Origin of the sequence: Stenotrophomonas sp. Marseille-Q4652, assembly GCF_916618915.1 — a bacterium.
Classification (GTDB): domain Bacteria; phylum Pseudomonadota; class Gammaproteobacteria; order Xanthomonadales; family Xanthomonadaceae; genus Stenotrophomonas.
Map to the genome: position 1 here is coordinate 795,051 of NZ_CAKAKE010000001.1, position 230,686 is coordinate 1,025,736.

The 230,686-nt window shown below is 66.9% G+C and carries 193 protein-coding genes, 6 tRNA genes, 7 pseudogenes and 1 other annotated feature (2 of these 207 only partly in view); of the genes and pseudogenes, 128 read left to right on the forward strand and 78 right to left on the reverse strand.

The genetic code is table 11. The features are described from left to right. The 3 genes in view from metH to LG380_RS03695 are tightly spaced (at most 4 nt apart) and all read right to left on the reverse strand, a layout consistent with a single transcriptional unit that may run on beyond the window. Positions 1 to 2,034: the 5' portion of a methionine synthase gene (metH, locus tag LG380_RS03685; RefSeq protein WP_225763663.1), read on the reverse strand. It extends 651 nt beyond the left edge of the window; 2,034 of the gene's 2,685 nt are visible here — the first part of the coding sequence; the start codon lies at positions 2,032 to 2,034; its stop codon lies beyond the left edge, outside the window. Beyond that, positions 2,031 to 3,125, reverse strand: a complete 1,095-nt coding sequence (locus LG380_RS03690) for a homocysteine S-methyltransferase family protein (RefSeq protein ID WP_225763664.1) — start codon at positions 3,123 to 3,125, stop codon at positions 2,031 to 2,033. The genes metH and LG380_RS03690 overlap by 4 nt, the downstream gene beginning before the upstream one ends. 4 nt (positions 3,126 to 3,129) lie before the next feature. Then, positions 3,130 to 4,059 carry a metalloregulator ArsR/SmtB family transcription factor gene (locus LG380_RS03695; RefSeq protein WP_225763665.1) on the reverse strand — a complete coding sequence of 310 codons (930 nt, stop codon included), beginning with the start codon at positions 4,057 to 4,059 and terminating at the stop codon, positions 3,130 to 3,132. 131 nt (positions 4,060 to 4,190) lie between these two features. Between LG380_RS03695 and LG380_RS03700 the strand changes: the two genes are divergently transcribed. Further along, entirely contained in the window at positions 4,191 to 5,339 is a 1,149-nt protein-coding gene (locus tag LG380_RS03700) for an acyl-CoA dehydrogenase family protein (RefSeq protein WP_225763666.1), read from the forward strand. Positions 5,340 to 5,432: 93 nt separating this feature from the next. Here the strand turns inward: LG380_RS03700 and LG380_RS03705 are convergent, their stop codons facing one another. Genes LG380_RS03705 through LG380_RS03715 form a run of 3 tightly spaced genes read right to left on the reverse strand, consistent with a single transcriptional unit; the run spans position 5,433 to position 10,423 of the window. Next, positions 5,433 to 8,603, reverse strand: coding sequence for a multidrug efflux RND transporter permease subunit (locus LG380_RS03705; RefSeq protein WP_225763667.1), 3,171 nt, complete (start codon positions 8,601 to 8,603; stop codon positions 5,433 to 5,435). A 12-nt stretch (positions 8,604 to 8,615) separates the two neighbouring features. Next, positions 8,616 to 9,845 carry an efflux RND transporter periplasmic adaptor subunit gene (locus LG380_RS03710; RefSeq protein ID WP_225763668.1) on the reverse strand — a complete coding sequence of 410 codons (1,230 nt, stop codon included), beginning with the start codon at positions 9,843 to 9,845 and terminating at the stop codon, positions 8,616 to 8,618. Continuing rightward, on the reverse strand, positions 9,845 to 10,423 hold the full coding sequence (locus LG380_RS03715; protein ID WP_263973793.1) for a TetR/AcrR family transcriptional regulator: 579 nt from the start codon (positions 10,421 to 10,423) through the stop codon (positions 9,845 to 9,847). The genes LG380_RS03710 and LG380_RS03715 overlap by 1 nt, the downstream gene beginning before the upstream one ends. Before the next feature lie 403 nt (positions 10,424 to 10,826). Here LG380_RS03715 and LG380_RS03720 point away from each other — a divergent pair, with 403 nt between their 5' ends. The 3 genes from LG380_RS03720 (at position 10,827) to LG380_RS03730 (ending at position 17,455) form a co-directional block, all read left to right on the forward strand. After that, positions 10,827 to 15,803, forward strand: coding sequence for an NAD-glutamate dehydrogenase domain-containing protein (locus LG380_RS03720; protein ID WP_225763670.1), 4,977 nt, complete (start codon positions 10,827 to 10,829; stop codon positions 15,801 to 15,803). A 174-nt stretch (positions 15,804 to 15,977) separates the two neighbouring features. Further along, the gene (locus tag LG380_RS03725) at positions 15,978 to 16,886 is read left to right on the forward strand and encodes an SDR family oxidoreductase (RefSeq protein WP_225763671.1); all 909 of its coding nucleotides are present in this window, start codon (positions 15,978 to 15,980) and stop codon (positions 16,884 to 16,886) included. A 23-nt stretch (positions 16,887 to 16,909) separates the two neighbouring features. Next, entirely contained in the window at positions 16,910 to 17,455 is a 546-nt protein-coding gene (locus LG380_RS03730) for a DUF488 domain-containing protein (RefSeq protein WP_225763672.1), read from the forward strand. A 73-nt stretch (positions 17,456 to 17,528) separates the two neighbouring features. Here LG380_RS03730 and LG380_RS03735 read toward each other — a convergent pair whose 3' ends face one another. After that, on the reverse strand, positions 17,529 to 18,191 hold the full coding sequence (locus LG380_RS03735) for a DUF4142 domain-containing protein (RefSeq protein WP_225763673.1): 663 nt from the start codon (positions 18,189 to 18,191) through the stop codon (positions 17,529 to 17,531). A 138-nt stretch (positions 18,192 to 18,329) separates the two neighbouring features. On the opposite strand from LG380_RS03735, the gene xth reads away from it, so the two are divergent. The 5 genes from xth (at position 18,330) to LG380_RS03760 (ending at position 22,734) form a co-directional block, all read left to right on the forward strand. Next, entirely contained in the window at positions 18,330 to 19,124 is a 795-nt protein-coding gene (gene xth / locus LG380_RS03740) for an exodeoxyribonuclease III (protein WP_225763674.1), read from the forward strand. A gap of 66 nt (positions 19,125 to 19,190) precedes the next feature. Beyond that, positions 19,191 to 20,123 (forward strand): Ku protein, encoded by a 933-nt coding sequence (locus LG380_RS03745; protein WP_225763675.1) that lies wholly within the window; start codon positions 19,191 to 19,193, stop codon positions 20,121 to 20,123. 83 nt (positions 20,124 to 20,206) lie between these two features. Next, the gene (locus tag LG380_RS03750; protein WP_225763676.1) at positions 20,207 to 20,980 is read left to right on the forward strand and encodes an NAD kinase; all 774 of its coding nucleotides are present in this window, start codon (positions 20,207 to 20,209) and stop codon (positions 20,978 to 20,980) included. Between the two features lie 75 nt (positions 20,981 to 21,055). After that, positions 21,056 to 22,018, forward strand: a complete 963-nt coding sequence (locus tag LG380_RS03755; protein WP_225763677.1) for a 5'-nucleotidase — start codon at positions 21,056 to 21,058, stop codon at positions 22,016 to 22,018. Further along, the gene (locus tag LG380_RS03760; RefSeq protein ID WP_225763678.1) at positions 22,015 to 22,734 is read left to right on the forward strand and encodes a transferase; all 720 of its coding nucleotides are present in this window, start codon (positions 22,015 to 22,017) and stop codon (positions 22,732 to 22,734) included. The genes LG380_RS03755 and LG380_RS03760 overlap by 4 nt, the downstream gene beginning before the upstream one ends. Before the next feature lie 19 nt (positions 22,735 to 22,753). Here LG380_RS03760 and LG380_RS03765 read toward each other — a convergent pair whose 3' ends face one another. The 12 genes from LG380_RS03765 to asnS all read right to left on the reverse strand — a co-directional run bounded on the left by LG380_RS03765 (position 22,754) and on the right by asnS (position 32,735). Next, complete coding sequence (locus LG380_RS03765; protein WP_225763679.1) at positions 22,754 to 23,299, reverse strand: DUF2939 domain-containing protein; 546 nt, start codon at positions 23,297 to 23,299, stop codon at positions 22,754 to 22,756. After that, positions 23,296 to 23,778 (reverse strand): SRPBCC domain-containing protein, encoded by a 483-nt coding sequence (locus tag LG380_RS03770; protein WP_225763680.1) that lies wholly within the window; start codon positions 23,776 to 23,778, stop codon positions 23,296 to 23,298. Before LG380_RS03770 ends, LG380_RS03765 begins: the two co-directional genes overlap by 4 nt. Positions 23,779 to 23,876: 98 nt before the next feature. After that, entirely contained in the window at positions 23,877 to 24,563 is a 687-nt protein-coding gene (locus LG380_RS03775; RefSeq protein ID WP_225763681.1) for a DUF2461 domain-containing protein, read from the reverse strand. After that, on the reverse strand, positions 24,560 to 26,002 hold the full coding sequence (gene sbcB / locus LG380_RS03780; RefSeq protein ID WP_225763682.1) for an exodeoxyribonuclease I: 1,443 nt from the start codon (positions 26,000 to 26,002) through the stop codon (positions 24,560 to 24,562). Before sbcB ends, LG380_RS03775 begins: the two co-directional genes overlap by 4 nt. A 33-nt stretch (positions 26,003 to 26,035) precedes the next feature. Further along, positions 26,036 to 27,406, reverse strand: a complete 1,371-nt coding sequence (locus LG380_RS03785) for an NAD(P)/FAD-dependent oxidoreductase (protein ID WP_225763683.1) — start codon at positions 27,404 to 27,406, stop codon at positions 26,036 to 26,038. 19 nt (positions 27,407 to 27,425) lie between these two features. Further along, positions 27,426 to 28,700, reverse strand: coding sequence for a kynureninase (gene kynU / locus LG380_RS03790; RefSeq protein ID WP_225763684.1), 1,275 nt, complete (start codon positions 28,698 to 28,700; stop codon positions 27,426 to 27,428). Between the two features lie 76 nt (positions 28,701 to 28,776). Next, positions 28,777 to 29,307, reverse strand: coding sequence for a 3-hydroxyanthranilate 3,4-dioxygenase (locus LG380_RS03795; RefSeq protein WP_225763685.1), 531 nt, complete (start codon positions 29,305 to 29,307; stop codon positions 28,777 to 28,779). Between the two features lie 17 nt (positions 29,308 to 29,324). Further along, on the reverse strand, positions 29,325 to 29,987 hold the full coding sequence (can, locus tag LG380_RS03800) for a carbonate dehydratase (RefSeq protein WP_225763686.1): 663 nt from the start codon (positions 29,985 to 29,987) through the stop codon (positions 29,325 to 29,327). 68 nt (positions 29,988 to 30,055) lie between these two features. Then, complete coding sequence (locus LG380_RS03805) at positions 30,056 to 30,694, reverse strand: FMN-binding negative transcriptional regulator (protein WP_225763687.1); 639 nt, start codon at positions 30,692 to 30,694, stop codon at positions 30,056 to 30,058. Positions 30,695 to 30,700: 6 nt separating this feature from the next. Further along, positions 30,701 to 31,015: a hypothetical protein gene (locus tag LG380_RS03810; RefSeq protein ID WP_225763688.1), complete on the reverse strand. Its 315-nt coding sequence runs from the start codon at positions 31,013 to 31,015 to the stop codon at positions 30,701 to 30,703. A 7-nt stretch (positions 31,016 to 31,022) separates the two neighbouring features. Continuing rightward, positions 31,023 to 31,322: a hypothetical protein gene (locus LG380_RS03815; protein WP_225763689.1), complete on the reverse strand. Its 300-nt coding sequence runs from the start codon at positions 31,320 to 31,322 to the stop codon at positions 31,023 to 31,025. An 18-nt stretch (positions 31,323 to 31,340) separates the two neighbouring features. Beyond that, on the reverse strand, positions 31,341 to 32,735 hold the full coding sequence (gene asnS, locus LG380_RS03820) for an asparagine--tRNA ligase (protein ID WP_225763690.1): 1,395 nt from the start codon (positions 32,733 to 32,735) through the stop codon (positions 31,341 to 31,343). Positions 32,736 to 32,880: 145 nt separating this feature from the next. Here asnS and LG380_RS03825 point away from each other — a divergent pair, with 145 nt between their 5' ends. From LG380_RS03825 to LG380_RS03885, 13 genes are all read left to right on the forward strand, one after another. Further along, positions 32,881 to 33,219, forward strand: coding sequence for an iron-sulfur cluster assembly accessory protein (locus LG380_RS03825; RefSeq protein WP_225763691.1), 339 nt, complete (start codon positions 32,881 to 32,883; stop codon positions 33,217 to 33,219). A 200-nt stretch (positions 33,220 to 33,419) separates the two neighbouring features. Continuing rightward, a complete protein-coding gene (gene rpsF / locus LG380_RS03830) occupies positions 33,420 to 33,851 on the forward strand; it encodes a 30S ribosomal protein S6 (RefSeq protein ID WP_225763692.1) in 432 nt (143 codons plus the stop codon). Positions 33,852 to 33,862: 11 nt separating this feature from the next. Further along, complete coding sequence (gene rpsR / locus LG380_RS03835) at positions 33,863 to 34,093, forward strand: 30S ribosomal protein S18 (RefSeq protein ID WP_002804494.1); 231 nt, start codon at positions 33,863 to 33,865, stop codon at positions 34,091 to 34,093. A gap of 126 nt (positions 34,094 to 34,219) precedes the next feature. Beyond that, positions 34,220 to 34,669 (forward strand): 50S ribosomal protein L9, encoded by a 450-nt coding sequence (gene rplI / locus LG380_RS03840; RefSeq protein WP_225763693.1) that lies wholly within the window; start codon positions 34,220 to 34,222, stop codon positions 34,667 to 34,669. 227 nt (positions 34,670 to 34,896) lie between these two features. Continuing rightward, a complete protein-coding gene (gene smc / locus LG380_RS03845; protein WP_225763694.1) occupies positions 34,897 to 38,400 on the forward strand; it encodes a chromosome segregation protein SMC in 3,504 nt (1,167 codons plus the stop codon). Positions 38,401 to 38,445: 45 nt separating this feature from the next. Beyond that, the gene (gene zipA, locus LG380_RS03850; protein ID WP_225763695.1) at positions 38,446 to 39,168 is read left to right on the forward strand and encodes a cell division protein ZipA; all 723 of its coding nucleotides are present in this window, start codon (positions 38,446 to 38,448) and stop codon (positions 39,166 to 39,168) included. 171 nt (positions 39,169 to 39,339) lie between these two features. After that, positions 39,340 to 41,844: an NAD-dependent DNA ligase LigA gene (ligA, locus tag LG380_RS03855; RefSeq protein WP_225763696.1), complete on the forward strand. Its 2,505-nt coding sequence runs from the start codon at positions 39,340 to 39,342 to the stop codon at positions 41,842 to 41,844. Next, positions 41,841 to 42,320 (forward strand): GNAT family N-acetyltransferase, encoded by a 480-nt coding sequence (locus tag LG380_RS03860; protein ID WP_225763697.1) that lies wholly within the window; start codon positions 41,841 to 41,843, stop codon positions 42,318 to 42,320. Before ligA ends, LG380_RS03860 begins: the two co-directional genes overlap by 4 nt. An 8-nt stretch (positions 42,321 to 42,328) precedes the next feature. Beyond that, complete coding sequence (epmA, locus tag LG380_RS03865) at positions 42,329 to 43,261, forward strand: EF-P lysine aminoacylase EpmA (protein ID WP_263973774.1); 933 nt, start codon at positions 42,329 to 42,331, stop codon at positions 43,259 to 43,261. A gap of 148 nt (positions 43,262 to 43,409) precedes the next feature. Beyond that, positions 43,410 to 44,081 (forward strand): DUF3011 domain-containing protein, encoded by a 672-nt coding sequence (locus LG380_RS03870; protein WP_225766434.1) that lies wholly within the window; start codon positions 43,410 to 43,412, stop codon positions 44,079 to 44,081. Positions 44,082 to 44,115: 34 nt separating this feature from the next. Next, positions 44,116 to 45,180, forward strand: coding sequence for an S-methyl-5-thioribose-1-phosphate isomerase (gene mtnA, locus LG380_RS03875; protein ID WP_225763699.1), 1,065 nt, complete (start codon positions 44,116 to 44,118; stop codon positions 45,178 to 45,180). A 368-nt stretch (positions 45,181 to 45,548) separates the two neighbouring features. Next, a complete protein-coding gene (gene gyrA / locus LG380_RS03880) occupies positions 45,549 to 48,257 on the forward strand; it encodes a DNA gyrase subunit A (RefSeq protein WP_225763700.1) in 2,709 nt (902 codons plus the stop codon). Between the two features lie 210 nt (positions 48,258 to 48,467). After that, complete coding sequence (locus tag LG380_RS03885; RefSeq protein WP_225766435.1) at positions 48,468 to 49,367, forward strand: acyltransferase; 900 nt, start codon at positions 48,468 to 48,470, stop codon at positions 49,365 to 49,367. A gap of 232 nt (positions 49,368 to 49,599) precedes the next feature. Here the strand turns inward: LG380_RS03885 and LG380_RS03890 are convergent, their stop codons facing one another. From LG380_RS03890 to fabR, 3 genes are all read right to left on the reverse strand, one after another. After that, positions 49,600 to 51,918 (reverse strand): EAL domain-containing protein, encoded by a 2,319-nt coding sequence (locus LG380_RS03890; RefSeq protein WP_225763701.1) that lies wholly within the window; start codon positions 51,916 to 51,918, stop codon positions 49,600 to 49,602. Positions 51,919 to 52,103: 185 nt separating this feature from the next. Continuing rightward, positions 52,104 to 52,418 (reverse strand): hypothetical protein, encoded by a 315-nt coding sequence (locus tag LG380_RS03895; RefSeq protein WP_225763702.1) that lies wholly within the window; start codon positions 52,416 to 52,418, stop codon positions 52,104 to 52,106. Between the two features lie 68 nt (positions 52,419 to 52,486). After that, entirely contained in the window at positions 52,487 to 53,152 is a 666-nt protein-coding gene (gene fabR, locus LG380_RS03900; RefSeq protein ID WP_225763703.1) for an HTH-type transcriptional repressor FabR, read from the reverse strand. A 90-nt stretch (positions 53,153 to 53,242) separates the two neighbouring features. Between fabR and LG380_RS03905 the strand changes: the two genes are divergently transcribed. Together LG380_RS03905 and LG380_RS03910 are read left to right on the forward strand one after the other, a co-directional pair. Continuing rightward, a complete protein-coding gene (locus LG380_RS03905; protein ID WP_225763704.1) occupies positions 53,243 to 54,295 on the forward strand; it encodes a ferredoxin reductase in 1,053 nt (350 codons plus the stop codon). Between the two features lie 2 nt (positions 54,296 to 54,297). Then, positions 54,298 to 55,437: an acyl-CoA desaturase gene (locus LG380_RS03910; protein ID WP_225763705.1), complete on the forward strand. Its 1,140-nt coding sequence runs from the start codon at positions 54,298 to 54,300 to the stop codon at positions 55,435 to 55,437. 77 nt (positions 55,438 to 55,514) lie between these two features. Here the strand turns inward: LG380_RS03910 and hutU are convergent, their stop codons facing one another. Genes hutU through hutI form a run of 4 tightly spaced genes read right to left on the reverse strand, consistent with a single transcriptional unit; the run spans position 55,515 to position 60,810 of the window. Further along, the gene (gene hutU / locus LG380_RS03915) at positions 55,515 to 57,176 is read right to left on the reverse strand and encodes a urocanate hydratase (RefSeq protein WP_225763706.1); all 1,662 of its coding nucleotides are present in this window, start codon (positions 57,174 to 57,176) and stop codon (positions 55,515 to 55,517) included. Further along, positions 57,173 to 58,027, reverse strand: coding sequence for an N-formylglutamate deformylase (gene hutG, locus LG380_RS03920; protein ID WP_225763707.1), 855 nt, complete (start codon positions 58,025 to 58,027; stop codon positions 57,173 to 57,175). The genes hutU and hutG overlap by 4 nt, the downstream gene beginning before the upstream one ends. Then, positions 58,024 to 59,580: a histidine ammonia-lyase gene (gene hutH / locus LG380_RS03925; protein ID WP_225763708.1), complete on the reverse strand. Its 1,557-nt coding sequence runs from the start codon at positions 59,578 to 59,580 to the stop codon at positions 58,024 to 58,026. Before hutH ends, hutG begins: the two co-directional genes overlap by 4 nt. A 24-nt stretch (positions 59,581 to 59,604) precedes the next feature. Then, positions 59,605 to 60,810 carry an imidazolonepropionase gene (gene hutI, locus LG380_RS03930; protein ID WP_225763709.1) on the reverse strand — a complete coding sequence of 402 codons (1,206 nt, stop codon included), beginning with the start codon at positions 60,808 to 60,810 and terminating at the stop codon, positions 59,605 to 59,607. A gap of 61 nt (positions 60,811 to 60,871) precedes the next feature. Here hutI and LG380_RS03935 point away from each other — a divergent pair, with 61 nt between their 5' ends. Both LG380_RS03935 and hutC read left to right on the forward strand, forming a co-directional pair. Then, complete coding sequence (locus tag LG380_RS03935; RefSeq protein WP_225763710.1) at positions 60,872 to 62,245, forward strand: formimidoylglutamate deiminase; 1,374 nt, start codon at positions 60,872 to 60,874, stop codon at positions 62,243 to 62,245. Between the two features lie 38 nt (positions 62,246 to 62,283). Continuing rightward, positions 62,284 to 63,018 (forward strand): histidine utilization repressor, encoded by a 735-nt coding sequence (gene hutC, locus LG380_RS03940; protein ID WP_225763711.1) that lies wholly within the window; start codon positions 62,284 to 62,286, stop codon positions 63,016 to 63,018. A gap of 6 nt (positions 63,019 to 63,024) precedes the next feature. On the opposite strand, the gene LG380_RS03945 is transcribed toward hutC, so the two are convergent. The 3 genes from LG380_RS03945 to LG380_RS03955 form a co-directional block, all read right to left on the reverse strand. Then, positions 63,025 to 64,035: a restriction endonuclease gene (locus LG380_RS03945; RefSeq protein ID WP_225763712.1), complete on the reverse strand. Its 1,011-nt coding sequence runs from the start codon at positions 64,033 to 64,035 to the stop codon at positions 63,025 to 63,027. 216 nt (positions 64,036 to 64,251) lie between these two features. Next, on the reverse strand, positions 64,252 to 64,755 hold the full coding sequence (locus LG380_RS03950; protein ID WP_225763713.1) for a phasin family protein: 504 nt from the start codon (positions 64,753 to 64,755) through the stop codon (positions 64,252 to 64,254). Between the two features lie 85 nt (positions 64,756 to 64,840). Beyond that, positions 64,841 to 65,116 (reverse strand): polyhydroxyalkanoic acid system family protein, encoded by a 276-nt coding sequence (locus tag LG380_RS03955; RefSeq protein ID WP_225763714.1) that lies wholly within the window; start codon positions 65,114 to 65,116, stop codon positions 64,841 to 64,843. Between the two features lie 110 nt (positions 65,117 to 65,226). On the opposite strand from LG380_RS03955, the gene LG380_RS03960 reads away from it, so the two are divergent. From LG380_RS03960 to aroA, 4 genes are all read left to right on the forward strand, one after another. Continuing rightward, positions 65,227 to 66,033: an FHA domain-containing protein gene (locus LG380_RS03960; protein WP_225766436.1), complete on the forward strand. Its 807-nt coding sequence runs from the start codon at positions 65,227 to 65,229 to the stop codon at positions 66,031 to 66,033. Positions 66,034 to 66,207: 174 nt separating this feature from the next. Beyond that, positions 66,208 to 67,293, forward strand: coding sequence for a 3-phosphoserine/phosphohydroxythreonine transaminase (gene serC, locus LG380_RS03965; RefSeq protein WP_225763715.1), 1,086 nt, complete (start codon positions 66,208 to 66,210; stop codon positions 67,291 to 67,293). A gap of 155 nt (positions 67,294 to 67,448) precedes the next feature. Then, positions 67,449 to 68,543 carry a prephenate dehydratase gene (gene pheA / locus LG380_RS03970; protein WP_225766437.1) on the forward strand — a complete coding sequence of 365 codons (1,095 nt, stop codon included), beginning with the start codon at positions 67,449 to 67,451 and terminating at the stop codon, positions 68,541 to 68,543. Positions 68,544 to 68,613: 70 nt separating this feature from the next. Beyond that, positions 68,614 to 69,927, forward strand: coding sequence for a 3-phosphoshikimate 1-carboxyvinyltransferase (aroA, locus tag LG380_RS03975; protein ID WP_225763716.1), 1,314 nt, complete (start codon positions 68,614 to 68,616; stop codon positions 69,925 to 69,927). Here the strand turns inward: aroA and LG380_RS03980 are convergent. Further along, complete coding sequence (locus LG380_RS03980; protein ID WP_225763717.1) at positions 69,911 to 70,480, reverse strand: energy transducer TonB; 570 nt, start codon at positions 70,478 to 70,480, stop codon at positions 69,911 to 69,913. The genes aroA and LG380_RS03980 overlap by 17 nt on opposite strands. Before the next feature lie 142 nt (positions 70,481 to 70,622). Beyond that, positions 70,623 to 71,261 (reverse strand): energy transducer TonB, encoded by a 639-nt coding sequence (locus LG380_RS03985; protein ID WP_225763718.1) that lies wholly within the window; start codon positions 71,259 to 71,261, stop codon positions 70,623 to 70,625. A gap of 110 nt (positions 71,262 to 71,371) precedes the next feature. Between LG380_RS03985 and serS the strand changes: the two genes are divergently transcribed. After that, positions 71,372 to 72,652 (forward strand): serine--tRNA ligase, encoded by a 1,281-nt coding sequence (gene serS, locus LG380_RS03990; protein WP_225763719.1) that lies wholly within the window; start codon positions 71,372 to 71,374, stop codon positions 72,650 to 72,652. Between the two features lie 134 nt (positions 72,653 to 72,786). On the opposite strand, the gene LG380_RS03995 is transcribed toward serS, so the two are convergent. Further along, a complete protein-coding gene (locus tag LG380_RS03995; RefSeq protein WP_225763720.1) occupies positions 72,787 to 73,368 on the reverse strand; it encodes an NAD(P)H-dependent oxidoreductase in 582 nt (193 codons plus the stop codon). A gap of 120 nt (positions 73,369 to 73,488) precedes the next feature. Between LG380_RS03995 and LG380_RS04000 the strand changes: the two genes are divergently transcribed. The 6 genes from LG380_RS04000 (at position 73,489) to LG380_RS04025 (ending at position 77,178) form a co-directional block, all read left to right on the forward strand. After that, on the forward strand, positions 73,489 to 74,481 hold the full coding sequence (locus tag LG380_RS04000; protein ID WP_225763721.1) for a LysR family transcriptional regulator: 993 nt from the start codon (positions 73,489 to 73,491) through the stop codon (positions 74,479 to 74,481). A 69-nt stretch (positions 74,482 to 74,550) separates the two neighbouring features. After that, positions 74,551 to 74,640, forward strand: a tRNA-Ser gene (locus tag LG380_RS04005). 51 nt (positions 74,641 to 74,691) lie between these two features. After that, the gene (locus LG380_RS04010) at positions 74,692 to 75,159 is read left to right on the forward strand and encodes an acetyltransferase (protein WP_225763722.1); all 468 of its coding nucleotides are present in this window, start codon (positions 74,692 to 74,694) and stop codon (positions 75,157 to 75,159) included. Further along, positions 75,159 to 75,656 carry a tRNA adenosine(34) deaminase TadA gene (gene tadA, locus LG380_RS04015; protein ID WP_225763723.1) on the forward strand — a complete coding sequence of 166 codons (498 nt, stop codon included), beginning with the start codon at positions 75,159 to 75,161 and terminating at the stop codon, positions 75,654 to 75,656. Before LG380_RS04010 ends, tadA begins: the two co-directional genes overlap by 1 nt. 83 nt (positions 75,657 to 75,739) lie before the next feature. Next, a complete protein-coding gene (gene orn / locus LG380_RS04020; RefSeq protein ID WP_225763724.1) occupies positions 75,740 to 76,315 on the forward strand; it encodes an oligoribonuclease in 576 nt (191 codons plus the stop codon). 14 nt (positions 76,316 to 76,329) lie between these two features. Then, positions 76,330 to 77,178 carry an EcsC family protein gene (locus LG380_RS04025; protein WP_225763725.1) on the forward strand — a complete coding sequence of 283 codons (849 nt, stop codon included), beginning with the start codon at positions 76,330 to 76,332 and terminating at the stop codon, positions 77,176 to 77,178. Between the two features lie 100 nt (positions 77,179 to 77,278). Here LG380_RS04025 and ppsA read toward each other — a convergent pair whose 3' ends face one another. After that, a complete protein-coding gene (gene ppsA, locus LG380_RS04030) occupies positions 77,279 to 79,657 on the reverse strand; it encodes a phosphoenolpyruvate synthase (protein WP_225763726.1) in 2,379 nt (792 codons plus the stop codon). A gap of 187 nt (positions 79,658 to 79,844) precedes the next feature. Here ppsA and LG380_RS04035 point away from each other — a divergent pair, with 187 nt between their 5' ends. The 13 genes from LG380_RS04035 to LG380_RS04095 all read left to right on the forward strand — a co-directional run bounded on the left by LG380_RS04035 (position 79,845) and on the right by LG380_RS04095 (position 89,679). Further along, positions 79,845 to 80,666 carry a pyruvate, water dikinase regulatory protein gene (locus LG380_RS04035; protein WP_225763727.1) on the forward strand — a complete coding sequence of 274 codons (822 nt, stop codon included), beginning with the start codon at positions 79,845 to 79,847 and terminating at the stop codon, positions 80,664 to 80,666. 49 nt (positions 80,667 to 80,715) lie between these two features. Continuing rightward, positions 80,716 to 81,222, forward strand: coding sequence for a DUF1249 domain-containing protein (locus LG380_RS04040; RefSeq protein ID WP_225763728.1), 507 nt, complete (start codon positions 80,716 to 80,718; stop codon positions 81,220 to 81,222). A gap of 54 nt (positions 81,223 to 81,276) precedes the next feature. Beyond that, entirely contained in the window at positions 81,277 to 81,765 is a 489-nt protein-coding gene (locus tag LG380_RS04045) for an 8-oxo-dGTP diphosphatase (RefSeq protein WP_225763729.1), read from the forward strand. A gap of 209 nt (positions 81,766 to 81,974) precedes the next feature. Next, positions 81,975 to 82,589, forward strand: coding sequence for a CDP-alcohol phosphatidyltransferase family protein (locus tag LG380_RS04050; RefSeq protein ID WP_225763730.1), 615 nt, complete (start codon positions 81,975 to 81,977; stop codon positions 82,587 to 82,589). A gap of 56 nt (positions 82,590 to 82,645) precedes the next feature. After that, complete coding sequence (gene phaE / locus LG380_RS04055) at positions 82,646 to 83,761, forward strand: class III poly(R)-hydroxyalkanoic acid synthase subunit PhaE (protein ID WP_225763731.1); 1,116 nt, start codon at positions 82,646 to 82,648, stop codon at positions 83,759 to 83,761. Then, on the forward strand, positions 83,758 to 84,828 hold the full coding sequence (locus LG380_RS04060; RefSeq protein WP_225763732.1) for a class III poly(R)-hydroxyalkanoic acid synthase subunit PhaC: 1,071 nt from the start codon (positions 83,758 to 83,760) through the stop codon (positions 84,826 to 84,828). The genes phaE and LG380_RS04060 overlap by 4 nt, the downstream gene beginning before the upstream one ends. Positions 84,829 to 84,928: 100 nt before the next feature. Further along, complete coding sequence (locus tag LG380_RS04065; RefSeq protein WP_263973794.1) at positions 84,929 to 85,213, forward strand: DUF5329 domain-containing protein; 285 nt, start codon at positions 84,929 to 84,931, stop codon at positions 85,211 to 85,213. Continuing rightward, positions 85,210 to 85,416, forward strand: a complete 207-nt coding sequence (locus LG380_RS04070; protein WP_225763733.1) for a PspC domain-containing protein — start codon at positions 85,210 to 85,212, stop codon at positions 85,414 to 85,416. Before LG380_RS04065 ends, LG380_RS04070 begins: the two co-directional genes overlap by 4 nt. 14 nt (positions 85,417 to 85,430) lie before the next feature. Beyond that, a complete protein-coding gene (locus LG380_RS04075; protein WP_225766439.1) occupies positions 85,431 to 85,865 on the forward strand; it encodes a hypothetical protein in 435 nt (144 codons plus the stop codon). A gap of 120 nt (positions 85,866 to 85,985) precedes the next feature. Then, positions 85,986 to 86,201: a hypothetical protein gene (locus LG380_RS04080; protein WP_225763734.1), complete on the forward strand. Its 216-nt coding sequence runs from the start codon at positions 85,986 to 85,988 to the stop codon at positions 86,199 to 86,201. A gap of 171 nt (positions 86,202 to 86,372) precedes the next feature. Then, positions 86,373 to 88,739: a Tex family protein gene (locus LG380_RS04085; protein WP_225763735.1), complete on the forward strand. Its 2,367-nt coding sequence runs from the start codon at positions 86,373 to 86,375 to the stop codon at positions 88,737 to 88,739. Positions 88,740 to 88,887: 148 nt separating this feature from the next. Next, positions 88,888 to 88,974 (forward strand) — tRNA-Leu (locus LG380_RS04090). Between the two features lie 249 nt (positions 88,975 to 89,223). Beyond that, the gene (locus tag LG380_RS04095; RefSeq protein ID WP_225763736.1) at positions 89,224 to 89,679 is read left to right on the forward strand and encodes a hypothetical protein; all 456 of its coding nucleotides are present in this window, start codon (positions 89,224 to 89,226) and stop codon (positions 89,677 to 89,679) included. Positions 89,680 to 89,863: 184 nt separating this feature from the next. Here LG380_RS04095 and LG380_RS04100 read toward each other — a convergent pair. From LG380_RS04100 to LG380_RS04120, 5 genes are all read right to left on the reverse strand, one after another. Next, positions 89,864 to 89,939 (reverse strand) — tRNA-Glu (locus LG380_RS04100). A 45-nt stretch (positions 89,940 to 89,984) separates the two neighbouring features. Next, positions 89,985 to 90,060: transfer RNA gene (locus LG380_RS04105), tRNA-Ala, on the reverse strand. Between the two features lie 184 nt (positions 90,061 to 90,244). Further along, positions 90,245 to 90,320 (reverse strand) — tRNA-Glu (locus LG380_RS04110). A gap of 54 nt (positions 90,321 to 90,374) precedes the next feature. Continuing rightward, positions 90,375 to 90,450, reverse strand: a tRNA-Ala gene (locus LG380_RS04115). 80 nt (positions 90,451 to 90,530) lie between these two features. After that, complete coding sequence (locus LG380_RS04120) at positions 90,531 to 93,197, reverse strand: heavy metal translocating P-type ATPase (protein ID WP_225763737.1); 2,667 nt, start codon at positions 93,195 to 93,197, stop codon at positions 90,531 to 90,533. 111 nt (positions 93,198 to 93,308) lie between these two features. On the opposite strand from LG380_RS04120, the gene LG380_RS04125 reads away from it, so the two are divergent. Continuing rightward, positions 93,309 to 93,710 (forward strand): DUF4124 domain-containing protein, encoded by a 402-nt coding sequence (locus LG380_RS04125; protein ID WP_225763738.1) that lies wholly within the window; start codon positions 93,309 to 93,311, stop codon positions 93,708 to 93,710. 132 nt (positions 93,711 to 93,842) lie between these two features. Continuing rightward, positions 93,843 to 95,003, forward strand: a pseudogene (locus LG380_RS04130) (zinc-dependent alcohol dehydrogenase); the annotation flags it as partial. Positions 95,004 to 95,140: 137 nt separating this feature from the next. Here LG380_RS04130 and LG380_RS04135 read toward each other — a convergent pair. Then, complete coding sequence (locus LG380_RS04135) at positions 95,141 to 95,644, reverse strand: hypothetical protein (RefSeq protein WP_225763739.1); 504 nt, start codon at positions 95,642 to 95,644, stop codon at positions 95,141 to 95,143. Between the two features lie 251 nt (positions 95,645 to 95,895). On the opposite strand from LG380_RS04135, the gene glgA reads away from it, so the two are divergent. From glgA to LG380_RS04195, 12 genes are all read left to right on the forward strand, one after another. Continuing rightward, a complete protein-coding gene (gene glgA / locus LG380_RS04140; protein ID WP_263973775.1) occupies positions 95,896 to 97,461 on the forward strand; it encodes a glycogen synthase GlgA in 1,566 nt (521 codons plus the stop codon). A gap of 17 nt (positions 97,462 to 97,478) precedes the next feature. Beyond that, a complete protein-coding gene (glgB, locus tag LG380_RS04145) occupies positions 97,479 to 99,680 on the forward strand; it encodes a 1,4-alpha-glucan branching protein GlgB (protein WP_225766441.1) in 2,202 nt (733 codons plus the stop codon). Next, positions 99,677 to 101,413: a malto-oligosyltrehalose trehalohydrolase gene (gene treZ / locus LG380_RS04150; RefSeq protein ID WP_225763740.1), complete on the forward strand. Its 1,737-nt coding sequence runs from the start codon at positions 99,677 to 99,679 to the stop codon at positions 101,411 to 101,413. The genes glgB and treZ overlap by 4 nt, the downstream gene beginning before the upstream one ends. After that, positions 101,410 to 103,335, forward strand: a complete 1,926-nt coding sequence (gene malQ / locus LG380_RS04155) for a 4-alpha-glucanotransferase (RefSeq protein WP_225763741.1) — start codon at positions 101,410 to 101,412, stop codon at positions 103,333 to 103,335. Before treZ ends, malQ begins: the two co-directional genes overlap by 4 nt. Then, on the forward strand, positions 103,332 to 105,893 hold the full coding sequence (treY, locus tag LG380_RS04160) for a malto-oligosyltrehalose synthase (protein ID WP_225763742.1): 2,562 nt from the start codon (positions 103,332 to 103,334) through the stop codon (positions 105,891 to 105,893). The genes malQ and treY overlap by 4 nt, the downstream gene beginning before the upstream one ends. Positions 105,894 to 105,897: 4 nt before the next feature. Continuing rightward, positions 105,898 to 106,062 carry a DUF2934 domain-containing protein gene (locus LG380_RS04165; RefSeq protein WP_225763743.1) on the forward strand — a complete coding sequence of 55 codons (165 nt, stop codon included), beginning with the start codon at positions 105,898 to 105,900 and terminating at the stop codon, positions 106,060 to 106,062. Further along, the gene (gene glgX / locus LG380_RS04170) at positions 106,059 to 108,185 is read left to right on the forward strand and encodes a glycogen debranching protein GlgX (RefSeq protein WP_225763744.1); all 2,127 of its coding nucleotides are present in this window, start codon (positions 106,059 to 106,061) and stop codon (positions 108,183 to 108,185) included. Before LG380_RS04165 ends, glgX begins: the two co-directional genes overlap by 4 nt. 220 nt (positions 108,186 to 108,405) lie before the next feature. Next, positions 108,406 to 108,585, forward strand: a complete 180-nt coding sequence (locus LG380_RS04175; protein ID WP_225763745.1) for a hypothetical protein — start codon at positions 108,406 to 108,408, stop codon at positions 108,583 to 108,585. A 145-nt stretch (positions 108,586 to 108,730) separates the two neighbouring features. Beyond that, on the forward strand, positions 108,731 to 108,904 hold the full coding sequence (locus tag LG380_RS04180; RefSeq protein WP_225763746.1) for a hypothetical protein: 174 nt from the start codon (positions 108,731 to 108,733) through the stop codon (positions 108,902 to 108,904). Positions 108,905 to 109,327: 423 nt separating this feature from the next. Next, entirely contained in the window at positions 109,328 to 109,825 is a 498-nt protein-coding gene (locus LG380_RS04185; RefSeq protein ID WP_225763747.1) for a ferritin-like domain-containing protein, read from the forward strand. 58 nt (positions 109,826 to 109,883) lie between these two features. Beyond that, positions 109,884 to 110,120 (forward strand): hypothetical protein, encoded by a 237-nt coding sequence (locus LG380_RS04190; protein WP_225766682.1) that lies wholly within the window; start codon positions 109,884 to 109,886, stop codon positions 110,118 to 110,120. A 24-nt stretch (positions 110,121 to 110,144) separates the two neighbouring features. Beyond that, entirely contained in the window at positions 110,145 to 111,068 is a 924-nt protein-coding gene (locus tag LG380_RS04195) for an NAD(P)/FAD-dependent oxidoreductase (RefSeq protein WP_225763748.1), read from the forward strand. A 3-nt stretch (positions 111,069 to 111,071) separates the two neighbouring features. Here the strand turns inward: LG380_RS04195 and LG380_RS04200 are convergent, their stop codons facing one another. Next, the gene (locus LG380_RS04200; protein ID WP_225763749.1) at positions 111,072 to 111,275 is read right to left on the reverse strand and encodes a hypothetical protein; all 204 of its coding nucleotides are present in this window, start codon (positions 111,273 to 111,275) and stop codon (positions 111,072 to 111,074) included. A 109-nt stretch (positions 111,276 to 111,384) separates the two neighbouring features. On the opposite strand from LG380_RS04200, the pseudogene LG380_RS04205 reads away from it, so the two are divergent. After that, a pseudogene (locus tag LG380_RS04205) lies at positions 111,385 to 111,534 on the forward strand (Rieske 2Fe-2S domain-containing protein); the annotation flags it as partial. Positions 111,535 to 111,646: 112 nt separating this feature from the next. Here the strand turns inward: LG380_RS04205 and LG380_RS04210 are convergent. Next, positions 111,647 to 111,895, reverse strand: a complete 249-nt coding sequence (locus LG380_RS04210) for a hypothetical protein (RefSeq protein ID WP_225763750.1) — start codon at positions 111,893 to 111,895, stop codon at positions 111,647 to 111,649. A gap of 109 nt (positions 111,896 to 112,004) precedes the next feature. After that, the gene (locus LG380_RS04215) at positions 112,005 to 112,307 is read right to left on the reverse strand and encodes a cyclic-phosphate processing receiver domain-containing protein (RefSeq protein WP_225763751.1); all 303 of its coding nucleotides are present in this window, start codon (positions 112,305 to 112,307) and stop codon (positions 112,005 to 112,007) included. Positions 112,308 to 112,544: 237 nt separating this feature from the next. On the opposite strand from LG380_RS04215, the gene LG380_RS04220 reads away from it, so the two are divergent. Together LG380_RS04220 and LG380_RS04225 are read left to right on the forward strand one after the other, a co-directional pair. Beyond that, complete coding sequence (locus LG380_RS04220; protein ID WP_225763752.1) at positions 112,545 to 112,808, forward strand: hypothetical protein; 264 nt, start codon at positions 112,545 to 112,547, stop codon at positions 112,806 to 112,808. Positions 112,809 to 112,904: 96 nt separating this feature from the next. Further along, positions 112,905 to 113,609 carry a hypothetical protein gene (locus LG380_RS04225; protein ID WP_225766442.1) on the forward strand — a complete coding sequence of 235 codons (705 nt, stop codon included), beginning with the start codon at positions 112,905 to 112,907 and terminating at the stop codon, positions 113,607 to 113,609. 80 nt (positions 113,610 to 113,689) lie between these two features. On the opposite strand, the gene LG380_RS04230 is transcribed toward LG380_RS04225, so the two are convergent. After that, positions 113,690 to 114,628: an AraC family transcriptional regulator gene (locus tag LG380_RS04230; RefSeq protein WP_225763753.1), complete on the reverse strand. Its 939-nt coding sequence runs from the start codon at positions 114,626 to 114,628 to the stop codon at positions 113,690 to 113,692. A 96-nt stretch (positions 114,629 to 114,724) separates the two neighbouring features. Here LG380_RS04230 and LG380_RS04235 point away from each other — a divergent pair. Both LG380_RS04235 and LG380_RS04240 read left to right on the forward strand, forming a co-directional pair. Continuing rightward, positions 114,725 to 115,482, forward strand: a pseudogene (locus LG380_RS04235) (SDR family oxidoreductase). A gap of 755 nt (positions 115,483 to 116,237) precedes the next feature. Further along, a complete protein-coding gene (locus LG380_RS04240) occupies positions 116,238 to 118,901 on the forward strand; it encodes an excinuclease ABC subunit UvrA (RefSeq protein ID WP_225763754.1) in 2,664 nt (887 codons plus the stop codon). Positions 118,902 to 119,235: 334 nt separating this feature from the next. On the opposite strand, the gene LG380_RS04245 is transcribed toward LG380_RS04240, so the two are convergent. Continuing rightward, positions 119,236 to 120,225 (reverse strand): DNA-binding protein, encoded by a 990-nt coding sequence (locus tag LG380_RS04245; RefSeq protein WP_225763755.1) that lies wholly within the window; start codon positions 120,223 to 120,225, stop codon positions 119,236 to 119,238. A 104-nt stretch (positions 120,226 to 120,329) separates the two neighbouring features. Between LG380_RS04245 and LG380_RS04250 the strand changes: the two genes are divergently transcribed. Further along, the gene (locus LG380_RS04250; protein ID WP_225763756.1) at positions 120,330 to 121,409 is read left to right on the forward strand and encodes a site-specific integrase; all 1,080 of its coding nucleotides are present in this window, start codon (positions 120,330 to 120,332) and stop codon (positions 121,407 to 121,409) included. 330 nt (positions 121,410 to 121,739) lie between these two features. Here the strand turns inward: LG380_RS04250 and LG380_RS04255 are convergent, their stop codons facing one another. The 3 genes from LG380_RS04255 to LG380_RS04265 all read right to left on the reverse strand — a co-directional run bounded on the left by LG380_RS04255 (position 121,740) and on the right by LG380_RS04265 (position 126,255). After that, complete coding sequence (locus LG380_RS04255) at positions 121,740 to 125,537, reverse strand: CHAT domain-containing protein (RefSeq protein WP_225763757.1); 3,798 nt, start codon at positions 125,535 to 125,537, stop codon at positions 121,740 to 121,742. Between the two features lie 16 nt (positions 125,538 to 125,553). Then, the gene (locus LG380_RS04260; protein ID WP_225766443.1) at positions 125,554 to 125,970 is read right to left on the reverse strand and encodes an OsmC family protein; all 417 of its coding nucleotides are present in this window, start codon (positions 125,968 to 125,970) and stop codon (positions 125,554 to 125,556) included. 123 nt (positions 125,971 to 126,093) lie between these two features. Beyond that, positions 126,094 to 126,255: a hypothetical protein gene (locus LG380_RS04265; RefSeq protein ID WP_225763758.1), complete on the reverse strand. Its 162-nt coding sequence runs from the start codon at positions 126,253 to 126,255 to the stop codon at positions 126,094 to 126,096. Between the two features lie 184 nt (positions 126,256 to 126,439). Here LG380_RS04265 and LG380_RS04270 point away from each other — a divergent pair, with 184 nt between their 5' ends. Then, positions 126,440 to 128,608: a hypothetical protein gene (locus tag LG380_RS04270; RefSeq protein WP_225763759.1), complete on the forward strand. Its 2,169-nt coding sequence runs from the start codon at positions 126,440 to 126,442 to the stop codon at positions 128,606 to 128,608. On the opposite strand, the gene LG380_RS04275 is transcribed toward LG380_RS04270, so the two are convergent. The 4 genes from LG380_RS04275 to LG380_RS04295 form a co-directional block, all read right to left on the reverse strand. Further along, positions 128,605 to 131,811, reverse strand: coding sequence for a tetratricopeptide repeat protein (locus LG380_RS04275; protein ID WP_225763760.1), 3,207 nt, complete (start codon positions 131,809 to 131,811; stop codon positions 128,605 to 128,607). The two genes, LG380_RS04270 and LG380_RS04275, sit on opposite strands and share 4 nt — an antisense overlap. A gap of 123 nt (positions 131,812 to 131,934) precedes the next feature. After that, positions 131,935 to 134,931, reverse strand: a complete 2,997-nt coding sequence (locus LG380_RS04280; RefSeq protein WP_225763761.1) for a DEAD/DEAH box helicase — start codon at positions 134,929 to 134,931, stop codon at positions 131,935 to 131,937. 15 nt (positions 134,932 to 134,946) lie between these two features. Then, complete coding sequence (locus LG380_RS04285) at positions 134,947 to 139,602, reverse strand: hypothetical protein (protein WP_225763762.1); 4,656 nt, start codon at positions 139,600 to 139,602, stop codon at positions 134,947 to 134,949. A gap of 481 nt (positions 139,603 to 140,083) precedes the next feature. Continuing rightward, the gene (locus tag LG380_RS04295; protein ID WP_225763763.1) at positions 140,084 to 140,308 is read right to left on the reverse strand and encodes a hypothetical protein; all 225 of its coding nucleotides are present in this window, start codon (positions 140,306 to 140,308) and stop codon (positions 140,084 to 140,086) included. Between the two features lie 459 nt (positions 140,309 to 140,767). Between LG380_RS04295 and LG380_RS04300 the strand changes: the two are divergent. The 23 genes and pseudogenes from LG380_RS04300 to LG380_RS04410 all read left to right on the forward strand — a co-directional run bounded on the left by LG380_RS04300 (position 140,768) and on the right by LG380_RS04410 (position 166,992). Next, positions 140,768 to 141,687, forward strand: a pseudogene (locus LG380_RS04300) (cation diffusion facilitator family transporter). Between the two features lie 115 nt (positions 141,688 to 141,802). After that, a complete protein-coding gene (locus LG380_RS04305; protein WP_225763764.1) occupies positions 141,803 to 142,219 on the forward strand; it encodes a CopL family metal-binding regulatory protein in 417 nt (138 codons plus the stop codon). Between the two features lie 103 nt (positions 142,220 to 142,322). After that, positions 142,323 to 144,209 carry a copper resistance system multicopper oxidase gene (locus tag LG380_RS04310; RefSeq protein ID WP_225763765.1) on the forward strand — a complete coding sequence of 629 codons (1,887 nt, stop codon included), beginning with the start codon at positions 142,323 to 142,325 and terminating at the stop codon, positions 144,207 to 144,209. A gap of 5 nt (positions 144,210 to 144,214) precedes the next feature. Beyond that, positions 144,215 to 145,423, forward strand: a complete 1,209-nt coding sequence (locus LG380_RS04315) for a copper resistance protein B (protein WP_225763766.1) — start codon at positions 144,215 to 144,217, stop codon at positions 145,421 to 145,423. 84 nt (positions 145,424 to 145,507) lie between these two features. Next, positions 145,508 to 146,017 carry a nuclear transport factor 2 family protein gene (locus LG380_RS04320; RefSeq protein ID WP_225763767.1) on the forward strand — a complete coding sequence of 170 codons (510 nt, stop codon included), beginning with the start codon at positions 145,508 to 145,510 and terminating at the stop codon, positions 146,015 to 146,017. A gap of 13 nt (positions 146,018 to 146,030) precedes the next feature. Beyond that, complete coding sequence (locus LG380_RS04325; RefSeq protein ID WP_223675297.1) at positions 146,031 to 146,555, forward strand: DUF411 domain-containing protein; 525 nt, start codon at positions 146,031 to 146,033, stop codon at positions 146,553 to 146,555. A gap of 52 nt (positions 146,556 to 146,607) precedes the next feature. Then, entirely contained in the window at positions 146,608 to 146,976 is a 369-nt protein-coding gene (locus tag LG380_RS04330) for a four-helix bundle copper-binding protein (protein WP_223675299.1), read from the forward strand. Between the two features lie 102 nt (positions 146,977 to 147,078). Continuing rightward, positions 147,079 to 147,462: a copper homeostasis periplasmic binding protein CopC gene (gene copC, locus LG380_RS04335; protein ID WP_225763768.1), complete on the forward strand. Its 384-nt coding sequence runs from the start codon at positions 147,079 to 147,081 to the stop codon at positions 147,460 to 147,462. A gap of 10 nt (positions 147,463 to 147,472) precedes the next feature. Continuing rightward, on the forward strand, positions 147,473 to 148,402 hold the full coding sequence (gene copD / locus LG380_RS04340) for a copper homeostasis membrane protein CopD (RefSeq protein ID WP_225763769.1): 930 nt from the start codon (positions 147,473 to 147,475) through the stop codon (positions 148,400 to 148,402). A 176-nt stretch (positions 148,403 to 148,578) separates the two neighbouring features. Next, positions 148,579 to 149,070: a DUF305 domain-containing protein gene (locus tag LG380_RS04345; RefSeq protein WP_141480889.1), complete on the forward strand. Its 492-nt coding sequence runs from the start codon at positions 148,579 to 148,581 to the stop codon at positions 149,068 to 149,070. Positions 149,071 to 149,444: 374 nt separating this feature from the next. Then, a complete protein-coding gene (locus tag LG380_RS04350) occupies positions 149,445 to 152,018 on the forward strand; it encodes a heavy metal translocating P-type ATPase (RefSeq protein ID WP_225763770.1) in 2,574 nt (857 codons plus the stop codon). A gap of 108 nt (positions 152,019 to 152,126) precedes the next feature. Beyond that, complete coding sequence (gene cueR / locus LG380_RS04355; RefSeq protein WP_133321319.1) at positions 152,127 to 152,606, forward strand: Cu(I)-responsive transcriptional regulator; 480 nt, start codon at positions 152,127 to 152,129, stop codon at positions 152,604 to 152,606. A gap of 154 nt (positions 152,607 to 152,760) precedes the next feature. Further along, complete coding sequence (locus LG380_RS04360) at positions 152,761 to 152,961, forward strand: heavy-metal-associated domain-containing protein (RefSeq protein ID WP_100322961.1); 201 nt, start codon at positions 152,761 to 152,763, stop codon at positions 152,959 to 152,961. Between the two features lie 747 nt (positions 152,962 to 153,708). Continuing rightward, the gene (locus LG380_RS04365) at positions 153,709 to 153,966 is read left to right on the forward strand and encodes a hypothetical protein (protein ID WP_225763771.1); all 258 of its coding nucleotides are present in this window, start codon (positions 153,709 to 153,711) and stop codon (positions 153,964 to 153,966) included. Positions 153,967 to 154,102: 136 nt separating this feature from the next. Next, positions 154,103 to 155,253, forward strand: a protein-coding gene (locus LG380_RS04370) for an IS3 family transposase (RefSeq protein WP_225766445.1) whose coding sequence is annotated in 2 segments (ribosomal slippage) — positions 154,103 to 154,349 and positions 154,349 to 155,253 — 1,152 coding nt in all. Because the reading frame shifts where the segments join, the coding sequence is not laid out codon by codon here. A 36-nt stretch (positions 155,254 to 155,289) separates the two neighbouring features. Beyond that, positions 155,290 to 155,709, forward strand: coding sequence for a hypothetical protein (locus LG380_RS04375; RefSeq protein WP_225763772.1), 420 nt, complete (start codon positions 155,290 to 155,292; stop codon positions 155,707 to 155,709). A gap of 81 nt (positions 155,710 to 155,790) precedes the next feature. Beyond that, entirely contained in the window at positions 155,791 to 157,176 is a 1,386-nt protein-coding gene (locus tag LG380_RS04380) for an MBL fold metallo-hydrolase (protein WP_225763773.1), read from the forward strand. After that, the gene (locus LG380_RS04385; RefSeq protein WP_225763774.1) at positions 157,173 to 158,690 is read left to right on the forward strand and encodes a thymidine phosphorylase family protein; all 1,518 of its coding nucleotides are present in this window, start codon (positions 157,173 to 157,175) and stop codon (positions 158,688 to 158,690) included. The genes LG380_RS04380 and LG380_RS04385 overlap by 4 nt, the downstream gene beginning before the upstream one ends. After that, positions 158,687 to 159,601, forward strand: coding sequence for a ribose-phosphate diphosphokinase (locus LG380_RS04390; RefSeq protein ID WP_180834265.1), 915 nt, complete (start codon positions 158,687 to 158,689; stop codon positions 159,599 to 159,601). The genes LG380_RS04385 and LG380_RS04390 overlap by 4 nt, the downstream gene beginning before the upstream one ends. Further along, entirely contained in the window at positions 159,598 to 162,063 is a 2,466-nt protein-coding gene (locus LG380_RS04395) for a xylulose 5-phosphate 3-epimerase (protein ID WP_225763775.1), read from the forward strand. Before LG380_RS04390 ends, LG380_RS04395 begins: the two co-directional genes overlap by 4 nt. Before the next feature lie 25 nt (positions 162,064 to 162,088). Continuing rightward, entirely contained in the window at positions 162,089 to 163,555 is a 1,467-nt protein-coding gene (locus tag LG380_RS04400; RefSeq protein WP_225763776.1) for an AarF/UbiB family protein, read from the forward strand. 238 nt (positions 163,556 to 163,793) lie between these two features. Continuing rightward, positions 163,794 to 165,869: a heavy metal translocating P-type ATPase gene (locus LG380_RS04405; protein ID WP_225763777.1), complete on the forward strand. Its 2,076-nt coding sequence runs from the start codon at positions 163,794 to 163,796 to the stop codon at positions 165,867 to 165,869. A 19-nt stretch (positions 165,870 to 165,888) separates the two neighbouring features. After that, positions 165,889 to 166,992, forward strand: coding sequence for an acetate/propionate family kinase (locus tag LG380_RS04410; RefSeq protein ID WP_162797638.1), 1,104 nt, complete (start codon positions 165,889 to 165,891; stop codon positions 166,990 to 166,992). Positions 166,993 to 167,027: 35 nt separating this feature from the next. Here the strand turns inward: LG380_RS04410 and LG380_RS04415 are convergent, their stop codons facing one another. The 4 genes from LG380_RS04415 to LG380_RS04430 all read right to left on the reverse strand — a co-directional run bounded on the left by LG380_RS04415 (position 167,028) and on the right by LG380_RS04430 (position 169,179). After that, entirely contained in the window at positions 167,028 to 168,227 is a 1,200-nt protein-coding gene (locus LG380_RS04415) for a hypothetical protein (RefSeq protein WP_225763778.1), read from the reverse strand. Between the two features lie 94 nt (positions 168,228 to 168,321). Continuing rightward, positions 168,322 to 168,534, reverse strand: coding sequence for a GDCCVxC domain-containing (seleno)protein (locus tag LG380_RS04420; RefSeq protein ID WP_083536958.1), 213 nt, complete (start codon positions 168,532 to 168,534; stop codon positions 168,322 to 168,324). Beyond that, positions 168,527 to 168,814, reverse strand: a complete 288-nt coding sequence (locus tag LG380_RS04425; protein WP_028917132.1) for a heavy-metal-associated domain-containing protein — start codon at positions 168,812 to 168,814, stop codon at positions 168,527 to 168,529. The genes LG380_RS04420 and LG380_RS04425 overlap by 8 nt, the downstream gene beginning before the upstream one ends. Before the next feature lie 8 nt (positions 168,815 to 168,822). Then, a complete protein-coding gene (locus LG380_RS04430; protein ID WP_017355168.1) occupies positions 168,823 to 169,179 on the reverse strand; it encodes a mercuric transporter MerT family protein in 357 nt (118 codons plus the stop codon). A gap of 41 nt (positions 169,180 to 169,220) precedes the next feature. On the opposite strand from LG380_RS04430, the gene LG380_RS04435 reads away from it, so the two are divergent. Then, a complete protein-coding gene (locus LG380_RS04435; protein ID WP_225763779.1) occupies positions 169,221 to 169,646 on the forward strand; it encodes a MerR family transcriptional regulator in 426 nt (141 codons plus the stop codon). Next, positions 169,633 to 169,734: a sequence feature (AL1L pseudoknot), on the reverse strand. It overlaps the preceding gene by 14 nt. On the opposite strand, the pseudogene LG380_RS04440 reads toward LG380_RS04435, so the two are convergent. The 5 genes and pseudogenes from LG380_RS04440 to LG380_RS04460 form a co-directional block, all read right to left on the reverse strand. After that, positions 169,690 to 169,961: pseudogene (locus tag LG380_RS04440) on the reverse strand (transposase); the annotation flags it as partial. (Overlaps the previous feature by 45 nt.) A gap of 15 nt (positions 169,962 to 169,976) precedes the next feature. Continuing rightward, positions 169,977 to 171,132, reverse strand: a pseudogene (locus LG380_RS04445) (IS3 family transposase). 265 nt (positions 171,133 to 171,397) lie between these two features. Further along, positions 171,398 to 174,580 carry a CusA/CzcA family heavy metal efflux RND transporter gene (locus tag LG380_RS04450; protein WP_225763780.1) on the reverse strand — a complete coding sequence of 1,061 codons (3,183 nt, stop codon included), beginning with the start codon at positions 174,578 to 174,580 and terminating at the stop codon, positions 171,398 to 171,400. Positions 174,581 to 174,590: 10 nt separating this feature from the next. Next, positions 174,591 to 175,556, reverse strand: coding sequence for an efflux RND transporter periplasmic adaptor subunit (locus LG380_RS04455; protein WP_081770103.1), 966 nt, complete (start codon positions 175,554 to 175,556; stop codon positions 174,591 to 174,593). After that, positions 175,553 to 176,830 (reverse strand): TolC family protein, encoded by a 1,278-nt coding sequence (locus LG380_RS04460; RefSeq protein ID WP_043689475.1) that lies wholly within the window; start codon positions 176,828 to 176,830, stop codon positions 175,553 to 175,555. The genes LG380_RS04455 and LG380_RS04460 overlap by 4 nt, the downstream gene beginning before the upstream one ends. Positions 176,831 to 177,013: 183 nt before the next feature. On the opposite strand from LG380_RS04460, the gene LG380_RS04465 reads away from it, so the two are divergent. Further along, positions 177,014 to 177,964: an IS481 family transposase gene (locus LG380_RS04465; RefSeq protein ID WP_225763781.1), complete on the forward strand. Its 951-nt coding sequence runs from the start codon at positions 177,014 to 177,016 to the stop codon at positions 177,962 to 177,964. Here the strand turns inward: LG380_RS04465 and LG380_RS04470 are convergent. Beyond that, on the reverse strand, positions 177,915 to 178,277 hold the full coding sequence (locus tag LG380_RS04470) for a hypothetical protein (protein ID WP_225763782.1): 363 nt from the start codon (positions 178,275 to 178,277) through the stop codon (positions 177,915 to 177,917). The two genes, LG380_RS04465 and LG380_RS04470, sit on opposite strands and share 50 nt — an antisense overlap. Beyond that, on the reverse strand, positions 178,274 to 178,891 hold the full coding sequence (locus LG380_RS04475) for a cation transporter (protein WP_024867892.1): 618 nt from the start codon (positions 178,889 to 178,891) through the stop codon (positions 178,274 to 178,276). Before LG380_RS04475 ends, LG380_RS04470 begins: the two co-directional genes overlap by 4 nt. Positions 178,892 to 178,981: 90 nt before the next feature. Here LG380_RS04475 and LG380_RS04480 point away from each other — a divergent pair, with 90 nt between their 5' ends. After that, positions 178,982 to 179,413 (forward strand): helix-turn-helix domain-containing protein, encoded by a 432-nt coding sequence (locus tag LG380_RS04480; RefSeq protein WP_024867893.1) that lies wholly within the window; start codon positions 178,982 to 178,984, stop codon positions 179,411 to 179,413. Between the two features lie 258 nt (positions 179,414 to 179,671). Here LG380_RS04480 and LG380_RS04485 read toward each other — a convergent pair whose 3' ends face one another. The 3 genes from LG380_RS04485 to LG380_RS04495 are packed head-to-tail and all read right to left on the reverse strand — an operon-like array spanning position 179,672 to position 180,688. After that, complete coding sequence (locus LG380_RS04485) at positions 179,672 to 179,908, reverse strand: hypothetical protein (RefSeq protein ID WP_225763783.1); 237 nt, start codon at positions 179,906 to 179,908, stop codon at positions 179,672 to 179,674. Next, positions 179,886 to 180,305 (reverse strand): hypothetical protein, encoded by a 420-nt coding sequence (locus LG380_RS04490; protein ID WP_225763784.1) that lies wholly within the window; start codon positions 180,303 to 180,305, stop codon positions 179,886 to 179,888. Before LG380_RS04490 ends, LG380_RS04485 begins: the two co-directional genes overlap by 23 nt. Positions 180,306 to 180,361: 56 nt before the next feature. Beyond that, positions 180,362 to 180,688, reverse strand: a complete 327-nt coding sequence (locus tag LG380_RS04495) for a helix-turn-helix transcriptional regulator (protein ID WP_225763785.1) — start codon at positions 180,686 to 180,688, stop codon at positions 180,362 to 180,364. 102 nt (positions 180,689 to 180,790) lie between these two features. Between LG380_RS04495 and LG380_RS04500 the strand changes: the two genes are divergently transcribed. Beyond that, positions 180,791 to 181,120, forward strand: a complete 330-nt coding sequence (locus LG380_RS04500; RefSeq protein WP_028917137.1) for a hypothetical protein — start codon at positions 180,791 to 180,793, stop codon at positions 181,118 to 181,120. Between the two features lie 40 nt (positions 181,121 to 181,160). On the opposite strand, the gene LG380_RS04505 is transcribed toward LG380_RS04500, so the two are convergent. Next, positions 181,161 to 182,174 (reverse strand): hypothetical protein, encoded by a 1,014-nt coding sequence (locus tag LG380_RS04505; protein ID WP_225763786.1) that lies wholly within the window; start codon positions 182,172 to 182,174, stop codon positions 181,161 to 181,163. Between the two features lie 834 nt (positions 182,175 to 183,008). On the opposite strand from LG380_RS04505, the gene LG380_RS04510 reads away from it, so the two are divergent. The 3 genes from LG380_RS04510 to LG380_RS04520 are packed head-to-tail and all read left to right on the forward strand — an operon-like array spanning position 183,009 to position 186,566. Beyond that, positions 183,009 to 184,778, forward strand: a complete 1,770-nt coding sequence (locus LG380_RS04510; RefSeq protein WP_225763787.1) for a Mu transposase C-terminal domain-containing protein — start codon at positions 183,009 to 183,011, stop codon at positions 184,776 to 184,778. A 5-nt stretch (positions 184,779 to 184,783) separates the two neighbouring features. Further along, entirely contained in the window at positions 184,784 to 185,701 is a 918-nt protein-coding gene (locus LG380_RS04515) for a TniB family NTP-binding protein (RefSeq protein WP_225763788.1), read from the forward strand. Beyond that, complete coding sequence (locus tag LG380_RS04520) at positions 185,694 to 186,566, forward strand: TniQ family protein (protein ID WP_225763789.1); 873 nt, start codon at positions 185,694 to 185,696, stop codon at positions 186,564 to 186,566. The genes LG380_RS04515 and LG380_RS04520 overlap by 8 nt, the downstream gene beginning before the upstream one ends. 143 nt (positions 186,567 to 186,709) lie before the next feature. Here LG380_RS04520 and crcB read toward each other — a convergent pair whose 3' ends face one another. The 5 genes from crcB to LG380_RS04545 all read right to left on the reverse strand — a co-directional run bounded on the left by crcB (position 186,710) and on the right by LG380_RS04545 (position 193,699). Beyond that, positions 186,710 to 187,129 carry a fluoride efflux transporter CrcB gene (crcB, locus tag LG380_RS04525; protein ID WP_225763790.1) on the reverse strand — a complete coding sequence of 140 codons (420 nt, stop codon included), beginning with the start codon at positions 187,127 to 187,129 and terminating at the stop codon, positions 186,710 to 186,712. 103 nt (positions 187,130 to 187,232) lie between these two features. Beyond that, positions 187,233 to 188,594 (reverse strand): replication-associated recombination protein A, encoded by a 1,362-nt coding sequence (locus LG380_RS04530; RefSeq protein ID WP_225763791.1) that lies wholly within the window; start codon positions 188,592 to 188,594, stop codon positions 187,233 to 187,235. Between the two features lie 42 nt (positions 188,595 to 188,636). Next, positions 188,637 to 189,278, reverse strand: coding sequence for an outer membrane lipoprotein chaperone LolA (gene lolA, locus LG380_RS04535; RefSeq protein WP_225763792.1), 642 nt, complete (start codon positions 189,276 to 189,278; stop codon positions 188,637 to 188,639). Positions 189,279 to 189,379: 101 nt separating this feature from the next. After that, positions 189,380 to 191,299 carry a DUF3857 and transglutaminase domain-containing protein gene (locus LG380_RS04540; protein ID WP_225763793.1) on the reverse strand — a complete coding sequence of 640 codons (1,920 nt, stop codon included), beginning with the start codon at positions 191,297 to 191,299 and terminating at the stop codon, positions 189,380 to 189,382. A 42-nt stretch (positions 191,300 to 191,341) separates the two neighbouring features. Beyond that, positions 191,342 to 193,699 carry a DNA translocase FtsK gene (locus LG380_RS04545; RefSeq protein ID WP_225763794.1) on the reverse strand — a complete coding sequence of 786 codons (2,358 nt, stop codon included), beginning with the start codon at positions 193,697 to 193,699 and terminating at the stop codon, positions 191,342 to 191,344. 289 nt (positions 193,700 to 193,988) lie between these two features. On the opposite strand from LG380_RS04545, the gene trxB reads away from it, so the two are divergent. The 4 genes from trxB (at position 193,989) to infA (ending at position 197,253) form a co-directional block, all read left to right on the forward strand. Further along, a complete protein-coding gene (gene trxB, locus LG380_RS04550) occupies positions 193,989 to 194,969 on the forward strand; it encodes a thioredoxin-disulfide reductase (protein WP_225763795.1) in 981 nt (326 codons plus the stop codon). 94 nt (positions 194,970 to 195,063) lie between these two features. Next, the gene (locus tag LG380_RS04555) at positions 195,064 to 196,203 is read left to right on the forward strand and encodes a GNAT family N-acetyltransferase (RefSeq protein WP_225763796.1); all 1,140 of its coding nucleotides are present in this window, start codon (positions 195,064 to 195,066) and stop codon (positions 196,201 to 196,203) included. Beyond that, positions 196,200 to 196,946 (forward strand): leucyl/phenylalanyl-tRNA--protein transferase, encoded by a 747-nt coding sequence (aat, locus tag LG380_RS04560; protein ID WP_225763797.1) that lies wholly within the window; start codon positions 196,200 to 196,202, stop codon positions 196,944 to 196,946. Before LG380_RS04555 ends, aat begins: the two co-directional genes overlap by 4 nt. Before the next feature lie 88 nt (positions 196,947 to 197,034). Further along, a complete protein-coding gene (gene infA / locus LG380_RS04565; protein ID WP_005409596.1) occupies positions 197,035 to 197,253 on the forward strand; it encodes a translation initiation factor IF-1 in 219 nt (72 codons plus the stop codon). 193 nt (positions 197,254 to 197,446) lie between these two features. On the opposite strand, the gene clpA is transcribed toward infA, so the two are convergent. Together clpA and clpS are read right to left on the reverse strand one after the other, a co-directional pair. Next, on the reverse strand, positions 197,447 to 199,726 hold the full coding sequence (clpA, locus tag LG380_RS04570; protein WP_225763798.1) for an ATP-dependent Clp protease ATP-binding subunit ClpA: 2,280 nt from the start codon (positions 199,724 to 199,726) through the stop codon (positions 197,447 to 197,449). Positions 199,727 to 199,838: 112 nt separating this feature from the next. Then, on the reverse strand, positions 199,839 to 200,159 hold the full coding sequence (clpS, locus tag LG380_RS04575; protein WP_225763799.1) for an ATP-dependent Clp protease adapter ClpS: 321 nt from the start codon (positions 200,157 to 200,159) through the stop codon (positions 199,839 to 199,841). 90 nt (positions 200,160 to 200,249) lie between these two features. Between clpS and LG380_RS04580 the strand changes: the two genes are divergently transcribed. The 6 genes from LG380_RS04580 (at position 200,250) to LG380_RS04605 (ending at position 204,624) form a co-directional block, all read left to right on the forward strand. Next, the gene (locus tag LG380_RS04580; protein ID WP_225763800.1) at positions 200,250 to 200,720 is read left to right on the forward strand and encodes a hypothetical protein; all 471 of its coding nucleotides are present in this window, start codon (positions 200,250 to 200,252) and stop codon (positions 200,718 to 200,720) included. Beyond that, entirely contained in the window at positions 200,710 to 201,180 is a 471-nt protein-coding gene (locus LG380_RS04585) for an NUDIX hydrolase (protein ID WP_225763801.1), read from the forward strand. The genes LG380_RS04580 and LG380_RS04585 overlap by 11 nt, the downstream gene beginning before the upstream one ends. Then, positions 201,177 to 202,310 carry a tRNA 2-thiouridine(34) synthase MnmA gene (gene mnmA, locus LG380_RS04590; protein WP_225763802.1) on the forward strand — a complete coding sequence of 378 codons (1,134 nt, stop codon included), beginning with the start codon at positions 201,177 to 201,179 and terminating at the stop codon, positions 202,308 to 202,310. The genes LG380_RS04585 and mnmA overlap by 4 nt, the downstream gene beginning before the upstream one ends. Further along, on the forward strand, positions 202,310 to 202,924 hold the full coding sequence (gene hflD, locus LG380_RS04595; RefSeq protein WP_225763803.1) for a high frequency lysogenization protein HflD: 615 nt from the start codon (positions 202,310 to 202,312) through the stop codon (positions 202,922 to 202,924). Before mnmA ends, hflD begins: the two co-directional genes overlap by 1 nt. A 136-nt stretch (positions 202,925 to 203,060) precedes the next feature. Then, a complete protein-coding gene (locus LG380_RS04600) occupies positions 203,061 to 204,251 on the forward strand; it encodes a methyl-accepting chemotaxis protein (protein WP_225763804.1) in 1,191 nt (396 codons plus the stop codon). A gap of 61 nt (positions 204,252 to 204,312) precedes the next feature. Then, positions 204,313 to 204,624 (forward strand): hypothetical protein, encoded by a 312-nt coding sequence (locus tag LG380_RS04605; protein WP_225763805.1) that lies wholly within the window; start codon positions 204,313 to 204,315, stop codon positions 204,622 to 204,624. A 456-nt stretch (positions 204,625 to 205,080) separates the two neighbouring features. Here LG380_RS04605 and LG380_RS04610 read toward each other — a convergent pair whose 3' ends face one another. Beyond that, positions 205,081 to 207,540 carry a bifunctional diguanylate cyclase/phosphodiesterase gene (locus LG380_RS04610; RefSeq protein WP_225763806.1) on the reverse strand — a complete coding sequence of 820 codons (2,460 nt, stop codon included), beginning with the start codon at positions 207,538 to 207,540 and terminating at the stop codon, positions 205,081 to 205,083. Positions 207,541 to 207,664: 124 nt separating this feature from the next. Between LG380_RS04610 and LG380_RS04615 the strand changes: the two genes are divergently transcribed. Continuing rightward, positions 207,665 to 209,767: a PAS domain-containing sensor histidine kinase gene (locus LG380_RS04615; protein ID WP_225763807.1), complete on the forward strand. Its 2,103-nt coding sequence runs from the start codon at positions 207,665 to 207,667 to the stop codon at positions 209,765 to 209,767. A gap of 3 nt (positions 209,768 to 209,770) precedes the next feature. Next, positions 209,771 to 211,495, forward strand: a complete 1,725-nt coding sequence (locus LG380_RS04620) for an EAL domain-containing protein (protein WP_225763808.1) — start codon at positions 209,771 to 209,773, stop codon at positions 211,493 to 211,495. Positions 211,496 to 211,550: 55 nt separating this feature from the next. On the opposite strand, the gene LG380_RS04625 is transcribed toward LG380_RS04620, so the two are convergent. The 4 genes from LG380_RS04625 to flgA form a co-directional block, all read right to left on the reverse strand. Further along, entirely contained in the window at positions 211,551 to 212,780 is a 1,230-nt protein-coding gene (locus LG380_RS04625; RefSeq protein ID WP_225763809.1) for an ATP-binding protein, read from the reverse strand. 76 nt (positions 212,781 to 212,856) lie between these two features. After that, on the reverse strand, positions 212,857 to 213,195 hold the full coding sequence (locus LG380_RS04630; RefSeq protein WP_225763810.1) for a flagellar protein FlgN: 339 nt from the start codon (positions 213,193 to 213,195) through the stop codon (positions 212,857 to 212,859). A gap of 8 nt (positions 213,196 to 213,203) precedes the next feature. Next, positions 213,204 to 213,506 carry a flagellar biosynthesis anti-sigma factor FlgM gene (flgM, locus tag LG380_RS04635; protein ID WP_225763811.1) on the reverse strand — a complete coding sequence of 101 codons (303 nt, stop codon included), beginning with the start codon at positions 213,504 to 213,506 and terminating at the stop codon, positions 213,204 to 213,206. Positions 213,507 to 213,574: 68 nt separating this feature from the next. Beyond that, entirely contained in the window at positions 213,575 to 214,222 is a 648-nt protein-coding gene (flgA, locus tag LG380_RS04640; protein WP_225763812.1) for a flagellar basal body P-ring formation chaperone FlgA, read from the reverse strand. A 125-nt stretch (positions 214,223 to 214,347) separates the two neighbouring features. On the opposite strand from flgA, the gene LG380_RS04645 reads away from it, so the two are divergent. The 15 genes and pseudogenes from LG380_RS04645 to fliD form a co-directional block, all read left to right on the forward strand. Continuing rightward, complete coding sequence (locus tag LG380_RS04645; protein ID WP_225763813.1) at positions 214,348 to 215,295, forward strand: chemotaxis protein; 948 nt, start codon at positions 214,348 to 214,350, stop codon at positions 215,293 to 215,295. Positions 215,296 to 215,412: 117 nt separating this feature from the next. Then, complete coding sequence (flgB, locus tag LG380_RS04650; RefSeq protein ID WP_225763814.1) at positions 215,413 to 215,808, forward strand: flagellar basal body rod protein FlgB; 396 nt, start codon at positions 215,413 to 215,415, stop codon at positions 215,806 to 215,808. Positions 215,809 to 215,821: 13 nt separating this feature from the next. Then, entirely contained in the window at positions 215,822 to 216,229 is a 408-nt protein-coding gene (flgC, locus tag LG380_RS04655; RefSeq protein WP_225763815.1) for a flagellar basal body rod protein FlgC, read from the forward strand. Between the two features lie 23 nt (positions 216,230 to 216,252). Continuing rightward, on the forward strand, positions 216,253 to 216,936 hold the full coding sequence (locus LG380_RS04660; protein ID WP_225763816.1) for a flagellar hook capping FlgD N-terminal domain-containing protein: 684 nt from the start codon (positions 216,253 to 216,255) through the stop codon (positions 216,934 to 216,936). A 32-nt stretch (positions 216,937 to 216,968) separates the two neighbouring features. Next, a complete protein-coding gene (gene flgE / locus LG380_RS04665; protein ID WP_225763817.1) occupies positions 216,969 to 218,192 on the forward strand; it encodes a flagellar hook protein FlgE in 1,224 nt (407 codons plus the stop codon). Between the two features lie 34 nt (positions 218,193 to 218,226). Then, positions 218,227 to 218,976, forward strand: coding sequence for a flagellar basal body rod protein FlgF (locus LG380_RS04670; RefSeq protein ID WP_225763818.1), 750 nt, complete (start codon positions 218,227 to 218,229; stop codon positions 218,974 to 218,976). 101 nt (positions 218,977 to 219,077) lie between these two features. Next, positions 219,078 to 219,863, forward strand: coding sequence for a flagellar basal-body rod protein FlgG (gene flgG, locus LG380_RS04675; RefSeq protein ID WP_225763819.1), 786 nt, complete (start codon positions 219,078 to 219,080; stop codon positions 219,861 to 219,863). Positions 219,864 to 219,885: 22 nt separating this feature from the next. Next, positions 219,886 to 220,578, forward strand: coding sequence for a flagellar basal body L-ring protein FlgH (gene flgH, locus LG380_RS04680; protein ID WP_225763820.1), 693 nt, complete (start codon positions 219,886 to 219,888; stop codon positions 220,576 to 220,578). 8 nt (positions 220,579 to 220,586) lie between these two features. Next, entirely contained in the window at positions 220,587 to 221,711 is a 1,125-nt protein-coding gene (locus tag LG380_RS04685; RefSeq protein WP_225763821.1) for a flagellar basal body P-ring protein FlgI, read from the forward strand. A gap of 1 nt (position 221,712) precedes the next feature. Further along, a complete protein-coding gene (flgJ, locus tag LG380_RS04690) occupies positions 221,713 to 222,909 on the forward strand; it encodes a flagellar assembly peptidoglycan hydrolase FlgJ (protein WP_199933032.1) in 1,197 nt (398 codons plus the stop codon). Positions 222,910 to 222,917: 8 nt separating this feature from the next. Next, positions 222,918 to 224,798 carry a flagellar hook-associated protein FlgK gene (flgK, locus tag LG380_RS04695; RefSeq protein ID WP_049461056.1) on the forward strand — a complete coding sequence of 627 codons (1,881 nt, stop codon included), beginning with the start codon at positions 222,918 to 222,920 and terminating at the stop codon, positions 224,796 to 224,798. Then, positions 224,795 to 226,000: a flagellar hook-associated protein FlgL gene (flgL, locus tag LG380_RS04700; protein ID WP_199933030.1), complete on the forward strand. Its 1,206-nt coding sequence runs from the start codon at positions 224,795 to 224,797 to the stop codon at positions 225,998 to 226,000. Before flgK ends, flgL begins: the two co-directional genes overlap by 4 nt. Positions 226,001 to 226,231: 231 nt before the next feature. Beyond that, positions 226,232 to 227,428, forward strand: a complete 1,197-nt coding sequence (locus tag LG380_RS04705; RefSeq protein ID WP_225763822.1) for a flagellin — start codon at positions 226,232 to 226,234, stop codon at positions 227,426 to 227,428. 709 nt (positions 227,429 to 228,137) lie between these two features. Next, positions 228,138 to 229,278, forward strand: a pseudogene (locus LG380_RS04710) (flagellin). Between the two features lie 214 nt (positions 229,279 to 229,492). Further along, positions 229,493 to 230,686, forward strand: the 5' portion of a protein-coding gene (fliD, locus tag LG380_RS04715) for a flagellar filament capping protein FliD (RefSeq protein ID WP_225763823.1). 159 nt of this gene lie beyond the right edge of the window; only the first 1,194 of its 1,353 coding nucleotides appear in the window; the start codon lies at positions 229,493 to 229,495; its stop codon lies beyond the right edge, outside the window.

Consider the following 230,686-nt stretch of genomic DNA (forward strand, 5'->3'; position numbering starts at 1 on the left):
GCCGTGGCTGGCGGCTGGCCAGATGCCGTAGACCGCGCGGGCGGTCAGCCACTTCTCCGCGACGATGCGCTCGAGCATCGCCTGGGCGTCGCTGAACAGTTCGCTGGCCTGCTTGCCGACCACCAGGTCCTGCAGGATCGCCGGGTACTTGCCGGCCAGTTCCCAGGCCTGGAAGAACGGGGTCCAGTCGATCACCGGCAACAGGTCTTCCAGCGGCCACTCGAAGCCATGCACGCCGGGCTGGTTCGGCACCAGCGGCACGTAGCCTTCCCAGCCGCCGTCGAAGCGTTGGGCTCGCGCCTTCTCCAGCGACACCAGGCGCTTGGCATCGCCGCGGTTGGCATGGCGGGCGCGGATCTCGGCGTAGTCGGCCTCGTTGGCGGCCACGAACGGGGCGCGCAGCTCCGGCGAGATCAGCGACTGGGCCACGCCGACCGCGCGCGAGGCGTCCTTCACCCAGACCACCGGGGCCTTGTAGTGCGGATCGATCTTCAGCGCGGTGTGCGCACGCGAGGTGGTGGCGCCGCCGATCATCAGCGGGGTGGTGAAGCCCTGGCGCTGCAGTTCGCGCGCCACGTGGCTCATCTCCTCCAAGGAGGGCGTGATCAGGCCGGAGAGGCCGACCAGGTCGGCCTGGTGCTCACGCGCGGCGTCCAGGATCTTCTGCGCCGGCACCATCACCCCCAGGTCGATGACCTCGAAGTTGTTGCAGGCCAAGACCACGCCGACGATGTTCTTGCCGATGTCGTGCACGTCGCCCTTGACCGTGGCCATGACGATGCGGCCGTTGTTCCTGCCGGCGTCGCCGGTGCGCAGCTTCTCGGCCTCGATGTAGGGCAGCAGGTAGGCCACGGCCTTCTTCATCACCCGCGCGGACTTGACCACCTGGGGCAGAAACATCTTGCCGGCGCCGAACAGGTCGCCGACGACGTTCATGCCGTCCATCAGTGGGCCCTCGATCACGTCCAGCGGGCGCGCGGCCTGCTGGCGTGCCTCCTCGGTATCCTCTTCGACGAAGGCGTCGATGCCATGGACCAGCGCGTGGGCCAGACGCTCGCGCACCGGCTTCTGCCGCCAGGCCAGGTCCTCGACCTTCTTCTCGCCTTTCTTCCCCTTGTAGCGCTCGGCGATCTCCAGCAGGCGCTCGGTGGCGTCGCGGCGGCGGTTGAGGACCACGTCCTCCACGCGCTCGCGCAGTTCCGGGTCCAGGTCGTCGTACACCGGCAGCGCGCCGGCGTTGACGATGCCCATGTCCATGCCGGCGCGGATGGCGTGGTACAGGAATACCGAGTGGATCGCGCCGCGCACGGTCTCGTTGCCGCGGAAGGAGAACGACACGTTGGACACGCCGCCGGACACGTGGCAGTGCGGCAGGGTCTGGCGGATGACGCGGGTGGCCTCGATGAAGTCCACCGCGTAGTTGTCGTGCTCCTCGATGCCGGTGGCGATGGCGAAGATGTTGGGATCGAAGATGATGTCCTCGGGCGGGAACCCGACCTCGTCCACCAGGATGCGGTAGGCGCGGGTGCAGATCCCCACCTTGCGCGCGCAGGTGTCGGCCTGGCCCTGCTCGTCGAAGGCCATCACCACCACCGCCGCGCCGTAGCGCAGCACCTTGCGGGCGTGCTCGACGAAGACTTCCTCGCCTTCCTTGAGCGAGATCGAATTGACCACGCCCTTGCCCTGCAGGCACTTCAGCCCGGCCTCGATCACGCTCCACTTCGAGCTGTCGACCATCACCGGGATGCGGGCGATGTCCGGCTCGGCGGCGATCAGGTTGAGGAACCTGGTCATCGCCTTCTCCGAGTCGATCAGGCCCTCGTCCATGTTCACGTCGAGGATCTGCGCGCCGTTGTCCACCTGCTGGCGCGCGACGTCCACCGCCTCGGCGTAGCGATCCTCCTTGATCAGCTTGCGGAACTGCGCGCTGCCGGTGACGTTGGTGCGCTCGCCGATGTTGACGAACAGCAGCTCCGGGGTGATGACCAGTGGCTCCAGGCCGGACAGCCGGGTATGGCGGGGAGCGGTGCTCATGCGGCCTGCTCCAGCGCGCCGGCGGGAATGCGTGGCGGCAGTCCACGCACGGCCTCGGCGATGGCGCGGATGTGGTCCGGCGTGGTGCCACAGCATCCACCGACCAGGTTGAGCAGACCGGCCTGCGCGAATTCGCGCAGGGTGGCGGCCATCTCCTCCGGCGTCTCGTCGTAGCCGCCGAAGGCATTGGGCAGGCCGGCATTGGGATGCGCGCTGACGTAGTACGGCGAGACCTGGGCCAGCGCCTCCACGTGCGGACGCAGCTCGCGTGCGCCCAGCGCGCAGTTCAAACCGATCGACAGCGGCCGCGCATGGGCGAGCGAGGTGTGGAAGGCCTCGGCGGTCTGCCCGGACAGGGTTCGGCCGGAGGCGTCGGTGATGGTGCCGGAGATCATCACCGGCAGCCGCGCGCCGCGGGCCTCGAACACTTCCTCCACTGCGAACAGCGCGGCCTTGGCATTCAGCGTGTCGAAGATGGTCTCGACCATGATCGTGTCGGCGCCACCGTCGATGAGTCCTTCCACGGCTTCGCGGTAGGTGCCGCGCAGTTCGTCGAAGCTGGTGTTGCGGAAGCCGGGATCGTTGACGTCCGGACTGATCGATGCAGTGCGGCTGGTCGGGCCGAGCACGCCGATCACGAAGCGCGGCTGGCCCGTGGCCTTCTCCACCTCGTCGCAGGCCTTGCGCGCCAGCGCGGCGCCGGCCCTGTTCAACTCATGGACCAGGTGCTCGAGGTGGTAGTCGGCCTGGCTGACCGAGGTGGCGTTGAAGGTGTTGGTCTCGACCAGGTCGGCGCCAGCCTCCAGGTAGGCGCGGTGGATGCCCTCGATGACCTTCGGCCGGGTCAGCAGCAGCAGGTCGTTGTTGCCCTTGAGGTCGTGGCCGCATTGCGGACCGTGGCCGTCGTGCGCCGGATGGTGCTGCTGGTCGTAGCCGTCGGCGAAGCGCTCGCCGCGGTAGTCGGCCTCCTCCAGCTGGTGGCGCTGGATCATCGTGCCCATCGCCCCGTCGATGACCAGGATGCGTTCGCGCAGGGCGCGCTCGAGCAGGGCGACGCGTTCGGGATGCAGCCAGGGCAGCGGATGCGGCATGACCTCAGGCCTTGTGGGCGATCAACGAGATCACCTCGAAGTGCGGCGGACGCTTCTCCCGCGTCACGGTTTCCAGGCTGGAGATGGTCAGCCCGGCCTTCTCCACGAAGCGGCGCAGCTCCTTGTCGGTGAAGCCGAGGTTGACGTGGCCATAGGCCTCGACGGCCGCGCGGTGCTCGTGCCGGGCCAGGCTGGTGAGCATCAGCCGGCCGCCCTTGCGCAGCACGCGTGCGCCTTCGGCCACCGCCTGCGCCGGCTTGCTGGCATAGGTGAGTGCATGCATCAGCACCACCAGGTCGAAGCTGCGGTCCTCGAAGGGCAGGGCGTGCATGTCACCCTCGCGCACGCTGACGTTGGCCAGCCGGCGCAGGCGCTCGCTGGCCGCGGCCACCACGCGGGCGCTGGTATCGATGCAGACGTACTTCTTCGCGTGTGGGGCCAGCAGTTCGGCCAGCACGCCATCGCCGGAGGCGATGTCCAGCACATCGCCGGTCTCCAGCAGCGGCAGGGCGCTGCGTGCCAGTGCTTCCCAGGTGCGGCCGGGCGAGTAGTGGCGCTCCATGTCGCCGGCCACGGTGTCGGCCCAGTTCTGGTCGGCCGCGCGCATGGCCAGCACCGATGGCAGGCGTTCGGCGTCCTGGCGCAGCAGCGGGTCGTCGCTTCCGGTGCTCAGCGCATGCCACAATGCGCGCTGCGCGTGATCCAGCGCAGCCTCGTCGAACCGGTAGTAGGCCGAAACGCCGGCGCGGCGGTCGCGCACCAGCCCGGCTTCCTTGAGCTTGGCCAGATGGGTCGACACGCGCGGCTGGGCCAGCGTGGTCACGGCCGACAGCTCGGCCACGGTGAGTTCTTCCTGTTCAAGCAGCGCCAGCAGGCGCACGCGGGTGGAGTCGGCAAATACCTTCAGCCGGATTGACCAATCCTCGAGATCCATAAATATCCACTTATCGCGATATAGCGATATTTTCCGTGCTCGCGTCATGGATGGCAAGCAGGAAAGCCCCGACGGCTGCACTCGAGGCTGGATGGTTACAATCGTAACTTCATCAGCCCGGGAGGGGTTTCGTGGATTTCAGCTATACCGAAGAGCAGTTGGTGTTGCAGGACGTGGCGCGGCGCATCGCGCAGGAAAGGATCGCGCCCAGTGCCGAGCATCATGACCACACCGGCGAGTATCCGCTGGAGAACATCCGCCTGCTGGGCGAGAACGGCCTGATGGGCATCCAAGTGCCCGGCGAATACGGCGGCGCCGGCATGGATACGGTCGCTTCGGTGCTGGCCATCGTCGAGATCGCCGCGGCCGATGCCGCCCATGCCACCATCGTGTCGGTCAACAACTCGCTGGTGTGCAACAGCATCCTGCGCTACGGCACCGAGGAGCAGAAGCAGCGCTATGTCGGTGCGATTGCCAGCGGCCAGGCCATTGGCGCGTTCGCGCTGACCGAGCCGCAGTCCGGGTCCGACGCCACCGCCATGCGTTGCCGTGCCATCCGCCAGGCCGATGGCAGCTATGTGGTCAACGGCAAGAAGAGCTGGATCACCTCCGGCCCGGTCGCCAGGTACATCGTGCTGTTTGCGATGAGCGAGCCGGAGAAGGGATCGCGCGGTATCACTGCGCTGGTCATCGATACCGACAAACCCGGCTTCCACCGTGGCAAGGCCGAACCCAAGCTGGGCATCCGCGCCTCGGCCACCTGCGAGATCGAGTTCACCGACTTCGTCGTGGCACCGGACGAGGTGCTGGGCGCGCATGGCGAGGGCTTCCGGATTGCAATGAGCGTGCTCGATGCCGGCCGCATCGGCATTGCCTCGCAGGCGATCGGCATTGCCCGCGCCGCGTACGAAGCCTCGCTGGCCTACGTGCGTGAGCGCCAGGCCTTCGGCGCGCCGATCGGGTCGTTCCAGATGATCCAGTCCAAGATCGCCGACATGAAGTGCAGGCTGGACGCGGCGCTGATGCTGACCCTGCGTGCGGCGTGGCTGAAGGACCAGGGCAGGCCGTTCAGTACCGAGGCGGCGGTGGCCAAGCTCACCGCGTCCGAGGCGGCGATGTGGATCTCCCACCAGGCCGTGCAGATCCATGGCGGCATGGGTTACTCCAAGGAAATGCCGCTGGAGCGTTACTTCCGCGATGCCAAGATCACCGAGATCTACGAAGGCACCAGCGAGATCCAGCGCCTGGTGATCGCACGCAACGAAACCGGCGTGCGCTGAAGCATGGCCCGGATCGGTTTCCCGGGCATCGCGCTCCACCAAAGGAAAAGGCCCCGGCAATGCCGGGGCCTTTTTTGTTGCGGTCCCGCCGGATCAGCGATCCTGGTTGTGGCCCGGACGCATCTCGTGGCGTTCCAGGTACTCGCGCGAAGGCTCGTCGATCTTGTCGCCGAGCATGCGCCGCACGACCACGAAGAACACCGGGATCATCAGCAGGCCCAGGAACGTGGCGAACAGCATGCCGCCGATCACGCCGGTACCGATCGCGTGGCGGGCGTTGGCACCTGCACCGGTGGAGATCGCCATCGGCACCACCCCCATGATGAACGCGAACGAGGTCATCAGGATCGGGCGGAAACGCAGGCGGGCCGCCTCGATGGTGGCATCGCGCAGGGTCTTGCCCAGTGCACGCTGCTCCACCGCGAACTCCACGATCAGGATCGCGTTCTTGGCCGCCAGGCCGATTACGGTGATCAGGCCGATCTTGAAGTACAGGTCGTTGGGCAGGCCGCGCAGCAGCGACAGGCTGAGCGCGCCAAGCAGGCCCAGCGGCACCACCAGCAGCACGGCGACCGGGATCGACCAGCTTTCATACAGCGCGGCCAAGCACAGGAACACGACCACGATGGACAGCACCAGCAGCAGCGTGGCGGCGTTGCCGGCCAGGATTTCCTGGTAGGACATGCCCGACCAGTCGTAGCCGAAGCCGGCCGGCAGGTCGTTGGTCACGATCTCCTCCATCGCCTGCATCGCTTCGCCCGAGCTCTTGCCCGGCGCCTGCGAGCCGACGATGTTGACCGCCGAGTAGCCGTTGTAGCGGTTGAGCGAGGGCGGGGCGGTGATCCAGTCCGACTTGACCACCGAGGTCAGCGGGATCATCACGTTGGTGCCATCGCTGTTGCTGGCAATGCTCGAGGGGCTGTAGAAGCTGCGCAGCGAGGCCTCGCCGGTGCGGTACGGGGCGTCGGCCTGCATGGTCACGCGCTTGATGCGGCCCTGGTAGAAGAAGTCGTTGACGTACACCGGGGCCAGCATCAGCTGGATGGTGCTGTACACGTCGGAAACCGACATCCCCATCGCCTGCGCCTGCACGCGGTCCACGTGCAGCGACAGCTGCGGCGAGTCTTCCAGTCCGTTCGGGCGTACGCCAGCCAGGCGCTCGGTGTCCTGCGCGGCCTTGCCCAGCAGGATGTTGCGCGCCTGGGTGAGCTCGGCGTAGCCGGCACCGGCACGATCCTGCAGCCACATGTCGAAGCCACCGAACTGGCCCAGGCCCTGCACGGTCGGCAGGTTGACCACGAAGATCTGCGCTTCCTTGATGCCGTAGAAGGCACCATTCATCTTCTGGATGAACTCGGGCGCGCTGACCTTGCGTTCTTCCCAGGGCTTGAGCCGGATGTAGCCCATGCCCACGTTCTCGCCGGAGCCGACGAAGCTGAAGCCGGCCACCTGCATCATGCCTTCGAAGGCGTCGTCCTTTTCCAGGATCCCGCGCATCTGCGCGAACGCGGCATTGGTCTGGCTTATGGTCGAGCCCGGCGGCAGCTGCACGATCGCCAGTGCGTAACCCTGGTCCTCTTCCGGCAGGAAGCTGCCCGGCATGCGGGTGAACAGGAATGCACACAGCGCCGCCAGCACCACGAACATCACCATCCAGCGCGGGGCATGGCGGATGGCCGAGCCGATGTGGCCGACATAGGTGTGGCTGATGCGGTCGTAGTACTTGTTGAACGTGCGGTAGACGACGTTCTGGCTCCCGGTATGGGTCGGCTTGAGGAAGGTCGCGCACAGGGCCGGGGTGAAGCCCAGCGCCAGGAACGCGGAGAACGCCATCGAGATGGCGATGGTCAGCGCGAACTGCTTGTAGATCTCGCCGGCCGCGCCGCCCTGCAGGGCCGAGGGAATGAACACCGCGGCCAGCACCACGGTGATGGCCACCACCGCGCCGGTGATCTGGCCCATGGCCTTCTGCGTGGCCGGCTTCGGTGCCAAGCCTTCCTCGCTCATGATGCGTTCGACATTCTCGATCACCACGATCGCGTCATCGACCACGATGCCGATTGCCAGCACCATCGCGAACAGGGTCAGCTGGTTGATCGTGAAGCCGATCATCCACATGCCCAGGAAGGTACCGAGCAGGGCTACCGGGATGACCAGGGTCGGGATCAGGGTGGCGCGGATGTTCTGCAGGAAGATCAGCATCACCAGGAAGACCAGGACCATGGCCTCGAACAGCGTCTTGACCACTTCCTGGATCGAGATCTTGACGAAGGTGGTGCTGTCATACGGCGAGAACCAGGTCACGCCGGCGGGGAAGCTGGGCTGCAGCTCGTCCATCTTGGCGCGCACCGCCTCGGCCACGTTCAGGGCATTGGCGCCCGGCAGCAGCTGGATGGCGAAGGCGCCGGTCGGGCGGCCGTTGTACTGGGTGTCGAAACCGTAGTTGTTGGCACCGAACGCCACGCGCGCCACGTCCTTGAGCAGCACGCGCGAGCCATCGGCGTTGGAGCGCAGGATGATGTTCTCGAACTCTTCCGGGGTGCTGAAGCGACCCTCGGCCGAGACCGTGGCGGTGAACAGCTGGCCTTCCGGGGCCGGGTCCGAACCCAGTGAACCGGCGGCGAACTGCACGTTCTGGCCGCGCACCGCGGCCAGCACCTGGCTGGCGGACAGGCCGTAACCCTGCATCCGCTCCGGGTTGAGCCAGATGTTCATGGCGTACTCGGAACCGAACTGCTGGGTGCTGCCGACGCCGGGGATGCGCGAGATCTGGTCGAGCACGCGCGACCCGACGATGTCGTTGAGCGCGTCCCGGCTGACCGAACCATTTTCCGAGCGCAGCGCGACCACCATCAGGAAGCCGGCGTTGGCCTTGGCCACCACCACGCCCTGCTGGGTCACTTCGGAGGGCAGGCGCGGCGTGGCCAGCGACACCTTGTTCTGCACCTGCACCTGGGCGATGTCCGGATCGGTACCGGTCTCGAAGGTCAGGGTGATGCTGGAGAGGCCGTTGGCCGAGGACGACGAGCTGAAATACAGCAGGTGGTCGATACCGGTGAGCTGCTGCTCGATCACCTGGGTGACCGACTTCTCGGTGGTATCGGCGCTGGCGCCCGGGTAGGTGGCGTTGACCGTCACCTGCGGCGGGGCGATGGAGGGGTAGGACTCCACGCCGAGGTTGAGGATCGCGATCACGCCGGAGAGCGAGATCAGGATCGCCACCACCCACGCGAAGATGGGATGTTCGATGAAGAATTTAGGCATTGGTGCGGTCCGTTACTGCTGCGGCTGTGCCGCGGCGTCCTCGGCGGGCTGTTCCTGCTGGGCGGCCGGTGCGTCGCCGGCCTGCGGAGCAGCTGCGCCTTCATTGCCCGGGGTGGCCTGCGGCTGCCAGGCCACGGCCCTGGCAGGGGCGCCTTCCTTGACCTTCTGCACGCCGCTGACGACCACCTGGTCGCCCGGCTCCAGGCCACCGGTCACCTGCCAGCTGGTGCCCTGCTGGCCATCGACGGTGACATTCTTGCGCGCCACGTTGCCGTCCTTGCCGACCACGTAGACGTAGCCGCCGTTGGTATCGCGCAGCAGCGCCTGCTGCGGCACCAGGTAGGCATCCTTGCGCTCGCCCAGGGTGGCCTTGAAGGTCACGAACGAGCCCGGCAGCAGGATGCGCTCGGGGTTGGGCAGGCGGGCGCGCAGCGAGACCGCACCGGTGGTCGGGTCGACCGTGGTGTCGGAGAAGTCCAGCGTGCCCTCGTGGCCGTAGGTGCTGCCGTCGGCCAATTCCACGCTGATGTTGGCCTGCGCCGTGTCGTTCAGGGCGACTGCGCCGCGGGTCTGTGCCTGGCGCAGCAACTGCAGTTCGTCGGCGCTCATCGAGAAGTTCACGTACAGCGGGTCGATCTGGTCCACGGTGGTCAGCAGGGTGGTTTCACCCTGGCCGACCAGCGCGCCTTCGGTCACCTGCTGCTTGCCGGCGCGGCCGCTGATCGGTGCGGTGACGCTGGCGTAACCCAGGCTGATGCGGGCGCTGGTGACGGCGGCCTGGGCCTGCTGCACGGCCGCGGCGCTGCTGCGCTCGGCGGCTTCGGCGTTGTCCAGGTCGGACTTGGACACGTAGCCCTGCGGTGCCAGCCCGCGGGCGCGGGTCGCGGTCGACCTGGCATTGGTGTAGCTGGCCTGGGCCGAAGCCAGCTGGGCCTCGGCGGCCGCCAGCGAGGCACGCAGCGGCGCCGGGTCGATCTGGAACAGCAGCTGGCCTTCCTTGACCTCGCTGCCTTCGGCGTAGACGCGCTTGAGCAGCACGCCCGGCACGCGGGCACGGACGTCGGCCGAGCGGAACGGCGAGAGGCGGCCGACCAGGTCGCGCTGCAGCGGTACCGACTGCGGCTTGGCCTCTATCACGCCCACTTCCGGCGGCGGCGGCATCTGCTGTTCGGGTTTGCTGCAGGCGGCCAGTGCAGCGGTAGCAGCACAGGCGAGGACGATGTGGCGGAGTGGCGCGATCATCAGGAATAACTCCGGAGCTTGTTTTTATTGGTATGCGGGAAGATGTTCTGCTCCGCCTCCGGAGCCATGGCACGCAGGAATGCGTCCACCGCGAATCCGGCCCAGTGGCGCCGTGCTTCGGCGCCGTCCCGGTAGGGGGCATTGAAAAGACGTCGATCGAAATCCAGACCGACGATCATGCTGATAAGCAGCTCCGCCATGAAGTGCGGGTCGTCATGGCGCAGATTACCGCGCCGGCTGGCTGTTGCCATCCATTCAGCCAGGTGCGAATGCAGTGCCACCGCGCTGTTGCGGTACAGCGCCTCGGCCTCCTCGGGGAAGGAGCGGGCCTCAGCCAGCAGCAGCTGGTGGGTCTGCATGGCCTGCGGCAGCGATCGGCTTTCCAGATAGGTGACGGCGAAGGCCTCCAGGGTCTGGCGGACATCGTCGTCGTCCTCCAGCGCCAGCTGCGCAGTCGTGGCGACCACGTACTGCTGCAGCACCCGGCGCAGCAGGTCCTGCTTGCAGCCGTAGCGGCTGTAGAGGGTCTGCTTGGAGCAGCCGGCGCGCGCGGCCACCGCTTCCATGCTCAGGCGCATGCCGTCGATGGAGAGCAGCTCGCGCACGGCATCAAACACGCGCTGGTCGCGCGGGTCAACGTCGCTGGCAGGGGAGGTGGGGGCGTTCACAGACAGTGGACTATACCGTCCAGTTCACAATTAGGACAGCGTCAGATGGTCCGGCGCGGGGACTTGCGGGCAGGTCGTGGGGCCAAGGTGCTGGAACGCGAACGCTCCGCCCCGATTCCACGTCGTCGACGGACGGGGTCGGGTTGTCTCGTGTGCGCTGCTCCGTGCACGCACCACACGGTGGCGAATGCTCGCGCTTCACTCGAACCCGCAGTTAAACGCGGCGGGATAATGCCGTCCTGCAGCAAGGCACATTTGGTTTCGGGAGATACAATTTCATTTTCCCAAACCGAGCATCACACCTCGCTCTGCCATGAAACCGCAAAACAGCGTTGCCAAGTCTGCAAAGTCCAAATCCAAAACGGCCGGTCAGCACAGTGTTTCGCCCGTCGGCTTCACCCTCGAACCGGTGTTCACGGCTTTGCGGAAGCGCTATCCGGCGGCTGCGCAGGCACAGGCAGTAGCGTTTGCCGGTGACTTCTACAAGCGCATGGAGGCGGACGAGTTCCCGCTGCATCCGGTGGAAGTCTGGGCGGCCATCGCCGCCGACATGCTCGAGTTCGCCCGCACCCGCAAGCCGGGCCAGGCCAACGTGCGCGTGTTCAACCCGACGGCAAAGGCCAACGGCTGGGAATCCCAGTACACCGTGCTGCAGATCGTCAACGACGACATGCCGTTCCTGGTCGACACCGTGACCATGGCGCTGGCCGAGCGTGGCATCGGCGTGCACGTGCTGGGCCACCCGGTCCTGCAGGTGCAGCGCGACAAGGCCGGCAAGCTGACATCCGTCGGCGACGGCCAGGCCGAATCGATGATGCTGCTGGAAATCGACCGCCAGACGGCAGACGCCATGCCGCGCATCGAGGCCGACATCCGCCAGGTACTGGGCGACGTACGCAGCATCGTCAAGGACTGGGTCCCGATGCGCGAGAAGATGGTCGCGCTGGCCGAGGAACTGGGCAGCCGCAAGCTGCCGATGGACGACGGCGCACGCAAGGAGTCGCAGGAGTTCCTGCGCTGGGCCGCCGAAAACCACTTCACCTTCTTCGGCTACCGCGAATACCGCGTGGAGAAGCAGGGCAAGGAAGAAGTGCTGGCACCCATTGATGCCACCGGCCTGGGCCTGATGCGCGGCAAGGACAAGTCCGCCGCCCGCCCGGTCAAGACCCTGGCCGCGCAGGGCCTGAACGCCACCACCGGGCTGAAGGACGCGCTGATCCTGACCAAGACCAACGCCCGCTCGCGCATCCACCGCGCCGGCTACATGGATTACATCGGCGTCCTCGAGTTCGACGCCAAGGGCAAGATCATCGGCGAGCAGCGTTTCCTGGGCCTGTTCACCTCCAGCGCGTACAACCGCCGGCCGTGGGAGATCCCGCTGGTGCGCCAGCGCCACGAATACGTGATGAATCAGTCCGGCCTGGCGCCGAGCAGCCACAGCGGCAAGGCGCTGCGCCACATCCTGGAAACCCTGCCGCGCGAGGAGCTGTTCCAGTCCAGTGAAGACGAGCTCTATCGCACCGCGATGGGCGTGCTGGGCCTGCAGGAGCGCGTGCGCAGCCGCCTGTTCCTGCGCCGCGACAAGTTCAGCCGCTTCATTTCGGCGCTGGTCTACCTGCCGCGCGAGCGCTTCAACACCGACGTGCGCCTGCGCATCGAGGCCATGCTGAAGGAAGCGCTGCAGGGCGAGTACATCGATTCCAGCGTGGTGCTGGGTGATTCGCCGCTGGCGCAGGTGCACCTGATCGTGCGTTCGAAGGCCGGCCAGGTGCTCGAGTTCGACGCCGCCGACCTGGAACAGCGCCTGGCCCACGTGCTGCGCAACTGGAACGATGACCTGCGCGAAGCGCTGGTCGCGCGCCACGGCGAAGCCGAAGGCCTGAGCATCGCCACCCGCATCGGTCGCGCCCTGCCGGCCGGCTACATCGAGGACTCCACCACCGAGGTGGCGGCCAACGACGTCAGCCAGCTGGCTGCGCTTGCCGGCCCGCAAGACCTGCGCCTGAGCCTGCAGTCGGTGCCGCGTGACAACGGCAATGGCCTGCGCCTGAAGCTGTACCGCCAGCTCAAGGACATCCCGCTGTCCGATGCGCTGCCGATGATGGAGAACATGGGCCTGCGCGTGATGGCGGAGCGCCCGTACCAGCTGCACGTCGACAACGCCCCGGTCTACATCCAGGACTTCGAGGTCGAATCGATCGCCGGCGACATCGACGCCGCCGCGGTCGACAGCGCCTTCGGCGAGGCTTTCAAGCGCGTGTGGCACGGCGATGCCGAGAACGATGGCTTCAACCGCCTGGTGCTGGCCGCCGCGCTGGACTGGCGCCAGGTCTCGATGCTGCGTGGCTACTGCAAGTACCTGCTGCAGACCGGCGTGCCGTTCTCGCAGGCCTACGTCGAAGGCACCTTCACCCGCTATCCGCTACTGGCCCGCCTGCTGGTGGAACTGTTCGAGGCCCGCTTCGATCCGACCACCGGCAGCGAGAGCAAGGCCGAGGTCGCTGCCGGCCAGGCCCGCCTGACCGAACAGTTCAAGGTGCTCGCCGCTGGCGACGAAGCCACCCTGAAGGTGCTGCAGCCGGTCATCGACGCGCGCAAGGGCAACCGCGCCGCGCAGATGGAGGCCACCCGCGAGGCCCTGCTCAAGCTGCTGGACCGCGTGTCCAGCCTGGACGAGGACCGCATCCTGCGCAGCTTCATCAGCGTCATCGAAGCGACCCTGCGCACCAGCTACTACCAGAAGAAGGATGGCCAGTACGGCCATTGCATCAGCTTCAAGTTCGACCCCGCGCTGGTCCCGGACCTGCCCAAGCCGCGTCCGTACCGCGAGATCTTCGTCTACGGCCCGCGCGTGGAGGGCGTACACCTGCGCTTCGGCGCAGTGGCCCGTGGCGGCCTGCGCTGGTCCGATCGCCGCGAGGATTTCCGTACCGAGGTGCTGGGCCTGGTCAAGGCGCAGATGGTGAAGAACACCGTCATCGTGCCGGTCGGTGCCAAGGGCGGCTTCTTCGCCAAGCGCCTGCCGGATCCGTCGGTGGACCGCGATGCATGGTTCGCCGAGGGCGTGGCCTGCTACAAGCTGTTCATCCAGGGCCTGCTGGACATTACCGACAACATCGTCAACAGCAAGATCGTGCCGCCGGTGGATGTCGTGCGTCATGACCTGGACGATCCGTACCTGGTGGTGGCCGCCGACAAGGGCACGGCCAGCTTCTCCGACATCGCCAACGGCCTGGCCGTGGCCCACGGCTTCTGGATGGGCGACGCGTTCGCGTCCGGTGGCTCGGTCGGTTACGACCACAAGGGCATGGGCATCACCGCCCGTGGTGCGTGGGAGTCGGTCAAGCGCCACTTCCGTGCGCTGGGCCGCGACAGCCAGAGCCAGGATTTCACCGCGGTGGGCGTGGGTGACATGTCCGGCGACGTGTTCGGCAACGGCATGCTGCTGAGCCGCCACATCCGCCTGGTCGCCGCGTTCGACCACCGCCACATCTTCCTGGACCCGAACCCGGATGCGGCCAGCTCGTTCCTGGAGCGCGAGCGCATGTTCGCGCTGCCGCGCTCGAGCTGGGCCGACTACGACACCAAGCTGATCAGCAAGGGCGGCGGCGTGTATGCGCGTTCGCTGAAGTCGATCGAGATCACCCCCCAGGTGCGCGAGGTGCTGGGCCTGGACGATAGCGTCAAGGCGCTGTCGCCGACCGACCTGATGAACGCGATCCTCAAGGCCCCGGTGGACCTGCTGTGGAACGGCGGCATCGGCACCTACGTCAAGGCCTCCAGTGAGCAGCACAGCGATGTCGGCGACCGTGCCAACAACGCGCTGCGCGTCAATGGCTGCGAGCTGCGCTGCAAGGTGGTGGGCGAGGGCGGCAACCTGGGCATGACCCAGCTTGGCCGTATCGAGGCCGCGCAGAACGGCGTGCTGCTCAACACCGACTTCATCGACAACTCCGCCGGCGTGGACACCTCCGACCACGAGGTGAACATCAAGATCCTGCTCGACGACGTGGTGCGCAACAAGCAGCTCACCGTGGCCGCGCGCAACAAGCTGCTGGCCTCGATGACCGACGAGGTCGCCGCGCTGGTGCTCAACGACAACTACCGCCAGAACCAGGCCATCAGCCTGATGGAGCGGATGAGCGTCAAGCGCCTGGGCTCCAAGCAGCACTTCATCCGCACGCTGGAACAGCAGGGGCTTCTGGACCGCCAGATCGAGTTCCTGCCGTCCGACGCCGAGCTGTCGCAGCGCAAGGCACGCGGCCAGGGCCTGACCCGTCCGGAGCTGGCCGTGGTGCTGTCCTACTCCAAGCTGGTCGCGTTCAACCAGCTGCTGGATTCGGACATCCCCGAGGATCCGTACCTGTCCAAGGAGCTGCAGCGCTACTTCCCGGCGCCGCTGCAGAAGAAGTACGCCGATGCGATGGAGCGCCACCGCCTGAAGCGCGAGATCATCGCCACCGCGGTGACCAACCAGACCATCAACCGCATGGGCGCCACCTTCCTGATGCGCATGCAGGAAGACACCGGCCGCAGCGTGGCCGAGGTCGCCAAGGCCTACACCATCAGCCGCGAGACGCTGGATGCCCGTGCGCTGTGGGCGCAGATCGATGCACTGGACGGCAAGCTGCCGGAGTCGGTGCAGATCGATGCACTGGAAGTGATCTGGAAGCTGCAGCGCTCGTTCGTGCGCTGGCTGCTGTCGCGCCCGGGCACCATGCCGGGCATCACCGCGGCGGTGGATCGCTACCAGGCCGCGTTCAACGACATCCGCGTCGCTTCGGGCGTGCTGCCTGACTCGCAGCGTCCGGCTTACGAGGCCTCGGTGGCCGAGTGGAAGCAGAAGGGCCTGCCGGCGGCACTGGCGCAGCAGCTGTCCGAACTGCAGTTCCTGGAGCCGGCGTTCGACATCATCGAACTGGCCCGGACCCGCAAGCTCAAGCCGGTGGACGTGTCCAAGGTCCACTTCCGCCTGGGCGAGGCACTGCAGCTGCCGTGGCTGTTCGAGCAGATCGACGCGCTGGAGGTCAACGGCCGCTGGCACGCGGTGGCCCGTGGCGTGCTGCGTGACGAGCTGGCCGCGCACCAGCGCACGCTCACCGGCCAGGTGCTGTCGACGAAGGGGGCCAACGCCGAAGCCAAGGTGGCGGCCTGGATCGGCCGCGACGACAGCAGCCTGCGCTTCACCCTGTCGATGCTGGCCGAACTGGCCGAGCAGAAGACCCTGGACTACCCGACCGTGTCGGTGGCAGTCCAGCGCCTGGGCCAGCTGGCCGCGCACGGCGCCTGATCGTTCCGGGAGCCTGCTCCCGGCATGGTTCGACAGACAGCCCCGCTCCGGCGGGGCTGTCTTTTTTTGGGCGCCGGGTGAACAGGCGGCGCGCACGCGGCCTTGCCGGGGGCTTCACTTCCCCCGCATGGATGCACTCCCAGGATGGGGCTATCCCAATGCAGGAGCGCTGCGATGAAGCACAAACCCCTTGGCGAGCAGGTCATCGTCATCACTGGCGCAAGCAGCGGCATGGGCCTGTGCACCGCGGTGCTGGCGGCCGAGCGCGGCGCGCGGGTGGTGATGCTTGCGCGCAGCATCGAGGTGCTGGAGCAGGTGGTGCTTGCCATCGAAGGCGAGGGCGGCTCGGCCACCGCGATGGAGGTGGATGTCGCCGACCGGCAGCAGGTGGAGGCAGCGGTTGCTGCCATCCTCGCCCGCCATGGCCGCATCGACACCTGGGTCAACAATGCCGGCGTGGCGATCTATGGCCGTCTGGACGAGGTTGACGAGCAGGACAGCCGGCGCCTGTTCGACGTCAATTTCTGGGGCGTGGTCAACGCCTCGCTGGCCGTACTGCCTGCGCTGCGCGCATCGCGCGGCGTGCTGGTCAACCTGGGCAGCGAGGTGTCCGAGGCGGTGCTGGCGCTGCAGGGCATGTATGCCGCCTCCAAGCACGCGGTGAAGGGCTTCACTGATGCATTGCGGGTGGAGCAGGAACTGGTGGAGGACGCTGGCGTTTCGGTCGTGCTGGTACAGCCAGGGGCGACCAATACCCCGTACCCGCAGCATGCCCGCAATTACCTTGACCACGAGCCCAAGCTGCCGACCCCGCTGATCGACCCGCAGCGCGTGGCCGAGACCATCCTCAAGGCGGCAGAGCAGGGTGGTCGCGACATCAAGGTCGGCGCCATGGCGCACATGGATGTGACCATGAGCCGGCTGCTGCCACGCCTGGCCGACCGCATGGCGGCCATGCAGGCCGGCCGGCAGGAACATGGGGTGGCGCCGTTGCGCCCGGAAGGCACGCTGTTCCGGCCCGGCAACAGCGGTCGGATCCATGGCGTGGATGACGAAGGCAGGATCCTGCGGAGCGGGGCGTGACCGGAGCGGTAGGCGAAAAAACGATGCCGGCAACCGTCTGGACCGTAGGTCATTCCACCCGTGAGTGGGAGGCCTTCCTTCAGTTGCTGGCCATCCATGGCATCGAGGCAGTGGTCGATGTCCGCCGCTTCCCCGGCTCGCGCCGCTATCCGTGGTTTGCCGAGCCGGTGCTGCGGAACTCGCTGCCGGATGCCGGCCTGGACTACCTGTGGCTGCCGCAGCTGGGAGGCCGGCGGACTCCGCTGGCCGATTCGCCCAACGGCGCGTGGCGCAACGCCGCCTTCCAGGGGTATGCCGACCACATGGACAGCACCGAGTTCGCCGACGGCCTCGGGCAGGCGATGGCGCTGGCCCGAGGCCGACGGACCGCACTGATGTGCGCCGAGGCGCTGTGGTGGCGCTGCCACCGGCGGCTGATCTCCGACCTGCTGGTGCATCGCGGCGTCGAGGTACTGCACGTGATCGACGAAAAACCTCCGCAGCCGCACGAAATCAATCCTGACGCCCGTGCAGTCGGGGATGGCCTGGTCTATCCCCCGGCGGCCGCGGCGCAGGGTTCGCTGTTCTGACTGGCCAGGCTGGCAGGCGCATGAAAAAAAGGGCCGTCGGATGACGGCCCTTTGCTCCAGCGATATACGGGGCTTACCTGCCCTGCAGCGCCTTGGCCTGTTCCAGGTGCTGGGCCACGTGTTCACGCGTGGTGGTCAGGTGGTCGCGCACTTCCGGGCGACTGGCGGCGGGAATGAGCTTGCTGTCGAGGGTCGACAGGGCTTCGGTATGGCCCTTCACCATCGCATCGATATAGGCCTTGGCGTACTCGTCGCCATTCTTCTTGTCCAGCGTGGCCAGCTCCTCCTCGCCCTTGCGCTTCTGCGCCTGGGCATCGGCGTCATCGGCATTCGGGCCGAAGCCGGAGGTGGTGTCGTGGTTACGGGTGTGCTCGTCGATCATGCGCTGGGCATAGGCGGCGACGTCGCCGCTGACGCCCTTGGACTGGGCCTGCTTGCCGGCGGCAATTTCATGCTGGTTGATGGCGTTGAGCACGCCCAGTGCCGAACGCTCGGCGGCCGGGGCGGAGGCATTGTCGGCGTTCATCGCACCAGTGCCGTCCATCGCGTCGGCCGTACCGGTGCCGGTGCCCATGGCGGTGTCGTCGGCCATGGTCGGATCGGTGCCATCGGCAGTGGCGGCGGTATCGCCTGCCATGACGGAGCCGTCGCGGTCATTGCGATCGTTGTTGCAGGCGGTCAGGGTCATGGCGGCCAGGCAGGCGGCGGACAGCAGGGCTAGCGTCGGCTTCTTCATGGTTTTCTCCAGGCATGGGAACGTGCAGCAAACCGCGGGGGCAGTGAACACGCCGTGCCGGCGTCTACGCATCCGCTTCACCTGCTGCCGATGCATGGGCGGCTAGCGTCAGACCCCATCCCCATTGGCGGCAGCAGCATGGCCCGGACGCGGAAACTGAAACTGGCGACCTTCAACGTGAACGGCATCGGCACGCGGCTGGCCCACCTGCTGGCGTGGCTGGAACAGGAGAAGCCCGACGTCGTCGCCCTGCAGGAACTCAAGGCGGTGGACGAGGCATTCCCGGCCGCCGAGCTGGAAGCCGCCGGCTACGGCGCGATCTGGCAGGGGCAGCGCTCCTGGAACGGCGTGGCCCTGCTGGGACGCGGCACGATGCCGGTGGAAAGCCGGCGCGGGCTGCCGGGCGAGCCGGCCGACAAGCAGAGCCGGTACCTGGAAGCGGCGGTGCATGGGATCGTCGTGGCCGGCATTTACCTGCCCAACGGCAACCCGCAGCCGGGCCCGAAGTTCGACTACAAGCTGCGCTGGATACGCCGCCTGCAGCGCCATGCCAGATCGCTGGTGGCGCTGCCACACCCCGCGGTGATCATGGGCGACTTCAACGTCGTACCTACCGACGAGGACATCTACGACCCCAAGGGCTGGCGCAAGGATGCGCTGCTGCAGCCCGAGGTCCGGCAGGCTTTCGAGGAACTGCTCGAGCAGGGCTGGACCGACGCGGTGCGCAAGGTCCACGGCGACAAACGGATCTACACGTTCTGGGACTATTTCCGCCAGCACGCCGAGCGCGACCGGGGCCTGCGCATCGACCACCTGCTGTTGAACCCGGTGCTGTCCAAGCGGCTGAAGGGCGCGGGCGTGGACCGCTGGGTGCGCCTGCAGGACAAGGCCAGCGACCATGCGCCGACCTGGATCGAGGTCAGCGCCGGCTGAGGGCAGGGACGCCGATTTCACGGTGCCGGGCTTAGAACGGGCTCCACGACTTCCTGGAGGCTGACCATGGCCCGCCCGATCTGGACCGGCTCGCTTTCGTTCGGACTGCTCAACATCCCCGTTTCGCTGATGTCCGGCGAGCGCCGTACCGACCTGAGCTTCCGCATGCTCGACTCGCGCGACAAGAAGCCAATCCGCTTCGAGCGGGTCAACGCCGACACCGGCGAGGAAGTGCCGTGGAAGGACATCGTCAAGGCCTTCGAATACGACAAGGGCAGCTACGTGGTGATCGAGAAGGAGGACATCGCCGCCGCTGCGCCGGAGACGCACGAATCGGTGGACGTGGAGGCCTTCGTCGATGCGTCCAGCATCAACCTGCGCTACTTCGAGAAGCCCTACATCCTGGTCCCCGGCAAGAAGGCCGAGAAGGGGTATGTGCTGCTGCGCGAGACGCTCAAGAAGACCGGCAAGGTCGGCATCGCGCGGGTGGTGATCCGTACCCGCGAGTACATGTGCGCGGTGATGCCCGAGGGCGATGCGCTGGTGCTGATCCTGCTGCGCTATCCGCAGGAACTGGTGGATCTGGAGGAGTACAAGCTGCCCGACGGCAAGCCCTCGGACTACCGGCTCGCGCCCAAGGAACTGGAGATGGCCGAGCAGCTGATCGCGTCGATGACTTCCGAATGGGACCCGAGCCAGTACCAGGACGAGTTCCGCATGCGCCTGTCGGACATCATCAAGAAGCGGATCAAGTCGTCCGGCTCCACCACCAGGTTCGAGGAGCCCGAGCCGCACGAGGATGCGGCGACCAATGTGGTCGACTTCATGTCGCTGCTGCAGGAGAGCCTGAAGTCCAACAAGCGCACCCCGGCCAAGAAGACCGCGGCCAAGGCGACCAAGGACGCTGACAAGTCCACTTCCAGCAAGTCGACCGCGAAGAAGGCCAGCAAGGCCACGAAGAAGGCGGCGAAGAAGACCACCGCCCGCAAGGCGTCCTGAGCCAGCCGGCCAGGAAGACGTCGAGGGGCGGATGGAACCGCCGCGCGCTCGCGTTATCCTCATGGCCCCTGACGGAGCCGATGATGACCGCCTCTCCCCGTATCGCCTTCCTGGCCAGTACCGCCGAACCGGCGCAGCGTGCGCGCGCCGACATGGCCGCCCGCTACGGCGACTGCGCGCCTGCCGATGCGGACGTGCTCGTTTCGCTGGGCGGCGACGGCTTCATGCTGCAGACCCTGCACCGGCATGGCGACCTCGGAAAACCGGTATTCGGCATGAAGCTGGGCACGGTCGGCTTCCTGATGAACCACTACCGCGAAGAGGACGACCTCTACGCGCGCCTGGCCGATGCCGAGCCGGCGCACCTGCACCCGCTGGAGATGCTGGCGCAGACCGAATCGGGCACCACCACCGGCTCGCTGGCCTACAACGACGTGTCGCTGCTGCGCCAGACCCGCCAGGCCGCGCACATCAGCATCGACCTCAATGGCCAGACCCGGGTCGAGGAGCTGATCTGCGACGGCGTGCTGGTCTCCACCCCGGCCGGCAGCACCGCCTACAACTATTCGGCGCACGGCCCGATCCTGCCGCTGGGTTCGCACACCATCGCCCTGACCCCGCTGGCCCCGTACCGGCCGCGGCGCTGGCGCGGCGCCATCCTCAAGGCCGATACCGAGGTGCGCTTCCGCGTGCTGGACCCATATAAGCGCCCGGTCAGCGTCACCGCCGATTCGCACGAGACCCGCGACGTGGTCGAGGTCACCATCCGCGAATCGCGCGAGCGCCGGGTGACCCTGCTGTTCGACCCGGAGCACAACCTGGAAGAACGCATCCTCTCCGAGCAGTTCATGTTCTGAGGCGCGCCCGCTGTCTCCGCGTTTGCGACGGGCAGCGGCTAGAATCGCGTCCGATCACAGGAACATCCGGCAGGCATGGGCGACAACACTCCAAGACTCCTCACCGTGGCGGTCACCTCGCGGGCGCTGTTCGACCTGGAGGAGGGCCACGCGCTGTTCGAGGCCGAAGGCGTGGAGGCCTATGCCGAATACCAGCGCAAGCACGAGGACGACGTGCTGCGCCCCGGCGTGGCCTTCCCGGTGGTGCGCAAGCTGCTGGCGCTCAACCAGGGCGCAAGCCCGGAAGACCCGCGGGTCGAGGTGATCCTGCTGTCGCGCAATTCGGCCGATACCGGCCTGCGCATCTTCAACTCGATCCAGCATTACGAGCTGGGCATCATCCGCGCCACCTTCACCGCCGGCGAGCCGACCTGGCCCTACGTCAAGCCGTTCGGCACCGACCTGTTCCTGTCGGCCAACCCGGACTCGGTGCGGCGCGCGCTCGTGCACGGCATTGCCGCGGCGACCATCCTGCCCAAACCCATGGGCGAGACCATCCAGGCCGCGGCCACCAGCCCGGTCGATACCGGCCGGCCGCTGGGCCAGCTGCGCATCGCATTCGACGGCGACGCGGTGATCTTCGGCGACGAGAGCGAGCGCATTTCGCGCGAGCAGGGCGTGGAAGCCTTTGGCCGGCACGAACGCGAGCGCGCACGCGAGCCACTCAGTGGTGGCCCGTTCCGCAACTTCCTCTCGGCCCTGCATGCGTTGCAGGCCGCGTTCCCAGCCGGCGAACAGGCCCCAATCCGCACCGCGCTGGTCACCGCGCGTTCGGCCCCAGCCCACGAGCGGGTGATCCGCACCCTGCGCGAGTGGGGCGTGCGCCTGGACGAAGCGCTGTTCCTGGGCGGGCGCCACAAGGGGCCGTTCCTGGAAGCCTTCGGCGCGGACATCTTCTTCGACGATTCCCAGCACAACATCGACAGCGCCCTGCAGCACCAGAGCGTGGCCGCCGGCCACGTGCCGCACGGCATCGCCAACGTCATCGCCACCGAATGAGCGGTGGGGCGTACGTCCGCCGCAGCTGGTGCTACCTCGAGTTGCAGTTCCGCGGCGAGGTGACCCAGACCCGGATGCTGCGCTGGGCGCCGGACCGGCTGCTGGTCGGCTACACCCGGACCATGCTGGCTGCGCTGTGGCTGCACCCCGCGCCGAAGCGCATCGGCATCATCGGCCTGGGCGGCGGCGCGCAGGCGAAGTTCTGCTACCGGCACCTGCCGCAGGCGCGGATCGAGGTGGTCGAGGCCGATGCCAGCGTGCTGGTGCTGCGTCGTGAGTTCCGCATTCCCGACGACGATGCCCGGCTGCAGGTCGAGCACGGCGATGGCGCGGCCTGGCTGCGTGGCCGCCGTGGCCAGTTCGACCTGTTGCTGGTCGATGCCTATGACGTTGAAGGCATCCCCGATGCACTCGGCAGCCAGGCCTTCTACGACGACTGCCAGCAGGCGCTTACCGCCGATGGGGTGATGGCATCCAACCTCTACGACACCGACGTGCGCCAGCACTGCCGACGCCTGCGCCGCAGCTTCGACAGCCGGGTGATCCGGCTGGAGGAGCCAAAGGAAAGCAACGAGGTGGTGATTGCCTGGAATGGCCGGCCGCAGCCAGTCAGCGCGAACGCGGCGCTGTCACGTCTGCCGTGGCGGGCGCGTGGCCAGCTCGGCGCCGGTTTCCTGCGGCTGCAACAGGCCTGGGCGCGGCGCCAGCCGGGCTGAAGCTGCGCGCTGGCCGGGCTCAGCCAGCGTCCAGCGGCAGGCGGATGTCGGTCAGGCGCCACTGCAGTCCCTGCCGGTCGAGCACGAACACCAGCGGCTGGCCGTCTTCGGTGTGCACGGTGGCGGTGAAGCGCGACAGTGATTCGAAACGATGGCTGGCATCCTTCAGCGGCTGTGCGGGCTGGGTGGGCGCATAGCTGTCGCCGCCGATGGTCTGGCCACTGGCGCGTTTCCACAGCGCGTGGCCCTGCAGCAGGGCGGCGATGCCGGTCGGGGTGACCATCGCATCGACGCCGGCGCCGGCAAGGTTGCCGGCCAGCGAGATCGCCACCGCACCGAACATGCTGGACTGCGCATCCACGCCCGCACGGCGCACCACCTGGTCGGCCAGCTGGGCCTTGAGGTTCATGCGCAGGGTTGGGAAGTCCACATGGCGCTCGAGCCGGGCGGTATCGCGCTGCTCGATGGCCTGGCTGATGCCACGGATGGCCAGGTAGGGGCCGGCGACGCTCCAGCCGAGCAGGCCAAGCAGCAGCAGGACCAGCACCGCAACGACTTTCCTCATTTGTTCGCTCCGTTGGGGTGGGCCTGGGCCTCGGCCCACTGCCTGAGCATCACCAGGGTCTCGGCCCAGGCCTGGCTGCACCAGCCGAGGAATTCGTTGTCCGGGCTCCAGCCCAGGTGCTGGAAATCGACCACGGTGAAGGGCTCGCCTTCCTTGTCCATGCCGCGCCAGTGGCCCAGGCTGGCGCGGCGCGAGATCTCGAACTGCACGTGGGTGCCGGTCCATGCCGAGGCCGGGCTCTGCGGCGGATGGTTGGAGATGATTTCCCAGCGGATGCGACGGTCGGGCACGGCCTCGATCACCTTCATCCGCACCATGCCGTGCGCCGGGCCGGGACTGTGTTCCAGCACCCGCACGCCATCGATCTCATGTTCGTGGTGGGCTGCCCACCACTGGCCCAGCCCGTTGGCATCGGCCAGGGCGCGATAAACCGTGGATGCCGGCGCGTCTATCCAGATCTGGTGGTGGATGCTGGTCATGGCACTGTCCCCGCTGCGACCGGCTCAGGGTGCCGCAATCACGGAAGGAAAGCGTAAAGCGGGCGTGCAGGCACCCGGCGGCCGTACTGGCAGGCAGCTCAGAACTCCAGGTCCAGCGCCGCGCACAGGTAGTCGATGAACGGTGCCAGCGTGGTGTAGTCGGCCACCAGAGTCTGGCGCAGCTTGGGGCTGCACATCTGCGCGTCAGTGAGCGATCGCGAGTACACCCAGTTGCGCTGCTTCAGGTCCTCGATGAACTCGTGGTCGGCCGGGTAGCCGCGAGGAGGGCGCTGCAGCTTCTCGTCCTCGTCCATCACGAAGCGCGAGGTGATCGACGGCGCGTGCGCGGCGCGCTGCCAGCTGGCCGGATTGTCGAAGATGAACTGCCGCACCTTCTGCAGGTTCTGCGGTTCCGGATGCCACAGGCCACCGCCGAGGAAGCAGTTGCCCGGCTGCATGTGCAGGTAGAACAGCGGCACGATCTGCAGGCGGCGGCGCTCGTGGTAGAAGCGGCAGCCCTGCCAGCCCTTGTAAGGCGATTTGTCGTTGGAGAAGCGCGCATCGCGCTGGATGCGGTACAGCGAACCGCCCACGGTGCGCGGATCGGCGCGGAAATGCGGGCTGATCGCCTCGATGTCCGGCGCGATGTCGGCGATCAGCTGCAGGAACGGCTGGCGCACATGCTGTTCGTAGTGGGCCTTGTGCTCGTTGAACCAGGCCTTGTTGTTGTTGGCTGCCAGTTGCGACAGGAAGTGCAGGCTGGCCGGGGTGAAGTAGCTGCTCACAGGGTCGATTCCAGTTGCCTGCCCCACGAGGCGAGCGCATCGAGCAGGGCGAGCTTGCCGCCGTCATCGGCGTGGGTGGTGCGGAGTTCGTCGATCTGGGCGAAGTAGGCCGGCAGGTTCTGCTCGCCCAGGCCCTCGCCCAGCAGGCGACGGCGGCGGTAGTCCTGCCACCGGCCGCGCTCGGCTTCGGTGAGGGTGTGCGGATGGTTGCGGGCGCGGTAGCGGAACAGCAGCTCGGGCAGCCGCGGATCGCGGAAGCTGGCCTCCATCGCCGCCAGCGCCTCGGGCGGTGCGGTACGCACCTTTGGCATCAGCGCACGGTCGCCTTCGGCGAGGAAGCTGTCGTAGATCGAGGCATCGGCGTCGTTCGGGGTGCCTTCATCCGGGCGTGGCTGGGCGAACACGCGGCGCACCTTCTCGGCCAGTGCCGGGCCCATGGCGCGCAACTGCGCGGCCTTGCGTTCGACCGCCACCGTATCGATCGACAGCCGTTCCAGGTCGGCCGGGCGCAGGTGGTTCCACGCGACCAGTGCCGGCACCTTGTTCAGGTGCACTTCCTTGAGCGGTACCCGCTGCTGGCCTTCTGGCAGGTCGGCGGCGCGGGTGTACACGCGGCGGGCGATTTCCTCGGCGTCCAGGTCCAGCAGCGCCTGTGGATCGCCGTCCAGGTCGAACACGATCACCCGGCTGGCGATATGCGGATGCCGGGTCAGCGGCAGCACCGGCGCCGCGCACAGGCGCGTGGCCGGATAGCGCATCGACACGTGCAGCACCGGCTGCATCGCCACCACGTCCAGCAGGCTGCCGGCAAAACGCTTGTCGCGCAGGCGCAGGGCGTAGTCCCACATCCGGGGCTGCGCCTGGCGGAAGCGGCGGGCCATGCCGATGGTGGCGTACACGTCGGACAGTGCCTCGTGGGCATCGCCTTCGCGCACGTCGTTGGCCAGGGCCAGGTGCTCGAGCTTGAACGAGGTGGCACCGTCCTCGCGCTGCGGCCAGTGGATGCCTTCCGGACGCAGCGCGTGCACCAGCCGCAGCATGTCCAGCAGGTCCCAGCGGGAATTGCCGCCGCGCCACTCGCGCTCGTACGGGTCGTAGAAATTGCGGAACAGACCGCAGCGCACGAACTCATCGTCGAAGCGCAGCGTGTTGTAGCCCAGCGTGCAGGTCTGTGGCCGCGACATCAGCTCGTTGATGCGGGCGAACGCCTCGGCCTCGCTGACGCCTTCGACCATTGCCCGCTGCGGGGTGATGCCGGTGATCAGGGTGGCAACAGGCGAGGGCAGCAGGTCATCGGCCGGTCGCACGAAGAAGCTGACCGGCTCCTCGACCTGACGCAGCTCGGCATCGGTACGCACCGCCGCGAACTGGGCAATGCGGGTGCGGCGGGGGTCCTGGCCGAAGGTTTCCAGGTCGTAGAAGAGGAAGGTGTCGGGCATCGTGGTGCGGTTTACGGGGACGGGGCAGGGCGCTCAGTGCGCCCCCTCCAGTGGCGGCAGGGCATCGTGCACGATCCGCTCGAGCGCGGCCCAGTCGACGGTGGCCAGGCTATCGTGGCCATCGGTGGCCTCGACCAGGATGCGGTGCTGCACGCGGGTCCGCTCCAGCGCCACCGCGTACGGCGTGTGCATGAAGGTCACCATCGTGTAGTGCGGCACGAAACGCGTGGGCCAGCGCCGCTGCAGTTCCTGCTCCAGTTCGCGCCGCAGCAGGAAGCCGGCGTCGGCGACCTGGTCGCGCATCTCGATGTAGTTCTCCAGTGCCATCTGCTGGATGGCTGCGGCATTGGGCTTGCGCTCGGCCTCGAACGCGGCGAAGGCCTCCTCGGCCGAACTGGCGTGCAGCAGCTTGTCGGCCAAGACCACGCAGTCCTCGAACGCACAGTTCATGCCCTGGCCGTGGAACGGCACCATCGCGTGGGCGGCATCGCCCAGCAGTACCGCCTTGCCACCGAGGTGCCAGCGGTCCAGGTACAGCGTGCCGAGCAGGCCCGGTGGATGCTGCTCCCAGTCCTGGCGCAGGCGCGGGATCAGCGGCAGCGCGTCGGGGAAGTCGCGTGCGAACAGCGCCTCGGCCTCCTCGCCGTTGCGTACCGTTGAGAAGCCCGGGTCGCCCTCGTTGGGGAGGAACAGGGTGACGGTGAAGGTGCCCTCGTCATTGGGCAGGGCGATGCACATGTAGCGGCCGCGCGGCCAGATGTGCAGAGCGTTGGGCTCGATCAGGAAACCGCCATCCGGGCCCGGCGGGATTTCCAGCTCCTTGTAGGAGTGGTCGAGGAACTCGGTGTGCTCGCCCAGCGGGCACTTGCGGTTCATCGCCGCGCGCAGCGCCGAGCCCGCGCCGTCGGCACCGATCAGCGGGGTGCAGAAGTGGATGTCGTGCGGGTGGTCGTCGCGGTCATCGATGAAGCGCGCATAGCCGGCATCGAAATCCACCGTGTGCAGGCGCCGGTGGAAGTGGATCTGCGCGCCGGCTTCCTCGGCCAGCTGCAGCAGGATGATGTTGAGGTCGTTGCGGTGCACCGACCAGATCACCTCGCTGTCGTCGCGCCCATAGCGCTGCAGCAGCGGGTCGCCTTCGCGCGGATGGACCATGCGCCCGCGCATCATCACCGCCTTGGCCATCACCGCATCTTCCACGCCGGCCTGGCGCAGCGCATTGCGGCCGCGTTCGGCCAGCGCGAGGTTGATCGAGCGACCGGATTCGTAGTCGGAGATGCGCGGATCGCCGCGACGCTCGTACACGGTGATCCGCCAGCCCTGGCGGGACAGCAGGATGGCCAGCAACGAGCCGGCGAGCCCGGCCCCGATCAGGGTCAGCGAGCGAGTGGGTTCTGCGATCAAGTCGATGGCCTGGAGGGGATCAGACGCCGGCCCACGCTTCCACTTCCTCGACGAAGTGGTAGACGTCGCGGAAGCGGTTGTAGAGCGGGGCGGGGGAGATGCGGATCACGTCCGGCTCGCGCCAGTCGCCGAGCACGCCGACCGAGTGCAGGTATTCGAACAGCGCACGGCCCTGTTCGCGGCCGCCGCGCACGCGCAGCGACAGCTGGCAACCGCGACGCTCCGGTTCGGACGGGGTGATGATCTGCAACACGCTGGACAGGCGTGCCTGCACCAGCGCCTCGAGGAAGCCGGTGAGCTGCAGCGATTTCTGCCGCAGCGCCGGCATGCCAGCGCGGTCGAACAGCTCCAGCGAGGCACGCAGCGGCGCCAGGCCCAGCACGGGTGGATTGCTGAGCTGCCAGCCCTCGGCGCCTTCGGCCGGGGAGAACGTGGGCGCCATCTGGAAGCGGGTGGCCTCGTCATGGCCCCACCATCCGGCAAAACGCGGCAGGCTGCCATCGCGTCCGTGGCGTGCGTGCACGAAGCAGCCGGCCACCGCGCCGGGGCCGCTGTTGAGGTACTTGTAGTGGCACCACACCGCGAAATCCGGGCCAGCGTCATGCAGGGCCAGCGGCGTGTTGCCGACCGAATGGGCCAGGTCGAAGCCGACATTGGCGCCCTGCGCACGCGCCAGGCGGGTGATCTCGGCAATGTCGAAGGCCTGGCCGCTGCGGTACTGCACGCCCGGCCACAGCACCAGCGCCAGGCGCGGGCCGTGTTCGGCGATCGCCCGTTCGATGGCCTGCATCGAGATCGTGCCGTTGGGCTCGTCCGGTGCCAGCTCGATCAGGTCGGTTTCCGGATTGAAACCGTGGAAGCGGATATGCGATTCCACCGCGTGGCGGTCGGTCGGGAAGGCGCCGGCCTCCATCAGGATCGCCGGACGTTCGGAGGTCGGGCGGTAGAAGCTGACCAGCATCAGGTTGAGGTTGACGCTGAGCGTGTTCATCGCCACCACTTCCGACGGCAGCGCGCCGACCACGCGGGCCAGCTGCTCGCTCACCAGGCGGTGGTAGTTCATCCAGCGGGTCGGGCCGGTGAAGTGGCCTTCCACCGCATGGCGCGCCCACAGGTCCAGTACCTCATGCACCATCGCCTTGGCGCCGCGCGGCTGCAGGCCGAGCGAGTTGCCGACGAAGTAGGTCTGGTCGGCGTTCTGGTGCTGGGGAAAGATGAACTCGCCTCGCAACTGGCGCAGTGGGTCTGCGGCATCCAGTGCGATGGCGTGGGTGCGGGTAAGCGTCTCGGTCATCGGGGCACTGCACACTGAAGTGGACCGGCAGTTTACCCGCCGCGTCCGTGTTGCGCCGTCGCGCAAACGCGTCCGGTCAGCCTTCGGGCAGGACCGTGCCGGCTGGCAGCGGATCGACGTGCCCGCATTGGCTGCAGGTGCGCAGTTGCAGGTTGGCGTGGTAACGCGCGAACAACTGCGGCAGGTCGGTCTCGATGTTCTGCAGCGGGAAATACTCCTCGTGCAGCTTGTGGTTGCACTGTTCGCAGTGCCAGATCACGCCGTCCAGCTCGTGCGGCAGGCGCTTGCGCTCGATCACCAGGCCCACGCCGCCGGGCGGGCGCCGCGGCGAATGCGGCACCTTGCCTGGCAGCAGGAACACCTCGCCGGCGCGGATCGGGATATCGCGCACCTTCCCGTCCTCCTGCACCTTGAGCACCATCTCGCCCTCGAGCTGGTAGAACCACTCCGGGCCTTCGTCGTAGTGGAAGTCCGTGCGCGAGTTCGGCCCGCCGACCACCATCACGATGAAGTCGCCGTTGTCGATCATCTTGTTGCCGACCGGCGGCTTGAGCAGGTGCCGGTTGGCCTCGATCCAGGCCTGCAGGTTGATGGGCGCGGCGAGCATGCTTGGCTCCGGCAGGGTCAGTCGCGCTTGCCGCGACGGGGGACGAAGGACAGGGCCTTCTCGTAGGCAGGCTGCAGGTCATCGGCATTGCCCACGTCGATGCCCATCTCGCGCACGCGGCCGTCCTTGAGGCTGTACACCCAGCCGTGGACCATCAGCTTCTGCCCGCGTGCCCAGGCATCCTGCACGATGGTCGAGCGGCAGGCGTTGACCACCTGCTCGATCACGTTGAGCTCGCACAGGCGCGCGTGCTTGAGGTCCGGGTCATCGATCGCGTCGAGGATGGCGGCATGCTTCTGGCCGACGTCGCTGACGTGACGCAGCCAGTTGTCGGCCAGGCCCACGCGGGTCTGGTGCAGGCTGGCATGCACGCCGCCGCAGCCGTAGTGGCCGACGATCAGGATGTGCTTCACCTTGAGCTGGTCCACTGCGTACTGGATCACGCTCAGGCAGTTCAGGTCGGTGTGCACGACCACGTTGGCGACGTTGCGGTGGACGAACACCTCGCCCGGTGCCATGCCGATGATCTGGTTGGCCGGCACGCGCGAGTCCGAGCAGCCGATCCACAGGTACTCGGGATGTTGCTGCTTGGCCAGCTGCTCGAAAAAGTCCGGCTGCTCGCGCTCGATCCGGTCGGCCCATTCCCGATTGTTCTGCAGCAGTTTGTGGATGTCCTTCATGGTGTCCCTGACGGTCTGTTTGGGGGATGGCGCGGGTTGGGCCGCGTCGTCGTGGGAAACGGATGCGCTCAGCCGGCGTGGCCGCTGCTGGCGCGGACCTGTCGCATCCACTGCGCCAGGTCATCGGAAGCGGGGGAGTCCTGGCGTTGCAGCGCGTCGATCACCGAGCGCTGGTTGGCCTGGGGATGGTTCTGGCTCAGCTTGAGCTTGACCTGCACCTGTTGCGGGCGGAAACGGAAGCCGATGATGCCCCCGAGCAGGCGCACGTGGCGTGGATCGGCCGGGTCGATCTGCCAGTCGCCGCCGACCGCGGCCTCGTTCACTTCGGCCAGGCGGGCGAGCATCGCCTCGAGCACGCCGATATCGGTCACGCGCTCCAGCGTGCCCCGCAGCTCGGCGGCGGCATAGTTCCAGGTCGGCACCCGGCCCTGGGCATCCTTGTCCGGATACCAGCCCGGCGAGACGTAGCCATGCGGGCCGTGGACCAGCATCACCGCGGGCCCGGAATGGCCGGACTGCGGATTGGCCCGGGCCCAGTGGCCTTCGATCAGGATGTCGCTGCCGTCACGCCGGTAGGTCACCGGCAGCTGGGTCAACTGCGGCAGCCCATCGTCGCCGGTGGTGGCCAGGGTGACGAAGGCATCACGGGCCAGGAGCCTGTCCAGCCAGACCAGGTCGGTCGCGGCGAAGGCCGGGGGAACGAACATCGGCGGTCAGGCGCGGCTGCCGAGGTTGAGCACCATGCGGCCGCGCAGGGCGTCATCGCTCTCGGCCTGCGGCGGCTGCACCTCGTGCAGGGAGAAGCCGCGGTGCAGTGCGTCTTCCTCGTCCAGCCCGTCGAACTCGACGAACTCGGCGTCGAACAGCTGCGAGCGGGCGGTGTCCTCGCTGTCGTAGCTGAGGGTGTTGCCGTCGCTGTCCAGGACCTCGGCGGTGCCGGCCGGACGCACCCGCAGCCGTGCCCAGATCAGGGTGTTGCCGAGCGTGGCCAGCCACCAGCTGTCGCGGGCTGTCGAAATGTCGTTCATGTGTGTCCTACCAGAGCGAGGCCAGCCAGAGCAGGGCAGCCATGCCCAGTCCGGCCAGCAGGGTCAGCAGCGATACCCAGGCCGGTGTCGCCAGGCCCGACAGCGAGCGGTCCGGCTGCGCGCGGTAATCGCGGCGCAGCAGCCAGGCCAGGGCTTCGGGCTTGAGGAAGGCGCCGCTGCCGAACTGCTGCGCGAGCGCCGGGTGGCGGTCGCGCAGGTGCACCAGGGTCAGCGGCCAGAAGATCACGAAGGCGCTGAACCCTGCGACCGCCACGCCAACGAAGCACAGCGCGAAGAACAGGGCCATGGTCGCCTCCGTGTCCGGTCAGAACTCCGCGCTGCCCGGGGCGCGCGGGTAGGGGATGGCGTCGCGGATGTTGCTCAGGCCGCAGACGTAGACGACCAGGCGCTCGAAGCCCAGGCCAAAACCGGCGTGCGGCACCGAACCGTAGCGACGGAAGTCGCGATACCACTGGTAGTGCTCCGGATCCAGGCCGAACTGCGCCATGCGCGCGTCGAGCACGTCCAGGCGTTCCTCGCGCTGGCTGCCGCCAATGATCTCGCCGATGCCCGGGGCCAGCACGTCCATCGCCGCGACGGTCTTGCCGTCGTCGTTCAGGCGCATGTAGAAGGCCTTGATGTGCTCGGGGTAGTTGGTCACCACCACCGGGCGACCGACATGTTCCTCGGTCAGCCAGCGCTCGTGCTCGGTCTGCAGGTCCAGGCCCCATTCGACCGGGAAGTCGAACTTCCTGCCCGAGGCCTGCAGCAGCTTGATCGCGTCGCCGTAGTCGATCTGCTCGAACGGCGCGTTGATGAAGCCTTCCAGGCGGGTGATGGCGTCCTTCTGCACGCGCTCGGCAATGAAGGCCATGTCGTCGGCGCGCTCTTCCAGCACTGCCTTGAACAGGTACTTCAGGAAGTCCTCGGCCACGCGGGCGTCTTCGGCCAGGTCGGCGAAGGCGATTTCCGGCTCCACCATCCAGAACTCGGCCAGGTGGCGGGTGGTGTGGCTGTTCTCGGCGCGGAAGGTCGGGCCGAAGGTGTAGACCTTGCTCAGCGCCAGCGCGTACGCCTCGACGTTGAGCTGGCCGGACACGGTCAGGAAGGTTTCCTTGCCGAAGAAGTCGCGGCTGAAGTCGATGTTGCCGGCGCCATCGCGCGGCAGGTTGGCCATGTCCAGCGTGGAAACGCGGAACATCTGGCCGGCACCTTCGGCGTCGGAGGTGGTGATGATCGGGGTGGAGATCCAGCAGTAACCGTTGGAGTGGAAATAACGGTGCACCGCCTGGGCCAGGCAGTTGCGGATGCGGGTGACCGCGCCGAACAGGTTGGTGCGCGGGCGCAGGTGGGCGACCTCGCGCAGGAACTCCGGGCTCATCGGCTTGGGCTGGATCGGATAGGTCAGCGGGTCCTCGACCCAGCCCACCACTTCCACCGCCTCGGCCTGGATCTCGAATGACTGGCCCTTGCCCTGCGACTTGACCAGGGTGCCGCAGGCGACGACCGAGCAGCCCGAGGTCAGGCGCTTGATCTCGTCGAAATTGGGCAGGGTGTCCGCCACGACCACCTGGATCGGGGCGAAGCAGGAGCCGTCGGAGACGTTGATGAAGGCCAGCGCCGCGGACCCGCGCATCGTGCGCACCCAACCGCGTACCGTGACTTTGCCGCCTTCCGGGATCTTCCCGGCAAGCGCATGTTCAACGCTGACCACCGTCATGACTTGAATCCTCTGCTGATCGACTCGATCTGTGAACGGGGAAGTTTAACGGCTGCGGCAGCGTGCTTGCGAGGCATTTCACGCCCTCGTCGCCGGCCCCGGCGGGCGACCGCCTATAATTGCCACACTTAGCTGGAGTCCACAGATGGCTGTACACCTCACCCCCGTTGCCGCCGCCCGCGTCAGGCGCTTCGTCGAGCAGACCCCCGGCGCGCTGGGCCTGCGTTTCGGCGTGACCCGCACCGGCTGCTCCGGATGGGGCCACGTCACCGACCTGGCCCGTGACCAGCGCGAGGGCGATGCGGTGTTCGAGCAGGATGGCGTGCGTGTCTATGTCGACGCCCAGAGCCTGCCACTGGTGGATGGGACCGAGATCGACTTCGGCAAGCACGGGCTGAGCGAGACCTTCACGTTCAGGAATCCGAATGCCGCCGCCGAGTGCGGCTGCGGCGAGAGCTTCACCACCGAGGCCGACAAGGCCTGATCCGGTCCCGGGCCACTGGCCCCGTAATGCCCCCGTGTGGCGCAGGATCCGCGTGATCCTTGCGTCAAGGTCCTTGCGCTGCCATAATTTCCGGCTTCTTGCGCCTGTGTGGTGCAGGTCCCTTGCTCCACCGTCGGGCCTCGTGCCCTGCCGGGGGGCTGTCCGGCCCATCAGGGCCAACATCCGAAAGGTAGAAAAACATGAGTCGTCATTACGAAGTCGTGTTCATGGTCCACCCGGACCAGAGCGAACAGGTCCCGGCCATGATCGAGCGCTACAAGGCGCTGGTCGAGAACGGCAACGGCACCATCCACCGTCTGGAAGACTGGGGCCGCCGCCAGCTGGCTTACCCGATCCAGAACCTGGTCAAGGCCCACTATGTCCTGATGAACATCGAGGCTGACCAGGCCGTGCTGAACGAGCTGGTCGAGAGCTTCCGCTTCAACGACGCCGTGCTGCGCAACCTGGTCATCAAGCGCGATGGCCCGGACACCGAGCAGTCGCTGATCATGAAGAGCAAGGACGAGAAGGGTGACAAGCCCGAGCGTGGCGAGCGTCGTCGTCGTGACGACGAGGAAGCCACCCCCGCCAACACCGACGAAGCCGGCGACGACGCCGCTTCGGCCGAATAAGGAGCACGCTCATGTCCAAGTTCTTCCGTCGCCGCAAGTTCTGCAAGTTCACGGCCGAAGGTGTGAAGGAGATCGATTACAAGGATCTCAACACCCTGCGCCAGTACCTGACCGAGAACGGCAAGATCGTTCCGAGCCGCGTGACCGGCACCAAGTCCAAGTACCAGCGCCAGCTGGCCACGGCCGTCAAGCGCGCCCGTTTCCTGGCCCTGATCCCGTACACCGACAACCACGACGTCTGATCCGTGGTGTCCCGGCACCGCGCTCCGGCGCGGTTGCCTGGCATGACTGGCAGATTTCCCGTCCTATTCGGACAGCACCCGTTGCGACGGCCACCGGCCGGCGCTAACGAATAACGGAGCAAGACAATGAAGCTGATCCTCCTGCAGAAGGTCACCAACCTCGGTGGCCTGGGCGACCTGGTCGAAGTGAAGCCGGGCTACGGCCGCAACTTCCTGGTCCCGACCGGCAAGGCCGTTCCGGCGACCGAAGCCAACAAGGCCGAGTTCGAAGCCAAGCGCGCCGAATACGAAGCCAAGGCCCAGGCCATCCACGCCGAAGCCGAAGCCCGCAAGGCCAAGCTGGAAGGCCAGAGCGTGACCATCGCCGCCAACGCTTCGACCGAAGGCAAGCTGTACGGCTCGGTTGGCCCGCGTGACATCGCCGAGGCCTTCACCGCCGCCGGCCTGCCGCTGGAAAAGAGCGAAGTGATCCTGGGCGAAGGCGCCTTCCGCAATGTCGGCGAGTACGAGGTGACCATTCACCTGCACGCCGATGTGGAAACCTCGGTCAAGGTCGTGGTCCAGGCCGAAGCCTGATTCCACCTCCCGGATTCAGCAGAACGGGCACCGCAAGGTGCCCGTTTTGTTTTGGAGCTCCGGCGACGCCTGCCCGGGGCGCGGCGCTCTCGTTATACTCAGGCATTCGCCTCGCCTTCACTCGTCTTGAAATTCTTTGAATTCAAGGGGTTGCTGGCGAAACCTGATCCGGATCCACATCATCGGCGATGGCCACCCACGGCCAGCGCCCGGAAACCACCGATCCCATGCGTCTTTCCACGATCAAGCTTGCCGGCTTCAAGTCCTTCGTCGATCCCACGACCCTGCACCTGCCGACCAACATGACCGGCGTGGTAGGGCCCAACGGCTGCGGCAAGTCGAACATCATCGACGCCGTGCGCTGGGTGATGGGCGAAAGCTCGGCCAGCCGCCTGCGTGGCGACTCGCTGACCGACGTGATCTTCTCCGGGTCCTCGGCACGCAAGCCCGTATCGCAGGCCACCGTCGAGCTGATCTTCGACAACTCCGACCACACGATCTCCGGCGAATACGCCGCGTTCAACGAGATCTCGGTCAAGCGCCTGGTCAGCCGCGACGGCACCAGCGCCTACTACCTCAACGGCACCAAGTGCCGGCGCCGCGACATCACCGACCTGTTCCTGGGCACCGGTCTGGGGCCGCGCAGCTACTCGATCATCGAGCAGGGCATGATCAGCCAGATCATCGAGGCCCGCCCCGAGGACCTGCGCGTCTACCTGGAAGAGGCCGCCGGCATCTCCAAGTACAAGGAGCGCCGCAAGGAGACCGAGACCCGTATCCGCCACACCCGCGAGAACCTGGACCGCCTCAACGACCTGCGCGAGGAGATCGGCAAGCAGCTCGAGCACCTCAAGCGCCAGGCGCGCCAGGCCGAGCAGTACCAGGCGCTGCAGGAAGAGCGTCGGGTCAAGGACGCCGAATGGAAGGCGCTGGAATACCGCGACCTTGACGGCCGCCTGGGCGGCCTGCGCGAGGCGCTGTCGCAGGAGGAGACCCGGCTGCAGCAGCTGATCGCCGAACAGCGCGATGCCGAGGCGCGGATCGAGACCGGGCGCATGCGCCGCGAGGAAGCGGCCGAGGCGCTGGCCAGGGCCCAGGCCGACGTCTACCAGGTGGCCAGCACCCTGGCCCGCATCGAGCAGCAGATCCACCACCAGCGCGAGCTGTCCGAGCGCCTGCACCGGGCGCGCGACGAAACCCAGCAGGCGCTGGCCGAGCTGGGCCGCCACATCAGCGGCGACGAGGCCCGGCTGGCCGTGTTGCGCGAGGCGGTGGAGACGGCCGAGCCGCAGCTGGAACAACTGCAGGAAGACAACGAACTCCGCCAGGACGCGCTGCGCGAGGCCGAGGCCGCGCTGGCCGACTGGCAGCAGCGCTGGGAAAGCCACACCCGCGATACCTCCGAGGCCTCGCGGGCCGGTGAAGTCGAGCGCACCCGCGTGGACTACCTGGACCGCCAGATCCTCGAAGCCGACCGCCGCCACCAGGCGCTGGTCGCCGAGCGCTCCGGGCTGGACCTGGAGGCGCTGGCCGAGGCGCTGGAGCAGGCGCAGCTCGAGCATGAAACCCGCAAGGCCGCGCTGGACGACCTCAACGAGCAGGTCGAGGTCCGCCGCGAGGCCGTGGCCGAGCTGCAGGAGCAGCACCGCGGCGCCCAGTCCGAACTGGCCGAAGTGCGCAAGCAGGCCCAGGCCGCCCGCGGCCGCCTCTCATCGCTGGAAACCCTGCAGCAGGCCGCACTGGGCCAGGAGCAGGGGGCAGCCGTGGCCTGGCTCAAGGCGCGCGGACTGGATTCGGCCGCGCGCGTCGGCGAGCGCATCACCGTCGAGGCCGGCTGGGAAAACGCGGTGGAAAGCGCGCTGGGCCAGTTGATCGAAGGCGTACTGGTCGACAGCCCGGAAACCCTGGTCGATGCGCTGGGCGAACTGGGCGAAGGCCGCATCGCGCTGGTGTCCGATGCCCAGGAGGACGTGGCGTTCGCGCCGACCTCGCTGGCCGCCAAGGTGCAGGGCCCGACTGCGATCCGTCGCCTGCTGGCGCGGCTGCATGGCGCCGAGGACCTGGCGCAGGCGCGTGAACTGCAGCGCAGCCTGGGCGAGGGCGATTCGGTCATCACCCGTGGTGGCGAACGGCTGGGCGAGGGCTGGGTGCGGATGTCGCGCTCGGGCGCGGCGAAGCAGGGCGCGCTGCTGCGCGAACGTGAGATCGTGGCCCTGCGCGAACAGATCCAGGCCCTGGGCGAGCGCGAAGGCGAGCTTGAAGAGCAGCTGGGCAGCCTGCGCGGACAGATGCTGGCCGCCGAGCAGCAGCGCGAGGAAGCACAGCGCGTGCTGTACCAGGCCCACCGCGCGGTGTCCGAACTGGCCGGCCAGCTGCAGAGCCAGCAGGGCAGGGTCGAGGCCGCGCGGGCGCGCATCGACCGCATCGAGGGCGAACTGGCGCAGCTGCTGGAGACGCTGGACGAAAGCCGCGAGAACGCCCGCGAGGCGCGTGCCCGGCTGGACGAGGCGGTCAACAGCATGGGCGACCTGGAGTCGACCCGGCAGGCGCTGGAAAACGAGCGCCGCCAGCTCACCGACGCCCGTGACCAGGCCCGCGAGGCCGCGCGCAACGTGCGTGACAGCATGCACGCGCTGGCCCTGAGCCTGGAGTCGCAACGCACCCAGATCAACTCGCTGTCCCAGACGCTGGAGCGCATGGGCGCGCAGCGCAGCCAGCTCGACAGCCGCCTCGGCGAGCTGCACTCGCAGCTGGAAGAGGGAGACTCGCCCGTGGTCTCGCTAGAGGCCGAGCACCAGAACGCGCTGGGCGAGCGCGTGCGCGTGGACCGCGTGCTGAGCGAGGCGCGCACCATGCTCGACGGCATCGATGCCGATCTGCGTTCGCTGGAGCAGACCCGGCACCAGCGCGACGAGCAGGCCCTGGCCCAGCGCGAACGCATCTCCCAGCGCAAGCTCGACCAGCAGGCGCTGGTGCTGGCCGCCGACCAGCTGGCCGCAGCGGTGACCAAGTCCGGCTTCACCCTGGAAGAGGTGCTCAACACGCTGCCCGAGGATGCGCGGATAGGTGAGTGGGAGCAGGCCGTAGGCCAGATCGACGCGCGCATGCGCCGCCTGGAGCCGGTCAACCTGGCCGCGATCCACGAATACGGCGAAGCGTCGCAGCGCTCGGAATACCTGGAAGCCCAGCACGTGGACCTGACCACCGCGCTGGAAACCCTGGAAGAGGCGATCCGCAAGATCGACCGCGAGACCCGCGGCCGCTTCAAGGACACCTTCGACCGCGTCAATGCCGGCGTGCAGGCGCTGTACCCGCGCCTGTTCGGTGGCGGCCACGCCTACCTGGAACTGACCGGCGAGGACCTGCTCGACACCGGCGTGACCATCATGGCGCGCCCGCCAGGCAAACGCGTGTCCAGCATCTCGCTGCTGTCCGGCGGCGAGAAGGCGATGACCGCCGTCGCGTTGGTGTTTGCGATCTTCCAGCTCAACCCGGCGCCGTTCTGCCTGCTGGACGAGGTCGACGCGCCGCTGGACGAGGCCAACGTCGGTCGCCTGGCCAACATGGTCAAGGAGATGAGCGAGAAGGTGCAGTTCCTGTTCGTAAGCCACAACAAGGCGACGATGGAAGCTGCGCACCAGCTTTCCGGCGTCACCATGCGCGAGCCGGGCGTCAGCCGCCTGGTCAGCGTCGACCTGGAAGAGGCTGCACGTTTGGCTGGCGCGGCCTGACGTGCCATTCTTCGCTGGATGAATTCACGCCGGAGACCCTACTGAATGTCCGACATGGCACTGCTGCGCATCGGCATCCTGGCCGCTGGCCTGCTCCTTATCGTCGCAATCCTCATGTTCGGCCGCCCGAAGAAGGCGCCGCAGGGACGTCGCAAGGAAGCTCCCGAAGGCGAACGTGCGCGCCATGAGCCGGTGCTGGGCGAGGCCGCCGACGCCACGCCGGGCGAAAGTGACGGCGAGGAAGTGTCGCAGCCCGAACTGGGCCTGCCGCCGGTCGATGGCAGCGCCAGCGAGCTCGGCAAGCGCGTCAGCCAGGACTTCGACAAGATCGTCTCGCTGTACGTGGCCGCCCGCGCCGGCGAGGTGCTGCGCGGCGAGGACATCGTCGTCGCCGCCGAGAAGACCGGCCTGGTGTTCGGTCACATGAACGTGTTCCACCGGCTGGTGGAAGGGCATCCCGAGCGCGGTCCGATCTTCTCGATGGCCAGCATCATGAAGCCCGGCAGTTTCGACATGGCCACGATCCGCGAGATGCAGACCCCGGCCATTGCCTTCTTCCTGACCCTGCCCGCGCCGCTGACCGCGCTCGACGCCTGGGAAAAGATGCTGCCGACCGTGCAGCGCATGGCCGAGCTGCTCGACGGCGTGGTGCTGGACGACAGCCGCAACGCCCTTGGCCGGCAGCGCATCGCCCATATCCGCGACGAGCTGCGCGCCTACGACCGCCAGCACCAGGCGCCGCCGCTGACCAAGACGCCGCGCTGGTAGGTCCGGCACGCCGCACCACCGCCGCGAGGGTCGCGGCGGAGCGGCGCACCCAGGCTCTGGCACCGCCACGCGGCGGGTGCCGCCGATCCAGCATCAAAGCGACCAGATCCGGCGCATCGGCTGTACATGCCGGCGGCTAGAATGCCCGGTCCGGCAGCCTGATCCAGCCCCATGTCCGCATCCACTTCCCCCGCCGCATGCATCGCCGAGCTGCGCCAGCGCATCGACGACGCCAACTACCGCTACCACGTACTCGACGAGCCGCAGATCCCGGACGCCGAATACGACCGGCTGATGCGCGAGCTGGAGTCGCTGGAGGCTGCCCACCCGGAGCTGGCCAGCGCTGATTCACCTACCCAGCGCGTCGGCCACGCCGCCGGCAGCCGCTTTGCCGAAGTCAGGCACGCGATCCCGATGCTGTCGCTGGGCAATGCCTTCAGCGACGAGGAAGTGACCGAGTTCGTGCGCCGCATCGACGAGCGCCTCGGCACGCAGGCGCCGGCGTTCTCGGCCGAACCCAAGCTCGACGGGCTGGCGATCAGCCTGCGCTACGAGAACGGTGAATTCGTGCTCGGCGCGACCCGCGGCGACGGTGCCACCGGCGAGGACGTCACCGCCAACCTGCGCACGGTCAAGGCAATCCCGCTGCGCCTGCGCGGCGAAGGCTGGCCGCCGGTGCTGGAAGTGCGTGGCGAGGTCTACATGCCGCGTGCGGACTTCGAACGCTACAACGAGGAGGCGCGGCTGCACGGAGGCAAGGTGCTGGCCAATCCGCGCAACGGCGCGGCCGGTTCACTGCGCCAGCTCGATCCGCGCATCACCGCGCAGCGCCCGCTGAGCTTCTTCGCCTATGGCATTGGCGAGGTGCAGGGCGGCGAACTGCCGGAAACCCATTCGGCGATCCTGCAGCAGCTCCGGCAATGGGGCTTCCCGGTCAGCAGCCTGGTGCAGGTGGTCCACGGCGCCGACGGCCTGCTGGCGTACTACCGCCAGATCGGCGAGGCCCGCGATGGCCTGGCGTTCGACATCGACGGCGTGGTCTACAAGCTCGACGACCTGGAAGGCCAGCGCGAGATGGGCTTCGTTTCGCGCGCGCCGCGCTGGGCGATCGCGCACAAGTTCCCGGCGCAGGAACAGTCGACCACGGTGGAGGCGATCGAGATCCAGATCGGCCGCACCGGCGCCGCCACCCCGGTCGCACGCCTGGCACCGGTGCAGGTCGCCGGCGTCGTCGTCACCAACGCCACCCTGCACAACGCCGACCAGATCGCACGGCTGGACGTGCGCGTGGGCGACAGCGTGATCGTGCGCCGCGCCGGCGACGTGATCCCCGAGGTGGTCAGCGTCATCGCCGAGCGCCGCCCCGAGGGCACCCAGCCGTGGCAGATGCCTTCGCACTGCCCGGTGTGCGGCGCGGAGATCGTGCGCGAGGAAGGCGCCGCGGTATGGCGCTGCTCGGGCGAACTGAGCTGTCCGGCACAGCGCAAGGAAACCATCGCCCACTTCGCCTCGCGCCGGGCGATGGACATCGACGGCCTCGGCGACCGTTTCATCGACCTGCTGGTCGAGACCAATGTCGTCCGTTCGCCGGCCGACCTGTACACCCTGACCCGCGACGACCTGCTGCTGGTCAAGCTGGTGCTCGACAGCGAGCGCGAGGACGTGGACAGCAACCTGCGCGCGGTGCTGGCGCCGGACATCAACGACCAGGTGCGGGAGCTGTTCGCGCAGCCGGCGGCGTTCCATCACGAGCGGCTGGCCGCTGACGGCTGGCGCGCGCAGGTCCTGCTGACCCTGCGCAGCCGCGGCGTCACCTTTGCCTGGCCAAAGAAGCACGCCACCAAGTGGGCTGAGAACCTGCTGGCGGCGATCGAGGCAAGCCGCGACGCCACGCTGGAGCGGCTGATCTTCGCGCTGGGCATCAAGCACGTCGGCGAGAGCACCGCGAAGGCGCTGGCGCAGTGGTTCGGCGACCTGGAACTGATCCGTCACCTGCCGTGGCCGCTGTTCAAGCGGGTGCCCGATATCGGTGGCGAGGTCGCGCGCTCGCTCGGCCACTTCTTCGAGCAGGCCGGCAACCAGCAGGCGATCGATGACCTGCTGCAGGTCGGCCGGGTCCGCATCCGCGACATCCACGTGCCGTCGCCGAAGCTGCGCGAGGGGCTTGAACTGGCGCAACTGCTGGTCGATGCCGAGATCCCCGGCATCACCCGACTGCGTGCCGAGAAGCTGGTAGCCGCGCTGCCGTCCGCTGCCCAGGTGCTGGACGCCGAGCAGTCGCAGTTCATCGCCACCGGCCTGCCCGAGGACACCGCGCGCGGCCTGGCCCAGTGGCTGGACGGCGACAACCACGGACAGTTGCTGCTCAAGGCCGAGCAGATGATGCAGAAGCTTCTCGAGTTGGCTCCCGAGCAGGCCGAGCAGGCGGCCGGCCCGCTGGACGGCCAGACTGCGGTGCTCACCGGCACGCTGTCGGCGCTTACCCGCGACGAGGCCAAGGTCCGGCTGGAAGCACTCGGGGCCAAGGTCTCCGGCAGCGTCTCGAAGAAGACCAGTTTCGTGGTCGCCGGTGTGGAAGCCGGTTCCAAGCTGGACAAGGCCAACGAGCTGGGCGTGCCGGTATGGGACGAGGAACAACTGCTGGCCTTCCTTGCCAGGCATGGGGCGCAGCCGTGAGCGCGCTGCACAGCCGCGATGCAGTGCCGGTCGACCAGGGCCAGCTGCTGGAGATGGTGCGCGCGTTCTACCTCGAGGACGAGATCGTCTACGACGCGGCGCGGGTCGAAGGCGGGCTGGGCACGCTGCTGCGCGATCCGTCCTGCGGCGCGGTGCTGCTGCTGGGTTCGGATGACGTGCCGCTGGCCGGCTACATCACCCTGTGCTGGTGTTTCAGCGTGGAGCAGGGCGGTCGCTTCGTCCTGCTCGACGAGCTGTACCTGCGCCCGCAGGCGCGCGGCCGCGGCTGGGGCCGGCAGGCGCTGCGGTTGGCAGCGGACTGGGCGCGACGGCAGGGCGCGAGCGTGCTGCGGCTGGAAGTCAACCACCACAATACCCGCGCCAAGGTCCTGTACCTGTCGGCCGGCTTCCAGGACGACAGCCGCGACATCCTCACCCTGCCGCTCGACGGCGATGCGCGGAGCCTGCACTCGTGATTGAAGCAATGCGCCAGCGTGCCCGCATCAACGCCCTCATCCGGCAGTTCTTTGCCGACCGCGGCGTACTCGAGGTGGAGACCCCGATCCTGTCGGCGGCCGGCAACACCGAGCCGAACATCGACAGCTTCCACACCGACTTCAGCGGCCACAGCGATGCCGGCGCACGCCGTCGCTGGCTGCGAACCTCGCCCGAATACCCGCTCAAGCGCCTGCTCGCCGCCGGCGTCGGTGACTGCTACGAGCTCGGCCGCGTGTTCCGCAATGGCGAGGCCGGCGGCCGCCACAATCCCGAGTTCACCATGCTCGAGTGGTACCGCGTCGGCTGGGACCACCATCGCCTGATCGACGAGACCGTGGAGCTGGTGCGCGCGGTGCTGGCCACCGAGGGGCGCAGGGCCGGCGTGCAGGTACTGACCTATCGCGAGTTGTTCCAGCAGGCCGTGGGCGTGGACCCGTTCGCCGACAGTGACGAGGCCCTGCGCGCGCCGCTGGCCGACATCCACATCGACGGCACCGGCCTGGTCCGCGACGACTGGCTGGACCTGCTGATGACCCATCGCATCCAGCCGAGCTTCCCGGTCGACCGGATCACCGTGGTCCATGACTGGCCGGCCACGCAGGCGGCACTGGCGCGGATCCGGCCCGGCGAGCCGCCGCTGGCCGAACGCTTCGAGCTGTACCTGGGCAGCGTGGAACTGGCCAACGGCTACCACGAGCTCAACGACGCTGCCGAACAGCGCCAGCGGTTCGAGCGCGACCACCAGATCCGTCGCCAGCGGGGCGCGGTGTTGCCGCCGATCGATGAAGCATTGCTGGCAGCGCTGCCGGCGATGCCGGACTGCGCGGGCGTGGCGGTGGGCATCGATCGGCTGCTGATGGCGCTCAACGGCACCCCCCGCATCGCCGACGTGCTGGCGTTCGATTTCGCCCAGGCCTGAGCGAGGCGAATCCTTCAGTAGCGGGTATTCACATCGCGCTGCGCCGGTTGCGCCTACGATGGGACCGGGCATCGCCGCATCCGGCGGTGCGCCATGGTCCATCGCTGGAGGGGGCTGGATGACACGCGTGCGGATCGCAGGTCTGTTGTTGCTGGGTGCCGTCACGGCACCTGCTGCCACGGCTGCACCGGCGGGGCAGGCATCCGGCTACGAGGCCCGCGTCGTCCGCTGCGAGTCCCGTGACATGCAGCGCGTGCGCTGTCCAGCCGATACCTCGCGTGGCGTGGAGCTGGTACGCCAGTTGTCGGAACAGGAGTGCATCCGCAATACCGGCTGGGGCGTCGATGCCGGCAGTATCTGGGTCAGTCACGGCTGCCGTGCCGAATTCCGCACCGGCGACGTGAACATCAAGCTGCCGACCCGGCGCGTGGTGCGTTGCGAGTCGAAGGGACGCCCGGAGAGTTGCGCTGTACAGCTGCGTGGAGCGCCGGTACGCCTGCTGCGGCAGCGGTCGGCCCTGCCGTGCCGCGAGGGCGAGAGCTGGGGTTACCGCCGCAACGAGATCTGGGTCAAACGTGGCTGCAAGGGCGAGTTCGAGGTCGGTGCCGAGGACGGGTCGGGCTTCCTCGACCTGCCGCGGGAGCTTGTGTGCGAATCCAAGGGCAAGCTGCGCCGCGTGTGCGGGGCCAGCATCTCGCACGGCGCAACGCTGGTGGAACAGCGCTCCGGCATGCCCTGCGAGGAGGGCGTGAGCTGGGGCTGGAACCGCGATGGGGTGTGGGTCGACAAGGGCTGCCGCGCGGTGTTCTCGGTGGATTGAATCGCGACTGGGGTGCCGCGCTTACAATGCGCGCATGAACGACATCAATGCCATCGATTACGCCCGCTACGACCACATCCGCCCGATCCTGTGGACCGGCGACGCCCTTGCACTGCTGGACCAGCGCAAGCTGCCGTTCGTGGTCGAGCACGTGCACTGTGCTTACAGCGATGCGGTGGCCGAGGCCATCCACGCCCTGACCGTGCGCGGCGCGCCGGCCATCGGCATCGCCGCGGCCTGGGGCGTGGTGCTGGCCGGTCGCAGCATCGAAGCCGGCGATGGCGCCGAGGCGCTGCAGAAGCTGGAGCCGGCGCTGCAGCGGCTCAATGCCGCGCGTCCGACCGCGGTCAACCTGGCCTGGGCACTGGCGCGCATGCGTCGCGTGCTGGCCGCCGCCGGGGGGGACTGGGCGCGGGTGATCGAACGCGAGGCCGCGGCCATCGCCAGCGAGGACCTGGCCGCCAACCGGCACATGGGCGCGCTGGGCGCAGCCCTCATCGCCCCCGGCAGCGGCGTGCTGACCCACTGCAACACCGGTTCGCTGGCCACCGCCGGCTTCGGCACCGCGCTGGGCGTGATCCGCGCCGGCATGGCCCAGGGCAGCATCGATCGCGTGTACGCCGGCGAGACCCGGCCGTGGCTGCAGGGTGCGCGCCTGACCGTGTGGGAACTGCAGCAGGACGGCATCAACGCCACCCTGATCGCCGACTCGGCCGCCGCGCACCTGATGAGGACCGGTGCGGTGCAGTGGGTGATCGTCGGTGCCGACCGCATCTGCGCCAATGGCGATACCGCCAACAAGATCGGCACCTACCAGCTGGCCATCGCCGCCCGCCATCACGGGGTCAAGGTGATGGTGGTGGCCCCGTCCTCGACGGTGGACATGGACACCGCCGACGGTTCGCAGATCGAGATCGAGCAGCGTGATCCGGGCGAGCTGTTCGGCGTCGGCGGTACCCGCACCGTGGCCGAGGGCATCGCTGCCTGGAACCCGGTGTTCGACGTGACCCCGGGCGAGCTGATCGATGCGATCGTCACCGAGAAGGGTGTGGTCGAGCACCCGGATACCGCCTCGATGCGGGCGATGTTCGGCGGCTGATCCGGCCGCTGCTGCGCGGCCACCGCGTGGCCGGCGGTCCATTGCGATGACGCCTGCCCGGCCACGCGCCTGGCAGGCGAGGGCGGGTCTCCGGGGGTTCCCCGGCCTGATCCACATGGCTGGATTGGCAGGGCCCGGCGATCCATGCGCAGGGCCTTCGGCGGATGCATCCGGGGGCGCGCCGGAACTGTTGGCCAGGCTGGCCGCAAGTACTTGTTTCAAGCCGGCAAATCCGGGCGTGAACAGGCCGTTCGTGATAGAATCCAGCGGTTCAACCATCGTCCGGAAACACGGGTCCCAACGGCCGGCGAGACCGCCTGCCGGATGACCTCCTCCGGGCCGGACCGCACCCAGAATACGGAACCCGAATGGCAGAAACCGCCAAGGAAATCATCCAGGTCAACCTGGAAGACGAGATGCGCAAGAGCTACCTCGATTACGCCATGAGCGTGATCGTGGGCCGCGCTCTCCCGGATGCCCGCGATGGCCTGAAGCCCGTGCATCGCCGCGTGCTCTACGCGATGAACGAGCTCAACGCGCACAGCAACAAGCCGTACTACAAGTCGGCGCGTATCGTCGGTGACGTCATCGGTAAGTACCACCCACACGGCGACCAGTCGGTGTACGACACCCTGGTGCGCATGGCACAGCCGTTCTCGCTGCGCTACATGCTGGTGGACGGACAGGGTAACTTCGGTTCGATCGACGGCGACTCCGCCGCGGCGATGCGTTACACCGAGGCACGCATGTCGCGCCTGACGCACGAGCTGATGGCCGACATCGACAAGGAAACCGTCGATTTCCAGCCCAACTACGACGAGAAGGAGCTGGAGCCGTCGGTGATGCCGACCCGGTTCCCGAACCTGCTGGTCAACGGCTCGGCCGGCATCGCAGTGGGCATGGCCACCAACATCCCGCCGCACAACCTGACCGAGGCGATCAACGCTTGCATTGCGCTGATCGACAACCCGGAAATCGACGTCGACGGGCTGATGGAATACATCCCGGGCCCGGATTTCCCGACTGCCGGCATCATCAACGGCACCGCCGGCATCATTGCCGGCTACCGCACCGGCCGCGGCCGCGTGCGCATCCGTGCCAAGGCCGACATCGAGGTGGCCGACAACGGCCGTGAATCGATCATCGTCACCGAGATTCCCTACCAGGTGAACAAGGCGCGGCTGATCGAGAAGATCGCCGAGCTGGTCAAGGAAAAGAAGATCGAGGGCATCTCCGAGCTGCGCGACGAGTCCGACAAGGACGGCATGCGCATCTACATCGAGGTCAAGCGCGGCGAGTCGGCCGAGGTTGTGCTCAACAACCTGTACCAGCAGACCCAGATGGAGTCGGTGTTCGGCATCAACATGGTGGCGCTGGTCGACGGCCGCCCGCAGTTGATGAACCTCAAGCAGATGCTCGAGGCCTTCGTCCGCCACCGCCGCGAAGTGGTGACCCGCCGCACTGTGTTCGAGCTGCGCAAGGCGCGCGCCCGTGCCCACGTGCTGGAAGGCCTGACCGTCGCGCTGGCCAACATCGACGAGATGATCGAGCTGATCAAGACCTCGCCGAACCCGAATGAAGCGCGCGACCGCATGCTGGCGCGGCTGTGGGAGCCGGGCCTGGTGGGTTCGATGCTGGGCGCCGCCGGTGCCGAGGCCTCGCGTCCGGAAGACCTGCCCAAGGGCGTGGGCCTGATCGAGGGCGGCTACCAGCTGACCGAGATCCAGGCCACCCAGATCCTGGAAATGCGCCTGCACCGCCTGACCGGGCTGGAGCAGGACCGCCTGACCGACGAATACAAGCTGCTGCTGGAAACCATCGCCGGGCTGATCCACATCCTCGAGGATCCGGACCGCCTGCTGCAGGTGATCCGCGAGGAGCTGACCAACATCCGTACCGAGTACGGCGACGAGCGCCGCACCGAGATCCGCCACAGCGAGGAAGACCTCGACATCCTCGACCTGATCGCGCCGGAAGACGTGGTCGTGACCCTGTCGCACGCTGGCTACGCCAAGCGCCAGCCGGTCAGCGCCTACCGCGCCCAGCGCCGCGGTGGACGCGGCCGCAGCGCGGCGGCGACCAAGGAAGAGGATTTCATCGAGCAGCTGTGGCTGGTCAACACGCATGACACGCTGCTGACCTTCACCAGTGCCGGCAAGGTGTTCTGGCTGCCGGTGCACCAGCTGCCGGAAGCCGGCTCCAATGCCCGCGGCCGCCCCATCATCAACTGGATCCCGCTGGAGAACGGCGAGCGCGTGCAGGCGGTGCTGCCGGTGCGCGAGTATGCCGAAGGCCAGTACGTGTTCTTCGCCACCCGCAACGGCACGGTCAAGAAGACCCCGCTGAGCGAGTTCGCCTTCCGTCTGGCGCGCGGCAAGATCGCGATCAACCTGGACGAGGGCGATGCCCTGGTCGGCGTCGGCCTGACCGATGGCGAGCGCGACATCATGCTGTTCGCTTCCAACGGCAAGACCGTGCGCTTTGGCGAGGACAAGGTCCGCTCGATGGGCCGTACCGCCACCGGCGTGCGCGGCATCCGGCTTGCCAAGGGCGAGGAGGTGGTGAGCCTGATCGTCGCCGAGAGTGCCGGTGGCATCGAGGACGAGGGCGAGGAGGACAATGGTGTCGAGGAGACCAGCGTGGACAACGGCGACGCCGGGGTCGACATGGCCGACGACGACAATGCGCTGTACATCCTCACCGCCACCGAGAACGGCTACGGCAAGCGCACCCCGCTGCACGACTACCCGCGCAAGGGTCGCGGTACCCAGGGCGTGATCGGCATCCAGACCACCGAGCGCAACGGCAAGCTGGTTTCGGCCGTGCTGATGGGCCCGCGCGACGAGGTGTTGCTGATTTCCGATGGAGGCACCCTGGTCCGCACCCGCGGCTCGGAGATCTCGCGCGTGGGCCGCAACACCCAGGGCGTGACCCTGATCCGCCTGTCCAAGGACGAGAAGCTGCAGGCGGTCGAACGCCTGGACGCCTCGCTGGATGCAGGCGAGGACGACCCGGACGTGGAGGCCCCGGCCACCGCTCCGTCCGAAGAAGCCGCCGGAACTCCGGCCGCCGAGTAAACGGTCGGGGGAAGCGGTTCAAGACAACGCCGGCGCAAGCCGGCGTTGTCGTTTCCGGTTCCGACGGGCGTGCACCGGAATAGGGATCCAGCCCATTTCCCGCGGGTCGCGAAGCTGGCCGGAACGTGCCAATTGCACCGGAAAGCCCGGAGATGACACCAATTTGGTAGGATTTCCCAGTTTCCAGTCAGGGTATTGCCGGTGTCTCTTCTGCGTTGGTTGCGTGTGTTCGTGGTCCTGCTGCTGATCGTGGTCAACACGCTGGTCCACTGCCTGCCGTTGCTCGCCGCGGCGGTGGTGAAGGCGGCACTGCCGTTCAAGCCGGTGCGCCGGGCGTGCAACCGCGTACTGACCCTGCTGGCGGAGAGCTGGATCTCGGTCAACACCGCGATGATCCATGCCTTCACCGATACCCGCTTCGTGATCGAGGGAACGGCCGCGCCGCGGATCGACGGGCATTACCTGGTGCTGGCCAACCACCAGAGCTGGGTCGACATCCTGGTGCTGCAGAAGGTGTTCAACCGCCGCGCGCCGCTGCTGCGATTCTTCCTCAAGCGCCAGCTGTTCTGGGTGCCGGTGCTGGGGCTGGCCTGGTGGGCGCTGGATTTCCCGTTCATGGGCCGCTACACCCGCAAGCAGATCGCGAAGAACCCGGAGCTGGGCCGTCGCGACATGGAGGTCACCCGCCGCGCCTGCGAGAAGTTCCGCGACATCCCGGTGTCGGTGATGAACTTCGTCGAGGGCACCCGCTTCACCCGTGCCAAGCACGATTCCCAGGGATCACCGTTCAGGCACCTGCTCAAACCCAAGTCCGGTGGCGTGGCCTTCGTGCTTGATGCGATGGGCGAGGGCCTGCAGTCGCTGCTGGACGTGACCATCGCGTATCCGGCCGGTATCCCGACCATGATCGACCTGATGGCCGACCGTCTCCCGGAAGTGCGCGTGCTGGTCAAGGAACGCCCGATCCCGGCCGAGCTGGTGCAGGGCAACTACCAGGACGACCGCGAGTTCCGCGCCCGTTTCCAGCAGTGGATGAATGGCCTGTGGGAAGAGAAGGACGCCGACCTGGAGCAGATGCTGCAGGCCTCTCCGGTGCGCGCGGCGGGCTGATCGGCCCGCGCGTTGGTCAGGGCGTTCCGGCCGGTCCGGCCGCTGCCCTGAGCTCGTCCAGCAACACACCCGTTTCCGCTGCATAGGCTTGGCAACTGCCGGGCAGGCGATTTCCTGCCGCGCCGGTGCGGCGAAGTCGCGCTCGTAGCTTTCCACATCCAGCTGCAGCTGCAGCACCTGCCGCTGGCGGGCGCTGGCAAGCAGGTTCGCGGCGTCGGATTCGATTCCAGCATCAGGGCAGTGCGCCACGACCTCTTCGGCCAGCGCCAGGATCAGCAGCGCCTCGTGCGCCGGGGTCGCCTTGAGCGTGGTGGTCGCTGGAGTGGCCGCCACGCCCAGCGGTGCGGCGGCCATCATGGCGGCGCAGGCAAGGCGCTTCATGGTGCCGGTGGCCGCTCGGCCGGCGCCCTGAACAGCGGACCTTGGCCCTCGTCACAGCAGCCCGGATCGAGCATGCGCAGTTGCGCCCCGGTTTCGATGCCGCCACGCAGGTGGCGATCCCCAGGCGGCGGCACAGCACCGCCATGGCCTGGATCACGGTCGCGGCCTGTTCGTCATCGGCCAGGTCGCGCATGTAGCACGGGTCGATCCTGACCTTGTCGAAGGAGAAGCGGCGCAGGTTGCGCAGCGAGGAATGGCCGGCACCAAAGCCGTCCATCACGATCCGCACGCCGGCCTGGCGCAGCTGGCGCAGGTCCGGGGCCACCGCGTCGAGCTGCGGCACCAGTGCTTCCTCGGGGATTTCCAGTTGCAGCCGGGTTCCATCCAGCCCGGCTGCCTGCAGCGCTGCAGTCACCTGCGCGGCAAAGCCCGCGCCCAGCTGGGCACCGGCCACGTCCACCGCCACCGGCAGCGGGGAGGACCAGCCCGCCGCCTCGCGGCAGGCCTGTTCGAGCATCCAGCGGAACAGCGGGGCGACCAGGCCGATCTCGGCCGCCAGCGGCATGAACATGGAGGGCAGCAGCAGCCCACGCTGCGGATGCTGCCAGCGCAGCAGCGCCTCGCAGGCCACCGGGGCGCGCGTACGCAGGTCCACCAGCGGCTGGTAATGCAGGCGGAACTCGCCATGCTCCAGCGCCTGGCGCAGGTCCATCTCCAGCGTGCGGCGCTGCTGCATGCGCAGGTCCATCGCCGGCTCCAAGAAGCGAAAGCAGCCGCGGCCATCGCTCTTGGCCTGGTACAGGGCCATGTCGGCGTTCTGCAGGACGCGGTCGCGGTCGCCGGCGCCGTCCTCGATCAGGTGGATGCCCAGGCTGGTGCCGATCACAACGTGGTGGCCCTGCACCCGGTAGGGCGCCCGGACGGTGTCCACCAGTCGCGCGGCCAGCGCGGCCACGTCATCGGCCGCCTCGTTGCCCTCGACCAGCAGGGCGAACTCGTCGCCGCCGAGGCGGGCGAGGGTGTCGGTCTGGCGGACCTGGTCGCCCAGGCGGGTGGCAACCTGGCGCAGCAGATCATCGCCGACCGGATGGCCAAGGCTGTCGTTGACCTCCTTGAAGCGGTCCAGGTCCAGGTACAGCACCGCCGAACGGGTACCGCGCCGGGCCTGTGTGATGGCCCGCTCCACGCGCTGGTTGAACACGGCGCGGTTGCACAGGCCGGTCAGCGGGTCGTGCCCGGCAAGGTAGGCAATCTCGTCCTGGGCCTGGCGGCGGGCATGCACGTCCTCGATCACGCCGGCCCACTCGGGCTGGCCGCCGTCCTCGACCAGTGCGCCGCGGGCGCGGACCCAGCGCCACTGGCCACTGGCGTCCTGCAGGCGGAACTCGACATCCAGCGGCTGCGCCTGGCGCAGGCCTGTCTTCCAGGCATGGTTGATGGCCGGCAGGTCTTCCGGGTGCACGCGCCGGGTCCAGCCGTGGCCGAGCGCGGCGGCCTCTTCCAGCCCGGTCAGTTCCCCCCAGCCGGTCACCAGGCGCATCGCGCCGCGCACGTCGGATTCCCAGAACACCAGTGCACCGGCCTCGGCCACCGCGCGGTAGCGGCGCTGGCCCTGTTCAAGCTGCGCGGCCATCGCACGGGCGTCGCGGGCACGCTGGCGCAGCGCGTCCTCGGCTGCGGTCAGGTTGAGCTGCAGTTGCTGGAATTCGGTGACCTTGGAGCCGATGGCCATGTCCACGCTGTCCACGCCGTCGGCAACCAGCTGGCTGCGCCGGGCCAAGGCGCGGACCGTACGCAGGATGCGCCGGGCCAGCCGTTGCGCAGCAATGACGGCCAGCACGAAGGCGATCAGGCCGCCGACCACGATGCCGCGCAACGGCGAGCGCCAGCCGGCCTCGAACCCCTCGCGCGGCTCGCCGACCACCAGTGCCCAGCCCGGTGCGGTCTGCAGCTTCTGGAAGGACAGGATCACCTCCTGTCCTTCCTGGGTGAGGGCACGGAAGTGGCCGTGGTCCCGGCCCACTGCCTGCAGTGCGTCCCAGTCCGGCACCTGCTTGCCCAGCCAACGTTCCGGATCGCGCGAGCGCGCGGCAATGCGGCCGTGGCTGTCCAACAGCGCGAACAGGGCGGTACCCGGATCGCTGGTCTGGCGATGGGCCAGGTTGATCATTTTCGTTGGAGTGCTGCAGCCGGGCAATGCGGTGGCGGCCATCCAGCGCATCGGCGGCGATCGCCACCCACGGCATCGGCTGGCCATCGATCAGGAACACATCGGACACTGCCGGCGCACCGCCAGCGAGCAGGCGTGCGTGTTGCTGCGCGGGCAGGTGGGTGTCGGGCGGATCGTTGGTCAGGTCAAGGATCAGGGGTTTGCTGGACTGCGCCGCGGCGCCGTCGTGCACATCGCTCGGCAGCCGGCCCTGGTCCCAGAGCAACTGCATCTGCACCACCTGGCCCTCGATGCCTGGTCCACGGCGCCTCGGCCAGCGTGGTGGCGGTGGCCTGCAGGCGCAGCAACGAGGCCGCACGGCTCTGCTCGCCGGCCTTCCAGGTGGCGAGCACGCCCAGCACCAGCATCGGCAACAGCGCCGCTGCCACCAGCACCAGCAGATGGATGTGCAGCCCGACCGTCTTGCGCGGCGGCGTGGGGCTGGATGGCGGACCGTGCATGCTTCCCCTGGCGAGCGATGGGCCGGATGGATCGTCATCGGCAGCGGTTGGCGCTGCCTTAGGGTCAATCAGCCCCGGGGTGGGTGTCCGGCCAGGGTGCGTGCACCGGTGACGATCATGCGGATCATCCAGCTCATCTGCTCGATCAGTTCCGGATCCTTCTCCGGCGGCAGATCCAGCGCGGTACCGCCCATGGCAAATATCAGCCGGGTGATGGCCTTGGCGGCCAGTGCCGGCTCGACCAGCACCGCGCCGTGGTCGGCTGCGGCCAGGCGGATCAGGTCCAGCTGCAGTTCGTCCTCGAAGTAATTCAATTGCCGGTCCACGGCGCGCTTGTAGGCGTCCGAGCCGGCGGTGCCCTCGCGCAGCAGCACATGCATCAGCTTGTCCTCGGCGCGCAGCTGCTCCATGAAGGTCTCCACCGACAGCCGGATCACGCCGCGGTCGGAACTGGCGGCGCGCTGGCGGGCCTGGCCGATGATCGTGCGCAGGGCGGTACCGGCCAGTTCGATCAGGGCCACGGTCAGCTCGTCCATGTCGCGGAACTGCCGGTAGAACGAGTTCGGCGCGATCCCGGCCTCGCGGGCGACCTCGCGCAGGCTCAGGGTCGACACGCTGCGGTGCGGGCCGATCAGCGCCAGCGCCGCCTTGAGCAGGTCATCTCGCGAGATCGAGTGCTTGCGCGCCGGCTGGGCGTCATCTGCGGCGGGAAGGGGCGGGGATAGGGTGGTCATTGCATCGGTCGATCGGGTCCCTGAATCATACCGTGTCACTGAATATACAACTGTATACACGGGTGTGTGGATGAACGTATAGTGCCGGCCATGAAGCACCGCTACCACAACCCGGCTCCGCCGCAGATTCCGTGGGTGACCGAGGCCTTCTTTGATTTCTGGTCCACGAGGTTCCATCCGCTGTGGACCCTGCGTCGACCGCTGGCCCGTCTGGTCAGCCGTCGCGCCGAAGGCAGTGCCGCGGTGACCGTGGTCCTGCAGCCCAACCGGCATTTCCCGGGGCTGCTGCCGGGCCAGCACGTGAACATCGCCGTGGAAGTCGATGGTCGTCGCACCACACGCTCCTACAGCCCGACGCTGCTGCCTGACGGTCGCCTGGAAATCACCGCCAAGCTGGTGCGTGGTGGCAAGGTCAGCGCCTGGCTGGCCGGCGGCATGCCGATCGGCGCGACCCTGGACATCAGCCCGGCGTTTGGCGACATGACCCTTGCCACCGGTGCCAGCCAGCCGCTGCTGTTGCTGGCCGCCGGTAGCGGCATCACTCCGATGCGCGCCCTGTTGCGCCAGCTCGATGCGGCCGGCATGCCGGCGCCGGTGGACCTGGTCTACTGGATCCGCGAGCGCGGCGAGCAGTGCTTTGCCGCCGAACTGGCCGCCATCGCCGCACGCCATTCCAACTTCCACCTGCATCTGGCGGTGACCGGTGAGGGCACCCCGCGGGTTGGCGGCTATGACCTGTCCGCGATCGGCGACCTGGCCCCGCGCCGGGTACTGGCCTGTGGCCCGGCGGGCTTCGTCCAGGCCGCACGCGAGCGCCTGCACGACAAGGTCGTCGCGTTCGAGGCCGAGGCGTTCAGCCTGCCGGAACTGGCCGACGTGGAAACCGGCGAAGTGGAGCTGGAACTGTCCCGCAGCGGCCGTCGCCTGCGCGTGCCGCGCGGCACCCCGCTGCTGACTGCCCTGGAGGCCCAGGGCATCAACCCGCCGTCCGGCTGCCGCATGGGCGTGTGCAACACCTGCGTCTGCGAGAAGGGCCAGGGTGTCGTCCGCAATACGCTCAACGGCGACTACACCAGCGAGCCGTCCACCCGCATCAAGCTGTGCGTCAACAGCGCCAGCACCGACCTGATCCTGGAGCTGTGAGCATGTCCACCCCGCACAACCGCGGCCTGACCCCGGCCGAACTGGACGCCTTCGGCGCCGAGCTCGACGCCCTGCGCGCCCGTCACGTGGCGACGCTCGGCGATGCCGATGCCCGCTACATCCGCAAGGTGGTGGCCGCCGTTCGCTGGACCGGCGTGGCCGGCCGCGTGCTGCTGTTCGTGGCCGCGTTCTCGCCGCTGTTCGCCGCCTGGTTGCTGTGGCCGGCCGCGATTGCCGGCACCCTGCTGCTGGGCCTGTCCAAGATCCTGGAGAACATGGAGCTGGCGCACAACGTCATGCACGGCCAGTACGACTGGATCGGCGACCCGGCGCTGCAGGGCAAGACCTACGAGTGGGACATCGCCGGCACCTCGGAGAACTGGCGCAAGACCCACAACTTCAGCCACCACACCTACACCAACGTGCGTGGCATGGACGAGGACATCGGCTACGGCCTGCTGCGCATCTTCCCGGAGCAGCGCTGGCACCCGTTCTTCCTGTTCCAGCCGCTGGTCGCGATCGTGTTCGCGCTGTACTTCCAGTGGGGCATCGCCATCCAGGACCTGCGCATCGGCCGCCTGCTCAAGGGCAGGATCACGCTGCGCCAGCTGTGGGACCAGTCGCAGCCCGTGCGTCGCAAGGTCGCCAAGCAGCTGCTCAAGGACTACGTGCTGTTCCCGGCGCTGGCCGGCCCGTTCTTCCTGACCGTGATGCTGGGCAACCTGGTGGCCAACGGCATGCGCAACGTGTGGACCTACGTGGTGATCTTCTGCGGTCACTTCACGGCCGATGCGGAGACCTTCCCGAAGGAATGCGTTGCCAACGAGAGCCGCGGCCACTGGTATCTGCGTCAGTTGCGCGGTTCGTCGAACCTGACCGGCGGCAAGTGGATGCACGTGATGACCGGCAACCTGTCGCACCAGATCGAGCACCACTTCTACCCGGACGTGCCGGCCAACCGCTACGCGGCGATGGCGGTGGAAGTGCGCCAGATCTGCGAGCGCTACGGCCAGCACTACAACACCGGCTCGATGGTGAAGCAGTTCGGCCAGGTGGTGTGGCGCATCCTGCGCCACTCGCTGCCGAGCCGGCCGGCTCCGGCACGGCCACTGGTCACGGCCACCGCGGGGCAGGGCGGCTGACCGCCACGCACCACGGATGAAAAAAGACCCACGCCATGGCGTGGGTCTTTTGTTTGCGGGACCCGATGGCGAAGCCCTTACAGGCTGGGCAGGTCCAGGCCCTGTTCGCGGGCGCAGTCGATGGCGATGTCGTAACCGGCATCGGCATGGCGCATGACGCCGGTGCCCGGATCGTTCCACAGCACGCGTGCAATGCGGCGGTCGGCGGCCTCGCTGCCGTCGCAGACGATCACCACGCCCGAGTGCTGCGAGTAACCCATGCCCACGCCACCGCCATGGTGCAGGCTCACCCAGGAGGCGCCGCCGGCGACGTTGAGCATGGCGTTGAGCAGCGGCCAGTCGGACACCGCATCCGAGCCGTCCTTCATCGATTCGGTCTCGCGGTTGGGCGAGGCAACGCTGCCGCTGTCCAGATGGTCGCGGCCGATCACTACCGGCGCCTTCAGTTCGCCGTTGCGGACCATCTCGTTGAAGGCCAGGCCCAGCTTGTGGCGCAGGCCCAGGCCGACCCAGCAGATGCGCGCCGGCAGGCCCTGGAAGCTGATGCGCTCACGCGCCATGTCCAGCCAGCGGTGCAGGTGCGGGTCGTCGGGGATCAGTTCCTTGACCTTGGCATCAGTCCTGTAGATGTCTTCCGGATCGCCGCTGAGCGCCACCCAGCGGAACGGGCCGACGCCGCGGCAGAACAGCGGACGCACGTAGGCTGGCACGAAACCGGGGAAGTCGAAGGCAGCGCGGCAGCCCGCATCCAGCGCCATCTGCCGGATGTTGTTGCCATAGTCGAACACCGGCACGCCCATCTGCTGGAAGGCCAGCATCGCCTCGACGTGGGTGCGCATGGACTTCATCGCCGCCGCGCGCACGCGCTCGGGCACGATCTTCTGTTCTTCTTCCCACTCGGCCACGGTCAGCCCGACCGGCAGGTAGCCGTGCAGCGGGTCGTGTGCGCTGGTCTGGTCGGTGACCGCGTCCGGGCGCACGCCACGGCGCACCAGCTCCGGCAACACCTCGGCGGCATTGCCGAGCAGGGCGACCGAGCGTGCCTCGCCTGCACGGGTGTAGCGCTCGATGCGGGCCAGCGCGTCGTCCAGGTCGGTGGCCTGCTCGTCGACGTAGCGGGTGCGCAGGCGGAAGTCGATGCGGCTCTGCCGGCACTCGACCACCAGCGAGCAGGCGCCAGCCAGCGAGGCGGCCAGCGGCTGCGCGCCGCCCATGCCGCCCAGGCCGGCGGTCAGGATCCACTTGCCGGTGAGGTCGCCGCCGTAGTGCTGGCGGCCCATCTCGACGAAGGTCTCGTAGGTGCCCTGGACGATGCCCTGGGTACCGATGTAGATCCAGCTGCCGGCAGTCATCTGTCCGTACATCATCAAGCCCTTCCTATCGAGCTCGTTGAAGTGGTCCCAGTTGGCCCAGTGCGGCACCAGGTTGGAGTTGGCGATGAGCACGCGCGGCGCATCCGGATGGGTCGGGAACACGCCCACCGGCTTGCCGGACTGCACCAGCAGGGTCTGGTCGTCTTCCAGCCGCTTGAGCGTTTCCAGGATGCGGTCATAGCTTTCCCAGTCGCGCGCGGCGCGGCCGATGCCGCCGTAGACGACCAGTGCGGCCGGGTCCTCGGCGACCTCGGCATCGAGGTTGTTCTGCAGCATGCGGAACGGGGCCTCGGTGAGCCAGGATCTGCAGTTGAGCGTGTTGCCGCGCGGCGCACGTGGATTGCGGGACGGATCGTGGCGGGTCATGGGTCTCTCCGGGAAGCAAATTGCAGGCAGGCGCGCAGCACCTGCTGCAGGGTGTCGCGCAGCGGGGTGGCCCGGGCGACGTCGTATTCGGTGGGCCAGTTGGTTTCGTCGACCTGCGCCGGCTCGTCCATGTAGCCGCGGCAGGCCAGCTCCATCTGCAGGGTGTGCACGCCGCCGGGGATGTCACTGTAGTGGCGGGTGATCCAGCCACCCTTGAAGCGGCCGTTGCGCACGTGGCCCATCCCGCTCATCGCGCACAGGTTGTCGACCACGTCGGCCAGCGCGTTGTCGCAGGACGTGTCCGGCGCGCCCGATGGCCCGGCGGTGCCGAGGTTGAACTGCGGCAGCTCGCCGTCGAAGAGGTGCGGAATGCGCGAGCGGATCGAATGTGCGTCATAGACCACGACCACCGGATGGATCTGCCGCAGCCGTGCGATCTCCGCGGCCAGCGCATCGTGGTACGGGGTGAACCAGGTGTCGCGACGGCGGGCGATCTCTTCGGCATCGGGCTCGGCGCCGGCCCGGTACAGCGGCTGGTTGTCGAAGGTCGTAAGCGGGCAAAGGCCGGTGGTGTTCTGCCCGGGGTACAGCGATGTGCCGCTGGGGTCGCGGTTGAGGTCGATCACCGAGCGCGAGATCGTCGAGCGCACCGTGGTTGCCCCCAGCTCGCGGGCAAATCCGTACAGCGCATGCACCCACCAGTCGGCATCGCGCAGCGCCAGCCACGGCGAAACGAAACGCTCGGCCAGCTCCTCCGGGATCCGGGTGCCGGTATGCGGAAAGCTCACCACCAGCGGCGCGTTGCCGCGGTGGACGTGCAGCCACTCCGGCGTGGTGGAAGCTGCGTTCATGCTGGGGTGGCCTCGCCGCCGGTGGTCACGCCCGGCAGGGCCATGCCGACGCTGGCGGCCAGCGCGCCGGAACCCACCAGCGTGGTGGCCGCGACCATGTCCGGGTGGAAATAACGGTCCTCCTCCAGCGACGGCACCTGCGTACGGAGCAGGGCGCGGGCGCTTTCCAGCGCGTCGCTGGAGCGCAGCGGCGCATGGAAGTCACAGCCCTGGGCCGCAGCCAGCAGTTCGATGCCCACCACGTTGGCGGCATTGGCCGCCATCTGCAGCAGGCGGCGCGCGCCATGCGCGGCCATCGAGACGTGGTCTTCCTGGTTGGCCGAGGTCGGGATCGAATCCACGCTGGCTGGGAAGGCGCGCTGCTTGTTCTCCGAGACCAGTGCTGCCGCAGTGACCTGCGGGATCATGAAGCCGGAATTCAGGCCCGGGCGCGGCGTCAGGAAGGCCGGCAGGCCGGACAGCGCCGGGTCCACCAGCATCGCGGTGCGGCGCTCGCTGATCGAACCGATCTCGCACACCGCCATCGCCAGCATGTCGGCGGCGAATGCCACCGGCTCGGCGTGGAAGTTGCCGCCGCTCAGGGCCTCGCCGGTATCGGTGAACACCAGCGGGTTGTCGGACACGCCGTTGGCCTCGATCTCCAGCGTGCTGGCGGCCTGGCGCATGATGTCCAGCGCCGCACCCATCACCTGCGGCTGGCAGCGCAGGCAGTACGGGTCCTGCACGCGCACGTCGTTGTCGCGATGCGATTCGCGGATCGCCGAACCGGCCATGAGTTCGCGCAGCGCGGCGGCGGTGGCGATCTGCCCGCGCTGGCCGCGGATGGCGTGGATGCGCGGGTCGAACGGCGTGTCCGATCCCTTGGCCGCTTCGACCGACAGCGCACCGGCCACCAGCGCGGACTGGAACACCGTCTCGATCTCGAACAGCCCGGCCAGCGCATACGCGGTCGAGTACTGGGTGCCATTGAGCAGGGCCAGGCCTTCCTTGGCGCCCAGCACTACCGGCGCCAGTCCGGCGCGGGCCAGTGCCTCGCTCGCCGGCAGCCTTTCGCCGCCGATGAAGGCCTCGCCCACGCCGATCATCACCGCGGCCATGTGCGACAGCGGCGCGAGGTCACCGGAAGCACCGACCGAGCCCTGCGCCGGCACCACTGGCAGCACGTCGTTGAGCAGCATCGCTTCGAGCAGGGCGAGCGTCTGCGGACGGATGCCCGAGGCGCCCTGCGCCAGGCTGGTGAGCTTGAGCGCCAGCATCAGCCGGGTGACATCCACCGGCATCGGCTCGCCGACACCGGCCGCATGCGAGAGCACGATATTGCGCTGCAGGGTTTCCAGGTCATCGCGCTCGATGCGCACGCTGGCCAGCTTGCCGAAGCCGGTGTTGATCCCGTACACCGGCTCGCCCCGGGCGACGATGGCCGCCACTGCATCGGCGCTGCGCTGCACCGCGGCCTGGGCGCCGGCATCCAGCCGCACGCGGGCGCCGCGGTAGACCTGGCGCCATTGCGCCAGCGAAGCCTGGCCCGGGCGCAGTGTCAGTGTGTTGCTCATGTGTTCTCCGGAAATACGGTGGTGTCAGGTCGGGTTGCCGCGCCACACGCGGGCGTGCAACGGATTGAAGCCCATGCGGTAGACCAGGTCGGCCGGCGCCTCGATCTCCCAGACCGCCAGGTTGCAATCCAGTCCGTCGGCCAGCCGGCCGATGCGCTCGTGGCGACCGAGCGCGCGTGCGGCCTCCCGGGTAAAGCCGGCGATGCATTCGTCCACGGTCATGCGGAACAGGGTCGCGGCCATGTTCATCGCCAGCAGCGGACTGGTCAGCGGCGAGGTGCCGGGATTGCTGTCGGTGGCCAGCGCCATCGGCACGCCGGCGGTGCGCAGCTTGTCGATCGGGGGCAGGGTGGTGTCGCGGGTGAAGTAGAACGCGCCAGGCAGCAGTACCGCCACGGTGCCGGCCCTGGCCATCGCGGCGATGCCGGCCTCGTCCAGGTGTTCGATGTGGTCGGCCGAGAGCGCGCCATGCGCGGCGGCCAGCGACGCGCCTTGCTGGTTGCTCAGCTGCTCGGCGTGGATCTTGACTGCCAGCCCGTGGCGGGCGGCGGCCTGGAAGACCTGTTCGGCCTGCGCACGCGAGAACGCCAGATGCTCGCAGAACACGTCCACCGCCTCGGCCAGGCCTTCGGCGGCGATGGCCGGGATCATCTGGTTGCAGACCTCGTCCACGTACTCCTGCGCCTCACGCCCGGGCGGCACCGCATGGGCGCCGAGGAAGGTCGGCACCACCTCGACCGCGCGCAGCTCGCCGAGCCGGCGCGCAACGCGCAGCTGCTTGCGTTCGTCCTCCAGGCTGAGCCCGTAGCCGGACTTGATCTCGATCGTGGTGATGCCCTCGGCCAGCATCGCGTCCAGACGCGGCAGGCTGGCTTCGAGCAGGTGCTGCTCATCGGCCTGGCGGGTGGCACGAACGGTTGCGACAATACCGCCCCCGGCACGCGCGATATCGGCATAGCTGGCGCCACGCAGCCGCTGCTCGAACTCGCCGGCGCGGTTGCCGGCGTAGACCAGGTGGGTGTGGCAGTCGACCAGGCCCGGGCTGATCCAGCGTCCTTGGCAGTCGATGCGCTGCGCCGGCGCCAGGTGCACGGCATCCGCGGCCGGACCGACGTGGACGATGCGTCCGTCGCGGCTGGCGACGACGCCGTCGCGGACGATGCCAAGGGCGCCGTCACCAGCCTCCAGCGTCATCAGGTGCGCGTTGTGCCAGAGGGTGTCGCAATGCATGGCGCCGCTTTCCGGTTGATTTGTATATACAATAATGGCGCGAATCGGAGAGTGTCCAGCGATGACGACGGCAGGCGGGGCGACAACACATTTCTGGGCACGGCAGGCGCTGCTCGACGTCGGCTGGGCCGGGCCAGTACGGCTGGGCGTGGCCGGCGGGCGGATCGTCTCGCTGGAGCCCGGGCAACCGGCCGGGCCGGGCGATGAGCGTTTGGGCATCCTCGTTCCCGGGCTGGGCAACCTGCACAGCCACGCCTTCCAGCGCGGCATGGCCGGGTTGACCGAGATCGGCGGCAGCGACGGCGACAGCTTCTGGAGCTGGCGCGAGCTGATGTACCGCTTCCTCGACCGGCTGGGCCCGGACAGCTTCCAGGCCATTGCCGAACAGGCCTACGTGGAGATGCTCGAATCCGGCTTCACCCGCGTTGGCGAATTCCACTACCTGCACCACGACACCGACGGCACGCCGTTCGCCGCCCGTGCGGAAATGGCCGGCCGCATCGCCGCCGCCGCGCAGCGCTCGGGCATCGGCCTGACCCTGCTGCCGGTGTTCTATGCCCATGCCGATTTCGGCGGCGCGCCGCCCAGCCCCGCGCAGCGGCGGCTGGTCCATGACATTGATGGTTTCGCGACGCTGCTCGAGGGCTGCCGCCAGGCGCTGCAGCCGCTGGAAGATGCCGTGCTCGGCGTGGCCCCGCACAGCCTGCGCGCGGTCACCGGCGAGGAACTGGCCGCGCTGCTGCCGCTTGTCGATGGCCCGGTCCACATCCATATCGCCGAACAGACCCGCGAGGTCGATGGCTGCCTGGCCTGGTCCGGGCGGCGGCCGGTGCAGTGGCTGCTGGAAAACGCGCCGGTCGATGCGCGCTGGTGCCTGGTGCATGCCACCCATGTCGACGCGGCCGAAGTGCGCGGCATCGTCGACAGGTGCGCGGTGGTCGGCCTGTGCCCGATCACCGAGGCCAACCTCGGTGACGGCGTGTTCCCGATGCAGGCCTTCACCCGTGCCGGAGGCCGCTTCGGCGTCGGTTCGGATTCCAACGTGCTGGTCGATGCGGCCGAAGAGCTGCGCCTGCTCGAATACGGACAACGGCTGCAGTTGCGTGCACGCAACGTGCTGGCCCCGGATCCGTCGCAATCCAGCGGCCGCTGGCTGTACGAGCAGGCCGGCCTGGGCGGCGCGCAGGCGCTGGGAGTGGAGACCGGCTTGCGCGTCGGTGCGCCGGCTGACCTGGTAGAGCTGGATGACGCCCACCCGGCGCTGCTGTCGCGCGACGGTGATGCGCTGCTGGACGGCTGGCTGTTCGCTGCACGCGGCGGCGCAGTGCGTTCGGTCTGGCGCCATGGCCGCAAGCTGGTCAGCGACGGTCGCCACCTGCAGCGCGACGCGGTGGCCGCCCGCTATGCCGCCGCCCTGCACAAGGTGCTGGGCTGATGGACGACACGGGCAACCAACACGCGGGATGAGTGCGCATGAGCAGCAGCAAGGGTGAAACCCTCAACCAACGCATCCGCAGCGAGATCGAAAGCCGGATCCTCAGCGGCGAATGGCCGGCGGGCCACCGCATCCCGTTCGAACACGAACTGATGGCCCAGTACGGCTGCTCGCGTATGACGGTCAACAAGGTGCTGACCACCCTGGCCGAGAACGGCATGATCGAGCGCCGCCGCCGCGCCGGTTCGTTCGTCGCCCGCCACCATCCCCACCTGGAGCAGGTGGCGCTGGAGATCCCCGACATCGCCACCGCGGTCACCCAGCGCGGGCACCGTTATGGCTTCCGCCTGCTGCAGCGGGTGCAGCGCGCGGCCGATCCGGACCGACCGGAGGAAGTGGCGCTGGTGGGCAACGGGGTGCTGCTGGAGTTGCGCAGCCTGCACCTGGCCGACGGCCAGCCATTGGCGCTGGAGTACCGGCTGGTCAACCCGTCGGTAGTGCCGCAGATGCTGGAGACCGATTTTTCCGAGTACGCGCCGGGCAGCTGGCTGCTGCAGCACGTTTCCTGGACCCGGGGCGAACACCGCATCAGTGCGGTGGCGGCCACGGCCGACGAGGCGGCGCAGCTGCAGGTGCCGACCGGCACCGCCTGCCTGGTGATCGGGCGCCAGACGTGGATCGGCGACCAGCCCATCACCTGGGTGCGGCAGATGTTCCTGGGCGACTCCTACGACCTGATTGCCCGTTTCGCGCCGGGCGCACGCGTCAGCTGAGCCTGCTCAGATCGTGCTGCACTGGCGCCAGCGCACCGGCTCGTCGTAACCGGGCCGCGGATTGAGCTGGATACGCACGGTGCGCAGCGCCGGGTAGCGGGTGACTTCCTCGCAGATCAGCGGCCACACCTTGTCGTCATCGGCCGAGCGGTCCACCGACAGGGTCAGCCGGGTCAACCACAGCGCGCTGATGATTCCGGGTCGGGTGGACAGCGAGCGCGACACCGCCTGCTGATAACGCGCCAGGGTGGCGTCGTCCGGGTTTTCCTGCAGGTAATCCTCGATCTCCGCAGTGTCCCCGGCGCCCGTGGTTTCGACTGGGGTGGCGTCGGCAGCCGCAGGAGCCGGCGCGGGCGCAGGCGGCTCGGGGGCGGCCGCCACCACCGGCAGGGCGGCGGTTGGTTCGTCAGGCTGGGTTACCAGGGCGGTCAGGTAGCCCATGCCGACCAGCAGGCCCAGCGTCACCGACGCCAGTGCGGCGATGCCGATATGGCGCTGCGCCTCGCGACGGGCCACACCCGTGACACTGGCTTCAAGCTCCCCGGGGAGGTAGCTGCGCAGCAGCGGCCACAGGTGACGGCCGTCCAGCACCTCGATCGACTGCTTCTGGGCCGCGGCAAGACCATCACGCTCCACCTTGCCTTCGGTGATCAGCACGCCACCACGGGCGCCGGCCAGGCGCAGGGCGGCACCGAGTTCGTTCACCGCGGCCGAGCCGATGCGGTAGGCGCGGCCGTGCTTGCACGACACCAGCCAACGCTGGCCTTCGCCGTCCTGCATCAGGAAATCCGACTGCGGTTCGCGGTTCTCGTCGCGCTCTTCGAACACGTCGACCCACCCGCGCTGTTCGTGCATGGCCCGGTGGATCAGCTGCGAAAACTCGCGCCAATGCATCCCCGCCAGGGCTTTCAGGCCAAGGCGGGTCTCGGTGGTGCGGCGCTTGATGAACCAGAGATGGAACGTGGCCAGGCACCAGACCAGCAGCGCCAGCACGAAAGCCAGAATCCAGGAGAACACGTAAGTACCCGGGGAAGCGTGGGCGAATCGGCCAATTCTATATCGGCCGGGGTTCGGAACCGTCCAACATCACGGTTGCACGGAAGGGGAGGCCGGGCGGAGGCAAAAAAAAGCCCGCCGATCCGGAGCCAAGAGGGGAGGGAACAATTGGCAACGGTCAAGCTGGCGGGCTGATACCGATTGTACCGGCCGCATGTTGCTTTGCAACATTAGACTTCAGTCGACCTGTGGCGGGTCCGACGGGGTGCTCCCGGTGCTGCTGGCCGAAGCCACAGCGGCGGCTGCCTGGGCCTGGGAAGCGCGGGTCTCGGCGCGGTTGAGGCGGGCGTTGAGCGTCTCGATCCGCTGGTTGAGCGCCTCGATCTCCTCGCGGGTCGGGATGTTCAACCGGCGCAGCGCCGACTGCACCTGGTCCTCGAACATGCCTTCCATCTTCCCCCAGGCGCCGGTTACGCGCTCCCTGGCGCGGTCAAAGGTGTGCTCGACGCTGTCGCGCAGCGGGGCACCACGTTCCGGATCCAGCCGGCTCTGCTGTTCGTAGTTCTCGCCCTCGCGGACCAGCGAATCGAAGAGCTTGCTGCCTTCGGCCTGGGCACGGCCCAGGGCGCCGAGCCCGGCCAGCCAGATCTGCTGGGCCGATTCGGCGACCTTGCGGGTCAGGCGCTCTGTCTGCTCGTGGGCCGAGGCGGCATCGTCGTAGGTGCGGTTTTCGGTGGTCATGGCCTTCTCCCTGTCAGGAATGGTCTGCCACCAAATCTAACGCCGCGACCGTTGCGCGGCGTGATGGCTTCGCGACGCGCCCGGCTCAGCCCAGCCGCTCGGACAGCACCCGCTTGATCTCCGACTCGACCATGTCCTGCATCGCCGACAGCAGGAAACCCAGCTCGGCGGTAACCCGGACCTCGCCGGGCAGCAGTTCGATCGCACCATCGACGCCGGAGCGCGAGAACTGCAGCCTGTCACCCTGCCAGCGCGAGGTGATGTCGAAACGCTCGTCGAGCTTCCGGGCCACGTCCTCGATGGCCGAGCGCGCCTGGTCGGCGGCGAGGGAGTGGGCGTGGCGGATATCGATGCGGGACACGGGTGCTCCAGGACGTCGTGGGCAGGGGAGGGGCGGCTATTGTGCGCACGGCGGCGTGCACGTCCAGCACATCCTTCTGCATGTTCATGCAACCTGATAGTCTGCGCCGCGTGCAGACCCTGCTAGTACATCCGACCAACCGCCAGCAGCCCGACCAGCCACTGCGTCCGGGCATCCTGCGCATCGCCCGGCATGCCTCGGGCGTGGTCCGCGTCGGCGAGGAAGTGCAGGGCACGCTGCTGCTGGCCCAGTTCTGCCTCGATGGCCGCGGCCTCTGGCTGCAGGTCGCCAACGGCATCCGCGGGATCCACGTCAACGGTCGCCCGGTGCGGCGCATGGCGATGCTGCGCGCGGGCGACGCGGTGTACGCCGATGGCCTGGAACTGGTGGTGCAGGGCAGCTGCGAACAAGTGCCCAACCCGCCTGAAATGCCGGTGCATGCCGGCGAGGACCAGCGCATGCTGCTGCGTGGCGTCGGTGGCCAGCACCACGGGCGCAGCTTCACCCTGGATCGCATGCGCCTGGTCGGGCGCAGCGCCGAGGCGGACATCATCATCGACGATCCGGCCTTTGCGCTGGAGCATGCGCGGCTGGAACGTCATGGCGACCGGATCCTGCTGCGCGACCTCGGCTCGGCCGAGGGCAGCACGGTCAACGGCGTCCCGGTGCGCCACTGCTGGCTGCAGCCCGGCGACCAGGTCGTGTTCGATGCCCAGCACCGTTTCGTGCTCGAGGTGCCGCTGGTGCACCAGCCCGTGCTCGATACCGAAGAGCCGACCGAGGTCGAAGCCACGCCCGAACATCGCCCGCTGGCAAGCGAGCCCCGGCGTAGTTCGCATCGCTGGCCGTGGTTGCTGCTGGCCGCCTTGCTGATGGCTGGCGCGCTGGCCAGCCTGCTCCTGTTCGGAGCGCGCTGAGGCCATCCGTTTCCGCGTCAACTCCCGCGGAACCGGCGAAAGAAAGAGCCGTATGAGAGGGTCACGCATACGGCCCATTACAGGGCTGGCTAATGGATGCAGTTGCAACCATTTGCCGCCAGCCCAAGCCTGATGTGCTGCGGCATACTAGGGCTCTTGCCCCATAGGTGTGACATGACGCGCGCGTTCAATTTCAGTGCCGGCCCTGCAACGTTGCCGGAATCGGTCCTGCGCCAGGCGCAGGAGGAAATGTTGGAATGGCGCGGCGTCGGCGCATCGGTGGTGGAGATCAGCCACCGCAGTGCCGAGTTCATTGCCCTGGCCGCCGAGACCGAAGCCGACCTGCGTCGCCTGCTTTCGATCCCGGACAACTACGCGGTGCTGTTCACTGCCGGCGGCGCGACCACCCAGCAGGCGCTGTTGCCGCTGAATTTCGCCAGCCCGGGCCAGCGGGCCGATTACGTGCTCACCGGCCACTGGGGCAAGACCGCGGTCAAGCAGGCGCGCCCCTATGTCGACGTCAACGTGGCCGCCGACGGCGAGGTGGATGGCTATCACGACATCCCGCCGCGCGCGGAGTGGAAGCTGTCCGATGATGCGGCCTACGTGCACATCACGGCCAACGAAACCATCCACGGCGTCGAGTTCCGCGACATCCCGGACGTGGGCAACGTACCGCTGGTGGCCGATTTCAGTTCCTCGATCGCGTCCGAACCGCTGGATGTGTCGCGCTTCGGGCTGATCTATGCCGGTGCGCAGAAGAACCTGGGGCCGGTCGGCATCTCGGTGATGATTGTGCGCCGCGACCTGCTCGAGCGTGCCGGCCAGCCGCGCGCCGACATCTTCGATTACCGCTCGCATGCCGCGCGCGATTCCATGCTCAACACGCCGCCGACCTGGAACTGGTACCTGCTCGGGCTGACGGTGAAGTGGATGCTGGCCGAAGGTGGTGTCACCGAGTTCGCCAGCCGCAATGCCGCCAAATCGGCCGCGGTCTACGAAGCGATCGACGGCTCCGGCGGCTTCTACCGCAACGAGATCGCCCCGGCGGCGCGCTCGCGGATGAACATCCCGTTCTTCCTGCCCGATGACACGCTTACCAGCCGCTTCCTTACAGAGTCCAGGGAGGCCGGGTTGCTGGCGCTGAAGGGCCACAAGGCGCTCGGCGGGCTGCGCGCCTCGCTGTACAACGCCATGCCGCTGGCCGGCGCGCAAGGCCTGGCCGGCTTCATGCGCGATTTCCAGCAGCGCCACGGTTGAGCCGTCGCCCCTGATTTACCTTTCCGCCGGGTAGCTGCCCGGCGACCGTAATCGCAAGGATCCACCCCATGGCCGACAAGCCAAGCAAGCCCGCACGCAAGCGCGCCACTTCCGCGAAGACGGAAAAGCCTGCCAAGGCGCGCCCCAATGTCGAGATGCCCGCGGTGGCCGCGCCGGTGCTGGCCGACGTGCGTGCCCGAATCGACCAGATAGATCGTGACATCCAGGGCCTGATCGCCGAGCGCGCGCGCATGGCCCGCCAGGTCGGCAAGGCCAAGGGCAAGCTTGCGCAGGCGGTGGACTACTACCGCCCCGAACGCGAGGCACAGGTGCTGCGCATGGTCGTGGACCGCAACGAGGGCCCGCTCAGCGACGAGGTCCTGGTCCACGTCTACCGCGAGATCATGTCTGCCTGCCTGGCCCAGCAGGAGCCGCTGAAGATCGGCTACCTCGGCCCGGAAGGCACTTTCAGCCAGCAGGCCGTGCTCAAGCACTTTGGCCGCTCGGCGCTGGGCCTGCCGCTGGCCAGCATCGAGGAGGTGTTCCAGGAGGTGGAAGCCGGCAATGCCGACTTCGGCGTGGTGCCGGTGGAGAACTCGGGGCAGGGCACGATCCAGATCACGCTGGACATGTTCCTGACCTCCAACCTCAAGATCTGCGGCGAGGTGGAGCTGCGCGTGCAGCAGTTCCTGATGTCGCGCAGTGGCCGCATCGAGGACATCGAGCGCATCTATGCGCATCCGCAGTCGTTCATGCAGACCTCGGCGTGGCTGCGTGCCAACCTTCCCAGGGCCGAGAAGATCCCGGTGTCGTCCAACGCCGAAGGCGCACGACGCGCACGCAATGCAGACGACGCGGCGGCGATCGGCGGCGAGAGCGCCGGTCATGTCTATGGCCTGAAGAAGGTGGTCACCAAGCCGATCCAGAACGACGCCGACAACACCACGCGTTTCCTGGTGATCGGCCGGCAGATCTTCCCGTCCTCCGGTCATGACCGCACCTCGGTGCTGGTGTTCATCCACGACAAGCCCGGCGCGCTGTTCGACGTGCTCAGCCCGTTTGCCCGCCATGGCATCAGCATGAACCGCATCGAGTCGCGGCCCTCGCACCAGGCCAGGTGGGAGTACGGCTTCTTCATCGACCTGGCCGGTCATGTCGAGGACGAGGCGATGCAGCAGGCACTGGCTGAACTGAAGGCGCACTCGGCACAGATCAAGGTGCTGGGTTCCTATCCGGTCGCCGTGCCCTGAGCGGCCGATCTCCGCACTACCGGTGCCTGTCCGCAGGCGCCATCACCGCAGCGCAGGCAACGGAACACAGATGAGCAGTTCGCAACACTGGATCGCCACCGCCGGCGGGCCCTTGCAGGGCACGCTTTCCATTCCGGGTGACAAGTCGGTGTCGCACCGGGCGGTGATGTTCGCCGCCCTGGCCGACGGCGTATCGCGGATCGAAGGTTTCCTCGAGGGTGAGGACACCCGCGCCACTGCAGCGATCTTCCAGCAACTCGGCGTACGGATCGAAACGCCGACTCCGTCGCAGCGCATCGTCCATGGCGTGGGCGTCGATGGCCTGCGCGCTCCGACCGGCGACCTGGACTGCGGCAATGCCGGCACCGGCATGCGTCTGCTCGCCGGCCTGCTCGCGGCGCAACCGTTCGACAGCGTGCTGGTCGGCGACGAGTCGCTGTCGCGGCGCCCGATGCGCCGGGTCACCGGGCCACTGGCACGGATGGGTGCGCGCATCCAGACCGAAGCCGATGGTACGCCCCCGCTGCGCGTGCAGGGCGGGCAGGCGTTGACTGGCATCGACTACGAACTTCCGGTGGCCAGCGCCCAGGTCAAGTCGGCGCTCCTGCTGGCCGGGCTGTACGCCACGGGCGAAACCCGCATCCGCGAGCCACATCCCACGCGTGACTACACCGAACGCATGCTGCGCGCCTTCGGTGTGGAAATCGATTTCCCCCCGGGTGAGGCGCGCCTGGCCGGCGGCCAGCGCCTGCGCGCCACCGACATCGTGGTGCCGGCGGATTTTTCCTCGGCAGCGTTCTTTCTTGTGGCCGCCAGCATCATTCCGGGCTCGGGGCTGCGGCTGCAGCGCGTCGGCCTCAATCCCCGCCGTACCGGCCTGCTTGCCGCGTTGCGGCTGATGGGCGCGGACATCGTGGAAGAGAACCACGCCAGCCAGGGCGGGGAACCGGTCGCCGACCTGGTGGTGCGCCACGCACCGCTGCACGGCGCGGAAATCCCCGAGGAACTGGTGCCGGACATGATCGACGAGTTCCCGGCGTTGTTCATTGCTGCGGCCGCTGCCAGCAGCCCTACCGTGGTGAGCGGCGCGGCGGAGCTGCGGGTCAAGGAGTCAGACCGGCTTGCAGCGATGTCCGCTGGCCTGCGCACCCTGGGACTGCGAGTGGATGAAACCCCCGACGGCGCGACGATCTTTCCGGGCCAGCTCGGCGCGGGGACCATCGAGAGCCACGGCGACCATCGCATCGCGATGTCCTTCGCCGTGGCCGGCCAGCTGGCCCGGGGCGAGGTGCGGATCAACGACATCGCCAACGTGGCGACGTCGTTCCCCGGCTTTGACGCCCTGGCTACCGGTGCAGGATTCGGGCTCAGCGTCCGGGACTGAAGTCCACGGGCACCTGCACCACGCTCGCCACGGCCTGGCCATCACGCATGGCCGGCTCGAAGCGCCAGGTGCGGGTGGCGTCGATCACCGCGCGATCCAGTGCGCGGTCACGCGCGCCTTCGCGGCTGACGATGGAAACGTCCTGCACGCGACCATCGGCCCCGACCTGCAGGCGGGCCACCACGCTGCCCTCAAGGCGCGAGCGCAGCGCCTCGCGCGGATAGTCAGGCATGGCATTGCTGGACAGCGGGCGCGCATCGCGGTCCTGGGCCAGTGCGGGCGCACGCCTGGCCTGCGGCTGGGAGGCGGTGGCCGTCGGACGCGCTTCCGGCGCGACGGCGCGTGAGTCACCCGGAGCCGGCAATGCCCGTTCGCCCACGGGGGGCGCGGTGACACCGTTGCGCTGCTGCGCGACCCAGGCCGCGGCGATGGCAAGTATCGCGGCCATCAGCGCAATCCACAGCCAGACCGATACCGGGCGGTTACGACGGCCCTGCGGCGTGGCGGCAACGCGGGTGGTGTTGTGCACGTAGTGGCCGGGGGGCGGGGACATGGCGGGCTCCTGCTTCGATCGGGAGTCCAGTCTTGCCCGGGCAGCTGCGCGGGTGTGTCACCCAGCCGTGAAGCATCGGCCTGAAACCCGATGGCATTCAGCCGCCGATGCTGCAAGTCACTGAAAGGTCGTTCCTGCGCGCTCAGGGCGTGAAATCGAAGGGGATTTCCAAGCTCCCTTCCACCGGCTGCCCATCGCGGGTCGCTGGCTGGAAGCGCCAGCGCCGCACAGCCTCCATTGCTGCACGATCCAGTGCCCGCGAGCCACTGCGCTGGACCAGCGTGACGCCGCCAGGCATGCCGTTGGCATCCACGTCGACACGCACCACCACAGTGCCGCGCTCTCCGCGGCGCAGGGCCGCAGGCGGGTATTGCGGCGCAGGGCTGCTGTCAGCCAGTGGCCGCGGCCGCTCAACGGGACCGGTCGATGCCGGCGTGGCGGCAGCGTTGGCCGCGGCGATCTCCGCGGGCGTGGGTTCCTGCTGTACCGGAGGCGGCACGGTTTCCACCAGTTGGGGGCGCTCGTCTTCTTCCACCGGCCTGGCATCAGGCATCTCGCTGGCCCCGGCACCGGCCGGCAGCGGTGCCGGCAGCGGCTGGAGCGTGGCCTGTGTCTCAGCCACGTCAGGATCCGGCCCGGCGACCTCGTTCTTGCGGCCGCCCAGCCACACGAGCACGAACAGCAGCACGCCGATGCCGAAGGCAATCCCGGCAATCGAAAGAGAGCGCGGAGGCAACGGGAAGCGGGAGGCGGAGGCGGGGGAAGCGCGGTCGGCAGGCATGGGGGTAACCGTTCGGAACCGCCCGATTCTGGCACAGCGCGCATGCAGGGGACGCAGACGCCGCCGGTTCAGGCGATAATTGCAGCTTACGTCGTCACAGTGCCGCCACCATGCTCGATCCCGTCCTGCTCCGCCAAAACCCCGCCGAACTGGCCGAACGCCTGCGCGCCACGCGCGGCTACGCGCTGGACGTGGCCGAACTCGAATCCCTGGAAGCCGACCGCAAGCGCATCCAAGTGCGCACCCAGGAACTGCAGAGCCTGCGCAACAGCCGGTCCAAGGCGATCGGCCAGGCCAAGGCCAAGGGCGAGGATGTGTCGGCGATCATGGCCGAAGTGGCCGGCTTCGCCGATGAGCTGAAGGCCTCTGAAGTGCAGTTGGACCAGTTGCGCGAGCGTATCGAAGCCATCGCCCAGGGCATTCCCAACCTGCCGGCCGAGGAAGTGCCGCTGGGTGCGGACGAGACCGAAAACGTCGAGCAGTCGCGCTGGGGCACGCCGCGTGAGTTTGATTTCCCGGTCAAGGACCACGTCGAGCTCGGCGCCCGCAAAGGCTGGCTGGATGCCGAGACCGCGGCCAAGCTGTCCGGCGCGCGCTTCACCGTGCTGCGCGGCCAGATGGCCCGCCTGCACCGTGCGCTGGCGCAGTTCATGCTCGACCTGCACACCAATGAGCACGGCTACGAGGAGACCAATGTCCCGGTCATCGTCAACGCCGAGTCGCTGGTCGGCACCGGCCAGCTGCCGAAGTTCGCCGAGGACATGTTCGCCACCGAACTGGGCGATGCGCGCCGCTACCTGATCTCGACCTCGGAAATCGCGCTGACCAACACCGTGCGGGACGAGATCGTCGAGGACGCGCGCCTGCCGATGCGCATGACCGCCCACTCGCTGTGCTTCCGTTCCGAGGCCGGCAGCGCCGGTCGCGATACCCGCGGCATGATCCGCCAGCACCAGTTCGAGAAGGTGGAGCTGGTGTCCATCGCCCGTCCGGAAGAAAGCGAGGCCGAGCACCAGCGCATGACCCGCGCCGCCGAGGTGGTGCTGGAGAAGCTGGGCCTGCCGTACCGCAAGGTGCTGCTGTGCAGCGGCGACATGGGCTTCTCGGCGCGCAAGACCTATGACCTGGAAGTCTGGCTGCCGTCGCAGAACACGTACCGCGAGATTTCCTCGTGCTCCAACTGCGGTGATTTCCAGGCCCGCCGCATGCAGGCCCGCTGGCGCAACCCGGCCACCGGCAAGCCGGAGCTGCTGCACACCCTCAATGGCTCGGGCGTGGCCGTGGGCCGCGCACTGGTGGCGGTGCTGGAGAACTACCAGAACGCCGACGGCTCGATCACCGTGCCCGAGGTGCTGCGCCCGTACATGGGTGGCGCCGAACGGATCGACTGATCCTTCGCTGGGATGCACACGCGCAACGGCCCTTCGGGGCCGTTTCTTTTTTCAGTCCGGACAGAACGACGGCCCCGAAGGGCCGTCGGTGCCGGTCATGCCGGCGGCATCGCGGTGGGGGAGGCGATGTCAGGTCAGGCGGCCAGCGCCGCGGCCGGCTGCGGCAGGGCAGCCAGCGCCTGGTCGATGGCATCGGAGCGGTGCTGCGGCGAATAAGCCACGCCTTCGGCGCGCACGAATTCCACGTCATTGATGCCGAGGAAGGCGAAGATCTGGCGCAGGTAGGGCTCCTGGAAATCAGTCGGCGCGCCGGTGTGCAGGCCGCCGCGGGTGCTGACCACGATCACGCGCTTGCCGCCGGCCAGGCCCTCGGGGCCGTTCTCGGTGTAACGGAAGGTCCTGCCGGCCACGGCGATGCGGTCGATCCAGGCCTTGAGCGTGGACGGCACGGTGAAGTTGTACATCGGCGCGCCGATCACCAGCACGTCGGCCTCCAGGAACTGCTGCAGGGTGCGTTCGGCATCGGCCTTTTCGGCCTCGTTGGTGCCGGCCAGCGAGGCGCCGGTCAGGTGCGGGACCGGTTCGCTGTCCAGGTCGCGGTAGTCCACCACCAGGTCGGGCAGGGCCTTGTGCCAGGTTTCCACCACGGCGGCGGTGAGCTGGCGGCTGATGGAGTTGCCACCCAGGGCGCTGGAGTCCATATGCAGCAGTTTCATGGTTCGGGTACCTCGAGGGAGAGCGGTGTTACCGCGGCAGGGTGTGAATGATGGATTGTTGCAACCGCGGGATAAAGGTGTTTGAATCACACCTATCGTTCTGAATATGAGACTGCTGACATGCAGGATCTGAATGACCTGTACTACTTCGCCATGGTCGTGGACCACGGTGGATTCGCTTCGGCCGAACGTGCGCTGGGCATCCCCAAGTCGCGCCTGAGCCGGCGCATCAGCCAGCTGGAAACCGATCTGGGCGTGCGCCTGCTGCAGCGCTCCACGCGCCGCTTCGCGGTCACCGACGTTGGCATGAGCGTGCACCGCCACGCACAGACGATGCTGGCCGAGGCCCAGGCCGCCCGTGAGGTGGTCGACCGGCTCAGCGCCGAACCGCGCGGGCTGGTGCGTGCGAGCGTTCCGGTGTCGCTGGCGCAGATGCAGCTGCCGCGGCTGTTGCCGAAATTCCTCGAGATGTACCCCAAGGTCCGGCTGCAGCTGAACATCAGCAACCGCCGGGTGGACATCATCAACGAGGGCTACGACGTCGCCCTGCGCGTGCGTTCGCGACTGGACGACGACGGCTCGCTGGTGATGCGCAGCTTCGGCCAGGTGCAGGAACTGCTGGTCGCCAGCCCGAAGTACCTGGATCGCGCCGGTCGCCCCAAGGATCCGGATGACCTGGCCAACCACGTCACGATGAGCATCAGCGAGGACGAGGCCCGCCAGCGCTGGGAACTGCACGGCCCGGACGGCGAGGTGCGACGCGTGGACCTGCAGCCGCGCGTGGCCGGCTTCGACTTCCCGCTGCTGCAGAGCATGGTCAAGGACGGCTACGGCATCACCATGCTGCCGGAAACCGTTTGCGCCGAGGCCGTGCGCAACGGCGAGCTGGAGGTCGTGCTGCCGGACTGGTCGCTGCCGCAGGGCATCTGCCATGCGGTGTTCGCCTCCCGTCGCGGCCTGCTGCCGGCGGTGCGGGTGTTCATCGACTACCTGGCCGAGAACCTGCCGCCGCTGCTGGAGGCCTCGCGGCTGGATTGCGGCGGTGCCTGCGAGCGCGCGAAGGAAAAGATCAAGGCCTCGGCGATCGGGGCGCTGGCAGTCGACGCGGGCTGAGCAAAGCCGCGCCAGTCATGCGAGAATCTGCGCCCGCGACGGCAGCTCGTCGTCGCGGCGCAATGCAACGGACAGATGGCCGAGCGGTTTAAGGCACCGGTCTTGAAAACCGGCGAAGGGTCAAACCTTCCGTGGGTTCGAATCCCACTCTGTCCGCCATTCCTTGCCCCCGGGCTGCAGGCAGGCGCCTCGCCCATCCGGTGAATCCCGATGCTGCAGCTCCGTCCATCGCGTGCACAGGACGCCCCGCGCGTCATCGAGATCTGGCGCCGCGCGGTCGACGCCACCCATGGTTTCCTGTCGCCGGCCGGCCGTAACGCCATTGACGTCGAGGTCGCCGGCTTCCTGCCGACGGCCCCGTTGCTGCTGGCGGTGGATGCCACCGACCGGCCGCTCGCCTTCATGTGGGTCACCGACGGCCACATGGAAGCCTTGTTCGTCGATCCGGATGCGCGTGGCAGCGGCATCGGTCGCCAGCTCGTTGGCCATGCACTGCGCGAGGACCCGCGGCTGACCACCGACGTCAACGAACAGAATGGGCAGGCGGTGGGCTTCTACCAGCGGCTGGGATTCACCATGGTGGGTCGCTCGCCCCTGGATGGGCAGGGCAGGCCCTATCCGCTGCTCCACCTGCGTGCTGGCGAGGCCGGCGCGCCCGACCCTGTTTCCAGCCCCTGATGTCCGTGACCACCGACCACCGCCCCGACGACGAACACTGGATGCGCCAGGCGCTGGCGCTGGCCCGGCGTGCGCAGCACGAATTCGACGAGATCCCGGTCGGCGCGCTGCTGCTCGACTCGCAGCGCCAGGTGGTGGGCGAGGGCTGGAACCTCAACATCGCCGAGTGCGACCCCAGCGCGCATGCCGAGATCGTGGCGATGCGCAGGGCGGGGCAGGCGCTGGGCAACCACCGGCTGGTCGGCAGCACCCTGTACGTGACCCTGGAGCCGTGCGCGATGTGCGCGATGGCCATCGTCCATGCGCGTGTGGCGCGGGTGGTGTACGCGGCAAGCGACCCGAAGACCGGCGCGGCCGGCAGCGTCTTCAACCTGCTGGGCGACCCGCGCCACAACCACCGCGTGGAGGTCGCCGGCGGCGTGCTCGCCAGCGAGGCCAGCACGATGCTGACCAACTATTTCCGCGCCAAGCGCGGGCGGCCCTTGCTGCCACATTGAGCCGGTTTGCGCCACGGCCGGCGTATCATTGCCCATCCATCAACAATCGGCCGGCGCCTTGCCGGTCGCGGCAAGAGGCAGACATGGCGGAAGTGCGCGCGGGTAGTGATCGACTGATCTGGATCGACCTGGAAATGACCGGGTTGGACACCGACAACGATTCGATCATCGAGATCGCCACGGTCGTCACCGACGCCCAGCTCAACGTCCTGGCCGAAGGTCCGGAATTCGCCATTTCCCATCCGCTGGCCACGCTGGAAGCGATGGATGAGTGGAACCACAACCAGCACCGGCGCTCGGGCCTGTGGCAGCGCGTGCTCGACAGCCAGGTCAACCTGGCCCAGGCCGAGGCGCAGACCGTGGCGTTCCTGGCGCAGTGGGTGCCGGCTGGCGCGTCGCCGATGTGCGGCAACTCGATCTGCCAGGACCGTCGCTTCCTGCACCGCGAGATGCCGCGCCTGGAGAAGTACTTCCACTACCGCAACCTGGACGTATCCACCATCAAGGAGCTGGCGCGCCGCTGGGCCCCGACGGTGGCCGGCGCGGTGCGCAAGACCTCCAGCCACACCGCGCTGAGCGACGTGCACGATTCGATCGACGAGCTGCGCCATTACCGCACCTACATGGGCGCGCTGTCCGGCCTGCCGCAGCCGGAGTGACCCGGTCGCCGCGCATGCAGGCTGAGTTCCCGGACATCCGCGACAGCCAGCAGGACCTGGCCGACTTGCAGCGGGCGGTCAGCCTGCTGGAGGCGCCGACGCTGACCGCGCGGATGGCCGCCGTGGTCGGCACGCCGCTGGAATTTGCGGTCCGCAAGCTGCCGGCCGGCGTCACCCGGCGCATCAACGGTGCCAGCGAGGCCGCCCTGTCCAAAGCCGCCAGTGCCGCGCTGTGGAGCCTGGAAAAGACCCCGGGCAAGGCAGCGTCGACGAAACTGCACAAACTGGCTGCCGCGGCCTCTGGCGCGGTGGGCGGGGCGTTCGGCTTCGCCGCCCTGTTCGTAGAGCTGCCGCTGTCGACCACGATCATGATGCGCGCGGTGGCCGACGTCGCCCGCAGCGAGGGCTTCGACCTCGACGACTTCGCGACCAAGCAGGCCTGCCTGGAAGTGTTCGCGCTGGGCGGCAATTCCGAGCAGGACGACGCCAGCGAGACCGGCTATTACCTGGCGCGGGGATTCACCGCCGAAGTCATGCGCCACCTGTCGGCCGAGCTGGCCGGTGGCGCGGCGCGCAGCGGCTCCGGCCTGCTGCTGGGATTGGGACCGAAGGAGGCCGCCAAGTGGCTGGCCCGGATCGTGGAAAAGGTCGCGGCACGCTTTGGCATCGTGGTCACCGAGAAGTTCGCCGCGCAGGCGGTGCCGGTGGTGGGCGCGGTCGCCGGGGCCAGCCTGAATGCCATGTTCACCGACTACTACCAGGACATGGCGCGAGGCCACTTCATCGTGCGTCGGCTCGAACAGCGCTACGGGCTGGAGCACATCCGCGCGCAGTACTCGCTGCTGGCCGGAAAGTCGGCCTGAGTTTCGCGGTTGCCGGTGTCGACGGGCCCGATTCCCGCCGCAACCCATGAAAGGGAAAACCCCGCCGGAGCGGGGTTTTCCTTGACGCCTGCAGGCTGGATCAGCCCTGGGCCTTGAGCTTGGCCAGGCGCAGCCAGGTGTCGACCACGGTGTCCGGATTCAGCGACACCGACTCGATGCCTTCCTGCATCAGCCACTCGGCCAGGTCCGGATGGTCGGACGGCCCCTGGCCGCAGATGCCGACGTACTTGCCCTTGGCGCGGGCGGCCTTGATCGCCATCGACAGCAGCTTCTTCACCGCCGGGTTCCGCTCGTCGAACAGGTGGGCGACGATCGAGGAGTCGCGGTCCAGGCCCAGGGTCAGCTGGGTCAGGTCGTTGGAGCCGATCGAGAAGCCGTCGAAGATCTCCAGGAACTCGTCGGCGAGCAGCGCGTTGGACGGCACCTCGCACATCATGATGATCTTCAGGCCGTTCTCGCCCTGCTTGAGGCCGTTGGCCTCCAGCACCTCGACCACCTTGCGGCCTTCCTCCAGCGTGCGCACGAACGGGATCATCACCCAGAGGTTCTCCAGGCCCATCTCGTTGCGCACCTTCAGCACCGCCTTGCACTCCAGCGCGAAGGCCTGGGTGAAGGACGGATCGACGTAGCGGCTGGCGCCGCGGAAGCCGATCATCGGGTTCTCTTCGTGCGGCTCGTAGTTGTTGCCGCCGATCAGGTTGGCGTACTCGTTGGACTTGAAGTCCGACAGGCGCACGATCACCGTGTTCGGCGCCACCGAGGCGGTCAGCGTGGCGATGCCCTCGGCCAGGCGGTTGACGTAGAAATCGACCGGGTCGCCGTAGCCGGCGATCTTGGCGTCGATCTTCTTCTTCGTCTCGGCGTCCTGCTTGGAATACTCCAGCAGCGCGTTCGGGTGGATGCCGATGTGGCTGGCGATGATCATCTCCAGGCGCGCCAGGCCGATGCCGGCGTTCGGCAGCTGGCCGAAGTCGAACGCGCGCTCCGGGTTGGCGACGTTCATCATGATCTTCAGCGGCGCCGGCGGCATGTTGCCGAGGTCGGTGGTGGTGCGCTCGAAGCTCAGCTTGCCTTCGTAGATGAAGCCGGTGTCGCCCTCGGCGCAGCTGACGGTGATTTCCTGGCCATCGCGGATGAGGTCGGTGGCGTTGCCCGAGCCGACCACGGCCGGCACGCCGAGCTCGCGGGCGATGATCGCCGCGTGGCAGGTGCGGCCGCCGCGGTTGGTGACGATCGCCGAGGCGCGCTTCATCACCGGCTCCCAATCGGGGTCGGTCATGTCGGCGATCAGCACGTCGCCGGGCTGGACCTTGTTCATGTCGTCGAGCGAGCGCACCACGCGGGCCACGCCGGCGCCGATCTTGGCGCCGACCGCGCGGCCTTCGGCCAGTACCTTGGCGCCCTTGGCGTCGAGCGCGAAGCGTTCGATCTGGGTGGCATGGCTGCGCGACTTCACCGTCTCCGGGCGCGCCTGCACGATGAACAGCTTGCCGCTGACACCGTCCTTGGCCCACTCGATGTCCATCGGGCGGCCGTAGTGCTTCTCGATGACCAGCGCCTGCTTGGACAGTTCCTGCACGTCCTCGTCCGAGATGGAGAAGGTGTTGCGCAGTTCGGCCGGGGTGTCCTCGATGCGCACACGCTCGCCGGGGACGTCCGAATAGACCATGCGGATGGCCTTGGAGCCCAGCGAGCGGCGCAGGATCGCCGGCTTGCCGGCGTTGAGGGTGGGCTTGTAGACGTAGAACTCGTCCGGGTTGACCGCGCCCTGCACGACCATTTCGCCCAGGCCGAAGGACGAGGTCACGAAGACCACGTCGCGGAAACCGGACTCGGTGTCCAGGGTGAACAGCACGCCGGAGGAACCGACGCCCGAACGGACCATCAGCTGCACGCCGGCGGACAGGAACACGTCCTCGTGCTTGAAGCCGTGGTGGACGCGATAGGCGATGGCGCGGTCGTTGTACAGCGAGGCAAACACTTCCTTGACCTTGTGCACGACGTCGTCCGCGCCGGTCACGTTGAGAAAGGTTTCCTGCTGGCCGGCGAACGAGGCATCGGGCAGATCCTCGGCGGTGGCCGAGGAGCGGACGGCCACGGCCACTTCGCCGCCGCCGTTGTCGGCGCACAGCCTGGCGTAGGCATTGCGGATGTCGGCATCGAGATCAGGCTGCAGCGGGGCATCGATCACCCAGCTGCGGATTTCCCTGCCGGCAGCGGTCAGTGCGTTGACGTCCTCTACGTCCAGCGTGGCCAGCTTGTCGAAGATGCGCTTGGACAGGTCGTTGTGGGCGATGAACGCCTTGAACGCATCGGCGGTGGTGGCATAGCCCCCCGGAACCGAGACACCCAGGCCGGCCAGGTTGCCGATCATCTCGCCCAGCGAGGAATTCTTGCCACCTACGCGGGCCAGGTCGGCCAGGCGCAGCTCATGCAACCACAGGATGTTCTCGTTCAAGCGCGATGCTCCATTCGGCCATCGCCCGAGGCGGGCTTTGATGGCCACGTCCGTAGGAAGAAGCCACTATGATGCCGTGCACAACCGACCCCGCACAAGGTTTGACAAGCCTGCGATGTCCTGCCACTTGTCCCGGCGCTGGCCTGCCGCCACACTCCCTTGTCACGAATTTCACCAGGGGTTGACAATGTCGGCAGTCCGGCCGGTTTTTTACGTCTCCGATGGCACCGGTATCACCGCCGAAACGATCGGCCACAGCCTGCTGACCCAGTTCACGGGTTTCAGCTTCGTCACCGACCGCCTGTCCTTTATTGACGACCCGGACAAGGCCCGCGAGGCCTGCCAGCGCATCCAGGCCGCGGCAGAGCGCTACCAGGTCCGTCCGATCGTGATCAGCTCCTGCGTCGATCCGGGCCAGACCCAGATCCTGGTCGAGAGCGGCGCGCTGATCCTGGACGTGTTTGCCCCGTTCATCGGGCCGCTGGAAGCCGAGCTCAACGCTTCGCGCCTGGCCAAGGTGGGCCAGGCCCACGGCATGGTCGACTTCGAGACCTACCACCGCCGCATCAATGCGATGAACTTTGCGTTGTCCCACGACGATGGCGTGGCAGTGACGTATGACGATGCCGACGTGATCCTGGTGGCGGTGTCGCGCGCGGGCAAGACTCCGACCTGCATCTACCTGGCGCTGCATTACGGGGTGCGCGCGGCGAACTACCCGCTGACCGATGAAGACCTCGAGCATGACCGCCTGCCGCCGCGCCTGCGTCCTTACCGGAACAAACTGTTTGGGCTGACGATCGATCCGGAGCGCCTGCAGCAGATACGCCAGGAACGCCGTCCCAATTCGCGCTACGCCGCGCTCGAGACCTGCAAGCGCGAGGTGGCCGCGGCCGAGACCATGTTCCGCATGGAGCGCATCCCGACGCTGAGCACCACCCACACCTCGATCGAGGAAATCTCCAGCAAGGTGCTGGGAACGCTCGGCCTGCAGCGCGAGATGTTCTGAGCGCCGCCTGGTCAGCCGGGGTGGTTGACCAGGCGTGTAGGATCGATCCATGTCATCGCTCATTCCACGTCGTGGTCGCATCCCGCACCTGAGCCGTCTCGGCTGGCTGATGGGGTTGTACGCCGAAAACCACGGGCGGCTGGACCGCCTGTTCGCCCCGGGCCGGCTGGCCAAGGGCAGCTATTCGTCCTCGGTCGGCGATGGCCTGGACGTCCGCCTGGACGTGATCGAGTGTCATCGCTACACGCTGGAGCTGCGCCTGACCTACGATCTGTGCGACCCGGTGACCGGCGAGCCGGATCCTTCGGCCTACCTGCGCATGTACCGCGATGCACGCCAGGTCGAAACCACGCACTGCTATGTCGGCCGTCGCTGGCAGGACGTGGTCGGCATGTACCCTCCGCCGCGCGAGCTGATCAGCCACCGCATGCGCATGAACACCTTCCTGGGCAAGTGGCTGGAATACCTGGCCGACCGCGGCCATGGCCTGCACACGCTGGTCGCTTCCGACGTGGATACCCCGGCGGTGCCGGCGCCGCTGGTGTCCGTGCGCTGACCGCGCCGGGCATCGGGCATACTCGCCGGTCCCGCCAGCCATTCCCGTCTGCCGATGCCTTACACCCCGATCATGGCCACCCTTGGCTACGTGCTGTCGCCCGACGGCACCCAGGCCCTGATGATCCATCGCAACATCCGCGCCGGTGACATCCACCTGGGCAAGTACAACGGACTGGGCGGGAAGATGGAGCCGGGGGAGGATGCGCTGGCCTGCATGCACCGCGAGATCCGCGAGGAAGCCGGCATCGAGTGCGGGCGCACGCGGCTGCGCGGCACCATCAGCTGGCCGGGCTTCGGCAAGGGCGGGGAGGACTGGTTCGCCTTCGTGTTCGTGATCGACGACTTCACCGGCACGCCGCTGGAGGTCAACCCGGAAGGCACGCTGGAATGGGTGCCGCTGGACCGTCTGGAGAGCCTTCCGTTGTGGGAGGGCGACCGCCACTTCCTGCCGCTGGTGTTCGATGCCGATCCGCGTCCGTTCCACGGGGTGATGCCTTACCGCGACGGGCGCATGCAGTCGTGGAACTACACCCGGGTCTGATCGGGCAGGGCGTTTTCCACAGCGGATGTGGATGGCAGGTGCGCAATGCTGTGGATAAGCCGCGTCGCCCGTTGCGTAGCAAGGCCGCCTGACTGTCTGGCCAAAAATTCACCAGTCGCTGGTGGGTGTGCCGATCGTGGCCTTGACCTTTGCTGTGTCTCCACAGTCGCACGCGCTACGCTGTGCCGACCTTCTTCCGCCGGGTGCCCATGAAACGTCATTTCTCGATGCTGCGTGACTTCCAGCTTGCCGACTGGTTCACCCTGGGCAATGCCTTCTGCGGTACCGGCGCGGTGTTTGCGGCGATGCGTTTCCTCCAGGACGGGCAGCGTGGCTTCCTGCTGTTCGGCATGGCCTTGATCCCGCTGGCCTTCGTGCTCGATGCGCTGGATGGGCGCGTGGCCCGCTGGCGCAAGTCCTCGTCCACCCTGGGTCGCGAGCTGGACTCGCTGTCGGACGTGATCTCCTTCGGTGTCGCGCCCGCCGCGCTGGCCTATGCCTGCGGCATGCAGGGCGGCTGGGACTGGCTTGTGCTGAGCTACTTCGTCTGTTGCGGCGTCAGCCGCCTGGCGCGCTACAACGTCACCGCCGAGGCGATTGCCGGCGAGGCCGACAAGGTGCCGTATTTCGAGGGCACGCCCATCCCGACCAGCCTGCTGCTGGTGGTGGTGCTGGCTGTGGCGGCCGCCAACGGCGCGATCGGTGGTGCGCTGTGGCTGGGGCAGTGGCAGCTCGGCCCGTGGCAGCTGCATCCGATGGTGCTGCTGTTTGCGCTGTCCGGCTCGCTGATGATCAGCAAGACGCTGCGCGTTCCCAAGCCCTGAAGCGCGGGCCCCGCCCTGGCATTGTTATCATCCCGGCTTGAACCGGGAGGATGGCAATGACGACGTCAGGCGATGAAACAGGTGGATTCGAGGCCCTGGCGCGCCAGTATTTCAATGCCTGGGGCGATGCACTCCGGCATGCGGTGAACCCGCAGGGTGGCAAGGCTGCGCCAGGGGACGGCGCACCCTCGTGGCAGCAGGCCATCGACTGGTGGACCCAGCTGCTCCCGCCCGACGAGGGCACGACCCGTGACGACGTCGTCCACCGCTTCCGCGAACAGGCCGGCAGCTGGTACGGGACCATGCAGGAAGTGGCCGCGCGCTTTGCCGGCCGAGATGCCAGCAGTGCCGACGTGGCCTCGGCATGGCGCGAGGCGGTCAATGCCAAGGGCGATGCGATGCTGCACTGGATGCTGGACGCCGCCCGCGGCGGTGCCCGCACCGGCGTCGACTGGTCTCCCTTCATGGGCGGCGCGGCGGGCAACCCGGGCATCCTTTCCAATCCCTGGCTGCACGTGCCCGGCTTCGGCCCGTCGCGCGAACACCAGGCGCGATGGCAGGCCCTGCTCAAGGCGCAGCAGGAGTACCAGGCCCGCTCGCAGGCCTACGTGCAGCAGGTCCGCACGGCGCTGGACGATGCCTTCGTGCTGTTCGAGCAGCGCCTGGGCCAGCACCAGGACCCGGGCAGCCAGCTGACCAGCGCCCGCGCCCTGTTCGACCTGTGGATCGAGGTGGCCGAGGAGGCCTACGCACGGGTCGCGATGTCCGAGCAGTTCCAGCAGGTGTATGCCGAAATGGGCAACGCGCAGATGCGGCTCAAGGCCGGCATGCAGCGCGAGGTCGAGCGCCAGTCGGAAATGCTCGGCCTGCCCACGCGCACGGAGATGGACGCAGCCCACCGCCGCATCGCCGAGCTGGAACGGCAGGTGCGCCGGCTGATGCAGGCCAGTACCGGAGACAGGCCTGCGGCACCCACGGCAACCGCCGGGGTGTACCCGCGCAGCAAACCGCCCGCCAAGGCAGCCCCACGCGCCAGCAAGTCCGCGCCGGCCCGCACGGCGACTAAGGTGGCGACCAAGGCCGCCGGCAAGCGGGTCTCGAAGACCGCGACAAAGACCGCGACCAGGCCCGGCCCGACCCGCGCCGCCCCCAAGCCCGGTAGATCGCGATGAAAGGGCCGCTGGGTTTCAGCCCGGAGGACCTGCTGCAGGAGGCCATGACCATGCAGCGCAAGCTGATGGATGGCCTTAAGGTGCTGCCGGGCATCGATGACGTGGACTACGGCGTAACCGAGCGGCAGGCGGTGTGGAGCGACGGCAAGGTCACCCTGTACCGCTTCGTCGGGGAGAAGCCGGCCACCGCGCGGGTGCCGCTGCTGATCGTCTACGCACTGGTCAACCGGCCGTACATGGTCGACCTGCAGGCCGACCGCTCGCTGGTGCAGAAACTGCTCGATCTGGGGCAGGACGTGTACGTACTGGACTGGGGCTATCCCGACCGCTCCGAGCGCTTTCAGACACTGGAGGACTACCTGCTGCGCTACGTCGACGGCGCCGTCGACCACCTGCGCAAGGCGCACGGGCTGCCGGCGATCGACCTGCTGGGCATCTGCCAAGGCGGGGTGTTCTCGCTGTGCTATGCCGCGCTGCGCCGGTCCAAGGTCCGCAACCTCATCACCATGGTCACGCCGGTGGATTTCCACACCGCGGACAACATGCTCGCGCACTGGGCGCGCGGCGTGGATGTGGACCTGTTCGTCGATACGCTGGGCAACATCCCGGCCGACCTGATGAATGCCAGCTACCTGATGCTCAAGCCGTTCCGGCTCAACGTGCAGAAGTACGTCGGCCTGCTGGACATCCTCGATGACAAGCAGGCGCTGGAGGATTTCCTGCGCATGGAGAAATGGATCTTCGATTCGCCCGACCTGGCCGGCGAAGCCTTCCGTGAGTTCATCAAGCAGTTCTACCAGGGCAATGGCCTGGTCAACGGCAGCGTGCGCATTGGCGAGGAGGCGGTGGACCTGCGCAAGGTCGACATGCCGGTGCTCAACATCTACGCCGAACAGGACCATCTTGTCCCGCCGGCTGCCTCCAGGGCGCTGGCAGGGCTGGTAGGCAGCAAGGACTACACCGAGACCGCGTTCCGGGGAGGGCACATCGGCATTTACGTATCCGGTCGCGCCCAGCGCGAGGTGCCGGCGGCCATCGACAGCTGGCTCAAGGCCCGCGAGGGGTGAGGACGCTGGCGCCACTGGCTTCCGTGGCGCTGACATTCGTTGGAATGCCGGTGCCACGCCCACGCCACGGGCGGAGAGGGTCGACGCCCTGATTGCCGCGCTGGAAGGCTCGAGCCGCCAGTTCCAGCGCAACGGGAAGTGGCATGACGCCGCCGCTGCGCGGGTGCGCCTGCAGCGCAAGAGCCTTGGCCGCCGAGCCTTTTATCGAACGGGCGGCAAGCCGCAGCAGCGCGTCCGGCACCGCCTACCGGTCCATTGCCCGGGGCAGCCCGGACAGGGGCAGGGGAGTGGTTCAACGCCCACCTGCGCGGCAGCGCGAAGATTCACCGTAGCCATCGATGACGGTAGGCTGGTGGCCAGTCGTCCCACAGGAGGTTCGAGATGAATACCGCCACGTCCGGCACGCTGTCGCGCTCCACCAACGACCGGATGATCGCCGGCGTCATGGGCGGCATTGCCCGCCGCTACGGCTGGAATTCCACCCTGCTGCGGGTGATCTACGTACTCGTGTCGATCCTCTCGGCCGCGTTCCCCGGCATCCTGGTCTACCTGATCCTGTGGCTGCTGATCCCCAACGAAGCCAGCTGAGCCATCGCCGCGCCCTGCGCAGGCTGCTGTTCGCGCTCGGTGCGGCGTGGACCCTGCCGAACACGCTGATCGGGCTGGCCGGCGGCCTCGCGGGAATGGTCGCCGGAGCGCGTCCTCGATGGAGCCGCACCGAGCTGGCCATCGTATTCGTGCGTTGGCCCTGGGGGCCGGGTGGGGCCATCACCCTGGGCAACGTCATCCTGCATACGGGCGAGGAGCTCGACGTGCCGTGCTTGACCTACGAGCACCGTGCGGGGCTGTGCCGGCATCCGCTGGTGCGCCTGTCCGACCACGAACGCGCACACGTGTTCCAGTACCTCGTGCTAGGCCCGCTGTTCCTGCCGCTGTATCTGCTGCTGGGCGGCGTCTCTGTCCGCAACCCGCTGGAACGCGCCGCGGACCAGTATGCGCTGCATGGCCACGGCTGGTGGCCGTGGCGCCGCCGCTGATCGCCGTCTGGCTGCGGCCTGAACATGCACGATTCCTTCCGGCCTGCTCGACGCGGCCATTACAGGCTGCCCTCTAGTCTTGCCTGCAGTTGAGCAACACGTTCTGGAGGAACACAGCAGATGTCAGTGGTTCTTTACGTCGGTGGCAGCAAACATGGCGACAAGGGGGTGATCCCCTGGGGCTTCAGCAAGTCGCGCGCCGATACCGAGCAGGGCCCGGAGATCTACACCGAGCGGTTCATGGATCTGCAGGGTGTGGGCAAGGTACGGGTCATGGCGCTGGAAACCCTGCGCGACGACATCGTGATGCAGAGCACTGCCAAGCTGTACCGCTGACCGCAGCACCTACGGCGACACGCCCTGAACGAGCGCCGGCTTCCGCAAGGACGCCGGCGCTGTCGTATCCGCCGGGCGACAGGTCCCGCCGCGCCTGTCAACGGCTTTCCCCATCGGTCCCGCATTGCCAGAATGGCCGCCTTTCCGCAGAAGCGGCCCCGGCCGGAAGCAATGCAAGACATCAAGCTCGCCAACCAGATCGCCCAGACCATCGCCGAGGAAATCGGCGCCCAGCCGGCGCAGGCCAAGGCAGCCATCGCGCTGCTGGACGAGGGCGCCAGCGTCCCGTTCATCGCCCGCTACCGCAAGGAAGTCACCGGCGGCCTGGACGACACCCAGCTGCGCAACCTGGAAACGCGCCTGACCTACCTGCGCGAACTGGAGGACCGCCGCGCCGCGGTGCTGGCCAGCATCCAGGAGCAGGGCAAGCTGACCGACGAACTGCGTGGAGACATCCTCGCCGCCGACACCAAGTCGCGCCTGGAAGACCTGTACCTGCCGTACAAGCCCAAGCGCCGCACCCGCGCGCAGATCGCCCGCGAGGCCGGCCTGGAACCGCTGGCCGATGGCCTGCTGGCCGATCCTTCGCTGGATCCGCAGGCCTTTGCGGCCGGCTTCGTTGACGCCGACAAGGGCGTGGCCGACGCCAAGGCCGCGCTGGACGGCGCCCGCGCGATCCTGATGGAGCGCTTGGGCGAGGACGCCGCGCTGGTCGGCGAACTGCGCAGCTGGCTGGGCGAGGTCGGTGTGATCCGCGCCCGCGTGGCCGAAGGCAAGGAGGCCGAAGGCGCCAAGTACCGCGACTACTTCGACCATGCCGAGCCGCTGGCGAATATTCCCTCGCACCGCCTGCTGGCGCTGTTCCGTGCGCGCCGCGAGGAGTTCCTGTTCCTCGAGCTGGATCCCGGTCCTGACGCCGAGGCCGGCCACCAGTACGCCGAAGGCCGCGTCGCCCGCGCCGCCGGCATCTCCGACCAGGGTCGGCCGGCCGACCGTTGGCTGCTCGACGCCTGCCGCCTGACCTGGCGCGCCAAGCTGCACATGCACCTGCTGCTGGACCTGTTCAACCAGGCCCGCGAGAAGGCCGAGGCCGAGGCCATCGCCGTGTTCGGCGACAACCTCAAGGACCTGCTGCTGGCCGCTCCGGCCGGCCCGAAGACCGTGCTGGGGCTGGACCCGGGCATCCGCACCGGCTGCAAGGTCGCCGTGGTCGATGCCACCGGCAAGCTGGTCGCCACCGAGACGATCTATCCGCACGAGCCCAAACGGCAGTGGGAACAGTCGCTGCAGACGCTCAGGCACCTGTGCGCCAAGCACAACGTCGAGCTGATTGCGATCGGCAACGGCACCGCCAGCCGCGAGACCGACAAGCTGGCCGGCGAGGTGATCAAGGCCTGCGACAACCCGAAGCTGCAGAAGGTCGTCGTCAGCGAGGCCGGCGCGTCGGTGTACTCGGCTTCCGAATTCGCCGCGAAGGAATTCCCCAACCTTGATGTCTCCCTGCGTGGTGCGGTCTCCATCGCCCGCCGCCTGCAGGACCCGCTGGCCGAACTGGTCAAGATCGAGCCCAAGGCGATCGGTGTGGGCCAGTACCAGCACGACGTGGACCAGTTCCGCCTGGCGCGGGCGCTGGATGCCAGGATCGAGGACTGCGTCAACGCCGTAGGCGTCTACGTCAACACCGCCTCGGCGCCGTTGCTGTCGCGCGTATCGGGGCTGTCCTCGACGGTGGCCGAGAACATCGTGCGCTACCGCGACGAGAATGGCCCGTTCAAGCGCCGCAAGGATCTGCTCAAGGTGCCACGCCTGGGCGACAAGACCTTCGAACAGTGTGCCGGCTTCCTGCGCATCGCCGATGGTGACGAGCCGCTGGATGCCTCGGCCGTGCACCCGGAAGCCTATCCGGTGGTCGAGCGCATCGTTGCCACCGCCCAGCGCCCGATCAAGGCGCTGCTGGGTGACGGCAGCTTCCTGCGCGGTCTTAAGCCGGAGCAGTTCACCGACGAGACCTTCGGCGTGCCGACCGTGCGCGACATCCTCAAGGAACTGGAAAAGCCGGGCCGCGACCCGCGCCCCGAGTTCAAGGCGGCCCGCTTCGCCGAGGGCGTGGAAGACATCAAGGACCTGCGCGAAGGCATGGTGCTGGAAGGCGTGGTCAGCAACGTTGCCGCGTTTGGTGCCTTCGTCGACATCGGCGTGCACCAGGACGGCCTGATCCACATCTCCGCGCTGTCGGACACCTTCGTCAAGGATCCGCGCGACGTGGTCAAGGCCGGCGACATCGTCAAGGTCAAGGTGCTGGAGGTGGACGTGGCGCGCAAGCGCATCGCCCTGACCCGACGCCTGGACGACGTGCCGGGCCAGAGCACCAGCCGCCCGGGTGCACGTGACGAGCGTGGTCCGGTCAGTGGCGGTCGCCGCGACCTGGGCAACGCGCGTGGTCCAGCCCGCGGGCCGCAGGGCGGCCGGGCAGGGCAGGCGCCCGCTCCGGCGAACAACGCCCTGGCCGAAGCCTTCGCCCGCGCCAAGCGCAGCTGATCGCGGCACGCGACGCTGGCGAGGTGCCAGCGTCCCGTTTGCCCGCAGGAACGTACGCCCGGGGCTTCCAGCCAGCGCTAGGCCCCCAGAAAAACGGCAGTGCAGCGTGCCAGCTTCCGGAAGCTCCGGTATACTGCGCGGCCAGCCAGCCGAAGTGGCGGAATCGGTAGACGCAGCGGACTCAAAATCCGCCGCCCTTAAAAGCGTGTGGGTTCGAGTCCCACCTTCGGCACCAGCATAGTTCCAGTCATCCGACAGGGTGCACTGGAATAAAAAAGCCCAGCACTTGCTGGGCTTTTTTGTTTGTTGGGATGGAAATCAACTTAAGTGATCCGCGCTACGGTCATGCGGGCTGCCGCGTGTTTGGCCGATCCGCTGATCGGCAACGACGGGTTCCAGCGATCATGTAAGTCAACCAACTCCTTGTTGTCCCCAGGCGTGCAGGACCGCTATTGTCTATTCCTACGCCTCTGAAGGCGGGACGATGGAGATGGCATGGATGCCACTTGTTCCAGGTCAGCGCGTCATTGAGGTGGACTTCGAACGCCTGCTCGAAGACGGGTGGGAAAATACAGCCGCCCTGCTGGATGAACTGGAGAACATCGGCGACAGGGAAACAGAGCTTGTGCTCAGGGCGCACATCACGATGGAGAGGTCGCTCGATGCCATCCTTGAGGCGAGTTTTTTTGCGCCAGGACACCTTCGCCTCGATCGGGAAACGTTCTCCAGAAAACTCGCCTTGGTTCGGGCAATACACGAACCCCTTAGCGACCATTGGCACATCATCGAAAAGCTTACGACGCTGCGTAACAAGATCGCTCACAAGGTCGGCAGTCCGGAACATGTCGAGGCTGGAGCGAAGTTCCTGATTGCTTTCAGATCGCTCCCTCAGGCTGGGAGCCAGTTATCAGTGACGAACGCGACTCGTACGAGGAGTTGAAGTTGGCAATCATCCATTGCCCCGTTCTACTCAACTCGCTCCATACGCTTGTTTTGAAGCTCGGTCCCCACATCGCCATCTATGGAAATAAATGACCTGGGAGGCCTTGTTCCAGGATCAATGCGGATTCGTCAGGGCAGGGCAATAAAAAAGCCCCGAACAAGTCGGGGCTTTTCTTTGAAACTGGCGTCCCCACGGGGATTCGAACCCCGGTCGCCACCGTGAAAGGGTGATGTCCTAGGCCTCTAGACGATGGGGACGCTTTGAAACTTCTGACTTGCCAGACAGGCCTAGTGTCTGAAAAGTGGTGGAGCCAAGCGGGATCGAACCGCTGACCTCCTGCATGCCATGCAGGCGCTCTCCCAGCTGAGCTATGGCCCCACGTTGTTGCTGCGAGCCCGCTATTCTAGCGGCGTTTTCACAATCTTGGAAGAGGTTGTGAAAACTTTTTCGCAGCGGTCTTCCGGTGCAGGAGGGTGGGACATCGTCCCGGTCTTCCGAACCAAAAACCCGTTACCTCTACAAGAAGACCCGCCTGGTGGTGGGCTTTCCTGTACCTGATGAATGGCGTCCCCACGGGGATTCGAACCCCGGTCGCCACCGTGAAAGGGTGATGTCCTAGGCCTCTAGACGATGGGGACGCATAAACTTCATCAGATTGTTCCTTCGCGATCCGAACGGCCTAAAATCCGGATTGGTGGAGCCAAGCGGGATCGAACCGCTGACCTCCTGCATGCCATGCAGGCGCTCTCCCAGCTGAGCTATGGCCCCACGTCGCTAAGAAGGAAATAATAGCCGGCGCTTTTTTCCTGCGCAAGCAGTTTGTTGCAAAAAACTTCGCATCCCCCGCATCAAGCTGCGGGAAGCCGCGTCGCACGCAGGCGCAGCGCGTTGCCGATCACCGAAACCGAGCTCAGGCTCATCGCCAGTGCGGCCAGCATCGGCGACATGCTGATGCCCAGCGGAGCCAGTACGCCGGCCGCGACGGGAATGCCCAGCCCGTTGTAGAGGAAGGCGAATCCCAGGTTCTGGCGCATGTTGCGCACGGTGGCGATCGAGAGCTGGCGTGCGCGCAGCACGCCACGCAAATCGCCCTTCACCAGTGTCACCTGGGCGCTGGACATGGCCACGTCGGTGCCGGTGCCCATGGCCATGCCGACGTCGGCGGTGGCCAGGGCAGGGGCGTCGTTGATGCCGTCGCCGGCCATCGCCACGCAGTGCCCCTGCGCCTTGAGCGAAGACACCAGCGCGGCCTTGTCCTCGGGGCGGGTTTCGCCATGCACCTCGTCGATGCCGAGGCGGACGGCCACCGCACGTGCCGTCGCCCACCCATCGCCGGACGCCATCACCACGCGCATGCCGCTGCGATGCAGCTCGTCGATTGCGGACGGCGTCGAGTCCTTGATCGGATCGGCCACCGCAACCAATCCGGCAAGGCGGCCATCGATGGCGAGGAACATCACGCTGGCACCTTGCTGCCGCAGCCCGTCGGCGCCCCCGTCCATCGAGGTGGTATCGATGCAGTGGTCGTGCATCAGCGCATTGCTTCCCAGAAGGAGCGCGCGTCCTTCGGCCTCGCCGCGCACCCCCAGGCCGGTCATCGACTCGAACCCCTGCGGGGCGGCGAGCATGAGCTTCCTTTCGCGGGCCTCCGCGACCACGGCCTGGGCCAGCGGATGCTCGCTCCTCTGGTCGAGGCTGGCAGCCAGGCGCAGTACTTCATCCGCGTCCAGACCCTTGGCCGGGATGACCTCCCGGAACGCCGGGCGCCCTTCGGTCAGCGTGCCGGTCTTGTCCACGACCAGGGTGTCGACCCGGCGCAGGGTCTCGATGGCCTCGGCATCGCGGAACAGCACTCCGAGCTCCGCGGCGCGGCCGGTCGCGACCATGTTCGACATCGGTGTGGCCAGTCCCAGCGCGCAGGGGCAGGCGATGATCAGCACCGACACCGCGTTGAGCACCGCGTGTGTCCACGACGGTTGCGGGCCGAACAGGCCCCAGCCCAGGAAGGTCAGCACGGCAATGCCCAGCACCACCAGCACGAACCAGTAAGCCACGCGGTCGGCCAGGCGCTGCATCGGTGCGCGCGAGCGCTGAGCCTGCGAGACCATCTGCACGATCTGCGACAGCATGCTGTCTGCGCCGACCCGCTCGGCGCGTACCAGCAGCGTGCCGGAGCCGTTGAGCGTGGCGCCGATCACGCGGTCATCGACTGTGCGCGTTACCGGCAGCGACTCGCCGGTGAGCATGGATTCGTCCACGGTGGAACGGCCTTCGATCACCACGCCATCGGCGGGGATCTTCTCGCCGGGACGCACGCGCAGGTGGTCGCCGGCGCGGATTGCGCTCAGCTCCACGTCCTCCTCGCTGCCGTCCTCGCGCACGCGGCGGGCGGTCTTCGGTGCAAGCCCGAGCAGCGCCCTGATCGACGCCGAGGTGCGGGCGCGTGCGGACAGTTCAAGCAACTGGCCGAGCAGGGTCAGCGAGATGATCATTGCCGCGGCCTCGAAATAGACGCCGACATGGCCGTGGTCATGGAACGAGGCGGGGAAGATCCCGGGCGCGATCGTGGCGACCACGCTGTAACCGTAGGCGGCCAGTACGCCGGTGCCGATCAGCGTCCACATGTTGGGACTGCGGTTGGCAATGGAGGCGGCCCAGCGCTGCAGGAACGGCCAGCCGGCCCACAGCACCACCGGCGTCGCGAGCGCCAGCTCCAGCCATGCGCGGAGCGCCGGATCAAGGCCCTGCAGCATCCCGAGCATCGGCGTCATCGCCAGGGCCATCACCGCCAGACTCAGCGGCACGCTGATCCAGAAGCGGCGACGGAAGTCGGTCAGCTCCGGGTTCTCGCCGTCCTCCAGGCTGGGCAGCATGGGTTCCAGTGCCATGCCGCAGATCGGGCAGGTACCGGGGCCGTCCTGGACGATTTCCGGGTCCATCGGGCAGGTGTAGCGGGTTCCGGCAGCCGCTGGTGGCGTGGGGGCGGAGGACTCGGGTTGCAGGTATTTCGCCGGATCGGCGACAAACCGCCGGCGGCACTCCTCGCGGCAGAAGTGGTACTGCACGCCATCGACCTCGGTGTGGTGCGGCGTCTGCGCCGGATCCACGCTCATGCCGCACACCGGATCGCGTGCCTCGTCCGCGGCAGCCGCGGATTGTTCCGTACTGGCAAGGAAGGACTGCGGATCGGCCTCGAACCGCTCGCGGCAGCGGCCACAGCAGAAGTGGTAGTCCTTGCCCTGCCAGTGCGTGTGATGGGCCCTGCGGGCCGGATCGACCTGCATGCCGCAGACCGGGTCGGTGGCGCTGGCAGGTCCGGATCCGCCCTTCAGGAACGCCCGGGGATCGGCAATGAAGCGCTGCCGGCAGCCGGCGCAGCAGAAGTGGTAATCCACGCCCTGCCACGATGCATGGTGGGCCGTGCGCGCCGGATCGACCCGCATGCCGCAGACAGGGTCGCGGTTGCTGTCTTCCTGGCCGGTGGTTCCGTGCTTTCCGCAACACGAAGCACTCATTGTCCTTCCTCGTTCGATGTTTCGATGACCACGTTGCCTGAGCGCCCTTGCAGGACGGGCTGCAGGACCCGCAACTCCAGCCTATGATCCCGGAACACAGGAGTAAACGACATGGATGGTCGGAACGTGGTGTTGTTGATGTGTCTCGTTGCCGCGCCGGTACAGGCGCAGCAGGTGTTCAAGTGCGTGCAGGGCGGCGCGGTGTCCTACCAGTCCGCTCCGTGCAGTGGCGGGGAGGCGAGCAGGACCTGGGACGCGGTGCCGGAGGCCGAACGATCGCCCCAGGAGCGGCAGCGACTTGCCGCGATCGAACAGGAGCTGGCACGGCGCAACCGGCCGGCAGCCCGGCCTGACCCGGCCATGCGGATTGCCAGACCGGCGCGTTCGGCAGGCAGCAGCCAGTGCGACGCGGCGAAGGCCCAGCGTGATGCTGCCTACCGGAGCGTCGGGCTGCGACGGTCGTTCAAGTTCTCAAGCGAGTGGGACAAGCGCGTCCGGCAGGCCTGTCGATGACCCGAGCGGCCTATGCGCCGCCGTCACATCCGCCTACGCCGGCATAACACCTCCGCGGCCAGAGTGCGGCAATCATCGCGGGCCGGGCCATTGGCAATGCCCGCCCTGCAAACCCGCACCAGGAGGTGGAAAATGCGCGCTCTGACCTACCACGGCAGCAAAGACGTCCGCGTGGAGACCGTACCGGATCCGGTACTGCGCGATGCCGACGACATCATTCTCAAGGTCACGGCGACCGCGATCTGCGGTTCGGACCTGCACCTGTACCGCGGCAAGATCCCCGACATGCACACCGGCGACATCCTCGGCCACGAGTTCATGGGCGTGGTCGAGGACGTGGGCCCCGGCGTGACCCGGGTGAGGAAGGGCGACCGCGTGGTGATCCCGTTCGTGATCGCCTGTGGTGACTGCTTCCACTGCCGCCTGGCGGAGTACTCGGCCTGCGAGACCACCAACGACGGCCAGGGCGCGGCGCTGAACAAGAAGAACATCCTGCCACCCGCCGCGCTGTTCGGGTTCAGCCACCTGTACGGCGGCATCGCCGGGGGGCAGGCCGAGTACGTGCGCGTGCCCAAGGCCAATGTCGGCCCGCTGCGCATCCCCGATGTGCTGACCGACGAACAGGTCCTGTTCCTGTCCGACATCCTGCCCACAGGCTACCAGGCGGTGGTCGATGCCGGCGTGACCCGGGGCTCCTCCGTGGCGATCTTCGGTGCCGGCCCGGTCGGCCTGATGGCGGCGGCCTGCTGCCGCCTGCTGGGTGCCGAGCGCGTGTTCATGGTCGACCACATCCCGTACCGGCTTGCGTTTGCCGAACAGGCCTACGGCGTGATTCCGATCAACTTCGCCGAGATCGACGACCCGGCCGGGTACATCGTGTCGGCCACTGCCGGACGCGGTGTGGATGCATCGATCGAGGCAGTCGGTTTCGAGGCCGAAGGCAGCGCACTGGAAACCGTGGCGGTGAACCTCAAGGTCGAGGGCAGCAGTGGCGTTGCCCTGCGCCAATGCATCGCGGCGACCCGCCGCTGCGGCACTGTCAGCGTGCCGGGCGTGTATGCCGGTTTCATCCATGGCTTCCTGTTCGGTGATGCCTTCGACAAGGGCCTGACCTTCAAGATGGGCCAGACCCACGTGCAAAAGCACATGCCCGAATTGCTGGAGCACATCGGCGACGGCCGCCTGGATCCGGGCGTGATCATCTCCCACCGCCTGTCGCTGGAAGAGGCGGCCCAGGGCTATGAGATCTTCGACAGGAAGGAACAGGACTGCCGCAAGGTCGTGCTGACCCCGCACGCGCACAAAGTGGAGACGCTGCAGGACGAGGCATTGACCGAGACCTTCCCGGCCAGCGATCCGGTTTCACCGTTCGTGCCGGCCAAGGCACCGTGATGGCGGGCGGGCGCGTGGCCCTGTCCCGCGCCCGCTTCTCAACCCGGCTCGCGCTGCAGCCTTGCGTATTTCAGGCAGCGCAGCAGTTCGAACAAGGCGGGGACCACGCCCAGCAGGAATGCCGGCAGCAGTGCGAACACCCAAGTGGAGAGGGGGCGTGGCGCCGGGACCGGCTCGAGCCCGACCCCCGAGAGCATCGGCCAGCAGGTTGCAGCCAGGGCTACCCAGGGAGCGATGTCCATGATGCTGTGCACGTGCTGCTCCAGCGGGGTGATCGTGCGTCGGGGAAACGCGACCCGCGTGTCCCAGTAACCCACCGCGGCATGCACGACCACCAGGATGGTCAATCCCACGCACAGGCCGGTGGACCGCGGCAGCAACAACCACAACAGAACACCGAGGCCGAGGACTGCAAGCTGCGCCAGATGCAGTGCGGACTCGCGCACGCCGGATGTCCATTCGATGCAGCTGCGACGGTGCAGCCAGAAATCCAGTGCTCCGGCGCAAAGCCAGAGCAGGTAAAGCCAGTGCCATAGCGTCATCTGGGAGCCTTTCGGTGCGGCTGAGTGCGTGCAGCGTAAGCAGGCCCGGGTACACACCGTGTCCATCAGGTGCGCCATCCGCGCGCGTAAACGCTTCAGCTTCGCGCATACGCTCACCATGCACTCGCGTTGGATTCACGAGGACTTGATTCCAAGAGGATTAAGATTGCTTCGCTGCTATTGTTCTGGTCGCGCATCTGGGGCCGGCAATCGGCGCTCGAACGTCAATTCACCTTCCTAGAGTGCATGTCATGTCGCATCCGCATGAGTCGGTTGTGCCCGTCGTCCAGTCCCCGAAAGGGCTGTTGCGCGACGGCGACGGCTCCAGCATCCGCGTATCGCGGCGGCTGCGTCCCGGCCAGACCACGCCTTCGCGGCGGCGGACCACGTCTCGACCGGAAGGGCGGATTCTTTTCGTCACCTCGGAAATGGCGGATTTCATCAAGGCGGGCGGGCTGGGTGACGTCGCCTCGTCGCTGCCGCGTGCCGTGCGTGAACGGGCCGACATCCGCGTACTGATTCCCGGCTATCCGGACGTCATGGCCCGTGCCAAGGGCATGCGCAAGGTCGGGCGCATCCCCGCACTGGCCGGCCTGCCGCCGTGCGAGATCGGCAGGCTCACCCTGGCCGATGGCCTGCCGGTATACGTGCTGATCTGCCCCATGCTCTACGACCGTCCCGGCAGTCCCTACGTGGACCATCAAGGCCGCGACTGGGTGGACAACGCGGTGCGCTTTGCCACCTTCTCGCGAGCCGCAGCGTTGATCGCCGGTGGCCAGGCGGGATTGAAGTGGCGGCCGGACCTGCTGCACCTCAATGACTGGCCGTGCGCACTGGCCGCGGCCTACCTGAAATGGAACGGGGCAACGGCCTGCTCGTTGCTGACCATCCACAACCTGGCCTACCAGGGCCTGTTCCCGCTGGACGAGGCCGCCGTGCTCGGCATCGAGCCGGAACATGTTGCCGAGCTTGACTTCCACGGACAGCTGTCCTTCCTGCGCGCCGGCATCGTCCACGCCGACCAGGTGAGTACAGTCAGCATCAGCTATGCGCGCCAGATCACCGCGCCGGCCGATGGCTGCGGCATGGACAGCCTGTTGCGCCGGCATGCGGCACGGGGCCGGCTCAGCGGCATCGTCAACGGCATTGATGCCAGCTGGGATCCCCGCAGCGACCACCATCTGGAAGACCATTTCGACCTGCATCGCTGGGAGGGCAGGGAAGCGAACAAGCAGCGGGTGCGTCGCGCGTTCGGCCTGCCCGACAGCGATGGCCCGGTGTTCGCGGTGGTTTCGCGGCTGGTGCACCAGAAGGGTCTGGACCTGAGCTGCGCGGTAGCGCCGCAGATCGCCGCCGCCGGTGGCCAACTGCTGATCATTGGCGGTGGCGAACCGCAGATCGAGGCCGAAGTAGCGCAACTGGCACGGCGCTTCCCTGCCTGTGTCGGCGTATATCCCGGCTTCGACGAGGCGCTGGCACGGCAGATGTTCGCCGGTTCGGATTTCCTGCTGATGCCGTCGCGGTTCGAACCGTGTGGTCTCAGCCAGATGTACGCCCAGCGCTTCGGGTGCCTGCCAATCGCACACGCGACCGGCGGGCTGATCGACACCATCGAGGACGGCGTGACCGGCCTGCTGTTCAGCGGGGCCGACGTCGACGCGTTGCGCCGCTGCGTGCAACGGGCCTTCCGCATCCATCGCATCCCGGGCCTGATGGCAGCCATGCGCCGTGCCGCGATGCTTCGTCCCGCCAGCTGGGAAACCGCCGGCGGGCATTACCTGCGTCTTTATGAACGTGTTGTGGAGCAGTACGCATGAGTGAGGGAGCAACCGCGATGCACGGTGTATCGCCGGTCAGGGAGGATGCCGTGGTCAACGACACGGGCTGGGAACTAGGTGCCTTGGTCGCCGGCCAGCCGGGCGACGCGTTCGCGCTGCTGGGCCCGCACCTGATCGACGGACGGTGGCGGCTGCGGGTACTGCTGCCGGGTGCCTTGTCGGTGTCCGTGCGCACGGCGTCCGGCCAGTGGAAGGCGCTGCAGGCCGTTGGCAACGACGGCCTGTTCGAGACCGGGCTGCCGGACCGGCAGCTGTGCCGGTTGAGGATCCAGTGGCCGGAGGCCGTTGAGGAGGTCGAGGATGCCTACGCCTTCGGTCCGCAGCTGAGCGATGCCGAGCTGGCGCGCCTGCGCGCCGGCGACGCGGATGCCGCGCGCGCCTGCCTGGGCGCGCACCTGGGCCAAAGTGATGGTATCGAGGGCGTGCGCTTTGCAGTGTGGGCACCCAACGCACAGCGCGTAGCCGTGGTCGGCGACTTCAACGGTTGGGACCGCCGCCGGCACCCGATGCGCCTGCGCCATGACGCCGGGGTATGGGAGCTGTTCCTGCCTCGCGTGGCGGCGGGTGCCCGCTACAAGTTCGCGATTACCGGCATCGACGGCAGCATGGCCGAAAAGGCCGATCCGTATGCCCGTGCCGCGGAACTCCCTCCGGCCACCGCCTCGGTGGTGAGCCCGCCAACCGGTTTCGACTGGCACGACCAGGCATGGATGGAGGCTCGCGCCCAGGCACCGGGCCAGGCGATCTCCGTGTACGAGGTCCACGCCGGGTCCTGGCGCCGCGATGCCAACGGGCAGCCGCTGGACTGGGATCGCCTCGGCGACGAACTCATTCCCTATGTGCGCTCGCTGGGCTTCACCCACATCGAGCTGCTGCCGGTCAGCGAGCACCCGTTCGGCGGCTCCTGGGGCTACCAGCCCCTTGGCATGTTCGCGCCGACTGCGCGGCACGGTTCGCCGGATGCGTTCGCGCGCTTCGTCGACCGCTGCCACACCGCAGGTCTGGGCGTGATCCTGGACTGGGTCGGCGCGCATTTCCCCGGGGATGCCCATGGCATGCAGCGCTTCGACGGCACTGCGTTGTACGAGCACGACGACCCGCGCCTGGGCCTGCACCCGGACTGGAACACCCTGATCTACAACTACGGCCGCGCCGAAGTCGCCGCGTTCCTGGTCGCCAGCGCGCTGGAGTGGTTCGAGCGTTTCCACATCGACGGCCTGCGCATCGATGCCGTGGCCTCGATGCTGTACCGCGATTACAGCCGCGCCGAGGGCGAATGGCTGCCCAACGCCGAGGGCGGTCGCGAGAATCTGGAAGCCGTGCACTTCCTGCGCCAGCTCAACCAGACCGTGCGCCAGCGCCATCCCGACGTAATGGTGATGGCCGAGGAATCCACCGCCTGGCCGGGCGTCACCGCACCGGTCGAGCAGCAGGGTTTGGGTTTCAGTCACAAGTGGAACATGGGCTGGATGCACGACACGCTCGACTACCTGCGGCGTGACCCGGTGCACCGCTCTCACCACCACAGCGAGATCACCTTCAGCGCGATCTACGCCTTCAGCGAGCGCTTCATCCTGCCGCTGTCCCACGACGAGGTCGTGCATGGCAAGGGTTCGCTGCTGTGCAAGATGCCGGGCGACCGCTGGCAGCAGCTGGCCAACCTGCGGGCTTACTACGGCTTCATGTGGGCCCACCCCGGCAGCAAGCTGCTCTTCATGGGCGGCGAGTTCGCCCAGCCGGCCGAGTGGAACCACGATGCGCAGCTGGACTGGGCCACCGCCCGGCTGCCCGCGCATGAAGGCATCTGCCGGCTGGTCACCGACCTCAACGGGCTGTTGCAGCGTGAGCGTGCACTGCAGCTCAACAATGATGACGAGTCCGGCTTCGAGTGGAGCGTGGCTGATGACTGGCGCAACAGCGTGCTGGCCTTCGTCCGGCATGCGCCGCAGCGCGAGGGCAGGTCGATGCTGGTGGTGACCAACTTCACCCCGGTCATCCAGCGCGACTACCTGGTGGGCGTGCCCACGGCGGGTCGCTGGGCCGAAGTGCTCAACACCGACAGCGCCTTCTACGGTGGCAGCAACGTCGGCAACGCCGGGGAGCTGCAGACCGTGCCGCGGCCCATGCATGGCCACGCACAGTCGCTGGCACTGACCCTGCCGCCTCTTTCCACCCTGTACCTGCAGGTCAGGGAATGAGCGCCGTGCAGCGCCGCTGGGGAGCATGGCGCAACGAACAGGGGACCTGGACATTCTCGCTTTGGGCACCGGCGGCGACGTCGGTAGAACTGCTGCTGGAGGGCCAGCCGCTGCCGATGCAGCCGGCAGGCGACGGCTGGTTCCAACTCGAGCGCATTGCCGAGGCCGGGATGTTCTATCGCTACCGGATCGACGGTGACCTGACGATTCCCGACCCGGCGTCCCGCTGCCAGCCCGAAGGCCTGTTCGGGCCCAGCGTGCTGGTCGATCACGCACACCGCTGGGAGAATCCGCAGTGGCGTGGCCGGCCCTGGCGCGAGGCGGTGGTCTACGAGGTGCATGTCGGTGCCGCCGGCGGCACCTATGCCGCGCTGGAACGGCAACTGCCGAGGCTGGCCGCGCTTGGCATCACCGCACTGGAGCTGATGCCGCTGGCGAGCTTCCCGGGGCGCCGCAACTGGGGCTACGACGGCGTGCTGCATTACGCACCGGCCGCCTGCTACGGCCGCCCCGAGGAGCTGAAGTCACTGATCGACCGCGCCCACGGGCTCGGGATGATGGTGCTGCTGGACGTGGTCTACAACCATTTCGGTCCGGACGGAAACCCGATGCCGGCCATCGCGCCGCCGTTCTTCCGCCACGACATCCGCACCCCGTGGGGTGATGCGGTGGACTTCCGCGAGCCCGCGGTGCAGCGCTATTTCATCGACAACGCGCTGATGTGGCTGCGTGATTACCGCTTCGATGGCCTGCGCCTGGATGCGGTGCATGCCATCCAGCCGCGCGGGTTCCTGCAGACCCTGCGCGGGGAGATCACCCGCGAACTGGGGGGCCGCCACGTGCACCTGGTGCTGGAGAACGAGGACAACCAGGCCTCGCTGCTGGCCGGCGGCTACACCGCGCAGTGGAACGACGACTTCCACAACGCGCTGCACGTGCTGCTGACCGGCGAGGACGAGGGCTACTACGGCGACCATGCCGACGACGCCACGGCGCGCCTGTGCCGGGTGCTGGGCGAAGGTTTCTCGTGGCAGGGCGAATGCAATCGCGCCGGCAGGCATCGCGGCGAGCCCAGCGGCGCCTTGCCGCCGGAGCAGTTCGTCGTGTTCGCGCAGAACCATGACCAGATCGGCAACCGGGCGCTGGGCGAGCGCCTGCTGTCGCTGGCCGGGGACGGGCGCACGGCACTGGCCATGGCACTCACCGCGCTGACGCCGATGATCCCGCTGTTCTTCCTCGGCGAGCCGTGGGGCGAGACCGCCCCGTTCCTGTTCTTCACCGATCACCGCCCTCCGCTGGACGAGGCAGTGCGCGAAGGCCGGCGTGCCGAGTTCGCGCATTTCCGCAGCTTCCAGGACGAGACGCTGCGTGCGCGCATCCCCGATCCCAACGCTGTGGAAACCTTCGAGCGGTCCAGCGTCGCATGGCCTGCCGATGACGACGCCGGGGCCCGGCAGTGGCTGGAGCTGTTCCGCCGGCTGCTGCAGGTACGTGCCGACCATCTCGTTGCCGAAGGTCCGGTGCGGCCACTTGGCGCCACCGCTATTGCTCCGGGCGCGATCCGCGCCGGGTGGCAGCTGGGCGGCGGCCAGTGGTGGCTGGCGTTCAATGCGGGTGAGCTGCCGGTGGCCATCCAATTGCCGCGCGGTCGGGAAGTATTCCGGCTAGGTGCGGATGCCGACGGCCTTGTTCCACCCTGCGGCTTCGTCGCTGTCCATGTGGAGGCCGCATGAGCGCCTCACCCTCCCTGGCCGAGCTGGCCACCGCAGCCGGCATCGCGGTTGAGTGGACCGATGTCGATGGCCGTCCGCAGCGCGTGGGCGAGGGCACCCTGGCCAGCTTGCTGGCTGCCCTCGACCTGCCGGCACGTGACCTCTCCCAGCGCCGCGACAGCCTGCGCCGGCTTGCCCAGCGCCAAGGCCATCCGCCGCTGCTGACCACCCGCGTGGGTGGGTACCTGGAACTCGGCGTGGCTGATGCGGCATGCCTCTGGCAGCACGAGGACGGCAGCGAGCAGGCCGTACATACCGATGCCGGCGGCCTGGTCATCGCGCCCGCGCGGCCCGGTTACTGGACGCTGTTGTGCCAGGACCACGTGCAGGCCGTGGCAGTGGCGCCGGAGCGCTGTTTCAGCGTCAGCGATGCGGTGGCGGAATCAGACCCACGCTGCTGGGGCCTGGTGCTGCAGCCTTACGCGGCCCGCGGCGAACACGACAGCGGGGTCGGTGACACGTCGGCCTGCGGCAACTGGGCGTGGCGCGCGACCACCGCTGGCGCGGATGCGCTGGCGCTGGGGCCGGTGCATGCGTCCGATTCCATCGGGGAGTTGTACAGCCCGTACTCACCGGGTGACCGCCGTTTCTTCGATCCGATCTACGCCGCGCCGGTGGACATGCTGGGCGACCGCGCCCTGGCCGCACTCGGTCGCGCACCAACCCTGCGCCGCGAGCTGGAGGTGCTGCGACAGACGGAACTGATCGACTGGCCGGCTGCGGCCCGGGCCAAGTGGCAGTGGCTGGAACTGCTGGAGCCCGAGGTGCGTGGCGGCAGCGACGACGAGGCGGCCGACCTGCGCCGCTTTGAGGCGCAATCCGGTGATGCGCTGGCAGCGCATGCCCGGTTCATGCAGGGCCGCCATGGCATCGCGCCGTCGCTGACCGTGTTCGGCCAGTGGATGGCCACGCGCGGCTGGCAGCGTGTGCATGACGAGGCACGCCGTGTCGGCATGCGCATCGGCCTGGTCGCCGACCTCGCCGTGGGCTTTGACCCGGACGGCGCCGAGGCCGACGCCGCCGGTGACAGCCTGCTGCATAACCTGGTGCTTGGCGCGCCGCCGGACGCGTTCGCACCGGGCGGGCAGGTCTGGGGCGTGACCGGCTACTCGCCGGAAGGGCTGGTTGCCTCGGGCTTCGCACCCTTCATTTCGCTGCTACGCGCGGTGATGTGCGATCGCGGCGGCATCCGCATCGACCACATCCTCGGCCTGCAGCGGCTGTGGGTGGTGCCGCGGGGCGGCGAGGCGGGCGAGGGTGCCTACCTGCGCTATCCGCTGGAGGACCTGCTCAACCTGCTCGCGCTCGAATCCTGGCGGCACCGCTGCGTGGTGATCGGCGAGGACCTGGGCGTGGTGCCCGAGGGCATCCGCGCCACGCTGTCGCGTCGCGGAATCATGGGCATGGACGTGCTGGCATTCTGCCGCGACGAGCAGGGCGACTTCGTGCCACCGGCGCGGTGGCGCAAGGATGCAGTGGCAATGACCGGCACCCATGACCTGCCGACCCTGGTGGGCTGGCGCCGTGGCCTGGACCTGCGCTGGCGGGCCCAGCTTGGCCAGCTCGACAAGGCCCGGCTGCGCAGCGAGCGCGACCTGCGCCAGCGCGATGTAGCCCGGCTGGAAGCCTGCCTGGCGGCCGGTTCCAGCGCCGGGCCAGCCTCGGCGCGACTGGCGCTGCTTGGCCATGTCGCCTCCAGTCCATCACCGCTGGCCCTGCTCCCGGTGGAGGACGCCCTGGGCCTGCCCGAGCAGGTCAACCTCCCGGGCACGGTGGGTGACCATCCGAACTGGCGCCGGCGCCTGCCCGAACCGCTGCCGGAGAACGTGCTGCGGCAGTCACTCAAAACCTTCGACCGCGCCCGCGCAAAGGTGGGCCCATGAGCCAGGTACGCGCCACGGTCCGCCTGCAGCTACATGCCGGCTTCACCCTCCGTGATGTGGCGGCGCAGTTGGATTACTACGCTTCGCTGGGCGTCAGCCATCTGTACCTGTCGCCCATTGCCAGTGCCGTGCCGGGATCGACCCATGGCTACGACGTGGTCGACCCGGCGCGCGTCAACCCGGAGATCGGCGGCGAGGAAGCACTGCGCGAGCTGTCGACCCGCGCCCGCGGGCATGGCCTGGGCCTGGTGCTGGACATCGTGCCCAACCACATGGCCGCCCATCCGTTGAACGACCGCTGGTGGGACGTGCTACGGCTGGGACGGCGCAGCGCGCATGCGCACTGGTTCGATATCGACTGGCGGGCGCTACTGTCGGCAGGGAAGGTCGTGCTGCCGGTGCTCGACCGGCCGCTGGCCGAGGCGCTGGACGAGGGCCTGCTGCGCCTGCAACCCGGGCCTGACGGCAACCCGGAACTCCTGCACTACGAAACCCGGCTGCCGCTGCAGCCCGGGTCCTGGCCGGCCACGGACGTGGAGGGATGGTGCGCGCGGCTCAATGCCGAGGCGTCCGTGCAGGATCCTGAGTGGTCTGCGCTGCTGGCTGCCCAGGCCTGGCTGCCGGTGTGGTGGCGCCACGGCGATGATCGCCTCAACTACCGGCGCTTCTTCACCATCACCTCGCTGGTTGCCTTGCAGGTCCAGCAGCCGGATGTGTTCGCCGCGGTGCATGAACTGCCGCTGCGGCTGGTGCGCGAAGGCGTCCTCGATGGCCTGCGCGTGGACCATGTCGATGGGCTGGCCGATCCTGCGGCCTACCTGCAACGACTGCGCGTCGAACTGGATGCCGCAGGCGAAGGCAGGCAGCGGCCGCTGCTGTGGGTGGAGAAGATCCTCGCCCCGGGCGAGCGCCTGCCCGATGACTGGCAGTGCGATGGCACCACCGGCTACGACTTCATGGACGAGGTGTCCGGCTGGCTGCATGACGAGAATGGCCTGCAGCCACTGACCCGGCACTGGCAGGAACTGGCCTGTCGCAGTGGCGACTTCCTCAGGGAAGAACGACAGGCCCGCCGTGAAGTACTGCGCCTGGGCCTGCGCTCCGAGTTCGAGGCGCTGCTCACCCTGCTGCTGTGCGTGGATGCGCGCGAAACCGTCTGCGGCCAGCGCATTGGTGGCCCCTTGCTGCAGCGGGCGCTGGAGGCAATGCTGGTGCATTTCCCGGTGTACCGCACCTACGCAACGGCCAGCCAGATCAGCGACGAGGATGTGCGCTGCTGGCAACAGGTGCTGGATACCGCCTGCCGCGGCGAACCGCCCGAAGTCTGCGCGGCCGCCGCCACCATCGTGCGCTGGGTCATCGACGGACCGGTCTCGGACCGCAACGGGGCGATCCGCGCGATGCTGCGCCGGCGCCTGCAGCAGTTGTCGGCGCCGCTCAACGCCAAGGCGGTGGAGGATTGCGCGTTCTATCGCCACGGCGTGCTGGTCTCGCGCAACGAGGTTGGCAGCCGTCCGGACGAATTCGCGCTGACCACCGACCAGTTCCATGAGCGCATGCAACTGCGCGCTGCACGCCATCCGCAGGCGCTGCTGGCCACCGCGACCCACGACCACAAGCGTGGCGAGGATGCACGGGCCCGGTTGGCCGTCGTGTCCGAACGACCGGCATGGTGGCAGCGGCAGGTGCGCAGCTTCGACCGCAAGGCAAACCTGCTCGACCTGCCAGTTCCGCCGGCGGAGGTGCGCCTGGTGCTGTGGCAGGGCCTGGTGGGGTCATGGCCGCTGGACGGGGCCGAACCGGACTGGGCGGACTTTGCCGGGCGCATCGCTGCCTGGCAGGTCAAGTCGGTACGCGAGGCCGGCCTGCGCTCATCGTGGACCCATCCCGACGAGGACTTCGAAAAACAGCTGCAGCAGTTCATCGAGGCCGCACTGCTCAGCCTGGAAGGTCGCCCGCTGCGCAAGGCACTGGAGGCCGCGGCCGAGGCCATCGCTCCGGCCGGTGCCCGCAATTCGCTGGTGCAGGCCGCACTGCGCATGACCGTGCCCGGCATCCCCGATCTGTACCAGGGCGGGGAGGGCTGGGACCTGTCGCTGGTGGATCCGGACAACCGGCGCCCGGTGGATTACGCGCAGCGGCGGCAATGGCTGTCCGACCAGCGCCCGTGGCTTGAACTCCTGAAGCAATGGCAGGACGGGGCGGTGAAGGCACGGCTGGTGCGTGAGCTGCTGCAGCTGCGCAGTGAGCGGCCCGCCCTGTTCGCCCAGGGCGACTACCAGCCGCTGGCGTGCAATCGCCCGGTGCCGATGCTCGCGTTCTCACGCGGGCTTGGCGGCGAACGCCTCATCGTGGCCGCCGCCCGCTTCACCCGGCGTACGCCGGTGACCGCGGGCGCCACGCTGGCCGCCGCCCACTGGCGCGATGCGCGCATGCAGGTTCCACCGGGCCGCTACCGCAACGTGCTGACCGGGGCGGCCCTGGAGGTGGATGACACCCCGCAGCGCCTTCGCACCCTGTTCGACAACAGCCCCCTCGCCATCTTCAGTACCTGGTAACCCAATGGACGAACAAAGCAAACTGGAACGGACCCGTGAACTGGCACGCCAGATCTGGGAGGCCGAAGGCCGCCCGGATGACCAGGCCGAACGCCACTGGCTGATGGCAGAACAGCTGGTCGCCGCCGAGATCGAAGCGGCGCAGCACGACCAGGAGGCCCGGTCATGAGCCGCCACAGCAACGCCACCGGCACGTCCCGCGTGCAGGCCGGCAGGCCCTGGCCGCTGGGCGCCACCTGGGACGGACTGGGCGTCAATTTCGCCCTGTACAGCCGCCATGCCACCCAGGTGGACCTATGCCTGTTCAACGGGAAGGGCAGGGAGGTCGAACGCATCCGCCTGCCCGAATACACCGACGAGATCTGGCATGGCTACCTGCCCGATGCGCGGCCGGGGCTGCGCTACGGCTACCGCGTGCATGGCCCGTACGCGCCGCGCGACGGCCACCGCTTCAATCCCAACAAGCTGGTGCTGGATCCCTATGCCAGGCAGCTGGTCGGGCAGATCCGCTGGGCTCCGCACCTGTTCGGCTACACCATCGGCCACAAGGATGCGGACCTGAGCTTCGACAAGCGCGACAGCGCGCCGTACATGCCGCGCTGCGTGGTGGTGGATCCGGCCTTCACCTGGGGCCAGGAAAGAAGCCCGGCCGTGCCGTGGGACCGTTCGGTGATCTACGAGGCCCACCTGCGCGGGCTGTCGATGCAGCATCCGCAGGTGCCCGAACCACTGCGTGGCACGTTCTCGGCGATCCGTTCCGATTCGGTGATCGCCCACCTGCAGCAGCTGGGCGTCACCGCGCTGGAGCTGCTGCCGATCCACGCGCACGTGGATGACCAGTACCTGGTCGAGCGTGGGCTGCGCAATTACTGGGGCTACAACACCTTGGGTTTCTTCGCCCCCGACCCGGGCTACCTGTCCACCGGCAACATCGCCGAGTTCAAGCAGATGGTCGCCCAGCTTCACGATGCCGGGATCGAAGTGATCCTGGACGTGGTCTACAACCACACCGCCGAGGGCAACGAGCTGGGCCCGACGCTGTCGTTCAAGGGCATCGACAACGCCAGCTACTACCGCTTGGCGGACGACCGCCGCTACTACATCAACGACACCGGCACCGGCAACACCTTCGACCTGACCAATGCCGGCGCGCTGCGCATGGTCATGGACTCGCTGCGGTACTGGGTGCAGGACATGCGCGTGGACGGTTTCCGCTTCGACCTGGCCACCATCCTCGGCCGCGAGCACCACGGCTTCGATCCGTCCGGTGGCTTCCTCGATGCGGTGCGCCAGGACCCGGTGCTGAGCCAGGTCAAGCTGATCGCCGAACCCTGGGACATCGGTCCGGGCGGCTACCAGCTGGGAAATTTCGCGCCGGGCTGGGCGGAATGGAATGACCGATTCCGCGACAACATGCGTGCGTTCTGGCGAGGCGACGAAGGCCAGCTGTCCGACTTCGCGACCCGGCTGATGGGCTCGGCCGACCTGTTCAACCACCATGGCCGCCGCCCCTCGGCTTCGGTGAACTTCATCACCGCCCACGACGGCTTCACCCTGCATGACCTGGTCAGCTACGACCACAAGCACAACGAAGCCAATGGCGAGGACGGCAAGGACGGCAGCGACCACAACATCTCGTGGAACCACGGCGCCGAAGGTCCCACTGACGATCCGGCGATCAATGCGCTGCGCCAGCGGCAGATGCGCAACATGCTCGCCACGTTGCTGCTGTCCCAGGGCACGCCGATGCTGCTGGCCGGTGACGAGTTCGGGCACAGCCAGGGCGGCAACAACAACGCCTACTGCCAGGACAATCCCATTACCTGGATCGACTGGGAGCGCGCATTGTCGGAAGACGGCCAGAAGCAGTCCCGCTTCGTGCGCCAGTTGCTGGCCCTGCGTCGTCGCTATCCGCAGTTGCGCCGCAAGCGCTTTCTTGACGCACGCGATGACCATGACACCGCCGAGGTCGGCTGGTTGCTGCCCGAGGGTGGGGCAATTATGCCGGGCGACTGGCATGACCCACAGCGCCGCAGCCTGATGCTGCACCTGCCCCCGGTCACCAGCGAGGAGGGCCATGGCGCAGCAGCCCATACCCATCTGCTGCTGTTGGTGAACGCCGGCATCGAGGTGCAGCGCTTTGTCCCGCCGGATTCCACGCAATCCAGCTGGCGCCTGCTGGTGACCAGCCTGGATGAACCGGATCTCCAGGCCGATGAGCAGGGCGGCTGGACGCTGCCGGGCAGGGCGATGGCCCTGCTGGCCAGCCGGGGACTGGACCCGGCTGGCTGAGCCACGGCTGCCGCTGTCCGGAGCGGGACGTCACCGGGGTTTCACCCAAAGGGACCTATAGCCAAGGCGTACGGAGGGAGCGGCGCGGCCCCCTGCGCCCTCCCGGCAGGTAGAAGCGGTAGACAAGGTCGGCGCGCTGTCCGCCGACCTGCGCCACACAGGTGATCGCACTGACCACGCCGTCCCGCGCTGACGGGACGACATGCACCCAGGAGAAGCCATGAACGACAAACTTCCTTTCAACCCGACTGCTGACGTGAGCGACCAGGACAAGGCGCACACGCCAGACAAGCTCCGCAACGACAAGGCCCTGCGCAAGGACCGCGACATGCCCGAGCAGGAACGCAACGCCGATCCGGGCGATTACGAGCGCCCGTACGACGGTCACGGCGACAAGTGATCGCGCCAAATCTTCATTGCATGTGGAGACGACAGCTCCTGACTCTCACGGCTCGATCACCGGAATTGGACGTGTTCTGACAGCCGAGTCCTGCACCATGATTCCACGGTCAGGATTTCCCTGATCCCCATTGGAGGATAGAGAGATGACCAACCAGCAGAATCAGAACAACCAGCAGAACCAGCAGAATCAGAACAACCAGAACAACCAGCAGAATCAGCAGAATCAGCAGAATCAGCAGAACCAGCAGAACCAGCAGAATCAGCAGAATCAGCGCAACCAGCAGAACCAGCAGAGCCAGCGCAATCAGCAGCGCTGATCCTGGGGCGGACCTTCCGCCCACGACGGCCCGAACCCCTCCAGACGCAAGTCTGGAGGGGTTTTTCATGTTCGTCTGAGCAAACTGAGCCGAAGCCGCTCGGAGGTCATCAACGCGGGGGGATGCTGACTACGCTCCTCGCGACGTTGCCATCGCAGTCGGCAAGAAATCCGCAATGCGTTGGCGGGCAACGAGTCCAGATCGGGGCGTTGGCTTCAGTGGGCAATCGGCTCATGGAGCATCCACTGGGACCACGGTCCTGGAATCTCCCCGTCAGGCGGGAAGCGCTTCTGGATGCCAGTTCGCACCAGGGCCAATCTCGTGGACGACGACGAATCAAGGTGGGGTTCACAACATTCGACGCGGAGATAACGAGCGCCTGCCTATGGTGGGCCTTCCATCGCCACAAGAGAGGCCAACCACATGGCTATCACAACCGCAGAAGACCTGTTCATCCACGAGCTGTCCGACATCTACAGTGCCGAGAAGCAGCTGAGCAAGGCCCTTCCGCGTCTGGCGCGCGCGGCTTCCAATCCGGACCTGGCCGCCGCCTTTGAGACTCACCTCGAAGAAACCCAGGGCCAGATCGAGCGCATCGACCAGGTCGTCGAAGTGCTGGGCATCCGCCTGAAGCGCATCAAGTGCGCCGCGATGGAAGGCCTGGTGGAAGAGGGCAAGGAAGTGATCGACAGCATCGAGGAAGGCCCGGTGCGCGACGCCGCGTTGATCGGTGGTGCGCAGAAGGTCGAGCACTACGAGATTGCCTCCTACGGCACGATCGCTGCCCTGGCCAAGCAGCTGGGCTACAACGACGCACTGCCGCTGCTCCTGGAGACCCTGGAGGAGGAAAAGGCCACCGACGAGAAGCTGACGATGCTGGCCAAGGCCGGTGGCAACGCCAAGGCTGCCAAGGCTGCTTGATCACGCAGCGCCCGCGCGCGGCCAGCCTGCGTCGGGCGCTTCTTCATCTGGAGGAATGATGACCGAGCAACGTAAAGACCAAGGCGATGGCCCCGCATCGCCAGGCAAGACCACGGACGCCAACACGGTTGACAACCAAGGCTACAACCAGCACGGCCACGGCAAGGGCGGCAAGCTCGGCGAGGGCGAGCCGGAAGGCAGCCCGGAGCGGGACGGCGCCACCCAGCCGAACTTCGGCCAGGCCGGCACCTACGGCAAGGACCCGGATGCGGCGACTGAGACGGACCATCAGTAACCCTTGCCGCACGCTTTTCCCAGGATGGACCGCATGAGTTCCCCGGAACTGGAAAGTTTTGATGTCATCGTGGTCGGCGGAAGCTATGCCGGCATGTCCGCGGCACTCCAGCTGGCGAGAGCCCGTCGCAGGGTTCTGGTAGTCGACTCCGGCCGGCCCCGCAACCGTTTTGCGTCGACGTCCCACGGCCTTCTCGCCCACGACGGTGATGACCCGGCCGCCATCCTCAACAAGGCCCGCACCCAGCTGCTCGCTTACCCGACGCTGCGCTGGGTGCAGTGCGAAGTGGACTCCGCCGTCCGGCGTGACGGTGACGAGGGCCGGTTCCATGTCCGGTGCAGCGATGGTCAGGAATTCGAAGGACAACGGCTGATCCTGGCCTACGGCACGGTGGATGACCTGCCGGACATCGAGGGCCTGGATGAGCGCTGGGGAATTACCGCGTTCCATTGCCCCTACTGCCATGGCTATGAGGCTTTCGGCGGCAGGATCGCCGTGCTGGGCTGCACCCTGGACGAAGCCACGCAGCAGGCGTTGATGCTGACCGAGTGGGGGGAGGTGACGCTGGTCTGCCAGCATGCCTCTGAGCTTGATGGCGACGTCGTCAGTGAGCTTGCCGAGCGCGGGGTCAGGATCGAAACCGTGCCGGTCGTGAAGATCAGCGATGAGGCCACCCTGCACCTGGCCGATGGCCGGACGCTGCAGCAGTCGGCGATTTTCCTTTCCCCTACCTCGCGGCTGTCTTGTTCGCTGGCGCAGGAGCTGGGCTGTGAACTGGAGGACGAGGGGTGCATCACCACCGATTCCTCCAAGCAGACCACGGTGGAAGGTGTGTTTGCCTGTGGTGATGCGGGTCGACTGGCGGGCAATGTGTCACTGGCCATTGGCGAAGGTGCACTGGCCGGCATTGCCGCGCACCGCTCGCTCTGGGATGCACCGGATAGCTGACCACTACCTACCGCGGCGCGAGCCCTTGCCGCGGACACCACACCTTGCCATCCAGGGTAGGACCAGGCCTACGCCAAAGGCGGCGTAGACGAAGAACATGTCGCGGTCCTTCATCCGTTGGTCGAAGCCCGGCGAAAGCCGCGGATGCACGACCTTGTAGTCGACGACGTAGGCCAGCACCGACGTGGCCACAGCCAGTGGAAGCACCGGGGATGGTTTGCGCCGCCCCTTCCGGACCCACTCATAACCGGACGCCCAGAAGATGGAACACGCATGGTGGATCACGTAAACCTGTACCTGGCGCACCGATTGGGCGTGCCTGGTGCAGTGGAACGGGGACGAGCGCAGCTGGGACTGCCCCTGCCATGGCAGCCGCTTCAGCGCCTCGGGCGAGTTGCTGGAAGGACCTGCAATGTCCGGACTGGAACCCCGGGAACTGGCCCTCGCTCCGCGCTCGTCCTCCTGACAATCTGCCAGCCCGCGGCCATGCTGGCCGCGGGGCGGTGACGGAACAGCGGCGCCAAGCCAGGGATGGCGAGGCGGCGGTCAAACGTGGATGCCCGGGAACGGGAGGGTCATCAGCGGTGCCGTTCCATCCCGCGCGGCGTGGCGCCTTCGGGCAGCTTGCGCGTGGCTACGCCCACGATCACCGCGGTGGCCAGCAGGGTGCTCGATATCACTCCCGCCAATGCGAGCAGTCCACGCGTGCCAATGGCGATCCTGACCCGGAGCGCCGCCTTGCCAAACGACGCGTCCACCCTGGCCATGTGTCGATCACGCCTGGCCTTGGACTGATGCGCGTCACTCGTGTGGATGTCCTGTGCCATTGCACTTCCTCTCTGAGGTCGGGGAGAGGTTGGTCCACGGTTGCGGGTGAACGTCGTGCGCGGATGTCACCAGCATCCTGGTCCATGCGTCACGACGAAGGGTGTGGCCTCAATCAGCCGGGGCGCGGAGCATGCGCTGGATGGCAGCCACTCCCGTCTCCATCCGTCGACGTGCGGCGGGATTGGCGGTAGGCACATGGATGATGGGTGGCGAGAAGCCATCACAGGCCACCGCGCGCTCGATCCATGACACGACGTCGCAGCCGGTGCCCCTCGTGTCGTCGCCGAGGTCGTGGTCCAGGCTGATCTCGCTTACCGAGCCGGCCTGCAGCAATGCGATTGCCTCATCTGGCCAGTAGACGCGTGTCCACCCGTCAGGCGTGGGGCGCTCGTCATCCAGATAGACCTTCATCGCTTTTCCGTATCGGGGTGCAGGGTCTGAAGCTTGGTGGCGTACGCAAGTCTTCGTCAAATCCGACATGTACCGAACGGAATCGATAGCGCGGACCGGACGGGAGCTGAACCAGACGTTCACCGCCTGAGCACCGCTTCACAGTTCGTCAACGTATCGGAACAACCGATGAAGTCCCCACATGACGCTGACAAAAAGCTCGCTATATTCCAGAGCCCCAAACGACGGAGGTTCAGAATGAGCATGACCAACACCGCAAAAGTCCGCCTGGCCGCTGTGGCAATCGTGGCTTCGCTCGGCCTGTCCGGCTGCGCCACCTACAGCGACGAGTTCGCCACCATCAACTCGCGTCTGGACACCCTTGACCAGCGCGTGCAGGGCGCTGCCCAGAGCGCAGAGTCGGCCAACCAGTCGGCCCAGCGCGCCAACCAGCGCCTGGACCAGATCGAAAGCCGTGTGCAGCAGCTCGAGACCTCCCCGCGTCGCGTTCCGCGCGGCTGATGCAGCGCAAGGACCGGTGGCTGTCTTGGCTGCCGGTCCTTTCGTTTTGATGGACCCCCGATAGACCCCGCTTCCAGGAATACCCCCTTGCCCCCCATGCATACCGCGATCCGCAATGTTGCTGGCGTGCTGGCGCTTGCGCTGGCTCTTTCCACCTCCAACGTGGCCCATGCCGCGGATGACGTGCAGCCCGCAACAGCGCTTGATCTGCTTCCGTCCAACCAGGACGTCTCCGAGACGGTGACCGAGCTGGCAGGCTGGGTCGTGGCATCGCGGGACAGCGAGGGCTATCCCTTCGCGATCATTGACAAGGCTGCGGCGCAGATCCTGGTGTTCGGCGGCGATGGGCGCCTGCGCGGCGCTGCCCCTGTGCTGCTGGGTTCTGCAGTCGGTGACCACTCGGCCCCGGGCGTCGCGGGCCTGGCGCTGCGCGAGATCCCGGGGCGCGACCGCACCACGCCGGCGGGCCGCTTCGTGGGCGGCTACGGCCCCTCGCTGGATGCAGGGCGTGTGCTCTGGGTGGACTACGACACCGCAGTGTCCATCCATCCCACTGCCACCGGGGTGAAGAAGGAACGTCGCCCCGAGCGTCTGGCGTCGCCGACGCCGGATGACAACCGGATCACCCACGGTTGCATCAACGTCGCGCCGGAGTTCTACGAGGGCGTGGTGAACCCGACATTCGAGCGCGGCGGTGTGTTCTACGTCCTGCCCGAGACCAAGTCGCTGGAAGAAACCTTCCCCGAGTTCGCGCAGGGCCGCGCCGGTGGTAACGAAGGCAAGCGCGCAAAGCGCAGGTAAGCCGGCTCGGATTCTTCCAGTTGCCGGCGTTCCGGCACAGATCGGGTCGGTGGAAGCGAAGGCGGTACCCCTGAGCGCGATCAGGCAGCGCTTGGGCTGATGAACTCGCTGTCTTCTGCGCCGCCCCGGTTTTCAGCGGCATAGCGGGCCGGTGGGCATCCCACGTGGCGCGGGAAGGCCACGCTGAAGGTGCTCGCCGAACTGTAGCCAACGCGTTCGGCTACCGCGGCAATGCTGATCTCTTCCCGGCGCAGCAGATCCTTGGCCACGGCCATGCGCCAGACGAGCAGATACTCCATGGGCGGCATGCCCAGTACCCGGTTGAAGCGTTCGAAGAATGCCGAGCGCGACAGTGCAGCCTCCTTAGCCAGTTCGTTGACCGTCCACGGGTGGGTGGGTCGCGCGTGCATGGCACGGATGGCTGCGGCCAGCCGCGGTTCGGAGAGTGCTTGCACCAGGCCGCGGGCCACGCCGGTTGCGCTGATCGAGCGCAAGGCTTCGATGAACAGCACTTCCAGCAGCCGCGCCAGCACGACTTCGCGCGCAGGGCGCTCCTCGCGGGATTCATCGGCCAGCAGCTGCACCAGGGTCTGCAGACGGGATTGGCCACGGACATGGATGAGCTGTGGCATCAGCGAGACCAGCAGGGCCGAGTCCGGCGAATCGAAACTGCAATGACCTATCAGCATCCGCAGGTCGGTCGGCCCGCGCTGCTCGCCAATGCGGAACATCCCACCACCCAAGGCGACCGGCACCGAATTGGCTGCCCCGTCGGGAACGTCAAGACTGGACGTCGCGACCCCATGGGCCGCTGGAACCAGCACGAAATCCCCGGCCTGCAGGACGATGCCCTCACTCCCATCAAGCGCAAGGCGGCACGTGCCCTCGATCACGGCGCAATAGAAAGGCTCACCCGCGTCGGATCGCTCAACCTGCCAGCTCCCGGCACCGACCACGTGTTTGTAGAAGCGGGTGGCTGGCCGCAGCAGCATCACGACTTCGGCCAATGGATCGGTCATGGCTGGACTCTCGCAAACGGGATACGGACTTCTGGTTGTAGTCAGTACTGAGGCCGGGACGTACCGTGGATCTCGACATCCACGCAGGAGACGCGAATGAAGACCGTACTGATAACCGGCTGTTCTTCCGGCTTTGGACTGGAAACCGCCCGCCTGTTCCTGGAGCGCGACTGGAGGGTCATCGCCACCATGCGCTCCCCGCGCGAAGACCTGTTCGCGGCGTCACCCAATGCGGTAGTGCTCCCGCTGGATATCACCGATCCCCAAAGCATCAGGGCCGCTATGGCCGGGGCAGGGAGATCGATGTCCTCGTCAACAACGCCGGCTTCGGCGCGCCGGCGCCGTTCGAGCTGATGGACATGGATACCGTACGCAGCCTGTTTGAAACCAATACCTTCGGCACCATCGCAATGGCGCAGGCCGTCCTGCCGCAGATGCGGGAGCGCAGGTCCGGCGTCATCGTCAACGTGACCTCCAGCGCGATCTACCGGCCGCTGCCACTGATCGGCGCCTACCGCGCCGCCAAGGCCGCGGTGAACGTGATCACCGAGTCGCTGGCCGCCGAGATCGGCCAGTTCGGCCTGCGCGCGCACCTCGTCCTGCCCGGGTCCTCCGGCGAAACCCGCTTTCGCGAATCCGCCCGCGCCGGCCTGCGCGGTTTCGATGATCCGGTGTATGGCCAGTTCATGCAGGACACCATTGCCCGCATGGCCGCCTCCACCGGCCCGGGCACGCGATCGGTGGACGTTGCCGAGGCTGTCTGGCGGGCGGCGACCGATCCCAGGTCGCCGCTTTACATCCCCGCGGGTGCGGATGCGGAGCTCTGGGCAGCGGAGGCAGGCGGCGCCAGGTAATGCCGCACAGGGTGGGGGGCGGCGGAGGATCCTTGCGCAGGTCGGTCGGATCGACCACGTCCAGCCGGCCCTGCAGCCTGGCCTGCTGCAGCAGGGCCCCGGGTGATTGCTGGCTGGCCAGCAGCAGGCGGCTGTCACCCGGCAGGCCGAGCAGGAACCACTCCAGAAGTTCGCGCGCCGATGCATCGGTCACGCGCTCCAGGTTGTCGATATAGGCCACGCCGCCGCCGGGAAGTTCACCCGGTTCATCAGCCACTGACTCCACGCTGCCACCCGGGAACGCCTGGCCAGGTGCCGGCGCAGCACCTCGGGCTGGTTGTCCTCGGACGTAAGGTTGAGCCACTGCACTGCGAGCCCTTGGGCCTGCGGCTGGCCAGCAGGCCCGACTTGCCGCTGCCGGGCGGACCATGGACCACGCAGATCCGTCCCGGCGGTCCGTCCAGCCGGGCGATCAGGCCGGAACGGGCAACCAGGTCGGCTGGCAGTGCCGGCGGTTGGTAACGCCTCCCGCCCGCAGGCCCACTCGGACCTGTCCCCCGGGCAAGGGAGAAATTGATGATGTTCACGCAGGTGCGCCCCAGTCGGCGTCCCGTGCTTGGACAGGACGATGCGGCGGTGATGACGCCGGTCGTGCCGGCGCATCGCGCACTTTGGCACGGTGCCTGCGCCGGCTTCTCACCGGCATCCGCCCCCAGCAGTGACAATCTGAGCATTGGCCCGCGCTGGCGCGCCCCCACTGCCTGCAGGAACGCGATATGCCCATCAAGACCCTTGGCGATGTCCCGAGCGAAACCGGAGGTTGCGTCGAGGTCCGCGGGGCGCGCGAGCACAACCTAAAGAACGTCGACGTCTCCATTCCACGCAATGCACTGGTGGCATTTTCGGGGGTGTCCGGTTCGGGAAAGTCGTCACTGGCGTTTGGCACCATCTTCGCCGAGGCCCAGCGGCGCTACTTCGAGTCGGTTGCGCCCTATGCGCGGCGCCTGATCGACCAGGCGGGCGTGCCTGATGTGGATGCCATCGAGGGATTGCCGCCGGCGGTAGCCCTGCAGCAGCAACGCGGCGCCAGCAATGCGCGTTCTTCGGTGGGCAGCGTAACCACGCTGTCCAGCCTGGTGCGCATGATGTATTCGCGGGCGGGGGCGTATCCGGCCCACCAGCCCATGCTCTACGCCGAGGATTTCTCGCCCAACACGCCACAGGGCGCATGCACCACCTGCCACGGCCTCGGCCACGTCTACGAGGTGACTGAAGCGTTGATGGTGCCGGATCCTTCGCTGAGCATCCGCGAGCGTGCCATCGCTTCCTGGCCGCCGGCCTGGCATGGGCAGAACCTGCGCGACATCCTGGTCACGCTGGGTTACGACGTCGACGTACCGTGGAAGAAGCTGCCGAAGAAGGACAGGGAGTGGATCCTGTTCACCGAGGAGACGCCGACCGTACCGGTCTATGCCGGCTTCACCCCTGCCGAGACCCGCACCGCGCTCAGGCAGAAGCTCGAGCCGAGCTACATGGGCACCTATACCGGTGCCCGTCGCTACGTGCTGCATACGTTCGCCAACACCCAGAGCGCACTGATGAGGAAGCGGGTATCCCGTTTCATGGAAGGCAGGCTGTGCCCTGCTTGCCAGGGCAAACGGCTGAAGCCGGAGGCACTTTCGGTCACCTTCGCAGGCGTGGATATCGGGGAGTTCATGCGGTTGCCGCTGGATCAACTGGCGGACCTGCTGCAGCCGGTAGTGGAGGGCGATTTGAGTGCCCACGGCCACGGCCAGGGCACCAACAGCAGCGCGACACGTCGCGATCGCAGGCAGCGGGCGGCAAGCGGGCGCGCGGTCCACGCCGCCGCGCCGGACGTGCGGCTCACCTCGGCCCTGTCGGAAGAAAAGCGCCTGGCTGCACAGCGGCTGGCAAGCGGGGTCATGGCTCGTGTAACGCAGTTGCGTGGCCTGGGCCTGGGATACCTCTCGCTGGATCGCGCCACGCCGACGCTTTCGGCCGGCGAGCTGCAGCGTCTGCGGCTGGCCACGCAACTGGGTTCGCTGCTTTTTGGCGTGCTGTACGTGCTCGATGAGCCATCAGCCGGCCTGCATCCTGCCGACAGCCAGGCGCTGTACGACGCACTGGACCGGTTGCGTGACGGCGGCAACTCGGTGTTCGTCGTCGAACACGATCTGGAGCTGATCCGCCGGGCGCAGTGGCTGGTGGATGTGGGTCCGGAGGCCGGGGAGCGGGGCGGGCGTGTCCTGTACAGCGGCGCGCCCGAAGGCCTGCGCCAGATCGAGGAGTCCCGGACTGCCCGCTACCTCTTCGACCAGGTCCCCGCACCTGCAAGCCGGCAGCGCAGCCCGGGGAGCTGGCTGGAACTGAAGGGCATCCACCGTCACAACCTGCAGGGCGTGGACGCGCAGGTGCCGCTGGGCGTGCTGACCGCAGTGACCGGCATCTCGGGTTCGGGCAAGTCCAGCCTGATGGCCCAGGCGCTGCCCGAACTTCTGCTTCCGCACCTCGGGCATGAGCCCGCGGATGATGGTGCCGATGCCACGCCTGCGGACGGTCCGAAGGTGATCGAGACCACCCGCGGTCAGCTGGCCGGCGAGGTGGATGCCATCCAGCGGGTAGTGCAGGTGGACCAGAAGCCCATTGGCCGCACGCCACGGTCCAACCTGGCCACCTACACCGGGCTGTTCGACCACGTGCGCAAGCTGTTCGCCGCAACCCCGGCCGCGCGCCGCCGGCGCTTCGACGCCGGTCGCTTCTCCTTCAACGTGGCCAAGGGCAGGTGCGGGACCTGCGAAGGCGAGGGATTCGTCAGCGTCGAACTGATGTTCATGCCCAGCGTCTATGCGCCGTGTCCCACCTGCCACGGTGCCCGCTACAACGAGGCCACGCTGAAGGTGCTGTGGAATGGACGCAATATCGCCGAGGTCCTGCAGATGACGGTCGAACAGGCGCACGCATTCTTCATCGAGGAGGATGCCATTGCCCGACCACTGCAGTTGCTGCAGGAAATCGGCCTGGGCTATCTGAAACTGGGTCAGCCGGCCACGGAGCTTTCAGGCGGCGAAGCCCAGCGCATCAAACTGGCGACCGAGCTGCAACGCAGCCAGCGTGGGCGCACGCTCTACGTGCTGGACGAACCGACCACAGGCCTGCATGCCTCGGATGCGGACCGGCTGATGGTGCAGCTGCAGCGGCTGGTCGACGCCGGAAACACCGTGGTAATGATCGAACACGACATGCGTGCGGTGGCGCAGGCCGACTGGGTGATTGACGTCGGGCCTGGCGCAGGCAGTGCCGGCGGCACAATCGTGGCTACAGGAATACCGCATGAGGTAGCCCGGGCCAAAGGAAGCAGGACAGCGGAGTTCCTTGCGCGCGAACTTGCACGGAACGCCTGGGATCCCGGGACTGCGTAGCCCAGATGCCAGAACTGCCAGCCAGACCGAGGGGCGAGTCAGGCCGGACGCCGAACATCATGCGCACCTTTGATTTCGCATAATGCATATTATGTTAAGTTCCGGGGTGCTACTGGCACGATTCTTGCTGTCGGTGCTACCCAAACTCTGTCGTCTGCTCCTTAACCATGACGTGACCCGTAACCATGTCGTCGTCCGACAATCACTCCCATGTAGATCAATGATATAGAGCCTCCATGCAGTGACCTTTGTCGTAGCCGATTCGAGCGCCTTGCCCCCCCTTAACCGTGTCGTGCTCCGATACGATGTCGCGCCCCGACACCTTGAGAATAGATCAATCGGCCACTTTCGCACGACGCCGGCGTGCCGGCTGGCTGGATTGCTTCGTAGCTTTGGTCTGCTTCGAGGGCGCAACTTTGCTCCGGCTGCGCGACTTCCGAGCCGCGGACCCAGGGGCAGCCTGGGGGAATGCCGCTCTGAGCGCCGCGGGCAGATCCCGCAGCACGCCCAGCTGACCCTCAAGCGCGTCCGCGCGGGCCCGTTGCGCCGAGGCCTCGCGAGAAGCTTCAACCGCCTTGGTGTTCGCCTGGTCGATCAGTTCACGTAGCGACTTCTCGGCAGCAGCCGATTGGCGCACGGCGGCCGTCAGTCTCCCTTGCAGTTCCTTTGTCTCCTGACGAGCTCGGTCGATCTCTTTGAGGGCTCGATCCTCCACCGCACGGACATGCTGACCGAGTGACTCGCGTTCAGCCAGGGCGGCATCCTGCAACGAGCGGGCCCTGGCCTCCAGGGCGTCGCGGGCGCTTACGCCGTCTGCTGCGTGGGCGACGGCCGCATCGCGCTGGCGGCCGACTTCTTCAACCTGCTCCTCAAGCCTGTCGACCAAGCGCTGGAGCTCTGCGGCCCGGGTGGTAGCCAGCTCCGCCTTGTGGCCTGCGGCCGCCACCTGTTCCCGCAAAGTGGCAGCTTCCGCCAGAAAGGCCTCGCGATCACTTTCAAGCGCTTGGATCTCACGCCCCAGAGCTGCGCGGTCAGCCCTCAACGCATCGTCCGCAATGCTTTGAGCGTGCCTCATAGCCGACGCCCACAATTCGCTCGCCAAGCGCGCGACCGCATCTGGGGCGTCTGGAACGGCGACGCTGCGGTGATGCGCGTCCAGCCGCCTTCCGAGTCCTTGCCACCAAGTTTCCAGCCACCGCGTAACCGTGTTCGGCGAGCCGGTACCTAAGTGCGCACGGACGCGCTCCACAGTCGGCCGTTCGCCCAAGCCGACGATCTCGTCGGCAGCGGTGTGCACGTCGGATTCGGTGATGCCTCGGGCCATGGAAGTGCCTCCTACTCGGTCGCCCTACTCTGTTGATTCCGTACTGGTGATAAGTGATGATTATCGCTAGTAAACGCCCTATTTCATAACGTACATTACATAGTATGAAACGAAATGGCACATTGCCCGCCGCGCCAGCGACAGCCGCAAATCTGGTCCTGCCAGAACAGCTGGCCCAACAGGCCGCCGATGCGGTGCGCGAACTGCTCGCCGAGGCCGTCGCCGCTAACACGACCCGCAGCTACGCCACTGCCCTGCGCTACTGGGCCGGCTGGCACCAAGCCCGCTATGGCGGTGAGCTGGCCTTGCCGGCGAGCGAGGCGGTGGTGATCCAGTTCTTGGTCGACCACATCCAGCGCAAGAGCAAGACCGGTCTGGTCAACGAGCTGCCCCTGGCCATCGATCAGGCGTTGGTGGCCGCCGGCCTGAAGGCCAAGGTCGGTCCGCTGAAGCTCTCGACCGTGGTCCAGCGCGTGGCCGTGCTGTCTACCGCCCACAAGCTCAAGCGCCTGGCCAACCCCTGCGAGCTACCCAGTGTCCGGACGTTGCTGAGCCGGGCTCGGCGTGCCGCCGTCAAGCGTGGCGAGCGGCCGACCAAGAAGACCGCGATCACCCGGGCCGAACTCGAGGCCATGCTGGCGACCTGCGATGACAGCCTGGAAGGCCTGCGCGACCGTGCCCTGCTCTGCTTCGGCTTTGCCAGTGGCGGGCGCCGGCGCAGCGAAATCGCGGCCGCGGATATGCGCGACCTGCGCAAGGTCGGCGAAGACGGCTACATCTATCGGCTGGAGTACTCCAAGACCCAGCAGGCGGGCGTCACGGCGGATTCCACGCCGGACAAACCGATCCTAGGGCGAAGTGCTAAAGCGGTGTCGGGCTGGTTAGAGGCCGCGGGGATCCGCGAGGGAGCGATCTTCCGTCGAATCTGGAAGGATCGGGTGGGCCCTGCCCTACTCCCTGGCTCGGTGGCTACCATCGTGAAGCGCCGGGCTCGATTGGCGGGCTTAGAAGGGGACTTTGGCGCCCATAGTCTGCGGTCGGGGTTCGTGACCGAAGCTGGCAAGCAAGGTGTTCCCCTGCCCGCGGTGATGGCCATGACCGAGCACCGATCAGTGGCGAGCGTGATTGGTTATTTTCAAGCAGGTGCTGCTGAGGACAACCCAGCTGCGCGACTATTGAAATGAATGGCGCCTATTGTTGATCGATTGGACAGGTAGCGACCTAAAGCGGACATCCAAGCGATCGCGCAGCAGCGGAACACCTTGGGGAAAGTCGCCCGGTAGCACGCCCTTACAAACAACCTAACGCCTTCCCTTAAGTAGAAACTCCGACGTTAACCGCGCAATCTCGTTCCTGTGTTGGGAACCCAACGTGCTGATCGCCGAGTGGTATCTGCGTGCGGCGCGTGCGCAGGGACATTCACATTCGGCAGCTGTGGCTCAATAGATTGCGGCCAGTCGAGCGAGATCGCGATGCCTCATGTTCAGCGGCGCGAGCGAGTTCTCTGAGCATCGCTATCGCGCGGCATTGAGGGCGACGCGTCGTAGGAATGGATTGCCATAGAGCGTCAGCGCCATGGCGTCCTGTGGTTCGTTGCCCATCTGCGCACTGACGGCACGGTTGCCCGCAGCGTTGGCTTCGAGCAGGGTTTGGCCGCCATCCCACGCGGCGAGGAATGCCGGAAGCCAGTGAGAAGGCACGCGCGCGTCCAACGGCCAGGGTGAGGCTATAACAGCGGCGCTCCCGCGATCGAGCAGTTGCTTGGGCAAGCCCACCGCCGTGCTGGCGGCGGGGTGTTCGTCCTGGCGTCCGCCATTGCACACGAACAAGACCACCACGCCGGCGCCTTCGAGTGCGCGTGCCAAGGCGGGCCCGCTGACCCGCAGCTGTGCCTCGTCCGCGATGCCCCTGAAGAAGCGATTGTCGTCCGCGAGGCCCCCGTGCGCGGCGACGATCACCAGCTGTGCACCTTTGAGGCAGTCAGGCACCTGCGCGCCCGTTTGCAACGTCACGGCATGCTCGGCAAGTACATCCGTGACGCGCTCGGCCACCGTGACCAGCGTACCGTTCGCCTCACCTTCGACCGCCGTGGGAATCCATGCCGCCGGCGGCCCCAACGCGCGATGCGGCAACGCCGTGACCGCACGCAGCCATGTCAGCGATGGCGCGACGGCCAACTGGGTCGTGCGGCCGAGGAGCTCGCCATCCACGAGCAGCAACTGCGGCGGGAGCCGCTGCAGCCGGGTATCCAGAACGAACAACGCCCGATCGCCCGCGCCCGCGGACAAGCCCAGGTCACGCATGCTGGTGTAGAACAGGTTGGGGTCACGCGGACGCCGTGCGACCCCGGGCCCATCCCTGGGGCCGCCATCGGCGTAGGCGTAGGGAAAACGCCTCGACCAGACGTGCAGCGCTGGCATCGAGAACGCCTCATGCTCGCGCCGCACCGTGATGGCGCCGGCTTCGGCGCTGACGCGAATCAGACGGTCTTGGTGATCGATGGCCAGCAGCTCTATGCGAACGCCGTGCTGCGAGAGCGCCTGCAGGGCTTGTGCAGGCTCGTCCAATGTCGCCGGCAACCAAGCGCCTTCGACGGCACCCGGAACGGCAATCGCGTGATCGGTCGTCAGTTCGGCGGCGAAACTTGCCGTCCGCGCGTCCGTCAGTGTCGCCTCGTCCGCCAACTGCGCCCTCGCCGCGCGAACTAGGTACTGCACGTCGAATCCGACATCGTCGGCGTAGCGCGCCTGCTGCACCGCCTGGACGCGCTCCAGCAGCCGCTCGGGCCCTACGGCGTCATGGGCTGCCAAGCGTACGAGCTCCGCGGTGATCGCTCCTGCTGCCCCGATCGCCTCCTCAACATGGGCTCGCAGCGCGGGCTCGATCGCGATGCCCAGCCCTTCGGCATGGCGCATCACCTGTATCGCGATCATCAAGATGGTGGCTAGTTCGTCGTCCTCGCGCCGAACCGCCTGAAGGTTGGCATCGATGGCGGCGAGCAGCGGCGGCCATGGCGCCGGGTCTGCGGCCCGCGTCGCCATGAGCTCGGCCATCGCGATACCCACGCGCACGGTCTCGATCCGATGCCCGCGACGCTCGAAGTCTCCCAGCTGATGCAGCAGCCGCTCACACCGATCTAAGAGCTGCCGCGCGGTGTCCCACAGTCCCGCATCCCTCAAGGCGCGAACCACCCCCATCGTTTCGTAATAGGCCTGATCGAGCGCCACGGCGCCTCGTGTCGCCAGCGCGCAACCAAAAGCCAGAAGCGCGCGCGATTCGTTTCCCATCCGATGAAACACGTCGCCATAGGCGAACCACGCCAAGCGAAGACGATCCGGGCGGCCCTGCGTGGCCGCCAATCCAGCCTCCACCAGGTCGCGCGCCAGTTGCGCTTCCCCCGTCGTCACCAGGCGGCTGGTCACCATCCGCAGGATCTCCAGGTCCTCGTTTCGCCGCTGCGCATGGGGCGCGAGCGCGAAGGAGACCAGCGCCATCAACCGCAACGTTGGACCGTCGTCCGCCTGCTCCCGTTCAATCACGTGCTGCACCATGCGCTTGATAAACCGCAGTGCCGAATCGGCAGGCATCGTCAGCATTTCTCGGGGCAGCACAACCTTGCCCAGATCGACGGCGCGTTGCTGCTTTAGCCAAGCGGCCACGCGTCCGTACAAGGCCATGACATCGTTGGGCTCCACAGGCTCGTCACCCTCGGCGTCCGCCGGCGGCTGCGGTTCCGGGTGCGGTGCGCCAGCGATACGGAGCAACGCGAAGGCGAGTAGTGCCATACCCACGGTGCCCGCGACCTCGACCGATAGCAGCTCATCCAGCCGCTCGCGCGTCCCGGTCTCGGCGGGGTGATTGGCTAAATAGAGCAGCATGAACAGGACCGCGTCTGCCAACACGTCCTGTGCGCCGTCCTCACCGCGCAGGAGCACCCGCTCAATTGCCCACATCAACGCCATTGCGGCAGGGCGAGCCAAGGGCGACGTCTCGCCCATCGACGAGGCAATCAGCGCGACGTGCAGAGGCAAGTCACGACGTCGCGCATCCAGCGTCATCGCCAACCGAGTCTCGCCGCGAAGGTCGGGCCATTGCCCATCCAGCGCCTCCACCGCGGCCACATAGTCCGGCACGCGCTCCGGGAGCACGGTGGTCAGGACGGCGTCGATGTAGTCGTCGAGCGGTAACGGGATGCCGTACTCGGTTCGGGCCAGCGGCCCGTCACGGGTCGCCAGGAACAGCCTGCGCAATTGGTGGTCCCGAAGCGCCGTGGATGTTGGAAAGTTCGCGGCCAACCACGCCAGGCTTCGCGTCTCGATGACCGCGGACGGGACCGATTCGGTCAGTTCCAGCGCCAGTTCGTTGAGGTCCAAGTCACTCAGTTCGTTTGCACTGGCATCCATCAGCTGTCGCGCCAGCTCGAGGTCGTCGGCACCGAGCGCCATCGTCGCGAGCTTGAGTTTCAGATCGGCCGGTGTCTGCTCCAGATGGGGCAGATAGGCCCGAACAAACTCCATGGCGCGCAGCGTCCGCCCGCCGCGATGCAGAACCTGTGCCTTCGTCAGCATCTTGACGGGTGGCGTCCAGCCCGCCGTGGCATCGATTTCGCCTAGCACCGACAGTATGTCGCCGTGCTCGATCCGCTCGACCCACTCTTGGAACCGCCTCATTTGCGCATCCCCCACGGCGTTCGCCACGTCGGCACCCCAGATCGACGCCTCCATGCCACGCAGCGCATCCAGATTGCGCGCCAAGCCCGGCAAATACTCCCCGGCGTCGATCAGCACGTACGTCTCCTCCCCCGCACGGTCCCGGCACAGATTCGCGAGATCCATCAAGTGCGGCACCCACCGATCTTCGGGCGCCTGCAATGTCGCAGGCGCGCGAACGGGCGCATCGATGCGGCGGAAACGTGCGCCGCCCACCACGATCACGAAGCTGCCCGCTGGCGCCGCCGCCACGGTGCGCAGCACCTCATCGGTCTCGAAGGTTGTCATGCGATGCACTTGCAGCCGGCGCGCGAGCACCTCGCGTTCCTCGGCGTCCATGGGATCGGGGCGCACCCGCGTGACATCTCTTTCGACATCGGCTGCCGCCGTGTCCAGAACGTCGGGAGGCAAGATCACGACCGCCTGCCTGAAGGCGGGGCGGCCTTCGGCATTGGTCATCCCCGCAAGCACGACGAACACCAGGCGTGCCAGGCGTGTGCTCTGGTGGTTCGGTCCCATCAGCGCCAGATTCAAATCGCTCAGGTTTCCATCGCGAAACAGGTCAAGCCAAGGGACATCGCCCGGGTCGAGCATCGCGGCCATGGGGACTCTCGGGAGGTCAGGGTGAAGACACGGACGGCGGGGCGGGCAACGCGCTGGTTACGATCTCCGCCCCTTCGCGCATGGCCCGGGTCACCGGCGAACGATCGGCGATCTCCATGAGGCGCGCCCATTGCTCTGCGCTCAGTTCGCGGTCGCTGTGCAGGATCCGTTGTACACGTACGGCACCCGTCTCATCGCGTCGTAAGATAAGTTCGGCACGGAAGGCGCCGATGTCCCATGCCCTCCTTTTCGCATACATGCGAATAGTGATCGCCGTGCACGCTGCCAGAGCCGCCAGGTACAGGTCGAACGGCGCCGGACCCTGCCCTTGGCCGCCCAGTACTACGGGCTCATCGGTGACCAGGTCGAAGTGACCGGCGCGAATTCGATGCTGGAAGTCCACATCGGTGGACGTCACCGATGCCTTGCTCAATACAGCCATGTCTCCTCCGAACGCAGCACCCGGCCCGGCCGCCAGCTGGGGCGTCCGATGTCCATTATTCCGCACCGGGGCGCCCGTCCGTCGGCACGCCAGCCACTGTCGTTCGTAGCGCGGCTAGGTGCCGATGCCGGGGATCAGGCGGGTCACGTAGGCGTAAAAGCCCAGAGCCAGTAAAACGGTGAAGCCGATGCGGAACAAGTAGGCGTTGGTCCGGCGCTTGGATTGCTCGGTTTCCACACCACAGCGTTCGCACGTGTCATCGCGCTTTCGCTGCATGAAACCGCAGTTGGGACAGGAAATCGTTCGGCGGGGCACGGGAAACCCACGTTTTTGGTGGAGGAGCCTCCTTCTCGCTCAAGTTGCTCTCACCGGCTGAGACTGCCAACCCGACACCTTCGCCTTGTGGGTTGGCGGCTCCGCCCCCACGTTTGCCAGTCTCTGCCCATAGCTCCCTTTTCCCATGAGCGTCGCCGCGATCGAACAACAGTTGCAGGGCAACCCTTCGGTCTCAGCCAAGGAAGCCTGGGTGCGTGCGAATGCCCACATCGGGGGCACGGAAAAGCTGTCGCGCAGCGATCTGGGGCGTTTAGCGGAGCTGATCCGTGGCAACCGCCGCCAGGAGGCTGCGGCGCTACTGCTTGCCTTGGCGCTGGCCTCCGGCGCCAATGAGCTGGTGGCAGGCCTGAGGCGCCAAGGCCTGCTGCGTGCGTCGCGCTACGACTTCAAGATCGCGAGCCTCCGCGAGCTCGTGCGCCTGCTGGGGCGACTCGCGGACGCTCTGGACCTGCAGCCACGCTGGATCGAGTATTTGATCTCCGTCGACGCGCTGTACGAACTCGCCGCGGACGCCAAGCGACAGCGCGATGGATTGTTGTCGCGGCTGTCGAGTCGCCGCGGCCGAGCGCTCAAGAGTTTCCTGGTCATGGCCAACCAGGAGTTTGCTCGCCGCACTCAGATCGCACTCGATGCCCAATCCGGTGGCCTGACCGCGGCGGGACTGAGAAGCCGACTGGACGCTGAAGACACGGCCACGGCGGTGTCGCGCATCCTGGCGCTGGCACAGGATGCGACCGGCCTGCGCATGGTAGATTTCGCCTTTACCGACGAGCAGGCGCTCAATCCCAAAAACGACACCTATCGGCAAGACCTGGACTGCGCTTTCCGACTGGACGAGCTCTCACGCGCCGAGACCTTGATCGATGGCCTGCCCTATCGGGCACAGATTCGCGGCGAACGGGTAGTCGTTGGGTCGATCGACCCGGACGTGGAGAAATCCGTGCGGGCGGGCTACGTGCAGATGGAAATGCAGATGCTGATCCGTCGAGTCGAAATGGAGAAAATCTGGGCGCAGGCGGCCGCGCCGCCCGTGTCATTGACGACGGTGTTCCAGCGCTACTACGACGACGTGATCTCCAGGTTCGTCGAGATCAAGGACAAGCCCATCCGCCGGATCACGTTCGGCATCCCCGGAATCCCGCATCTGTTTGATCCCCTCGCGGACGATCGACTGTTTCGCGAAGACTTCCTGGCTCTTCTGCAGCTGGACGTGGACGACTACGAGGACTTCGAGTTGGGGCCGTTCGACGTGGCCCCAGGCGTGCAATCGATCGACTTGTTCCGGGTCAGTCGCTTGTTCGCGCTCATGGAGCACCTGTTCCAGTGCGAACTCGCGAAGGTTGCCGATTTCGCCGAGCGACAGCGGCTCGCCTTGCATTCGATCATTGCCGTGCTTCGCCACGAACAACTGCTCGCCTTTCTCGGAACGGTGCTCCCGGTCGAGACGGCGGAAAAAGTAATCGAACTTCTCTCCTGGAACGACTGCCGCAGCTTCGTTGACCTGCAGTACACCCCGTTCCTCAAGGTCGATGGCTACTACCTGCTCGCGCCGTCGCTGATCGCGCACTCCAACCTGGTTCGCAATATCGCGTTTGCCAACGGCCTCAACGAAAAGCGCCTGGCCGAAACGGAGGAAGACCCGATGCCGGCTGCCGTCGAGGAAGCCCTCCGCGACGCCGGGTTCAAAGTCGGGGTCGAGGTCCAGAGCACGAATCGTTCGGCAGATACCGACTTGGTGGCCTATCGGGATGGCACTCTTTACTTGATCGAGTGCAAGAACGCGTACCACCCCTGCAATGCGCACGAGATGCGCAACAGCTACGAGCACATCCGCAAGGCGGGCAAGCAGTTGACCGAAAGGCGCGACCGGTTCGGGAAGACTGAACACCTGAAGCGGATCTGGGAGCGCTTGGGCTGGGACATGCCGGCGCCCACCCGGATCCGCACTGTCGTGCTCATCGCCAATCGCGTATTCACCGGCTCGTCCATTGACGGTCACCCGGTGCGCCAGGCGCACGAGTTCATCAACGTCGTGTCCAAGGGCGAAATCCGCAGCCCCGACACGATCTATCGGTTCTGGGACGGCGACACGTTGACGACGGTCGACGTCGATCGCTACCTGGCGGGCGATGGCGTGATGGGAGACCACTTCGCCTCGCTCGACAGGGTCGACTACGAGTTCGACTTCGGCGCCCGCACGCTCGTGTTCGAAAGCTGGCGGTACGACCTGCTGAAGCACCATGAAATCGTCAAGACGCGCTATGCCGATCGCGCCGAGGCCATCATTGGCTAGCGCTTCGCAGGAGCCAAACCTCGCAGCTCCAGAAAGCTTATCTCGGGATCGACTGGGCGCACGTCGGCGGCCAACTTCACGCTGAGCGACCGCTTGAGCACGGGCAGGTGCTTGAGCAGTACCGGCTGGGCCTGTCCCTCCGGCAACACCATCGCCATCAGCAGGTACGCGCCGAAACGCTGGTAGTCGGTCAAGAAGCGGCTCAGGTTCGCGTCATCGGCTGGCTCCATCGACAGCGACCGGGACACGACCATGGGTTGGCCTGTCTGCGTGTCGAGGTCCGTGTCGGGCAGGCGGGACGTCACGACCATGCCGTAGTGCGCCGGATGTGCGCTCGAGTACTGGCGAATGATGGCGATGTAGATCTCTTCGGCCTCGTCACGCTCCCCAAAGCGCTCGCGCCATCGTTCGAAGATGCGCGTCGCGGCGTCCGCGTTCCTGAACATCAGCGCCATGAAAGGCGGTGCGGATGGGCCGAGGCTCCCGTACGCCGTTCCGGTCCATCCGGCCTGGTCCCACTGGTGCACGTCGATCACCGAGCGCACCTGGACCGCGAGATGGTCCGTCACTTTCCGCGGATCCGACACTTCGTCTCGCTCCCGCGCTGGCGACGCAGCGGACTGCGTGGGCGCTTGCGGAACCACCGTCGGTCGATCGGCTCGCAGTTCGTGCACCCGAGGCGAATGCTTGTCCCATTTGGACAGGCGGGCCACCCCACCGAAGATGCGGTGCCGGCTCAGGCACAGCGATCCCACCATGGCCAAGCGGTCGGCCGCCGCGTCGCCTTCCAGAAGCCGCAACGCCGCCTCTGCATGGCTGCGCGTATAACAGGTAGCCCAGAACACGGTCGTCGCGGCATCGAACAGCATCCGCTGGAAATCCGGATAGACCGTCGGCGAGCCGGGAAACACGCCGACGGGGCATCGCACCGTCACCCTCATGCGATCCAGATCCGTTTCAACCTGGAAGTTGTCGACCGAGTCCTCGAGCACCTGGATGCTGAAACGTTCGACATGTCCAAAAGCGCCCAGTTCGAACGCTGTGGCGAAGAATGCCTCCACCGCGCCGGCGATGGCCTCGGCCACGATGATCGCCGTGTCGGTGGGCTCGTGCACGATATCCACGCGTACGCCGAGCACCGTCGTCGCGCACACCTGCGTCTGGCCGGCGTTGAAAACGGCTGGCCGCCAGCGCGCCACGCCGGTGGGTTGCCCTGCCATCTTGGCGAACAGGGCCGCGACGTCGTCGGGCGATTCGCTCTGCGGAATCCAGCCTTCCGCCCGCAGGTGGTCTTCGTATCCCAGGCGGTACATCAATGCCGACCAGCTGTGGTGCAGCCCCAGCCCGCGCAATACATCGGGAACTGACGTGAGCTGCGCGAGTTCGGGCTCGGTCAGGCTGACCAGCTGGCAAGCCAGCACCATGTCGAATGACTCGAGCTGCTTGTTCGCGCGCTCGGCGGATTCGTCGTCAAACGGCAATGCCGTCAGGCAGCCACACGCGACTTGGATGGCATCGAGTACGTCTGGCAGATACTTCAAGGACAGCGCCATCCAAGCAACGTTCATCAGTATCGGGAAGACGCTTGCGGGCAACTCGCTGCCGTCGTTGGCGTCGATGAACATCGTGGCCGCGGCGGACATCGCGCTCGCGCGTGCGGCCCAGCCCAAGCCGGCGCTTTTGTAGGCCACGGCCAATTCGGCCAGCGCACTCACCTGCTCCTGCGCGTGTTCCTTCTTCGAGAGCAGCCGCGCCGCGCGTCCGAGCAGGCGGATCATCTCCATGTTTTGTTCGAGCGAGATCTGCCTGGCGCGCCGCAGCAGAATCAAGGCGCCCTCGCTCTCCCCGGTGCGCTTGGCCGTGAAGTCGGCTAGCTGGTCCAGGAGGTCGCGATAACCGCGGTCGTCCCCGGCCACCTCACCGAACCGCTCGATCAGCTGTGACAGGCGTGAGGCATCAAATTCACCGAGTCCCTCGGCCTGCGTGAGTACGTCGGCGAACTTCGGCCAGAGCGCGGCCAGTACCTCGGGGGCCTGCGCCAGCATCGCGCGATTGATCTCGATGGTCAGCCAGGACGTCCGGGCCTCCAGCGCGTTGTTGGGCCGCTCGGTATCCTCCGACAAGGCCGCCAACCGCGCGGTCAGACGTCCGATCCGAGGCTCCAATTGCACGTGCTCGGGCGAGTGCTGTCCGGTGATGACGGCATTGAAGAGCAGTTGCCCCAGATTGCACAGCATCTCCAGATTCGACGCTTGCGAGTCCTCGAGCACTTGGGCCTCGAAGCTGTCATATCCAGCCAGCACGGCGTGCAGGTCGTCGAACCACCAGAACGCGGTCCACAGCGACTCGTAGCGTGCTTCCATCTGCTGCCGATACGTGCCGCCGTCGTCCGCGAGCCGAATCGCGCGAAGGAACCGCCCCTCGACCTCGACCCGAGGCAGTTCCAAGCTGCGCGCCAACTTGGCGGCGACCAGCGCTTCGGTCGCGCGGTGCATTTCCATCCCGCCAAATGCAGACGGATCCGCCAGCTCACGTTCGACTTCGGCCAGTTGCCTGGTGCGTGAGTAGTCTTCAGGACCCACATCACGGTCGCGGGATTCCTCCCCGATGCCAAAGTAATGGAACGCCAGGTCACGTCGATCCTTCTCGATGACTTCGTCGACGATCCAGCTGCGGTCGAGAATCGTCACCGGAACGCCCGCCTCGGCGGTCAGCTCGTCCTCCAGTCTCGCCCGGTCTTTGGCGCGGGCAGCGCGGGACGTCACAAAGAAGATGCGCTGGTACCCGCGCTTGGTCGCCACGATGCCCGCCACGTCGGACCGGGCCTTTTCAGCCCAGGTTCGCTTGGCGCTGAACGCAAAGGCCCATCGCTCGCTGCCGTGGTTGGCGACGCCGACGTAGGTGAGCTTGCTGATTTCGTCAGCGACCGGCGTGGTCTCGGTATCGGCCTTGCTGTCGCCTCCCCCTTCCGGACCGGTCGCCGGTCGCAAGTTGGGGCAAATCGTCCGCTCACACAGTTTCCGACAGAACAGCTCGAAGTCGTGGGTTTGGTTTCGCTCGGTGAGGGTATCCAAGTAGTGCGAGAGGACCTCGGCGCCGAGCCGGTACTGAGATCGGGACGTGGAATCCGAGTAGAGCTCGGGCCGCAATTGGCGCATGAACTGCGATGGCGACGGGCGGCTGGCGGGGTCCTTCGGATACATCATGGGGTGTCCTGTGACATGGGCAACGACACGTCGAGCCTGCCATCGTTGGTGCGCGGACCGGCTAACGGTCCGACGATGATAGCCAGCCGCCCATCGTCGGATTGGCCCGCCTCGCCGGCGTCATGCCCGTGGCCTCATCTGCAGCGCGGTCGCGGCACCGACGCAAGCGCGCAGGGTGTCCGCGTCCAGCGCGGCGAGTGCCGCCGCCGTGGTCGCGCCCGCGCGGGCCAAGGCCAGGCACTGACCACGCGACAGACGGGGGCGCACTTGCGTCAACTCCAGCAGGTCCTTCGGCAAGCCGAATTCCAGGCGCGTCAGTAGGTCATCGAGCGCCATCAGGAATTCGGGTCGATCGGGTACGAGCGTGGAGATGATCTGGTGGGCCGAGCGCAGGTGGAATCGCGTGGCCTCCGCGATCGTCATCAAGCTGCCGTAGCCGATGGAGCCCTGGAACGGCGTGGTCGAGTAGCGTTTCTCGATCACTTCCACCGGGGTGCCTTCGACCCAGTCGAACAGCATGGCCGCTCGCTTGCATCGACCCCAGAACACGAACTGGTCGGCGCGGTAATGCTGCATGGTCCGCATCCGCTCATGACCGTAGCGCTGCGCCATCTCGTTGGCACGCACGGCTTCGGACTGGCCACGTTTCATGATGGGCGTATACACGCCGTCCATCTCCTCGAGCACCTGCACCAACGCCAGCAGATGCAGCGGCGAGGTGGTGCCGAAGTCGATCGGTCGCACCAATTCGACCAGTCGCAAGCTCGACTCCAGCGACAACGACGAGGCGCCGCACGCGCGTCCCAATAGCGTCAGATGCACCCACTCCCCTTCCCGCTCCGCCAGTCCGGCCTGCAACAGCCGCTGCACGAGCGCGGCAACCTCGCGCTGGACACTCGTGACCCACTGCGGGTTGGCGCGAGACGCGGAGTACCCGCCGAAGGTATTCAGCAGCAGTGCCGGGATCTCGTCCTGGCGTACCGCACGCACTTGACTCAGCAAGCGCAGGACCCACGTCGGCAATGCGTCGGGTTGGAAGGAAGAGCGCACGTTCTCGGGCGTGCCCAGCACGTAGCGACGAAACAGTTGCGACCGCTCCATGCTGGTGTCGGCCAACAAGATGGCCTTGCCGGTTTCGTTGAACCCAAGGCGGCCGGCGCGACCAGCCATGTTCTTGTACTCGGCAACCGTAAAGGGGCGGCCGTCTTCCCCCAGAAACTCGTTCTCTGCCAGCACCACGGTGGACGCCGGCGTGTTGATGCCGGCCGCCAGCGTGGTGGTGGCAGCCAGCACGTGGATGCCCCCGTCTGGCCGCCGGTATCCCTTCTCGACCGCCTCGCGCTCCGCCCGAAGCAGATTAGTGTTGTGGAATGCTGTGCCACCCGCCAGACAGCGCCGCAAATCCTGAGAGGCGGTGGTCAGATCCTGCTCCGGCAACGCCGCCAGCACCTCGCTCGCCGGCGGCAGGCCGAGTTCCTTGGCGAGGTAGCGTGCGCAGCCTTGGGCCGTTCCGCGCTGGTTGCGGAAGATGAGCAATTTCTCCCCCTCGCCCACCAGTTGCTGCGCGAGCGGCACGATGATGTCCTGCGAACTGGGCTTGTCGCCCCTCTGCACGATGCGTCGACGCAACAGCACTTCTGTCTTGGTGGTGCCATCGGCGTCTACAAACTGGAAGTTGCCTTGGCGGTCCAGCACCCCTTCGACCAGCGGCACGGGGCGCTCGCGCGACAGCAGCAACGGCACGTCAAGCCAGCGATCGAAACTATTGAGGTCGCCGATCACGGCCGATAGCACGAGTAGTTGTGGCTGGATAGCTCGCTGCCGTGCACGCAACAGCATCGAGAAAATTAGTTCGACCGTGATGCCCCGGTGAGGATCGGTGATGAACTGACCCTCGTCGACCACCACCACGCCCAGCTGATTGAGCAGGCGGGGCGATCGCAAGGCCAGATTCAAGAAGGTCTCGTAGGTGAAAAATGCCAAGTCGTATCGACCCGCCATGACCGGGCCGATGCCATCAGAAGAGTCGCCACTGCAGCGAACCACGCGGACGCCGGCCGGACCGTAGCGCTCGGTGAATTCGTCGAACTTCTCATTGACCAACGCGCGATAGGGCAGCAGGAACACCGCCTTCTTGCCGGCTACGACGGCCTGCAGCGCCGCCAGTTCCCCCACCAGCGTCTTACCGGAGCTGGTCGGCGCCACGACCAGCAGCGACCGGCCGGCCAGTACGCCGAACTCGTTGACCGCCTTGAGCTGGAGTGCGTTGAGACCTTGCGGGAACTCGCGGGTCCACTGGGACACCACGTCCGGCGGGAAACCATGCTGGGCAAATTCTGCGAAATCGCCCGACATCGTCTGGATAGCGTGTGAGGGAAACGCGGCGGCAAAGTTGTCCCCGCGCTGCAGCCGCGGAAAGCTCAGTCCGCCCTTGACGCTGCCGAGGAACTCCGGCGTTTGGGTAAGGCTCAGCCGCTCGGCCTCGACGCGCGTGAGTCGAATGATCTCGCCGGCCAGCTCCGGAAAGCTTACCGTGTCGGCGTCGCCGCCGCTCCATGCGCTGATCACGGCATAGGTCAGCAGCCCGTGCCCGGTTCCTGGCTGTTCCCATGCGGCTTCGTTGGGCGCGCAAGCCGACAAGAGGATGCGGCCTTCGCCTGCGATGCCGTGCAGGGCGAAGGCGTTCCGGGGCTGGCTGGCGACCTCCAGGACCCGCGCCGGCGCCTGCCCGCTGAAGCAACAGTCCAGGATGCACAACACTGCCTGGGCTCGACTCGTCTGGAACGCTTCTGCCAATGCCGCCATCGAGACGGCGGTTCCAGGGAGGTCACTCGCGTCGGTGTCGAATGCCACCAGGCGGCCATCGGGAGAACCGTGCCCCGCGAAACTCACGATGACGACGTCGTCCGGCGTCGCGCTCGTCAGCGCGCCAAGGATCGACTGTCCCACCGCGTCGTGCGTGGCTGCCTCGTCCAACAGGAGACGCGGGGCAAGACCAGGGATGGTGTCGGAGAACAACGCCCACAGTGCGGTCGCATCGCGCGTCGCACCGCTGAGTTCGGAAATCGAAGGATCCTGGTGCTTGCTGACGCCGATGAAGACCGCCTTGATCGCCATGTCGTTTCCTTGAACTCAGTCCCGTCGAGACAACCGCCACGGCCAAACGCGCTCTTCGGTGTCACGACCGAGGAACTTGCGCTCCAGGTGCAGGTGGGTGCTCTCGGCACCGTGCTTCCAGTCCGGCTGCCTGACGGCCCACTGCCGTCGCTTGATGGCCTTCAACGCCTCCGAGTTCGGGCTGACCTCGGCTTCCGATGCCTGCCACGTCAGCGCATGACGGTCGGCGCATTGCCAGAACAGGACCCAGGCCGCATACGCCTCTTCGCGGACTTCCAACCGCCAGTACTCCCGCCACCAGTGCCGCGCGCATGCTTCGTGGTGGCGCAACCGCGCCGAGCGACGCGCCACGTCTTCGGCCCAAGACGTCGACGGCCCTTCGGCCCACGCGTCAGCCACGGGCAATTGGTTGTCGCTCCGGAACCCGGCTAGCGTCGCGCCCCGCTGCTGCCGCCACGGCAACGGCGAGGCGGCGTCGCGCGCAATGTGATCTTCAAGCCAAGCCCGGTGACCATTGATCTGAGCCACCAGCGCGATCTCGTAGAGCTCGGCGTCGGTGTTGGCTTCTTCCAGCGATAGCAACGCGTCGCGAGCCGCGACGACGGCCGGTGACTCGGGCGCCCGGAAAAGCACGTGCACCAACTGCGGCACGCCGGCACGCCCCACGATCCGGGTGAACATGGCGCGGGTCAGGGCGTTTCGCAGGCTGACGCCGCGGGGCGGGTCCAGCTCCAGCAAGCCTTCGCACACGGCCAGGAACAAGCCTTCGGCCTGCTGCACGCGAAGCCGAAAATCGTTGCTGAGACTCTCGTGGCCTTCGATCCAGCGGCGAACCACCTCCGGCGCATGCCGGCACAGCGCCAAGCCGTCCTCACGGGTTACGAACTGCAGGTAGAGGCTCGCGCCTTCCTTGCGGGCCTGCTTGATGGCCTTCTCCGCCTGTTCACTAGCCCGCTCCTGCGCTGCCGCCTGGGCGTCGCTGTCGAAGATGTCTCGGAAGGCTTCGGGTGAATGCGGATCCGGCGGCGCCGGTGGTCGGACCGAAAGCCAAGGCGGAGCGGTCGTGTCGTTATCGCGCTCGACGGTTAGGCGAGCGCCGACCTCGAACACGCCCGACGGTCCCTTCGCAAGAATCGCGTCCAGGTGCTCGGCAGCCACCCGCACTTCAGAGGTATCACCGCCGCGTGCTCGCACCGCTTCCAGCAGGCGCCACGGGGCCAATCGACCGGCTACCCGATCAAACGCATGCGACTTGGTGACCTCCATTAGTGCGCCGGTGGCGGCATGCGCCGCCATGGCATCCGTCCCGGGCACGAAGCTCCAGCCTCGGCGCTCGAGGTCCTGACCGAGCCGCTTGGCGTCCGCGCTCTCCAAGACCATGAAAGCGAGCCGGACATCCATGGGGTCGTCCGACGTGGTGAATTGACCGACCCACGCCCACGCGGCGTCGCTGAGCACCGGCGGGGCCGTGACCAGGACGACCACCAGATCGCGCTGCTGCTTCTGACTGCCGTTGCCGAAGCGTCCGATCAGCTCATCGACCTGCTGCGTCGTGAGCGGCAACAGGTTGTCTGTGATCGACAGAGGAATGCGCAGCAAGTCCGCCTCGATGACCAGACTGGCCTGAGCGAGAGCGTCCAGGTCCAGCAGTTCGGCCTGAATCCATTCCGACCCTGCTAGGGTCTCGTCACCCTCATGGGATTCGCGGCCGACCTCGCGCATGGCGCGCGCCGCGGCCACTTCCTCCGGCCCGTACAAGAGCAACGCCCGGTTGATTTCCCAGGATCGGGGCGCGCGCAGGTTCGCAGCCGCAGGGGTTCGGGCGAGTCGGCGACGTAGCGCGGCCAGGGCGCGCGGCGCGCAGCGCGCCATGACCGCCTGCAGCTGCCGGAAATCGTTGTCTTGCGCGGTCAGGTTACGCCCGGTGAACAAGCTGACAGCGTCAATCGCCTCGACCGCGTCGGCGATTTCCTCGCAGAAGGCCGGGGGCGGTACGAAGCTCGGATCAGTCCACATCGCTTCGCAGCGTCGGGCGCGCACGCGCAGCGGCAACGACTTGTCGTTGAGTACGTCCAGCGCATGCCGGCGCTCGAGGCTGAAGATGCTGCGTACCGGGTCGGCGAGATAGTCGTCGTCGTAGTTGAAGCTGCGGCCCAATGACACCTTCATGGCGTTGGCAGCCTCGTCATCCTTGCGCTCGCCAGAAAGGTGCAGCAGCAGCTCGGCCACGCGGCGATTGAGCTGTTCGGCGATCCCGGGCTCCGGCACCCGTTGCAGCATATCGGCCGCCGCGGCCCGAACGGCGGTCGCGACGGCCTCGGGATCCACCGGGTTGAGCAAGCAGGCCCAACGCAACTGGTTCCACCCGGTGTGATTGAAGGAGGTGGAGGCTGCAACGGCCGCCACGCGGAAGACCGGCAGCGCCTGCGCGAGGGGATAGCCCTCCAGCAGCGCTGGCACGTGCTCGCTCCACCGCCCTTCGTCCCGGTCGACCACGCGCATGGCCTCGCCCAGCACCGTCAGCTCGCCCGCGGCATCCACGCCTAGCCGACTGAGCATGCGCTCTCGTCGGTGTCGTTCGGCTTGCGGCTCGGCCTTCTGGCGAATGTCGAGGTCGCGCGAGATCAGCCGAAGCCAGTCATGCGCCCGCGCCAGCACGGCCTGTCGCACGCGAACGTTGGCGCGATCCACCCCACGCAATGCGGCCACGGCGATCTGCCGGCAATAGCCATGCGTGTAGCGATTGGACAGCTCGATCGCGTCGAGCAGGTCCTCCGGCATTTCCGGTGCCAGCGCCTGGGCGTCGCGCACGTGGGTCTCGGCGAGGTTCTGCGTTTGCAACCACGCTGCGACCAGGACGCCCAGGAGGGGGGCGGCGTACTGCGACTGCAAGGCGATGGCGACGGCGGCCTGCAGGATGTCGGCCCGCTGATCCAGTCCGGAAATGGGGTCGAGCCACTTATCCAGTTGGGACTGCAGCGATTGACGGTCCGCGGTCTGCGCCGTCGCCAACAGGAAAACGACCGTCGTGCCCAAGGCGTGCGCCATGAGCTCTGCCGTCAGCTCCACCTTGTGATCGACCCGAGGCAGGACCAACGGCGATCCCATCACCGCGCTCAAGCGTCGATATTTCGCCGGGCTGTCCAGCGTGTCATCGGCGGCCAGCGCGCTCAGTTCCTGCACGGTGAACACCCGTTGACCGGACCGGATCTTCTCGCCCGCCGCCACGAGCCACTGTTCCCACTGCGCGGCGGAGAACTCGCGGCTCATGGACACCCCGGCCGTGTCGCGTCCGTACTCCCACAGCAACCGATGGGTCGTGACGGCGCCGCCGTCCACCAACTTGTCCCGGAATCGGACGACCAACGCGAATAACCGAGGATTGCGGGCCAACGCATGGAGTTCGGGGTGGAGATCACTTCGGGTGAGCCCGTGCTTCGCGAGAATCTGATCGAACTCCCCGCCGTCGCGGTCGTCGTAATCCTTGACTGGAATCGACACCGCGCGGTCTTGCAATCCCGCTAGCCGGTGCAGATGCGTTTCGAAATGATGCGTCCTGGTGGTGGCGATCGCGCGGATCCGACCTCGGAACTGCTCCGATTGCAGTTGGGCGAACAGTTCCACCCACTGCACGCTCGCCTGCTGGTTCAGGCCGTCAAACACGACCAGCAGCGCACTGCCCTCCTCGGCCGGACGCTCCAGCATGCGTTCCAGACGGGCGCGCCAGTGCGTGCGGTCGCGGACCTGCGTCAACTCTTGGAGGCGATCGGCGAGGAAGTCCTTGGCGGCTGAGATCGATCCCATGGCCTGCCCGGCGCCGGGAACAGCGGAGGCAGGGATGAGCAGGACCGGCGGCAACACGTCGGTTCGCTGGATCAGCCAGTCGGCGACGGCCCACGTCTTGCCCACGCCGAACTGACCGCACAGGCAAACGGGCGAACCTGCTGCTGGCGGCGACGCCCACCATGCCTCCAGTGCATGCAGGACCTGCATGCGATGCACCAACGGGTTCTTCCCGCCGGTGACCACCTGGCCGAAGTGCGCACGCGATTCGTAGGGGTCGGTCCAGATCGCGGTCAATCGCTCCCGCGACAGGCGTCGCAGCGTCTCCGTGCCGATCTGCCACGCCGCCATGTCGCGCCGCAGGCGCTCGAGTGTGGGATCGATCGCCGGACGCAGTCGACGCGCGATCTGTCCCGCCTCGGCGCCGAGGTATTGGGTTACCGTGTCGGGGTTCACGGCGAACAAGGCGGCGAGCAGCGGGGTCTCGTGCGCCTTCCAATCGATCACGAGCACCGGCACGCCGAGGCGGTGCGCCTTCGCGAAGAGCGACGCCTCCAACTGCTCGGGTACGTCGCGGGTCACCGCCAGGACCCACACTTCCAGCCCGGGATCGCTGGCAATCGCGTCGTCGAGTTCGCCCTGGAGCTCTCGCGCGCTCAGCGCGGTGGTGTCCTTGTACCGCTTGCACTCGATGCGCAGCGCTCGCTGCTGCCGTCCGCTCGTACCGGCGTCGCCACCGCTCTGGAAGCCCGATTTGGCGACCGCGACGCTCGTACCGAGCAACTCGCCTATCAGCGAAGCAACCAGGTGTTCGAACTTAGTAGGCGGGTCGACCCCTTGTGCCAACGCCCGGAGGCGTTCGAGATCTTGCGGGTCGATCGATGCCATCGATGGGTCTCCGGCTCGCCACAAAGGACGGTCCGCCGCCGACCATCGCCAGCGGACCGCGGATGCGTTACTAGGGATTGCGCTTGTTTGGCACGAATTTTACCAAAGTTGGCGGCGCGTTCCGGCCAATCTCCTTTTTGCGCCAGCCCCCTTGTGAACTATTTCCGGTCGGCCGCCGGGATCGCCCCTCCCCCGGGGTTCCTCCTCGTGCGGAGTCCTCGCCAAATGCTTCCGACAGTAGCTCCGCCAGCACTCGCACCTTTCGCGCGGGATGCCGACTGGGCGAGCGAATCACGTAGAGCCCTGCTTCCGCGGGTGGGAAGCGCGTCATGATCGGAATCAAAGCGCCGCTGTCGAGATGCGGTTGGCTCAGGAAGTCGGGCAAATACGCGATGCCCACGCCGGCCACGGCGGCCGCCGCGAGTGCGGCGCAACTGTCGGCTTTGAAGCGACCTTGTGGGCGGATGGTGACTGTCGTCGCCTAGTCCTGAAACTGCCAGGCCTCGGTGCCGAGCATGAGTGCCTCGTGTGCCAGAATTTCATCGGGCGTTTCTGGCGCGCCGTGACGCCGCATGTATTCGGGACTGGCGACCAGCTTGCCGTAGATCGGGCCGATGCGTTTTGCGATCAGGCTCGTGTCTCGTACCAGCAGTACCTCGTTACCGGCGCTTGCAGCCGAGTACGACTCGACGACCCTAAATGTCATTATCGAGAAATCCCTTTGATGTCGTTAGCGCGCCGGTCACGTCGGTGTCCCGCCGCGAAGCCGATCCTACTCCAACCATACCGACGCGTCCGCCCGTTCCGCTTGGGCTGCTGCCTGGCTTCGCGTACTCGCGATAAATCGATCTAATCCCCTGCCCTATCGATGTTCGCTTCCGGCCAAAGCGGCCTACGATCACGGCGCCGGTATCGTTTACTCGGCGCCCCAACGGCTAGCTGTTGCTGAGCGATTTCAGGTCAGCGACGAACTGCTCGGGATGCGGTGGGTGTGGTAGACCATGACCAACGGGGGCATCCTCCGCCGCGCGAGGAAATCGCTCGGCGCGCGCCGCAATGACAACGTGTACGTACGGGCCACGTGGAGATTCCGGGCGACCCTGGTGATCGTGAGGCGACAGGCTTCGGCTGGCCGGACCCGCGCGCACAGCAGACAATGGTCGCCATGAAACCCCGCGACGGACCGGCCGAAGCCACGCCGGACCTGAAGAAATACGCCTGGCTGGCCATCGTGACCGCGGTGCTGACGGTGCTGCTCAAGGGCAGCGCCTGGGCGATCACCGGCTCGGTGGGCCTGCTGTCGGACGCCGCCGAATCGATGGTCAACCTGGTGGCCGCCATCGTCGCCCTGGTCTCGCTGACCATCGCCGCCCGGCCGGCCGACGACGACCACCACTTCGGCCACAGCAAGGCGGAGTATTTCTCCGCCGCGCTGAAGGGATCATGATCTTCGTCTCCGCGGCCTCGATCATCTACCTGGGCATCGATCGCCTGCTCAACCCCCGGCCGCTGGGATCGCTCGGCATCGGCCTCGCCGTTTCGATCATGGCCGCCGTCCTCAACGGCATCGTCGGGCGGATCCTGATCAAGGTCGGCACGCGCCACCGCTCCATCACCCTGCGCGCCGACGGCAAGCACCTGATGGCCGACGTGTACACCTCGGTCGGGGTCGTGGTGGGCCTGGGGTTGGCGTGGCTGACAGGCTGGAACTGGCTGGATCCGGTGATCGCGATCCTGGTGGGCGTGAACATCCTGGTTGTCGGCTACCGGCTGATGTCCGAATCCGCCTCCGGCCTGATGGACGCGACCCTGTCCCCCGAGGACAACGCCCGAATCCAGGCCATCCTGGACGCGCACGCCGAACCGGGCCGGATCGAATTCCACGCCGTGCGCACGCGCGAGTCCGGGGCCCGCCAGTTCATGGAGATGCACATGCTGGTGCCCGGCGACTGGAAGGTGCTGCGCGGGCATGACGCCATGGAAGACCTGGTGGAGAAGATCGTGGCGGAGTTTCCCGCCATGCGCGTGACCGGGCACCTGGAACCGGTCTCCGATCCCCGCAGCTACGAAGACATGGCCCTGTAGCCGAAAAGCGGGAGGCGACGTTGGGTCAGGCAGGCGACGAAGACCCGCGGCTCGATCCCCCGTGCGTTGTCACTGTATTCATCCGGAGTTTATATCCGCACGTATACTAAGGCGCATGACTTTCCGCGCGCTCCTGATGCGATTGTTCCTGGTCGTTGCCTTGCTCGCCAACGGTCCGGGCATCGCTGGCGCGTCCATGCACATGGAGCACGTGCGCGACTCCGCCGGTGACGTCACCTCGGCACCGACAGCAGCCGAGGCCATGGCGGCCTGCCATGGAGGAGCAGCGGCTGCTACGGGGGCCAATGAACACCATCACCCCCAGGCCACTGACGAGGCCGGAGCGGTATCGCCGTGGGACGACTGCTGTGAGACGGACAGTTGCTGTGCGTGCATGCACCATTGCTTCGCGGCCTTCGCAGGGTCGGCGTCTCCCGTCGTGGAAGTTCTTTACCGGCAGATCGCTGAACCGTTTCTGTCGGTGCACGCGTCCGCGGCCCTGACCAATCACTTCCGACCTCCGATCGGCTAAGTGTCGCTGAGCGCCTTTGAGGCGCCGATGGACCCTGTCCGCGTTGTCCGCACCGACAGGGTCACGCTCGCTTCGCGAGCCCTCGACCTTTCCCGGAGTTCCCATGTCATCCGATTCTTTCGGCCGTGCCGGAGGGCTGTCTTCCCCGTCGCGCCGCCTCTTTGTTCAAGGACTTGCCGCCGGAGGCGCCGCCGCGGCGCTTGGCTTCTGGCCGCGCACCAGCTGGGCCGTCAAGGCTGAAGGCGTGCCCAACGTACTTTCTGGCACCGAGTTCGACCTGACCATCGGCGAGACGCCGATGAACTTCACCGGCGCCACGCGTCCTGCCATCACGGTCAACGGCTCGATTCCTGCACCGCTGCTGCGCTGGCGCGAGGGCACTACCGTCAACCTGCGGGTCCGCAATGCCTTGCCGCCAGGCTCCATCCATGGCCACCAGGCATCGATCCACTGGCACGGCATCCTGCTGCCAGCCAACATGGACGGCGTGCCGGGACTCAGCTTCGACGGCATCGACCGCGGCGAGACTTACCAGTACCGCTTCAACGTCGTACAGGGCGGCACCTACTGGTACCACAGCCACTCCGGTTTCCAGGAGCAGGCCGGCCTCTACGGGCCGCTGGTGATCGAGCCACTCGAGCCCGAGCCCTTCGCCTATGACCGCGATTACGTGGTCATGCTCAGCGACTGGACCGACCTGGATCCGCAGCGTCTGTTCGCCCGGCTCAAGAAGCGGTCGGATTTCGACAACTTCTCCAAGCAGACCGTGGGCGACTTCTTCGCCGACGTGAAACAGCACGGCCTGGCCGCCACGGTCGAAGATCGCAAGATGTGGGGCCAGATGCGGATGACACCGACCGACCTGTCGGACGTCAACGGCAACACCTACACCTACCTGTTGAACGGCACGACCTCGCTCGGCAACTGGACCGGACTGTTCCGGTCCGGCGAGAAGGTACGCCTGCGCTTCATCAACGGGTCCGCGATGACCTACTTCGACGTGCGCATCCCGGGCCTGAAGATGACCGTGGTCGCAGCCGATGGCCAGTACGTGCATCCGGTCACGGTCGACGAATTCCGCATCGCCACCGCCGAGACCTTCGACGTCATTGTCGAACCGACCGGGCAGGATGCGTTCACCATCTTTGCCCAGGACAGTGGCCGTACCGGCTACATCAGCGGCACGCTCGCCGTCAGGCAAGGGCTGCGGGCTCCCGTGCCCAACGTCGATCCCAAGCCGATTCTCACCATGGACGACATGGGCCACGGCGGAATGGGTGGCGGCGGCCATGACATGTCTTCGATGTCTCACAGCGCAATGGCCGGTGGTGCAACCGGCGGCATGAATCACAGCGGTCACGACATGTCGGCGATGGCTGGAGGCGCAATGGCCGGCGGAAGCATGGCCGACATGGATCATGGCACCGGCGGGAGCATGGCCGGGATGGACCACGGTGCCGGCGGCATGCAGGAACACCCTGCCACCGAAACCGGCAACCCCCTGGTCGACATGCAGACGATGGCGCCCGCGCCCAGGCTGGATGACCCGGGCATCGGCTTACGCGACAACGGCCGCCGCGTGCTGACCTACTCCGACCTGCGCAGCACGTTCAGCGACCCGGACGGGCGTGAGCCCGGTCGCACGGTCGAGCTGCACCTGACCGGGCACATGGAGCGTTTCGCCTGGTCGTTCAACGGAGTGAAGTTCGCTGACGCCGAACCCCTGCGTCTGAAGTACGGCGAGCGCATGCGAGTCGTCTTGGTCAACGACACGATGATGTCGCACCCGATCCATCTGCACGGCATGTGGAGCGACCTCGAGGACGAGTCCGGCAACTTCATGGTGCGCAAGCACACCATCGACATGCCGCCTGGTACGAAGCGGGCCTTTCGCGTGCGCGCCGACGCGCTGGGTCGCTGGGCGTTCCATTGCCACCTGCTTTACCACATGGAAGCCGGCATGTTCCGCGAAGTGCGGGTGGAGGAATGAACGCCATGAGCCGTTCCAATCGTCACTCCCTAGCCATCGGCCTGACGTCCGTACTCGTTCTTGCAACTGGTTGCGCCCCGGCGTGGGCGCAGGAGACGGACCACGCCGCACACCATCCGGCAGCCAAGCCGGCTGCGTCACCATCGTCGCCAAGGCCCGCGGATTCGCACGCCGGCCATCTACCGACTTCACCGGACAAGAGTTCCGACGATCACGGGACGATGAACCACGGGAACATGCGGCACGGAGCTGCGAATCCTGCCGACAGCGAACACACCGGGATGGACCACTCCACGATGGACCACTCCACGATGGATCACTCCACGATGGATCACTCCACGATGGATCACTCCACGATGGATCACTCCGGGATGGATCACTCCGGGATGGATCACTCCGGGATGGATCACTCCGGCATGGATCACTCGGGCATGGATCACGCTTCCATGGGCCATCAACCTGGTGTCAGCGAGGACCTGCCGCCGACGGCCGAGCCGCGCGAGCCAATCCCGGTTGTCACGCCGACAGATCGGGCTGCGGCGTTCCCGGACCTCGACGAGCACCTGATGCATGGTGAATCGATCAATTCCTACTGGGCGCTTGACCGGCTAGAGGCGTGGGACGCGGACGAGGACGGCACCGGCATGGCCTGGGAAGCACAAGGCTGGGTGGGTTCCGACTTGAACCGGCTCTGGCTGCGCAGCGAGGGCGAGCGTGCAGGTGGATCCACCGAGTCGGCGGATGTGGAAGTGCTGTACGGCCGAGCGATCGCCCGATGGTGGGACGCAGTCGCCGGTGTCCGCCATGACTTCGCCTTCGGCGGCGGGCCGTCGCGCACCTATGCCGCGCTCGGTGTGATCGGTCTTGCGCCGTACAAATTCGAAGTCTCCGCGACGGCCTACCTAGGCGAGTCCGGTCAGCTCGGGGTAGGTGCGGAAGCCGAATACGAAATGCTGTTCACCAACCGGCTGATCGGCCAGTGGCTGGTCGAAGGCGAGGCCTGGAGCAAGGACGATCCGGCGGTGGGAATCGGCAGTGGGCTGAGCAAGGTCGAAGCCGGTTTCCGCTTGCGCTACGAGTTCCATCGACAGTTCGCGCCCTATGTCGGCGTGGTCTGGGAGCGTGCTTACGGCGGAACCGCAGACCTCCGTCGCGCAGCATCAGGCGATGTTGACGACACCCGGATTGTGGCGGGCGTCCGCATCTGGTTCTGACAGGAACTGGCATTGAGCCAGCGTACGCAAGGCTGGCTGAAGTTTCTTCAGCGACACACACACCACTGATTTCGGAGTTCACGCATGAACGTAACACCCGTCGCCCTCGCCCTCGCACTGGCATTTGCCGTTGTGTCGCCCGCTATGGCGCAGACAACCCAGGCGCATGCACATCACCCCGCCACTGCGGCAGCGGCGAACGTGGATGTTCCTGCCGCCGCCACGGCCGCCGTCGCCGTGGTAGAGCGGTTCAACACCGCACTGTCCAGCGAAGACCTGGCAACGGTCGGATCCCTGCTCGCTCCTGACGTCCTCATCCTCGAGTCCGGTGGTGCCGAGCACAGCCGCGAGGAATATCTGGGCCACCACGCCATCAGCGACGCGGCGTTCCTCAAGGACGCCCATCGCCAACTCCTGCGCCAGCGCGCACGAACCGCTGGTGAGTTCGCATGGGTGGGAACCGAAAGCGAGCTGCACGCCCAGAAGGACGGCAAGCCCCTGACCGTTCTGAGCACCGAGACAATGGTGCTGAAGCAGACCGCCGACGGCTGGCGGATCGTCCACATCCACTGGTCCTCGCGGACCAAGCGCTGAGCGCAGAACCGACATGAATGCTTACGGATTGAACCGACTGACGTGGGTGGTTTTCGCGGTCGCCGGCCTGGGTGCTTGCACGCAGGCCAGTACGCCTGCGCAATCCACCACCGCGCAGACAGCACAGGTCGTCCCGGGAACACCCGCCGTGACTCCAGCAGCCCTGCCACGCATGACCGTCCATAAAACCCCGACCTGCGGATGTTGCGGTGCCTGGATCGAGCACATGAAGAAAGCGGGCTTCGCGCTGGACGTGCACGACATGGATGACCTGGGCCCAGTGAAGGAGCGACTGGGTGTGCCCTACGCAAAGGGGTCCTGCCACACCACCGAGATCGCCGGATACGTGATCGAAGGCCATGTTCCAGCCGCCGACATCAAGCGCCTCCTTGAGGAAAGGCCGGACGCACGGGGCCTGGTCCTGCCCGGAATGCCGCTCGGGTCGCCGGGCATGGAAGTCCCGGATGGGCGCCAGCAGCCCTACACGGTCGAACTGGTCCATCACGACGGAACCACCGAACCATTCGCGCAGCACTGAGCCATCGGCGAATCAGGGGGCGGTGTAGCGGGCGCGCCGATTCTCGTCCGCGATGAAGCAGGAGATCCACATGACTCACCATTCCGAAGACCACCGGTCCCAGGCCATGAACACGTGCATCGACAACTGCACGCAATGCCATGCGATCTGCCTGGAGACCATCAACTATTGCCTGACCAAGGGAGGTGCACACGCAGCACCGGAACACATCGCCCTGCTGGCGACGTGTGCCGATATCTGTGCCACCAGCGCTGACGCGATGCTGCGCGGTACGAGCGTTCATAACGTCATTTGCGGTGCCTGCGCGGAGATCTGCCGCCAGTGCGCGGATGCATGCGATGCCATGAACGACCCCGAGATGACGCGTTGCGCTGAAGCGTGTCGTCGATGCGCGGAAAGCTGCAGCGCCATGGCAGCTTGATGCATCGAGGGTCCCGCCTGCGATGGCGGGATCCTCACCTCCGATTTCACAAGGCTCGGCGCCCACCAACGGGGCTTTGCATCAGTTCACAAAGAGGTCCATATGAAGTCTTCAAGCGTTCTTCGCTCTTTCGCGCTCGTACTCGCAATCGCGGCAGGGCAGTTTTCGCTGCAGGTCGCGCGCGCCCACGCGGCGTTACAGCAGTCCACACCGGCAGCAAATGCGGTCGTGGCCTCCCCAAGCCAGATCGATCTCGTGTTCAACGAGACGCTGATTCCGCGCGCGTCGCGTCTCAACCTGCTCATGAAGCACGGCAGTTCCACTATGCCGATCGAGAACGTCACGACCGAGATCGTCAACAACGGCAAGACCCTGCGTGCCAAGTTGCCTCGTCCGTTGGCTCCAGGTCTCTACACGGTGGAATACCGCGCTGTTGGAGGTGACAACCACCCCATGCCGGGCAGCTTCAGCTTCACGGTGCGTTGAGGAGTCGAGGATGTTCGACCTGTCGGCCTACGCACTGAGATTCCTGGAATACATGGTTCTCATGGTTCTTTTCGGGGTTCCGCTGTTCGGCTGGTATGGTTTGCGGCGACCGGCACTCGCCGACGCCCTGGCCGGATGGCCCTTCATGGGCATTCTGTTGGTGAGTGCCGCCGTCGGGCTCGTGCTCACCGGGGCCGATGTCGTATTCAAGACCGCCGGCATCATGGGAATGCCGATTGCCGACGTTGATCGCGAATCGCTCGGCTGGTATCTGTTTGATACGTCCGCAGGCCGCGCAGCCATGGCGAGAGGCGCGCTGCTGATCGCCATGGTGTTTGTACTCGGATGGCATCGTCGTCGCGGGAAGGTGGAGGCCGCCTTCCCGTTCGCGGCGACGCTGGCGGGCGGCGCCCTCGCCTCGCTGGCATGGAACGGCCACGCCGCCGCTGGCGAGGGCGTGGCAGGCGCGGTCCGGCTCTTTGCGGGCCTCGTCCATCTTCTCGCTGCAGGCGGCTGGATCGCAGCGGTCCTGATGTTCCTGGGAATGCTCCTGCGCGGCAAGGGCGCTGCGGGCAACGGGCGTCTGCGATCAACGCATGACTTCCTGCGTGGATTCTCGACGCTTGGAACGATTTTCGTTGCTGCGCTCATTGTGTCCGGCATCGCGCATTACGGTGATCTCACCGCGTGGTCATTGTCGACGCTGGTCCAGAGCACCTACGGAAACCTGTTGCTGTTCAAACTTGCCCTGTTCGGCGGAATGCTGGGCCTGGGAGCAATGCACCGATGGACGCTGGTGCCGCGCCTTGAACGGGCGCTGGCCGGCGGAGATCCCTCGCAGGAGGTGCGAGCCTTGCGGCAGAGCGTTGCGGCCGAGGCTGCGCTGGCGATCCTGATCCTCATTGTCGTTTCAGTGCTCGGGACGCTCAGCCCCGCTTGACCATACCTTTCAACGACACACACGCTGGCAGGCCTAACTGGTGCCGCCTGTACGTCTCCGACGCACCCGAGAACCAGGTGCGACCGCACACGTTGCCGTAACTGTCGCGGTGCAACGCTTTCCAGCATGGTTGACGTCGGGTGGGACACTGTTCCGGAAACACTAGGAGAAGCAACATGGCACACGCTGTTCAAGGGACAGATCACAAGCACGCCGAGGGCAGCGGGCGTCCCTATCTGCTGTTCTGGATCAACATGGTGCTCGGTCTCGCGGTGATGTACATCGTCATGTTTTCGATGATCGATGGTGTCCGCGACTTCCGGAACAACCTGAACATGTTCTACATGGCACTGACCATGTGGGCTCCGATGGGGATCTTCATGCTCGCCACAATGCCTGGCATGTTCCCCAAGAAGGGCCTGAACATGGCGCTTTACGCAATCTTCGCCGCAGTGACGCTCGGCTCGTTCGGCGCCACGCGCGCGCAGGTGCTTGTAGATGACCGTCAGTTCATCGACTCGATGATCCCCCATCACTCAGGTGCGATCCTCATGTGCCGGGAAGCCAGACTGCGTGACGCCGAACTGCTCGCGCTGTGTGACGACATCACCAAAGCGCAGCGCTCCGAGATCGACCAGATGGAGAGCATCAGATCCCGTCTCGACTAGGCCGAGGATCTGCCTCCATCTGCTGCCCGGTGTCCGAGAAAAATGCCGCCCGGCCTCGCTCCAGAACTCGCCAAACTCCGGCGCCGAGACCGGCAGCCGCATGATGGCACTCGACAATGTGCCGCCGGCGCTGTCCAACTTCGAAACGCGCGGTCCATGACGTTGATCACCGGAGCCGGTTTCGGTCGACCGATCGTCTTACAGACAGCGGTCCAGAGGCCAGCGAGCTGATTCAACAGCCGCAATCGCCATCCGCACGATGGCAGTGCATGAGCTGGCTGCGCGGTAGCGACCTGGCGAGCTGCCGGGCCTTGACCTTGCCATCGTGGGAATCTTTAAGCTGGGCTTCCCGCGCATATTCCAGGGATAGTTCCATGACTTTCGTCGCCACCCGACCGGTCGCCAATCCACCCAGCTCCGCCGTCTCCCGCCTGAGCCTGCCAGTCGAGGGCATGACCTGTGCCTCCTGCGTTGGCCGCGTCGAGCGGGCGCTGAACGCGGTCCCCGGAGTGCAGGCGGCCGCGGTCAATCTCGCCACCGAACGTGCCGACCTCACCTTCTTTGGCCTGGCCGATCCGCGGGCTGCGGTTCGCGCCATCGAGAGTGCCGGCTACACGGTGCGCGAAGAGACCACCGAGCTCGCGATCGAGGACATGACCTGCGCGTCGTGCGTGGGCCGGGTCGAAAAGGCGCTCGCACAGATCCCGGGCGTGCTCGAAGCCAACGTCAACCTGGCGACCGAGCGCGCGCGGGTGCGCCACCTTGCCGGGGTCGTTTCCACGGCGGACCTTGAAGCGGCGGTCGAACAGGCGGGTTACAAGTCCCGCCGCTTGTCCGTCGATACGGCAAGTGCAGGCGATCATGACGCCGAGCGTCGTGAGAGCGAGGCACGGGGGCTGCGGCGGGCTTTGACCATTGCCGCCGTCCTCACCTTGCCAGTCTTCATCCTCGAGATGGGGTCCCACCTGATTCCCGCCATGCATCATTGGGTGATGGGGGTCCTGGGTCAGCAGACGAACTGGTATATCCAGTTCGCGCTCGCCACCCTCGTGCTGTTTGGTCCGGGGCTACGCTTCTTCCGCAAGGGCGTACCAGCGTTGCTGCGCGCTGCCCCCGACATGAATTCACTGGTCGCGGTTGGCACGGCGGCCGCGTACGGCTATTCAGTCGTCGCGACCTTCGTCCCCGACGTGCTGCCCCCGGGCACCGCCAACGTCTATTTCGAGGCCGCCGTGGTCATCGTGACCCTGATCCTGCTCGGGCGCTCGCTGGAGGCGCGCGCCAAGGGGCGAACCTCACAGGCGATCAAGCGCTTGGTCGGACTCCAGGCCAAGAGCGCGCGCGTCGAGCGCAACGGCGATACGGTCGAAGTTCCGCTCGATCAGGTGGCGACCGGTGACGTCGTGCTGGTTCGTCCGGGCGAGAAGATTCCGGTGGACGGCGAGGTCGTCGAGGGCGCCTCCTATGTCGACGAGAGCATGATCACCGGCGAGCCGGTCCCCGTATCGAAGGGGGTGGGCGCCGATGTCGTCGGAGGCACGATCAACAAGACCGGCGCTTTCAGTTTCCGCGTGACGAGGACCGGCGCGAACACGGTGCTCGCGCAGATCATCCGCCTGGTCGAGGAAGCGCAGGGTTCCAAGCTGCCGATCCAGGCGCTGGTCGACAAGGTCACCATGTGGTTCGTCCCGGCAGTGATGGCCGGGGCCGCGCTGACCTTCCTTGTTTGGCTGGCCTTCGGACCGGAGCCCGCGCTGTCCTTCGCGCTCGTCAATGCGGTCGCGGTGCTCATCATCGCCTGTCCCTGTGCCATGGGGCTGGCCACGCCGACCTCGATCATGGTCGGGACGGGCCGCGCGGCCGAGCTCGGCGTTCTCTTCCGCAAGGGCGACGCCTTGCAGGCGCTGCGCGATGTGAGTGTCATCGCGCTCGACAAGACCGGCACGCTGACCAAGGGGCGCCCGGAGCTGACCGACCTGGTGCCTGCCGAAGGCTTCGAATACAACGAAGTCCTGGCGTTTGTCGCCGCGGTCGAGACCCGCTCCGAGCACCCGATCGCAGAAGCGATCGTCGACGCCTCCAAGCAGCGGGACATCACGCTCGCACCCGTCGGGGGCTTCGAGGCCACGCCGGGTTTCGGCGTGTCGGCCAAGGTCGCCGGTCGCACCGTCGCCGTCGGCGCGGACCGATTCATGACGCAGATCGGTATCGATGTGTCGGACTTCCTGCCTGTCGCCCAGCGTCTCGGCGACCAAGGCAAGAGTCCGCTCTATGCCGCGATCGACGGCCGGCTGGCGGCGGTGATCGCGGTGGCCGACCCGATCAGGGAGACCACGCCCGAGGCGATCAAGGCGTTGCGTGCGCTGGGACTCAAGGTCGCGATGATCACCGGCGACAATGCCGCGACGGCCGCGGCGATCGCCAGGCAGCTCGGCATCGATGAAGTCGCGGCCGAGGTCTTGCCCGACGGCAAGGTCTCGGCGCTGAAGAAGTTCCGGACCAATGGCGCGCGGGTCGCCTTCGTGGGCGACGGCATCAACGACGCGCCGGCGCTGGCCGAAGCGGACGTCGGGCTCGCCATCGGCACGGGAACCGATGTGGCGATCGAGGCTGCCGACGTGGTGCTGATGTCGGGCGACCTGCGCGGCGTGACGAATGCCATCGCGCTCAGCCGAGCGACGATCCGCAACATCAAGCAGAACCTGTTCTGGGCTTTTGCCTATAACGCCCTGCTGATCCCGGTCGCGGCGGGTGCGCTTTACCCGGTGAACGGCATGTTGCTTTCGCCGATCTTCGCTGCGGCCGCGATGGCCCTCTCCAGTGTCTTCGTGCTCGGCAACGCGCTGCGGCTCAAGCGCTTCCAGGCTCCCATAACGATCGAAACCCGTACGGGGATGCCCCAGAGCGGGGCGGCATTGCCCAATCCGCGCCAGGCAATCGAACATTGATCCCAAGACACGGTGCCGCCTGACTGAACACCAAGACAGGATCGATGTGGCGGACGCCGGCCTAGCGTGTCGAACCAAGCATCCTTGGGTGACCAGGAAAAGAGAATGATGAATATCGGTGAAGCAGCCAAGTTTTCAGGCGTGTCGGCGAAGATGATCCGCTACTACGAACAGATCGGCTTGATCCCCAAAGCTGCGCGCTCTGAGGCCGGCTACCGACACTACAGCACGCCTGACGCTTATAGCCTTCGCTTTATCCGTCGCGCACGAGACCTTGGCTTCTCTGTCGAACAGATCGCAGAACTGCTGGTCTTGTGGCGCGACCGTGACCGCGCAAGCGCCGACGTCAAGGCGATGGCGCTTTCCCATGCCGCCGGACTGAAGACGAGAATCGCCGAGCTGCAGGCGATGGTGCAAACGCTCGAGCATCTGGCCGACCACTGCCACGGGGATGACCGACCGGAATGCCCGATCCTTGCGGATCTGGCCGAGCCAACAGCGGCGGAGTCGCGTTCGCAGGGTCCACATAGGACGCCTCGGTTTGGGGCCGACACGCCCGCCTCCTCGCGTAACCGCGGCGTCAGATGACTCATTCGTGGTCGGACGTGCATTCGCAAGAGTTCTCGGCGCCGTTGTCGGCCAGCCGTGAGCAGCTTGCAAACATTCTGCTGATAGCCGATTGACCTTGCCACGCTGTCAAACCCCATATTGATCCGACACCACAGTCGATCAGGAGATCAAGATGCTTCGTTTCCACATTCCAAACATGACATGCGGCGGCTGCGCCAAGTCCGTCAAGAAGGCACTGCTCAGTGTGGACCCCCAAGCCCGCATCGAAACCGACCCACCGACGCGTCAGGTGAGGGTCGATAGCGACATGGACGGGGGCGCGTTCCTCTCAGCGCTCAGTGAGGCTGGGTACCCGGACGAGCGATCAGCCTGAAGCTGGTTCCGGCCGCCGCCGACGCGCTCTACTCGCGCTCGGGGATCCCGCTGAGCCCGATGGTTGCGGCGCTCGCCATGAGACTGAGCTAGGTGTCGGTTGTGGCCCGCGCGCTTCGCCTGGCCGGGTCGGTTCCGGTTTCGGCGACACCGAAAGCGGCCTACCGGTCCAGTCACCCGATCTGCCCGGGGGATTGATCTGGATCAGTTGCATCTGACCGAGCAAAAGGTAACCTCAAGCCATGATCCGCCGTCGTCACCGTAGCTGGTTGCAGCGCGCCGCCCTCCTCGCGATGGCGGCGCTGCTCTGGTCCCAGTTCGCGCTGGCCGGTCATGGCGGTTGCCTGGATCTCCCGGGAGCGACCACCGCAGACGCGGCTGACGCTTACGCCCAACACGACCCCAACCACGGCTGTGACGCCGATCTTCCCTCAGCGGACACGGCGCTGTGTGCCGCACATTGCAGCGAAGGGGGCATTTCGGCTGACAGCAGTCGCATCCCCCCGGTGCCACCGCTTATTGTCGGTGCGTGGCTCTCCTGGTTCGCGGTCGCTCAGACCGCAGACGCCGGTCCCGGGGTTTCGTCTGCATGGGTGGATGCACCACCCAGGCCCGCCTGGCACCGCCCCACCGCCCATCCAGCGGCTCTCCTGCTGATCTGATGCCCGAACGCTGACTGCTCCGCACGCCTCTGTGCGGCGCAGTGCTGTGCGTTCTTGCCGTGCGCGTCACGGCATGTGTTCAGGGCGTGTATGCACGCATGCGTCACCCGCAGTACGTCGCCTTCGTACTCGTACTGACTGGTTTCCTCCTGCAGTGGCCCACGCTGCTCACGCTCGCCAGCTATCCGGTGCTGGTGTGGGCCTATGCCCGCCTCGCGCGTCGTGAGGAGAGAGATTGCCTGAGCCGCTTCGGCGAGGACTACGTGAGCTACATGCAGGAGGTGCCGGCCTTCATACCGCGACGCCGGCGCGGTCCTGTCCGATCGGCGGGGGAAGTCCGATGAAGGCCGACCGTCGTGTTCCATCCGTTTGTGCTCTCGCAGTCTCGCTGTTTCGCCTCACATCCATTCAAGGAGTTGGACCGCCCAGCCTTTTGTAGACACCCGCAGGCCATAATTCATGGCTACAGCAGAGGTGTTCATGAGCAGCAAGCGATACACGGATGAGTTCAGGGCGGAGGCGGTGAAGCAGGTGCTCGAGCGGGGCTTTACGGTGGCGGATGTGGCCGCGCGGATCGGGATCCCCAAGCACACGCTGTACGACTGGGTGCAGAAGGCGAAGAAGGCCGGGAAGGCAGCCGCAGGCTCTGCGTTGGTGGGGACCGACTCGGCGGAGATACGCCGCCTCAAGGCCGAGCTCCGGCGCGTGACCGAGGAGCGCGACATTCTAAAAAAAGCCGCCGCGTACTTTGCCAAGGGGTAAGGGCGAAGTACGCGTTCATGCGTGCGCACATCGGCGAGTTCCGACTGGTCGCGATGTGCCGGGTGCTGGGCGTGCACCGCAGCGGCTACTACGCCTGGGTCCGGCAGTCGGCCAGCCTGCGTGAGCGCGAGGATCAGCGGCTGCTGGGGCTGATCAAGCACTTCTGGCTGGCCAGCGGTGGCGTGTATGGCCACCGCAAGATCACGCTTGACCTGCGCGAAGCGGGCGAGACCTGCAGCCGCCACCGCGTGCAGCGGCTGATGAAGGCCGAGGGTCTGCGGGCGCAGGTCGGCTACGGGAGCAAGCCGCGACATCGCGGTGGCCCGGTGGGTGCGGTCGACAACGTGCTCAACCGCGACTTCGCCCCCGACGCGCCGAACAAGGTCTGGGTCACCGACATCACCTACATCCGCACCTACGAGGGCTGGCTGTTCCTGGCGGCGGTGATGGACCTGTACTCGCGGCAGATCGTGGGTTGGGCCACGGCGCCGACGATGACCAGCGACCTGGTGCTGCAGGCCCTGGTGGCGGCGGCATGGCGGCGCAAGCCGGGACCGGGCGTCATGGTGCACTCCGACCAGGGCAGCCAGTTCACCAGCAGCGACTGGCAATCGTTCCTGAAGGTGCACCGGATGGTGCCGAGCATGAGCCGCCGCGGGAACTGCCACGACAACGCGGTGGCCGAGAGCTTCTTCAGCGTCCTGAAAAAGGAGCGGATCAAGCGGCGGATCTACCCGACCAGGGCCGCGGCGGCCTCGGACGTGTTCGACTACATCGAGATGTTCTACAACCCGGTTCGTCGGCATGGTTCCGCTGGCGATGTCTCACCGGTAGAGTTCGAAAGGCGCTACGCGCAAAGCGGCCGATGAGTGTCTATGAAACTCTGGGCGGTCCAAGTCCACACAATGAACAACGTCACACATGCCGCCTGTTTTGCTGGCCCGCGCACCAATCCCAATCGCTGGTTCGCCGCGGTGGCGCTGGCGGGCGCCTTTGCCTTCTCCTTCGCACTGCCGGGGGCTGCTTCCGCGAGCGAAGGCGGGTTCCGCCACAACGTGTTGATGCGCGGCCAGGTTCTGGAGACGCAGGACGACACACTGGTGGTCTGCGTCGGCAAGGCCGACGGAGCCCAGGTCGACCAGGTGCTGGATGTGATCCGGCACAAGCGCCGTAACCCCGGTCCCCGGGATATCGGGCCGCGCTTTCGCCGGGAAGCCGTCGGTCAGGTGCGCATCACCGGGCTGTTCGACGACCACTACGCAGAGGCTGAAGTGATCTCCGGAAAGCCCAAGGTCAATGACATCGTCGAGCTGATTCGACCGTGAGCAAGCCACGCGTCCGGCGCGATCTGCGTCGGACGTGTGCCCGCTTTCCACCATCACTTCCTGCCAGAACCGGAGCTCATCATGACCTCGACTTCCCGCCCGACGCTGCAGTTCCTCGGTGCCGCCGGTACCGTCACCGGATCGCGCTACCTGGTCGAGGCCAATGGCCAGCGCGTGCTGGTCGACTGCGGCCTGTTCCAGGGCTACAAACAGCTGCGCGAGCGCAACTGGGCACCGTTTCCCGTCGACGCGGCATCAATCGATGCGGTGATCCTGACCCACGCCCACTTGGACCATTCGGGCTACCTGCCCGCACTCGTCAAGCAGGGGTTCCGCGGCCGGATCCACTGCACCCACGGCAGCGTGGCGCTGTGCGGACTGCTGCTTCCCGACAGCGGGCACCTGCTGGAAGAAGAGGCGAAGTACGCCGCGCGCAAGGGCTACTCGAAGCACAAGGAGCCGCGACCGCTCTATACGGAAGAGGACGCCCGTCGCAGCCTGAAGCAGCTGCAGGGACATGACCATGAACGCGACATCGAGGTCGCGCCCGGCTTCACGGTGCGCTTCCACCCCGCAGGCCACATCCTGGGCGCCGCCCACGTCAGCCTGGATGTCCAGGGGCAGCGCCTGCACTTCAGCGGCGACTTGGGACGGCAGCAGGAATCGCTGATGAATCCGCCGACGCCCCTGCCCGCCTGCGACGTACCGGTCTGCGAGTCCACTTACGGCAATCGCGAACACGTCCCGATCGACCAGGAAGCGGAATTGGCCCCGATCATCCGCCGTGTTGCCGCGCGCGGGGGCGTTATCGTCATCCCCGCCTTTGCTGTCGGCCGCGCCCAGGCGCTCATGCTGCATATCGCCCGGCTGCGTGAGCGCAAGGAGATCCCTCGCGTGCCGGTGTACCTCAACAGCCCGATGGCGATCAACGCGACCCGGCACTACCACGCCCACCATTCCGAGCACCACGTGTCCGAAGAGGACTGCCAGCGGATGTTCGACGTGGCCACCTTCGTCAACACGGTGGAAGAGTCGAAGGCGCTCAACCGCCAGCGCGGGCCGATGATCATCATCTCCGCCAGCGGGATGGCGACCGGGGGGCGCGTGCTGCACCACATCGAGGCGTTCGGCCCCGATGACCGCAATGCGATCCTGCTGGCGGGCTACCAAGCCGGCGGAACACGCGGTGCCGCGCTGGCGGCGGGAAAGCGCACGCTGCGCATGTTCGGTCGGGAGGTCCCCATCCGCGCCGAGGTGGTGCAGCTGGAAGGGTTTTCCGGTCACGCCGACGCCGAGGAGCTGCTGGACTGGATGCGCACCGCGCCGTCCGCGCCGCGCATCGTCTACCTCACCCACGGCGAGCCCGACGCAGCCGACACGCTGCGCGGGCGCGTGCAACGCGAGTTGGGTTGGCGCGCACGGGTGCCGGAGCACCTGGAGCGCGTTGGACTGGAGGATGCGCAATGACCAAGCAGGTCCCCGGCCACAACCGGCTGCGCGTCACCCGTGCCGGCATCGACACCTACCAGCAGCCGGTGGTCTATATGCACCGCGACTGCGAAGTCTGTCGCTCGGAAGGCTTTGCTGCGATGACGCGCGTGAGACTGGACGTGGGCACGCGCACGCTGGTGGCGACGCTGAACGTGGTCATCGATGATCGGCTCGGCTTGGACGAGATGGCGCTGTCGGAGGTCGCATGGAGGCTCCTCGACCCCATGCCAGAAGCCTTGGCTTGGGTCCGGCACGCGGAACCCGCGGCGTCGGCCGGTGCGCTCCGCGCCAAGGTGTTCGGTGCACGGCTGGACGACGCCCAGTACCTCGCCCTGGTGCAGGACGTGATGGAAAGCAGGTTGTCGGACCTGGAGCTTGCCGCGTTCGTTGCGGCCAGCGCGGGCGACCGCCTGGACCATGCGGAGACGACTGCACTGACGCGGGCCATGATTGCCGTGGGCCAACGCCTGGACTGGGGCGAAGGGCCGGTGCTGGACAAACACTGCGTGGGCGGCCTGCCAGGCAATCGCACCACGCCGATCGTGGTGGCCATCGTGGCTGCGCTGGGCTACCGCATTCCGAAGACCTCATCGCGCGCAATCACGTCGCCAGCGGGCACGGCCGACACCATGGAAGTCATGGCGCCGGTGGCGCTCGACCTGGCAGCGATGCGGCGCGTGGTGGAGCGCGAGGGCGGCTGCATCGTCTGGGGCGGCAACGTGCGCCTGAGCCCGGCCGACGACATTCTGATCCGGGTCCAGCGGCCGCTGGACTTCGACAGCGACGGCCAACTGGTCGCCAGCGTGCTGTCCAAGAAGGTCGCCGCAGGCTCGACCCACGTCCTGATCGACATGCCGGTAGGCCCGACCGCCAAGGTGCGCAGTGAGGTCGCCGCTGACAGCCTCGGCTCGCGGCTCGCACACACCGCGGGCGCGCTTGGACTGCAGCTGGGCATCCATCGCTCCGACGGCAGCCAACCGGTGGGTCGGGGAATCGGTCCGGCGCTTGAAGCGCACGATGTGCTCAAGGTGCTGCGCAACGCCGCCGATGCACCGGCAGACCTTCGCGAACGCGCGCTTGCGCTGTCCGCGGCACTCCTGGACATGGCACCGGGCAGCAGCGCCGGCACCGGATTGGAGCGCGCGCGCAGCGTGCTGGATTCCGGAGCCGCGCTGGCCAAGTTCCTGGCGATCTGCGAGGCCCAGGGAGGTTTCCGCGAACCGCCACGGGCGGCGTTTACCGCCGACGTGCCGGCAGCCACATCGGGACGCATCTTTGAGATCGACAACCGCAAGCTGGCCAAACTGGCCAAGCTGGCCGGCGCACCGCCATCCCCCACCGCTGGCCTGGAAACCGGTCTGCGGGTCGGCGATACGGTCGAGCGCGGACAGCCTCTGCTGACCCTGCATGCGGAGTCGCGCGGAGAACTGGCCTATGCCCTGGAGCACGCCGTCACGTTGCAACCCTTTGTCCTGGGAGAGGCCCCATGACCCGTGTGCTGGTGCCGTTCCCGGCCGATGCGGCGTTGGCCAGCACCATCGCCATACCCCTGCAGGCGCGCATTGCACCCGTGGGCTGGCGGCACTTTCCCGATGGCGAGTCGCTGGTCACCCTGGACGACGCGCTGGCCGGCGCCGATGTGGCGATCCTGGCCAGCCTGCGCAACGCCGATGCCTTGGCCCTTCCGTTGCGCTTCGCCGCCCGGACGGCGCGCGAATTCGGGGCGCGCTCGGTGGGCCTGATCGCACCTTATCTGGGATACATGCGCCAGGACACCCGGTTCCATCGCGGTGAAGCGGTCAGTACGCCGTTGTTCGCGCAGTTCCTGGAGGAGTCGTTCGACTGGCTGGTGACCGTGGACCCGCACCTGCACCGCGTCGAGCGCCTGCAGTCGCTCTACCGAATGCCGGCGGCCCACGTGTCGGCGACGCCTGCGGTGGCCCGCTGGATCGCAGAGTCAGTCCCCGACGCGGTGCTGATCGGACCCGACAGCGAGAGTGAGCAATGGGTCGCCGACATCGCGGCCCGGTCCGGCATGCCATACCAGGTGCTGGCCAAGGAACGCCATGGCGACTATGACGTGCGCGTGAGCCTGCCTGACCCGGCGGCCGTGGCCGGCCGGACCCCGGTCCTGATCGACGACATCGTGTCCTCCGGCCACACGATCCTGGAGACCCTCGTGCACCTGCGTCAGTTGTCGCTGCCGCAGCCGTTGCTGGTCGCCATCCATCCGGTGTTCGCCGGCGATGCCTATGCCCGCCTGCAGCAGGCGGGCCTCGCCCGCATCGTGAGCACCGACACCATTGCCCACCCGTCGAACGCGATCGCGCTGGGCGCGGACCTTGCCGCCGCGGCCTTGTCCCTGATGACCGCTTCGACCGATTCGCCGGAGAACCCATGAACCTGCATCTCAACTGCTGCACCGCCGACCAACTGTCGCCCGCCGAGCGCCAGCGGATCTCCGAATTGGCCAACGCCCACCGGCAGGCCGATCCCGCGTTCGCCCATTGGGCGGCCGGTTACGGCGTGATCCGGCACGACCCGCTCACCCAGCTTCGGGTTCGTCAGATGGTGGACGAGCTGGTGGCCCTGGGCCGCACGCCCGATGCCGGCACCGCATGGCAGCGGCTCGCCGCCGCCGACCGCGTCACCAGCGCCGGGATGTGGCTGGTGGCGCACATGACCTACAGCCACCGGGTCCGTACCGACGGTGCGGCGCTCGAGTTTGAGGACTTCAAGACCACGCCTGAAGGCCACACCGGCGGGTCCCTCAACATGGTGCCCGCCTATGCCGGCTACCTGCTGATGGATTCCCTGGATGGCGTCACCCGCGCGTGGATGATGGGCCAAGGGCACTGCGTGGCCGCCATCGACGCGCTGAACCTGCTGGTGGGCAACATGACCGACCGCCACGCCGAACGTTACGACCGCTCCGACGCGGGGCTGAGCAGGTTCGTCGGCGACTTTTACGCCTACACCCTCAATCCGGACGGAACGCCGGCGTCGCCCCTGGGGTCGCACGTCAATGCGCACACCGCCGGCGGCGTGATGGAAGGCGGCTATCTCGGCTTTGCCGAGCTGCAGTACGTGCATGCGCCGCTCAAGCACGAACGCCTGGTGGCGTTCCTCAGCGACGGTGCGTTCGAGGAACAGCGTGGCAGCGACTGGGCGCCGCGCTGGTGGCGTGCCGAGGACAGCGGGCTGGTCAGCCCGATCATCATCCTCAACGGGCGGCGCATCGAACAGCGTAGTCAGATCACCCAGCAGGGTGGCGAGCGGTGGCTGGACCGGCACCTGCGCTTGAACGGCTTTGATCCGATCGCGCTGGACGGGCGTGATCCGGCCAGCATCGCGTGGGGCATCCACGTGATGGAGTCGCGCCTGCAAGCGGGCGCCGCCGTCCCCGATGTCGACGTGCGGCTGCCCTATGGCATCGCCGAAACCGTGAAGGGCTTCGGCTTCCCCGGCGCCGGCACCAACGCCTCGCACAACCTGCCCCTGCCCGGGAATCCGGCGAAGGATGCGCAGGCGCGCACGCTCTTCAATGAAGGCGCCGCGGCGCTGTTCGTGGCCGCGGCCGAGCTCGAGGAGGCCCTGGCCGCACTCAACAGCCACGAGCTCCAGCAGCGGGTGCGCGAGCGCGATCATGCGCTGGCCGATCGCCAGGTGGACCCGCCCCGCGTGCCAGCGATCGCCGACCGCGGCGCCGGCGGCGAGAGTTCGCCAATGACCGCGCTCGACGAGCAGTTCGTCGCCATCGCTGAAGCGAACCCCGGGCTGCGCGTGCGCGTGGGCAATCCTGACGAGCTGCGCAGCAACAAGCTCGACCGCACCCTGGACGCGATGAAACACCGGGTGCACGAGCCCGAGCCCGGCGTCGCCGAATCGCCAACCGGCGCGGTCATCACCGCGCTCAACGAGGAAGCCGTGGTCAGCGCTGCGCTCGGCAACAAGGGTGGGCTGAACCTGGTGGTCACTTACGAGGCGTTCGCACCGAAGATGCTCGGCGCCGTGCGCCAAGAACTGATCTTCGCCCGCCATCAGGCCCAGGCAGGGCGTCCGCCCGGCTGGTTGGGTGTGCCCCTGGTGCTGACTTCCCACACCTGGGAAAACGCGAAGAACGAGCAGTCCCATCAGGATCCGACCATGGCCGAGGCGCTCCTGGGCGAAATGGCCGATATCTCACGCGTGGTATTTCCGCCTGACGCCAACGGCGCCGCCGCAGCCCTTGCCCACGCCTACGCCCAACGCGGCACGGTCACCGCCCTGGTCGTCCCCAAACGGCCGGTGCCCCACGAGCTGACGCCGCAGCAGGCCCAGTCACTGGCCGCGACCGGCGCGATATGCCTGGCCGGCGATCCAGCGACGGCGGCGATCCTGCTGGTCGCCACTGGTGCCTACCAGTTACAGGAAGTGCGCCGCGCGCAGGTGCGTCTCGTCGAACGCGGTGTGGCGGCGGCGATCCTCTATCTCGGCGAGCCCGGCCGGTTCCGCACGCCGCGCGATCCGGAGGAGGCGCGATACGTGCACTCCGGCAGCGACGTCCATGCACTGTTCCCGGCGGAGCGGCCGCGCGTATTCGTCACCCACACCCGACCCGAGCCTTTCCTGGGCGCGCTGCGTCGGCTCGACACCGGCCCGGCGACGACCGCGGCACTGGGCTTCGTCAACCGCGGCGGCACGCTGGACGTGCCGGGACTGTTGTTCGCCAACCGGAGCACTTGGGCGCACGTGGTCGATGCGGCCGCGGGCGTCCTCCGCTGGTCCCGTGGCAGCCTTTTGTCCGAGGTGGAACTGGCGGCAGTGGATGGCCGCGGCGATCCGGCCACCATCCTGCGTCCAGCAAGTGGGTCGACGCCGTGAGTTGGCCAACCGGGAGCGCGCACTGATGGCGGGCACGGTGCGGCGCGGAGGCCAGATCGCTTGGGCTGGACTGAAGCTTGGAGTCGCTGTGCTGCGCCTGCGCCGGCGCGCACCCGACCGCCTCCCCGCCTACATCAGCACGACCCTGGTGGGGCTGGGGACCACCTTCGTCAAGCTGGGCCAGGGCTTGAGCCTGCGCTGGGACCTGCTGCCAGTGCCCTATCGCGAGGCGCTGTCACGATTGCACAGCGACGTGCCAGCGTTTCCTGCGGACCAGGCCAGGCACATGGTCGAAGAGGCGTTCGGCGCACCGGTCGACGCGCTCTTTGCCAGCTTCGATGACAAGCCGATGGCTGCAGGTTCAGTAGCCCAGATCCACCCTGCGCGCATGCATGATGGTCGCGACGTGGTCGTCAAGATCACCCGCCCCGGCATCCATGCCCAGGTGCAGGCCGACCTGCGGCTGCTCCGGCGCACGATGCGCGTGGCCCAGTGGATCTGGCCGCCCCTCAAGCGACACCGGCCGCTCGAACTCGTGGACGAACTGGGCGCCTTCATGCGCGATGAAATCGACATGCGTCACGAAGCACAGAACATGCGGCGCATGGCCAAGGTGCTTGACTCACTGCCCGGCATTACCCAGCCACACGTCGTCGAGCCCTACGCTACCCGCGACGTGCTGGTCCAGGACCGAAGCCACGGCACCCGCCTGGAGACCGCTTACGGAACCGGGGCCGCTCCCGCGCTGGCGAGCGCGCTGCTCGATGCCTACGTGCATCAGCTCTTCGGCGCCGGTGTGTTCCATGCAGATCCCCATCCGGGAAACCTGTTCTTCTTTGACGACGGTCGCCTGTGCCTGCATGACTTCGGCTCGATCGGTGTGCTCGACCCGGCATCGCGGCTCGCGCTTGGCGGCATGGTCGAGGCCATTGCAGCCGACGACGCCGAGGGTGTCCTGGATGCGGCAATCGCCCTGGGCTTCTTCCCTCCGCAGGTCGAGCGACGCTCGCATGTGCGCGAGATCCACCTGATCCTGGCCGAGATGGCCAGCCGCCCATTGGCGGCGTGGTCCATTGCCGAGGCGATCTGGCGCGTGGCACGCATTGGCCAAGGCGCGGGCTTCCGGCTTCCTGCCCACCTGCTGTCCCTGATCCGGACGCTTTTCCTGGTCGAGAACACGTTGCGGGCACTGGATCCGGATCTGGATCTGCTGGGGACGCTGTCGGCACAGGCCGCCGAGATCGCCGAGATCGCCGATGCCAGCCGCCCCGGCGGCAACAGGCCGCTCGCCATGCGGCTGGCCCGCACCGCCCGCCAGCTGCCCCAGATCGCCACCGACCTGTTGCGGCAGGCGCAACTGAGCGACGGACGGCCCGCCCTCTCCGTACATCACCATGGCCTGAGTTCGACGCAGGAGGCAATCGCCCGCACGGGCATCGGCTGGCATTGGCCCTGGTCACCTTGGGCCTGTATGTATGTGGTGCGCTGTTGAGCCTGCACTCCGACGGCCCGCAAGTGTTCGGTCACATGCCTTTCCTGGCTATCGTGGCTTTCGCTGCTGCGGCATTGCTCTCGCTGCGGCTGGTGACGGCCATCGCCAGATCGGGGCACTTGTAAGCAGCTGGAGCCCCGACCATTGGGGATCGCGATTTCAGACAGTCCCTTGCAGAATCACTGATCAATCTCCCCGCTGATGCCCAATGCATCAGTGCATCCAGGAAGGCAGACCCATGACGCAACACGACCATCATCAGCACGATCATCAGGCGCATGGCGGGCAACCGCCGCATTCCCGCAAGGGTGCTGACGGCGACGTCCATGCCGGGCACGACAAGCATGCCGGCCACAGCGTGGCGAGCTTCCGCGACAAGTTCTGGCTCACGCTGCTGCTGACCATTCCCACTCTGATCTGGAGCGGGATGATCCAGCACTGGTTCGACTACACCGCACCACAGTTCCCGGGGTCGGCGTACATCCCGGCGGTGTTCGGCACGATCGTGTACTTCTACGGCGGCTCGCCGTTCGTCCGCGGCGGATACCACGAGCTGAGAAATCGCCTGCCGGGCATGATGACGCTGATCTCGCTTGCGATCACCGTCGCCTTCCTTTACAGCGCGTTGGTCACGCTCGGCGTTGTCGAGGGCTTGGACCTGTGGTGGGAGCTGGCGACGCTGGTGGCGATCATGTTGCTCGGCCACTGGATCGAGATGCGTTCGATCAACCAGGCACAGGGCGCTCTCAAGGAACTCGCGAAGCTGCTGCCTGATATGGCGGTGCGGTTGGATGAGGCCGGTACCGCGAAGGAAGTCCCTGTCGCGGAACTGAAGCGCGGCGACCTGCTGCTCATCAGGCCCGGCGCGAGCATTCCCGCCGACGGCGTCGTGAAGGAAGGGACCAGCGCCGTCAACGAAGCGATGATCACCGGCGAGTCCAAGCCGATGGACAAGTCGACGGGCGACCGGGTGATCGCCGGCACCGTCAACGGACAGGGCTCGTTGCGTGTCGAGGTGACGGGAACCGGCGACGAGACCGCGCTCGCGGGTATCATGCGGCTCGTCGAGCAGGCCCAGACGTCGCGCTCGCGCGCCCAGGCCCTGGCGGACCGGGCGGCGTTCTACCTCACGATCATCGCCATCGTCTCCGCCGCGGTTACCGCCATTGTCTGGCCACTCCTCGGTCGACCGTGGAGCTTCACGATCGAGCGCGTAGTGACCGTGCTCGTGATCGCCTGTCCCCATGCGCTAGGTTTGGCCATCCCGCTGGTGACCGCCATCTCGACCACGATTGGCGCACGGAACGGCCTGCTCGTGCGCGATCGACGCGGCCTGGAAGAGGCCCGTTTGCTGAACACGGTCGTGTTCGACAAGACAGGCACGCTCACGCTCGGTTCGCACCGCGTCGTGAAGACCACTGCCGCCGATGGACTCACCGACGACGAGGTGCTTCGCGTGGCCGCGTCGGTCCAGCGCGACGCTGAACATCCGATCGCGCAGGCGCTGATGACCAGCGCCAAGGAACATGGCATCGACGTTCCGATGTCGCAGGACTTCGAGTCCATGCCGGGACGCGGCGTGCGCGCAGTCGTCGAGGAGCGCTCGCTTCACGTTGGCGGGCCGGGTCTGTTGAGAATGCTCGCGGTCGAACCGCCGGAGACGCTTCGGCGGGCTGCCGAATCAGCGGCAGCCGATGGTCAATCTGCAACCTACCTGGTGGAAGGCGACCGGGTGCTCGCCGTATTTGCGATCGCGGATGCCATCCGTCCCGAATCGTTCGACGCGGTCAAGCGGCTGCACGACGAAGGACTGGAGGTTGTCCTGCTGACGGGTGATTCCACGGCGGTCGCAAACGCGGTCGCGAAGGAACTCAACATCGACACCGTCTTCGCCGAGGTATTGCCCGAGGACAAGGTGGCAAAGATCGAGGAGCTGCAGGCCCAGGGCAAGCGCGTCGCGATGGTGGGTGACGGTGTCAATGACGCTCCGGCGCTGCTCACGTCCGACGTCGGCATCGCCATCGGCACAGGGACGGACGTCGCGGTCGAGGCCGGCGACGTCGTACTCGTGCGCAGCGACCCGCGCGACGTGCCGGCGATCATTGCATTGAGCAAGGCGACCTATCGCAAGATGATCCAGAACCTGTGGTGGGCCGCCGGGTACAACATCGTCGCCATCCCGCTCGCTGCCGGCGTTCTCGCTGCATGGGGGATCATGCTGCAACCCGCGCTTGGTGCAGTGCTCATGTCGCTGAGCACCATCGTGGTGGCGATCAATGCGCAGCTGTTGCGCCGGGCGGTACGGTCCCCATGAACATGAACTGGCGACACCTATGACCACGCGCCGGCTTCTGGCACTCAACGTTGGCTCGTCCACCCTCAAGGGCGCGTGCTATCTGTTGCACGCTGAGGGGCCAGGCGCGCAGCCACGCGTCGTGGAGCGCTCCCGGGCCGAGATTGCCGTCGGCGCGGATGCGCAAGAGCGACTTGCCACCCTGCTCGAAATATTGTCGATACCGGCGCCCGGCCCCGACGTGGTGGTCCACCGAATCGTACATGGCGGCGACCTGCGCAACGCCAGCGAGCTCGACGAAGATGTACTTGCGAAACTGGATGCCTTGGTGCCATTCGCACCCTTGCACCAGCCGGTCGCCCTCGCGTTCGCGCGTGCCGCGCGCCTGCGTTGGCCGCAAGCCCGCCAGGGCGTGGCCTTCGACACGGACTTCCACGTGACACTCGCACCCTGGAGCCAGCGCCTGCCCATCCCCGAAGCATGGGATGCGCTGGGCGTCCGCCGCTACGGTTTCCACGGACTCGCCTTCGCCTCTGCACTGCGAGTCGTGGCCAGCCAGGACGCCGGAATCCTGCGGAGCCGCGCCGTCTTCGCGCATCTGGGGGGTGGTTGCAGCGTCTGCGCCGTCGAGGACGGTCGGAGCCGCGACACCACCATGGCGCTCACTCCGCTGGGGGGAATCCCGAGCCCTACCCGCTCCGGGGATCTCGATCCCGGTGCGTTGCTGTACCTGCTCAGGCACGAACGGCTGGACGCGCAAGCGATTGAAGATGGTTTGTCCCGCACTGCAGGTCTTGCCGGCATCGCCGGGCACGGCGATATGCGCGTGCTGCTTGCCGATCCTGGCCCGCAGGCCCAGCTTGCCGTGGACCTCTTCGCAGTCCGAATCGCGCAGTCCATCGCGGCCATGGCCACGGGAATCGGCGGACTCGACCATGTCGTCTTTTCCGGCGGCATCGGCCACCGCGCGCCGGGTCTGCGGGCGCGGATCATCGCGCGCTTGGGCTGGCTTGGCCTGGCGCTGGCACCTGACGACAACGATGCTGGGGCCACGCGGATCGATGCCGCGAGCGGGCCGGCCATCTGGAACGTCGCGATCGATGAGGAACGCGAGCTGGCCGAATCAGCATTGGCCTGGCTGTAGTCCACGGCATACCGCCAGGGCGGCCCCAGCCAGGATTACTCGCCGATCAGTGGCGTCGTGAGCACCGCTGCGAATCCACCACCTGGGGTGCGCATGTTCGTAGTCTGGCCCTGATAAAGCCGGGCCGCGAACAACAGCACACCCGCCTCGGACGCGAAGCAGCGCACGTCCGCCTTGAGGGACTGGCCCCCATGCACGATCCGCATGCTCGGTGGCGCGAAGGCCTGTGCGATGTAGGTCGCCGACGCCATCGACTCCCACGTTCGCCGGGTGAGCTTGTCGCCCCGATAGCTGCCACGGCTGCCGAACCCTGCTGCAGGCTTGAAGAAGTAGCCGTTGCGCGCTGCCCACAGCGCATCCCGGTTTCCGGGGACGACTTCAACCGTTGTCGGGATCACCTCGGCCAGCAGGGCTGTCAAACCCGCATCGACCCCAAACCCGCCGAGCAAAGCCGCGTCTCCAAGCACCGCCAGGTTGCGCTTGTCGGCGAACAGCGCGTGCGCACGCGGATGCGGGGTGAGTGCGACGTCCCCTGCGAGATAAGCCTGACGAAGGTCCGCATGCGAAGCTTCCTCAAGCGCGAAATCGGTCAACCGGTTGTAGACCATGTCGATCGGGCCGTCGGCATCTGCAAGCCCCTCCGGGCCGAACCTCAGATCCTCGGGCGCGCGTATCACGCAGTCCACGCCGTGCTCCCGGAATGCGTCCGCGTACAGCTCGAACTCGGGGTAGAGGAACTGCTCCCGCGGGGCGCTGTCCACGATGGCCACACGGGACGGCGCGCGGCCCGACTGCTGCCGGGCATCGTCAAGCCAGGCGGCTACAGCCGCGCTATGGGCCTCCGTCGCCGTGGTCCAGGTAGTCCACGCAGCCGGCGCGCAAGATCTCACGGCATCGAGCAGCGCGGCATTGAGGAGCAGCCCGCCTGGATTGGTGTTGACCTCGATCAACCGCGGGCCGTCGACGGTCAGGTGAAAGTCCAGCCCCAGGACGCCACCCGCCGAACCCGGGTAATGGGTTGCGATGTCGGGGGCCCATTGCAGGACCCGTTGGCTATATCCCGGGTTTCCTGCGACGTCGAAGACCGCCGCCGCGACTCGTCCCATGGCCTCCAACGCGGGCCGATCAACGAACAAGGCATAGGGTGAAAATAAGTGCGCGTGTACGGCGGGATCAGTCGTGAACTCCGGAAAGGCACCCCGGATCGACTCGTGCAGACGGAGGATGTCGACCACTTCGCATGCACACCGCTGGTTGAGCGGCGCGCTTTCCAGGGTGGCACAGTCGATCTCGCAGCCTGTCTGTCCAACTATTATCGGAGTCCGCGGTTCAACCACAACAGGGATTGTTCTGTTGGATCGGTGGACATGGCACTGTTCCGAACGAGCAGAACACACAGCAGTCGCCTTGATGCGGACGCAAAACCGCTCCACAGCCCGTGCACTCATAGAAGAATTGACACGCTGTGATGGGCATTGTCTCGGTCGCCCGATGGCCGCACTCCGGGCAGGTCAAGACGCTTTCCAGCTTGACGTCACTCACCGCGAGTCCGCACCTTGGCCGGGAAGCCTGCTTCCGTGACTGCACGCGCGATTCCGGCTGCATCCGTCTGGCTTGATTCGAACGTCACCGTGACTGTTTCAGCCCGGGTGTCCACCTTCACATCGGCCACGCCCGGCACCTTCTCCAGCGCCTTCCTGATGGTGATGCCGCAGGCGGGACAGGTCATGTTCTCAGCATCGAGCATCACTACGGTTGCGGGCGTCGCAAGAGCGGCACCGACCGACAGAGCAGCCACCAGGGCCAGTATCCACTTGTGCATCGCGCCTCCTACAGAATCCAGACGATGTAATAGGGAAACAGCAGCAACAGGACGATGAGGGCTGTCGCCAACCAGAGCCAACGTCGCCTGCGTCGCAGAGCGTCCGGGGCGATGCAACTGCCATCCACACCGCACCGTGCCGCCGGTCGATACAGCATCCAAAACGCCACGGCCAAGGACAGTACGGCGGCGGCGCTGAACCAGGGCCTCAAGGGATCGAGAGCTGTCAGGGTGCCGATCCAGGCGCCACTGATGCCCAGCAGGACCAGCACCAGCGGCACGACGCAGCAGACCGATGCGCCAATGGCGGCGATGCTCGCGCCAACGATGGCTGGAACAGACGATTTGGCCGGGGTTGTTTGCATCAGAGTATACTAGCCTCTGTACCTAGGTACGGAGTCAAGCCGTGCGTCCGAACACGTTTACGATCAGCCGGCTGGCGGCGGCGGCCGATGTGCACGTCGAAACCGTGCGCTACTACCAGCGACGTAGGCTGCTGCGTCAACCCGAGCGACCCATAGGAGGCGTGCGTCGTTACGACGAAAACGATGTCAATCGGCTTCAGTTCATCCGGCGCGCTCAGATGATGGGATTCAGCCTCGACGAGATCGCTGGCCTGCTAGAGATCACAGGCGAACGTTCTTGCGAGCAGACCCGTCAGCTGACCGAGCGAAAGCTCGTCGATGTCCGTCTACGAATCCGCGAGCTGCGACAGCTGGAGAGGGATCTCGAACAGAAGATAGCGCGGTGCGCCCAAGTGCCGGCGGGAGAGTGCTGCCCAACCCTCGATTTTCTGGAGCGGCCAAGAAAGCCAGCTGCGACAGTCAGTTAGCTCACTTTCGGCCCGTTTTTACACGAATCCCTGCCGACCCTCTCATGGCTTGAACCGGCGGTCGAGCTCCGCCTGGGCAAAATACGCTGACGCCTTGCGCAGGATCTCGTTGGCCTGGCGCAGCTCGCGTACTTCCCGCTCCAACGCCTTTATCCGCGCCTGCTCGTCGGTAGTCGGCCCGCTGCGCAAGCCGCGGTCACGCTCGGCCTGACGGACCCAGCGACGCAGCGACTCGGGCGTGCACCCTACCTTGCCTGCGATCGAGACAATCGCCGCCCACTGCGATCCGTGCTCGCCCTGATGCTCCAGCACCATCCGTACCGCGGGGTTCTACCCCGAAATCACGGACGGTTGTAAAAGAGCTGACAGCTTCCGGTCTTTCCTGGCCACCCTGCGCCGCATCCTCGGGTTGTGGAACCGCTCGATGTATTCGAACACATCAGCCCTGGCGGCATCGGGTGTCGGATACGTCATGCGGTGGACCCGCTCGCGCTTGAGCAGGCCGAAGAAGCCTTCGCACGCCGCGTTGTCACCGCAATGGCCCACCGCGCTCATCGAGCACACCAGTTCGTTGGCCGCCAGGTAACGCTGGTAGTCGCCGCTCCGGAACTGGCTGCCGCGATCGGAATGCAGGATCACCGGGTCGCTGCCCTGACGCTGCCAGACCGCCATCTGCACGGCCCGGATCACCATCTGCCGATCCTGCCGATGGTGCATCGACCAGCCCACCACGCGCTGGTCGAACAGGTCCAGCACGATGCACAGGCACAGCTTGCCCTGCCGGTCTTGAGTTCGGTGATGTCGGTGACCCACTTGGTCTCCGGCTCCAGCGCAGTGAAGTCCCGTTCGAGCAGGTTGCGCACGCCCGGCGGCGTCAGCGCGGGCCGGCCACGCTGCCCACGCCGCTTCGGCCGCGGCCAGCCCTGCAGGCCATCTTCAGCCATCAGGCGCGCCACCCGGTTCAGGCTGACGGGTTCGCCGGCATCGGCCAGATCTTCCTGCATCCGACCGGCGCCCAGCGTGCCCCGGCTGTCTTCATGCAGCTCACGGATGCGGTCGAGCAAGCGCTCGTTGTCGAGCTGGCGGGTGCTTGGCAGGCGCTTGCTCCAGTCGTAGTAACCACTGGCCGAGACCCGCAGGCAGCGGCACATCAGCCGAACCGGGAACTCATCGCGGCAACGTTCGATCGCCTGATACCTCAGGACGATCCCTTGGCAAAGAACGTCGCCGCTTCTCTTAAAAAATCCCGCTCCTTCTTCACCCGGGCCAGCTCGCGCTTCAGGCGGGCGAGTTCCTCATCCCGGGGCGTGCCGGTGCCGCCGAAGGCCACCTTGCCTTGGCTCTGGGCCTCTCGCTTCCAGCGGGTCAGCAGCGTGTCCCGGATCCCCAGCTCCCGTGCCACCTGAGCGCAGCTGACGCCAGGCTGGCTCGCCTGCTCAAGCGCGCCACGCTTGAACTCTGCACTGAACTTCCTTCGCTTCGACATGAACACTCCTCATGGCCTCGATCGGCCTTCTCGTAAGTGTCCGTAAAAACGGGGGTGAACCCTCGGTGGCCATGTGAGCCGCGTCGGACAGCAGCGCCAAGCTGTTGGTGACGAGGCCACCCACCACCTCGGCGACCAGGAAGGCGGCGGTGGGTCCGAAGGCCCACCACAACGGTTTCTCATGCTGGACTTCGCCCAGCCCGTGATCGTGTCCTGCACCCATGCCTTGTGCTCCTAAGTGGCCGCAGCCTGCATGAAGTTTCGATCAAGCGTTCGCAGCCCGCGGTGAACCCTCCGCCTGCCGATGCAGCCAGCGATACAACGCCGGCAGCACGAGCAGCGTCAGCAATGTCGAGGACACGATGCCGCCGATCACGACCGTCGCCAGCGGGCGCTGCACTTCCGAACCTGCGCCTACGTTGAGCGCCATCGGCAGGAAACCGAGCGAGGCCACCAGCGCCGTCATCAGCACCGGGCGCAAGCGACCCAGCGCCCCATCCACGATCGCATTGTCGAGAAAATCGCCTTGCTCACGGAGCTTTCGGATGAACGCGATCATCACCAGGCCGTTCAGCACGGCAACGCCCGACAACGCGATGAAGCCGACGCCAGCGGAGATCGACAGCGGAATGCCGCGCAATGCCAGTGCGATTACGCCGCCGGTCAACGCCAGCGGCACGCCACTGAACACGATGGCCGCATCCTTCGCCGAACCGAAGGCCATGAACAACAGGCCGAAGATGATCACCAGCGTCACCGGGACCACGATCGCCAGGCGCCGGCTCGCGGAGATCAGTTGCTCGAACGTGCCGCCGTATTCGATCCAGTAGCCAGTGGGTACCCGGACCTTCGCTTCGATCGCCGATTGCAGTTCGTTGACGAAGCCGCCGAGGTCGCGGTCGCGCACATTGGCCGTGACGACCACGCGGCGCTTGCCGTTCTCGCGGTTGATCTGGTTGGGGCCAAGCGTGGACTCGATGCGCGCCACTTCCCGCAACGGCACCGTGCGTGGCGCACCGCCCACCCAGCTTGCCGGCCGGCTCGATTCGTCGGCCTCGCCGTTGCTGCCCAGCGGGATCGGCAGATCGGCGAGTGCGGCCGGGTCCTGGCGCACACCTTCGGGCAGGCGTACGACCAGATCGAAGCGCCGATCGCCGTCGAACAACTGGCCGGCCACCTCGCCGCCTACGGCCGTGGCCACCGTGTCCTGCACGTCGCCTGGGTTGAGCCCGTAACGCACGAGCGCCTGGCGATCCGGCACCACGGTCAGCAGCGGCAAGCCGGCGACTTGTTCGGTCTTGACGTCGGCCGCACCGGGCACGGCCGCCATCACTCGCTGCACCTGCGCCGCCGTGCGGACCAGCTGGTCGAGGTCGTCGCCATAGATCTTGACCGCCACGTCCGCACGCACGCCGGAAATCAGCTCGTTGGTGCGCATCTGGATGGGCTGGGTCAGCTCGTAGTTGTTGCCGGGCAGCCTGGTGATCGCCGCTTCCATCTCCTCCAGCAACTCGTCCTTCGGCTTGCGTGGGTCGGGCCAGTCCTCACGCGGCTTGAGCATCACGAAGGTGTCTGAAATCGACGGCGGCATGGGGTCGCTGGCCACTTCGGCAGTGCCGATCTTGGCGAACACGCGTTCCACTTCCGGGAAGCCTGCCAGCGTCTTCTCCAGTGTTTCCTGCATGGCTACCGACTGGGTCAGGCTGGTGCCGGGAATGCGCAGCGCCTGCACCGTGATGTCGCCTTCGTCCAGGTTCGGAATGAACTCGGTGCCCAGACGGGTAGCAAGCAAGCTGCACAGCACTACCAAGGCGGCAGCGCCAGTTAGCACCCAGCCCCGACGCTTCAACGACCAGGCCAGCATCGGTGCATAGCGGCGTTTGGTCCATGCCATCAGACGGTTTTCCTTCTCCTCGACGCGGCCGCCCAGGAAGGTGGCGACGGCCGCCGGCACGAAGGTGAGCGAGAGCAGCATCGCACCGGTCAGCGCAAGCACCACGGTGATCGCCATCGGGTGGAACATCTTTCCTTCGATGCCGCTCAGCGCAAAGATGGGCAGGTACACGGCGGTGATGATGCCGACGCCGAACAGGCTGGGACGGATGACTTCGGCCGTCGCGACCGCGGTCAGGTCGAAGCGTTCCTCCCGCGTCATGGTGCGGCCGAGGGCGTGCTGCGCCTCGCCGAAGCGGCGCAGGCAGTTCTCGATGATGATCACGGCGCCGTCGACGATGAGTCCGAAATCGAGCGCGCCCAGGCTCATCAGGTTGCCCGACACGCCGCCGCGCACCATGCCGATAACGGTGAACAGCATCGCCAGCGGAATCACCGCCGCCGTGACCAATGAAGCGCGGACGTTCCCCAGCAGCAGGAACAGCACGACGACGACGAGGATCGCGCCCTCGATGAGGTTCTTGGCGACGGTGTGGATCGTGCGGTCGACCAGTGCGGTGCGGTCGTAGACTGGACGGGCCGTGACGCCCTCAGGCAGGCTCGCGTTTGCCGTTTCGAGCTTCGCCGCGGAGGCCTGCGATACCTCCCGGCTGTTGGCGCCCACCAGCATCACAACGGTGCCGATGACCACCTCGCGGCCGTTCTGTGTCGCGGCACCCGTACGCAGTTCCGGTCCTTCGCCCACGAGCGCCACGTCGCGTACCCGGATCGGCACGCCTTCGCGCCGGTCCAGCACGATCTCACGGATGGCATCGAGATCGGCAACCTGGCCCGGTACGCGAACGAGGAACTGCTGGCCGTTGCGCTCGATGTAGCCGGCGCCGACGTTCTGGTTGTTGGCCGCGATCGCCGTGACCACGTCATGCAGGGTGAAGCCCAGCGCCACCAGTTTGGCCGGATCCGGCGTGATGTGGATCTGCCGTTCGAAGCCACCGATGGTGTTGACCTCGGTAACGCCCGGCGTATTGCGCATCTGCGGACGCACCACCCAATCCTGCAGGGTGCGCAGGTCGGTGGCCGTATACGGTGTGCCGTCCCGCTTGCGCGCCGTCGGACCGGCGTCGACGGTGTACATGAAGATCTCGCCCATGCCGGTGGCGATGGGCCCCATGTCCGGGTCCAATCCTTCCGGCAGCTGCGACTTCACCTGCTGCAGGCGTTCGGATACCTGTTGGCGGGCGAAGTAGATGTCGGTGCCGTCCTCGAAGATGACGGTCACCTGCGACAGGCCATAGCGGGACAGCGATCGGGTGTAGTCCAGGCGCGGCAGGCCGGCCAGCGCCGTCTCGATGGGGAAAGTGACGCGCTGCTCGGCCTCCAGCGGCGAGTAGCCCGGCGTCTCGGTATTGATCTGCACCTGGACATTGGTGATGTCCGGCGTGGCATCGATCGGCAGCTTCGTGAAGCTCCACACGCCCAGCCCGACCAGGGCGAGCGTGAGCAGCAACATCAGCCACCGATGCGCGATGGCGAATCGGATGATTTTTTCGAGCATGGCGGCGACCTCAGTGCTCGTGCTCGGCGGTCGATTTCTCGATGTCCGCCTTGACGAGGAAGCTCTGCTCGACCACGACCTGCTCGCCGGCCTTCAGGCCGGACACGATCTCGACGCGCTGTGCGTCGCGGCGCCCGCCCCGCACCGGGCGCGTGACGTAGGTGTCGCCCCGGCGCACGTACACCACATCGTCCTCGCCGGCGGTCTGCAGCGCGCCGAGCGGGACCACGAGGTTAACGGGCTGGTGATCGACCGTCACCCGCGCCTTTACCGCGGAACCCGGCCGCCACAGGCCGTCGAGGTTGCGGATCGTGGCACGCGCCACGGTGCTCTGGCTCGCGGTGGCGGTTCCCGGCAGCACGCGTTCGAGCGTGGTTTCGGCGGTGACGCCATCGCTCATGCGGGTAACCAACACCGGTACGCCGGCGGTGATGTGCTGTGCGTCCGCGCCGAAGATGTGCAGGTCCACCCACAGCTCCGACAGGTCCGCGATCTCGTACAGCGCCGCGCCCTCGCCGGCGACCGTGCCGATCGACGCGTTGCGCGCGAGGACCACGCCGGAAATCGGCGCAGGCACGGTGTAGGTGGTGAGGCTCAGGTTGCTCTCGATCGTGGCCAGCGGCTGCCCGGCCCGCACGCGGTCGCCCACGTTGGCGCGCAGCGTACGGATCGGGCCGGGAAAGCGCGCCATGACCTTGGCGACGCGGCCTTCGACGGGCGTGAGCAATCCCTGGACTTCGTGCTCGTCGGCGATCACCCCGGCGGCAGCCGGTGCAACGCGAATGCCGGCGTCCTGCGCCACCTTCGCGGCGATGGTGGTGCGATCCATCGCCTCTTCGTGACCTTCCTCTTCGTGGCCGCCCGCTTCGGCCTGCGATTCGTCTTCATGGCCGGGCTCACCCGCGGGCTTGGCGCCGCCACAAGCGCCCAACAGGACAGCCAGCGTCAGCGCGCTGATCCGGTGCATCCACTTCATGGGGTGTCTCCTTGCGTCGCCCGTGTCGGTGCCGCCACGAAAGGCGCTCCGGTCAGGCGTTGGATTTCGATAAGGGCGCGCTGGGCTTCAAACGCGGCGTCGAGTTGTTGTTTGCGCGCGGCGGTGCGTTCGGACTGCAACTGCGCCCATTCCAGGTAGCTGATGGCCCCGGCGCGGTAGGCGCGCTCGGCCGCCGCTTCGGCCCTGGCGAGCTTGGGCATCACGTCGGTGCGCAGCCGATCCAGCTCCACCTGCGCCGTGAGGTAGCGCCCGTGCGCTTCGGCCAGTGTCGAATACAGCGACAGCCCCTTGGACTCGCGTTCGATCTCCAGCGCGGTGAGTTCGGCCTCGGCCACGCGGATCTCCGGCTGCGCGCGGCGACTCGCGCCCAGCGGCATCGACACACTGCCCACGAGGGCCAAGTCGTCTGTTGACTGCAACCTGCGGATGCCGACTTCCCAATCCAGATCCGCCTTGGCATCGGCACGCGCGAGTTGCAGGCGCGCCTCACGGATACGGCGCTCACCGACGAACTGCGCAAGCTCGGGCGTCTGTTCCAGCAAGCTCGCCAGGGTGGCAAACGCAGGCACCTCGGGCAGGACCGTCGGGTCGCCAGCCACCGCGTCGAAGGTGGGTGATCGCTCGCCCCACAGGGCGGCCAGGTGCTGCCGCGCCGCCGCATGGCGTTGCTCGGCACGGGCACGATCCAACTCCGCTCGGGCCAGGGCCGCCTGCGCGGTCAGCACGACCGACTCGGGCGAAGCGCCGGCCTGCAGCCGTTGCCGCGCTCCGGCGACGGTACGTTGCCGCTGGGCAATGTCGAGCTCGGCGATCTCGCGCTGGCGTTGCGCGGCGACCATCGCCAAGTAGCGACGCGCGACTTCCGCCAGCAGGTCGAGGCGCCGGGCCTCGCGCTCGACCGCCAGGGCATCGATGCGACTTTGCGCCAGCGTGCGACGCGCATCGAGCTTGCCGCCACGCTCCAGCACCGACGCCAGGGTCAGGGTCAGCTCCGCGCCGCTCAGGCCACTCGCCTCGCCGGTGCCGAAAGCGTTCTCGACGCTGGCGCCGGCGACCAGTGGGGGGCGCAGGGTTGCGCGGCCCAGTTCGGCGGCGAGCACGTTGTGTCGCGCCCCGAGCAGGCGCAGATCGGGATGGGATTCGGCGACGCGCGCAAATGCGTCGTCCAGGGAGAGTCGATCAGCCGCGTTCGCCGGCCATGCAATGGCGGACACGGCGACCAGTGCGGCGAACGCCGCAAGTCGCACAGACATGGAAACACTCCAATCGGAAAGGGCCAGAAGCCGGCATCAGCGCCGGTGGGGCGTCAGGCCGAGATCGGAGGTCGGAAGGGGGCGAGCCATCGCCCGCTAGGTGTGATCTCTCAGTAGGTTGTTCATCCGGGGTGATCCCGGAAGACTGGAGGTGCGAATCAGCCACCCCTCCAGGAGCCCCGGATGAACCTGCATAAACATGCCCGTCTTACGCCTCGCGGTCGAGCCTTGCTTGTGGAGCGAGTGATCAACCATGGCCTGCGGGTCGAGGAGGCAGCGCATGCCGCGGGCGTGAGCGTCAGAACCGCTTACAAGTGGCTGCGCCGCTTTCGCGAGGAAGGCTGGGCAGGCCTGGATGACCGGTCATCGCGCCCGCACCGCTGTCCGCATGCCACCCCACCATCGGTGGCCGCCGAGGTGACCGCGCTGCGCCGTCAACGCCAGACCTACCGCCAGATCGCATTGGCCCTGCCGGTCGGCCTGAGCACCATTGCCCGACTGATGCGCCGTGCCGGGCTGCACCGGTTGGCCGAGCTGGATCCTGCGCCCCCGGACAATCGCTACGAGTATCACCAGGCCGGGGACCTGCTGCATCTTGATATCAAGATGCTGGGTCGCTTCTGGCGCCCTGGCCATCGGGTCACGGGCGATCGCCAGGGCGCCTCCGATGGCGCAGGCTGGGAGTTCGTCCACCTCGCCATCGACGATCACTCACGAGTCGCCTTCGGCACCATCGAAGATGATGAGCGCGGATCCAGCGCCTGCCGCGCACTGCTTCAAGCCCTGCGCTACTACCGCGGCCTGGGCGTCACCTTCACCCGGGTGATGACCGACAACGGTGCCTGCTACAAGTCCCGGCGCTTCCGCCGGCTCCTGCGCCGCTTGGGCCTGCGCCATCTGCGCACGCGACCCTACACCCCGCGTACCAACGGCAAGGCCGAACGCCTGGTCCAGACCGCTTTGCGCGAATGGGCCTATGCCCGCTCCTACGACAGCTCGGAGCAGCGTCGGCACGCTCTTCCTCGCTGGCTGCACCAGTACAACTGGCACCGGCCGCACGCCAGCCTTGGCTACCAACCCCCGATCAGCCGCATCCAGCTTCCACTGAACAACGTCCTGGGTTTACACAGCTAGGCACAAGGCGCGAGTCCGTCAGGTTCGTGGGTTCGCTGTGACTGATCCGGGGCAGCACCAGCGGTGCAGCGGGTGTAGGCACCACATGCCCGCAGCAGTGAGCCAAGTGGTGCATGACGTGCAGCGTGCCGGCGGCATTGCCCTCTTCATCGGGCGCTCCGGTTTCGCTGATGTCGTGCACGCTCGCGGCGCCGTGCGACAGCTCGTGCAATTCGCTCACCGAGCCCAGCACCGGCTGCAGGACCACGCTCAACGCCAATGCCGCCAGCATCAGCCAGCGACAGAGGGACAGCGGGGGACGGCGCGAGGTCATGCAGAGGGCGATTTCGATTCGGCGCGGGCACGGCGGGCATCGCCGAGGATCTCGATGGCTTCCTTGATCACGTACAGGCCGATCAGGGTGCCGATGACGTAATCCGGGTACGGGGTGGCGAGCCAGAGTACCAATACACCGGCCAGGATGACGCCGATGTTGGCCACCACGTCGGCGCGGGTGAACAGCCAGGTGGCACGCAGGTGGACCTCGCCCGCCTTCAGCGGGGCAAGCAGGCGCAGGACGGTGACGTTGACCGCAAGCGACAGCAGCGCGGTGCCGATCATCCAGCCGCTGAGCGGCTCGGCGCCATAGACGACGCGCCGGCCCACCTCCACCAGCACGCCGATACCGAGCACGAGCAGCACGCTGCCACTGAGCCAGGCCGCGTTCGCCTTGAAGCGGGCGGTGCGCCCAATGGCCACCAGGCCGATCGCGTAGGCGGTGGCGTCGGACAGCATGTCCAGGGCGTCGGCCAGCAGGCCGGTCGACTGGGCGATCCAGCCGGCAAGGCCGCCGATCACCGCCATGGCGGCGTTGAGCACCAGGGCGATGCGCAGTACGCGCCGCTCCTGTGCGTTCTTTGCCTCATGGTGGCAGCCGCAATCGCTCATCGGGGTCCTCGTCGAACAGATGCCACCCGGCCAGGGTGGCGGCGGAATGCGGCGAAGGATAAAGTCTGTAGTAGCTACGGAGTCAAGCACGTGAAGATCAGCGAAGCGGCCGCCGCCAGTGGCTGCCACCTGGAGACCATCCGCTACTACGAGCGCTCGGGCCTGGTGTCGCCGCCCAAGCGCACGCACAGCGGCTATCGCTCCTACACCCCCGCCGATGTCGACCGGCTGCGCTTCATCAGCCGAGGGCGCGAGCTGGGCTTCAGTCTGGAGGAGATCCGCAGCCTGCTGCGCTTGGACGACGACCCCACCATGTCGTGCCGCGACGTCGACGCCATGGCCCGCACCCATCTGGCCGATATCCAGGGGCGCATCGCAGAGTTGCAGCGTATGGCGTCGGAACTGGAACGGGTCATTGCCGACTGCGCCGGCGGCGAGCGCGGAACGTGCACCATCCTGGGGGCACTGCGCCGGCCGGGCAGCGCCCAGGTTTCATGTCCGGAACCGGGGTGCCGCTCATGAGCCTCGAACGGTATCTGGAGGCCGCCGGACGCAAAAACACGCAGCGCAGGCGAACTTGTCGGCTGCTAGCCACGATAACGCCCCCTAATCGCGCATAGCTGCTTCACCTGGAAGATGGCCGATGCGCTACATCGGCCACACCAAGCAGGCCTGCAGTTCACCGCAAGCTTGATGCGCACATCAGGTTCTTGGCTGGCCGACGGCGATGGGCGGCTGGCGGCTAGGCACGTTGCTGATCAACAACGAATTCTGCCAGCACTAGCCCTCGCTCAGGATCATTCCGCCATCTTGTGCCCATATGACATTCTTCAGCTCGCCATCAACGTGCTTGGCGACCTCGGACTTGACGGCGTCGATACTTGACAGCGGCTCAGTTTCGATCCGCTTGGCGCCCTTCAGGTATACCACCCCGACCCAACGGCCACCGTCTACCGGATGCAGATGAAGCTCGTTTGCCGCATTGGACACGGAATCAGTCAGACCCTGGCTGCTCATCTTCCACCTTCTCATTTCGCGGCATGGGGCCGGGCCAAAGCCCTCGCTCGAACGCAGGATTCAGGAACTGGGACAAAGCTTCGATCTGCTCGCCAGACAATGAAGCACGCACTTCCTTGGCTATGCGGGCGTGCTGCTGTTCCGGTAGTTCTTGTGGCGCACCAGCGTCGTCCGCATCCGGCTGACCGGTTCCGGCACGCTGCAGCGGCATCGCTGCGCGAGCCAGGTCGTCCAGCAGGAGATGAAACACCTCGTCCTCTACTCGGCACTCCGCAAGGACACGTTCGCGGATGTAGTCGGCGAGTGATCGGCCTTCCATGCGGGCGGACTCGACGAGCTTGCGCTTCTCCTCGGAGGTAAAAGCGACCTTCACCGATGCGTTCCGGACGTCAGGCATTCACGTCTCCCGAGTCACCGTCCGAATGGACGGCGCGCACACCGTCAGATCGGCCGTTACTTGCTTGTGGCAGTTGACTGCTCGACCTGCTTCACCAGATCGCGCTTCTGCGTCTTGCTGAGATCGTTCCAGCGCAGCAGCAGCTTGGGCAGCATCTCGTCCTCGGTATACAGGAACGCGGCAGGGACATTCAAGGCTTCCGCAAGCTTCTTCGCCATCTCGGCGCGGGGCTCGTGCACGCCGCGTTCGTACTGGTTGACGCGAGGACTCGCCACTTCAGGCTCCATACCGGCCAGAACGCCAAGCTGAGCCTGGGAAAGACCCGCACGACTACGTGCTTCGGCCAGTCTCTGGGCAAAGATTGGACGCGTGGTGTCGGACACTGTGCCCCCTATGGTTGGAACCATAGGATGGCGCAAGCGTCCACGCTTTCACACTAAGATATCCTTAGTGTCCGGTCAAGTCTTCAAGGATCCAACTGCTCCATGGGCCTCTACCTGGTCGCACCTGAGCACGGCATAGCCCTCGAGGTCCCGATCTCGGAGTCGGACGAGCGCGCCCTCCTTCGTCAATGGGCCCGGTTGCGAGAGGCTGCCGCGCGCGAGCGATTCAACGTCAGGCTTGGCAAGCACTTGACCAGCGCACTGTCTGAAGCCTTGGACTGGGATATCAAGGCACCAACTGATGCCCAGATGGCGCTGGCGGCGGTGCTCGCCCAAAAGCTAGCGACGGATGTCCCGCCCGGGGCATTGTCCTCCCGCTTGGAGATGTCACTCTTCATCGACAAAGCGTCCGCTCGCCTCCGCGACGGCTGACCGGTGCGCCCGCTGGTGCTTTTGTGGCTCTCGTTCCGGCTCATCGAATGTGGTCGGGAGGCAGGCGCACGCATTGACCGGATGCGAGTACTGAGGCACCCCAATCGCATCTCGCGTTGTTCTCTGCGACGAAAGCGGACAGGCGCGGCTGAACCGCGTCCGATGGCATGAGCGTCCTGAGACGCGGCCCCAGGCCACACAGAAGATCAAAGCCGAAGTCGAGCTGCAGTAACCGACGCAGCTGCCGAGTATTGCCCACCAGGGAGAAACCTGGCCAACCACGCATGTGAAGGTTCAACGCTGTCCGTCTGAGCCATTCTGATTGTGACTGGAGCATATTTCGGTCCAGGTCCATCTCGAACTCCTCCCCGGCAGCCATCGGGAAGATGTATCGGATAAAGAACTCGAACAGCTCGACCGAAATGAACTTAAGCGGGCTTGCAACTGCCGCCATCAGCAAGGTTCGATGCAGTGATCGACCAATCGTGAAGGCTCTCGATCTATCGCCATTCACATAGGCGTCCTGCAACAACACCACGGTAGCCGCCAACGACTGCAGCCCCGCTTGTCCTTGCAGGCTCCTCAACGACGTGCCCAATGCTTTTCGAAGAACGTAGCGTCCTTTTGCCAACTCCCGCTGGTCGAACACGGCAGTCTGGATACCAGGCCCAAGGGCTCGCAGAAGGGTGTCTCCATTGCCCTTCGGTGCTTTGCTGATGTCCAGGGCACACCAGGCGGGGCTCATAAGCGGCTCATCCGATCCGGGGAGCTTCTCCGCGCACGCCCGTACCGTTTCGGCTCCCGGGAGGTGCAGCCCACCGGCGTACTTCGCCCAGAGGTTGTTGTGGTGAAACCCGTCCTTGTAGGTCTGCGGCTGAAGCAGGCGACCGAGGCCGTATGCCGTTTCGCAACCTGATTGCGCGCGCAACTCCTCGAACCACAGGCCAACTCTGAGCACATCGAGCGCCCTGCGTGCAGAGTCCGGCTGTCCAGCATCTGCACGCCGAATCAGCTGCTTCAGACGTGTATCGCCGTAGGATTTGAAGCGATTCAATGGCTTAGGCTCGCAGGAGAGGTGGCGCAATAGAGTAACGACGGCCTTCGTCGTTCCTTGTGGGCCCAAATCCTAGCAGCCGTTACGCTACGTGCGTGACCTGCCATGACAAGCCAGCGGATCCGCTCGCCGACGCCTTGCAGCAAGACTTGCTGCACCGGTATGGGCCTGTAATTGGTCAAGACGAGCTGCGTCAGGCGCTGGGCTACGCCTCCGGAGACGGCTTTCGCCAGGCGTTGGCACGGGGCCTGGTCCCGGTCCCTGTCTTCGCCATCCCACACCGGCGGGGGAAGTACGCGCTCACCAAGGACGTTGCCTCATGGCTTGCCGGGCTGAGGCGCCGAGCGACTCCTCCGGCGGCCGCATGAGCCCGAAAGGAGCGCGAGCCGGACGACACGGGGCCCGCATCAGGAAGTACCGAGAGATTTCCCGGCACGAACGGACGCGTGCGGATCATCCGGGGCAAGGGAACGAACAGAGAAGGAGCCGACGATGAGCGAGTGAGATTCCATCGCTCGAACGAACTGGGCCACGCACGCCAATGCGGGGCCCAGTAGCTGAAACGGATTCACGCCCGTTGAGGCTATGTTCCGAGCGCCCTCCTAGGAAGTCAAGTTCCCCTGCCCTGTTCAAACAGGGCGGGATGTATCTGAACGCGCCGGTTCGCCTCAAGGGGGCCGGCAGGGAGAGCTCAATGCCCATCAAGTCCTATTCCCGGCGCATGCCGGGTTCCTCAGCTATGCCGGCACGTCTGCAGAGATGCTGCGTGGGTGGCAGCAACCGCAACCACGCAAGGTCGGAGCAAGATCTCAACGTCGATCAAGGAGGTGTCGAATGAGCCTCCTACTGAACCCGGGAACCGTCTGCATGGCCAACGGGCGAGTGATCCAGATCGACGGGGCGAGTTCGATTTCGCAAGTGGATGCGCGAGACATGGGGACGGGGAAGATGATCACCGTTCCCATTGCCCAGATCGAGGCACTTCCTTCGACCGGCGCTGGTAGGGAGGCAGGAACCATCCACGAAGCGGAATGGAGGCGGTGTACCGAGCTTGCCAAGGATCTGAGTGCCCTGCTTGATTGCAGGGAGGTACCTCGAGTTGCTCTCACGAAGCTAGCCAAGCGATACGAGCTGAGTGTCCGCCAGCTGCAGCGCATCCGTGCCGCCTTTGCGAAAGATCCAAGGGCCAGCACCCTAGCCAGGAAACCAGGTGGCCGGCCGCTCGGATTCTGTCGGCTCGACCCACGGGTCGATGCATTGATCCGGCACGTCATCGCCAAGCACTACATGCGTCGCGAAAAGCCGCCCAAGGAATACGTGGTGGTCCGTGCCCAGTCGATGGCGCGCCGACTTCAGCTGCCGATGCCGTCACGCAAGGCGATCTTGCTGCGCTTGAACCAGGAGATCGGTGTCGCCTCGGACATGGCACGCGAGGGCGGGCCAGCCGCCCATCAAAAGTGGCGGCCACGAGTGGGAGGTCTGAGGGTCGAACGGCCTCTGGACCTGATCCAGATCGATCACACTCGCGCTGACGTCATGGTCCTGAGCGACGACCGTCTCGAAGTGTTGGGCCGTCCCTGGATCACCTTGGCGATCGACGTGGCGACTCGCTGCGTACTCGGCATGTACATCTCGATGGAGGCACCTTCATCGGTGTCGGTCTCGCTGTGCATCGAGCATGTCGTCCTGCCAAAGCCGGAGAACGCCACGGATCCTGGAATCTGGCCGATGTACGGCAAGCCGAGAAGGATTCTGGTCGATAACGGAAAAGACTTTCGCAGCATGGCGCTGGAGCGAGGCTGCGACGAACACCAGATCGACCTGACGTGGCGCCCGGTCAGGACACCGCACTACGGAGGTCACATCGAGCGGCTGATCGGCACGCTCATGAAAATTGCCCATCTCCTGCCGGGCACCACTTTCAGCAACGTCCGGGAACGGGGGAACTACGACAGCGAAGGCAAGGCCCGCCTGACCCTGGAGGAGTTCCGTCAATGGATGACGCAGAAGGTCTGCAGGTTCTATCACCAGCGCAACCATCGCGTGCTTGGCTTGCCCCCGATCGTTGCGTGGGAGCGCAGTCTCACTGATGCGGCAGGAAACATCACCAGTCCCCCATTGATTGCGCGGCCAAGGGACTTCCGGATGGATTTCCTGCCCTTCGAAACGCGCCTAGTGCGTCGCACCGGGATCGAGCTCAGGGGATCGCGCTACTGGCATGACGATCTGGTTCCCATGCTCCGCTCGGATGCGCCTGTACGGGTCCGCTATGACCCAAGAGATCCGAGCGAGGTCTGGATACGACGCTCGGACGGGGTGCTGGTGACGGCAGCCCTGATCGGCGGCCGCGCGGCGGAAGCTACTCTCGGCAGGAAGGTCGATCGGATCACGCAAGCCAGACTTCACGCCGAAACAGACAAGGGGTTCGAGGTCACCGACCGCATCGAGGCCATTGCGCAGAACGCTACCCGTGCGGCTCGCGGCGGGAAACGCCCCGACAAGCGTGGCGCGTCTTCTAGAGAGGCAAATCCCGCAGAGCCGTCGCCAATCGTAGATGTGTCGATCCCCAGCCATGCCGCCCTTCAGCTTGAAGAATGGAGCTGACGGACATGAGCGATTTCAGACACCTTGACCCCTCGGCACGTGGGCAACTTGACCTGCCTGATGAAGAGCGAGCCGGCCGCATGCTCATCGAGCGATTCATCATGCACGAACGGCTGCTCCCAGTTCTTGACCACATCGAGTTCCTCATCCGAATGCCTTCCCAGACAAGGGCCAATGGGCTGGTTGTCTCCGGCAAGCCTGGTTCCGGAAAGACCATGCTGTCCCGTGCCGTCCTTCGCCGTCACCCTCCGACGCCGGCAATGGCCGGAAGGGCGGCCGGCCAACCAGTGCTGGCCATCAACATGACCAATGCCCGGGAAGCGAAAACGCTCTACAGCCGGATCCTGGTCCGGTTCGGAGTTCCTGAGCCCAGCCGCTACTCGGGAAGCGGCCGGGAGCGCATGGTGATCAAGCTCTGCCGAGCAGCGAATCTCAGGTTGCTGGTCGTCGACGAGATCCAGGACATCCTGACGACGACAGCACGCCAGCAGCGCATCGCATTGGACACCATCAAGTTCCTCATGAACGAGTTGTCTTTGCCGATCCTCATATTGGGGACATCCCAGGCACCCGCGGCGATGCAGGTCGATGAGCACTTGAACGCGCGTTTCAAGTACCGGGAGTTGCCTATCTGGACGCGCGATGCGTACCTGAAGAACTTCCTCGATGCATTGGAGAAGGCGCTTCCGTTGCGCAAGCCCTCCTATCTGTCTTCGCCGACGCTCTCGACGGAGTTGACGCGACTGTCGAGGGGCGTTCTGCAGACGATCGTTCAGTTGGTGACCCACGCCGCTGCCCATGCCGTCGAGTGCGGAGAAGATCGGATCACGGCGGCGCTATTGGAACGCGCCATGATCGAACCGCCGCTGGCTGCTGCGAGACAAGCGGCTCTACAGATCGAACTTCGGAGGATCGATGCTTGAAGCTGAACCCGCCCGCCAGCGTTGGTGGATTCGGCCGCCGATGCCGGACGAAACGCTGCGTTCGGTCATCAACCGCGCCGCCGCGCTATACGAGTGCCCGCCCAAGCGGCTGTGGGAATGCCTGAACTGGGACGACCCGCAACCGTACGGGGAAATCGACTCACCCGCTCTCCGCGTGCTGCGCAGGATGGCCATCGCTATGGGGCTGCCACCCTCCGACCTGTCTGCTCAGCGCCTGCCGGACGCTCCTTGGCTCCTTGCCCCACAAGCGGATGAGGTCTATTGCCCCTTGTGCTGGACAGACGACCGGCGCCGAGGTGACCCACTATGGTTCCGTCGCGGGTGGAGGCGGGTTCTTCGCACCCGGTGCGCGGTTCATGGATTCCCGCTCCTTCTCTGCCCAGAGCAGTGGACTAGCTGGCCCCAGGTCCGCGAGTTCCAACTCCCCGACCTGACCGCACACGAGCAGCGGATTCTTGAGTTGATTGCGTCATTTGGGGAAAGCCTCGAGCGCAGCTTGTATGAGGGCGCTCCCTGGCCCGCAAACCTGGCCGGTAATCCTCATGCCGCGCGCCAGCTGCTCATCGCCGTCAGCTTCAACATGAACAAAGTCAGGGACATCCCTTTAACGAAGTGCATCCAGACCAGCGGGAACCTCGCGATGTACGTCCACGGTCCTTCGCACCACCAAGAACCGGTCAAAAAGCTGCGATGGGACGGGTACCGGGAGATCGCCGATCCGTCGATTCGGCGCGCAAGCCTTTGGATCGCGGCATGGGAACTGATGCGCGAGCGTCCAGATGAGTTGTCGCCAGGATTGAGCAGGCTCCCGCCCGTGGTCGGACCCGCTGTCTGGCGTGTTTGACGCATCCTTAACCCTTTGAAGGGGTGATTGATCCGTAGCCATGGCGCGCAGTCCGGTCATGGCCCTTAACCGCGTCGCTTCCCAAACGTGCAGGGGCGAGGCGCTCCTGAGATCGCACCAAAGGACCCTTACAATTCAATTGGTTACGGTGAAATGATCTTTTGCGACATGGTTAAAAGGTTACCGACACGTGCGCCCAGCCAGACCAGCAGCATTCCCCCTGCCAGGCTGATGCCCAGGTACAGCGGGATCAGCGCATTGCGGGCTTCGCGCTGGAACACCAGGGTTTCCACCATCAGCGACGAAAACGTGGTCAGGCCGCCGAGCACGCCCACGATCAGGAACGCGCGCCAGTAATTTTCGCCAGCACGGCCTTCCAGCCACACCAGCAGGAAGCCGGCGGCCAGTGCGCCGACCAGGTTCACCGTCAGCGTTCCCCAGGGAAAGCCGCTGCCAAGGCTGCGCAGCAGGCTCGCGCCGACCAGGAACCGCAGCACGGCGCCGAGGGCGCCACCGGCTGCAACCAGCGAGATCTGTTGCCACAGCGATGCCGACGGCGTCATGGATTGCTTCCGTAGCGGGTCTGGGTAACGACCGCTGCGCCGCGGTAAGGGTTGGCCGCAACTCCGGCCACCAACATTGCAGTCTTGCCGGCAGTGGCCAGCATCACTGGTTCTTCCCGGCCCGCGCCTGTTCGCGCATCGCCCGCAGCCGATCCAGCTTTTCCTTGAGCTTGATCTCCATGCCGCGCTCCACCGGGCGGTAGTACACGCGCTCGCCCATGGCATCCGGGAAACCGGTCTGGTCCAGTGCGATGCCGCCTTCGGCGTCGTGGTCGTACTGGTATTCCTTGCCGTAGCCGAGTTCCTTCATCAGCCTGGTCGGCGCATTGCGCAGGTGCAGCGGGACTTCCTGGGTGCCGGTCTCGCGCACTTCCTGCTTGGCCAGGTTGAAGGCCGCATAGCCGGCGTTGGACTTGGCGGTGCTGGCCAGGTACAGCACCAGCTGGGCAAATGCGAGCTCGCCCTCGGGGCTGCCCAGCCGCTCGTAGATGTCCCAGGCCTCCAGCGCCATGGTCTGCGCGCGCGGATCGGCCAGGCCGATGTCCTCGATGGCCATCCGCGTCAGCCGGCGCGCCAGATAGGACGGATCGCAGCCGCCGTCGAGCATCCGCGTCAGCCAGTACAGCGCGGCGTCCGGGTTGGAGCTACGCACGGATTTGTGCAGGGCCGAGATCTGGTCGTAGAACTGCTCACCGCCTTTGTCGAAGCGCCGGGTACGATCGGCCAACACCTGCAGCAGGGTCTGCGGAGTGATGCGACCGCCCTCGCCCACGGCCAGTTCGGCGGCGATCTCCAGCAACGTCAGGGCCCGGCGCACGTCGCCGTCGGCGGCGCTGGCGATCTCCAGCAGCGACTCGTCGCTGACCTCGAGCCCCTCGCCTCCCAGCCCGCGCTCGCTGTCCGCCAGGGCACGCTTGAGCGCCTCGACGATGTCCTGCGGCGAGACTGCTTCGAGCACATGCACACGACAGCGCGAAAGCAGCGCCGAATTGAGTTCAAACGAGGGATTTTCGGTGGTCGCGCCGACGAACAGGATGGTGCCGCGCTCGATGTGCGGCAGGAATGCATCCTGCTGGGCCTTGTTGAAGCGGTGCACCTCGTCCACGAACAGGACAGTGCGACGGCCCTCGGCGAAACGCTGCGCGGCTTCGGCCAGCACCTGGCGGACCTCGGGCAGGCCTGACAGCACGGCCGAGATCGCACGGAACTCGGCATCGGCGTAATGCGCCAGCAACAGCGCCAGGGTGGTCTTGCCGCAGCCCGGCGGCCCCCACAGGATCATCGAGTGCACGCGCCCGGATTCCATCGCACGGCGCAGGGCGGTGCCGGGGGCAAGCAGGCGCTTCTGCCCGACCATCTCGTCCACGTTGCGCGGACGCATGCGTTCTGCGAGCGGACGCATGCCCTCGCGGTCAACGCTCAGCAGGTCGGGAGTATCAAAGGAGGTATTTCGGGATCTGGCCACCGCGGCATTCTATCGCGGTGGCCAGTGGCAACACGTCGTGGCTCAGCGGTCGCCGACCACGTCCACGTCCTTGCCCGGGATGTAACGGAAGGTGTTGGCGGCGAAGCTCGGGTTGCGCTTCCAGCCGGTGAAGTTGATCACCGTGCGCTGGCCCACCGCATCGAGCACCTCCATGCGCCCCAGCCCCTCCTTGCCGAAGCCCAGCGCGGCGTACTGGAAGCTGGCCTCGGTGTTGACCTTGGGCGTGAGCGACAACCACTGCATGCCGTCGCGCGGCGCGGCCTCCTCGCTGACGTCGTACTGGCGGTCCAGCAGCGCTGGATTGATCAGCGCGGTGAGCGGGCTGTTCTGCTCCTGCTCGCCCTGCTCGCGCACGGTGGCCTGCGACAGGTCGGGCTCGTAGACCCACACCTTCTTGCCGTCGGCCACGATCAGCTGCGGATGCGGGCGCACGTATTCCCAGCGGAACAGGCGCGGCGCCGACAGCGCGACCTTGCCGCTGGAGGTTTCCTTGACCTTGCCGCGGGCGTCGAACACCTGCTGCGAGAACTGGCCTTCCAGGCCCTTGAGGCCACTGGTGAAGGCCTTGAGCTCGTCGCGGCCGCCGGCATCGGCATTGCCGGACGCAAGGCCGGCGACGGCCAGAGTGGTAGCGATCAGGCTGTGGCGGAGGAAAGCGTGCATGGCGGACCCGGTAGTCGTTGGAACTGGGCGGCCAGTGTGCCGCGAAATAGCTGAATGGGCGATCAGGATCTGCTGCCACAACCGTCCGGGTTGCCGGTGATTCAGCGCGGCTGCGCAACCCGGCCCAGATCGCCGTAGATGACCTGGCTGCGGAAGCCGCGACGCACCTGCTGGTACAGCTCCCGGAACAGCAGATAGTCCTGCGGCTGGCACAGCTGCCCTTCCCCGCGCACGGCCCGCTGTTCGAGTTCGTGCTCCGCCACCACCCGGCTGCCGTCGCGTCGCCAACGTACGCTGTAGCGCCCGGCCGCGTTGCTGAAATCGATATCGCGCGGCACCGCCACTACTGGCACGGAGTCCGGGAACTGCAGCTCGTAGCGCTCCTGCTGGCGGCTGCCGGTGCAGTGGAACGGCGACTCGATGGCTGGCGACGAGGTGCGGGCATGCAGGTCGCGGAACGAGTCGGCGCCCGGCATCTGCGGCAGCTGCAGGCCACCGGGTTCGTCGAAATCCACGTGGTCGGTGGCCTGGAAACGGTAGCCGTAGGTGAAGGGCCGGGTCAGGTCCTGCGGTGAGCCGCTGGCTTCCAGCCTGCCGCTGCCGCTGAAGCCGGACGAAGCCAGGATCGACTCTTCCACCCGGCCGCGGTTGTGGCCGGTCAGGCGCGCGAACGAGGAGCGCATGCCCATTTCCGCCGTATCGCCGGGCAATAGACGGGTCTGCCCGGAGACATCGCCATTGCGCTCGAACACGAAGCTGGCTTCCGCGCGCCGTTCGTCGCGGCTGGCGTCGTTGGCCGGCGTGCGCGCCAGCTTGCCATCGCGGGTATGCACAACCGGCGCACCGAGGTTGGCGGCGGGCAGCTGGCCGAACCGTGCGTAGGGGCTGGTCGCGTCCAGGTACAGGTCGAATTCGGGCAGGTAGTTGATGGCGTGGTTGAAGCGGCCCAGCACTGGCACCGGCGGCAGGGTCGGCCCGCCGCCCGCGCCGATCAGCACCGGCGTGCTGTCGATCCCCCTGGCCGCGAGGAGTGCCTGCAGCAAGGCCACGTGGTCCTTGCAGTCGCCGTAATGGTTGCCGAGCACCTCGGTCGCGGAATTGGGCTCCAGCCCGCCATTGCCCAGGTACACCGCCACATAGCGGATGTTCTGCGCCACCCAGCGGTACAGTGCCGCGGCCTGTTCTCGGCGGTCTTCGATGCCCAGCGTCAGCCGTGTGGCCAGCGCACTGATTTCCGGCGTGACCTCCGCGGCCGGGGCCGCCTTGAGGTGGTAGGCCGTGCCCATCTGCGACCAGCCCCGGTAGGTGCTGGCCATGATGATCGGACTGAACTCCCAGGCCGCCGCGCTCCAGTTCTGCGCCTTCATCGGCGACAGGTTGCGGTGGTGCCACTGCCAGTGCGCCTTGCCATCGCGGATCGTGGGCCTGCTGCCGCCCTCCACGTCGCGGGCGTGGATGTTCAAGGCCATGCCAGCGGGCGCGACCAGCGAGACCTGGGCGTCGTCATAGCGGGTGTACACGCTGAAGGTTTCCCACAGCCCGAAATAGCCGGGGAAGTACGGTTGGTTCTGCGAACGGCGGGTGCGGTAGACGATGCGCGTGCCCGGCGACAGGTTCGGGAACACCAGCACCCTCACCTTGCGGTCGGCATACATCGCAGCCGAGGCGCTGGAATAGCTTTCCTGGGTGTAGATGCGCTCGGGCGGAACGTCGCGGCGATGGCCGTCGGGAGTCACCGAGTACGCGGCCAGCACTTCCAGCGCTTCCATCCGCTCGCTGTAGTCCAGCCGCACCTGGCTGAACTGGTCGACGCCGGCCTTGGTGTGCAGCTGGATCTCGTATTCCTCGGTACGCACGCTGGAGGCATCGGCGCGCACCTCGTAGTCGCTGCGGTAGCGGACCACGCTGTAATGGTTGCCGGGCTCCTCGTCAGCCGCGGTGACGGGTGCGGCCTCCTGCGCAGGTGCGGTGATCGACCACAGCGCCAGCACCGCCATCAACAACCATCGTGTCCCTGACATGCATTTCCCCAAAGGCGTGTCTGTGGTGGATGGCGCCGCCGCTTACTTGGGCGGCGGCGGTGCAAGTACGGTGCGGTCGCCGTTGTGCTCTGGCGCGCTCACCACGCCAGCAGCTTCCATGGCCTCGATCAGGCGGGCGGCGCGGTTGTAGCCGATCTTGAGCCGGCGCTGCACGCCGGAAATCGATGCACGGCGCGTCTCGGTGACGATGCGCAGGGCCTCGTCGTACAGAGGATCGGACTCGTCCCCTCCCCCGCTGTTGCTCTCCGGCAGGCCGGTGGCGCCAACGACGGTGCCATCGCCCATCATCTGCACCTCGTCCAGCACGCCCTCGATGTAGTCGGCCGGGCCGCTGGCCTTGAGGTGCTCGACCACGCGGTGCACTTCCTCGTCGGAGACGAAGGCACCGTGCACGCGGTCGGGCATCGCGGTTCCCGGCGGCAGGTACAGCATGTCGCCATTGCCCAGCAGTGCTTCGGCGCCGGACTGGTCGAGGATGGTGCGCGAGTCGATCTTGGAGCTGACCTGGAAGGCGATGCGGGTCGGGATATTCGCCTTGATCAGGCCGGTGATCACGTCCACCGAGGGGCGCTGCGTGGCCAGGATCAGATGGATGCCGGCGGCACGCGCCTTCTGGGCCAGGCGGGCGATCAGCTCCTCCACCTTCTTGCCGACGATCATCATCATGTCGGCGAATTCGTCGATGAAGATGACGATGAACGGCAGTGGCTCGAGCTGGCGCGGCGCCTCGCCCAGTTCCGGGTTCGGCTTGAACAGCGGATCCATCAGCGGCTGGCCGGCGTCGATGGCGTCGCGGACCTTCTTGTTGAAGCCGGCCAGGTTGCGCACGCCCACCGCGCTCATCAGCTTGTAGCGACGCTCCATCTCGGCCACGCACCAGCGCAGGCCGTTGGCCGCCTCCTTCATGTCGGTGACCACCGGCGCGAGCAGGTGCGGGATGCCCTGGTAAACGCTCAGCTCGAGCATCTTCGGGTCGATCATCAGCATGCGCAGGTCTTTCGGGCTGGCCTTGTACAGCAGGCTCAGCACCATGGCGTTGACCGCCACCGACTTGCCCGAACCGGTGGTACCGGCCACCAGCAGGTGCGGCATCCGCGCCAGGTCGGCCACCGTCGGCCGGCCGGCGATGTCCTTGCCCAGCGCCAGGGTCAGCGGGCTGGCGGACTTGTCGTATTCCCGGGAGCGCAGCAGCTCGGAGAGGAAGATCATCTCGCGGCTGACGTTGGGGATTTCCAGGCCGATCACCGACTTGCCCGGAATCACGTCGACCACGCGCACCGACTTCACCGACAGGCCGCGGGCGATGTCCTTGTCCAGCGAGGAGATCTGGCTGACCTTCACGCCGGGCGCCGGCTCGATCTCGAAGCGGGTGATCACCGGGCCTGGATAGGCGCCCACCACCTGCGCTTCGATGCGGAAATCCTTGAGCTTGAATTCGATCTGCCGCGACAGCGTTTCCAGCGTCTCTTCCGAATAGCCCTTGGCCTGCGGCTTGGGATCGTCCAGCAGCGCCAGCGGCGGCAGGTCCGAACCATCGCCGTTCACTCCCTGGAACATCGGGATCTGGGTCTCGCGCTTGGCGCGTTCGCTCTTCTCGATGACCGGTGCCGGCGGCGGCTCGATCCGCACCGGTTCGCGCTTTGCCCGCACCACCGCATCGACCTTGCGGACTTCCTCGCGCTCCTCGCGCAGGGCGCGGGTCTGCTGCCAGGTCGCGGCCTGGTCCTTCTTCTTGTCCAGCAGCGGGCCCAGGGCCATCACCCAGCGGCCGATGGTTTCCATCACCGCGAACCACGACAGGCCGGTGGCCAGGGTGATCGAGGTCAGCAGCAGCACCAGCACGAACAGGTTGGCGCCGAGCGCGCCAAAGCCGGCGCTGAGCGAATTGCCGACCAGTTTGCCGAGAATGCCGCCGGCATCGGCGACGTCACCGACGTACAGGCGCACGTGCAGGAAGCCGGTGGCCGCGATCACGAGCCCGACCAGCCCGACCAGGCGCAGCGCCGGATCCAGTTCACCCTCGCCGCGCCCTTCGCGCTTCAGACCGAACAGCGCCATCCAGGCGACGGCGCCCAGCACCAGCGGCAACAGGAAGGCGACGTAGCCGAACAACTGCAGCAGCACGTCGGCGATCCAGGCGCCGACGCGGCCGCCCATGTTCTGGACCGGCGCCACCACGCTGCCGGTCTGCGACCAGCCCGGATCAGTGCCCGAATAGGTGAACAGGCTGGCCAGCAGGTACAGCAGTGCCGGGGCAATGGCGATCAATGCAAGGTCCCGCCACAGCCGGTGCCGGCGCGGAGTGTCCGCCGCCGATACCCTGCCCGCCGCGGACCTGCCGCCCGGTGCCTTGCCTCGTTCGGGAACCTGTTTCGCCACTTTGACCAGACCTTAGAAATGCGTGGTTAGCGATTGATATTAAACGACGGACCGGGACGTTTCACCCTGCCCGGATCTGCCTTGGGCAGGCGATGCGACCCATCGGCAGCAAGGCCGCGGTACGCGTTGCCTGCACGCCCGGGATGGGGACGGCCGGACGCCGGTGATCTGCGCAGTTCCATCCACGCGCCTTGATTCGCCTTGGTGTGGACGCCACTCTATGGGATCGCTGAACACGATGCGGCTTCGCCGCGATCGTGCCGACATTCCAACTCTTTCGCGAGTAAACATGAGCCTTTCTGCCGCCAATCCGACCAAGCATTCCCCCCTGTTGATCCTGGGCTCCGGCCCGGCCGGGTGGACTGCCGCGGTGTACGCCGCCCGCGCCAACCTCAAGCCCGTGGTCATCACCGGCTTGCAGCAGGGCGGCCAGCTGATGACGACCACCGAGGTCGACAACTGGCCCGGCGACGTCCATGGCCTGATGGGTCCGGACCTGATGGCGCGCATGCAGGCCCATGCCGAGCGCTTCGACACCGAGGTGGTGTTCGACCACATCCATACCGCCGATCTGTCCAAGCGCCCGTTCACCCTGACCGGCGACAACGGCACCTACACCTGTGACGCGCTGATCCTCGCCACCGGTGCTACCGCCAAGTACCTCGGCATCCCGTCGGAAGAGGCGTTCAAGGGCCGTGGCGTCTCCGCCTGTGCCACCTGCGACGGCTTCTTCTACAAGGACCAGGACGTGGTCGTGGTCGGCGGCGGCAATACCGCCGTGGAAGAGGCGCTGTACCTGTCCAACATCGCCCGCAAGGTCTACCTGGTCCACCGCCGTGACACCCTGCGCGCGGAGAAGATCATGCAGGACAAGCTCTTCGCCAAGGTCGAGGCCGGCAAGATCGAGACCGTGTGGCACCACGAGGTCGACGAGGTGCTGGGCAACGAGATGGGCGTGACCGGCGTGCGGGTGAAGTCCACACTCGACGGCAGCACCCGCGACATCGACGCGCACGGATTCTTCGTGGCCATCGGCCATACCCCGAACACCAGCCTGTTCGAGGGTCAGCTGGCCATGGACAACGGCTACCTGAAGATTCAGTCCGGCATCTCCGGCAACGCCACCGCCACCTCGGTGCCGGGCGTGTTCGCCGCCGGCGACGTCACCGACCAGCACTACCGCCAGGCCATCACCTCGGCCGGCTTCGGCTGCATGGCCGCGCTGGACGCCGAGCGCTACCTCGACGCCAACGGCAAGACTGCCGGCTGACCAGGCCAATGGACCCGGCTCCGGCCGGGTTTTTTTTCGGAGATCGCCAACCGCGGGATCGACGCTTCCGGCATCGGTCCGTAGCATCAGTGCGATGGCCGACGTCCGCTTCCTCCCTGCCCTTGCTTCCATTCCGGCCGCGGACTGGGATGGCCTGCACGATGGCAGCAACCCCTTCATCAGCCACGCCTTCCTGCACGGGCTGGAGCTGCATGGCTGCCTGCGCCCGGACTGGGGCTGGATGCCACGCCACGCCACGTTGTGGGACGACGGCCGGCTGGTGGGCGCGGTGCCGGGCTACCTGAAGGAGAACTCGCACGGCGAGTTCGTGTTCGACCACGCCTGGGCCAACGCCTATGCGCGACACGGGCTGGACTACTTCCCGAAGTGGCTGGGCGCGGTGCCCTACTCGCCCGTCACCGGCCCGCGCCTGCTTGGCCATGGCGATACGCAGCGGACGGCGCTGTTGCAGGGCATCGTCGACCACGTACGCGACACCGGGCTGTCCTCGGCCCACATCAACTTCCACCTCACCGACGAGGCGCGGTTGTTCGACGGGTCGTGGCTGCTGCGCCAGGACGTGCAGTTCCACTGGCTCCGGCAGCCGGGGTGGGAATGCTTCGACGACTTCCTGGCCGCGATGGACCACAAGCACCGCAAGAACATCCGCCAGGAGCGCGCCAAGGTGGCGCGGCAGGGCGTCAGCTTCCGCATCGTGCATGGCGATGAAGCCAGCGAGGCCGACCTGGTGGCGATGCACGGCTTCTACCTGCAGACCTTCGCCGAGTACGGCAATGCCCCGGCGCTGACGCTGCCGTTCCTGCGCCACTTGGCCAGCGCGATGCCGCGCAACCTGGTGATGTTCCTGGCCATGCTGGGCGGTGTGCGGATCGCCGGTGCGCTGTGCCTGCGCGGGCGCAACACGCTGTACGGGCGCTACTGGGGTGGGGCCACCCTGCCCGGCCTGCATTTCGAGACCTGCTACTACCAGGGCATCGAGTACTGCCTGCGCGAAGGACTGGACCATTTCGAACCCGGCGCTCAGGGCGAGCACAAGATCGCGCGCGGCTTCCTGCCGACCCTGGTGCACAGCCAGCACTGGATCGCCGATCCGGATTTCCGTCAGGCGCTTGCACGATGGTGCGCGGAGGAACGCAAGGACGTCGGCCGCTACGCACGTGCCGCTGCCGCCCATTCGCCGTACCGCACTGGCGCGCGGGATCAACTGCCATGAGCCGCCATCTGCCCTTCCGCCTGGACCTGGCCCCTGATGCGCCGTTCCCGCCGGCCGAACTGGCGCTGCGCGAGCCTGACGGACTGCTTGCCGTCGGCGGCGACCTGTCGCCGGAGCGGCTGCTCAATGCCTATGCCGGCGGCATCTTTCCCTGGTACTCGCATGGCGAGCCCATCCTGTGGTGGTCGCCGGATCCGCGCATGGTGTTCGCCACCGATGGTGTGCGGCTGTCCTCGCGCTTCCGCCGCAGCCTGCGCAACAGCACCTGGACCGTTCGGGCCGATACCGCTTTCGCGCAGGTGATCGAGGCCTGTGCCAGCAGCCCGCGTCCGGGCCAGGACGGCACCTGGATCACCGAACAGATGCGGCAGGCCTACCTGGAACTGCATCGCATGGGCCACGCGCATTCGGTGGAAGTGTTCGACGGAACCGGGCTGGTCGGCGGCATCTACGGCGTGGCGCTTGGGCGGATGTTCTTCGGCGAGAGCATGTTCAGTGCTGCCAGCGGCGGTTCCAAGGTCGCCCTGGCTGCACTGGCGCTGCGGCTGCACCAGTGGGGCTGGCCGTTGATCGACGCCCAGGTCGAGAACAGCCACCTGCTCTCGCTGGGTGCATTCCACCTGCCACGGGTGCTTTTCCTGCAGCAGGTGGACGCACTGGTCCAGATGCCGGAAGTACCCGGGACCTGGACTACGCGGTTCGGGGTGATGGACGCAAGCGAACTGGCAACTGACCCGAGCTGAATCCGTCACTTTGCATCGCCGGGCGAAGCCGCGTAAAATACCCGCCCTTAAGGCCCATGAGGCCGTTTGCAGAACTGCACAGGACTACATGTCGAAAGACGACTCCATCGAGTTCGAGGGCACCGTCAGCGAGACGCTGCCGAACACCACTTTCCGGGTACGTCTGGAAAACGGGCACGAGATCATCGCCCACATTTCCGGCCGCATGCGCAAGAACTACATCCGTATCCTGACGGGCGACCGCGTCAAGGTTGAAATGACGCCGTACGACCTGACCAAGGGCCGGATTACCTACCGCATGAAGTAAGTCGGCATCCTGCCGCGCCCAGAGAAGCCAGCCGCCGCGCTGGCTTTTTTGCGTGGGCGAAAGCAGGGCTTCCGGCCCAACCTACTGTTCGTGAGCGCCGGAGGCAAGCCGGGCGATCCACATCTGCACGATCCCCAGAAAGCAAAGAGGCGGCCGAAGCCGCCTCTTTTTCGTTTCCCTGCTGGTCCGCTGATCAGACCGTGGCCGGCGCCAGCCGCTCCGGTTCGGACTGGGTCTCGACCACCAGCTCGCCATCGCGTACGTCGATGCTGGCCCGCCCGCCGTTGACCAGCTTGCCGAACAGGATCTCGTCGGCCAGGGGACGCTTGATCCTGTCCTGGATCACACGCGCCATCGGGCGCGCACCCATCAGCGGATCGAAGCCGTGCTGGGCCAGCCAGTCGCGTGCGGTCGGCGTCGAAGACAGGCTGACGTGCTTTTCCTGCAGCAGCATTTCCAGCTCGATCAGGAACTTGTCGACCACGCGCAGGATGTGTTCGAAGCCCAGTGGCTGGAACTGCACCACCGCATCAAGGCGGTTGCGGAATTCCGGCGTGAAGCTCTTGCGGATCACCTCCATCGCATCGGACGCATGGTCTTGGCGGGTGAAGCCGATCGAACGCCGCGAGGCCTGCGCCGCGCCGGCATTGGTGGTCATCACCAGCACCACGTTCTTGAAGTTCGCCTCGCGGCCGTTGGTGTCGGTCAGCACGCCGCGGTCCATCACCTGCAGCAGGATGTTGAAGATATCCGGATGGGCCTTCTCCACCTCGTCCAGCAGCAGCACGCAGTGCGGGGTCTTGACGATCTTCTCGGTCAACAGGCCGCCCTGGTCGAAGCCCACATAGCCCGGAGGCGCACCGATCAGGCGACTGATCGAATGCGACTCCATGTATTCGCTCATGTCAAAGCGCACCAGCTCGATGCCCAGCTGCAGGGCGAGCTGGCGGGTGACCTCGGTCTTGCCCACGCCGGTCGGGCCGGCGAACAGGAAGTTGCCGATCGGCTTCTCGGGGTTGCCCAGCCCGCTGCGGGCGAGCTTGATCGCCGAGGCCAGCGTCTCGATCGCCGGATCCTGGCCGAAGATCACCATCTTCAGGTTGCGCTCCAGGTGCTTGAGCACGTCCTTGTCGGTCGCGCTGACCTGCTTGGCCGGGATACGCGCCATCTTGGCGATGATCGTCTCGATCTCCTCGATATCGATCAGCTCCTTGCGCTGGTCCTCGGGCAGCAGGCGCTGGCGGGCACCGGCCTCGTCGATGACGTCGATGGCCTTGTCGGGCAGCAGGCGGTCGCCGATATGCTTGACCGACAGGTCCACCGCCGCCTGCAGCGCGTCGTCGGCGTAGGTGACGCTGTGGTGCGCCTCGTACTTGGGCTTGAGGCCCTGCAGGATCTCGTAGGCCTCGCCGACGGTCGGCTCGACGATGTCGATCTTTTGGAAGCGGCGGGCCAGTGCCCGGTCCTTCTCGAAGATGCCGCGGTATTCCTGGAACGTGGTCGAGCCGATGCAGCGCAGCTCGCCCGAGGCCAGCGCCGGCTTGATCAGGTTGGAGGCATCCATGGTGCCGCCCGACGCAGAACCGGCACCGATGATGGTGTGGATCTCGTCGATGAACAGCACCGCGTTGGGGATCTTCTTCAACGCGCCGATCACGCCCTTCAGGCGCTTCTCGAAATCGCCGCGGTACTTGGTGCCGGCCACCAGCGCGCCCAGGTCGAGCGAGTAGATGACGGCGTCGGCCAGCACCTCGGGGACGTTGCCCTCGACGATGCGGCGCGCAAGCCCTTCGGCGATCGCGGTCTTGCCGACACCGGCCTCGCCCACGTACAGCGGGTTGTTCTTGCGGCGGCGGCAAAGCACCTGGATGGTGCGTTCGATCTCGTCGCGGCGGCCAACCAGCGGGTCGATGCGACCGGCCTGGGCCTGCTCGTTGAGGTTGGTGGTGTACTCGGCCAGGGCGTCGCCCTTGCCCTCGCCCTGCTCGCCGCCCTCGGCGCGGCCCTCATCGGCCGACGACGGCGAATCGCCCTCCTCGCCCAGCTTGGCGATTCCGTGGGAGAGGTAGTTGACGATATCCAGCCGGGTGACGTCCTGCTGGTTGAGGTAGTACACGGCGTGCGAATCCTTCTCGCCGAAGATCGCCACCAGCACGTTGGCGCCGGTCACTTCCTTCTTGCCCGAGGACTGCACGTGGTAGACCGCCCGCTGCAGCACACGCTGGAAACCCAGGGTCGGCTGGGTATCGCGACCATCCTCGTCGGCCAGGCGCGAGACCGAGGCCTCGATGGCCTGCTCCAGGTCGTGGGCCAGGCGGTCCAGGTTTGCCCTGCAGGCCTTGAGCACGGCCTGGGCGGACGGGTTGTCGAGCAGTGCGAGCAGCAGGTGTTCGACCGTCATGAACTCATGCCGGGCCTCACGGGCGCGCTTGTAGCACTGTCCGATGGTTTGCTCGAGGTCTTTGCTGAACATGGGGAACTCCGCTGCTGTTGCCCAACACTATGCGGGCGATTTCGGAATTTTCCACAACCCTATCGGATTACAGCGTTCAGACGGCGTTAGTAAGACCTCACCCCAGCCGGACCTAGACCTGCTCCATCGTGCACAGCAGAGGATGCTGGTTGGTCCGCGAGAATTCGTTGACCTGGGCGACCTTGGTTTCGGCCACTTCCCGGGTATAGACGCCGCACACCCCGCGGCCGCGGGTATGGACGTGCAACATCACCTGGGTGGCCTTGTCCAGGTCCATGGCGAAGAAGGTCTGCAGCACGGTGACCACGAAATCCATCGGGGTGTAGTCGTCATTGAGCAGCATCACCTGGTAGGACGGCGGCGGCGCTACTTCGGGCTTGCCGGTTTCCACCAGCACGCCATGTTCGTTGTCTTGCTGGGTCTTGTGGGCCATCCCGCAATTATACGGGGGCACCTGTCCGCATTGGACGACCATGCTGCCCGACCGGCACAATTCCCGGGATTTCTGCTCCCCGGAAGAACCATGACCAAGAAGACCGTGCTCGCCGCACTGGCTGCCTGCCTGATTTCCGCCACGGCCGTGGCGGCCACGCCTGACCGCGCGGTGGGGCGCCTGCTGGACTCGCTGGATTTCCCTTACGAGGTGGACGAGGACGGCGACTACAAGATGGTCTTCGATGCCGGGGATGATCGTACCCAGCTGGTGTTCGTGCGCTCGTCGGTCGAGAAGTTCGGCAGCCACCATGTCCGCGAGATCTGGTCCCCGGCCTACCGCTCGGCCACCAGCTCCCTGCCGGTGGGCGTGGCCAACCGGCTGCTGGAGGACTCCAACGATGCCAAGCTTGGCGGTTGGGTGCGCCAGCAGGGCACGGCGATGTTCGTGGTCAAGATCGATGCCGACGCCCCGGCCACCGCGCTGGGTGAAGCGATCGAGGCGGCCATCCGCAGCGCCGACGCCATGGAAGAGGAACTGACGGGGCGCGATGAATTCTGATACCGCCGATTCGCGGGCGCGCTGGATGCCCCACGTCACCGTGGCCACCGTGGTGGTACGTGACGGGCAACTGCTGCTGGTCGAGGAGGCCATCGAAGGGCGTCTGGTGCTGAACCAGCCGGCCGGCCACCTGGAAGCCGGCGAGAGCCTGCAGCAGGCGGCCGTGCGCGAGACCCTGGAGGAAACGGGCTGGAAGGTCCGGCTGCAGTCCTTCATCGGTGCCTACCAGTGGACCGCGCCTGACGGCACGCCATTCCTGCGTTTTGCCTTTGCCGCCGAGCCGGTCTCGCATGACCCCGCCCCGCCCTTGGACGAAGGCATCGTGCGTGCCGTGTGGATGACTCCTGCCGAAGTGGCTGGCGCCGGCGAGCGGCTGCGCAGCCCGCTGGTATGGCAGGTGGTGGACGACTGGCTGGGTGGCCAGCGCCATCCGCTGGAACTGCTGCGGTGGGTGCCATGAGCGCGCCGCGGATCGTGGTGGGGGTCTCCGGCGGCGTGGATTCGTCCGTGGCCGCCCTGCGCCTGGTACAGCAGGGCGAACCGGTCGCCGGGCTGTTCATGCAGAACTGGGCCGACGACGGCAGCGGTGAATGCCGCGCCGAGGAGGACCGCCGCGACGCCGTGGCGGTGTGCGGCAAGCTCGGCATCCCGTTCCATTTCCGCGATTTCTCCAGCGAATACTGGGCAGGCGTGTTCGAGCACTTCCTGGCCGAATATGCCGCCGGCCGCACGCCCAACCCGGATGTGCTGTGCAACCGCGAGGTCAAGTTCAAGCATTTCCTCGACGCCGCCCGCGAGCTCGGCGCCGAGCGCATCGCCACCGGCCATTACGCGCGGATCGATCAGCACGGTGGCCAGTGGCGGCTGCTGCGCGGAGCCGACCGCAGCAAGGACCAGAGCTATTTCCTGCACCAGCTCGGGCAGGAACAGCTGGCCGCGACCCTGTTCCCGATTGGTGAGCTGGAAAAGACCGACCTGCGCCGCATTGCCCGTGAAGCCGGCCTGCCCACCCACGCCAAGAAGGATTCCACCGGGATCTGCTTCATTGGCGAGCGCGATTTCCGCCAGTTCCTGGGCCACTACCTGCCGGCCCGCGAGGGCGAGATCCGCGATCCGCAGGACCGTCCCATCGCCCGCCACCCGGGGGTCTTCTACTTCACCCTGGGCCAGCGCGAGGGCCTGAACATCGGCGGCGTGCGCGGCCGTCCAGCCGCCCCGTGGTACGTGGTTGGCAAGGACGTGGCCAACAACATCCTGTACGTGGACCAGGACCATGACAGTCCGTGGCTGCAGTCCGCCCGCCTGCTCACCGAGGACGCCCACTGGGTGGCAGGCTCGGCCCCGGGCCGGGTGTTCGAGTGCACCGCCCAGACCCGCTACCGCCAGCCCGACGAGCCCTGTACGGTCACGGTGCAGGACGACGGTCGCCTGTCGGTGCGCTTCGACCGCCCGCAGCGGGCCGTCACCCCCGGCCAGTCGCTGGTGCTGTATGACGGCCAGTCCTGCCTGGGCGGCGCAGTGATCGCCAGTACCGATGCCCCGCTGGAACGCCGGCTGGGCAATCCCTTTTCCTCCCTAGAGACGACCTGATGAGCTTTTCCCTCGACGACCGCGTACTGGCACTGGCAGGCATCGCCCAGGCGTTGCAGCAGGTGCGGCGCATCGCCGAAACCGGCCACTCCGAGGCGTCGGTGGTGCGCACGGCCATGGACAGCGTGTTCCGGATCGACGCCGAGTCGCCGGCGGCGGTTTATGGCGGGAAGGCCAGCCTGGCCCCGGGCCTGAAGGTGCTGCAGGGCTACTTCAACAACCAGAACCGCGATGACGCCCTGCCCCGCCTGGCCCTGGCGGTGCTGCAGCTGGAGCGCCGCTTCGTCAGGGAAGGCACAACGGTGGACAAGGTCCACGCCGGCATCCTGCGCGCGGCCAGCCAGGCCGCGGAGCTGGGCGACAGCGCCCATCCGGACGTGCTGACGGCACTGGGCGGCCTGTACGCCGACACCATCAGCCAGCTGCGGCCCCGGGTGATGGTCCAGGGCAACCCGCATTACCTGGGCCAGGCCGGCGTGGTCGCCGAGATCCGCGCCCTGCTGCTGGCGGCGGTACGGTCGGCGGTGCTGTGGCGCCAGCTGGGCGGCAATTACTGGGATTTCCTGTTCTCCAAGCGCGGCATGGTCGAGGCGATCGAGCGCAACCTGCGCTGATCCACCAACGCAGGACCGGCTGGGCGTGCGGCCGGTTCTTCGACGAAGGTCGTGGTCCGGCGTGATTGCGTGTTGCCGGGCTAAAGACACGGGGGGTACGGCCGATACAAGCACCGTGACTCTCCCGAGAACATCCATGTACTCACGCATTGCTATCCGTCTCGCGGCCCCCATGGCCATGACCCTGCTGGTCCTCCTCGCGTTCGGGTTCGACTGGCCCGCTGCGGCACGCTGGGCCATCCTGACCACGATGACGCTGAGCTGGCTCGTCTTCGCCTTCTGGAGCGTGCGCAGCCAGGCGCAGCGCTCGCCCGAACAGGCCAAGATCCTGCGTGAGCAGGACCAGCTGCTCAACGAGCTGCGCAGCTTCGTCGGCAACGAAATCGACGGGTCGCGCAGCGAGATCGAGCGCGCCCGCGAACTGATCCGACAGGCTGTGGCCGGCCTCGGCGGTAGCTTCGAGGCGATGAACCGCAAGTCGCGCCAGCAGAGCCAGGCGCTGGCCCGCATCGTCGACCGCGCCGGTGAAGACGGTGGCGCCGGCGTCGACGTGGCCCGCTTTGCCCAGCACGCCAGCCACCGCATGGAACAGCTGGTGGAAGCGCTGGAGCAGGTCGCCGGCCAGAGCACGACCACGGTCCAGCACATCGACCAGATGGCCCAGCACCTGGACGGCATCTTCGCCCTGCTGGAAGACGTGAAGTCGATTGCCGACCAGACCAACCTGCTGGCGCTCAACGCCGCCATCGAGGCCGCGCGTGCCGGTGAGGCCGGTCGAGGCTTCGCGGTGGTCGCTGACGAGGTGCGCAACCTGTCCGAGCGTTCAACCACCTTCAACGAGCAGATCCGCAAGCTCGCCCACAGCTCCAAGGACGCCATCGCCAAGGTCCGCGAGACCGTCTCGCACATGGCCTCCCGCGACATGGACCGCTCCCGCGAGGCGCGCCAGGAAGCGGCGGCGATGCTGGAGAACGTGGCCGCGATCAACAACTCGCTGGGTGAGGGCATGCGCGAGATCTCCGAGTGCGGTCGTGCCATCGACAGCAGCGTCGCCGAGGCCGTGCGTGCCCTGCAGTTCGAGGACATCGCGACCCAGGCGCTGGGCGGCGTGCATACCCACCTGGACCGCCTGAACGAGATCAACCGCGAGGCCGTGGCCCTGCAGGAACTCCTGCACCGCAACGGCGGCGTGTTCGACGCCGAGCTGGCCAGCGCCCTGCAGCGCACCGGCAACCGCCTGCGCGAAATGCGGGCCGAATGGGAGCGTCCGCCGCACAAGCCGGTCAGCCAGCAGAGCATGGGCGCCGGCACCGTGGAACTGTTCTGATCCACGCCCTTACGATCCAGACCAACCCCGGCCTCGGCCGGGGTTTTTGGCGTTGAGCGACATGATCGACACCTCCCTTTCCGCCCCCGTCCATGACCACACCGGCGCTTCCGAGGCAGCCGCAGTCCACGCCGACGCCAGCGTCATGGCGGAAGCCGGCATGGATGCTTCGGGCGTGGCAACCCGCCGGCTGGCAGCCACCAGCCTGCTGCAGCGCCTGGAAACGCTGGCCCGGACGGAGCTGGAGCGGCTTGCCGCCGGCACCCAGGCCGGGCCCACGCTGGTCGATCCCCTGCTGGCCGGGCTGTACTGGGACATGGGACTGGACGGACGGCAGGCGCTGGAAGCGGACGGTTACGCAGACCGCGGCTGAAGCTCTGCACCGGACCGGAACGGTTCCGGCTGTGCACCACCAGCTCATGCAAGCGCCCGGCTCCAGGCAAGCCGTCTAACACCCTGCCAGCCTGCGACCGCCCTTGGTCGGAACTGCCGCCCGGCCGCCCCAAGCGCTACCCGGAAAAGACAAGGGCCCCGACCGGGGCCCTTCTCAACTTCGCTTTCGTGACTTGATCAGCCAGCTCAGAACCTCTACTGCCGGCTCGAAGGAATTCCTCCCGACCTGATCCCTTCAACCACCTCATTGGCCACAAAGTCCACGAGGGATCTGTTGTCGTTCGTCACGCCTGCTCCTGTATCCGGGTGATGCTCTCCAGAGCATAGCGGCTGATCGCTCATTTCCCGGAGGCAGGAAATTGCCGGATGACACGGGCCCTGCGAAGCAGAACGCCGCCCCATCGGGCGGCGTTGCATCAGGCGGATCCGGTTCGAATCAGCACACCGCGATTAGCGGTGCCCCGCCCTGTTCCAGCCGTAATGCCTCCTCCTGCTGTCGGGCGCGCAGCCACATCGCCAGTTCGCGGGGGGGCAGCGGGCGCGAATGCAGGTAGCCCTGCACCTCGTCGCAGCCCTGCCGGTCGAGCATCGCCTGCTCCTGGATCGTTTCCACGCCCTCGGCGACCACGTGCATGCCCAGGGCATGGCCGAGGTGGACGATGGCCTGGGTGACCTCGGCCGTGCCCACGTCCTCCAGCATGTCCTTGACGAAGCTGCGGTCGATCTTCAGGCGCTGCACCGGGAAGCGGTTGAGGTAATGCAGGTTGGAGAAGCCGGTGCCGAAATCATCCACCGCCAGCAGGATGCCGTTGCGCTGGAAGGTGTCGAAGCATTCGCGCAGCTCGGCGGTATCGCGGATCAGTGCCGACTCGGTCAGCTCCAGCTCCAGCCGCTCCGGCGGCAGGCCCTGGCGCCGGCAGATCTCCACCACACGGTCGGCAAACCCGGGGTCGCGAAGCTGCACGGCCGATACGTTCACCGCGATACGGTCGAACTGCAGGCCAGCCTGCGCCCAGGCGGCCGCCTGACGGCAGGCCTCGTTGATGACCCAGTCGCCGATGCGGACGATCTCGCCGCACTTCTCGGCCACGGGAATGAACTCGGCCGGGCTGTAGTCGCCCTGGCCCGGCCGGTGCCAGCGCAGCAGCGCCTCGATTGCCGGCGGGCGCTGGTCGCTGATGCTTACCAGCGGCTGGTAGGCGAGCATGAATTCCTCGCGCTCCAGCGCCCCGTGCAGCGCGTGCTCGATCTCCAGCAGGCGCTGGATGCGGTCCAGCGCGTCGGCGCAATAGAACTGGTACGTGTTGCGGCCGGCCTCCTTGGCCGCACGCATGGCCGAATCGGCCGCAAGAAGCAGGGATTCGAATTCATCGCGCCCGGGCTCGAGCATCGCGATGCCGACGCTGGCGCCGACCTTGAGCGGCACGTCGTCGCGGTACAGCGGCTCGCCCAGCGAGGCGATCAGCTTGCGCGCGACATGACCGGCGTCCTCCGGGGCGGCCAGTTCGCGCAGCAGTACCAGGAACTCGTCGCCATTGAAGCGACCGAACAGGTCGTTGTTGCGCAGGCTCTGGTGCAGGCGCGAGGCCGCGGCCTTGAGCAGCATGTCGCCGGTGGCGTGGCCGAAGGTGTCGTTGATGCTCTTGAAACCATCCAGTCCGATGAACAGCATGGCCAGCGTGGTGCCGCGCTCGCGCGCTTCGGCCAGCGCGGCGATGGCCTGTTCGCGCAGCATGTCGCGGTTGGGCAGCCCGGTGACCAGGTCGTAATGCGCGAGCAGGTCGATGCGCTCGTAGGCCTCGCGCTCGCGGGTGATGTCGCGGAACAGAATCACGAAGCGTTCGGGCAGGCCATCACGCTGGTCCAGCTCGATCAACACCTGCACCCAGACGCGCTCGCCCGAGGGCCGGTAGAAGCACAGGTCCAGCTGTTCGGGCAGGCCGCCGGCAGCGATGCGCTCGAGCGCGGCTTCCAGCGCGCTGCGCGAATCGGGGGTGTACAGGGCCAGGGCCTGCTCGAGCGTGGTCGGATCCTTGGGCAGGCCGTGGATGCGGTAACACTCCTCGGTCCACTGCATGGACCGCGTGCTGACCTCGATCTCCCAGCCGCCGATCTTGCCCAGTGCCGAGACGCGGTTGAGCAGTTCGGTGCGCCAGCGCACCAGCGCCTCGGTCTGGTGACGCACGCTCACGTTCTGGATCTGGCCGACCAGGCGGACCACCTGCCCGTCGGCATCCAGCAGGGGCTGCATCCACAGCTGCAGGTAGAGCGGGCTTGCGCTGCCCTGCAGGAGCTCGAGGTCCAGACTGCGGGCGTCACGCTCCTGCATGGCAAGGCGCCAGTTGGACAGCAACTGCCGGCGCGTCGGACGGGCCATACGCCGCAGCCAGTCGCGCGGCCCGCGGGCCAGGCCCGGCGGCAGACCCAGGGCCTCGAGCATCTGCGGCGAGCAGGCCAGCCGGCGCTGGGCCGGGTTCCAGCTCCAGCCCCCGAGCCCGGCGGTGCGCTGGGCCTGGGCAAGCAGCAACTGCCGCTCGCGGCAGGCCAGCGGATCGTCTTCCCCGTCGGCGACAACGCCCTGCGCCGCTTCGGCGGCGGCGGGGAGCGGCACGCTGCAGGTATAGGCCAGGACCTTGCCGTCCTCGTCCTGCACCGCACGCAGCCAGCCTTCGCACTGCGCGCCATCGCCCAGCGGCAGCGCACAGGCGACCATGCCGGCCGCGGCGGCCTGGGCGCGGGCGCCTTCCAGCAGTGCGGCGTAGGCGGCAAGGGTTGCAGGCAGGCCACGCGAGCGGGCCTGGGGATTGGCCGCCAGCGGGCGTCCGGCGCCGTCGAGGATGAGCAATGCCGAGTCCAGCGGTTGCTGAAGCAGACTTGCAATGACGCCTTGATCCACGAATAGCTCCTTGCCCGGGCACCGGGGTACGCAGGTGTTAACGGCCGGGCGGGGCATTAATTGAGAGCGGCCTCGATGGGTTCCCGCTAAGATGACCGGCGGGGATCCTTTCGCTACTGCTGACATGCCTCCAGCCCGTCCTTCCGTGCCTCCGTCGTCCTCGGGTTTCCGGTTTGCCCATACCCTGACCCGCGGCATGTGGAAGGTCGTGGTCCTGTACGGGGTGCTGGGCCTGCTCTGGATCGTGTTCAGCGACGGCCTGATCGCCAACCTGGCGCCGAACGTGGCCATCGCCACCCGGCTGCAGACCTACAAGGGCGCGTTGTTCGTCCTGCTCACCACCACCCTGCTGGTGGCCCTGCTGCGGCCGCTGATGCGGCACGTGGTGGAAACCCATGACAAGCTGTCCACCACCGCGGCCAATTACCGCCACATGTTCCACGGCAATGCCGGGCCGATGCTGGTCTATGACGTGGACACGCTGCGGATCCTGGACGTGAACTCGGCGGCGGTGGCCTTCTTCGGCTGGCCGCACGATGATTTCCTCCGGATGACGCTGGACCAGCTCCTGCCCGAGGACCAGCGCGAAGCGATGGGCCGGATCATGGACGAGGTGCGCAGCGACCCGGAACAGGCGCGCACCGTCAGCAGCTTGATGCATACGCACGATGGCCGGCGCCGGCTGATGGAGGTGCGCGGCAATGCCATCGACTACGGCGGCGCACGTGCCCGCCTGATCATCGCCATCGACCGCAGTGCCGAGGCCCAGGCCCAGGAACGCCGCGACCGCGCCCTGGCCCGCCTGGAAGAGGCACACGAGATCGCCCGCATCGGTGCCTGGGAACTGGATCCGGCCACCGGCCTGGGCATGTTTTCCGATCAGGTCTACACCCTGCTCGGCCGCCGCCCGCCGGCGGCGCCGACCTGGCAGCGCCCGGACGAGATCCTGCTGCCCTACGACGCCTCGACCGCCGCACAGACCACCCAGCTGATCGCCGACATGCGTTCCGGGCGCAACGTGCAGATCGACGTGCTGCTGCCGCTGCTGGCCGTGGACGGGCACATGGTCACCACCCACCTGCGGGCGGAAAGCGGCGTTGGCGAGGACGGCCAGCCGCGCATCCACGGCACCCTGCAGGACGTGACCGAACGCGAACAGTCGCGCCGCCTCCTGCGCGAGCGCGAGGAACAGTTCCGCGAACTGGTGCGGGTGATGCCCGACGGCGTGGTGATCCTGGCCGGCGGCCATGTCGCCTACGTCAATTCGGTGGGCGCCGCGCAGTTCGGCAGCAGTGGCCCTGCCCTGCTGGGCGAGCCCCTGTCGACCCTGGTCGACGAGGTCGACCTTGCGCGGGTGACCACCCACCTGGAGGCCGGCAGCATCCGTCGCGACGGCACCACGATCCCAGCGCGCATGCGCCGTGCCGACGGCAGCGTGTTCCATGCCAGCCTGGCCGATGGCGAGGTCCGCTATGGCGGCCGCGACTGCAAGCTGCTGATCGTGCGCGACCTCAGCGAGCCCGAGCGCATCCGCGACGCCCTGGAGACCAGCAACGGCGAGCTGCAGGCCATGGCCCGGCGGCTGTTCTCGCTGCAGGAGGACGAGCGCAGGGCGATCTCGCGCGACCTGCACGACGACATCGGCCAGGCGATCACCGCGATGAAGCTCTCCGCCCATGCCGCGCTGGACGAGCCGGAGGCCAGCCGCCGCAACGAGGACCTGCAGCAGATCGTGTCGCTGGCCGACACCACCATCACCAAGCTGCGCAACCTGTCGATGCTGCTGCGCCCGCCCCAGCTCGACGCGCTGGGTCTGGAGGCCGCCCTGCGCTGGCAGGCCGGCATGCTGTTCCGGTCCGCGGCGGTGGAGCTGATCCCGGAAATCGAGACCCTGCCGCAGCGGCCGAGCGGCGAGATCGAGCAGGCCTGCTTCCGCATCGCCCAGGAGAGCCTGACCAACGTCCTGCGCCACGCCAGTGCCGGCCAGGTGCGGCTGCACCTGGAGGACGAAGACGGCCAGTACCTGCGGCTGCGGGTGAGCGATGACGGTGACGGCTTCGATCCGGAAGGGCCGCGCGGCCTGGGCCTGATCGTGATGCGCGAACGCGCGCAGACCGCCGGCGGCACCCTGCAGATCACCTCATCTCCCGGCGCCGGCACGCTTGTGGACCTGCGCCTGCCTTACCGGCTGGCGCCCGCGCCGGCCGACGAAAGCACGGAATCCTGATCGATGTGGACCCCTGGACTATCCCCGGAACACGGCGAGCAGGCACTGCTGCGGCTGGGTTCGGGCAATGCCGAACTGCATGCCATGGTGGAGCAGGCCGCGCGTGGCGGCGCCCCGCTGATGCTGCTGCACGTGGACATCGACCACTTCGCCTCGGTCAACGAGAACATGAGTGCCGAGGTCGGTGACCAGGCCCTGGTGCTGATCGCCCAGCGACTGCGCCGGCACCTGCCCGAACAGGCGCGACTGTGGCGCCACGGCAGCGACGAATTCCTGGTCGCGGTGCCGCGCGTGCCGGGCACCGCGCTGCCGGAGGATTTCGCCGAGGAGATCCGCCAGCAGCTGGAACTGCCGCTGGCCGTACTGCCCTACACCCTGTTCCTGACCGGCAAGGTCGGCGTCAGCCTGTGCCCGGAACATGGCACCGAGCTCACCCGGCTGCTCGACCATGCCGAGGCCGCGGTCTACCAGGCCGGCCGCGAGGGTGGCAACACGGTGCGCCTGCACGCCAGGGACACCCCGGCCAACCCGCACAGCGAAAGCATCATTTCCCGCCAGATCGTCGATGCCATCCCCAACGGCGAGCTGCGCCTGCGCTACCAGCCGCTGGTCAGTGCCCGCGACGGGCACGTGGTCGGCATGGAGGCGCTGCTGCGCTGGCAGTCGCCGACGCTGGGCCTGCTGGTGCCCGAGCGTTTCATGCGCACTGCCGAGCGGCTGGGCGTGATCGTGCAGATCGGCCACTGGGTACTGGACAGGGCCCTGCAGCAGGCCCGCCAGTGGCGCGACCAGGGCTTCGATGACTTCTCCATCGCGGTCAACGTGTCGACGCTGCAGCTGCTGCGGCCCAACTTCTTCGCCGAGGTGATGACCGCGCTGCAGGCCTCCGGCGTGCCGCCGCGGATGCTGACGCTGGAAATCAACGAAAGCGCGCTGACCAACAACGTCAACTTCGTCTACGAGACCCTGGCCAACCTGCGCAACGAAGGCATCAGCCTGAGCCTGGACAACTTCGGCACCGGCGATTCCAGCCTCAGCGCGCTGGTCCGCTATCCGGTGGACAAGCTCAAGATCGACCGCAGCTTCATCAAGAGCGCGCCGGTGGGCAACCGCGAGGCCGCCATCGCCCGCGCCATCATCGCCATGGGGCACCAGTTGGGCATGACCGTGATCGCCAACGGCGTGGAGTCACAGGCCCAGCTGGGCTTCCTGCGGCGCAACGACTGCGACGTGTTCCAGGGCTACCTGTTCGGCGAGCCGATGAGCGCCGATGCCGCCGGCCTGACCCTGCGCCGGCGCTACCTGCGCCCGGAGGCCTTCGCCGAGACCCGTCCGGACCGTACCCTGCTGCTGCTGGACGACGAGGAGAACGTGCTGCGTTCGCTGGTGCGCCTGTTCCGTCGCGACGGCTACCGCATCCTGGCCGCCGGCAACGTCCGCGACGCCTTCGACCTGCTGGCGATCAACGACGTGCAGGTGATCCTGTCCGACCAGCGCATGAGCGACATGAGCGGCACCGAGTTCCTGGGCCGGGTGAAGATGCTCTACCCGGACACGATCCGCCTGGTGCTGTCCGGATACACCGACCTCAACACGGTGACCGACGCGATCAACCGCGGCGCGATCTACCGCTTCCTGACCAAGCCCTGGAACGACGACGAGCTGCGCGAGCACATCCGCCAGGCCTTCCGCACCCACGACGAGAAGCGCCGCGGCGGCGAGAGCTGAACCCCGGCGGGCGGTGCCGGTGTACCGGCCCGCCGCGTTGTCTTTCCGGCCGGGCTCAGTGGGTCTTGGGCTGGCGGATCGGCAGGATGATGCGGAAGCGCGAGCCCTCGCCCGGGGCGCTGTCCAGCTCGATCCGCCCGTGGTGCTTGTTGATGATGCCGTAGGAGATCGACAGGCCCAGGCCGGTACCGCTGCCGACCGGCTTGGTGGTGAAGAACGGATCGAAGATGCGCTGGCGCAGCTCCGGCGAAATGCCCGAGCCGGTATCGGCGAACTCCACCCACACGCAGTCGCCATCGACGCCGGTGCTGACGGTGATGGTGCCGCGCTCGGCAATGGCCTGGCCGGCGTTGAGCAGCATGTTCATGTACACCTGGTTCAACTCCGAGGGCAGGCACTCGATCATCGGCAGCTCGCCGTAGTGGCGCTCCAGCGTGACCTTGTACTTGAGCTCGTTCCAGATGATGTTGATGGTCGACTCCAGTCCGGCGTGCAGGTCCACCAGCTTCCACGACTCGGAGCGGTCGGAGTAGGAGAAGTCCTTCAGGTCGCGCACGATCCGGGTGACCCGCTCGATGCCCTCGCGCGACTCGGCCATCAGCTGCGGCAGGTCGCGGCTGATGAAATCGATGTCGAAACGCTGGCGGATGTCGTCGATCTCGGGGATCAGCGCCTTCGGATCGGGCGCGCGCAGGGCGCGTTCGTAGGCCTCGATCACGGTGAACAGGCTGCGCAGGTATTCCTGCAGGCTGCCCAGGTTGGAGTGCACGTAGCCGATCGGGTTGTTGATCTCGTGGGCGACACCGGCAGCCAGCTGGCCGATGGAGGCCATCTTTTCCGACTGCAGCAGTTTTTCCTGGGTGCCGTTGAGGCGCTGGTAGGCCTCGCGCAGCTCGGCCTGGCGCTTCTGCAGCTCTTCCTCGTAGCCCTGCCCCTCGATGTTGAGGAACATCGCCAGGTAGTAGCTCTCCTCGCCCTGGGCCTGGTGGTAGACGTGGGTGATGAGCATGCGTTCACCCACCGGCAGGGTGCCGCTCCAGTCGCCATTGGCACGGGCCAGCGACAGCACGTGTGGCGGCAGCAGGCGCATCAGGTGGCGGGCGTAACCGCCGGCACCGGGGTCGTCGACGGTGCCGAACAGGCTGCGGACCACGGCATTGGCCAGGACTTCCCGGCCGTCGGCCTGGAACATCAGCATGCCTTCGCGCATGCGTTCGGCCAGGGCGAGGATGGTCTGGGTGCTGGGCAGGGAGCCGGAGGAGGCCGGCGGATTGGAAGCGGTCACGGTGCGGGATGGGCAGCACGAGGGCGCCCAATATACCCGCAGCCGGTGCCGGGTGGCCGCGCGGGGCGGCCGTGAATCAGGCGACGGCGAGCGGACGCCGGGTATGCAGCAGGTGCGACTGGCCCTTGGCGTCATAGGCCGAGGAGCTCTCGCTGCGGCCCAGCTGCTGGAGGGCCCAGTTGACCTCGCGGCGGCGGCGCGACAGCAGGACGCCGTTGGCGCGGTTGCGCTCGGCCAGTTCCTGCAGCATCGCCAGGTTGTCGACCGGCGGGCTGGCTTCCAGCGAACGCAGGGCGTCGAGCTTGTCGCCCGTGGCCTTGATCAGGGCCTGCACGTCATGCTCGATCAGGGCCTGGCGCTCACCATCCAGGGCGTTGCTCAGTCGCTGCAGCGGCTCGTTCATGGCAGTGCTCATGGTGCTGCTCAACCGGCCAGCAGCTCGTCCAGCCCAAGCATGCGGCTGGCGATGACGTCGGGATTGATGCGGTAGGTGCCGTTTTCCAGGGCCTCGCGCACGGCCTGCACGCGGCTTTCGTCGATGGCCGGGGCCGCGGACAGTTCGCGCTGCATTGCCTGCAGGGTCGAGGCCTCGTCGGTCAGGCGCAGGCTGTCGCCAGCCTGGATGGCCTGGGCACGCGGCTCGCCGACCGGCGCTGCCTTGGTGCTGGTGGCCACGCTGCGCAGCTGGGGTGCTGCCGGGATGCCGCCGTCGATTTTCTGGCTCATGGAAGTATTTCCTGAATCGGTTCGCTAAGGGTAACGGCTTCTGGGGCGGGATCTTTAGGGGAAATTGATCAGCGCGAGACGAGGATCTCGCCGCTGGCGCCAACGATTCCCTGGACGATCTTGCGGGAGGACAGGTTTTCGACGCTGACGCGGTCATTGACCCCGCCATCGCCCATCGCCCGCCCGGCAATACGGACTTCGACTCCGCCGCGGCGCGAGACCAGCTCCACCGCGTCGCCGCGGCGGACCAGCCGCGGCGCGACCAGGTCGTTGGCCGACAGCAGGCTGCCGGCCTGCAGGGTCCGCCGTGCCACCCGCCCCACCGCTGCGGCTGGATCAGCCAGGGCAGCGCCGGCAATGCGCGAGGCATCACGGGTGGCAGTGGTGATATCGGCGGGGGTGATGGTTTCTCCAGCGGCAATGCCGCGGCCCAGGATCAGCACCGTCTGCATGTGGCGGATCCTGACCGGCACGAACAGGCGCCAGCCGCTGGCCTGCGGGCAGCTCACCTCGACCGTGCTGTTGCCGGTTGCCTGGGCCAGCAGCGGCACCGGGCAGGCCGGCAGGCGCAGGGCGGCGTCGAGCACGGCCTCGCCTTCGGCACCGGACGGCAGCGTGGACAGGGCTGCGGCCCGGATCGAATCCACCGGCTGGAAGCCCGTGGCCGGAGCTGGAGAGGCCAGCAGCAGGCCCGCTATAAGAATGAGAAGACGCACCCGCGACTCCTGGATGGGAACTGGCCCGGATGATGCAAGGTGCGTGCCGTTGGCCGTCACGCTACGGCGCCGGGAAATTGCGAATGCCCCCTCAAGTACTGCCGGGAAGCGCCGATACAGGCTGCATGTCCCATGACCTGCTCAACCGCATCGACCAACGCACCCGGCTGGCCGGCCACAATCGTCTGGCCCTGCTGCTGTTCCGGCTGGGAGGACGCCAGCTTTTTGGCGTGAACGTGTTCAAGGTGCAGGAGGTGCTGCGTCGCCCGCCCCTGTTCCAGGTGCCCGGGCTGCCCGCGCAGTTCGCCGGCGTGGCCGATGTGCGCGGCCGCTCGGTGCCGGTACTGGACCTGGGCCTGGCGATTGGCCATCCGGAACGTGAACCGGACGCGGACACCGCCCCGGGCTACCTGGTGGTGACGGAATTCAACCGTTCCATCCAGGGCTTCCTGGTCAGCGGCGTGGAGCGCATCGTCAACATCGCGGTGGAAGACATCCATCCGCCGCCCGAGCTGGGCGCCGAATCCACCTACCTCACCGCGGTCACCCGCTTCCAGGGCGAGCTGATCCAGGTCATCGACGTGGAAAGCGTGCTGGCCGACATCGCCCAGGTGCGCAAGGACGTGGTGCTGGACGCCTCCATGGCCCTGCCGCTGGACGGCCCGCCGCTGCAGGTACTGGTGGTGGACGACTCGCGCGTCGCCCGCCAGCAGATCCGCAGCGTGCTCGACCAGCTGGGGGTGCAGGCCACCCTGCTCTCCGACGGCAAGCAGGCGCTGGACCACCTGCTGCAGATCCATGCCGGCGGCGAGAACCCGGCCGAGCGCTATGCCATGGTCATCTCCGACATCGAGATGCCGGCCATGGACGGCTACACCCTGACGACGGAAATCCGTCGACACCCCGGGCTGGCCGGCCTGTACGTGCTCTTGCACACCTCCCTGTCGGGCGTGTTCAACAACGCCATGGTCGAACGGGTGGGCGCCAACGCCTTCGTGCCCAAGTATTCGCCGCAGGAACTGGCCGACTTCGTGCTCGAACGCTTGCGCCACGTGGTCGCCGAAACCGCCTGACCCGGCCTGCGGCACCGCCGCTCCCCGGTCTCCCCATGACGCCCCGCTGACGCGGGGCGTCGTCGTTTCTGGCACAGGGCTTGCCTGTACCCCGGCATCGTTCCGTGGGAGTGCGCCATGCCCAACCTGATTTCCGACTACCTGGGGGTCCATGCCCAGGCCATGCCGTTGCGCGAGCAGCGCATGAAGATCATCGCCAGCAACCTGAGCAACGCCGACACCCCCGGCTACAAGGCCCAGGACCTGGACTTCGATGCCGCCCTGCGCCACGCCCAGGGGCAGGACGCCAACGGCCTGATGCAGACCACCCACGAGCAGCACTTCGCCATCAGTGGTGGGCTCAATCCGTTCCTGGTCACCAAGGACGGCGTGCAGCCGAGCCTGGACGGCAACACCGTCGACCCGGATGCCGAACGCGCGGCCTACGGTCGCGCCGCCCTGGAGTACCGCGCCTCGATGAGCTTCGTCGAATCCAAGGTGCGCTCGATGCTCACCGCCATCAGCGGCCAGTAACGGACCCTTCCCCATGAGCAACCTGCCGATCTTCGACATCGCCGGCTCCGCGCTGCAGGCGCAGTCCGTGCGCATGAGCACCATCGCCTCCAACCTGTCCAACGCCGATTCGCTGGCGGGGTCGCCGGAGGCGGTCTACAAGCCGCTGGAACCGATCTTCCAGGCCGTCACCAGCCGCCAGGATCCCAACATCACCTCGGTGCAGGTGAAGGAAATCCGCGAAAGCGAGGCGCCGCCGATCAAGCGCTACGAGCCGAACCACCCTCTGGCCGACGGCGACGGCTACGTCTACTCGGCCGACATCGATCCGGTCGCGCAGATGGTCAACCTGATCTCCACCTCGCGCAACTACCAGGCCGGCGTGGAAATGCTCAATACCGCCAAGGAACTGGCGCTGGCCACCCTCTCTATGGGTCGCTGACCCCCGTCCGGAACTGATCCCCCATGACCACCACGACCAACGTCGGCAACGCCGACATCTATTCCAGCCTCGGCCTGGCTGCGGCGACCAGCACGGGCGCCGCCAAGAAGAACGATGCGCTGGACCAGGCCGACTTCCTGCGCCTGATGACCACCCAGCTGCAGCAGCAGGACCCGCTCAAGCCGATGGACAACAGCCAGATGGTCGCGCAGATGGCGCAGCTGTCCACGGTGCAGGGCATCACCGACCTGAACACCACCGTGGCCGGCTTCCAGCAGCAGATGTCCAGCGACCAGATCCTGCGTGGCGCCGCCCTTGTCGGCCACGAGGTGCTGGTGCCCTCGTCCAAGTTCGCACTCGAGTCCGAGGGTGACGCCAGCGGCGTGGTGGCTGCACCGGCCGCCGGCATGGTCACCGTCGACATCACCGATGCCAACGGCACCGTGGTGCGCCAGATCAGCGTCGAGGCCAAGGCCGCCGGCGAGGTGGCGTTCGCGTGGGACGGCAAGGACGCAAACGGCAACCGCCTTGAGCCCGGCAGCTACGGCATCAAGGCCAACCACACCGCGACCAACGGCGACAGCGAGACCCTGAGCACCTACGTACAGGCCCCGGTGGAGAGCGTCACCGTCGGCTCGGACGGCCTCTTTCTCAACCTGAAGGGTCTGGGCACCGCCCCGATCGACTACGTGCTCCGCATCAGCTGAGCCGGCCCACCGGAATCAAACGAGGAATCCACATGAGCTTCAACATTTCCCTTTCCGGCATCAACGCTGCCAATTCGGCGCTGAACGTCACTTCGAACAACATCGCCAACGTCAACACCACCGGTTTCAAGGAATCGCGTGCCGAGTTCGCCGATGTGTTCAATTCCACCGGCTACGGGCTGTCCTCGACCGCGATCGGTTCGGGTGCGCGCCTGTCGACCGTCGCCCAGCAGTTCTCGCAGGGCAACATCGACAACACCGGCCGCAGCCTGGACCTGGCCGTAGCCGGCGAAGGCTTCTTCACCCTGTCGATGAACGGCGAGCGCGTGTACTCGCGCGCGGGCAATTTCCAGACCGATTCCAACGGCTACGTGGTCAACCCGCAGGGTGCCCGCCTGCAGGTGTTCTCGCCCAATGCCGACGGCACCGGCTTTGAAGCCGGCCAGTTGACCGACCTGCGCCTGCTGACCACCGACAGCGCGCCGCGCCCGACCAGCAACGTCGAGCTCGCCTTCACCCTGCCGGCCAATGCCGCCCAGCCGATCGTCACCCCGTTCGATCCGGCCGACTCAAAGAGCTACAACAACTCCACCGGCGGCGTCACCGTCTACGACTCGCTGGGCGTGAGCCACACCCAGACCTCGTACTTCGTGAAGACCGCCAATCCGAACGAGTGGCAGGTCTACAACTACGTCGACGGCGTCGGCGTCGGCACCCCGACCACGCTGCAGTTCTCCAACAATGGCGCCCTGGTGAGCCCGGCCAACGGCGAGATCCCGTTCGATCCTTTCACCCCGCTGACCGGCGCCGGCCAGCTGAGCATGACCCTGGACATCACCGGGTCCACCCAGTACGGCGAGAACTTCTCGCTGCGCAACACCGCCCAGGACGGCTATGCCTCGGGCAAGCTAAACGAGATCAGCATCTCCGAGGAAGGCGTGGTGTTCGCGCGCTATTCCAACGGCGTTGATACCGCGCTGGGCCAGGTCGCGCTGACCAGCTTCAACAACCCGCAGGGCCTGAAGAACCAGGGCAGCAACCTGTGGACCGAGACCTTTGCTTCGGGCAGCCCGCGCACTGGGGCCCCGGACAGTTCGGACTTCGGCCAGATCCAGGCCGGCGCACTGGAAGCCTCCACGGTCGACCTGACCCAGCAGCTGGTCAACATGATCACCGCGCAGCGCAACTTCCAGGCCAACGCGCAGATGCTCTCCACCCAGAACGAAGTCACCCAGGCCGTCATCAACATCCGTTGATGTCACCGGCTGACCTCCTTAACGGAACCCGCTGATGGACAAGGCTCTCTACGTTGCGATGACCGGCGCCCGCGCCTCCCTGCAGGCGCAGGGCACGGTCTCGCACAACCTGGCAAACGCCGACACCCCCGGCTTCAAGGAAGCACTGGCCAATACCGAGGCCTTCCGCATCCAGGGCCAGGGCTACCCCTCGCGCATCGACGCGCTGCACGTGGACGCCGGCTTCAACCGGCGCATGGGCGCGCAGCAGATCACCGGCAACGCGCTGGACCTGTCGCTGCGCGAAGGCAACTGGCTGGCCGTGCAGTCGGCGACCGGTCAAGAGGCCTACACCCGCGGGGCGGCACTGTCGCTCACCCCCAATGGCCAGCTGGTGACTTCCGGCGGCCATCCGGTGCTGGACGACAACGGCAACCCGATCGCCATCCCGCCCTACCAGGCGATGGAGATCGGCGGCGACGGCACGATCTCGATCATCCCGCAGGGCGAAGGCCCGCAGACGATGGCGATGGTCGCCCGCCTGCGCGTGGTCCAGGCGCCGAACGAGCAGCTCGAGCGTGGCCTCGATGGCCTGATGCGCAACACCGACCCGCAGCAGCCGTTTGCCCAGGCCGCCGGCAAGGCGCTGGACAGCGGCCAGCTGGAAGGCAGCAACGTCGATGCCGCCGGTGCGCTGGTGCAGATGATCCAGTTGCAGCGCCAGTTCGAGATGCAGGTGAAGGTCATCAAGCACGGCGACGAGAACGCGCGCAGCGCCAATTCCATGTTGCGGCTGAGCAACTGACGCCGACGACGTAAATCAGGCGCTGTTCTGGCACGCGCCATGCATCAGTACCGACAGGGGCCGCCGCTCGGCGGCCAGCATCACCAGCAGAGGATCTTTCGATGAATCAGGCTTTGTGGGTCGCCAAGACCGGACTGGATGCGCAGCAGACGCGCATGTCGGTCGTATCCAACAACCTGGCCAACACCAACACCACGGGCTTCAAGCGCGACCGTGCCAGTTTCGAGGACCTGCTGTACCAGCAGGTGCGCCAGCCCGGCGGCTCGACCTCGGCGCAGACGCAGCTGCCGACCGGCCTGCAGCTCGGCACCGGCGTGCGCGTGGTGTCCACCTCCAAGCACTTCGAGCAGGGCAGCCAGCAGCAGACCGGCCGCGCGCTCGACGTGATGGTCAACGGCCGCGGTTTCTTCGAAGTGATGATGCCCGACGGCACCTCGGCCTATACCCGCGACGGCAGTTTCCAGATCAACGCCCAGGGCGAGCTGGTCACCAACAGTGGCCACCCGGTGCAGCCGGGCATCCAGGTTCCGGAAGGCGCGCAGTCGGTGACCATCGGCAGCGACGGCACGATCAGCGTGCAGATGGCCGGTGAAGCGGCCTCGGTGGAGATCGGTTCGCTGACGCTGACCGACTTCATCAACCCGGCCGGCCTGCAGGCCCGCGGCGAGAACCTGTTCGTCGAGACCACCGCTTCCGGTCCCGCCCAGAACGGCACTCCGGGCCTGAACGGCCTTGGCAGCGTGGTCCAGGGGGCACTGGAAGGCTCCAACGTCAACGTGGTCGAGGAACTGGTTTCGATGATCGAAACCCAGCGCGCCTACGAGATGAACGCCAAGGCCATCTCCACCACCGACTCGATGTTGGGCTACCTCAACAACAACGTCTGATCCCGCCTTTCCGGATAGCGCCATGAACCGTCTTCCTTCCGTCGCCCGCCTGGCTGTCGCCCTGTCCGCAACCGCGCTGCTGGGTGGCTGCGTGATCGCCGGCGACGTGCGTCCGTATCCGGCGATGGCGCCGGTCACCCCGGTCGTCGCGCCGTCGGCGCCGGCCACCGCCGGCGCGATCTACGCCGCCGGGCCCGGCCTGAACCTGTACGGCGACCGCCGTGCGCGTGACGTCGGCGACCTGCTGACCATCAACCTGGTCGAGAACACTACCGCCAGCACTACCGCCAGCACCAAGATCAGCAAGGAGTCGGAAGTCAGCATCGGCACCCCGACGCTGTTCGGTGCCCCGGTCACCCTCGGTGGCAAGGACATCCTCAGCGCCTCGGCCGGCGGCGACCGCGACTTCAACGGCAGCGGCAACAGCGCCCAGAGCAACCGCCTGGTCGGCAGCGTCACCGTTACCGTGATCCAGCGCCTGCCCAACGGCAACCTGGTGGTCCAGGGGCAGAAGAACCTGCGCCTGAACCAGGGCGACGAACTGGTCCAGGTGCAGGGCATCGTCCGCGCCGCGGACATCTCTGTGGACAACACCATCCCGTCCAGCAAGGTCGCCGACGCCCAAATCGTCTACGGCGGCCGTGGCGCGGTGGCCCAGTCCAACGCCATGGGCTGGCTGGGCCGCTTCTTCACCTCGGCGCTGGCGCCGTTCTGAGCATCGACATGAACCTGCATTCCCTCCCCTCGCGCCTGTTCGCCGCCTCGTTGCTGGCACTGTCGCTGTCGCTGGCCTTCCCGGCCAACGCCGAGCGCATCAAGGACCTGGCCCAGGTCGGCGGCGTGCGCGGCAACGCGCTGGTCGGCTACGGCCTGGTGGTCGGCCTGGATGGCAGCGGCGACCGCACCAGCCAGGCGCCCTTCACCGTGCAGAGCCTGAAGAACCTGCTGGGCGAGCTGGGCGTCAACGTCCCGGCCAACGTCAATCCGCAGCTGAAGAACGTAGCCGCCGTGGCGATCCACGCCGAGCTGCCGCCGTTCGCCAAGCCGGGCCAGTCCATCGACATCACCGTTTCCTCGATCGGCAATGCCGTATCGCTGCGCGGCGGCTCGCTGCTGATGGCGCCGCTGCGTGGTGCCGACGGCCAGATCTATGCGATTGCCCAGGGCAACCTGATCGTGGGCGGCTTCGGTGCGCAGGGCAAGGATGGTTCGCGCGTGTCGGTGAACGTGCCCAGCGTGGGCCGCATTCCCGGTGGCGCCACCGTTGAACGTGCGCTGCCCGACGTGTTCGGTGCCAACGGCGAGATTACCCTGAACCTGCACAACAACGATTTCACCACCGTCTCGCGCATGGTTGGCGCGCTGAACAATGCCTTCGGCGAAGGCGCCGCGCGTGCGGTGGACGGCGTGACCGTGGCCGTGCGTGCGCCCACCGACCCCGGTGCCCGCATCGGTCTGCTGGCCCGCATTGAAAACCTGGAACTGACCCCGGGCAGCGCACCGGCCAAGGTGGTGGTCAATTCGCGCACCGGCACCGTGGTGATCGGCCAGCAGGTGCGCGTGGGGCCGGCAGCCATCTCGCACGGCTCGCTCACCGTGACCATCCAGGAAAACGCCAACGTCAGCCAGCCCAACGCGCTGGCCGGTGGCCAGACCGTGGTGACCCCGCAATCGACCATTACCGCCACCAACGATGGCAGCCGCATGTTCAAGTTCAGCGGCGGCACCAGCCTGGATGAAATCGTACACGCGGTGAACGCGGTGGGTGCCGCGCCGGGCGACCTGATCGCGATCCTGGAAGCCCTGAAGCAGGCCGGTGCGCTGAGCGCCGAGCTTGAGGTGATCTGACATGCGTATCACCCCCGCCCTTGAGCTGCACCCGACGCAGCAGAACGATCCGGCCAAGATCGACAAGGTCGCACGCCAGCTGGAAGGCCAGTTCGCGCAGATGCTGGTGAAGAGCATGCGCGATGCCAGCTTCGGTGATTCCCTGTTCCCGGGTGAGAACAAGGTCTTCCGGGACATGTACGACCAGAAGATTGCCGAGACCCTGACCCGCGGCAAGGGCCTGGGCCTGCACGAAACCATCGCCCGCCAGTTGTCCGGCAACCAGGGCGACGCCCCGGCGCTGGACACCCGCGTGGACCCGGCCAAGGCCAGCCGCGCCTACCAGTTGAACGCACCGGCGCAGGCGCCGTCGCTGCCGCTGGAAGATGCCAGCAACGCACTGCGCATCCTGCAGCAGATGTCCGCCGGCGTGCAGGACGGCGCGCAATCGTCGGTGGCACCGATGGAACAGGCGCTGGACCTGATTGCCGGCCGCGAGAGCAGCAGCGCGCACCGTGCGCTGGGCACCGAGGATCCGTATGCGGGCAGCATTGGCGGGGCCGATTGGGCCGCCGCCAGCGACCAGTGGGCGCCCACGGCCAGCAACCGTGGCAGCACCGGCACCGCCGCCGACGCGCTGGCCAGCCGCACCGCCGTGGCCCAGCTGGGCGCGCACACGCCGGAAGGCTTCGTGGCCAGCATCTGGCCGCACGCGCAGAACGCGGCCAAGGAACTGGGCGTGGATGCCCGCGCCCTGGTGGCCCAGGCCGCGCTGGAAACCGGCTGGGGCAAGCGCCAGATCAAGCATGCCGACGGCAGCACCTCGCACAACCTGTTCGGCATCAAGGCCACTGGCTGGAAAGGCCAGAGCGCGGTGGCAGGCACCCACGAATACGTGGATGGCGTGCGCCGTAACGAAACGGCCAGCTTCCGCGCCTACAGCTCGCCGGCCGAAAGCTTCGCCGATTACGTGCGCCTGCTGAAGACCAGCCCGCGCTACCAGCAGGCCCTGCAGGCGGGCACCGATGTGCAGGGCTTCGCCCGTGGCCTGCAGCGTGCCGGCTACGCCACCGACCCGAGCTACGCCGCCAAGATCGCCGCCATTGCCGGTGGCCCGACCATCGAACGCGCGGTTGCCGCGGTGACCGATGCCGGCGCCCGCCTTGGCCAGACCTTCGCCAGCACCGCAACCGCGGCGCTGGGTATCACCCGCCGTTGAGGAACCCCATGTCCAGCGTCCTTTCCACCGGTACCAACGCCCTGCTCGCCTTCCAGCGTGCCCTGGCGACGACCAGCCACAACGTCGCCAACATCAACACGCCCGGTTACAGCCGGCAGAAGGTCGACTTCGCCACCGCCGATCCGCAGAACTTCGGCTACGGTGATGTCGGCAACGGTACGCGTATCGTTGATATCCGCCGCACCGCCGACCAGCTGGCCATTTCCCGCCTGCTGGACAGCAGCGGCGAACTGGCGCGGCTGAAGCAGCTTTCCACCATGGCCGACCGCGTCGATGCGCTGTTCTCGGACACCGCCACCAATGTGTCCGGCGTGTGGTCCAACTTCTTCGATTCGGTCAGCGGCCTGTCGTCCAACGCGTCGGGCAGCGCCGACCGGCAGAACGTGCTGGACAGCGCCAACACGCTGGCCAACCGCTTCCAGCAGCTCAACAACAGCCTGAACACGCTCAACAGCGAAGTGAACAACGGCCTGACCGCGGCCGCCACCGAAATCAACCGGCTGGCGGCGGAAATCGCTCAGATCAACGGGGTGATCGGCAGCAATGCGGCCACCGCTGCGCCCGACCTGCTGGACCGCCGTGACCAGCTGATCGCCAACCTGGTGGGCTACACCGGCGGCACCGCCGTGGCCCAGGATGGCGGCACCCTGAACGTGTACACCGCCGGCGGCCAGGCCCTGGTGGTCGGCACCACCGCCTCGAAGGTGACCACGGTCACCGACCCCTACCAGCCCGAGCGCCTGCAGCTGGCGCTGCAGACCCAGGGCGGCAAGATCACCCTGGACCCGAAGCAGCTGGGCGGCCAGGTCGGTGGCATGCTGGAATTCCGCGACACCGTGCTGACCCCGGCCCAGGCCGAACTGGGCAAGCTGGCGGTGGGCCTGGCCACCACGTTCAACGAGACCCATCGCAACGGCGTGGATCTGTACGGCAACATGGGCGGCGACCTGTTCAACATCGGCAGCCCGCGGGTGACCGGCAATACCAGCAATACCGGCACTGCCTCGATCACCGCCAGCTACGGCGACCTGTCGTCGCTGGATGCACAGAACATCGTGCTGAAGTACGACGGCACCCAGTGGCTGGCGATGCGTTCGGACACCGGCGCCAGCGTGGCCATGACCGGTACCGGCACCGCCACCGATCCGCTGAAGATCAATGGCGTGGAGCTGGTGGTGAGCGGCACCCCGGCCACCAATGACCGCTTCCTGCTGCAGCCCACCGCGGGCGTGGCCGGCAGCATCGGCGTGGCGATCACCGATACCTCGCGGCTGGCCGCGGCCGCGCCGATCAAGGGCAGTGCCGCGCTGGCCAATACCGGCACCGGCAAGCTGAGCGACGTGAAGGTGGCCGACGCCAGCAACGCAAACCTGCGCAACCCTGCCGCAATCGTGTTCACCTCGGCCACCGAATACACCATCGATGGCAATGGACCGTTCACCTACACCGCCGGCCAGGCGATCACCGCCAATGGCTGGAGTTTCGTGCTCGATGGCGCGCCGAAGACCGGCGATACCTTCAACATCACCCCCACGCCGGTCGGTTCGTCCGACAACAGCAATGCCCTGGCCCTGGCCAAGGTCGAGGACGCCAAGGCATTCAACGCCGGCACCATCACGCTGAACGGCGCACTGGGCGGGCTGACCACGCAGGTGGGCGCCGCCGCCCGTGCAGCGGAATACTCGCTGGATGCGCAGCAGGTGATCACCGACCAGGCGCAGTCCGCGCGCGATTCGATTTCCGGGGTGAACCTGGATGAAGAAGCTGCCGACATGCTGCGCCTGCAACAGGCCTACCAGGCCGCCTCGCAGCTGATTTCCACTGCCGACACCATGTTCCAGACCATCCTGGGAGCTGTATCGCGATGAACAACCGCATTTCCACCGGGATGATGTTCAGCCAGTCCGTCTCGCTGATGTTGTCCAAACAGGCCAAGATGAGCCACCTGGAACAGCAGCTGGCCACCGGCCAGCGCCTGGTGTCGGCCAAGGACGACCCGGTCGCCGCCGGCACCGCGGTCAGCCTGGACCGCGCCGTGGCCGAACTGGACCGCTTCAAATCCAACGCCGACGTGGTGCAGAACCGACTGGGCCTGCAGGAAAACGCCCTGTCCGGCGCCAACGAACTGATGGCGCGAATTACCGAACTGACCCTGCAGGCCAACAACCCTGCCCTGTCGGCGGCCGACCTGAAGTCGATCGGCTCGGAGCTGCAGACGGTGTACGACAGCCTGCTGTCGCTGGCCAACACCACCGACGGCACGGGCCGCTACCTGTTCGGCGGCACCGACGATGCCGACGCGCCGTTCAAGCTGAGCAACGGCACGGTCAGCTACAACGGCGACCAGACCCAGCGCCAGGTGGAAGTGGCACCGGACACCTTCGTGAAGGATGCCCTGCCCGGCAGCGAGATTTTCCTGCGCATCCGCACCGGCGATGGCACCCTGGATGGTGCGGCTGCAGCCGGCAATACCGGCAATGGGGTGCTCACCACGTTCGGTTTGAATTCTTCTTCCGGCAATTGGAATGGCGGCAGCTATTCCTTGAACTTTACCGCTGCCGATCAGTACGAAGTGCTCGATTCCACCGGCACCGTGGTCGGCACCGGCACGTTCAAGGCCGGCGAGGACATCAGCTTCGAAGGCGTGTCGATGCGTATCGAAGGCACGCCCGCGGCCGGCGACAGCTTCAGCATCGGCCCGTCGGGCACGCGTGATGTGTTCTCCACGGTGCAGGGCATGATCGATGCCCTGAACACCGCCGCCAACACCCCCGCCGAGGTGGCCAACCAGCAGAACGCACTGCAGTCGGGCATCCGCGATATCGCCCGCGCCGCCGAACAGTTCATCGACGCGCGCTCGGCCGGTGGTGCGCAGCTGAAGGCCATCGACGATGCCGCCGCTACCCGCGAATCCAACGCGGTCACCCTAAAAACCACGCTGTCGTCGATCCGCGACCTGGATTACGCCGAAGCCGTGGGCCAGTACCAGCTTGAACAGATCGCGCTGCAGGCCGCGCAGACGATCTTTACCCAGATGCAGCAGATGTCGCTGTTCAACGCGATCCGCTGAGCAGGCGCCTTCGTCGCGCGGCACTCCCCCGGGCCGCGCGACGAAGGCCGCTGAACCGCCACTGCTTCACTGCACCTGCACAGGGCGCCGCATGATTTCTTCATGCCGCCTTAAAGTTGCCGTGCGTGCCGCCGTTATCAGCATCAGCAAGGGAAATCCACCTGCGCTGGACCTCGGAGAAACGAGGTCGAATCCACTGATTACGGCGTTGACCGCCCCAGGAGATAGGCAATGGCACAAGTCATCAATACCAACGTAATGTCGCTGAACGCTCAGCGCAATCTGTCCACCAGCGGCTCGAGCCTGGCCACCACGATCCAGCGCCTGTCCTCGGGCCTGCGCATCAACAGCGCCAAGGATGACGCGGCCGGCCTGGCCATCTCCGAGCGTTTCGGCACTCAGATCCGCGGCCTGGACGTTGCCGTGCGCAACGCCAACGACGGTATCTCGCTGGCCCAGACCGCTGAAGGCGCGATGGTCGAAATCGGCAACAACCTGCAGCGTATCCGCGAACTGTCGGTGCAGTCGGCGAACGCCACCAACTCCGACAGCGATCGCGCTGCGCTGGACGCCGAAGTCAAGCAGCTGACCTCGGAAATCGACCGTGTCGCCCGCCAGACCAACTTCAACGGCACCAGCCTGCTGGACGGCTCGTTCTCGGGCGCCCAGTTCCAGGTTGGTGCTGACGCAGGCCAGACCATCGGCATCAACACCATCGTGAACTCGCGCACCAGCTCGCTGGGCAGCACCGTGTTCGCCAAAGACGTGGATGGCACCGCCATCGACGACACCGCTGTCGCGGCGCTGGCAGTTGATGCTGACGATTCGTCGAAGTTGGTCGTGCCAGGCGGCAAGATCAATAACGTCGACATCGACGAGGTGAAGGTCGCCAGCGACGCAACGCCGAAGGACGTGGCCAATGCGATGCGCAATGCCATCAATGAGAAGATGGACCAGACCGGCGTGTACGCCAAGCTGGACAAGGATGGCACCACGCTGACGCTGGTTGCGGTGAAGGGCAACACCGACATCGAAATCGAAGGTATGGATGCTGCAGGCTTTGACACCCCCACTGCCATCGATCTGACCGACGCAAGTACCTTCGACCGCGTCCACGCCGAAGACCTGAACATCGGCACCGTGGAAGGTGCGCAGCGTGCCCTGTCGATCGTCGACAACGCCCTGACTGCCGTGAACTCCTCGCGCGCCGACATGGGTGCGATCCAGAACCGCTTCACCTCCACCATCGCCAGCCTGAATACCACCTCCGAGAACCTGTCGGCCTCGCGCAGCCGTATCCGCGATACCGACTACGCCAAGGAAACCGCTGAACTGACCCGCACGCAGATCCTGCAGCAGGCCGGTACCGCGATGCTGGCCCAGGCCAACCAGTCGCCGTCCAGCGTGATGAGCCTGCTGCAGGGCTGATCCCCGCACCTTGCTGAGGTAGGCGGGAAGAGGCGCCTCCGCCATCTCTGCAAAAACTGAAGGCGGCGCTCAGGCGCAATCCCCACGATGCCCGCAACAGACGTTGCGGGCATCGTCTTATGCGCGAGGAGGTATCAGGGCAGGGTCCGGATCAGACAATACTATTCGCGCTGTTGCTGGAAACGCTTGTGCCAGCCGATCAACCGTACCAGCCATCAGCGCCTGTATGGGGATGCAGGATCTGACCGAACGTGGCTTCGCCCCCGCCCGTCTGGGCAGCCCTGGGCGCCCGCCACATGATCCGACGGATCCGCCGATGGACCGCCGCGCGGCACAGCCGGCCCTGGATCAGAGATGCGTGCGCCGGATGTACTGGCCGACGCGGTTACTCCAATGGTGCCCGCGCCCATGCACTTGAACAGGGCTGGAATCTGTGCCCCTGTGCCGACTCCTCGTGCGGTGTTCAACCAGCGAGAACGACAGTGACCGGGCAGCCTTGCGGCGACCCAGGCGCCGCGCAGGAGCCATTGCCGCACCGGGCATTTGGTGGCTCCTGCCACCGGGTTTGACATTTCGAAAGAATTTCAGGCACTGCCCTAAAGGTTCCGCTGCGAGGGTCGTTATTGAATTCAACGGGGCACAACGCCCTTACGGTCCTCCCCCGGGGACCCCCCTGTTAACCAACCACATTCCTTCGAGGAGCACGGCAATGGCACAAGTCATCAACACCAACGTGATGTCGCTGAACGCACAGCGCAACCTGTCGACCAGCGGTTCCAGCCTCGCCACCACCATTCAGCGCCTGTCTTCGGGCCTGCGCATCAACAGCGCCAAGGACGACGCTGCCGGCCTGGCTATCTCCGAGCGGTTCAGCACCCAGATCCGCGGCCTGGACGTTGCCGTGCGCAACGCCAACGACGGTATCTCGCTGGCCCAGACCGCTGAAGGCGCGATGGTCGAAATCGGCAACAACCTGCAGCGTATCCGCGAACTGTCGGTGCAGTCGGCCAACGCCACCAACTCCGACAGCGACCGCGCGGCACTGGATGCCGAAGTCAAGCAGCTGACCTCGGAAATCGACCGCGTCGCCCGCCAGACCAACTTCAACGGCACTAGCCTGCTGGACGGCTCCTTCTCCGGCGCCCTGTTCCAGGTAGGCGCCGATGCCGGCCAGACCATCGGCATCAGCAACATCGTCAACTCGCGCACCAGCTCGCTGGGTGGCACCGTGTTCGCAACTGACGTCACCGGCCCGACCATCACCGATACGGCCGTGGCCGGCCTGACTGCCGACACCGTGGACCCCTCCAAGGTCGTGCTGACCGGCGGCACCGTAAACAACGTCGCCATCGACGACATCAAGCTGGATGCCGCCGCCACCGGCAAGGACGCGGCCAACGCGCTGCGCAACGCCATCAACGAGAAGATGGACCAGACCGGCCGACACCAACATCGAGACCGGAGGCTTTGATGACTCGGTCTTCACTGACCAGTCGGTCATCGACCTGACCGATGACACCACCTTCACCCGCGTCCACGCCGAAGACCTGAACATCGGCACCGTGGAAGGCGCGCAGCGTGCCCTGTCGATCGTCGACAACGCCCTGACCGCCGTGAACTCCTCGCGTGCCGACATGGGTGCGATCCAGAACCGCTTTACCTCCACCATCGCCAGCCTGAACACCACCTCGGAAAACCTGTCGGCCTCGCGCAGCCGTATCCGCGACACCGACTACGCCAAGGAAACCGCTGAACTGACCCGCACGCAGATCCTGCAGCAGGCCGGTACCGCGATGCTGGCCCAGGCCAACCAGTCGCCGTCCAGCGTGATGAGCCTGCTGCAGGGCTGACCCCCGCACCGGTTCAGGCAGTACAGAAAGGCCGCCTTCGGGCGGCCTTTCTGCGTCTGTGACCGCGGCCGGCGTCCAGCGCCCCCGCCGGCTGGCACAGGCCTTGCAGCGGCGCATGCATCGGCGCACGCGCGTGCGCTCAAGCTTCCATTCCGGCGGCCGATAGCCATTGCAACGGCAGTGGCTCCGCCCGCCCACAGCACAAGGACTTCTCATGGCCATCGGAACCGTCGGTACCGGTCTCGACATTCCCACCCTCGTCGCGCAGCTGGTCGCCAAGGAGCGCGAGCCGCAGGAAAACCAGATCAACGCCCTGGGCACGGCTGCGACCTCGAAGCTGTCGGCCATCAGCACCATCAAGAGTGGCCTGTCCAATCTGCAGACCGCGCTGGCCGCTCTGGTCAAGAGTGCCGACAACCCCGGCTACAAGACCACCCTGGGCACCGATGCCACCTTCACCGCCGCCGTCGATACCGGCGACAACGCCACCAGCCCGGTGGCCGGCACCCACCAGGTGCAGGTGCAGCAGCTGGCACAGAACCAGAAGCTCAGCTCCAAGGCGTTCGACAAGGATGCGGCGATCGGCGGCGGTAAATTGACGATTGGCTACGGCGACACCAGCCTGGACGTGGACATTGCAGCCGACAGCAAGCTGGCCGACGTGGCCAAGGCGATCAACAAGGCCTCCGGCGGCAAGGGCGTGGTCGCCTCGGTGGTGACCGCCGATGATGGCCAGCACCTGGTGCTGACCGCCGTGGATTCCGGCGAAGCCGGCGCGATCACGGTCACCCCGTCCGGCGGCAACGGCACCCTGGATGACCTGGCCTATGACGGCACCGCCGCCTCGAAGATGGAAGTGATGGTGGAAGCCAAGGACGCGATCGTGATCGTGGACGGCTTCACCCGCACCTCCAGTTCCAACACGATTTCCGACCTGGTGCCGGGCGTCACGCTCACGCTGACCAAGGCCAACCCGGACGTGAAGCAGACCCTGACCATCGGCCGCGACAACAGCGCGCTGAAGGCCAACCTGACCGCCTTCGTGACCGCCTACAACGCGATCAACACCACGCTGAAGTCCGCCACCGCCTATAACAGCGAGACCAACACGGCCTCGGCGTTGACCGGCGATGCTATGGTGCGCGGCCTGCAGCAGCAGCTGCGCGGGCAGCTGAGCCCCAACGTGAATGAACTGAAGGCGCTGGGCATCACCCTGGCCACCGACGGCACCTTGACGCTGGACAGCACCAAACTGGACGCGGCCATCGCCAAGGACCCGGAATCGGTCGCCAATATGTTCGGCGCCGACGGAACAGTCGGCAAGTCGATGACCGACATGCTGAAGAGCAACCTGGATGCCACCACCGGCACCATCACCCAGCGCACCAACACGCTGAACAAGCAGATC

Excerpts from the sequence above, each read along its gene's own strand:
- LG380_RS04645 (WP_225763813.1), top strand. The coding sequence starts at position 214,348 with ATGTCCCATGACCTGCTCAACCGCATCGACCAACGCACCCGGCTGGCC.
- serC (WP_225763715.1), top strand. The coding sequence starts at position 66,208 with ATGACGCGCGCGTTCAATTTCAGTGCCGGCCCTGCAACGTTGCCGGAA.
- LG380_RS03750 (WP_225763676.1), top strand. The coding sequence starts at position 20,207 with ATGACCGCCTCTCCCCGTATCGCCTTCCTGGCCAGTACCGCCGAACCG.
- mtnA (WP_225763699.1), top strand. The coding sequence starts at position 44,116 with ATGAACGACATCAATGCCATCGATTACGCCCGCTACGACCACATCCGC.
- LG380_RS03735 (WP_225763673.1), bottom strand. The coding sequence starts at position 18,191 with ATGAAGAAGCCGACGCTAGCCCTGCTGTCCGCCGCCTGCCTGGCCGCC.
- LG380_RS04470 (WP_225763782.1), bottom strand. The coding sequence starts at position 178,277 with ATGACCTCGCGCCGTCCCCCGCTGTCCCTCTGTCGCTGGCTGATGCTG.
- rplI (WP_225763693.1), top strand. The coding sequence starts at position 34,220 with ATGAAGCTGATCCTCCTGCAGAAGGTCACCAACCTCGGTGGCCTGGGC.
- flgH (WP_225763820.1), top strand. The coding sequence starts at position 219,886 with ATGAACCGTCTTCCTTCCGTCGCCCGCCTGGCTGTCGCCCTGTCCGCA.
- flgL (WP_199933030.1), top strand. The coding sequence starts at position 224,795 with ATGAACAACCGCATTTCCACCGGGATGATGTTCAGCCAGTCCGTCTCG.
- malQ (WP_225763741.1), top strand. The coding sequence starts at position 101,410 with ATGAGCGCCTCACCCTCCCTGGCCGAGCTGGCCACCGCAGCCGGCATC.
- LG380_RS04245 (WP_225763755.1), bottom strand. The coding sequence starts at position 120,225 with ATGGCCCGAGGCATCACCGAATCCGACGTGCACACCGCTGCCGACGAG.
- LG380_RS04615 (WP_225763807.1), top strand. The coding sequence starts at position 207,665 with ATGCCTCCAGCCCGTCCTTCCGTGCCTCCGTCGTCCTCGGGTTTCCGG.
- copC (WP_225763768.1), top strand. The coding sequence starts at position 147,079 with ATGAAGTCTTCAAGCGTTCTTCGCTCTTTCGCGCTCGTACTCGCAATC.
- LG380_RS03720 (WP_225763670.1), top strand. The coding sequence starts at position 10,827 with ATGAAACCGCAAAACAGCGTTGCCAAGTCTGCAAAGTCCAAATCCAAA.
- LG380_RS03815 (WP_225763689.1), bottom strand. The coding sequence starts at position 31,322 with ATGGCCCTGTTCTTCGCGCTGTGCTTCGTTGGCGTGGCGGTCGCAGGG.
- LG380_RS04540 (WP_225763793.1), bottom strand. The coding sequence starts at position 191,299 with ATGTCAGGGACACGATGGTTGTTGATGGCGGTGCTGGCGCTGTGGTCG.
- glgX (WP_225763744.1), top strand. The coding sequence starts at position 106,059 with ATGAGCCGCCACAGCAACGCCACCGGCACGTCCCGCGTGCAGGCCGGC.
- hutU (WP_225763706.1), bottom strand. The coding sequence starts at position 57,176 with ATGACCCGCCACGATCCGTCCCGCAATCCACGTGCGCCGCGCGGCAAC.
- LG380_RS03895 (WP_225763702.1), bottom strand. The coding sequence starts at position 52,418 with ATGCACGGTCCGCCATCCAGCCCCACGCCGCCGCGCAAGACGGTCGGG.
- LG380_RS04660 (WP_225763816.1), top strand. The coding sequence starts at position 216,253 with ATGACCACCACGACCAACGTCGGCAACGCCGACATCTATTCCAGCCTC.
- LG380_RS04330 (WP_223675299.1), top strand. The coding sequence starts at position 146,608 with ATGAAGCAGGAGATCCACATGACTCACCATTCCGAAGACCACCGGTCC.
- LG380_RS04475 (WP_024867892.1), bottom strand. The coding sequence starts at position 178,891 with ATGAGCGATTGCGGCTGCCACCATGAGGCAAAGAACGCACAGGAGCGG.
- LG380_RS03690 (WP_225763664.1), bottom strand. The coding sequence starts at position 3,125 with ATGCCGCATCCGCTGCCCTGGCTGCATCCCGAACGCGTCGCCCTGCTC.
- LG380_RS04620 (WP_225763808.1), top strand. The coding sequence starts at position 209,771 with ATGTGGACCCCTGGACTATCCCCGGAACACGGCGAGCAGGCACTGCTG.
- phaE (WP_225763731.1), top strand. The coding sequence starts at position 82,646 with ATGACGACGTCAGGCGATGAAACAGGTGGATTCGAGGCCCTGGCGCGC.
- sbcB (WP_225763682.1), bottom strand. The coding sequence starts at position 26,002 with ATGCCCGACACCTTCCTCTTCTACGACCTGGAAACCTTCGGCCAGGAC.
- LG380_RS04125 (WP_225763738.1), top strand. The coding sequence starts at position 93,309 with ATGGATGGTCGGAACGTGGTGTTGTTGATGTGTCTCGTTGCCGCGCCG.
- LG380_RS04405 (WP_225763777.1), top strand. The coding sequence starts at position 163,794 with ATGACGCAACACGACCATCATCAGCACGATCATCAGGCGCATGGCGGG.
- LG380_RS04180 (WP_225763746.1), top strand. The coding sequence starts at position 108,731 with ATGACCAACCAGCAGAATCAGAACAACCAGCAGAACCAGCAGAATCAG.
- LG380_RS04120 (WP_225763737.1), bottom strand. The coding sequence starts at position 93,197 with ATGAGTGCTTCGTGTTGCGGAAAGCACGGAACCACCGGCCAGGAAGAC.
- LG380_RS04215 (WP_225763751.1), bottom strand. The coding sequence starts at position 112,307 with ATGAAGGTCTATCTGGATGACGAGCGCCCCACGCCTGACGGGTGGACA.
- LG380_RS03805 (WP_225763687.1), bottom strand. The coding sequence starts at position 30,694 with ATGTTCGTTCCCCCGGCCTTCGCCGCGACCGACCTGGTCTGGCTGGAC.
- LG380_RS04045 (WP_225763729.1), top strand. The coding sequence starts at position 81,277 with ATGCCTTACACCCCGATCATGGCCACCCTTGGCTACGTGCTGTCGCCC.
- flgC (WP_225763815.1), top strand. The coding sequence starts at position 215,822 with ATGAGCAACCTGCCGATCTTCGACATCGCCGGCTCCGCGCTGCAGGCG.
- LG380_RS04600 (WP_225763804.1), top strand. The coding sequence starts at position 203,061 with ATGTACTCACGCATTGCTATCCGTCTCGCGGCCCCCATGGCCATGACC.
- LG380_RS03725 (WP_225763671.1), top strand. The coding sequence starts at position 15,978 with ATGAAGCACAAACCCCTTGGCGAGCAGGTCATCGTCATCACTGGCGCA.
- LG380_RS04455 (WP_081770103.1), bottom strand. The coding sequence starts at position 175,556 with ATGAAGTGGATGCACCGGATCAGCGCGCTGACGCTGGCTGTCCTGTTG.
- LG380_RS03890 (WP_225763701.1), bottom strand. The coding sequence starts at position 51,918 with ATGATCAACCTGGCCCATCGCCAGACCAGCGATCCGGGTACCGCCCTG.
- LG380_RS04265 (WP_225763758.1), bottom strand. The coding sequence starts at position 126,255 with ATGCAGCGAAAGCGCGATGACACGTGCGAACGCTGTGGTGTGGAAACC.
- LG380_RS04220 (WP_225763752.1), top strand. The coding sequence starts at position 112,545 with ATGAGCATGACCAACACCGCAAAAGTCCGCCTGGCCGCTGTGGCAATC.
- LG380_RS04375 (WP_225763772.1), top strand. The coding sequence starts at position 155,290 with ATGAACAACGTCACACATGCCGCCTGTTTTGCTGGCCCGCGCACCAAT.
- LG380_RS04195 (WP_225763748.1), top strand. The coding sequence starts at position 110,145 with ATGGACCGCATGAGTTCCCCGGAACTGGAAAGTTTTGATGTCATCGTG.
- LG380_RS03980 (WP_225763717.1), bottom strand. The coding sequence starts at position 70,480 with ATGTCCCCGCCCCCCGGCCACTACGTGCACAACACCACCCGCGTTGCC.
- asnS (WP_225763690.1), bottom strand. The coding sequence starts at position 32,735 with ATGACGGTGGTCAGCGTTGAACATGCGCTTGCCGGGAAGATCCCGGAA.
- flgG (WP_225763819.1), top strand. The coding sequence starts at position 219,078 with ATGAATCAGGCTTTGTGGGTCGCCAAGACCGGACTGGATGCGCAGCAG.
- hutG (WP_225763707.1), bottom strand. The coding sequence starts at position 58,027 with ATGAACGCAGCTTCCACCACGCCGGAGTGGCTGCACGTCCACCGCGGC.
- xth (WP_225763674.1), top strand. The coding sequence starts at position 18,330 with ATGGCCCGGACGCGGAAACTGAAACTGGCGACCTTCAACGTGAACGGC.
- LG380_RS04185 (WP_225763747.1), top strand. The coding sequence starts at position 109,328 with ATGGCTATCACAACCGCAGAAGACCTGTTCATCCACGAGCTGTCCGAC.
- LG380_RS04380 (WP_225763773.1), top strand. The coding sequence starts at position 155,791 with ATGACCTCGACTTCCCGCCCGACGCTGCAGTTCCTCGGTGCCGCCGGT.
- LG380_RS04175 (WP_225763745.1), top strand. The coding sequence starts at position 108,406 with ATGAACGACAAACTTCCTTTCAACCCGACTGCTGACGTGAGCGACCAG.
- ligA (WP_225763696.1), top strand. The coding sequence starts at position 39,340 with ATGTCCGCATCCACTTCCCCCGCCGCATGCATCGCCGAGCTGCGCCAG.
- LG380_RS04305 (WP_225763764.1), top strand. The coding sequence starts at position 141,803 with ATGACTTTCCGCGCGCTCCTGATGCGATTGTTCCTGGTCGTTGCCTTG.
- mnmA (WP_225763802.1), top strand. The coding sequence starts at position 201,177 with ATGAGCGCGCCGCGGATCGTGGTGGGGGTCTCCGGCGGCGTGGATTCG.
- LG380_RS04490 (WP_225763784.1), bottom strand. The coding sequence starts at position 180,305 with ATGCCTGACGTCCGGAACGCATCGGTGAAGGTCGCTTTTACCTCCGAG.
- LG380_RS03995 (WP_225763720.1), bottom strand. The coding sequence starts at position 73,368 with ATGAAACTGCTGCATATGGACTCCAGCGCCCTGGGTGGCAACTCCATC.
- LG380_RS04240 (WP_225763754.1), top strand. The coding sequence starts at position 116,238 with ATGCCCATCAAGACCCTTGGCGATGTCCCGAGCGAAACCGGAGGTTGC.
- LG380_RS04360 (WP_100322961.1), top strand. The coding sequence starts at position 152,761 with ATGCTTCGTTTCCACATTCCAAACATGACATGCGGCGGCTGCGCCAAG.
- LG380_RS03710 (WP_225763668.1), bottom strand. The coding sequence starts at position 9,845 with ATGATCGCGCCACTCCGCCACATCGTCCTCGCCTGTGCTGCTACCGCT.
- LG380_RS04085 (WP_225763735.1), top strand. The coding sequence starts at position 86,373 with ATGCAAGACATCAAGCTCGCCAACCAGATCGCCCAGACCATCGCCGAG.
- LG380_RS04010 (WP_225763722.1), top strand. The coding sequence starts at position 74,692 with ATGCTGCAGCTCCGTCCATCGCGTGCACAGGACGCCCCGCGCGTCATC.
- LG380_RS04685 (WP_225763821.1), top strand. The coding sequence starts at position 220,587 with ATGAACCTGCATTCCCTCCCCTCGCGCCTGTTCGCCGCCTCGTTGCTG.
- LG380_RS04285 (WP_225763762.1), bottom strand. The coding sequence starts at position 139,602 with ATGGCATCGATCGACCCGCAAGATCTCGAACGCCTCCGGGCGTTGGCA.
- LG380_RS03770 (WP_225763680.1), bottom strand. The coding sequence starts at position 23,778 with ATGACCAGCATCCACCACCAGATCTGGATAGACGCGCCGGCATCCACG.
- LG380_RS04165 (WP_225763743.1), top strand. The coding sequence starts at position 105,898 with ATGGACGAACAAAGCAAACTGGAACGGACCCGTGAACTGGCACGCCAG.
- LG380_RS04275 (WP_225763760.1), bottom strand. The coding sequence starts at position 131,811 with ATGTATCCGAAGGACCCCGCCAGCCGCCCGTCGCCATCGCAGTTCATG.
- LG380_RS04705 (WP_225763822.1), top strand. The coding sequence starts at position 226,232 with ATGGCACAAGTCATCAATACCAACGTAATGTCGCTGAACGCTCAGCGC.
- LG380_RS03825 (WP_225763691.1), top strand. The coding sequence starts at position 32,881 with ATGGCTGTACACCTCACCCCCGTTGCCGCCGCCCGCGTCAGGCGCTTC.
- treZ (WP_225763740.1), top strand. The coding sequence starts at position 99,677 with ATGAGCGCCGTGCAGCGCCGCTGGGGAGCATGGCGCAACGAACAGGGG.
- LG380_RS04295 (WP_225763763.1), bottom strand. The coding sequence starts at position 140,308 with ATGACATTTAGGGTCGTCGAGTCGTACTCGGCTGCAAGCGCCGGTAAC.
- LG380_RS04080 (WP_225763734.1), top strand. The coding sequence starts at position 85,986 with ATGTCAGTGGTTCTTTACGTCGGTGGCAGCAAACATGGCGACAAGGGG.
- LG380_RS04520 (WP_225763789.1), top strand. The coding sequence starts at position 185,694 with ATGCTTGAAGCTGAACCCGCCCGCCAGCGTTGGTGGATTCGGCCGCCG.
- lolA (WP_225763792.1), bottom strand. The coding sequence starts at position 189,278 with ATGCACGCTTTCCTCCGCCACAGCCTGATCGCTACCACTCTGGCCGTC.
- LG380_RS04345 (WP_141480889.1), top strand. The coding sequence starts at position 148,579 with ATGGCACACGCTGTTCAAGGGACAGATCACAAGCACGCCGAGGGCAGC.
- LG380_RS04250 (WP_225763756.1), top strand. The coding sequence starts at position 120,330 with ATGAAACGAAATGGCACATTGCCCGCCGCGCCAGCGACAGCCGCAAAT.
- LG380_RS04320 (WP_225763767.1), top strand. The coding sequence starts at position 145,508 with ATGAACGTAACACCCGTCGCCCTCGCCCTCGCACTGGCATTTGCCGTT.
- flgE (WP_225763817.1), top strand. The coding sequence starts at position 216,969 with ATGAGCTTCAACATTTCCCTTTCCGGCATCAACGCTGCCAATTCGGCG.
- hutC (WP_225763711.1), top strand. The coding sequence starts at position 62,284 with ATGAGCAGCAGCAAGGGTGAAACCCTCAACCAACGCATCCGCAGCGAG.
- LG380_RS04190 (WP_225766682.1), top strand. The coding sequence starts at position 109,884 with ATGACCGAGCAACGTAAAGACCAAGGCGATGGCCCCGCATCGCCAGGC.
- LG380_RS03935 (WP_225763710.1), top strand. The coding sequence starts at position 60,872 with ATGACGACGGCAGGCGGGGCGACAACACATTTCTGGGCACGGCAGGCG.
- LG380_RS04500 (WP_028917137.1), top strand. The coding sequence starts at position 180,791 with ATGGGCCTCTACCTGGTCGCACCTGAGCACGGCATAGCCCTCGAGGTC.
- LG380_RS04630 (WP_225763810.1), bottom strand. The coding sequence starts at position 213,195 with ATGAGCACTGCCATGAACGAGCCGCTGCAGCGACTGAGCAACGCCCTG.
- treY (WP_225763742.1), top strand. The coding sequence starts at position 103,332 with ATGAGCCAGGTACGCGCCACGGTCCGCCTGCAGCTACATGCCGGCTTC.
- LG380_RS03765 (WP_225763679.1), bottom strand. The coding sequence starts at position 23,299 with ATGAGGAAAGTCGTTGCGGTGCTGGTCCTGCTGCTGCTTGGCCTGCTC.
- LG380_RS03730 (WP_225763672.1), top strand. The coding sequence starts at position 16,910 with ATGCCGGCAACCGTCTGGACCGTAGGTCATTCCACCCGTGAGTGGGAG.
- hutH (WP_225763708.1), bottom strand. The coding sequence starts at position 59,580 with ATGAGCAACACACTGACACTGCGCCCGGGCCAGGCTTCGCTGGCGCAA.
- trxB (WP_225763795.1), top strand. The coding sequence starts at position 193,989 with ATGAGCCTTTCTGCCGCCAATCCGACCAAGCATTCCCCCCTGTTGATC.
- LG380_RS03715 (WP_263973793.1), bottom strand. The coding sequence starts at position 10,423 with ATGCGCCTGAGCATGGAAGCGGTGGCCGCGCGCGCCGGCTGCTCCAAG.
- LG380_RS04210 (WP_225763750.1), bottom strand. The coding sequence starts at position 111,895 with ATGGCACAGGACATCCACACGAGTGACGCGCATCAGTCCAAGGCCAGG.
- can (WP_225763686.1), bottom strand. The coding sequence starts at position 29,987 with ATGAAGGACATCCACAAACTGCTGCAGAACAATCGGGAATGGGCCGAC.
- LG380_RS04430 (WP_017355168.1), bottom strand. The coding sequence starts at position 169,179 with ATGCAAACAACCCCGGCCAAATCGTCTGTTCCAGCCATCGTTGGCGCG.
- smc (WP_225763694.1), top strand. The coding sequence starts at position 34,897 with ATGCGTCTTTCCACGATCAAGCTTGCCGGCTTCAAGTCCTTCGTCGAT.
- rpsF (WP_225763692.1), top strand. The coding sequence starts at position 33,420 with ATGAGTCGTCATTACGAAGTCGTGTTCATGGTCCACCCGGACCAGAGC.
- LG380_RS04580 (WP_225763800.1), top strand. The coding sequence starts at position 200,250 with ATGACCAAGAAGACCGTGCTCGCCGCACTGGCTGCCTGCCTGATTTCC.
- copD (WP_225763769.1), top strand. The coding sequence starts at position 147,473 with ATGTTCGACCTGTCGGCCTACGCACTGAGATTCCTGGAATACATGGTT.
- infA (WP_005409596.1), top strand. The coding sequence starts at position 197,035 with ATGTCGAAAGACGACTCCATCGAGTTCGAGGGCACCGTCAGCGAGACG.
- LG380_RS04485 (WP_225763783.1), bottom strand. The coding sequence starts at position 179,908 with ATGAGCAGCCAGGGTCTGACTGATTCCGTGTCCAATGCGGCAAACGAG.
- fabR (WP_225763703.1), bottom strand. The coding sequence starts at position 53,152 with ATGACCACCCTATCCCCGCCCCTTCCCGCCGCAGATGACGCCCAGCCG.
- LG380_RS04000 (WP_225763721.1), top strand. The coding sequence starts at position 73,489 with ATGCAGGATCTGAATGACCTGTACTACTTCGCCATGGTCGTGGACCAC.
- LG380_RS04230 (WP_225763753.1), bottom strand. The coding sequence starts at position 114,628 with ATGACCGATCCATTGGCCGAAGTCGTGATGCTGCTGCGGCCAGCCACC.
- LG380_RS03810 (WP_225763688.1), bottom strand. The coding sequence starts at position 31,015 with ATGAACGACATTTCGACAGCCCGCGACAGCTGGTGGCTGGCCACGCTC.
- hflD (WP_225763803.1), top strand. The coding sequence starts at position 202,310 with ATGAGCTTTTCCCTCGACGACCGCGTACTGGCACTGGCAGGCATCGCC.
- LG380_RS04280 (WP_225763761.1), bottom strand. The coding sequence starts at position 134,931 with ATGGCGATCAAGGCGGTCTTCATCGGCGTCAGCAAGCACCAGGATCCT.
- LG380_RS03795 (WP_225763685.1), bottom strand. The coding sequence starts at position 29,307 with ATGCTCGCCGCGCCCATCAACCTGCAGGCCTGGATCGAGGCCAACCGG.
- LG380_RS04555 (WP_225763796.1), top strand. The coding sequence starts at position 195,064 with ATGGCCGACGTCCGCTTCCTCCCTGCCCTTGCTTCCATTCCGGCCGCG.
- hutI (WP_225763709.1), bottom strand. The coding sequence starts at position 60,810 with ATGCATTGCGACACCCTCTGGCACAACGCGCACCTGATGACGCTGGAG.
- LG380_RS04270 (WP_225763759.1), top strand. The coding sequence starts at position 126,440 with ATGAGCGTCGCCGCGATCGAACAACAGTTGCAGGGCAACCCTTCGGTC.
- LG380_RS03755 (WP_225763677.1), top strand. The coding sequence starts at position 21,056 with ATGGGCGACAACACTCCAAGACTCCTCACCGTGGCGGTCACCTCGCGG.
- aat (WP_225763797.1), top strand. The coding sequence starts at position 196,200 with ATGAGCCGCCATCTGCCCTTCCGCCTGGACCTGGCCCCTGATGCGCCG.
- LG380_RS04450 (WP_225763780.1), bottom strand. The coding sequence starts at position 174,580 with ATGCTCGAAAAAATCATCCGATTCGCCATCGCGCATCGGTGGCTGATG.
- LG380_RS04035 (WP_225763727.1), top strand. The coding sequence starts at position 79,845 with ATGTCGGCAGTCCGGCCGGTTTTTTACGTCTCCGATGGCACCGGTATC.
- LG380_RS04255 (WP_225763757.1), bottom strand. The coding sequence starts at position 125,537 with ATGGCCGCGATGCTCGACCCGGGCGATGTCCCTTGGCTTGACCTGTTT.
- orn (WP_225763724.1), top strand. The coding sequence starts at position 75,740 with ATGGCGGAAGTGCGCGCGGGTAGTGATCGACTGATCTGGATCGACCTG.
- flgJ (WP_199933032.1), top strand. The coding sequence starts at position 221,713 with ATGCGTATCACCCCCGCCCTTGAGCTGCACCCGACGCAGCAGAACGAT.
- LG380_RS04070 (WP_225763733.1), top strand. The coding sequence starts at position 85,210 with ATGAATACCGCCACGTCCGGCACGCTGTCGCGCTCCACCAACGACCGG.
- LG380_RS03760 (WP_225763678.1), top strand. The coding sequence starts at position 22,015 with ATGAGCGGTGGGGCGTACGTCCGCCGCAGCTGGTGCTACCTCGAGTTG.
- LG380_RS04385 (WP_225763774.1), top strand. The coding sequence starts at position 157,173 with ATGACCAAGCAGGTCCCCGGCCACAACCGGCTGCGCGTCACCCGTGCC.
- flgK (WP_049461056.1), top strand. The coding sequence starts at position 222,918 with ATGTCCAGCGTCCTTTCCACCGGTACCAACGCCCTGCTCGCCTTCCAG.
- LG380_RS03950 (WP_225763713.1), bottom strand. The coding sequence starts at position 64,755 with ATGACCACCGAAAACCGCACCTACGACGATGCCGCCTCGGCCCACGAG.
- LG380_RS04585 (WP_225763801.1), top strand. The coding sequence starts at position 200,710 with ATGAATTCTGATACCGCCGATTCGCGGGCGCGCTGGATGCCCCACGTC.
- LG380_RS04670 (WP_225763818.1), top strand. The coding sequence starts at position 218,227 with ATGGACAAGGCTCTCTACGTTGCGATGACCGGCGCCCGCGCCTCCCTG.
- zipA (WP_225763695.1), top strand. The coding sequence starts at position 38,446 with ATGTCCGACATGGCACTGCTGCGCATCGGCATCCTGGCCGCTGGCCTG.
- LG380_RS04315 (WP_225763766.1), top strand. The coding sequence starts at position 144,215 with ATGAGCCGTTCCAATCGTCACTCCCTAGCCATCGGCCTGACGTCCGTA.
- LG380_RS03745 (WP_225763675.1), top strand. The coding sequence starts at position 19,191 with ATGGCCCGCCCGATCTGGACCGGCTCGCTTTCGTTCGGACTGCTCAAC.
- LG380_RS03905 (WP_225763704.1), top strand. The coding sequence starts at position 53,243 with ATGAAGCACCGCTACCACAACCCGGCTCCGCCGCAGATTCCGTGGGTG.
- flgM (WP_225763811.1), bottom strand. The coding sequence starts at position 213,506 with ATGAGCCAGAAAATCGACGGCGGCATCCCGGCAGCACCCCAGCTGCGC.
- LG380_RS04225 (WP_225766442.1), top strand. The coding sequence starts at position 112,905 with ATGCATACCGCGATCCGCAATGTTGCTGGCGTGCTGGCGCTTGCGCTG.
- LG380_RS04040 (WP_225763728.1), top strand. The coding sequence starts at position 80,716 with ATGTCATCGCTCATTCCACGTCGTGGTCGCATCCCGCACCTGAGCCGT.
- rpsR (WP_002804494.1), top strand. The coding sequence starts at position 33,863 with ATGTCCAAGTTCTTCCGTCGCCGCAAGTTCTGCAAGTTCACGGCCGAA.
- LG380_RS04425 (WP_028917132.1), bottom strand. The coding sequence starts at position 168,814 with ATGCACAAGTGGATACTGGCCCTGGTGGCTGCTCTGTCGGTCGGTGCC.
- gyrA (WP_225763700.1), top strand. The coding sequence starts at position 45,549 with ATGGCAGAAACCGCCAAGGAAATCATCCAGGTCAACCTGGAAGACGAG.
- LG380_RS04325 (WP_223675297.1), top strand. The coding sequence starts at position 146,031 with ATGAATGCTTACGGATTGAACCGACTGACGTGGGTGGTTTTCGCGGTC.
- LG380_RS04400 (WP_225763776.1), top strand. The coding sequence starts at position 162,089 with ATGGCGGGCACGGTGCGGCGCGGAGGCCAGATCGCTTGGGCTGGACTG.
- clpA (WP_225763798.1), bottom strand. The coding sequence starts at position 199,726 with ATGTTCAGCAAAGACCTCGAGCAAACCATCGGACAGTGCTACAAGCGC.
- serS (WP_225763719.1), top strand. The coding sequence starts at position 71,372 with ATGCTCGATCCCGTCCTGCTCCGCCAAAACCCCGCCGAACTGGCCGAA.
- LG380_RS03705 (WP_225763667.1), bottom strand. The coding sequence starts at position 8,603 with ATGCCTAAATTCTTCATCGAACATCCCATCTTCGCGTGGGTGGTGGCG.
- kynU (WP_225763684.1), bottom strand. The coding sequence starts at position 28,700 with ATGACCGAGACGCTTACCCGCACCCACGCCATCGCACTGGATGCCGCA.
- epmA (WP_263973774.1), top strand. The coding sequence starts at position 42,329 with ATGCGCCAGCGTGCCCGCATCAACGCCCTCATCCGGCAGTTCTTTGCC.
- LG380_RS03695 (WP_225763665.1), bottom strand. The coding sequence starts at position 4,059 with ATGGATCTCGAGGATTGGTCAATCCGGCTGAAGGTATTTGCCGACTCC.
- LG380_RS04515 (WP_225763788.1), top strand. The coding sequence starts at position 184,784 with ATGAGCGATTTCAGACACCTTGACCCCTCGGCACGTGGGCAACTTGAC.
- clpS (WP_225763799.1), bottom strand. The coding sequence starts at position 200,159 with ATGGCCCACAAGACCCAGCAAGACAACGAACATGGCGTGCTGGTGGAA.
- flgB (WP_225763814.1), top strand. The coding sequence starts at position 215,413 with ATGCCCAACCTGATTTCCGACTACCTGGGGGTCCATGCCCAGGCCATG.
- LG380_RS04025 (WP_225763725.1), top strand. The coding sequence starts at position 76,330 with ATGCAGGCTGAGTTCCCGGACATCCGCGACAGCCAGCAGGACCTGGCC.
- LG380_RS04135 (WP_225763739.1), bottom strand. The coding sequence starts at position 95,644 with ATGACGCTATGGCACTGGCTTTACCTGCTCTGGCTTTGCGCCGGAGCA.
- pheA (WP_225766437.1), top strand. The coding sequence starts at position 67,449 with ATGCCCGCGGTGGCCGCGCCGGTGCTGGCCGACGTGCGTGCCCGAATC.
- LG380_RS04350 (WP_225763770.1), top strand. The coding sequence starts at position 149,445 with ATGACTTTCGTCGCCACCCGACCGGTCGCCAATCCACCCAGCTCCGCC.
- LG380_RS04310 (WP_225763765.1), top strand. The coding sequence starts at position 142,323 with ATGTCATCCGATTCTTTCGGCCGTGCCGGAGGGCTGTCTTCCCCGTCG.
- glgA (WP_263973775.1), top strand. The coding sequence starts at position 95,896 with ATGTCGCATCCGCATGAGTCGGTTGTGCCCGTCGTCCAGTCCCCGAAA.
- glgB (WP_225766441.1), top strand. The coding sequence starts at position 97,479 with ATGCACGGTGTATCGCCGGTCAGGGAGGATGCCGTGGTCAACGACACG.
- LG380_RS03985 (WP_225763718.1), bottom strand. The coding sequence starts at position 71,261 with ATGCCTGCCGACCGCGCTTCCCCCGCCTCCGCCTCCCGCTTCCCGTTG.
- crcB (WP_225763790.1), bottom strand. The coding sequence starts at position 187,129 with ATGACGCCGTCGGCATCGCTGTGGCAACAGATCTCGCTGGTTGCAGCC.
- LG380_RS04050 (WP_225763730.1), top strand. The coding sequence starts at position 81,975 with ATGAAACGTCATTTCTCGATGCTGCGTGACTTCCAGCTTGCCGACTGG.
- LG380_RS03910 (WP_225763705.1), top strand. The coding sequence starts at position 54,298 with ATGTCCACCCCGCACAACCGCGGCCTGACCCCGGCCGAACTGGACGCC.
- LG380_RS04060 (WP_225763732.1), top strand. The coding sequence starts at position 83,758 with ATGAAAGGGCCGCTGGGTTTCAGCCCGGAGGACCTGCTGCAGGAGGCC.
- LG380_RS04410 (WP_162797638.1), top strand. The coding sequence starts at position 165,889 with ATGACCACGCGCCGGCTTCTGGCACTCAACGTTGGCTCGTCCACCCTC.
- LG380_RS04095 (WP_225763736.1), top strand. The coding sequence starts at position 89,224 with ATGGAGATGGCATGGATGCCACTTGTTCCAGGTCAGCGCGTCATTGAG.
- LG380_RS04605 (WP_225763805.1), top strand. The coding sequence starts at position 204,313 with ATGATCGACACCTCCCTTTCCGCCCCCGTCCATGACCACACCGGCGCT.
- tadA (WP_225763723.1), top strand. The coding sequence starts at position 75,159 with ATGTCCGTGACCACCGACCACCGCCCCGACGACGAACACTGGATGCGC.
- LG380_RS04395 (WP_225763775.1), top strand. The coding sequence starts at position 159,598 with ATGAACCTGCATCTCAACTGCTGCACCGCCGACCAACTGTCGCCCGCC.
- LG380_RS04460 (WP_043689475.1), bottom strand. The coding sequence starts at position 176,830 with ATGTCTGTGCGACTTGCGGCGTTCGCCGCACTGGTCGCCGTGTCCGCC.
- LG380_RS04510 (WP_225763787.1), top strand. The coding sequence starts at position 183,009 with ATGAGCCTCCTACTGAACCCGGGAACCGTCTGCATGGCCAACGGGCGA.
- LG380_RS04465 (WP_225763781.1), top strand. The coding sequence starts at position 177,014 with ATGAACCTGCATAAACATGCCCGTCTTACGCCTCGCGGTCGAGCCTTG.
- cueR (WP_133321319.1), top strand. The coding sequence starts at position 152,127 with ATGAATATCGGTGAAGCAGCCAAGTTTTCAGGCGTGTCGGCGAAGATG.
- aroA (WP_225763716.1), top strand. The coding sequence starts at position 68,614 with ATGAGCAGTTCGCAACACTGGATCGCCACCGCCGGCGGGCCCTTGCAG.
- LG380_RS04390 (WP_180834265.1), top strand. The coding sequence starts at position 158,687 with ATGACCCGTGTGCTGGTGCCGTTCCCGGCCGATGCGGCGTTGGCCAGC.